The 195,532-nt window shown below is 63.6% G+C and carries 196 protein-coding genes, 3 tRNA genes and 2 pseudogenes; 104 read left to right on the forward strand and 97 right to left on the reverse strand.

Translation table 11 applies throughout. The features are described from left to right. Both OWC48_RS29850 and OWC48_RS29855 read right to left on the reverse strand, forming a co-directional pair. Window positions 1-576, reverse strand: a pseudogene (locus OWC48_RS29850) (DNA ligase); the annotation flags it as partial. A gap of 2 nt (window positions 577-578) precedes the next feature. After that, complete coding sequence (locus OWC48_RS29855; RefSeq protein WP_282523198.1) at window positions 579-905, reverse strand: hypothetical protein; 327 nt, start codon at window positions 903-905, stop codon at window positions 579-581. A gap of 136 nt (window positions 906-1,041) precedes the next feature. On the opposite strand from OWC48_RS29855, the gene OWC48_RS29860 reads away from it, so the two are divergent. From OWC48_RS29860 to OWC48_RS29875, 4 genes are all read left to right on the forward strand, one after another. Continuing rightward, window positions 1,042-1,239, forward strand: a complete 198-nt coding sequence (locus tag OWC48_RS29860) for a hypothetical protein (RefSeq protein WP_282523199.1) — start codon at window positions 1,042-1,044, stop codon at window positions 1,237-1,239. Window positions 1,240-2,364: 1,125 nt separating this feature from the next. Further along, the gene (locus OWC48_RS29865) at window positions 2,365-2,553 is read left to right on the forward strand and encodes a hypothetical protein (protein WP_282523200.1); all 189 of its coding nucleotides are present in this window, start codon (window positions 2,365-2,367) and stop codon (window positions 2,551-2,553) included. Between the two features lie 59 nt (window positions 2,554-2,612). Further along, window positions 2,613-2,885 (forward strand): hypothetical protein, encoded by a 273-nt coding sequence (locus tag OWC48_RS29870; protein WP_404979828.1) that lies wholly within the window; start codon window positions 2,613-2,615, stop codon window positions 2,883-2,885. Beyond that, window positions 2,842-3,018: a hypothetical protein gene (locus OWC48_RS29875; protein ID WP_282523202.1), complete on the forward strand. Its 177-nt coding sequence runs from the start codon at window positions 2,842-2,844 to the stop codon at window positions 3,016-3,018. The genes OWC48_RS29870 and OWC48_RS29875 overlap by 44 nt, the downstream gene beginning before the upstream one ends. Before the next feature lie 7 nt (window positions 3,019-3,025). Here OWC48_RS29875 and OWC48_RS29880 read toward each other — a convergent pair whose 3' ends face one another. Then, the gene (locus tag OWC48_RS29880; RefSeq protein WP_282523203.1) at window positions 3,026-3,196 is read right to left on the reverse strand and encodes a hypothetical protein; all 171 of its coding nucleotides are present in this window, start codon (window positions 3,194-3,196) and stop codon (window positions 3,026-3,028) included. A 240-nt stretch (window positions 3,197-3,436) separates the two neighbouring features. Between OWC48_RS29880 and OWC48_RS29885 the strand changes: the two genes are divergently transcribed. The 3 genes from OWC48_RS29885 to OWC48_RS29895 all read left to right on the forward strand — a co-directional run bounded on the left by OWC48_RS29885 (window position 3,437) and on the right by OWC48_RS29895 (window position 4,749). Then, entirely contained in the window at window positions 3,437-3,826 is a 390-nt protein-coding gene (locus tag OWC48_RS29885) for an NUDIX hydrolase (RefSeq protein WP_282523204.1), read from the forward strand. 262 nt (window positions 3,827-4,088) lie between these two features. Then, entirely contained in the window at window positions 4,089-4,307 is a 219-nt protein-coding gene (locus tag OWC48_RS29890; protein ID WP_282523205.1) for a DUF6894 family protein, read from the forward strand. 118 nt (window positions 4,308-4,425) lie between these two features. Beyond that, complete coding sequence (locus OWC48_RS29895) at window positions 4,426-4,749, forward strand: hypothetical protein (RefSeq protein ID WP_282523206.1); 324 nt, start codon at window positions 4,426-4,428, stop codon at window positions 4,747-4,749. Window positions 4,750-4,897: 148 nt separating this feature from the next. On the opposite strand, the gene OWC48_RS29900 is transcribed toward OWC48_RS29895, so the two are convergent. Both OWC48_RS29900 and OWC48_RS29905 read right to left on the reverse strand, forming a co-directional pair. Next, window positions 4,898-5,110, reverse strand: coding sequence for a hypothetical protein (locus tag OWC48_RS29900; protein WP_282523207.1), 213 nt, complete (start codon window positions 5,108-5,110; stop codon window positions 4,898-4,900). Window positions 5,111-5,165: 55 nt separating this feature from the next. Continuing rightward, window positions 5,166-5,396 carry a DUF6894 family protein gene (locus OWC48_RS29905; protein ID WP_282523208.1) on the reverse strand — a complete coding sequence of 77 codons (231 nt, stop codon included), beginning with the start codon at window positions 5,394-5,396 and terminating at the stop codon, window positions 5,166-5,168. Between the two features lie 228 nt (window positions 5,397-5,624). Here OWC48_RS29905 and OWC48_RS29910 point away from each other — a divergent pair, with 228 nt between their 5' ends. Then, window positions 5,625-5,846 (forward strand): hypothetical protein, encoded by a 222-nt coding sequence (locus OWC48_RS29910; protein WP_282523209.1) that lies wholly within the window; start codon window positions 5,625-5,627, stop codon window positions 5,844-5,846. Window positions 5,847-6,029: 183 nt separating this feature from the next. Here OWC48_RS29910 and OWC48_RS29915 read toward each other — a convergent pair whose 3' ends face one another. From OWC48_RS29915 to OWC48_RS29925, 3 genes and pseudogenes are all read right to left on the reverse strand, one after another. After that, a complete protein-coding gene (locus OWC48_RS29915) occupies window positions 6,030-6,731 on the reverse strand; it encodes a response regulator transcription factor (RefSeq protein ID WP_282523210.1) in 702 nt (233 codons plus the stop codon). A gap of 749 nt (window positions 6,732-7,480) precedes the next feature. Next, window positions 7,481-8,055, reverse strand: a pseudogene (locus OWC48_RS29920) (IS3 family transposase); the annotation flags it as partial. A 1,011-nt stretch (window positions 8,056-9,066) separates the two neighbouring features. Continuing rightward, window positions 9,067-9,753 (reverse strand): helix-turn-helix domain-containing protein, encoded by a 687-nt coding sequence (locus tag OWC48_RS29925; protein WP_282523211.1) that lies wholly within the window; start codon window positions 9,751-9,753, stop codon window positions 9,067-9,069. A gap of 1,503 nt (window positions 9,754-11,256) precedes the next feature. Here OWC48_RS29925 and OWC48_RS29930 point away from each other — a divergent pair. Together OWC48_RS29930 and OWC48_RS29935 are read left to right on the forward strand one after the other, a co-directional pair. After that, window positions 11,257-11,667, forward strand: a complete 411-nt coding sequence (locus tag OWC48_RS29930) for a hypothetical protein (RefSeq protein ID WP_282523212.1) — start codon at window positions 11,257-11,259, stop codon at window positions 11,665-11,667. Next, window positions 11,664-12,053 (forward strand): hypothetical protein, encoded by a 390-nt coding sequence (locus OWC48_RS29935; RefSeq protein WP_282523213.1) that lies wholly within the window; start codon window positions 11,664-11,666, stop codon window positions 12,051-12,053. Before OWC48_RS29930 ends, OWC48_RS29935 begins: the two co-directional genes overlap by 4 nt. 51 nt (window positions 12,054-12,104) lie before the next feature. Here the strand turns inward: OWC48_RS29935 and OWC48_RS29940 are convergent, their stop codons facing one another. From OWC48_RS29940 to OWC48_RS29955, 5 genes are all read right to left on the reverse strand, one after another. Further along, window positions 12,105-12,446 carry a hypothetical protein gene (locus OWC48_RS29940; protein ID WP_282523214.1) on the reverse strand — a complete coding sequence of 114 codons (342 nt, stop codon included), beginning with the start codon at window positions 12,444-12,446 and terminating at the stop codon, window positions 12,105-12,107. A gap of 829 nt (window positions 12,447-13,275) precedes the next feature. Continuing rightward, on the reverse strand, window positions 13,276-13,548 hold the full coding sequence (locus OWC48_RS47220) for an isoprenylcysteine carboxylmethyltransferase family protein (protein WP_368860678.1): 273 nt from the start codon (window positions 13,546-13,548) through the stop codon (window positions 13,276-13,278). Then, the gene (locus OWC48_RS29945) at window positions 13,458-13,934 is read right to left on the reverse strand and encodes a hypothetical protein (protein ID WP_282523215.1); all 477 of its coding nucleotides are present in this window, start codon (window positions 13,932-13,934) and stop codon (window positions 13,458-13,460) included. The genes OWC48_RS47220 and OWC48_RS29945 overlap by 91 nt, the downstream gene beginning before the upstream one ends. Before the next feature lie 788 nt (window positions 13,935-14,722). Beyond that, window positions 14,723-14,953, reverse strand: a complete 231-nt coding sequence (locus tag OWC48_RS29950; RefSeq protein WP_282523216.1) for a DUF6894 family protein — start codon at window positions 14,951-14,953, stop codon at window positions 14,723-14,725. A 252-nt stretch (window positions 14,954-15,205) separates the two neighbouring features. Then, entirely contained in the window at window positions 15,206-15,553 is a 348-nt protein-coding gene (locus OWC48_RS29955; RefSeq protein ID WP_282523217.1) for a DUF6894 family protein, read from the reverse strand. Window positions 15,554-15,860: 307 nt separating this feature from the next. Here OWC48_RS29955 and OWC48_RS29960 point away from each other — a divergent pair, with 307 nt between their 5' ends. Both OWC48_RS29960 and OWC48_RS29965 read left to right on the forward strand, forming a co-directional pair. Further along, window positions 15,861-16,070: a PRC-barrel domain containing protein gene (locus tag OWC48_RS29960; protein ID WP_282523363.1), complete on the forward strand. Its 210-nt coding sequence runs from the start codon at window positions 15,861-15,863 to the stop codon at window positions 16,068-16,070. A 499-nt stretch (window positions 16,071-16,569) separates the two neighbouring features. Next, on the forward strand, window positions 16,570-17,061 hold the full coding sequence (locus OWC48_RS29965) for a Phasin protein (RefSeq protein WP_282523218.1): 492 nt from the start codon (window positions 16,570-16,572) through the stop codon (window positions 17,059-17,061). A gap of 96 nt (window positions 17,062-17,157) precedes the next feature. On the opposite strand, the gene OWC48_RS29970 is transcribed toward OWC48_RS29965, so the two are convergent. Beyond that, window positions 17,158-17,406 carry a hypothetical protein gene (locus OWC48_RS29970; protein WP_282523219.1) on the reverse strand — a complete coding sequence of 83 codons (249 nt, stop codon included), beginning with the start codon at window positions 17,404-17,406 and terminating at the stop codon, window positions 17,158-17,160. A gap of 414 nt (window positions 17,407-17,820) precedes the next feature. On the opposite strand from OWC48_RS29970, the gene OWC48_RS29975 reads away from it, so the two are divergent. Then, window positions 17,821-18,228 (forward strand): amidase family protein, encoded by a 408-nt coding sequence (locus OWC48_RS29975; protein WP_282523220.1) that lies wholly within the window; start codon window positions 17,821-17,823, stop codon window positions 18,226-18,228. Continuing rightward, window positions 18,225-18,806 (forward strand): heme-binding protein, encoded by a 582-nt coding sequence (locus OWC48_RS29980; RefSeq protein ID WP_282523221.1) that lies wholly within the window; start codon window positions 18,225-18,227, stop codon window positions 18,804-18,806. The genes OWC48_RS29975 and OWC48_RS29980 overlap by 4 nt, the downstream gene beginning before the upstream one ends. Window positions 18,807-19,604: 798 nt before the next feature. Here OWC48_RS29980 and OWC48_RS29985 read toward each other — a convergent pair. Continuing rightward, window positions 19,605-20,852, reverse strand: a complete 1,248-nt coding sequence (locus tag OWC48_RS29985) for an integrase arm-type DNA-binding domain-containing protein (RefSeq protein WP_282523222.1) — start codon at window positions 20,850-20,852, stop codon at window positions 19,605-19,607. Window positions 20,853-21,532: 680 nt separating this feature from the next. On the opposite strand from OWC48_RS29985, the gene OWC48_RS29990 reads away from it, so the two are divergent. The 3 genes from OWC48_RS29990 to tenA all read left to right on the forward strand — a co-directional run bounded on the left by OWC48_RS29990 (window position 21,533) and on the right by tenA (window position 24,301). After that, the gene (locus OWC48_RS29990) at window positions 21,533-22,522 is read left to right on the forward strand and encodes a TIR domain-containing protein (protein ID WP_282523223.1); all 990 of its coding nucleotides are present in this window, start codon (window positions 21,533-21,535) and stop codon (window positions 22,520-22,522) included. Window positions 22,523-22,541: 19 nt separating this feature from the next. Further along, window positions 22,542-23,465 (forward strand): DUF5677 domain-containing protein, encoded by a 924-nt coding sequence (locus tag OWC48_RS29995; RefSeq protein WP_282523224.1) that lies wholly within the window; start codon window positions 22,542-22,544, stop codon window positions 23,463-23,465. A 161-nt stretch (window positions 23,466-23,626) separates the two neighbouring features. Then, window positions 23,627-24,301 carry a thiaminase II gene (tenA, locus tag OWC48_RS30000; protein WP_282523225.1) on the forward strand — a complete coding sequence of 225 codons (675 nt, stop codon included), beginning with the start codon at window positions 23,627-23,629 and terminating at the stop codon, window positions 24,299-24,301. Window positions 24,302-24,429: 128 nt separating this feature from the next. Here tenA and OWC48_RS30005 read toward each other — a convergent pair whose 3' ends face one another. Next, complete coding sequence (locus tag OWC48_RS30005; RefSeq protein WP_282523226.1) at window positions 24,430-24,615, reverse strand: hypothetical protein; 186 nt, start codon at window positions 24,613-24,615, stop codon at window positions 24,430-24,432. Between the two features lie 71 nt (window positions 24,616-24,686). Here OWC48_RS30005 and OWC48_RS30010 point away from each other — a divergent pair, with 71 nt between their 5' ends. Next, window positions 24,687-25,274: a DUF4126 domain-containing protein gene (locus OWC48_RS30010; protein ID WP_282523227.1), complete on the forward strand. Its 588-nt coding sequence runs from the start codon at window positions 24,687-24,689 to the stop codon at window positions 25,272-25,274. A 20-nt stretch (window positions 25,275-25,294) separates the two neighbouring features. On the opposite strand, the gene OWC48_RS30015 is transcribed toward OWC48_RS30010, so the two are convergent. Beyond that, window positions 25,295-26,239 carry an AEC family transporter gene (locus tag OWC48_RS30015; protein WP_282523228.1) on the reverse strand — a complete coding sequence of 315 codons (945 nt, stop codon included), beginning with the start codon at window positions 26,237-26,239 and terminating at the stop codon, window positions 25,295-25,297. Between the two features lie 508 nt (window positions 26,240-26,747). On the opposite strand from OWC48_RS30015, the gene OWC48_RS30020 reads away from it, so the two are divergent. Then, a complete protein-coding gene (locus tag OWC48_RS30020) occupies window positions 26,748-27,083 on the forward strand; it encodes a hypothetical protein (RefSeq protein WP_282523229.1) in 336 nt (111 codons plus the stop codon). Between the two features lie 432 nt (window positions 27,084-27,515). Beyond that, complete coding sequence (locus tag OWC48_RS30025) at window positions 27,516-28,193, forward strand: ParA family protein (protein ID WP_028150667.1); 678 nt, start codon at window positions 27,516-27,518, stop codon at window positions 28,191-28,193. Window positions 28,194-28,268: 75 nt separating this feature from the next. Here the strand turns inward: OWC48_RS30025 and OWC48_RS30030 are convergent, their stop codons facing one another. The 5 genes from OWC48_RS30030 to trxB all read right to left on the reverse strand — a co-directional run bounded on the left by OWC48_RS30030 (window position 28,269) and on the right by trxB (window position 32,312). After that, window positions 28,269-28,415, reverse strand: a complete 147-nt coding sequence (locus OWC48_RS30030; protein ID WP_212484329.1) for a hypothetical protein — start codon at window positions 28,413-28,415, stop codon at window positions 28,269-28,271. 343 nt (window positions 28,416-28,758) lie between these two features. Next, window positions 28,759-28,929 (reverse strand): hypothetical protein, encoded by a 171-nt coding sequence (locus OWC48_RS30035; protein ID WP_282523230.1) that lies wholly within the window; start codon window positions 28,927-28,929, stop codon window positions 28,759-28,761. Window positions 28,930-29,043: 114 nt separating this feature from the next. Then, a complete protein-coding gene (locus OWC48_RS30040) occupies window positions 29,044-29,952 on the reverse strand; it encodes a 4-hydroxy-tetrahydrodipicolinate synthase (protein WP_282523231.1) in 909 nt (302 codons plus the stop codon). Between the two features lie 465 nt (window positions 29,953-30,417). Beyond that, window positions 30,418-31,341 (reverse strand): LysR family transcriptional regulator, encoded by a 924-nt coding sequence (locus OWC48_RS30045; RefSeq protein ID WP_027534296.1) that lies wholly within the window; start codon window positions 31,339-31,341, stop codon window positions 30,418-30,420. Window positions 31,342-31,346: 5 nt separating this feature from the next. Beyond that, window positions 31,347-32,312 (reverse strand): thioredoxin-disulfide reductase, encoded by a 966-nt coding sequence (trxB, locus tag OWC48_RS30050; RefSeq protein WP_282523232.1) that lies wholly within the window; start codon window positions 32,310-32,312, stop codon window positions 31,347-31,349. Window positions 32,313-32,577: 265 nt separating this feature from the next. On the opposite strand from trxB, the gene OWC48_RS30055 reads away from it, so the two are divergent. Further along, window positions 32,578-33,057 (forward strand): Lrp/AsnC family transcriptional regulator, encoded by a 480-nt coding sequence (locus OWC48_RS30055; RefSeq protein ID WP_028150670.1) that lies wholly within the window; start codon window positions 32,578-32,580, stop codon window positions 33,055-33,057. A gap of 118 nt (window positions 33,058-33,175) precedes the next feature. Here the strand turns inward: OWC48_RS30055 and greA (OWC48_RS30060) are convergent, their stop codons facing one another. The 3 genes from greA (OWC48_RS30060) to OWC48_RS30070 form a co-directional block, all read right to left on the reverse strand. Continuing rightward, window positions 33,176-33,649 (reverse strand): transcription elongation factor GreA, encoded by a 474-nt coding sequence (gene greA, locus OWC48_RS30060; RefSeq protein ID WP_007596674.1) that lies wholly within the window; start codon window positions 33,647-33,649, stop codon window positions 33,176-33,178. 211 nt (window positions 33,650-33,860) lie between these two features. Then, complete coding sequence (gene carB, locus OWC48_RS30065; protein WP_282523233.1) at window positions 33,861-37,325, reverse strand: carbamoyl-phosphate synthase large subunit; 3,465 nt, start codon at window positions 37,323-37,325, stop codon at window positions 33,861-33,863. A gap of 143 nt (window positions 37,326-37,468) precedes the next feature. Then, entirely contained in the window at window positions 37,469-38,638 is a 1,170-nt protein-coding gene (locus tag OWC48_RS30070) for an MFS transporter (protein WP_282523234.1), read from the reverse strand. Between the two features lie 111 nt (window positions 38,639-38,749). Between OWC48_RS30070 and OWC48_RS30075 the strand changes: the two genes are divergently transcribed. Then, window positions 38,750-39,121, forward strand: coding sequence for a helix-turn-helix transcriptional regulator (locus OWC48_RS30075; protein ID WP_282523235.1), 372 nt, complete (start codon window positions 38,750-38,752; stop codon window positions 39,119-39,121). Window positions 39,122-39,256: 135 nt separating this feature from the next. On the opposite strand, the gene OWC48_RS30080 is transcribed toward OWC48_RS30075, so the two are convergent. Together OWC48_RS30080 and OWC48_RS30085 are read right to left on the reverse strand one after the other, a co-directional pair. Continuing rightward, a tRNA-OTHER gene (locus tag OWC48_RS30080) sits at window positions 39,257-39,332 on the reverse strand. A gap of 54 nt (window positions 39,333-39,386) precedes the next feature. Next, window positions 39,387-40,088, reverse strand: a complete 702-nt coding sequence (locus OWC48_RS30085) for a class I SAM-dependent methyltransferase (protein ID WP_282523236.1) — start codon at window positions 40,086-40,088, stop codon at window positions 39,387-39,389. A 115-nt stretch (window positions 40,089-40,203) separates the two neighbouring features. On the opposite strand from OWC48_RS30085, the gene OWC48_RS30090 reads away from it, so the two are divergent. Further along, window positions 40,204-40,728: a Dps family protein gene (locus OWC48_RS30090; RefSeq protein ID WP_166349351.1), complete on the forward strand. Its 525-nt coding sequence runs from the start codon at window positions 40,204-40,206 to the stop codon at window positions 40,726-40,728. A gap of 271 nt (window positions 40,729-40,999) precedes the next feature. Here the strand turns inward: OWC48_RS30090 and OWC48_RS30095 are convergent, their stop codons facing one another. From OWC48_RS30095 to carA, 4 genes are all read right to left on the reverse strand, one after another. Further along, window positions 41,000-41,305, reverse strand: coding sequence for a protealysin inhibitor emfourin (locus tag OWC48_RS30095; protein WP_282523237.1), 306 nt, complete (start codon window positions 41,303-41,305; stop codon window positions 41,000-41,002). A 56-nt stretch (window positions 41,306-41,361) separates the two neighbouring features. Next, complete coding sequence (locus OWC48_RS30100; protein WP_282523238.1) at window positions 41,362-42,576, reverse strand: M4 family metallopeptidase; 1,215 nt, start codon at window positions 42,574-42,576, stop codon at window positions 41,362-41,364. 145 nt (window positions 42,577-42,721) lie between these two features. After that, window positions 42,722-43,249, reverse strand: coding sequence for a cupin domain-containing protein (locus OWC48_RS30105; protein WP_282523239.1), 528 nt, complete (start codon window positions 43,247-43,249; stop codon window positions 42,722-42,724). 155 nt (window positions 43,250-43,404) lie between these two features. Then, a complete protein-coding gene (gene carA / locus OWC48_RS30110) occupies window positions 43,405-44,595 on the reverse strand; it encodes a glutamine-hydrolyzing carbamoyl-phosphate synthase small subunit (protein WP_282523240.1) in 1,191 nt (396 codons plus the stop codon). Between the two features lie 146 nt (window positions 44,596-44,741). Here carA and OWC48_RS30115 point away from each other — a divergent pair, with 146 nt between their 5' ends. From OWC48_RS30115 to OWC48_RS30145, 7 genes are all read left to right on the forward strand, one after another. Then, window positions 44,742-45,470: an alpha/beta fold hydrolase gene (locus tag OWC48_RS30115; RefSeq protein WP_282523241.1), complete on the forward strand. Its 729-nt coding sequence runs from the start codon at window positions 44,742-44,744 to the stop codon at window positions 45,468-45,470. Window positions 45,471-45,503: 33 nt separating this feature from the next. Further along, a complete protein-coding gene (locus OWC48_RS30120) occupies window positions 45,504-45,959 on the forward strand; it encodes a GatB/YqeY domain-containing protein (RefSeq protein ID WP_028150679.1) in 456 nt (151 codons plus the stop codon). Window positions 45,960-46,187: 228 nt separating this feature from the next. Next, complete coding sequence (locus tag OWC48_RS30125) at window positions 46,188-47,330, forward strand: epoxide hydrolase family protein (RefSeq protein ID WP_282523242.1); 1,143 nt, start codon at window positions 46,188-46,190, stop codon at window positions 47,328-47,330. Between the two features lie 136 nt (window positions 47,331-47,466). Continuing rightward, window positions 47,467-49,077 carry an acyl-CoA synthetase gene (locus OWC48_RS30130; RefSeq protein WP_282523243.1) on the forward strand — a complete coding sequence of 537 codons (1,611 nt, stop codon included), beginning with the start codon at window positions 47,467-47,469 and terminating at the stop codon, window positions 49,075-49,077. 13 nt (window positions 49,078-49,090) lie between these two features. After that, window positions 49,091-49,558, forward strand: coding sequence for a MarR family transcriptional regulator (locus OWC48_RS30135; RefSeq protein ID WP_282523244.1), 468 nt, complete (start codon window positions 49,091-49,093; stop codon window positions 49,556-49,558). Further along, window positions 49,519-50,007 carry a nuclear transport factor 2 family protein gene (locus OWC48_RS30140; RefSeq protein WP_282523245.1) on the forward strand — a complete coding sequence of 163 codons (489 nt, stop codon included), beginning with the start codon at window positions 49,519-49,521 and terminating at the stop codon, window positions 50,005-50,007. The genes OWC48_RS30135 and OWC48_RS30140 overlap by 40 nt, the downstream gene beginning before the upstream one ends. Before the next feature lie 2 nt (window positions 50,008-50,009). Next, on the forward strand, window positions 50,010-50,453 hold the full coding sequence (locus OWC48_RS30145) for a hypothetical protein (RefSeq protein ID WP_282523246.1): 444 nt from the start codon (window positions 50,010-50,012) through the stop codon (window positions 50,451-50,453). Between the two features lie 2 nt (window positions 50,454-50,455). Here OWC48_RS30145 and OWC48_RS30150 read toward each other — a convergent pair whose 3' ends face one another. Next, complete coding sequence (locus OWC48_RS30150; protein ID WP_282523247.1) at window positions 50,456-52,687, reverse strand: ATP-binding protein; 2,232 nt, start codon at window positions 52,685-52,687, stop codon at window positions 50,456-50,458. Between the two features lie 301 nt (window positions 52,688-52,988). On the opposite strand from OWC48_RS30150, the gene OWC48_RS30155 reads away from it, so the two are divergent. After that, window positions 52,989-53,759 (forward strand): DUF2189 domain-containing protein, encoded by a 771-nt coding sequence (locus OWC48_RS30155; RefSeq protein WP_282523248.1) that lies wholly within the window; start codon window positions 52,989-52,991, stop codon window positions 53,757-53,759. A 148-nt stretch (window positions 53,760-53,907) separates the two neighbouring features. On the opposite strand, the gene OWC48_RS30160 is transcribed toward OWC48_RS30155, so the two are convergent. The 3 genes from OWC48_RS30160 to OWC48_RS30170 are packed head-to-tail and all read right to left on the reverse strand — an operon-like array spanning window position 53,908 to window position 55,194. Continuing rightward, window positions 53,908-54,420: an SRPBCC family protein gene (locus OWC48_RS30160; protein ID WP_282523249.1), complete on the reverse strand. Its 513-nt coding sequence runs from the start codon at window positions 54,418-54,420 to the stop codon at window positions 53,908-53,910. Then, window positions 54,417-54,887: an SRPBCC family protein gene (locus OWC48_RS30165; protein ID WP_282523250.1), complete on the reverse strand. Its 471-nt coding sequence runs from the start codon at window positions 54,885-54,887 to the stop codon at window positions 54,417-54,419. Before OWC48_RS30165 ends, OWC48_RS30160 begins: the two co-directional genes overlap by 4 nt. Beyond that, the gene (locus OWC48_RS30170; RefSeq protein ID WP_282523251.1) at window positions 54,880-55,194 is read right to left on the reverse strand and encodes a helix-turn-helix transcriptional regulator; all 315 of its coding nucleotides are present in this window, start codon (window positions 55,192-55,194) and stop codon (window positions 54,880-54,882) included. The genes OWC48_RS30165 and OWC48_RS30170 overlap by 8 nt, the downstream gene beginning before the upstream one ends. 116 nt (window positions 55,195-55,310) lie before the next feature. Here OWC48_RS30170 and OWC48_RS30175 point away from each other — a divergent pair, with 116 nt between their 5' ends. The 4 genes from OWC48_RS30175 to OWC48_RS30190 all read left to right on the forward strand — a co-directional run bounded on the left by OWC48_RS30175 (window position 55,311) and on the right by OWC48_RS30190 (window position 59,027). After that, on the forward strand, window positions 55,311-56,759 hold the full coding sequence (locus OWC48_RS30175) for an LVIVD repeat-containing protein (RefSeq protein WP_282523252.1): 1,449 nt from the start codon (window positions 55,311-55,313) through the stop codon (window positions 56,757-56,759). 28 nt (window positions 56,760-56,787) lie between these two features. Continuing rightward, complete coding sequence (locus OWC48_RS30180) at window positions 56,788-57,303, forward strand: hypothetical protein (protein ID WP_282523253.1); 516 nt, start codon at window positions 56,788-56,790, stop codon at window positions 57,301-57,303. Window positions 57,304-57,351: 48 nt separating this feature from the next. Further along, window positions 57,352-57,969, forward strand: a complete 618-nt coding sequence (locus OWC48_RS30185; RefSeq protein WP_028159437.1) for a LysE family translocator — start codon at window positions 57,352-57,354, stop codon at window positions 57,967-57,969. Window positions 57,970-58,043: 74 nt separating this feature from the next. Next, a complete protein-coding gene (locus OWC48_RS30190; protein ID WP_282523254.1) occupies window positions 58,044-59,027 on the forward strand; it encodes a DUF3592 domain-containing protein in 984 nt (327 codons plus the stop codon). On the opposite strand, the gene OWC48_RS30195 is transcribed toward OWC48_RS30190, so the two are convergent. Next, complete coding sequence (locus OWC48_RS30195) at window positions 59,024-59,830, reverse strand: N-formylglutamate amidohydrolase (protein ID WP_282523255.1); 807 nt, start codon at window positions 59,828-59,830, stop codon at window positions 59,024-59,026. The genes OWC48_RS30190 and OWC48_RS30195 overlap by 4 nt on opposite strands. 205 nt (window positions 59,831-60,035) lie before the next feature. Between OWC48_RS30195 and OWC48_RS30200 the strand changes: the two genes are divergently transcribed. Further along, window positions 60,036-60,434: a gamma-glutamylcyclotransferase gene (locus OWC48_RS30200; RefSeq protein WP_282523256.1), complete on the forward strand. Its 399-nt coding sequence runs from the start codon at window positions 60,036-60,038 to the stop codon at window positions 60,432-60,434. Here OWC48_RS30200 and OWC48_RS30205 read toward each other — a convergent pair. Continuing rightward, on the reverse strand, window positions 60,431-60,994 hold the full coding sequence (locus OWC48_RS30205; RefSeq protein ID WP_282523257.1) for a chlorite dismutase family protein: 564 nt from the start codon (window positions 60,992-60,994) through the stop codon (window positions 60,431-60,433). The genes OWC48_RS30200 and OWC48_RS30205 overlap by 4 nt on opposite strands. 191 nt (window positions 60,995-61,185) lie before the next feature. On the opposite strand from OWC48_RS30205, the gene dnaG reads away from it, so the two are divergent. Both dnaG and rpoD read left to right on the forward strand, forming a co-directional pair. Then, the gene (gene dnaG / locus OWC48_RS30210; protein ID WP_282523258.1) at window positions 61,186-63,204 is read left to right on the forward strand and encodes a DNA primase; all 2,019 of its coding nucleotides are present in this window, start codon (window positions 61,186-61,188) and stop codon (window positions 63,202-63,204) included. A 378-nt stretch (window positions 63,205-63,582) separates the two neighbouring features. Then, window positions 63,583-65,742, forward strand: coding sequence for an RNA polymerase sigma factor RpoD (gene rpoD / locus OWC48_RS30215; protein ID WP_282523259.1), 2,160 nt, complete (start codon window positions 63,583-63,585; stop codon window positions 65,740-65,742). A 109-nt stretch (window positions 65,743-65,851) separates the two neighbouring features. Here the strand turns inward: rpoD and OWC48_RS30220 are convergent, their stop codons facing one another. Continuing rightward, the gene (locus tag OWC48_RS30220; RefSeq protein WP_028159444.1) at window positions 65,852-66,088 is read right to left on the reverse strand and encodes a hypothetical protein; all 237 of its coding nucleotides are present in this window, start codon (window positions 66,086-66,088) and stop codon (window positions 65,852-65,854) included. A gap of 617 nt (window positions 66,089-66,705) precedes the next feature. Further along, a complete protein-coding gene (locus OWC48_RS30225; protein ID WP_404979832.1) occupies window positions 66,706-67,638 on the reverse strand; it encodes an OmpA family protein in 933 nt (310 codons plus the stop codon). A 154-nt stretch (window positions 67,639-67,792) separates the two neighbouring features. Between OWC48_RS30225 and OWC48_RS30230 the strand changes: the two genes are divergently transcribed. Continuing rightward, window positions 67,793-68,599, forward strand: coding sequence for a lytic murein transglycosylase (locus OWC48_RS30230; protein ID WP_282523261.1), 807 nt, complete (start codon window positions 67,793-67,795; stop codon window positions 68,597-68,599). 178 nt (window positions 68,600-68,777) lie between these two features. Here the strand turns inward: OWC48_RS30230 and OWC48_RS30235 are convergent, their stop codons facing one another. Then, entirely contained in the window at window positions 68,778-69,608 is an 831-nt protein-coding gene (locus tag OWC48_RS30235) for an SDR family oxidoreductase (protein WP_282523262.1), read from the reverse strand. Window positions 69,609-69,727: 119 nt separating this feature from the next. Between OWC48_RS30235 and OWC48_RS30240 the strand changes: the two genes are divergently transcribed. The 4 genes from OWC48_RS30240 to OWC48_RS30255 all read left to right on the forward strand — a co-directional run bounded on the left by OWC48_RS30240 (window position 69,728) and on the right by OWC48_RS30255 (window position 73,259). Continuing rightward, window positions 69,728-70,102, forward strand: a complete 375-nt coding sequence (locus tag OWC48_RS30240; protein ID WP_282523263.1) for a response regulator — start codon at window positions 69,728-69,730, stop codon at window positions 70,100-70,102. A 55-nt stretch (window positions 70,103-70,157) separates the two neighbouring features. Next, on the forward strand, window positions 70,158-70,769 hold the full coding sequence (locus tag OWC48_RS30245) for a LysE family translocator (RefSeq protein ID WP_282523264.1): 612 nt from the start codon (window positions 70,158-70,160) through the stop codon (window positions 70,767-70,769). 617 nt (window positions 70,770-71,386) lie between these two features. Then, entirely contained in the window at window positions 71,387-72,598 is a 1,212-nt protein-coding gene (locus tag OWC48_RS30250; protein WP_282523265.1) for a GGDEF domain-containing protein, read from the forward strand. A gap of 34 nt (window positions 72,599-72,632) precedes the next feature. Continuing rightward, the gene (locus tag OWC48_RS30255; protein ID WP_282523266.1) at window positions 72,633-73,259 is read left to right on the forward strand and encodes a peptidoglycan recognition family protein; all 627 of its coding nucleotides are present in this window, start codon (window positions 72,633-72,635) and stop codon (window positions 73,257-73,259) included. A gap of 7 nt (window positions 73,260-73,266) precedes the next feature. On the opposite strand, the gene OWC48_RS30260 is transcribed toward OWC48_RS30255, so the two are convergent. From OWC48_RS30260 to OWC48_RS30270, 3 genes are all read right to left on the reverse strand, one after another. After that, complete coding sequence (locus OWC48_RS30260; protein WP_063985480.1) at window positions 73,267-73,608, reverse strand: hypothetical protein; 342 nt, start codon at window positions 73,606-73,608, stop codon at window positions 73,267-73,269. Between the two features lie 423 nt (window positions 73,609-74,031). Then, window positions 74,032-74,931 carry an RNA polymerase sigma factor RpoH gene (rpoH, locus tag OWC48_RS30265; protein ID WP_282523267.1) on the reverse strand — a complete coding sequence of 300 codons (900 nt, stop codon included), beginning with the start codon at window positions 74,929-74,931 and terminating at the stop codon, window positions 74,032-74,034. A 216-nt stretch (window positions 74,932-75,147) separates the two neighbouring features. After that, on the reverse strand, window positions 75,148-76,155 hold the full coding sequence (locus OWC48_RS30270) for an RluA family pseudouridine synthase (protein WP_282523268.1): 1,008 nt from the start codon (window positions 76,153-76,155) through the stop codon (window positions 75,148-75,150). On the opposite strand from OWC48_RS30270, the gene OWC48_RS30275 reads away from it, so the two are divergent. Beyond that, entirely contained in the window at window positions 76,154-76,498 is a 345-nt protein-coding gene (locus OWC48_RS30275; RefSeq protein WP_282523269.1) for a hypothetical protein, read from the forward strand. The two genes, OWC48_RS30270 and OWC48_RS30275, sit on opposite strands and share 2 nt — an antisense overlap. Before the next feature lie 57 nt (window positions 76,499-76,555). Further along, window positions 76,556-76,630, forward strand: a tRNA-Glu gene (locus OWC48_RS30280). 26 nt (window positions 76,631-76,656) lie between these two features. Here OWC48_RS30280 and OWC48_RS30285 read toward each other — a convergent pair. From OWC48_RS30285 to OWC48_RS30295, 3 genes are all read right to left on the reverse strand, one after another. Continuing rightward, entirely contained in the window at window positions 76,657-77,112 is a 456-nt protein-coding gene (locus OWC48_RS30285; RefSeq protein WP_282523369.1) for a hypothetical protein, read from the reverse strand. After that, a complete protein-coding gene (locus OWC48_RS30290; protein ID WP_368860677.1) occupies window positions 77,048-77,206 on the reverse strand; it encodes an SEC-C metal-binding domain-containing protein in 159 nt (52 codons plus the stop codon). The genes OWC48_RS30285 and OWC48_RS30290 overlap by 65 nt, the downstream gene beginning before the upstream one ends. Window positions 77,207-77,351: 145 nt before the next feature. Beyond that, window positions 77,352-77,648, reverse strand: a complete 297-nt coding sequence (locus tag OWC48_RS30295) for a HigA family addiction module antitoxin (protein ID WP_282523270.1) — start codon at window positions 77,646-77,648, stop codon at window positions 77,352-77,354. A gap of 611 nt (window positions 77,649-78,259) precedes the next feature. Here OWC48_RS30295 and OWC48_RS30300 point away from each other — a divergent pair. From OWC48_RS30300 to OWC48_RS30310, 3 genes are all read left to right on the forward strand, one after another. Continuing rightward, the gene (locus OWC48_RS30300) at window positions 78,260-79,096 is read left to right on the forward strand and encodes a hypothetical protein (RefSeq protein ID WP_282523271.1); all 837 of its coding nucleotides are present in this window, start codon (window positions 78,260-78,262) and stop codon (window positions 79,094-79,096) included. A gap of 501 nt (window positions 79,097-79,597) precedes the next feature. After that, window positions 79,598-81,088 carry an amidohydrolase family protein gene (locus OWC48_RS30305; RefSeq protein WP_282523272.1) on the forward strand — a complete coding sequence of 497 codons (1,491 nt, stop codon included), beginning with the start codon at window positions 79,598-79,600 and terminating at the stop codon, window positions 81,086-81,088. 4 nt (window positions 81,089-81,092) lie between these two features. Next, window positions 81,093-82,022 (forward strand): GTP-binding protein, encoded by a 930-nt coding sequence (locus OWC48_RS30310; protein ID WP_282523273.1) that lies wholly within the window; start codon window positions 81,093-81,095, stop codon window positions 82,020-82,022. A gap of 48 nt (window positions 82,023-82,070) precedes the next feature. On the opposite strand, the gene OWC48_RS30315 is transcribed toward OWC48_RS30310, so the two are convergent. The 3 genes from OWC48_RS30315 to OWC48_RS30325 form a co-directional block, all read right to left on the reverse strand. Then, complete coding sequence (locus OWC48_RS30315) at window positions 82,071-82,466, reverse strand: GFA family protein (RefSeq protein WP_282523274.1); 396 nt, start codon at window positions 82,464-82,466, stop codon at window positions 82,071-82,073. 243 nt (window positions 82,467-82,709) lie between these two features. Then, a complete protein-coding gene (locus OWC48_RS30320) occupies window positions 82,710-83,183 on the reverse strand; it encodes a hypothetical protein (RefSeq protein WP_282523275.1) in 474 nt (157 codons plus the stop codon). Window positions 83,184-83,194: 11 nt separating this feature from the next. Next, entirely contained in the window at window positions 83,195-83,695 is a 501-nt protein-coding gene (locus OWC48_RS30325; RefSeq protein ID WP_282523276.1) for a hypothetical protein, read from the reverse strand. Window positions 83,696-83,993: 298 nt separating this feature from the next. Here OWC48_RS30325 and OWC48_RS30330 point away from each other — a divergent pair, with 298 nt between their 5' ends. The 3 genes from OWC48_RS30330 to OWC48_RS30340 all read left to right on the forward strand — a co-directional run bounded on the left by OWC48_RS30330 (window position 83,994) and on the right by OWC48_RS30340 (window position 91,125). Further along, entirely contained in the window at window positions 83,994-85,676 is a 1,683-nt protein-coding gene (locus OWC48_RS30330) for a methyl-accepting chemotaxis protein (protein ID WP_282523277.1), read from the forward strand. A 194-nt stretch (window positions 85,677-85,870) separates the two neighbouring features. Then, window positions 85,871-89,173 carry a carboxyl transferase domain-containing protein gene (locus OWC48_RS30335; RefSeq protein WP_282523278.1) on the forward strand — a complete coding sequence of 1,101 codons (3,303 nt, stop codon included), beginning with the start codon at window positions 85,871-85,873 and terminating at the stop codon, window positions 89,171-89,173. 95 nt (window positions 89,174-89,268) lie between these two features. Next, window positions 89,269-91,125: a sigma-54-dependent Fis family transcriptional regulator gene (locus OWC48_RS30340; RefSeq protein ID WP_282523279.1), complete on the forward strand. Its 1,857-nt coding sequence runs from the start codon at window positions 89,269-89,271 to the stop codon at window positions 91,123-91,125. A 303-nt stretch (window positions 91,126-91,428) separates the two neighbouring features. On the opposite strand, the gene OWC48_RS30345 is transcribed toward OWC48_RS30340, so the two are convergent. Next, entirely contained in the window at window positions 91,429-91,983 is a 555-nt protein-coding gene (locus OWC48_RS30345; protein WP_282523280.1) for a flavin reductase family protein, read from the reverse strand. A gap of 57 nt (window positions 91,984-92,040) precedes the next feature. Then, window positions 92,041-93,138: an LLM class flavin-dependent oxidoreductase gene (locus OWC48_RS30350; RefSeq protein WP_028151542.1), complete on the reverse strand. Its 1,098-nt coding sequence runs from the start codon at window positions 93,136-93,138 to the stop codon at window positions 92,041-92,043. Window positions 93,139-93,393: 255 nt separating this feature from the next. Between OWC48_RS30350 and OWC48_RS30355 the strand changes: the two genes are divergently transcribed. The 3 genes from OWC48_RS30355 (at window position 93,394) to poxB (ending at window position 96,771) form a co-directional block, all read left to right on the forward strand. Next, window positions 93,394-94,320: a 2-dehydro-3-deoxygalactonokinase gene (locus tag OWC48_RS30355; protein ID WP_282523281.1), complete on the forward strand. Its 927-nt coding sequence runs from the start codon at window positions 93,394-93,396 to the stop codon at window positions 94,318-94,320. A 1-nt stretch (window position 94,321) separates the two neighbouring features. After that, the gene (locus tag OWC48_RS30360) at window positions 94,322-94,954 is read left to right on the forward strand and encodes a 2-dehydro-3-deoxy-6-phosphogalactonate aldolase (protein ID WP_282523282.1); all 633 of its coding nucleotides are present in this window, start codon (window positions 94,322-94,324) and stop codon (window positions 94,952-94,954) included. 80 nt (window positions 94,955-95,034) lie between these two features. After that, the gene (poxB, locus tag OWC48_RS30365; RefSeq protein WP_282523283.1) at window positions 95,035-96,771 is read left to right on the forward strand and encodes a ubiquinone-dependent pyruvate dehydrogenase; all 1,737 of its coding nucleotides are present in this window, start codon (window positions 95,035-95,037) and stop codon (window positions 96,769-96,771) included. On the opposite strand, the gene OWC48_RS30370 is transcribed toward poxB, so the two are convergent. Both OWC48_RS30370 and OWC48_RS30375 read right to left on the reverse strand, forming a co-directional pair. Beyond that, the gene (locus tag OWC48_RS30370; RefSeq protein WP_282523284.1) at window positions 96,768-97,133 is read right to left on the reverse strand and encodes a hypothetical protein; all 366 of its coding nucleotides are present in this window, start codon (window positions 97,131-97,133) and stop codon (window positions 96,768-96,770) included. The two genes, poxB and OWC48_RS30370, sit on opposite strands and share 4 nt — an antisense overlap. 68 nt (window positions 97,134-97,201) lie before the next feature. Continuing rightward, entirely contained in the window at window positions 97,202-98,110 is a 909-nt protein-coding gene (locus OWC48_RS30375; protein ID WP_282523285.1) for a PaaI family thioesterase, read from the reverse strand. Window positions 98,111-98,283: 173 nt separating this feature from the next. Here OWC48_RS30375 and OWC48_RS30380 point away from each other — a divergent pair, with 173 nt between their 5' ends. Continuing rightward, on the forward strand, window positions 98,284-98,601 hold the full coding sequence (locus OWC48_RS30380; protein WP_212484393.1) for a hypothetical protein: 318 nt from the start codon (window positions 98,284-98,286) through the stop codon (window positions 98,599-98,601). A 188-nt stretch (window positions 98,602-98,789) separates the two neighbouring features. Here OWC48_RS30380 and OWC48_RS30385 read toward each other — a convergent pair whose 3' ends face one another. Both OWC48_RS30385 and OWC48_RS30390 read right to left on the reverse strand, forming a co-directional pair. Next, complete coding sequence (locus OWC48_RS30385) at window positions 98,790-100,259, reverse strand: amidase (protein ID WP_282523286.1); 1,470 nt, start codon at window positions 100,257-100,259, stop codon at window positions 98,790-98,792. 111 nt (window positions 100,260-100,370) lie between these two features. After that, a complete protein-coding gene (locus tag OWC48_RS30390; RefSeq protein WP_282523287.1) occupies window positions 100,371-101,489 on the reverse strand; it encodes a ring-opening amidohydrolase in 1,119 nt (372 codons plus the stop codon). 247 nt (window positions 101,490-101,736) lie between these two features. Between OWC48_RS30390 and OWC48_RS30395 the strand changes: the two genes are divergently transcribed. The 4 genes from OWC48_RS30395 to OWC48_RS30410 all read left to right on the forward strand — a co-directional run bounded on the left by OWC48_RS30395 (window position 101,737) and on the right by OWC48_RS30410 (window position 106,852). Continuing rightward, window positions 101,737-104,073, forward strand: coding sequence for a Tex family protein (locus tag OWC48_RS30395; RefSeq protein ID WP_282523288.1), 2,337 nt, complete (start codon window positions 101,737-101,739; stop codon window positions 104,071-104,073). A gap of 338 nt (window positions 104,074-104,411) precedes the next feature. After that, window positions 104,412-104,996, forward strand: a complete 585-nt coding sequence (locus OWC48_RS30400; RefSeq protein WP_282523289.1) for a hypothetical protein — start codon at window positions 104,412-104,414, stop codon at window positions 104,994-104,996. 100 nt (window positions 104,997-105,096) lie between these two features. After that, window positions 105,097-105,789 carry a response regulator transcription factor gene (locus tag OWC48_RS30405; protein WP_208084800.1) on the forward strand — a complete coding sequence of 231 codons (693 nt, stop codon included), beginning with the start codon at window positions 105,097-105,099 and terminating at the stop codon, window positions 105,787-105,789. Continuing rightward, the gene (locus OWC48_RS30410; protein ID WP_282523290.1) at window positions 105,776-106,852 is read left to right on the forward strand and encodes a HAMP domain-containing sensor histidine kinase; all 1,077 of its coding nucleotides are present in this window, start codon (window positions 105,776-105,778) and stop codon (window positions 106,850-106,852) included. Before OWC48_RS30405 ends, OWC48_RS30410 begins: the two co-directional genes overlap by 14 nt. A gap of 12 nt (window positions 106,853-106,864) precedes the next feature. Here OWC48_RS30410 and OWC48_RS30415 read toward each other — a convergent pair whose 3' ends face one another. Both OWC48_RS30415 and OWC48_RS30420 read right to left on the reverse strand, forming a co-directional pair. Next, window positions 106,865-107,236, reverse strand: a complete 372-nt coding sequence (locus OWC48_RS30415; protein ID WP_282523291.1) for a helix-turn-helix transcriptional regulator — start codon at window positions 107,234-107,236, stop codon at window positions 106,865-106,867. Continuing rightward, a complete protein-coding gene (locus OWC48_RS30420; RefSeq protein ID WP_282523292.1) occupies window positions 107,233-108,099 on the reverse strand; it encodes a S1C family serine protease in 867 nt (288 codons plus the stop codon). The genes OWC48_RS30415 and OWC48_RS30420 overlap by 4 nt, the downstream gene beginning before the upstream one ends. A 200-nt stretch (window positions 108,100-108,299) precedes the next feature. Between OWC48_RS30420 and OWC48_RS30425 the strand changes: the two genes are divergently transcribed. The 3 genes from OWC48_RS30425 to OWC48_RS30435 all read left to right on the forward strand — a co-directional run bounded on the left by OWC48_RS30425 (window position 108,300) and on the right by OWC48_RS30435 (window position 112,779). Further along, the gene (locus tag OWC48_RS30425) at window positions 108,300-109,265 is read left to right on the forward strand and encodes a VOC family protein (RefSeq protein WP_282523293.1); all 966 of its coding nucleotides are present in this window, start codon (window positions 108,300-108,302) and stop codon (window positions 109,263-109,265) included. A gap of 64 nt (window positions 109,266-109,329) precedes the next feature. Next, the gene (locus OWC48_RS30430; protein WP_282523294.1) at window positions 109,330-110,205 is read left to right on the forward strand and encodes a dihydrodipicolinate synthase family protein; all 876 of its coding nucleotides are present in this window, start codon (window positions 109,330-109,332) and stop codon (window positions 110,203-110,205) included. Between the two features lie 249 nt (window positions 110,206-110,454). Continuing rightward, window positions 110,455-112,779: a xanthine dehydrogenase family protein molybdopterin-binding subunit gene (locus tag OWC48_RS30435; RefSeq protein ID WP_282523295.1), complete on the forward strand. Its 2,325-nt coding sequence runs from the start codon at window positions 110,455-110,457 to the stop codon at window positions 112,777-112,779. Between the two features lie 165 nt (window positions 112,780-112,944). Here the strand turns inward: OWC48_RS30435 and OWC48_RS30440 are convergent, their stop codons facing one another. The 3 genes from OWC48_RS30440 to OWC48_RS30450 are packed head-to-tail and all read right to left on the reverse strand — an operon-like array spanning window position 112,945 to window position 116,155. After that, a complete protein-coding gene (locus tag OWC48_RS30440; protein ID WP_282523296.1) occupies window positions 112,945-114,141 on the reverse strand; it encodes an acyl-CoA dehydrogenase family protein in 1,197 nt (398 codons plus the stop codon). Window positions 114,142-114,156: 15 nt separating this feature from the next. Next, window positions 114,157-115,296: an acyl-CoA dehydrogenase family protein gene (locus OWC48_RS30445; RefSeq protein ID WP_282523297.1), complete on the reverse strand. Its 1,140-nt coding sequence runs from the start codon at window positions 115,294-115,296 to the stop codon at window positions 114,157-114,159. Between the two features lie 4 nt (window positions 115,297-115,300). Then, a complete protein-coding gene (locus OWC48_RS30450; RefSeq protein ID WP_282523298.1) occupies window positions 115,301-116,155 on the reverse strand; it encodes an enoyl-CoA hydratase in 855 nt (284 codons plus the stop codon). A gap of 140 nt (window positions 116,156-116,295) precedes the next feature. On the opposite strand from OWC48_RS30450, the gene OWC48_RS30455 reads away from it, so the two are divergent. From OWC48_RS30455 to OWC48_RS30480, 6 genes are all read left to right on the forward strand, one after another. Beyond that, complete coding sequence (locus tag OWC48_RS30455) at window positions 116,296-116,910, forward strand: LemA family protein (protein WP_282523299.1); 615 nt, start codon at window positions 116,296-116,298, stop codon at window positions 116,908-116,910. A 138-nt stretch (window positions 116,911-117,048) separates the two neighbouring features. Continuing rightward, window positions 117,049-117,966: a YgcG family protein gene (locus OWC48_RS30460; RefSeq protein WP_282523300.1), complete on the forward strand. Its 918-nt coding sequence runs from the start codon at window positions 117,049-117,051 to the stop codon at window positions 117,964-117,966. Between the two features lie 5 nt (window positions 117,967-117,971). Continuing rightward, window positions 117,972-118,469, forward strand: coding sequence for a TPM domain-containing protein (locus OWC48_RS30465; RefSeq protein ID WP_282523301.1), 498 nt, complete (start codon window positions 117,972-117,974; stop codon window positions 118,467-118,469). A 327-nt stretch (window positions 118,470-118,796) separates the two neighbouring features. After that, a complete protein-coding gene (locus OWC48_RS30470) occupies window positions 118,797-119,819 on the forward strand; it encodes a hypothetical protein (RefSeq protein WP_282523302.1) in 1,023 nt (340 codons plus the stop codon). Window positions 119,820-119,912: 93 nt separating this feature from the next. Continuing rightward, window positions 119,913-121,460, forward strand: coding sequence for a hypothetical protein (locus OWC48_RS30475; RefSeq protein WP_282523303.1), 1,548 nt, complete (start codon window positions 119,913-119,915; stop codon window positions 121,458-121,460). Window positions 121,461-121,540: 80 nt separating this feature from the next. After that, complete coding sequence (locus OWC48_RS30480; protein WP_014492272.1) at window positions 121,541-121,708, forward strand: hypothetical protein; 168 nt, start codon at window positions 121,541-121,543, stop codon at window positions 121,706-121,708. Window positions 121,709-121,719: 11 nt separating this feature from the next. On the opposite strand, the gene OWC48_RS30485 is transcribed toward OWC48_RS30480, so the two are convergent. From OWC48_RS30485 to putA, 3 genes are all read right to left on the reverse strand, one after another. Then, on the reverse strand, window positions 121,720-122,367 hold the full coding sequence (locus OWC48_RS30485) for a glutathione S-transferase family protein (protein WP_282523304.1): 648 nt from the start codon (window positions 122,365-122,367) through the stop codon (window positions 121,720-121,722). Window positions 122,368-122,525: 158 nt separating this feature from the next. Further along, entirely contained in the window at window positions 122,526-123,731 is a 1,206-nt protein-coding gene (locus OWC48_RS30490) for a CaiB/BaiF CoA-transferase family protein (RefSeq protein ID WP_282523305.1), read from the reverse strand. A 116-nt stretch (window positions 123,732-123,847) separates the two neighbouring features. Next, window positions 123,848-126,859 (reverse strand): bifunctional proline dehydrogenase/L-glutamate gamma-semialdehyde dehydrogenase PutA, encoded by a 3,012-nt coding sequence (gene putA / locus OWC48_RS30495; protein WP_282523306.1) that lies wholly within the window; start codon window positions 126,857-126,859, stop codon window positions 123,848-123,850. 114 nt (window positions 126,860-126,973) lie between these two features. Here putA and OWC48_RS30500 point away from each other — a divergent pair, with 114 nt between their 5' ends. Continuing rightward, window positions 126,974-127,435, forward strand: coding sequence for an Lrp/AsnC ligand binding domain-containing protein (locus OWC48_RS30500; RefSeq protein ID WP_166081550.1), 462 nt, complete (start codon window positions 126,974-126,976; stop codon window positions 127,433-127,435). Window positions 127,436-127,605: 170 nt separating this feature from the next. On the opposite strand, the gene OWC48_RS30505 is transcribed toward OWC48_RS30500, so the two are convergent. From OWC48_RS30505 to OWC48_RS30520, 4 genes are all read right to left on the reverse strand, one after another. Continuing rightward, window positions 127,606-127,806, reverse strand: coding sequence for a cold-shock protein (locus OWC48_RS30505; protein ID WP_008134691.1), 201 nt, complete (start codon window positions 127,804-127,806; stop codon window positions 127,606-127,608). A gap of 207 nt (window positions 127,807-128,013) precedes the next feature. Next, complete coding sequence (locus OWC48_RS30510; protein WP_282523307.1) at window positions 128,014-128,322, reverse strand: cytochrome c; 309 nt, start codon at window positions 128,320-128,322, stop codon at window positions 128,014-128,016. A 12-nt stretch (window positions 128,323-128,334) separates the two neighbouring features. Next, complete coding sequence (locus OWC48_RS30515; RefSeq protein ID WP_282523308.1) at window positions 128,335-129,534, reverse strand: molybdopterin-dependent oxidoreductase; 1,200 nt, start codon at window positions 129,532-129,534, stop codon at window positions 128,335-128,337. Window positions 129,535-129,753: 219 nt separating this feature from the next. Beyond that, window positions 129,754-131,484: an adenylate/guanylate cyclase domain-containing protein gene (locus OWC48_RS30520; RefSeq protein WP_282523309.1), complete on the reverse strand. Its 1,731-nt coding sequence runs from the start codon at window positions 131,482-131,484 to the stop codon at window positions 129,754-129,756. A gap of 299 nt (window positions 131,485-131,783) precedes the next feature. On the opposite strand from OWC48_RS30520, the gene OWC48_RS30525 reads away from it, so the two are divergent. Beyond that, window positions 131,784-133,313, forward strand: a complete 1,530-nt coding sequence (locus tag OWC48_RS30525) for a glycosyltransferase family 39 protein (protein ID WP_282523364.1) — start codon at window positions 131,784-131,786, stop codon at window positions 133,311-133,313. Window positions 133,314-133,566: 253 nt separating this feature from the next. Continuing rightward, on the forward strand, window positions 133,567-133,809 hold the full coding sequence (locus tag OWC48_RS30530) for a hypothetical protein (protein ID WP_282523310.1): 243 nt from the start codon (window positions 133,567-133,569) through the stop codon (window positions 133,807-133,809). A gap of 12 nt (window positions 133,810-133,821) precedes the next feature. Here OWC48_RS30530 and OWC48_RS30535 read toward each other — a convergent pair whose 3' ends face one another. Next, window positions 133,822-134,037 (reverse strand): hypothetical protein, encoded by a 216-nt coding sequence (locus tag OWC48_RS30535; RefSeq protein ID WP_404979834.1) that lies wholly within the window; start codon window positions 134,035-134,037, stop codon window positions 133,822-133,824. A gap of 848 nt (window positions 134,038-134,885) precedes the next feature. On the opposite strand from OWC48_RS30535, the gene OWC48_RS30540 reads away from it, so the two are divergent. Further along, window positions 134,886-135,197 (forward strand): hypothetical protein, encoded by a 312-nt coding sequence (locus OWC48_RS30540; RefSeq protein WP_282523311.1) that lies wholly within the window; start codon window positions 134,886-134,888, stop codon window positions 135,195-135,197. Window positions 135,198-135,486: 289 nt separating this feature from the next. Then, a complete protein-coding gene (locus OWC48_RS30545) occupies window positions 135,487-135,729 on the forward strand; it encodes a PilZ domain-containing protein (RefSeq protein ID WP_282523312.1) in 243 nt (80 codons plus the stop codon). Window positions 135,730-136,071: 342 nt separating this feature from the next. Here OWC48_RS30545 and OWC48_RS30550 read toward each other — a convergent pair whose 3' ends face one another. After that, on the reverse strand, window positions 136,072-137,097 hold the full coding sequence (locus tag OWC48_RS30550) for a YcjF family protein (protein ID WP_282523313.1): 1,026 nt from the start codon (window positions 137,095-137,097) through the stop codon (window positions 136,072-136,074). Then, the gene (locus tag OWC48_RS30555) at window positions 137,094-138,563 is read right to left on the reverse strand and encodes a YcjX family protein (protein WP_282523314.1); all 1,470 of its coding nucleotides are present in this window, start codon (window positions 138,561-138,563) and stop codon (window positions 137,094-137,096) included. Before OWC48_RS30555 ends, OWC48_RS30550 begins: the two co-directional genes overlap by 4 nt. Window positions 138,564-138,742: 179 nt before the next feature. On the opposite strand from OWC48_RS30555, the gene OWC48_RS30560 reads away from it, so the two are divergent. Both OWC48_RS30560 and OWC48_RS30565 read left to right on the forward strand, forming a co-directional pair. Then, window positions 138,743-139,438 (forward strand): hemolysin III family protein, encoded by a 696-nt coding sequence (locus OWC48_RS30560; RefSeq protein WP_282523315.1) that lies wholly within the window; start codon window positions 138,743-138,745, stop codon window positions 139,436-139,438. A gap of 93 nt (window positions 139,439-139,531) precedes the next feature. Beyond that, window positions 139,532-140,326 carry an SDR family oxidoreductase gene (locus tag OWC48_RS30565; RefSeq protein WP_282523316.1) on the forward strand — a complete coding sequence of 265 codons (795 nt, stop codon included), beginning with the start codon at window positions 139,532-139,534 and terminating at the stop codon, window positions 140,324-140,326. 130 nt (window positions 140,327-140,456) lie between these two features. Here OWC48_RS30565 and OWC48_RS30570 read toward each other — a convergent pair whose 3' ends face one another. Beyond that, a complete protein-coding gene (locus OWC48_RS30570) occupies window positions 140,457-140,918 on the reverse strand; it encodes a MarR family winged helix-turn-helix transcriptional regulator (protein ID WP_282523317.1) in 462 nt (153 codons plus the stop codon). A 76-nt stretch (window positions 140,919-140,994) separates the two neighbouring features. Here OWC48_RS30570 and OWC48_RS30575 point away from each other — a divergent pair, with 76 nt between their 5' ends. Then, window positions 140,995-141,771 (forward strand): SDR family NAD(P)-dependent oxidoreductase, encoded by a 777-nt coding sequence (locus OWC48_RS30575; RefSeq protein WP_282523318.1) that lies wholly within the window; start codon window positions 140,995-140,997, stop codon window positions 141,769-141,771. An 89-nt stretch (window positions 141,772-141,860) separates the two neighbouring features. Here the strand turns inward: OWC48_RS30575 and mdlC are convergent, their stop codons facing one another. The 4 genes from mdlC to OWC48_RS30595 all read right to left on the reverse strand — a co-directional run bounded on the left by mdlC (window position 141,861) and on the right by OWC48_RS30595 (window position 146,789). Beyond that, on the reverse strand, window positions 141,861-143,483 hold the full coding sequence (mdlC, locus tag OWC48_RS30580) for a benzoylformate decarboxylase (protein WP_282523319.1): 1,623 nt from the start codon (window positions 143,481-143,483) through the stop codon (window positions 141,861-141,863). Between the two features lie 165 nt (window positions 143,484-143,648). After that, window positions 143,649-144,494, reverse strand: coding sequence for a MaoC family dehydratase N-terminal domain-containing protein (locus OWC48_RS30585; protein ID WP_282523320.1), 846 nt, complete (start codon window positions 144,492-144,494; stop codon window positions 143,649-143,651). Window positions 144,495-144,509: 15 nt separating this feature from the next. After that, on the reverse strand, window positions 144,510-145,610 hold the full coding sequence (locus OWC48_RS30590; protein WP_282523321.1) for a CaiB/BaiF CoA-transferase family protein: 1,101 nt from the start codon (window positions 145,608-145,610) through the stop codon (window positions 144,510-144,512). 9 nt (window positions 145,611-145,619) lie between these two features. Further along, entirely contained in the window at window positions 145,620-146,789 is a 1,170-nt protein-coding gene (locus OWC48_RS30595; RefSeq protein ID WP_063985425.1) for an acyl-CoA dehydrogenase family protein, read from the reverse strand. A 125-nt stretch (window positions 146,790-146,914) separates the two neighbouring features. Between OWC48_RS30595 and OWC48_RS30600 the strand changes: the two genes are divergently transcribed. Continuing rightward, window positions 146,915-147,835, forward strand: coding sequence for a LysR substrate-binding domain-containing protein (locus OWC48_RS30600; RefSeq protein WP_063985424.1), 921 nt, complete (start codon window positions 146,915-146,917; stop codon window positions 147,833-147,835). 291 nt (window positions 147,836-148,126) lie between these two features. On the opposite strand, the gene OWC48_RS30605 is transcribed toward OWC48_RS30600, so the two are convergent. Together OWC48_RS30605 and OWC48_RS30610 are read right to left on the reverse strand one after the other, a co-directional pair. After that, window positions 148,127-149,401, reverse strand: coding sequence for a cytochrome P450 (locus tag OWC48_RS30605; RefSeq protein ID WP_282523322.1), 1,275 nt, complete (start codon window positions 149,399-149,401; stop codon window positions 148,127-148,129). Between the two features lie 85 nt (window positions 149,402-149,486). After that, complete coding sequence (locus OWC48_RS30610) at window positions 149,487-150,752, reverse strand: cytochrome P450 (protein WP_282523323.1); 1,266 nt, start codon at window positions 150,750-150,752, stop codon at window positions 149,487-149,489. A 388-nt stretch (window positions 150,753-151,140) separates the two neighbouring features. Here OWC48_RS30610 and OWC48_RS30615 point away from each other — a divergent pair, with 388 nt between their 5' ends. Together OWC48_RS30615 and OWC48_RS30620 are read left to right on the forward strand one after the other, a co-directional pair. Further along, a complete protein-coding gene (locus OWC48_RS30615; protein WP_404979835.1) occupies window positions 151,141-152,295 on the forward strand; it encodes a YjgN family protein in 1,155 nt (384 codons plus the stop codon). A gap of 3 nt (window positions 152,296-152,298) precedes the next feature. Continuing rightward, on the forward strand, window positions 152,299-153,411 hold the full coding sequence (locus OWC48_RS30620) for a M48 family metallopeptidase (RefSeq protein ID WP_282523324.1): 1,113 nt from the start codon (window positions 152,299-152,301) through the stop codon (window positions 153,409-153,411). Between the two features lie 9 nt (window positions 153,412-153,420). On the opposite strand, the gene upp is transcribed toward OWC48_RS30620, so the two are convergent. The 3 genes from upp to OWC48_RS30635 all read right to left on the reverse strand — a co-directional run bounded on the left by upp (window position 153,421) and on the right by OWC48_RS30635 (window position 156,735). Further along, window positions 153,421-154,050, reverse strand: coding sequence for a uracil phosphoribosyltransferase (upp, locus tag OWC48_RS30625; protein WP_282523325.1), 630 nt, complete (start codon window positions 154,048-154,050; stop codon window positions 153,421-153,423). Window positions 154,051-154,232: 182 nt separating this feature from the next. After that, entirely contained in the window at window positions 154,233-155,471 is a 1,239-nt protein-coding gene (locus OWC48_RS30630) for a URC4/urg3 family protein (protein WP_282523326.1), read from the reverse strand. Between the two features lie 7 nt (window positions 155,472-155,478). Continuing rightward, on the reverse strand, window positions 155,479-156,735 hold the full coding sequence (locus OWC48_RS30635; protein WP_282523327.1) for a GTP cyclohydrolase II: 1,257 nt from the start codon (window positions 156,733-156,735) through the stop codon (window positions 155,479-155,481). A gap of 377 nt (window positions 156,736-157,112) precedes the next feature. Between OWC48_RS30635 and OWC48_RS30640 the strand changes: the two genes are divergently transcribed. Genes OWC48_RS30640 through OWC48_RS30650 form a run of 3 tightly spaced genes read left to right on the forward strand, consistent with a single transcriptional unit; the run spans window position 157,113 to window position 160,032 of the window. After that, entirely contained in the window at window positions 157,113-158,240 is a 1,128-nt protein-coding gene (locus tag OWC48_RS30640; protein ID WP_282523328.1) for a threonine synthase, read from the forward strand. Window positions 158,241-158,249: 9 nt separating this feature from the next. Continuing rightward, complete coding sequence (locus OWC48_RS30645; protein ID WP_282523329.1) at window positions 158,250-158,903, forward strand: transcriptional regulator; 654 nt, start codon at window positions 158,250-158,252, stop codon at window positions 158,901-158,903. Then, complete coding sequence (locus OWC48_RS30650) at window positions 158,893-160,032, forward strand: alanine racemase (protein ID WP_282523330.1); 1,140 nt, start codon at window positions 158,893-158,895, stop codon at window positions 160,030-160,032. Before OWC48_RS30645 ends, OWC48_RS30650 begins: the two co-directional genes overlap by 11 nt. 191 nt (window positions 160,033-160,223) lie before the next feature. Here the strand turns inward: OWC48_RS30650 and OWC48_RS30655 are convergent, their stop codons facing one another. Next, on the reverse strand, window positions 160,224-161,039 hold the full coding sequence (locus OWC48_RS30655; RefSeq protein WP_282523331.1) for a DUF2927 domain-containing protein: 816 nt from the start codon (window positions 161,037-161,039) through the stop codon (window positions 160,224-160,226). 84 nt (window positions 161,040-161,123) lie between these two features. After that, the gene (locus tag OWC48_RS30660; RefSeq protein WP_282523332.1) at window positions 161,124-161,702 is read right to left on the reverse strand and encodes a L,D-transpeptidase; all 579 of its coding nucleotides are present in this window, start codon (window positions 161,700-161,702) and stop codon (window positions 161,124-161,126) included. Window positions 161,703-162,080: 378 nt separating this feature from the next. Between OWC48_RS30660 and OWC48_RS30665 the strand changes: the two genes are divergently transcribed. The 4 genes from OWC48_RS30665 (at window position 162,081) to OWC48_RS30680 (ending at window position 166,140) form a co-directional block, all read left to right on the forward strand. Then, window positions 162,081-163,628 (forward strand): acetolactate synthase large subunit, encoded by a 1,548-nt coding sequence (locus OWC48_RS30665; RefSeq protein WP_282523333.1) that lies wholly within the window; start codon window positions 162,081-162,083, stop codon window positions 163,626-163,628. A gap of 38 nt (window positions 163,629-163,666) precedes the next feature. Beyond that, entirely contained in the window at window positions 163,667-164,185 is a 519-nt protein-coding gene (locus tag OWC48_RS30670; protein ID WP_282523334.1) for a hypothetical protein, read from the forward strand. Window positions 164,186-164,441: 256 nt separating this feature from the next. Further along, entirely contained in the window at window positions 164,442-165,089 is a 648-nt protein-coding gene (locus tag OWC48_RS30675; protein ID WP_282523335.1) for a hypothetical protein, read from the forward strand. Between the two features lie 685 nt (window positions 165,090-165,774). Beyond that, a complete protein-coding gene (locus OWC48_RS30680) occupies window positions 165,775-166,140 on the forward strand; it encodes a hypothetical protein (RefSeq protein ID WP_282523336.1) in 366 nt (121 codons plus the stop codon). Between the two features lie 168 nt (window positions 166,141-166,308). Here the strand turns inward: OWC48_RS30680 and OWC48_RS30685 are convergent, their stop codons facing one another. Both OWC48_RS30685 and OWC48_RS30690 read right to left on the reverse strand, forming a co-directional pair. Continuing rightward, window positions 166,309-167,847, reverse strand: a complete 1,539-nt coding sequence (locus OWC48_RS30685; protein WP_282523337.1) for a heme peroxidase family protein — start codon at window positions 167,845-167,847, stop codon at window positions 166,309-166,311. A gap of 337 nt (window positions 167,848-168,184) precedes the next feature. Beyond that, window positions 168,185-168,418 carry a DUF3551 domain-containing protein gene (locus OWC48_RS30690; RefSeq protein WP_282523338.1) on the reverse strand — a complete coding sequence of 78 codons (234 nt, stop codon included), beginning with the start codon at window positions 168,416-168,418 and terminating at the stop codon, window positions 168,185-168,187. 270 nt (window positions 168,419-168,688) lie between these two features. Between OWC48_RS30690 and OWC48_RS30695 the strand changes: the two genes are divergently transcribed. From OWC48_RS30695 to OWC48_RS30720, 6 genes are all read left to right on the forward strand, one after another. Further along, window positions 168,689-169,027 carry a hypothetical protein gene (locus OWC48_RS30695; RefSeq protein WP_282523367.1) on the forward strand — a complete coding sequence of 113 codons (339 nt, stop codon included), beginning with the start codon at window positions 168,689-168,691 and terminating at the stop codon, window positions 169,025-169,027. 160 nt (window positions 169,028-169,187) lie between these two features. Further along, complete coding sequence (locus OWC48_RS30700) at window positions 169,188-169,673, forward strand: hypothetical protein (RefSeq protein WP_282523339.1); 486 nt, start codon at window positions 169,188-169,190, stop codon at window positions 169,671-169,673. 91 nt (window positions 169,674-169,764) lie between these two features. After that, window positions 169,765-170,247 carry a transcription elongation factor GreA gene (gene greA, locus OWC48_RS30705; RefSeq protein ID WP_282523340.1) on the forward strand — a complete coding sequence of 161 codons (483 nt, stop codon included), beginning with the start codon at window positions 169,765-169,767 and terminating at the stop codon, window positions 170,245-170,247. A 212-nt stretch (window positions 170,248-170,459) separates the two neighbouring features. Beyond that, on the forward strand, window positions 170,460-172,046 hold the full coding sequence (locus OWC48_RS30710) for a M48 family metallopeptidase (RefSeq protein WP_282523341.1): 1,587 nt from the start codon (window positions 170,460-170,462) through the stop codon (window positions 172,044-172,046). Window positions 172,047-172,069: 23 nt separating this feature from the next. Then, complete coding sequence (locus OWC48_RS30715) at window positions 172,070-172,630, forward strand: hypothetical protein (protein WP_282523342.1); 561 nt, start codon at window positions 172,070-172,072, stop codon at window positions 172,628-172,630. A gap of 181 nt (window positions 172,631-172,811) precedes the next feature. Further along, complete coding sequence (locus tag OWC48_RS30720) at window positions 172,812-173,489, forward strand: hypothetical protein (RefSeq protein ID WP_282523343.1); 678 nt, start codon at window positions 172,812-172,814, stop codon at window positions 173,487-173,489. Window positions 173,490-173,580: 91 nt separating this feature from the next. Here OWC48_RS30720 and OWC48_RS30725 read toward each other — a convergent pair whose 3' ends face one another. The 3 genes from OWC48_RS30725 to OWC48_RS30735 all read right to left on the reverse strand — a co-directional run bounded on the left by OWC48_RS30725 (window position 173,581) and on the right by OWC48_RS30735 (window position 175,704). Further along, window positions 173,581-173,946 (reverse strand): hypothetical protein, encoded by a 366-nt coding sequence (locus OWC48_RS30725; RefSeq protein ID WP_282523344.1) that lies wholly within the window; start codon window positions 173,944-173,946, stop codon window positions 173,581-173,583. Further along, complete coding sequence (locus tag OWC48_RS30730) at window positions 173,943-174,377, reverse strand: hypothetical protein (RefSeq protein WP_085398740.1); 435 nt, start codon at window positions 174,375-174,377, stop codon at window positions 173,943-173,945. The genes OWC48_RS30725 and OWC48_RS30730 overlap by 4 nt, the downstream gene beginning before the upstream one ends. Window positions 174,378-174,438: 61 nt before the next feature. Then, window positions 174,439-175,704, reverse strand: a complete 1,266-nt coding sequence (locus OWC48_RS30735) for a metallophosphoesterase (protein WP_282523345.1) — start codon at window positions 175,702-175,704, stop codon at window positions 174,439-174,441. A 324-nt stretch (window positions 175,705-176,028) separates the two neighbouring features. Here OWC48_RS30735 and OWC48_RS30740 point away from each other — a divergent pair, with 324 nt between their 5' ends. Both OWC48_RS30740 and OWC48_RS30745 read left to right on the forward strand, forming a co-directional pair. After that, window positions 176,029-177,366, forward strand: a complete 1,338-nt coding sequence (locus tag OWC48_RS30740; RefSeq protein ID WP_282523368.1) for a TAXI family TRAP transporter solute-binding subunit — start codon at window positions 176,029-176,031, stop codon at window positions 177,364-177,366. 33 nt (window positions 177,367-177,399) lie between these two features. Further along, on the forward strand, window positions 177,400-178,149 hold the full coding sequence (locus OWC48_RS30745) for a DUF4239 domain-containing protein (RefSeq protein WP_282523346.1): 750 nt from the start codon (window positions 177,400-177,402) through the stop codon (window positions 178,147-178,149). Between the two features lie 317 nt (window positions 178,150-178,466). Here OWC48_RS30745 and OWC48_RS30750 read toward each other — a convergent pair whose 3' ends face one another. After that, window positions 178,467-178,904 carry a potassium channel family protein gene (locus OWC48_RS30750; protein WP_282523347.1) on the reverse strand — a complete coding sequence of 146 codons (438 nt, stop codon included), beginning with the start codon at window positions 178,902-178,904 and terminating at the stop codon, window positions 178,467-178,469. A gap of 124 nt (window positions 178,905-179,028) precedes the next feature. On the opposite strand from OWC48_RS30750, the gene OWC48_RS30755 reads away from it, so the two are divergent. The 7 genes from OWC48_RS30755 (at window position 179,029) to OWC48_RS30785 (ending at window position 188,060) form a co-directional block, all read left to right on the forward strand. Continuing rightward, the gene (locus OWC48_RS30755; RefSeq protein ID WP_282523348.1) at window positions 179,029-180,906 is read left to right on the forward strand and encodes a SulP family inorganic anion transporter; all 1,878 of its coding nucleotides are present in this window, start codon (window positions 179,029-179,031) and stop codon (window positions 180,904-180,906) included. 43 nt (window positions 180,907-180,949) lie between these two features. Beyond that, on the forward strand, window positions 180,950-182,368 hold the full coding sequence (locus tag OWC48_RS30760; protein WP_282523349.1) for a DUF2252 domain-containing protein: 1,419 nt from the start codon (window positions 180,950-180,952) through the stop codon (window positions 182,366-182,368). Between the two features lie 175 nt (window positions 182,369-182,543). Beyond that, complete coding sequence (locus OWC48_RS30765; RefSeq protein WP_404979836.1) at window positions 182,544-183,020, forward strand: DUF3302 domain-containing protein; 477 nt, start codon at window positions 182,544-182,546, stop codon at window positions 183,018-183,020. Between the two features lie 37 nt (window positions 183,021-183,057). Next, on the forward strand, window positions 183,058-184,206 hold the full coding sequence (locus OWC48_RS30770) for an HlyD family secretion protein (protein ID WP_282523350.1): 1,149 nt from the start codon (window positions 183,058-183,060) through the stop codon (window positions 184,204-184,206). Window positions 184,207-184,837: 631 nt separating this feature from the next. Continuing rightward, complete coding sequence (locus tag OWC48_RS30775; RefSeq protein WP_282523351.1) at window positions 184,838-185,089, forward strand: hypothetical protein; 252 nt, start codon at window positions 184,838-184,840, stop codon at window positions 185,087-185,089. 154 nt (window positions 185,090-185,243) lie between these two features. Continuing rightward, complete coding sequence (locus tag OWC48_RS30780; protein WP_282523352.1) at window positions 185,244-187,433, forward strand: hypothetical protein; 2,190 nt, start codon at window positions 185,244-185,246, stop codon at window positions 187,431-187,433. A 414-nt stretch (window positions 187,434-187,847) separates the two neighbouring features. Next, the gene (locus tag OWC48_RS30785) at window positions 187,848-188,060 is read left to right on the forward strand and encodes a hypothetical protein (protein ID WP_282523353.1); all 213 of its coding nucleotides are present in this window, start codon (window positions 187,848-187,850) and stop codon (window positions 188,058-188,060) included. Between the two features lie 66 nt (window positions 188,061-188,126). Here OWC48_RS30785 and OWC48_RS30790 read toward each other — a convergent pair whose 3' ends face one another. The 8 genes from OWC48_RS30790 to OWC48_RS30825 all read right to left on the reverse strand — a co-directional run bounded on the left by OWC48_RS30790 (window position 188,127) and on the right by OWC48_RS30825 (window position 192,774). Beyond that, entirely contained in the window at window positions 188,127-188,327 is a 201-nt protein-coding gene (locus OWC48_RS30790; protein WP_282523354.1) for a hypothetical protein, read from the reverse strand. Between the two features lie 222 nt (window positions 188,328-188,549). Then, window positions 188,550-189,047 carry a hypothetical protein gene (locus OWC48_RS30795; protein ID WP_282523355.1) on the reverse strand — a complete coding sequence of 166 codons (498 nt, stop codon included), beginning with the start codon at window positions 189,045-189,047 and terminating at the stop codon, window positions 188,550-188,552. 215 nt (window positions 189,048-189,262) lie between these two features. Further along, window positions 189,263-189,559 (reverse strand): hypothetical protein, encoded by a 297-nt coding sequence (locus OWC48_RS30800; protein ID WP_282523356.1) that lies wholly within the window; start codon window positions 189,557-189,559, stop codon window positions 189,263-189,265. Next, window positions 189,556-189,747, reverse strand: a complete 192-nt coding sequence (locus OWC48_RS30805) for a hypothetical protein (protein WP_282523357.1) — start codon at window positions 189,745-189,747, stop codon at window positions 189,556-189,558. Before OWC48_RS30805 ends, OWC48_RS30800 begins: the two co-directional genes overlap by 4 nt. A 224-nt stretch (window positions 189,748-189,971) precedes the next feature. Next, a complete protein-coding gene (locus OWC48_RS30810; protein ID WP_404979837.1) occupies window positions 189,972-190,331 on the reverse strand; it encodes a hypothetical protein in 360 nt (119 codons plus the stop codon). 186 nt (window positions 190,332-190,517) lie between these two features. Next, a tRNA-Val gene (locus OWC48_RS30815) sits at window positions 190,518-190,592 on the reverse strand. A 158-nt stretch (window positions 190,593-190,750) separates the two neighbouring features. Then, window positions 190,751-192,049: a hypothetical protein gene (locus OWC48_RS30820; RefSeq protein ID WP_282523358.1), complete on the reverse strand. Its 1,299-nt coding sequence runs from the start codon at window positions 192,047-192,049 to the stop codon at window positions 190,751-190,753. Window positions 192,050-192,168: 119 nt separating this feature from the next. Further along, window positions 192,169-192,774 carry a DUF1134 domain-containing protein gene (locus OWC48_RS30825; protein ID WP_282523359.1) on the reverse strand — a complete coding sequence of 202 codons (606 nt, stop codon included), beginning with the start codon at window positions 192,772-192,774 and terminating at the stop codon, window positions 192,169-192,171. Between the two features lie 139 nt (window positions 192,775-192,913). Here OWC48_RS30825 and OWC48_RS30830 point away from each other — a divergent pair, with 139 nt between their 5' ends. Beyond that, window positions 192,914-193,399 carry a YHS domain-containing (seleno)protein gene (locus tag OWC48_RS30830; protein ID WP_282523360.1) on the forward strand — a complete coding sequence of 162 codons (486 nt, stop codon included), beginning with the start codon at window positions 192,914-192,916 and terminating at the stop codon, window positions 193,397-193,399. Here OWC48_RS30830 and OWC48_RS30835 read toward each other — a convergent pair. Further along, window positions 193,393-194,223: a 3'(2'),5'-bisphosphate nucleotidase CysQ gene (locus OWC48_RS30835; protein ID WP_282523361.1), complete on the reverse strand. Its 831-nt coding sequence runs from the start codon at window positions 194,221-194,223 to the stop codon at window positions 193,393-193,395. The two genes, OWC48_RS30830 and OWC48_RS30835, sit on opposite strands and share 7 nt — an antisense overlap. A 171-nt stretch (window positions 194,224-194,394) precedes the next feature. Between OWC48_RS30835 and chpT the strand changes: the two genes are divergently transcribed. Next, window positions 194,395-195,048, forward strand: coding sequence for a histidine phosphotransferase ChpT (gene chpT / locus OWC48_RS30840; protein ID WP_166349669.1), 654 nt, complete (start codon window positions 194,395-194,397; stop codon window positions 195,046-195,048). A 195-nt stretch (window positions 195,049-195,243) separates the two neighbouring features. Then, on the forward strand, window positions 195,244-195,532 hold a 289-nt coding region (locus tag OWC48_RS30845), incomplete at its 3' end, for an Hpt domain-containing protein (RefSeq protein ID WP_282523362.1).

Genomic DNA, 195,532 nt, shown 5'->3' on the forward strand with positions numbered 1-195,532 from the left:
CCCCTGCCGCTGCTATAGACTCTGTCGCGCGCCTTCGACACGACGCCTCGAGCCCAACCTTGCAAGCGTGCGTGAACATTTCGCGGCCGTCGATCTCGAAGCTTTCGCTAAATTGGACGTCGCTGCCGGCGATGATCTTCTTCAGCGCGGCCTTGCGCTGGAGCAGGGGGACTTTCCGTAGATCGCGGCCGTTGAGGTAGAGCAGGTCGAATGCGACGAGCACGATCTTGTTCGAGTTGCCCTTTAGCTCGTTCTGCAAGACGGAGAAATCGGTGCTGCCATCGGCGGCCGGCACCACGACCTCGCCGTCGATGATGGCCGAGCTCGCCTTGATGTGCCAGGCGTCGTCGGCGACCTTCTTGAAACGTTTGGTCCAGTCGTGCCCACGGCGGGTGAATACGGTGACGGCTTTGTGGCGAGATGCACCTGGACGCGATAGCCGTCAAACTTGATCTCGTGAATTCAGCGTTCGCCGGACGGCACGCGGTCGATCGAGGTTGCCAGGGCCGGCTCGATGAAGCCGGGGAAGGGCGCCTTGATGCCCAGCGTTTCGGGCTTTTTTCGCTGTAAGGCCATCGCTACACCAGGCGCAAGCTGTACTGCCGGCTGTCCTGGGCAGCGTAGCGATCGACGAACTCCTGCAGGTGCGAAGGGACGTCGCTCAGCTGCAGGTTACAGCGATGCTGGATCTCACGCGCAATGTCTTCGGAAACGTCTTCGGACCAACGCTCTGCCGTGTTGAAGGCGACTACCCGGATCGGCTGGCGATATTTTCTGGCAAGCAGATCCTGGATGACGGTTTCTACCGCCCTCTCCAAGTCTGCTTTGCACCACGTGCTGCCATTGCGGCCGGAGTTGTCTGCGACCAGGTAGATAGTCTCGTCGCTGTTCGGGGCGATCGACAAAAGCCATCGGAATCGAGGCATAAGCAACTCACGCAACGGAACCGGGATTAAATTTGATATGCGCCGATTCGTTCCTGGGTCGGAACCGCTCGTTTAGCCGCGCCTTTTATAACGAGAGGCAACCGGCGGAGGAAACATGGCAGTCAATAAACCGACTGGCGACAACGCGCGCAAGGGCGCGGTGAAGAAACGCTCGCAGATCGACAATCGGCGGCGCTACCGGCGATACCAAACGCGACAGGACGTCCGGCGAGTTCATGGCTGTGAAGAAGCCGAAAACAGCGAAGAAAGCCGCGACAAAATTCAAAGGCGTGCGGGTCGAAAAGAAAGCTAAGAAAACCGCCAAGCGAGCCCGCTATGGTTGGCGATCGGCGTTATCGCTCGGCTCGGTCTTCGGCTAAGGTCGCCAGGTGAGGCGGCCTTACTTTCTCGGCAGACGCCTGTCTTCCTTTTCGAGTTCAGAAAGAAAATCGGCCAGCGCCTTCTTTCCTGCAAATTGAGCGGCAGTGTCGGACTGGAAACCGTCTGAGGTCATTTTAATGCCCAACGGTTGGCTGTTCCGGCATATCTCCCAACCCCACCGTTCGGGACTGCTACTCGTGCGAGAAGTGGCGATGTAATAGTCGTTAGGATCGATCGGCATACCCCATATTAGACCAATCTACCGAGCCGCAGAAAGCCGAGGTTTAAGGCAAACTAGGCCACTGAGGTCGGAAACAGGCCAGTACCAAAAGCGCTGTGAGAACGTTTCGGGCAACCGAGAACAGGCCGCCAGCTTGGACGGGCGGGGCGAAGAGGTCGTCAACCGAGGTACTCGCGCAATCGCCGCCGAAGCTCCACCTCAGCCACGCCCTCGAAGATTGCGACGATAGCCGCGATCAAGACGAGGCCTGTACTCAGCGTGATCAGGATCATCTCAAGCATCAATCTAGATAACACCGTATCCGCCAAAACCATCCGGACCTTTGGCCGTTAGATGCTGTCCCCGGCCTGGGGTCGATTCATTGGTGCAGGTGGCCCGCCAGTGTGAAACGGCGGGCGTTGTCCCCACCACGACCGAAGTAGCTCGCGCGCGTTGTTACAGGTCGCGAAAACGGCCCCAGCACAACTAGATGCCAGAGCCGTTGGAAGCCTTGGCGGTAATGGGGTCGCCGAGGTTTACTGAGGTCTAGGAAGAATCGGCAATCGGGGATGTATGCCTTCCGACATAGGCGTCGCCAGGCGCTCTCTGAGTGATCGACGCGCCTTAGCTTTTCCACACCCACGACGTGCAGTGGCCTGCGTTCCGCGGTAAGACGGCCCCGGGCATGGGGGCTTTTGAGGTGGGGACCGGGGCCGTTGGAGATGCTTTAACCTTGGGGAAGGCCAAGCGTCGGAAGCCTAGGAAAAATCGGCAATCAGCACTGTTCGCTTCCGTACATTGGTTATAGGTTCCATCGGCGGGAACGGAGTAGCTGCAATGAAAGACATGCAGGCTCAGTTGGAAAAGCTCCGCACGGATGCTGCCGAGTGCGCCCTGATCCGCGATCTGGCAACTGAACCCAAGAAGCGAGCCCTGTTCACAAAGCTGGCCGAGCATCTGACCATTCTGGCCGACGAGGTTGAACACGCCATTACCGCGGGACCTGAGCTGAAGCGGAAGGAATGATCGAACGAGGCTGGGGTCGACGTTTTGAGGGTCTGATCTGGATCGGCGATCGCGTACTGGTGACGCTGCTCGATGCCGGCGAGTATATCGCGTCGCTGCCGAAGAAGGAGCACGCCGCGCCCGAATGGCAGGCCGCGATGCAGGCACTAATCCTGATGGCGGAAGGTGGCGGCCCGACGATGTTCGCCCGGATCGGCATCATGCGCGCGTTGAACCGGCACTATGTCCTGGAGTTCAATCCGAAGGGCAAAGAACCGCATTGGGGCCGGCGCAAGCTGAAGAGGATCAATGAGCGTCTTTGTCTACGTGAACACGGCGAAACAGATCGGTGACGTCGAGCATCTCAAGGTCTTTGCGACCGAAGTCGCCGCCAAGGATTGGCTTGATGAGAACGACCCCGAAGGGGTGGCCTTCGAGTACGAGGTGTTAGGGTCCGCCACCGGGAAACGAGAGGCCGCCGACTGAGGCGGCCTTACTCGTCGATCTCGCGAAGCTTGTTTTCCAGTTCCCGAACTAGGTCTTTGATGCGCTCGGCCGTCTCTGGATCGTGAGCAAAGCGCCGGGCTATTTGCCGATAGCGGAGGATCCGCATTTCCAGCTCAACGCGCTCGTTCTTGGACTGCACGGCACCCACCAATTCCATCACCTTTCCTTAGGTATGCTGGAACAGCCGTTTAGTTTCGATTTAGGGCGACCGACCGCGCGGTACTGGGCAGTCCGATCGTGGCGCCGTGGGCTCCGCCTGCGGCGGGCGTGATGCAGACGTCCCTGGACTTCAACTGGAACGCCGCGGGGGCGACCGGCGGCATGGGGTATCGTAGGCACCGTTTGGAACAAATGACTATAATCGCTGACGATTCTTCATCGAGGCTCATCAGCTGAAATGGCAAAGGCAGCTAAGCTCGTTGCAGCCAAACGTGGCAAAGTACTTTTGGTGAGGCGCCGGTCGGACGGCCTGTGGATGTTCCCGGGCGGCCGTAAGCGTTCGCGCGAGTCCGAGAAGGACTGCCTGCGGCGGGAGATTAAGGAGGAACTGCCCAAGCTGAAGCTCGGCGGGATCAGCCTGTGGAAGGAAGTGAAGACCAGGAATAAGCGCTCCGGTCGCAAGATGAGCGACGCGATCTTCATCGCGAGAAATGCCAAAGGGAAACTAGTAATCGGCGACAAGAAGGAAATCGACCGCGCCGTGTGGCAAAAGCCCCGTGGAGTGCGGCTGACGCCAACATCACGCTTTATTCGAGACCGGCTATTTCCTAAAAAATCGAAACGGTGAATTACTGGCCGAGGCTAGGAGCAGATAGAGGCAGACGGCCGCATCCAATAACGTTCTGGAGTAGGCCGTACCGGCGGGCTTCTTTTTGCGCACTCTGCACAACATTTGTGCTCAACGATCGGCGCGCAAGGGCGTTCATAGTTCGTGCGGGTCCTTGGTGCGACACCTCGTTCGCGCGAGCCTCGCGCCATCCATCCGCGAGCCCCCGCTCCCTAACGGTGGGCGGGGGCTTTGCTTTGGCATCCGTTGGACATCATGTTCCATGCCGCTGTTTTCGTTCAAGCTCATCAATTCCCACTTTGTCTCGGATTTTGGAGTGCATGACCTGCCAAGCGAAACGGACGCACAGATAGAGGCAATCAGGCTTGCTCGGTCACTGCGCGAAACTCGCCCGGAGCTGGTCGGCCTTCGTTATTCGATCTTCGTCAGTGATGATGATGGCAGAGCCGTGTGCACCATTCCGCTGGATGTTATCTTGTGACAGGGCTGATCGGGCCCGCCAGCGTGAATCGGCGGGCCCGGGTCTTTAGCGCCTCGAGCGGCGGCTTCCACCTGAATTTGTAGGGCAGATTTTTTTCTAACCGGAGTTAGTTTTTTCTATGCCCAGCGTCGACTACCCCAATTTTTCTGCGCGTAGAGGGGTCGGCCGGGTGGCTCAACAACTAAGACTGGAGGATTGGGCCTGGCAAATCGCCGCCGACGTGTATCGCTTGAATCTGTATAGCCGACTCACCGGACGAGCGGCCCCGGGGGGCGCCGTATCAGACGAACAGCTTGCCAGAGCAATCCGCGAAAGCTTCACTCAAACGAACGACGCTGCTTATCGAGAAATGGTTGAGTTGGCGACCGATGCCGCTTTATCGACCTACGATCGCGTCGTCTCACGCAATGTCAAACAGGCGCGCGCTCAACTAGCGAGCTAGCGGCGCGTCGGCGGACGATGGCTAGCTTGCAACGCAAGAGAAACCCGCCGACCTTGTGAGGCGGCGGCTTATCTCTACCGCCTCAGCCACCGGCGGTGCGGCATCATCCGCTGCCGGTCGCGCGTCCTGTGCTATCAGCCATCGACGATTAGGACAGTTTATGCTGCCGGACTTCTCCCGGTTTCATGTTCAATGATGCTGCCTGCTCGGCCGATAGCTCACGTTCTATCAAACTAACGGTCCAGCCCTCGGGAATGGCGTCGAGCACTTCTTCGACAGCCCTGTCGCGATCGGTCGCCGCAAGCCCAATCTGACGTTCGCCGCTATCGATAATGACACGAAGCAAATGAACCTCTTGCATCCTCTAACTCGCCCGCTGCCCGCGATTGAATGAAATAGGCGCCACCGAGGCGGCTCTACTTCGGCTTTTCAGCTTGGATGTGTAGAACATATAGCGGGTTCTGGAACTCGTCCGTCACGTCCATGCGCCATTGCCGGCCGGGCGCAAGCTTCCCGTCGAGGTCCTGGAGTATCTGCCCCGCCGTTCCCGTGGCTTCCTTCCAAGCAGCATGCTTGTCGGGGAGTTCTTGCCCCTCCTGATCGATCTCATGGCGTTCGTGCGTTACGTGGAAGAAGTACCTCGGCATTCGCTAGTAATGCTGATCGGCGGGGGTGCGTTCCACCAAGCAAGCCAGGGTAACGAAGCTATGCCGTCGCAGTCGGACGAGGCGCTCCGGTTATTAAGGAGTACTTCCGCGAAATAGTCAGGAAGTTGCGACGAAAGATGAATTAAGGCCGCCTTGGTGGCGCCGCCGCCTGTTAGTCATCGACCTTCGCCCGTGTATGTTTACAACCATGAAGGAGAGGCGATCCTCATGGCAAGCCGCTTTGTCGTTCAGTACGCGCGTCCCAAGAGCGGCGGATTCACTGTGCTTGACACTTCGACAGATCAGCCCGCAGTCACGCCGGACGGGAAACCTTTAACCGGACTCTCTCATTCAACGGCAGAGGTTGTGGCTGAAAAGCTGAACAAGGGCGAAGCTCCGCCCACCCTCAATGGTAAAACAGGCAGCAGGCTACGCCTGTACATGGCTTGAAAGAATCTGCTGGTCACCCTGCTTGGGGCCCCGGCATCCGATCGGCCGGCACGATCGAGGGCGAGGAACGCATACGCTACTGCGGAGAGACGGCCCCGACTGCAGGGGATCAAGGGGGTAGGCCGGGGCCGCTCCGCCAGCTCCACGGCGATGCTCTCAGTCTTTCGTGAAGGCGCGTGAGCCTCAGGCTTCCTTGAAGCGGTAGCCGACGCCATAGAGCGTCTCGATCATCTCGAACTCTTTGTCGACCACCTTGAACTTCTTGCGCAGCCGCTTGATGTGGCTGTCGATGGTGCGGTCGTCGACATAGACCTGGTCGTCATAGGCGGCGTCCATCAGCGCGTTGCGGCTCTTCACCACGCCGGGCCGGGTCGCCAGCGCCTGGAGGATCAGGAATTCGGTGACCGTCAGCGTCACCGGCTCGTTCTTCCAGGTGCAGGTGTGCCGTTCGGGGTCCAAGCGCAGCAGGCCGCGGTCGAGCGCCTTGGCACCGTCCTCCTTCGGCGCGACGGTCGGGTCCTTCGGCGCCGAGCGGCGCAGCACGGCTCTGACGCGCTCGACCAGCAGGCGCTGCGAGAACGGTTTGCGGATGAAGTCGTCGGCGCCCATCTTGAGACCGAACAGTTCGTCGATCTCTTCGTCCTTGGAGGTCAGGAAGATCACCGGCAGGTCGGATTTCTGCCTGAGACGGCGTAGCGTTTCCATGCCGTCCATGCGCGGCATCTTGATGTCGAGAATGGCAAGATCGGGCTGGGTGGTGCGGAAGCCGTCGAGCGCGGACGCGCCGTCGGTGTAAGTCATGATGCGGTAGCCTTCCGTCTCCAGCGCGATCGAGACGGATGTGAGAATGTTGTTGTCATCGTCGACCAAAGCGATTGTGGGCATGAGCCTCTGCTTTCTGCTTTCCGTTTGGTTGGGTCGTGGCTTGAAACGGCGAGCAATCCACTGATGTGCCGCATACATGGGTGCCGAAGTCGGCGGTCGAACCTTGTCGCCGAGCAATGCAAGCTGGGCTGAAGTGTGACCAAGTTCCACAAAGCGCGGCAAATTCGCCCCGTTTCGCCCCTTAACCTGACCCCCGTTTACCCGAAAAAAGACCTCTCTTGCAACCACCTGACCCGAGAAAGCCGATGCACCCGACCCCTGATTTCGACCCCGGAAAGCTCGCCAAATCCCTGGTCAGGCGCTCGCGCCAGGGGTCGAGGCGGCGATCGTCAAGGCGACGGATGAGAACGTCAGTGATGACGAAGCCAGGGCCGCCTTTGCCGGATGCTTACCCATGTCCCGCACAACGTCGAGCGCATCGCGATCGCGCTCGAGCGCCTAGTGACGCCGATCGACGTCGAACTCAAGGGGTAGGGTGGGTCAAAAGTCGCCAGACTGCGCCTGAGACCGGCCCCTCTCTCATTCGCAGGTTTTTTTCGTTATGACTGAAGTTTTCGACCTGTTCGGTGATCCCGTGCCGCCCAATTGGGGCGAGCGCGGTCGGCCGCAACATGTGCCGACGCAGCAAAACCGGAATCGTGTCAGCCTCTTAGTCGCGCTCGGCTGGTCGCCGCCTCGGATCGCGGCCGCGCTTTTCGTCACGCCACTAACGTTGCGGAAGCATTATTTTTCCCAGCTCAAGTTTGCGCCGGCCGCGCCCGCAAGCCTTGCAGGCGCATCAGCCGCTCAATCCGGTGCAGGCCGCAATCCGCCCCGTCGGCGAGCAGGTCACGCCACACCCGGCGTGCGCCATAGGTGCGGTCGCTGGCGGCGAAGCTGGCCTTGACCTTGCCGCCGAGCTCCTCGTCGCTGCGGGATCTGGCGCTGGGAGAGCGGTTCAGCCAGGCATGGAAGCCCGACCGCGACACTCCCAGCGCATCGCATAGCCATGCCACCGGCCAGATCGTCCGGTGCTTCGCGACGAAGGCGAACTTCATGTCGCTTCCTTCGCGAAGTAGGCTGCGGCCTTTTTTAGGATATCCCGCTCGGCCTTCAGCTTGGCGACCTCACGGCGCAGCCGCTCAATCTCCTGCTGCTCCGGCTTCATCTGCCCGTGGCCGGGAAAGGCTTGCGCCGGGTCGGAGCCCAACTCCTTCACCCATTTGCGGAGAACATTCTCATGAATATCCAGGTCACGGCCGGCTTGCGCCACCGATACCCCACGTTCCCGCACCAGCTTGACCGCCTCGACCTTGAACTCGCGGCTGAACTTCCGTCTTTTCATCGCCACCTCCGGCTTCATGAAACACCTAATCTCGGTGTCCATCAAACCGGCAGCAGCTCAGTCCGCCCTGCGGCGTTGTTAGCGCGCGACGGCCCCAACGCCGTGAGCGGGTTGAGGGAGGCGGGACGCCGGGGCCGCGAGCGCGCGGGCCTGAGCACGCCGAATCCACTTTCTGCTTTCGGTGCGTCCGCGCGCTCTCAAATGATAGGTCGCCACATTAAATTCGGGGGTACCCCGCCCCAAAATGCGCGGCAAAAGCCAAGCGGCCCGTCGCAATATGCGGAGTAGTCGCCGGGACCGGCATCCGCTTTTTGCCACGCACAAGCGCGCTTCGCCTTGCGCGTCCTGGTTGTCTGGTAAAAGAAACACAGCGCGATGATGATGAGCGATCCCAGAAACATCACGCTTGATTTGTATCGTTAGGCTTACGAGCAAAACCAGTTGATCAGGCGCCAACTCATCCATCCGATGGCGCCGATCCAGACAACCGAGGCCGTTCCGGCGACGCATAAGAATATGACTGGCAACAGATCACCATCGGTGAAGAAAAAGGTTGATTTGATTTAGATCAATGGCCCAATCGGCACCGGTCGAAGTGTCGTGCCATGACTCCAACCGACGAACAAGGTCCAAACAGGGAGACACCTCCCGACCCTACGCGCCGTGAGGAGGCACGACGGGTCGTCGAGGAATACATGGAAAGTCTGCGGGAGATCATCAAGAAGCTTCGGCGCAAAATGAATTGAAGGTGCTGTCCGTCCTAAGCCCAATGGCCAGTTGATCGGCGTCGTGCCCACCACAACGAACGCAAGAACTTGAGATGAAACTTCTGGAATGCCGTACGAAGTTGCGGCGGACGGGAACAGGCCGAATGCTTACGCGCGGAGATCGAACGACCGGAACGCAAGCTCCGCGAAATCGACGGGACCGCCTCACTTGGAGGCACCACTCCGTACATTGAATGTCAGCATGTGGCCCATCGCGTCATTTGGTGCGGCGCAAGCGAGTCGCTCAATGACTTTGAAGATCAAATGCGTGCAGTTGTTTGCGGTCTAGAATGTTGATTTCGCGCTGGTTGACGTCGGTGAACTCGAGTACGCCCGCCCGGCGCAGTCGCGACAATGCGCGGGAAACCGTTTCAATGGTCAGCCCAAGGTAGTCCGCAATATCACGGCGCGTCATTGGCAACGCCATCACGGCGGTAGCGGTGCTTCGCTGATCCATTTCTACTAAGAATGCCGCAACCCGTTCGACGGCATCCTTGCGACCCAGAAGAAGCATGTGATCTTCAGCGTGTTGCAGATTTTTCGTGGTTAGGCTGAGTAGCTCTCGCGCGAGGACGCTGTCGCTCTGAGCAGCCTCGTCAAGCCTTCGACGCATCAAGAGCCGAACGGTGGTCTGAACTACGGCTTCTGCTGTGAACCGGTGGAAATCACCGTTCACCAATCCAAAGATGTCCCCAGAGAGATGAAATGCGCCTATCTGTCGCCGCCCATCATTGAGCATTTTGTAGCTCCGAGCGGCTCCAAGCTTGATCTGGTATATGTACTCGGCAGGCTCTCCCTCGCCGAAGATTTCAGTGCCTTTTTTGTAGGTGAACTCGCTCAGGCAAACGAGCTGGTTCGAACTGCTCGATATACCGAGATCACCGAGCGTGGTTGGCTGATAAGTCCCATCGGTTGAAGTGCGCACAAACATTGGGCCCTCCACACATGCACTGCTCTATTGATTTTAGAGCCTAGTTCACGCCTATCCCTATCGTCATTGTACCAAAGGGCATATCCGAATTGCTGCGCCGTTTGAGAAGCCCGGGATCGCGGTCGAGCTGAATCCGCTGGGCTTCGGCTGACGGCAGCGGGCCGAGCGCCTCGTTTGAGAAGTGCCCCTCGTTTAGGACGACCGGCCGATTGCCGAGTTTTCCCGAGCCCCCCACGAGGGCGACCCGTCGTGACTGGCCTCACAGCGCACTGTCCGGCAACAGCGCGCTGTGAGGCCGTTTTGCCAGTCACCCGAGCGTGCACTCGCATTCGCCCGAGGCCAATGTGAACAATCCGAACAAAAATCCCGATTGCGACAGTGACAAGTGCCGCTACTCCGCAAGTGAGGTCAGGACCTACCCCGGCACCCATCCTCCGCTGACCCTGTGCGCAACGTGCTGGAGGGCTCATGAGAGCGCGCGACGGCGATTTAAGACCGGCCTGCCGGTGCTGAAGTGGGCACAGGGGAGACCTGTCAGCGCTCTGTCCTCATATACGGACTGAACTCAGGCGCGGGCTGCGGAGCGGCATTCAAGGCAAGGCGCCCGCGCACAACGAAACGGCCTCGCACATCGCCGGGGCTGGCACCGGATGCTGAGGCCGTTCCGCGCGGCCGAATCAGCGCGCATTGCCGGTTATTCCCGGTCTTCAAAGAGGGAGCAACACGGGAGATTGCGGGTGTCCTAAGTGGTGAGGAGCGCCCCAGCGCCGTGTCACTGGACGCGCTAGGGCAAGTTGACGGTCGAATGCCTCTTGTGTGGGCTTGGGAAGGGCTTGCACCCAGCGGACGTTCCTAGCGAGCGACCACAGAACGAAAAAAGGCCCCGCTAAGCGGGGCCTTTGGATAGTCGCGACGTTGCGGAGTGCTGGAGTACATCGCCAGCAGCACCATCGTGATCAAGGGTGAGGGTTCCGTCAACTAGGAACCCGTTTCTGGAGCGGCCGTCCTCGCAGCGGGCAAAGCGGACGGCGCGCAAAGAGCCTTACTGGGACCAAGTAGGTGCTGCGCGATCTCGTGCAGGCCTAGGCGGCGAGGTGCGGTCCTTGCGCCAATTGTTTGGCTCAATGCTCGCGACCTGCTCAGTCGGCGTGAGAAGCGATTATTGCGGCGCTTTGGCTGCCGGGAAGACTGACGCGGAGATCGCGAGGCGGCTCGGCGGTACCGCAAAAGCAATGTCAGAGCAGAGAGCCCGGCTCCTTGCGCGATTGCAGATCAATTCGCCGAAGAGATCGCCGATGCAGCAGAGCGGTGGGCGAGCTGGCCGGGCTATCGAGGCGTCACATAGAAATTTTGCCCCGCGAAACCACCCGCATGTCTCTTGTCGGAACAGTCGGCGCATCAGGATCAAAGATCATCTGCGCTGCTGCCACTGGTCCAGAGCTAACGAATGGTTAAGCCGGATCTGGGAGGTTGCAATGGGGGCGACCTAAAACGAGGTCCACCATGTCGAGGCTGAAGGAAGCTGCCCCGGTATCCCGCGATTTGAACATCGGCCAGATCGACACCGCCGAGTTGCTGCTGCACCGCGTGTACGCCTTTGGAGCGGCCGAGGAACATGCCCCCGGCGAGTCAGTAGGGCAAGACGCTGCGGGCTGGGAACGGGCAGAAATGGCTCTGCTACAGGCGGAGATCGACACCCAGCGCCAAATTATCAAGCTGCTCCGCAACGAATTGTCAGGCATGAAGAAGGAACGGGACGCTTGGCGCAGCCGGGCTCACAGGCTTTGTCGATCAGTTTCGACTGACCTCACAGCCGCCCCGCGCCCCGGATCGTTTGCGGCATCTCTCCAGCAACGTCGAATACATTTCCGGCAGCACGGCTCGTTTACGCCTCGCGGAGAATTGACGCAATGACCACACGAGTGAGGACAATCCTGCTGGGCGGCCTGCTGCTGCTCGCCGCGAACGCCGCCGACGCCGCCGACATGCCTTCGATGTTCCACGGCCGATGGTGCGGCGAGCCGCACATGATGAAGCACTGCGGGAAGGATGAGGAAGGCATCCAGATCACCGCGCGCGGGTTTCACCACGAGGCTGGAGAGGCTGGGTGCAGACTTGTCGGGCTGAGGCCGCAATGGCCGACGACGCGGGCCGATGTCGAGTATCGCGCGACGTTCGTCTGCGTCGGCGAGAGACCGCCTGACCGCCGGGAATACTACTGGATCGGGTTCTACGATGATGACCGCAACGAGGGTCTGTTCATGCTGAAGACCGACAAGACGTTCGGGAGGTCCAATTGAGGGCGCTGATCGCGCTGCTGGTTCTGATCGCTTCCGGTGAGGCGATGGCTCTCATTTGTCCGTAAAGAATGTGAGGAGCACTTTGCCTTTTTCGCCGATCAGGCAAAGAAAAGTCCGACGGGTGTCGTTCTTACCTTTTTCAAGATAGGCATCCCCGATCACGATGGTGCGAATGATCGTGTCCTCGACTTTTGTATTGGCCTTTGCAATCGTCATTCCATCAACGTCAAACGAGATATCTTTTATCGCGGGACTGCGTTCTTTCAGCGCGATGAGTCCAGTTGTGCGGCAGGCCTCAAGTTCCGGAGGGAGGTTTTGGGCAACGACAACACCGAGAGGACACGCGGCCACAATACTGAAGAACGCGAAGCAGTACAGTGATCGGATGCTCATGTGACGCCTCCCCTTCAACCACGAACTGTAGACCCGTAGGCGCAGGTTAGTGCGTTCACTTTGGTACACAATTGAACATTTGGTGGTCCGCCCCCGGAGAACATCGCCGTGGATGTGTCTATGACGACTTGAACTGATCGGCCACCCGTGTGTAGGTCGGATGGTTCTTTGTTCTTGATCTTCTTCCAGTGTGAGCAGCGGCCCAAGGTGTGGCTGGGCTCATGAAAGCGCGCGACGGCGATTTGAGACCGGCCTGCCGGTGCCGATGTGGGTAGAGGGGAAACCTATCAGCGCTCTGTCCTCATATACGGACAGGAGTGCCTAGCTTCGGTCCGATTTCTCAATCTCCGTAAGGTGCTCCAGTTGGTGCGCCAGCGCTGTCCAGCTGCGTGAAGATACTTGTCAACACAGCAGATTGACGACCTGAATTTTTAGGATTAGTTGCGCGGGTCTTGTATTCCGCAGCGTAGGCTCTGCACTGTTCGACAGAAATCACTCGTGCCCCCTTCCGCTGGCCTAGTGGAGTATGGAGAAGAAATGCGACACTTCTTGTGCAGTTCCCGCTCGGGCGCACTTACTGGCTTGAATTTGCCGAGCGGCTTCGGCGCGGCGCCAGGGTCGGTAGCTCCGACCTCGAACGAGCGCATGGTCGGGTCGGGGGCTGCGAGAAGATGCGGAGTGGTCGGCCGGGACGGGCATGTTTGCCATGCGTATGCGCCGCTTCGAGCGTCTTGGTGTCTAGTAAAAGAACCACAGCGCGTTGTCGCGCGTACCCACCCGCTTTTTCCGCACGCGCCAAAGGACCCGCTCAGTAAGCCGGGTTTGTCTCTCACCAAACGCCCGGGACGAGCCGCCAACGGACCCGCGCGGCGTAATCCGAATAGCCCGCGAGCTCCACGCGAAGAATTCGGTCCTCCGTGATGGTGCGATGGAGCAGAAACGGCAGGCTGAAGATCACAACGAGCGCGGCCGCCAGCCACGATCCGAGTGCGGGTCCGCTTGCCACTATAATCAGAGTTCCGGCCGTGTATCCGGGATGGCGGACAAAGGCGTAAGGTCCCGTTGTGACGACGTGCTGGCCGCGGTCGGTCTGGATGCGAATGACCGAGGAGAAAAACGGTTAACGCGCATAGCCCATAGTGCCAAGGCGTAGCCGGCTCCGACCGTGAACAGGCAAACGCCTTGCAGCCAGTCGGGCACGTTGTCGCTCCAATGGAAACGGCCACGGTCGAGCCCGGCAACGATCCAATGCATGAACAGAACCAGCGAGAAGACCCTCAACGCGAGCGGCGGCTTCCTGCCGCCAGGCCGCATGCGTTCGCGCAGAAGGTCCGGATCGAGCGCCGCGAACGAAACGATCATGACGACGGAGAAGATTGCGAGATACGCCCAAAAGCTCGGGATGGCCACCGTGCCAGCTGCTGCGAACAATGCGGCGGCTGCAGCGACCACGAACAAGCCTGCCTTGAGGTAAGCCGAGACGGGCATTCCGCTACTATACCATTTCAAAGAAGCGAAGTGCCACGCCCTAGACCCGCCGTACGCTCGGCGCAATCCACAGAGGTCATGAACCGCGCCTGCTAATCTCGCCAGTCGCGCACGACGCGAATTGCCCTTTGAGATCTGCGCGTGCGTCGGACCAAAGTGCGGCAGATGTCGGCGTGCCGTCCGAAGCGGCTTTATCGGAGCGCGCTTCCTCTTCTTACCGGGGCAATGGCGTCGCTCTTGCTGCCTCTTCCGCTTCGGCTAACTCGTCATAGGACCGAGCCAATTCGAAGAAAGCATTCCGCGTATGTTCCTCAGAAATACCTTCGGCCGCTCGCCGCAATTCAGTGGCGTATTCTCGCAAGCGCTGGGTTTGCGCTAATTTATCCATCACCACGCCCCGTGGTTTTTTGAGGAAATGGATAGCGAGTTAGTAAGAGTAGGGTCGTCAGTCATCTCAGGATGAATACGTAAGGGTGCCGGGGACCGAGAGGGCCCCTGCGCGGCGTGGGAGCGTGGAAACGGAGTAGGCCGGAATGCGGACATCCCGAATTCGGGCCAATGTCTGCTGCGGGTACAAGCAATAATGCTCTGGTCGATCCGGTAGGCTACTTGGGATACCCGGCGAGTCGCTCATGATTTAAATCAACGGCGGCACTGGCGACCCGCGCGACTGAGTCATGGGGTCGGAAGATCGCCCTTTCATCGCGCTCGTTCACTTCGCATCTTGCGGCGCACGCGCATGTCCCCCAGCATCGACAGCCCGATGAAGCCGCCAACTGAGCCAAGGCTTACTTTCGCTTCTCGGCCTTAATACGCAGGACATAGAGCGTGATTCGGGACTCGTCCACGACTTCCATCCGCCATTCGCGGTCAGGCGTTAATTTCCCATCGAGGCCTTTGAGTATCTGCCCAGCCCTTACCGTGGCCTCATTCCAAGCGGTGTGCTCGTCAGGCAGCTCCGCGCCTTCGAGGTCGAGTTCGCGGCGTTCGTGGGTGACGTGGAAGAAATAGCGCGGCATGCGTCAGAATCCTGCAGAGCCAGCCCCGTTCCACAACAGCCAGTGCGAAGGGCCAATCGCCAGCAACACCACCGCCGCTCCGAGGCAACCACTTTGGTCCAATACCGTCCTGCCTTTACGAACAGAACCAGTTGATCAGGCGCCAACTGAACCATCCGATGGCACCGATCCAGACAACCGAGGCCGCTCCGCCGACGCAGAAGAAGGCAACTAACAAATAGCCGGTCCACCGACTGTCGCTGACCGGTGAGGTTAGCTCAGTCTTACTAAGCAAATCGTCCCGTCCCGGAAACAGCAGAGGAATATCTGCTGCAAAGTCACGCAAAAAATGGCCCATTGATCCATGTCCCCGTTCAGGTGGTGATCATCGAAACTTGCGCTGCAGGTCCTCGATGAAAATAGCGGCTGACACACGCAGAAAAGGGCCATTCTGATCTCGCAATTCCACCTGGTCACGCCCCCAGTGCCACGGCGCGCCATTGCCTGACCCAGCAATTCCAAGACCATCTCTGGTGCCATTGAGATGTTCGGCAATTCGATGCCCTCGTCGTCGATGATGGTGTCGGCGTCACCCGGAATGTCGAAATAGATGGTGGGCATGAGGTGGGAAGAACCGGATAAGCAAGCGGGGGGTCCTATTTTTCCCGATGTCCGATTGTTTGCACGGTAGGGTGCAGAGGCCGGTTGTTACGCCGTTTGTTCTGCTCCGCCGACGAGGTTTGGCGTTTTGAGATTTGGCATTTGGGCTGGGGTTGCCAGACTTTCCCGATACGCTGCTTGGGAGTTGCTACTTCTAGCAGGCCCTCAGTCGCCGAAACGCAGCACATCGCTACGTCGCCTTTATAGAGGAACGTAGCTCAATTCCCCCCGTTTGCAGTTTGCACCGAAGAACGAGATGCCTGAGGCGATGCCCGGAGCTAAATCGCAAGCCGCCGATATCCTGCGGAAGTATCATAAGGCCGAGGCGGAATTAATCGGGAAGGCAGTCGTGATCACGGACGGCAAGGCCGGGACTGTCGAGGGTGTACACTTAGACGAAGCCCACGGTTTGCGACTTTCTATCGCTGGCCATCCCGGAAGATGGCCCATCTCAACCATCAAGCTCGTGCAGAAGTGACGAAATCCCTTTACGGGAAGGCAATTGGCCAAGGCGACCTCGGACGAGGGGCTAAGATCACGAGGGCACCGTCGCAGGGATGCCGAACCCATTCGCTCGGCGCTCCTGTGGGGGACGATTTCGCGCCCCGCATCGAACCCAAGCTGGGGGCGCAGCGAGCGCGTCCTCAATGCTGAATATCGTGATGTCGACTATCGACGGCGAACCTGACTTGGTGCCACCCTTGCCTCGACCGCCGCTTTTGACCCTGAGCCGCCATTCACAGACAGCACGCCACTGCTTAAACCGACGCGATTCCGGTCTCGGCAACGTTCGGCGATCAGCCATCCGTCGATGCCTCCGGGCAGCTTGACGTCCGTGATGATAACGTCGGCGATAAAACGGTCTTCGGAGAGCTCAACGCGCGGAGCACGCACGGGTTTGGAACGCCACTTCACAAAGCCTGTTGTTCTTTCAGAAATGACCGTTGTGGTCGCACCCCATTTTCTTGGAGCGTCAGATGAGCAAACGCAAACCGGCGACAGCGCTGAAGCGCGCCCGCAATCCGAAATTGGCCGCGCGGGCCCAAGGGAACAAGCAGGCCATTGTTCGAAGCCAGAAAGAGGATTTACTTCGCTCTGTTGCGGCAGTCCCGATTGAACCGCCTCTTGGGCTTCATGGTGATCCTAAAGAGCCTCGGGTGGATGCCTTACCCGATAACCTCAGTCAGAGAATGACGGGCAACGATCCAATGCAAGGCTTTGCTTTAGCGACGGCAAATATGCCGGCGTATCAAGCGAAGCTTCTTGAGATTGCCGGGGCCAACGCGCAATTCGCTTTTGAATTCGGCCTCAGACTTGCGACGATCAGGTCACCAACTGAGTTTTTCGGCGTCATTACGGAGTTTACAACCAGACGGTTCGATATGTTCGGGCAGCATTCGAAAGAACTGGCGGCATATCCGTTCTGGCGCATCAACCCGCCCCGAGAGCTCACGGCTCTGCCGGGATGATAACCGCGTACCCGCTGCGGCAAAGGATGGACACAAACGCGGTGGGCGGACTTGTTCAACGGAGAGAGCGGCTAGGGCAAGCCGCTCTTGCCGAATTCAGCGCGATTTTCGCTTGCGACTGAGCCGTTTGGCGTTTGCCGCCACCTTTCTTCGATATTGCTCAACAATCTTGTCGCCGGAAGCGCCCGCCATTAGGCTGGTGCTGGCCTTCGCCGCCGCCAGCACTTTTTCACTCACCATGCGCTGGGCTTCACGTTGGGCCGCTTTGCCGCCGCGCATCAGCTTCGCAATCCGCAGCCCCATCACGCGATTGCTTTCTAGGCCCAGCATCATCCAATTCCACATGCGGCGATATCCTCGAACGCGAACCAGCTTCGCATCTCATCGACCACCGCGGTGTGCGAGGTGTCCAATCAAAGTCACGTGGCTTCTCACGACGGCAACAATCGTGCGGACCAGCGTGAGCCTGACTTGGTCCCGTGACCGAGGGTTCCTTCACACCTTGTTCTAGGGAACACCCGAATTGGTCATAGCGGGGGATCGCTTACGTTGAAAATCAGACCGCTGCTGCTGGGGGCCAAACGGAGATGTCCGATGGGTGTGCAGGCTGGCGCTTCGCGCATGTGAAGAAAACCTCGCGTCCGAGCGGTCTTTCTCGGCCTGCTGGGGGAGTTGCCGTTTGTCTGCCCGTCGTGGTCGCAATCGCGCATCCTGCAGAGATGCGAATTCCACGCCACGTTTCGGGATTGGATTGATCGCGTGAACCCGCGCTTCTCGTCGGAGGTCGCCGGCGCGTTTGCCGACGAAGGCCGCATTCCATCAAGCGACATCGCGGCCGCCAGAACTTTCCGCGAATTCGCTTCGAAGCGACTTGACGATTTGCTGGACGGGCACCGCATGCTGTGCCTGCCGACCTCGCCCATCCTGCCGATCGGCCGCGACGTGCGACTATCGGACATCCGCGCGGCGGTGCACCGCATTGTCGACCTGACCGGTATCGCGGGCCTGACGGGCCTTCCGCAGGTCAACCTGCCCGTCGCGACATCCGGCTCTGTTCCGATTGGGCTGTCCCTGATCGGCTGGCGCGGCGGCGATGCGGCGCTGGTCGGAGCAGCGCGCAGCCTGGCGCGGGAATTCTCGATTGGACAGTCCGAGGAGCTGGCATGACCGACATCAAGGAAGCACGGACGCTGACGCTCGAAGGCGCGCTCAAGGTGCTCAACGCGGCCATCGGCGAGGCGACCCGCATCAGCCAGCCGATGTGCATCGCCGTGGTCGATACCGGCGGCAATCTGCTGGCGTTCGGGCGGATGGACGGCTCAAAGGGAGTAAGCGTGACCTCGTCCATCAACAAGGCGCGGACGTCGGCGCTGTCGGGTTCGCCGACCGGCGGCGCTCACGCCGACGTGGAAATCCAGGTCACCCTCGCGCATGAAAACCGCTGGACCAATCTGATCGGTGGTCTCCCAATCCGCGCCGACGGCTTCATCTCGGGGCCGTGGCGGCGGGCTCCGGGTCTGGCACGCAGGATCTCGCTGTCGCCCGGGCCGGTGCGGCCGCGATCGCGGGAGCCGACATGTACGTCGATTTTAAGCCGATGGGCGCGGAAGATACCGGGACGATCAGCGGTACGACGCCTCGGCCGGGGGTCTGAAGCCAGCGGACGGTTTGCGCACGGCGGACAGCCGGGCGCCAAACGAAGGCGGAGCGCTTCGGCTTGCGCTTGTTCCAACTTGAGCTTTTGACCTCGGGGAACTCAGTCGCGGTCGATAAATTCAGACAGCCACGTCCGGGCACAATGGTCCTGCGACGAATGCCCATTTTTTGCCGGACAAGCCCCAACGAGCGACCGGTAAGTCATCGATTTCTTTTAGCCGGCGGCGGACTCTTAATCAGCTGCATGGTCAGGATTTTAGGGTGCTTACGTCAAGGCGTTTGCATGCGTGCTACCGCGAGCCATGGCCAAGCGAGTTTTAACGAGACTGCGTTCCTCAGTCGATCACTGCTTCAGAGCGCTCTCATTTGGAAACGGCGGCCAAGCTGTTTTCCATATGCGCTTCGTGAATAATCGAACTGACTCTGAATCCGCCATTCGGAGACCGCTCAGTCTAGTTCGTGGGCTGAAGTCAAGACCTCGAGGGCAGGTGGGAAATGCGCCGCCCGGCCGGCGAACGAGATTCAGTCCCAGTTCGCTCATTAAAGGCGATCTCCATTCCGTCGTGAGGCGTCGTTCTCGTCGAGGGATGCCGCAATGAAATCGCAACGAATTGGGCGAAATGATCGTGAACAGAACGCGACCGATGGGGCTGCCGTATCAAGAAAGTCAATGACTTAGAAGATACTCACTGCGTTCGGGACGCAGGGAACGCCCTCGGTCAGATTGCCACCCGAACGGAATGTCGGTCTCGGTGGTTGCGCCTCCCCCCATTTAAACCTGCCACGTGCTGGTGTGGAGAAGGGATGTGCTCTTTTGGACTTGAAGCCCGCTCGCGGGCCAGCACCCTTTAACTAAAAGCGGGCATCGCCAACCCCATGTGGGACACTCAGTTGAGAGATGGCGGCGCCGCTATCACGGTGTCAACATGCGCCGGCTTTGAGGCTGGCAAGGCCGTAACGTGCTCTGCCCAGCGCTCTAGAGCCTCGCGCATTTCGGCTGCGTACCGTGCTCGGTTATATACGCAAGCAACGCCGGCGCGGTGGCCGCTGACGTGGTTTAGGATGGCTTCCACGATGTGCGGCAAAACGCCAAGCCGGTCGGCCATCACCGTGGATGCCGATCTCCGAAGATCGTGAATCGTCCAATGGGCCAGGGGCTCGCCTAGGGCCTCCGCGATGCGTACATCAAGCGCGACCTTCGACTTTGACCAGCCGGAGAACCCACGATGCAGGTCACCGCCGCGTCGGGGTCCCTCACCAAAGAGAAAGTCTCGGCCTTCTCGGCGTGAAGGGAGCAGGGCCAAGGCAGCGGGAGCCAACGGGACCAAGTGTTCGCGATGATTCTTGGTCCGGGCACCCGGCAGCGTCCACTGCCCCGAACTCCTATCAAGTTCGGTCCATTGCATACTGCCTACCTCATCACGGCGTTGGGCTGTGAGCAGCAACAAACGTACGATGCGTCCGTAATCATCATCACCGCAGGCCCGCCAGATGGCTGATAACTCTGTCTCGGTGAGGACCCGTTCGCGGCTTCCCGGCTGCGCGGGTCGATTAGTGCCGAGAACCGGGTTCGCGGGAATGTCGAGGCCTTCCCGTATTGCCCAGTTGAACATTGAGGACAGGGCTGTACGGGCGCGGGCTGCCGAGACGGTCCCATGACCTGAAGCGATGTCAGCAATACGAGCCGAGATATGGCGTCGGTTGATCTGGAAGACCGAGACCGGATGCAAGGGCTTCCAACTGACCAACAAGTAGCGTTCAATTTCAGAAAAGGTCCGGGGCTTCAGCCTTTGTTCGGCGTTCTGGAGATACTGATCCGCGATCACCCGGAGGGTGTCGGCCGCCTGCAGGCGCGCCTTGGCTTTCTCGTCTGCCGGGTCCTTGCCATCGGCAACCAGGCCCAACAGCCGCTTGGCCTCTCTGCGCGCGAGCTCGGGTGTCCAGGGGGCGCCATGAGGACCGATGGTGACGAAGCGCTGCCGGCCGAACACGCGGTACTTGAGGACGTAGGTCGCTTGGTCACGTTGACGCCGAACGCCAAAGCCCCGCACCGCTTCGCGGTGGTCTGCGTCCCAGATAGTCTCGCCCGGCTTGAGCGCTTGTACCGCGCGAATCGTTATACTCGAGACCGCCATTGATCGCCTCTGTAGCTACCACGTAGCTACCACCATAGCGCAAATTGCAGCGCAGGTAAGGCGACGCCCGGCGACCTTATTGGTTGAAAATGCTAGATTTTTCGTAGGAAAGGCGGGGGTGGCGTATTATCGGCGGAGGCTTTGCTGTGTCTGTGGAACAGGAGGTCGGTGGTTCGAGCCCACCCAACTGTACCAGCGGTGATAATGACTTAGCCCGTAAAGCCGCAAAGCCCCTGATCATCAAATTTTGGCTGGTCTCATTTCCCAGGAATGGGAGAGGTGAGTATTGCTCACCTCTGCCAATGGCCGCGAAAGCCCGTCCACCGCTCAATCGACCATTTAGGATTTTTACAAGCCGCGACTACCAAGACACTTGTGTGTAGTCGGCCACTCCGCTTGCGTTCTTTTCTGATGGCATGCGACCATGGGTAGATAGGGGGACCCGCATGCCTCGCGCGAAGACAACGAAAAAGAATGCCGCGAAGACAACGAAGACCGCACCCAAGCGATCCTACCTTAAGCAAACGGACGTTCCGAATGCGTCTCTTGCTGACGCGCTCCGCATTCCGAAAGCAATTGACGAGAACTTCGGTGGAAGGGCCACGGCCCCACTACAGGTCGCACTAGCCCTCAAGGTCGATCCAGGCGGTTCGCAATTGCGAGTGCTATCGGGAGCTAGCATGGCTTTCGGGCTTATTGAGGGTGGTGCTCAGGCCCAAACCATTTCCTTGACGCCTCTCGCGAGAAGCATCCTGCGTCCGACATCCGAAGAGCAAGACGCCGCAGCTCGGCGCGAGGCGGTCCTTCGCCCACGCGTCTTCAAGGAATTCCTTGAGAGGTATGATAAGCACGCGTTCCCGCGCGCAGACATTGCCGTTAACGTGCTGGAAGAGCTTGGTGTCCCTCGAGAGAAGTGCACCGAAGTGCTCGACCGCCTGCAGGAAAGTGCAAACGCAGCTGGTTTCCTACAGGTTGGCAAGGACAAGACCTATGTTTTTCTTGGCGACGTAGCAATAGCTACACCAGCGAACCAGGAACAGCCGGGCGCGCTTGATGATGCTGGGCCCCAACAACAAGATGAGCCAGCAGAGCCAGCTGCACCGGCGCCACCAACGGCGGTGTTGCCACCTTCGCTTTCCACCCTTGCCCCTCTCACGACGCCCAACAGCGACGTTTCGCACAACGCAACTATGGTTGCGGCGGTGGCCGACGATGCACGAAGGCGGAAGGTGTTCGTCACCCACGGCAAGGACAAGACTTTTGTCGATCCCATCAAGCGCATGTTGGAGTATGGCGAGCTTGAGCCTATCGTGTCGGTAGAACGCACCTCCGTCTCCAAACCAGTGCCGGATAAGGTGATGGACGATATGCGCATGTCCGGTGCCGCGATCATCCACGTCGATGCAGAGCGGATACTTAAAGACGATGACAGCAACGAGCACGTCATCATCAACCCGAACGTCCTCATCGAGATCGGCGCTGCCATGGCCTTCTATGGTCGCCGCTTCGTCCTGTTGGTGCGCGACGGCGTGAAGCTACCTTCGAACCTGCAGGGTCTCTTCGAGGTCCGATATAAGGGTGACACCCTCGACGCGGATGCCACGATGCAGCTCCTTGAAGCCATGCGCGAGATGAAGACGCTACCACTGCCTACTAAAGTGGGGCTTTAGATGATCGGGGCGCACAAGCGTGCCTAGCGATGACCCTAACGACAACGCCGGAGCATTCATTGCTGCGTTCGATAGCATCCGGACCACAGACGTCTCCGCTAGCCGCACCAACACATTCACATCTGAGGACGACTTTAATGGTCTTTCAGTTGAACTCCTCATTGAAGTCGGTTCGTTCATCTGCGTGGCAGCTAACCTATTGCCACATGGAGGACGTTGGAGCCGAAATGAAGCTGTTCTCGGTGGCCACGTCGTGCGCCTCTACAAGCTTATTTCGGCGCTCTTGGATCAGATCTGCCAACGTCGGCGAGAGATAACATTCATTATTGGTCGTCTCACGTTTGAATGCATCGTCAATTTGCGGTTCCTGCTAAAACATGCGGGTGACCCAACCGTCTTCCATTCCTACGTTGCTTATTCGATGCGGAACGAGCGAAGGCTTCAGGATAAGATCGAAGAGCGCATTGCAGCTCGCGAAGGCAAAATTCTTCCTGTCGAAACCAGAATGCTCAATTCGATTGCAAAGGTAGCGAACGCTTCTGGTGTGCGTATTGAGGACGCTTCGGCATCTCGTCCCAAGGAGTGGGCTGATAAGAATATATTTGAACGAGCCGAAGCTGTTGGGCTGGGAGAGAGCTATCTTGGCGCGTTCCGCGGCCCATCCGCGTCGGTTCATGGCAATTGGATGGACCTCCTCGAATTTCAGTTAGACACGGATCACGACGAAGGAACCTTCGCTCCAAGCTTTGAATGGCGCAATCCAAGGCCTCAAATCGCGCAGACTATCGCTCATCTCGCTACAGAAGCCGTGCGGGACTACTTCAGACATTTGGGGGAGGGGCCACTTGAGTTTATCGACGAGAGATTCGGTGAACTATCAAGTCGTATCTTGGAGGCGATGAAGGCGCATGAGGCTTATCTTGTGAGGTCAGGTGCTCTCTAGAGTTGCGGTGACAGTGCACCAAACTTTCGGCGCGGGGAGGGCCCTATCCGCAACGCTCAAAGCCGGTTTTGTGCGTTGTCACCGTAGTACCGCGAGTCGCAATGCGATATCGGTAGCGAGCCAAAGATGTTCGTGGAAAAACAAGCCAGGCGGAAAAGATCGTGAGTTTCTTCGAGCGTCTCAAGACAGAAGCATCCGTTGAGTGGCGGGCCTACACCGAACATCCCTTCACGAACGGATTGGCAGACGGCTCGCTCCCCGAAGCGGCGTTTCGTCACTACCTCGTTCAGGACTACCTGTTCCTCATCGAGTTTGCTCGCGCCTACGCGCTCGCGGTCTACAAGTCGCCCAGGCTTGCCGACATGCGTGAAGCCGCGGCCGGCCTTTCGGCCATCCTCGATGTCGAGATGAACCTGCATGTAAAGCTCTGTGCCGATTGGGGTCTATCCCCGACCGATCTTGAACAAACCCCTCCGGCAGTCGAGATGCTGGCCTATACACGTTACGTGCTCGACGCGGGAATGCGCGGCGATCTGCTGGCACTCAAGGTGGCGCTTGCTCCCTGCGTGATCGGGTACGCTGAGATCGCAACGCGGCTCGCCTCGCGACCCGATGCCGACGCTGCGGCGAACGCCTATCGCGTCTGGATCGCCGAGTACGCCAGCGTGCCGTACCAGGAGGTCGCTGCCAAAGCGCGGGCGCACTTGGAGCATCTCGCCGATCTCTACGCCACGCCGGCCCGCGAGGCCGAGCTGATTGCGATCTTCAAGGAAGCCACCCGGCTCGAGGCAGACTTCTGGGAGATGGCCTGGCGCGCGGGTCAGCGTGTTGAATAATCCTTTGGGCAATCGTCAGGCTCATAGCCTGACGGGCATGTAAATCAGGGTGATCATGCACCTCGATCTGTCGGGCCGAGCTTCCGTTACGATCGGTCTCACTGGGCGGCCCCAATCCGCAGCGCTAATCAAAGCCCACCGGGCGTCGCCAGAAGCTTGAGCGCGCCCATCACTGCGGTGCTGCTCGTCTTTGATCTCGAAGCGGAAGAAATGCGCGGAGTGATCGGCTGCGTCAACATTTCTGGCTTGGTTTGCTCATCCTCCGCGATGTAGCCTGATTGCGCATTGCAATCTGCGTCGATGGCCGTTCTCATCCCAATGACCTCGGCCGCATCGCGCCTAGCCTTCCCGAGGAAATTCGAGCGCAACAATCGTTGGGGATCTCATGTCGAACTCCGATCTCGCGTTGTCGATTGCGCTCGGTGTCGGTCTTGCGGCCGCAACGGGCGTCCGGGTGTTCCTGCCGATGCTGGTTGCCAGCGTGGCCGCTTATTCGGGTTCGCTTCCTTTGGGCGACGGTTTCGCGTGGCTTGGAACACCTGCTGCAATGCTGATGCTAGGCGTGGCCGCCCTCCTGGAGGTGGGTGCGTATTTCATTCCCGGCGTGGACAATTTGCTCGATGTCATCGCCGCGCCGGTCGCCGTGATCGCCGGAGCCATCCTGTCGGCGGCGACCATGGCAGATCTTCCACCGATGATGAAATGGACGGCTGCCATCGTCGCGGGTGGCGGCGCGGCCGGCATCGTGCATGGCGTCACCGCGGCCGTGCGGGCCAAATCGACGGTCCTGACGGCTGGCCTCGGCAACTCGACCGTCGCGACCGCCGAATTGGGAGGTGCACTCCTCGTATCGCTTCTTGCCCTGGCTGCGCCGGTTGCCGCCTTCGTGCTCGTCGTTCTGATGCTCTGGCTGGCGATACGTTTGATCCTGCGCTTGCGGAGGTCAGCTCCTCGCACGGATCAACCGGGATGACCGCGTGACCGCTCGTGCGGCTACCTCGCCCCCGCCACCACCATCACCACGACCGGCAACGTCACCGCCGCCAGCAGCGTCCCCAGCGCCACCGCGCCTGACACCGGGTTCACCAGCCGCTGATACTGCGCCGCGAAGATGTAGGCGTTGGCGCCTGTCGGCATCGCCGCGAACAGCACGATGACGCCGGCTGCGACCGGAGGCAAACCGAGCAACTTGGCCAGCACGAACGCCGCCGCCGGCATCGCCAGCAGCTTCAGCGCGCTCATCACCACGACGCTCAACATCTCGCCCTTCACCTCGAACCGAAACAGGTTGATGCCGAGCGCGATCAGCGCCGCCGGCGATCCCGCCTGCGCGAGCAGCTCGATGGTGCGGTCGACGACGGGGTTGAGGCCGAGTCCCGTAAAACGCCAGATCACGCCAAAACCGATCGCCAGCATCAGCGGATTGCGCGCGAGATCCGCGAGCACGGGGCGGATGACCGACAGGACCGAGCCTGTCCGCTTGCGGCTGACGAGCTCCATCTGCAGGATGCCGCAGAGCCAGAGCAGCGGCGTGTTCACCGACAGGATCAGCGACATCGGGCCCGCGGCCTCGTTGCCGAGCGCCGAGAGCACGAGCGGAATGCCGAGCATCACGATGTTGCCGTAGACCGAGCCGATCGCGAACACGACGCCGTCCTCGCGGTCCTCGCGCCGTTCGCGCAAGCATGCCGAGATCGCCAGCGCCGCGATCCAGGTGATGGCGAGCGCGCCGTAATAGGCGCCCCACATCCGCCAGGGGCTGACATCGGGGAATTCCGACACGACGATGGTTCGGAACAGCAGCGCCGGGATCGCGATGCTGAAGGCGAATTCGGAGATGCCCTTGTGCGCGGTCTCGGAGACGAAGCGAAACAGCACCGACGCATAGCCGGCCGCGATCAGGGCGAACACCGGCGCGACAATCAACACTGTGGCCATGCGCCCCTCATCTCACGGGGACATCACACGACCACCCCACATCCTCGATCGTGCCATTATGCCCCTGTTTTGCCCGACGAGTCAAAACGATTTCGAAAAATCCGTAGAGGTGGATTTTGCGAGGGATATCAAGACCCGGCCTACTGTGCATGGGGTTGTTTTCGCATTTTTTGTTGGAAGGGGGCGGTGGGGGCTCGGGTTGAGGGCCGATCTGGCCAGTATCGACAAAGGGGAAAGCGGTGTAGCGCGGAGCCCTTCCCCACCCGCAACTGTCATCCCCCGCGAAAGCGGGGGATCCAGTACGCCGCGGCCTCTCGTGGAACGTTTGGCGTCTCTGGAATACTGGGGCGCCCGGTCAAGCCGGGCGACGACACCTGAGAGTGTAGCCGGCAGCCCGGCCCCCGCCTGTTGCCGAGACCGCACACGTCTGAGCTTTCGCTTCACGCCTCGTTGCCAACGAACGCCCGTTCACCCACTATTCCCTCTCACTCGACATTTGGGGGCATCGATGCCGGCGTTCCGTTTTAAAAGATCCTTGGCTGCAGCGATCTCGGGCCTTGCCCTCGCCGTCCTGGTCCATCCCGGCGCCGGCTTCGCCTACACGCAGGAGGAGCAGCAGGCCTGCTCGCCGGATGCGATGCGGCTGTGCGGCGAGTTCGTTCCGAACGTCGATGCCATCACCGCCTGCATGATCCGGAAGAAGGCGCAGCTCTCGCCGCAGTGCAAAGTGTTCTTCCGCCAGGGACCCGAGCCGGGCGAGGCCCGCGCCGGCAAGCCGACGGCCAAGAAGAGCACCAAGCCTTCGCAGAAGGCGGCCAAGAAGAAGAAATCCAGCGAAAGCTGAGCGCGGGACCCTGCGTTCTTTCCTTGAAGCTCGTCATGTCAGGTCAACAGCGCGAAGCGCCGTCGCGTCGACGTGTCCTGCATGGGCGTTGCCGGCATCAGCTGCGCGCCAGCCCCCGGACTCCTTTTGTTCGCCTCCGCGTGCGGACGCCTGCGACAATTACCAGCGCGTTCGACGGAAAAGAGTCGCGAGAGGGTTTGCGCGGCGAGGTTGCATTCCGTATTTCCCGCGTTGGCGCCGAAAAGCGTGGGATTGCCGGCGTGAAGGGCGTTTCGTTGCGATTGGTATCCTGGTCGCGCGAAGCAGTGTGACTCAAAAGCCAACACGTCTTGTTATTTCGTGGCTCTGAGGCAACTGCCGATAAATTTTTCTTTCCCGAATCAGCGCGGTGATTCATTTTCGTGACCTGGGGTCAATCTGGAGGCCAAGGGTATGAACGTTATTGTTTTTGCATCGCGTAAAGGCGGCTCGGGCAAGAGTACCCTCGCCGCACATCTTGCCGCGCAGATCAAGGCGAGCAAGCAGGTCATGCTGGTGGACGCGGATCCGCAGGGCTCGCTCACGCTGTGGCACAAGCTGCGCGGCACCAACGAGCCGCCGATCAAGGCTGCGGTGAACTCGGTCAGCGGCATCGTCTCCGCTGCTAAGCGCGACGGTTATGAATGGGTGTTGATCGACACGCCGCCGAATCTGTCGGCCGTCGTCGACGACGCGATCAAGAACGCGACCATGGTGGTCATTCCGGCGCGCCCCGGCGTGTTCGACGTCAACGCGGTGCAGGAAACGATCCAGATGTGCCGCGCGGCGCGCAAGCCCTACGCGGTCGTGCTCAACGGTGCGCCGGCGCGCCGCGACGAGTCCGAAAGCCCGATCGTCACCATCGCCCGCGAGGCTCTGGCGAAATTCCGCGCGCCGGTGTGGGGCGGCCAGATCACCAACCGTTCGGATTTGCTGATGGCGCTCAGCCACGGCGAGGGCGCGCGCGAGTATCAGGCCGAGAGCCGTGCGGCCCAGGAAATCGCAAGGCTGTGGGCGGCGATCGAGCGTTCAGTGAAGGCTATTCGCGGCACGGCGTCGGCATCCGGCGCAATGCACAAGCAGGCGGCATAATTTTCATTAATCATTCCCCGGACGGAAAGCGCGCGGAAGTCCGCGCGTTTTGCGTTTTGGTCCGGTGGAGACGAGCTACGCCACCATCAGCATGTAGAACACGATGACCGGCGACAGCGTCAGGATCACCGACCAGATGCCGGCGGCCCAGAGAATGTCCTCGGTGGTAAAGCTCTGCTGTCCGGCGTCGTAATGCGACGCCACTTCATTCTGGGTATTCACGAAACGCCCCCGCGATTTCTTCGCTTATGGGCGCCAGTGATAGCCGCGATGTTTTAACATTCCGGGTCGCAATTTCGGGCGCATTCGAACACAGGTGCTACCACGGATTAACCATGCCGGCGCGGTGCGCGCGTTCGCGCGCGGTTTAACCACGGGGCCCGTTCTTACCCTCCCCTGGAGGGGGAGGGTCGCTAGGCATTGCGCGAAGCGAAATGCGTAGCGGGGTGGGGTGACAGTCTCGCCGCATCGAACGGTGCCCGAGCGGAGAGATCACCCCACCCCGCTCGCGCTGCGCGCGATCGACCCTCCCCCTCCAGGGGAGGGTGAAGGACTCGCGCCACCGCTAGACCCAGTCGCTGTATTTCCTTCTGATCTCGTCGATGTAGTCCGCGCGCGATTTCACCTCATCCGCGGTCAATCCGATATCGCGCCGCAGCCAGTCGGATAACTCGCTCGCATATGAAACGCGTTGCCATGCCGCCTTCAGCGCTTCGCGCCATTGACGAATGTCCATAGGTCGATCTCTTTTTCCGGATTGAGATGGTGTCGAGTGGACACGACGCTGCCTTCCCTCTCCCGCGCCGGGAGAAGGGGGGCGGCGTGCGTGTGAAGAGAGGAAGCGGTGGCGCTACGCGGCGACTTTGATCCGTCGCTCGATCTCGCGGTCGATCTGGGCGGCGAGCTCGCTGCTCACTTCGACCATCGGCAGGCGCACTTCGGGGCTGTCGATGAGGCCGCACCGCCACAGCCAGTACTTCGCCGGCGCCGGGCTCGGCTCGGTGAACAACAGGCGCGTCAGCTCGGCGACCTCGTGCCAGCGCGCCTGCGCCGCGTCGTGGTTGCCTCGCTTCACCTCGGCATACACGGAAGCAAACGTCGCGGTCTCGACATGGGCGGACAGCACGATGCCGCCGTCGGCGCCGTCGGTGAGCGCCTCAAAATAGTTCGCGTCCTCGCCGGTGAGCACGCGAAAGTCCTTCGGCCTGTCGCGCAGCAGCGCGATGGATTGTTCGCGGCTCGCGCCGCAATCCTTCAGCCCGACGATGTTCCGATGTTCGGCGAGCCGCAGCAGCGTCTGGTTGGTGATGTTGACCGAGGTGCGATAGGGGATGTTGTAGAGCGCGATCGGCCACGCGGCGTGATCGGCAAGGGCTTCGAAATGAGCCAGCAGCCCGCGCTGCGAGGGCCGCACATAATAGGGGCTCGCGATCAGATAACCGTCGATCGGCCAGTCGGCGGTCTCGTCGAGGTGCTCCTTCAGCCGCGAGGTGTCCGCGCCTGACAATCCGAGGCAGATCGGAATGCTGCGGCGCCCCGCCGCCATCTCGTCGCGAACGATGGCGACGAGGCGTTCGAGCTCGGCCTCGCGCAGCGTCATGCCTTCGCCCGAGGTCGCCCCCAGGATGAAGCCGTCGACGGCCTGTCCGCTGTAATGTCGCGTCAGCCGCCGCAGCGACCTCTCGTCGAGAGCGCCGTCGCGAAACGGCGTCACCAGCGGCAGCCAGAGTCCGTGCAGATGATCTTGTAGACCGGTCATTTTCCATCTCCTTCTCGGGAAAAAAACCTGAGACGGAGGGCACATGAAAAAACCCCGTCCAGGCGGCGGGGTTTTCGGGATTTGCTTGCGATGACGAAGCCGTGTTAGCGCGCGCAAAAATCCGAGGTCCCCGCATGGGGCCCTTTTTTCGAGGCGACTGCCTTGAACGAGATTGCGCACGACTTCGTGATCATTCGCAAATGATGCGGGGTGTGCGTGGAACTGTCAATACACGCGGAGCGCGATACCCGAATGGGACAGAAAAAAAGCCGGGCTCAAGCGAGCCCGGCTTAAGGTATTGGCCACGTGAGGCCGACACAATCACCTTCCAAGAGGGATTACTGAACTCCCGCGCCACTGGAGGAGGGGGACAAATGCGCAACGCGAAGGCTCAGCGTGCAAGCAGTATGAGCTTGGCGAGCGCCATGCAGCAACAGCCGAGGCCGCATGTCAGACATGCGGAAATCAGGAAGGCCAGCGCTGCGCCTTGCTCACCACGAAGTCGCGGAACACCTGCACGCGTGCGACCGTCTTCAACTCCTCGGGATAGACGAAATACGTGTCGAGCTGGATCGAATCCGATTCGCCGAACAGCTGCACCAGGCGGCTCTGTTCCTCGATCAGATAGTCCGGCAGCGCCGCGATGCCGAGGCCCTGCTGACAGGCGCGGACAAGACCGAGGATGTTGTTCACTCTGAAATAGGCCTCGCGCGGACCAGAGCCGTTGCGGCCGGCTTCGACCAGCCAGTTGCGGTTCTGAAGATGCGGCGCGAAGTTGCCGTCGGAGAGCGTGATGATGCGGTGGGAGTCGAGCTCCTCGAGCGTGCGCGGCGTGCCGAAGCGCTTGATGTAGTCAGGCGAGCAATAGGCGTGGAAGCCCATCGCGAACAGCTTGCGCTGAATGAGATCCGGCTGCGTCGGCTTGCGGGTGCGGATCGCGACGTCCGCTTCGCGCATCGACAGGTCGAGCTCCTCGTCGGTGACGATCAGCGAGATCCGGATCTCCGGATAGAGCGCCGTGAACTCGCCGAGCCGCGGGATCAGCCAGTTGATGCCGACGCCGGGCGTGGTGGTGATCTTGAGGTCGCCGCTCGGCCGCTCGCGGCTGTCGGTCAGCTTGGCGCGCGCCGCCTGCAGCTGCATGAACACGTCATGCGCGGTGCGGAACAGCAGGTCGCCCTGCTCGGTGAGGATCAGGCCGCGGGCGTGGCGGTGGAACAGCGAGACCGAGAGCTCCTGCTCCAGCGCCGAGACCTGGCGGGACACCGCCGATTGCGACAGGCCGAGCTGCTCGCCCGCATGCGTGAAGCTGCCCGCTTCCGCCGCCGCGTGAAACACCTTCAGCTTGTCCCAATCCATATCCGTAAATCCGTCGCGTGTTCGAGGCATGATCTTTATTCCGCTGCAGCGCGCTCGCTGGCGCGCAGGGCCAGGAAACGTTCGGCTTCGAGAGCTGCCATGCAACCGAGGCCGGCGGCCGTCACGGCCTGGCGATAGGTCTCGTCGGCGACGTCGCCGGCGGCGAACAGGCCGGGCACCGAGGTGGCGGTCGAGTTAGGGGCGACCTCGACATAGCCCGACCGTTTCAGCTTGACTTGGTCCTTCACGAGCTCGGTCGCCGGCGCGTGGCCGATGGCGATGAAGACACCGTCGGTCCGCACATCGGTCAAGGCACCGGTCTTGACGTTCTTCAGTCGCACATGGGTGACCTTGTTCGGGTTCTCGGTGCCGCAGATCTCGTCGACCGCGGAGTCCCAGACCACCTTGATCTTCGGGTGCTTGAACAGGCGCTCCTGCAGGATGCGCTCGGCGCGGAAGTGATCGCGACGATGCACGATGGTGACCTGCGAGGCATGGTTGGTGAGGTACAGGGCTTCCTCGACCGCGGTATTGCCGCCGCCGACCACCACGACTTCCTTGTTGCGGTAGAAGAAGCCGTCGCAGGTGGCGCAGGCCGACACGCCGCCGCCCTGGAATTTCGTTTCCGACGGCAGCCCGAGCCAGCGCGCTTGCGCGCCGGTGGCGAGGATGACGGCCTCGGCGAGATAGACGTCGCCGCTGTCGCAGGTGAGGCGGAACGGCCGCTGCGTCGTCTCCAGCTTGGTGACCAGGTCGGAGACGATCTTGGTGCCGACATGGACCGCCTGCTTCTCCATCTGCTCCATCAGCCAGGGGCCCTGGATCACGTCGGCGAAGCCCGGATAGTTCTCGACGTCGGTGGTGATGGTGAGCTGGCCGCCCGCCTGGATCCCCTGGATCAGGATCGGCTCGAGCATTGCGCGCGCGGCGTAGATCGCCGCCGTGTAGCCAGCGGGGCCGGAGCCAATAATGACGACCTTTGCATGAACAGTGGCAGACATTTTGACGGACGCCTTTCACGGGGGATCTGCAGCGCGGGTGCGGAACGTGCCGGGAGGCCTCGCGGAAGCGCTGAAATATCAGAGCTAATCTAAGCCTTCTGGTGAGCTATGCAAGAATTGCATTCCCTGTCGGCGGATTTTTCCAACAGGGAACAAAAGTCGATTGCGCTGCACGCGCAATAAAATTGCGCAATTGCTGCGGACTGGCTATGAGGATTGCGTCAAATCCACCAATACAACCGCAAAGGCCAGGAGTTCCAATCACGTGTCGCGGAACCTAGACGAGATCGACCTGAAAATTCTCACCGAGGTCCAGGCCGACGGTCGAATCACGAATGTCGAGCTGGCCAAGCGCGTCGGCATCTCGCCGCCACCTTGCCTCCGCCGCGTTCGCGCGCTGGAGGAGGAGGGCTATATCCACGGCTATCGTGGCCTGCTCGACGCCCGCAAGCTCGGCTTCGACGTCACTGTGTTCGCCGCCGTGCACCTGTCCAGCCAGGCCGAGGCGGATTTGCGCGCCTTCGAGGAGTTCGTCCGCGCCGAGCCCCTGGTGCGGGAATGCTGGATGCTGTCGGGCGAGGTCGATTTCATCCTGAAATGCGTCGCGCCGGACATGGCCACCTTCCAGGATTTCGTCACGCACCTCACCGCCGCGCCCCATGTGCGTAACGTGCGGACGTCGCTGGTGCTGCATAATTCGAAATACGAGGCGGCGGTGCCGCTTGATGTGAAGGGAAGAAGGTAAGCCTTCTCCCTCTCCCGGTTCTTGCGGGGAGGCACACGGCACTCGGCAATACCCCGAAACAAAAAGGCCGCGCAGTGCGCGGCCTTTTCGAAACATCATCACGCCCGGCGGCAAATCCTTACCGCCACTCCACCTTGGTGATCTCATACGCCTTGGCGCCGCCGGGGGCGTTGACCTCGACGGTCGAACCCTTCTTCTTGCCGATCAGCGCGCGCGCGAGCGGCGAGGTGATGGAGATGCGGCCCTTCTTGGCGTCGGCCTCGACCTCGCCGACGATCTGCCACACCGTCTTCTTCTCGGTGTCCTCGTCGACCAGCGTCACGGTGGCGCCGAACTTGATGGTGTCGCCGGACAGCTTGGAAATATCGATGATGTCGGCGCGCGCGAGCTTGTCCTCGAGCTCGGCGATGCGGCCTTCATTGTGGGACTGCTCTTCCTTCGCGGCATGATATTCCGCGTTTTCCGACAGGTCGCCGTGCGAGCGCGCTTCCGCAATATGCTCGATGATGCGCGGACGGTCCTCGGACTGGCGCTTCTTCAATTCTTCCCCGAGCGCGGCAAAGCCGCCCGCTGTCATCGGAACCTTTTCCATCTCTTCTCTCGTCCTTCGATCGCGCGCCCCACGAAAACAGAGGGCGCGGCAACCTTGATTCGTCAGTATGTCCGGGGGGCTGAACACGCCGCCGCCGGAGCGTTATGTGGTTCTGGCGCCGGAACAGAACAACCACAATGCCCGGACAGTTCCTCCGGCCATTGTGGCTTCATTGCCAATTACTTACCGGCAGCCTAGCCGCCACTAGCGATCAGGTTTCCGAAAAGTAGCTCTGCAGGGTCCGAACCTCAAGGTCCCCGCCCAGATAGGCGCGGATGCCCTGCGCGGCCGCCACGGCCCCGGAAAGAGTGGTGTAATACGGCACTTTATGCAAGAGGGCCGCGCGCCGCAGCGAACGGCTGTCGGCGAGGGCCTGCGGGCCTTCGGTGGTGTTGAGGACGAGCTGGACGTCGCCATTGGTGATGGCATCGACGATGTGCGGCCGTCCCTCAAGCACCTTGTTGACCTTCTCGGTCGGGATGCCCTGATCGGTCAGGAAGCGCGCCGTGCCCGATGTCGCCAGCACCTTGAAGCCGAGCGAATGCAATTCGCGAACGGCCTCGGCGATGCGCGTCTTGTCGCTCTCGCGAACTGAGACGAACACCGTGCCCTTGCGCGGCACCCGCGTGCCGCCGCCGAGCTGACTCTTGGCAAATGCCACCGCGAAGGAGCTGTCGATGCCCATGACCTCGCCGGTCGAGCGCATCTCGGGGCCGAGCACCGTGTCGACGCCGGGGAAGCGGGCGAACGGAAACACCGATTCCTTCACGCCGACATGCTTGAAGTCCGCCTTCTTCAGCTTGAAGTCGGCGAGCTTCTCGCCGGCCATGATGCGCGCCGCGATCTTGGCGACCGGCGTGCCGACCACCTTGGCGACGAAGGGCACCGTGCGCGAGGCGCGCGGGTTGACTTCGAGCACGTAGATCTCGCCGTCCTTGATCGCGTATTGCACATTCATCAGGCCGACGACGTCGAGGCCGAGCGCCAGCTCGCGCGTCTGCCGCTCCAGCTCCTCAATCATCCTGGCATCGAGCGAGTGCGGCGGCAGCGAGCAGGCGCTGTCGCCGGAATGGATGCCGGCTTCCTCGATGTGCTCCATGATGCCGACGATGAAGGTGTCCTTGCCGTCGCAGAGGCAGTCGACGTCGATCTCCGTCGCATCGGACAGATAGCGGTCGAACAGCAGCGGGTTCTTGCCGAGCACGGTGTTGATCTGCCCGGTCTTGTCGTTCGGGTAGCGCGCCTTGACGTCGGCCGGCACCAGCTCCGGCAGCGTGCCGAGCAGATAGTCGCCGAGCTGGTTCTCCTCGCGGATGATCTGCATCGCGCGGCCGCCGAGCACGTAGGACGGGCGCACCACCAGCGGCAGGCCGAGATCGGTTGCGACCAGGCGCGCCTGCTCGACCGAATAGGCGATGCCGTTCTTCGGCTGCTTCAGCCGGAGCTTGTCGAGCACGCGCTTGAAGCGGTCGCGGTCTTCGGCAAGGTCGATGGCGTCGGGCGAGGTGCCGAGGATCGGCACTTCGGCGGCTTCCAGCGCACGCGCCAGCTTCAGCGGGGTCTGGCCGCCGAACTGCACGATCACGCCGTGCAGCGTGCCGTTCGTGCGCTCCTTCGCGATGATCTCCAGCACGTCCTCGGCGGTGAGCGGCTCGAAATAGAGCCGGTCGGCGGTGTCGTAGTCGGTCGACACCGTCTCGGGGTTGCAGTTGACCATGATGGATTCATAGCCGGCGTCATGCAGCGCGAAGCAGGCGTGACAGCAGCAATAGTCGAACTCGATGCCCTGGCCGATGCGGTTCGGTCCGCCACCGAGGATGATGACCTTCTTCTTGTCAGACGGCGCGCTCTCGTCCGCCGGTGCGCCCGCGAACGGCGCCTCATAGGTCGAATACATATAGGCGGTGGGCGAGGCGAACTCGGCCGCGCAAGTGTCGATGCGCTTGTACACCGGGCGGACGTCGAGCGCGTGGCGCTTGGCTGTCACCTCGGCCTCCGTCGACGCCACCAGCACGGCAAGCCGCGCGTCCGAGAAGCCCATGGTCTTGAGCGAGCGCATGCCGAAGGCGTTGCCGGGCAGGCCGTTCTTGCGGACCTTCTCTTCCATGTCGACGATGCCGCGCATCTCGCTGAGGAACCACGGATCGATCTTGCAGGAGTTGAATATCTCCTCGTTGGTCCAGCCGAGCCGCATCGCCTGGGCGACCTGAAGGATACGGTTCGGCGTCGGCGTGCCGAGCGCGGCGCGGATCGCGTTCTTGTCGTCGTGTTGGCCCAGCCCCTCGATCTCGATCTCGTCGAGCCCGGTCAGGCCGGTCTCGAGTCCGCGCAGTGCCTTCTGCAGGCTCTCCTGGAAGGTACGGCCGATCGCCATCACTTCGCCGACCGACTTCATCGACGTGGTCAGCGTGGTCGATGCGCCGGGGAATTTCTCGAAGGCGAAGCGCGGAATCTTGGTGACGACGTAGTCGATGGTCGGCTCGAACGAGGCCGGCGTCGCGCCGCCGGTGATGTCGTTGGCGATCTCGTCCAGCGTGTAGCCGACCGCGAGCTTGGCGGCGACCTTGGCGATCGGGAAGCCGGTGGCCTTCGAGGCCAGTGCGGACGACCGCGACACGCGCGGGTTCATCTCGATCACGACCATGCGGCCGTCTTCGGGATTGACGCCGAACTGCACGTTGGAGCCGCCGGTCTCGACGCCGATCTCGCGCAACACCGCCAGCGAGGCGTCGCGCATGATCTGATATTCCTTGTCGGTCAGCGTCAGCGCCGGCGCGACCGTGATGGAGTCGCCCGTGTGCACGCCCATCGGATCGAGGTTCTCGATCGAGCAGACGATGATGCAATTGTCTTTCTTGTCGCGCACGACCTCCATCTCGTACTCTTTCCAGCCGAGCACGGATTCTTCGATCAGCACTTCGTTGGTGGGAGACGCATCCAGGCCGCGCTCGATGATGTCGAGGAACTCTTCCTTGTTGTAGGCGATGCCGCCGCCGGTGCCGCCCATCGTGAAGGAGGGACGGATGATCGCGGGCAGGCCGATCTCGGACAACGCCATCAGCGCCTGGCCGAGCGCATATTCCTGGTAGCGCTTGCGGCGGTCGCTTTCGCCGAGCACCCATTGCCGTTCGTGTTCCTCGAGGGCGGCACCCGACAGCTTCTCGCGTTCGGCCCGGTGCTTGTCGCGGAAGGACTTCTTCAACTCGGACGCGTTGGCGAGCCGCGACTTTGGCGTCTCAAGCCCGATCTTGGTCATGGCCTCGCGGAACAGCTGACGGTCTTCCGCCTTGTCGATCGCATCCGCGGTCGCGCCGATCATCTCGACGTCGAACTTCTCCAGCGTGCCCTGCCGGCGCAGCGACAGCGCGCAGTTCAGCGCGGTCTGTCCGCCCATGGTCGGCAGCAGCGCGAAGCCGCCGGGAATGACGTGACGTTCCTTCTCGATGATCTTGGCGACGATCTCGGGCGTGATCGGCTCGATATAGGTGGCGTCGGCCAATTCCGGGTCGGTCATGATGGTGGCCGGGTTGGAATTGACGAGGACGATGCGATAGCCCTCTTCCTTCAACGTCTTCACCGCTTGCGTGCCCGAATAGTCGAACTCGCAGGCCTGGCCGATCACGATGGGACCGGCGCCGATGATCAGGATGGTGGTGATGTCTGTACGTTTGGGCATCAACTCTCGCCGAAGTGGAATTTGGGCACAAAAAAAGGGCGCGCTTGCCGCGCGTCCCCTTGAGCCGAGAGCGCGGGGTCTCCCCTCGCGCGCGGGTGGGTCTTAGACCAGTTTTCGGGGCGGCGAAACCCCGAAAACGCCCATCAACCGGCAATTTTGACGGGTTTTGGACGTGCCTGCCAGCCACGGGCGAGATGCACCAGCAGCGAGGCCGCAACGCTCGATCCGCCGATCCAGCCAAGGTCGGTCGGCGAGAGGGTGGCCAGCACCGCGCCACCCAGGGCCCCGCCGATGGCGAAGCCGAGATACATGGCGGAGGCGTTGAGCGAGAGTGCGATCATCGAGGCCTGCGGCTCGATCCGGATGATGCTGGCGATCTGAGCCGGATAGAACGCCCAGCCCGAGATGCCCCAGAGGAAGATCGCGCCCAGCACCGCATAATGCGCCTGTCCCGGCATCAACTTCAGGACCAGCGAATGCAGGATCAGGGCGCTCGCCATGCCGGCGAGCCCGAGACCTGCGGTGGCGAGCGTCCCAAGCCGGTCGGCCAGGACGCCGCCCAGCATGTTCCCGATGGCGGCGGCGCCGCCAAACACCAGCAGTGCGAGGCTGATCTGCGCGGCGTCGAAGCCGAGGCCGCGCAACGGGACTGCGAAATAGGTGAACACGGTGAAGCCGCCGAGCGCCCATAAGATGGTGATCAGAAGCGCGATCACGACATTGCTGTGACGCGCCACCGCCAGCCGTTCGCTGAGCGAGGCGGTGTTGCGCGGCAGGCCACGGGGCAGGCCAAGCAGCAGGCCGGCAAGCGCAACCGCGCCGATCAGCGCCACCATGGCAAAGGTCGCGCGCCAGCCGAGCAGGCTGCCGACGAGATTGCCGAGCGGGACGCCGATCACGGTCGCAACCGTGAGGCCCGAGGTGACCAGCGCCACCGCGCGGCCGCGCCGTTCGGGCGCGGCGACGGCCACCGATACGGCGAGCGCCGTCGGCATGCACAGTCCGGAGCCCAGCGCCATCAGCATGCGGGAGGCCAGCAGCAGGGCGTAGCTGGAAGCCAGCGTCGCGACGAGATTTCCGGCGATGAAGGTCGATAGCGCCAGGGCCAGCACGGTGCGCCGGTCGATATTGTTCAGTGTCACCGCCAGGATCGGCGAACCCACCGCATAGGTGAGGGCGTAGGCGGTGACCAATTGGCCGGCGGCCGGGACGGAAATCGAAAGATCGGCGGCGATCGACGGCAAAAGCCCTGCAATGACAAAGCCTTCGGTACCAATCGCGAAGGCCGCGAGAGCCAGCCAGAACACGCTCATTGGACAATATCCCATGTTCAACGTTTTTTGAACTATTGAACGCGATGGCTGAGAAGTCAATTGGTTCAAGAACTATTGAACATCGCGGCCAGTTTGCTATGATTCCGAACCATGAGCCGCACGCCTCTTCATCCCACCCGCGAGCAGATCGAGCTGCCGATGGTTCTGGATTGCCTGAGTGATCCGATCCGGTTGGCCATCGTCTATCAGCTCGCCCAGCAGGAACGTGTCAGCAGCGAGCTCTGCTGTGGCGACTTCAGCGGCCTCGCCGGCAAATCCAACCTCGCCTACCATTTCGCCAAGCTGCGCGAATGCGGCCTGATGCTGACGCGCGTGGCTGGCACCAACCGCTTCATGCGGCTCCGCCGCGAGGATCTGGACGTGCGCTTTCCGGGGCTGCTCGATGCTGTCCTCAGCTCCGCAGCCAAGGATGCCGACCGGCTACAGCTGCTGCCCGAGTGCGAGACGGTCGAAGTGGATTGAAGTTGAGCGGGTTGCGCGCAGACAGCTGAGATCCCGTCCGTCTTCGCTTTCGCTTCGCTACAGCTACGCCGGACACGCTACGCCCCTTCGGGCCTGGCGTGGCTGCGCCACGCGTAGCCCCGCAGGGGCGAAGCGTGGAGACCCGGCCTGGATTTGAACCAGGATGAAGAGCGTTGCACCGCCCTCGCGTAGACGCTTCCGCCACCGGGCCGCGACGATCTTTACCTATCGGCGTGTGACAAGCCACCTCGGGCAGTCATTATGCTTAACGAACCAGAGGCGGCCGCGCGATGAAGGTCATGCGCCAGCGATTATGGCCGATATTGGTGTGGGCGCGCTGGACAGCGAAGCCGGCCGCGGTCAGCTTGGCGACGATCTCGTCCTCGCCATAGCGCTGAAGCCCGATGCGCGTGCGCAGATGACGGTAATCTGACAGCGCGGTGCTGATCAGCCCGATCAGCGCGTCCTTCAGGAAGCCGTGACGCAGGCCGAAGCTGAGCAGCGCCATCACATCCCTGAACATGCCGACATTGGGCTGCAAGATATCTCCGAGCACGAGCTTGCCGGACGGGGTCAGCAATCGCCGCATGTTGACAAGCGCGGCATCGAGCTCCTCCGGCGTCATGTATTGCGCGACCGAGTTCATCACCGCGAGGTCGATCGACTGGTCCTGCATTTTGCGGACGTCGTCGAGTGAGCGGACGCGGATCTTGGTGTTCGGGGCAAATCGCGCGATCAGCCGGCCACGCACGCCGGGGGCGGGCTCGGCGAGAATCAGCTTGCCGCAGGCCGCGGCCACCTGGCTCGCCGACAACGCCTCGCCGCAGGCATAGTCGAGCACGGTCGCCTCGGGCGATGAGATGTAGCCGATGATGTCCCGCGCGATGATCTGGAAGTGCAAGTCGCGATGCAGCTTGCTGACATAGATCGTATGCGTGGAGTCGTAATAATCGATCCAATCGTCCATGGTATTTTGTAGGTCCCGGCCAAACGGTTCCTGTCAAGGAACCGGCGCTGCCCGCCTTGCGTTAGGGGTGCGACGGTGCGCCGTCAATGTCCGCGTCCTAACAGGAAGGTCTCCCGTGAGCAAAGCCCCCACCAAGGTCTCGCCCGATCTCGATACCCCCACCGATCTGTCGCCGGACGGGGTCAAGAAGGTCTCGGAGGCGCTCAACGTGCTTCTGGCCGATGCGTTCGCGCTCTATCTGAAGACCAAGAATTTCCACTGGCACATCAGCGGCCGGCATTTCCGCGACTATCATCTGCTGCTCGACGAGCAGTCCGACCAGATCTTCGCCACCACCGACCAGCTCGCCGAACGCGTCCGCAAGATCGGCGGCACCACGCTGAAGTCGATCGGCCAGGTCGCAAAGCTCCAGACCATCAAGGACAACAACGAGGACTACGTCCCGCCACGCGAGATGCTGCGCGAGCTGATGCAGGACAACAAGCACGTCGCCGCGGCGATGCGTAAGGCACACGAGGTCTGCGACGACGCCGGCGATGTCGCCAGCGCCAGCATCCTCGAAAACTTCATCGACGAGACCGAGCGCCGGACGTGGTTCCTGTTCGAGGCCACGCGCCAGGAAGGCGGCAACGAGGCGTAGGGAATTGCGTAGGGTGGGCAAAGGCGCGCTTCTTGCGCGCCGTGCCATTACATCAGTGGACGCATACTCCGCTGTCGTCCCGGACAAGCGCGCCTTAAGCGCGGGCCGATCCGGGACCATAACCACAGGAGTGGTTGTGGCGCGGGCTGGTCATCACGAGTCTTCGCCAAACTTGTTCTTGGGATTATGGACCCGGATCATCGCTCGCTCCGCTCGCCTGTCGGGGACGACGGCGGAATTGGGACCATAGGATAGGGCGGCCTGAGCGCCGTCATCGCGATCTGGCGTGGCGCTGCAGCCATGCCAGCAATTTGGCGAATTCAGGCGACATGGCGGTATCGGCCCCCGAGAGCACGGTGTGCTGACCGTCGTTCTCGATCGAGATCGCGTACGACATCAGGTCGCGTCCGCTATCGGTGCGCGGCGGCGCGGGGCGGGCGGCGACGGCGTCTGCCACGAGTTCGCCGAGCTCCTTCGCCTTGGCAGGATCGAGCACGGCCGAATCGACCACGAGCGGCGGGCGCTGGAGAAAAACTCCCGCGCCCTGTCCGCCGTGTTGAGCTAGGCTGATCTTCATGGCCGCATGTTATCTACGCTCGGCCTCCTGGTCACGGGATAACCGAGCTGCCGCTCCTAATGCGGCCGGCCCTGCTGCATGCCTTCCACCGTACGCGACAGCGCCGTGATCTGTGCGGTCAATTCGGCAATCTGCCGCGAGATGTCTGCCGCATCGTCGTGGCCATTCGTCGCCACGCGCCGCATCCGACCGATGGTCCCTCCCAGCGAACGGGCGCCGCTGATCGAGAGACCGACCTCCTTCCATGCGGCGGCCACCGCCTGCTGCTCAGTGCTGCCAAAAAGCTGCCCCGCCTTGAGATAGGTCGTGTCGGCGAACTCCTGGAATTCCGTCGTCGGGGTCGACGCCTGGAGCGCAGCATACCAGATATGCGCCGGCGCCTCCCAGGCAAATCCACCGATGCCGGTCGCGGTCAGGAAGAATGCCTTGTTGGGAATGCCGGAGTTGATGTGCACGCCGCCATTGTCGCCGTCATCCGTGTCGGGCAGGTTGACGTATTTCCGCATGTGGTCCGGCTGCGGGTCCTTGCCGAGCGTCGGATTGTTGAAGGCCTTGCCGGGGTCTTTCATCGATCGCAACGCGTCCGCGCCGATATCGGGCGTGAACACCTCGGCGCCGATCAGCCAGTCCGCCTGATTGGCTGTCTGCTTCAGCGTCCATTGCTTGACGAGCGAACCGAATACGTCGGAGACCGACTCGTTTAGGGCGCCCGATTGATTATGATAGACCAGTCCTGCAGTCATCTCGGTGACGCCATGCGTGAGTTCGTGAGCGATGACGTCGATCGACTTGGTGAAGTCGGTGAAGAGAACGCCATCTCCATCGCCAAACACCATCTGGGTGCCATCCCAGAATGCGTTGTTGAAGGCGTCACCGTAATGCACGAAGCCGTTGAGGCGCATCCCCCGTCCGTCGATCGAGTCGCGATCGAGGATCTGCTGGTAGAATTCTCGCGTATCGCCCAGGCCCTCGAACGCCCGATTCACGGTGTTGTCTTTCGACTTGGCGCCATCCTCGGTGCGGGCGACCGTCGCTGAACCGAGCTGGGTGGAGTTGCCGCAGTCCGATATCGTTCGCCGGCCGTGCGATGACGGGGCGGCTGCTGCCGCAAGGAGTCCGCGGACGGCGCGCTCGCCTCTCAGGCGCGACGTCGACAACAAGGTCCGCAAGGCGGCGTCGCGAATCCGGTTGTCACTGTTGTTGAGCAGCTTCTTGAGAATGTGGGGCGGGGTGATGCAGTTGATGCACTGGCAACGGCTGGAGAACATCATGATCGACTCCAACGGTGCGCGGGGAAAACAACATAGCAGAATGAAGAAATACAACCTTCGCGACTATGTGCCGGAGGTCGACGGAGTCAAGGCGCAGCGATGTCGCGATCGCGCGAAGATGATCACGCTTAACCGTGCAAGAAGGTCAGCGCCGTTTCCACAATCTGACAAGAGGACCATCCTTGCCTCTCACCGGATCGGACTCCGGTACCTTCACGGTCGGAATTGTCCTCAGCGCCTTCGTGTGATTCTCCGGCGTCGGCCGCGTGATCTCCATCTTCGATCCCGGCGGATAGGCGCCGATGATGCAGAAATCGTCGCTCGCGCTGATGCACTGATGCCCCGTGCCGGCCGGCAGGATCGCGACGTCGCCCGCCTTGATCTCCAGCTCCTGGCCATGATCGCCGCCGAAGCGCACGCGGGCACTTCCGCGCGCGACGCCGAGCACCTCATGCACCGTCGCGTGATAGTGCAGATAGTCGTAGACGCCGTTGCGCCACGTGCCGCCCCAGCTATTCGCTTCGAACAGGTTTTCGATGGTCGCCTCGGGACGCCTGGAATCGAGCTTCACCGCACCCTGATAGACCAGGAAGGGCAGGATGTTGTTCGGCACGAGCCCGTCATCTTCGAACACGATGGCGAGTGGCTCGGCATTGTCGCTGACAACGGACATGGCAGGGCTCCTGCGTGAGCGTAGCAGGAATCAACGAGGGGCGTGAAACGACGTTCCTCGCGTCCGGGCGAACCGCGGCGGCGAGCCCGGGATGACAAGAGCCCGGGTCAAGGCCCGGGCTCGGTGTCGTCAAGGCAATTGCAGGAGAGCCAGCGTTACGCGCTCTTCTTCTGCCGCATCAGATCCGCGAAGCGCTGGAACAGATAGTGCGAGTCGCGCGGGCCCGGCGAGGCCTCGGGGTGGTACTGCACCGAGAACACCGGCTTGCCGTCGAGCTGGATGCCGCAATTGGATCCGTCGAACAGCGAGATGTGGGTCTGCGTCGCGCCCTTCGGCAGTGTCGCCTCGTCCACCGCAAAACCGTGGTTCATCGAGGTGATCTCGACCTTGCCGGTGGTCTCGTCTTTCACGGGATGATTGGCGCCGTGATGGCCCTGATGCATCTTCTTGGTCTTGGCGCCGACGGCGAGGCCGAGCATCTGGTGACCGAGGCAGATGCCGAACGTCGGTGTGCCCGACTTGATCACGTCCCGGATCACCGGCACCGCGTATTTACCCGTCGCGGCCGGATCGCCGGGGCCGTTGGACAGGAACACGCCGTCCGGCTTCATCGCCAGAATGTCTTCCGAAGAGGTCGTCGCCGGCACCACCGTCACCTTGCAGCCGACGCCGGCGAGCAGGCGCAGGATGTTGCGCTTGATGCCGTAGTCGATGGCGACGACGTTGAACTGCGGGTTTTCCTGGCGGCCAAAACCCTTGTCCCACAGCCAGGGCGTCTCGTCCCAGGTGAAGCGCTGGCCCGAGGTGACCATCGGCACGAGGTCCATGCCCTCGAGGCCAGGCCATTCGCGCGCTTCTTCCTTCAGGCCATGCAGATCGAACTCGCCGTTCCTGGCGTGCGCGATCACGGCATTGGGCATGCCCTTGCTGCGGATCAGCGCGGTCAGTGCGCGGGTGTCGATGCCGGACAGGCCGATGATGCCGCGGGCCTTCAGCCAGGCGTCGAGATGCTTGGTGGCGCGGTAGTTCGAGGGATCGGTGATCGCGGTGCGCAGGATCACGCCGCGCGCGCCGGGCGTCGCGGCCATGTTCACCGTCTCGATGTCTTCCTCGTTGGTACCGACATTGCCGATATGCGGGAAGGTGAAGGTGATGAGCTGGCCGGCATAGGAGGGATCGGTGAGGATCTCCTCATAGCCGGTCATCGCGGTGTTGAAGCAGACCTCACCGACGGCATGGCCTTCGGCGCCGAGACCGAAGCCTTCGAGCACCGTGCCATCGGCGAGCACGAGGAGCGCGGTCGGTTTGTGGTCCGGCCAGGCGGTATCGCTGTCATGTTGTGTCATGAGCCCGGTTCATAGTCCGGGCCGTCGCCGCCGTCAAAGCGGACCAGCGCCGATTCACATGCGTTTTTGCATATTTGACAGGCCTCCTCAGGCACTTAAGCTTGGCAGAATAATTTCCGCCAATTTCCCGGGCTCGCGAGGCAATAATGGATCAGACCACCCCGCTTCTGCTGGTTCCGGGGTTGGCCTCCTCGGCCCGGATCTACGCCCCGGTGGTCCCCGCACTCTGGCGGTTCGGCCCGGTGATGATTGCCAACCATATCCGCGACGACAGCATGGCGGCGATCGCCCGGCGCGTGCTGAGCGAGGCCCCGCCGCGCTTCGCGCTCGCCGGCCACTCCATGGGCGGCTACATCGCGCTCGAGATCATGCGCCAGGCGCCCCAGCGGGTTTTGAAGCTCGCGCTGATCAACACCCAGGCCGGGCCCGATACACCGGAAGCGACCGCGCGCCGCCGCGGCCTGATGGAACGGGCCAGGCGCGGCGAGCTGAGCGCGACGCGCGAGGAGATTTTTCCCGAGCTGGTGCATCCCTCTCGCCGCGACGACCTCGGCATTCGGAAGCTCGTGCACGAGCAGGGTGAGGACGTCGGCGTCGAAGGCTATCTGCGACAGCAGACCGCGATCATCACGCGGGTGGATTCACGGCCGACGCTGGCGACGATCAAATGCCCGACGCTGGTGCTGACGGGCGATCAGGACAACACGATTCCGAACGCGTTCTCCAAGGAGATGGCGGAGGGCATAGCGGGCGCTAGACTGGTGATCCTCGAGCGTTGCGGGCATCTGCCGCAGCCGGAGCAGCCCGAGGCGGCGACGCGGGCGCTGGTCGAATGGCTGGAGGCCCCGGTTGTCTCAGGGCCGCGAACGGCCTAGATCAGGCGTCGGATATTCGAAGGGATCACGATCATGCTGCGCGACGACATCAACAACGCGGTCAAGGAGGCCATGAAGGCCAAGGACGAGCGCAAGCTGTCCACTCTGCGCATGGTCAACTCGACCATCAAGAACGCCGACATCGAGGCGCGCGGCAACGGCAAGCCGCCGCTGTCGGACGCCGATCTGCTCGGCGTGTTTCAGAAGATGATCAAGCAGCGCCAGGAGTCGGTCGAGCTCTACGACAAGGGCGGCCGTGCCGAGCTCGCCGCCCAGGAGCGCGAAGAGATCGCGGTGATCTCGGCCTATCTGCCGAAGCAGATGTCGGACGACGAGGTCAAGAAGGCGATCGCGGATGCCATCGCCGAGACCGGCGCTGCCGGCATGAAGGACATGGGCAAGGTGATCGCGGTGTTGCGCGCGAAGTACGCCGGTCAGATGGATTTCGGCAAGGCCAGCGGCCTGGTGAAGGCCGCGCTGACGGGCTGAGCTCTTACCCTCCCCTGGAGGGGGAGGATCGATCGCGCGAAGCGCGAGCGGGGTGGGGTGATCTCTCCACTCGGGCAGCGCGTCGGTGGACAGACTGTCACCCCACCTCGGTTCGCATGCCGCTTCGCTCTATGCGAACCGATCCTCCCCCTCCAGGGGAGGAGGGGCACCTTTGTCGCCGCGGCAATCCGGCCTAGTCTCTCCGCCAGAAAAGATCGGAGGCAACCGATGACCGGCGCCATCAAACCGTTTCGCATCGCCATCAGCGACGACATTCTCACCGACCTCAAATCGCGCCTCGCCCGCACGCGCTGGCCGGATGCGGAGCTGGTCGACGACTGGAGCCAGGGCGCGCCGCTGAAATGGATCCAGGAGATCTGCGCCTACTGGGCGAACAATTATGACTGGCGGGCGCGCGAGGCAAAACTGAACCGCTTCGAGCAATTCACCACCGAGATCGACGGGCTCGACATCCACTTCTTGCATGCGCGCTCGAAGGAGCCGTCGGCGCTGCCGCTGATCATCACCCATGGTTGGCCCGGCTCCATCGTGGAATTCCAGAAGGCGATCGCGCCGCTGGTCGATCCTGCCGCGCATGGCGGTAATCCTGCGGATGCGTTTCATGTGGTGTGTCCGTCGCTGCCGGGCTTTGGCTTCTCCGCCAAGCCAAAGACCACCGGCTGGAGCGTCGACCGCATCGCCGCAACCTGGGCGAAGTTGATGGATCGGCTCGGTTACGCGCGTTACGGCGCGCAGGGTGGCGACTGGGGCTCGGCGGTGACGACATCGCTGGGCGCGCAGGACGCCGAGCACTGCGCCGGCATCCACATCACGCTCGCCTTCAACGCGGCGCCGAAGGTCGAGGGCGAGCCGACGGCGGAAGAGAAGCGCGCGCTCGCCGGCCTCAAGCATTATGTCGATCTCGATTCCGGCTATTCCAGGCAGCAATCGACCCGGCCGCAGACGCTCGGCTATGGTCTGACGGATTCACCGAGCGGGCAGGCGGCCTGGATACTGGAAAAATTCTGGGCCTGGACCGATTGCGACGGCCATCCCGAAAACATTTTCGACAAGGACGAGCTGCTCGACAACGTCATGCTCTATTGGGCAACGGAGACGGCGACCTCCTCCGCACGGCTCTATTGGGAGAGTTTTGGCAGGCGCCGAACGACCCCGATCGTGAAGGTGCCGACCGGCGTCGCCGTGTTCCCCAAGGAGATCATCACGCCGGTCAGGCGCTGGATGGAGCCGAACTTTCCTAACATCACGCACTGGAGCGAGATGGAGAAGGGCGGGCATTTCGCCGCATTCGAGCAGCCGGAGCTGTATGTTGGCGACGTCAGGAAATTCTTTCGGACGCTGCGCCGTTAGGGGATGCCTCCGCATCGTCATGCCCGGGCTTGTCCCGGGCATCCACGCGCTTAAAGTGGTTGCCAAGCAAGAAGAACGTGGATGGCCGGGACGAGCCCGGCCATGACGCCGAGAGTACGGGAAACGATCCAAGCCCATGCTGACCGAAGCCGCAACCTACGAAGAGCTCTATCGCAACTTCCGCTGGGACGTCCCGGCGCGCTTCAACATGGCGGAGGCGTGCTGCGACCGCCATGCCGACGGCACGGGCCGCCTCGCGCTGCTCTATGTCGACGAGAACGGCGCAACCACGCGCACCTCGTTCGACGAGGTCGCGGAGATGTCGCGCCGCTTCGCCAATGTGCTGAAGGCCGACGGGCTTGTGCGCGGCGACCGCGTCGCGGTGTTCCTGTCGCAGTCGCTGGAGCTGCCGATCGCGCATATGGCCGCGTTCCGCTCCGGGCTGATCTCGATCCCGCTGTTCGCGCTGTTCGGCGAGGACGCGCTGGAATTCCGCCTGTCGAATTCGCAAGCAAGAGCCATCATCACTGATGAGGCGGGCTGGGAGAAGCTCACGAGGGTCCGCGATCGGCTGCCCTATCTGCAGGACATCTATGTCGCGAGCGGCGCCGTCCACGCCGGCGCAAAACCGTTCTGGTCGGCGATCGAAACCGCGTCCGAGGACTTTGCGACCGTCGATACCTCCGCCGATGACCCCGCCCTGATCATCTACACGTCAGGCACGACGGGCAATCCGAAGGGCGCGCTGCATGCGCATCGCGTCGTGCTCGGCCATTTGCCGAATGTCGAGATGTGCCACAACTTCCTGCCGCGCCCCGGCGATCTGATGTGGACGCCGGCGGACTGGGCGTGGATCGGCGGCCTCGTCAACGGCCTGTTCGCGTTCTGGTATCACGGCATCCCGCTGGTGGGACACCGCGCGCGAAAGTTCGAGCCGCAGGCGGCAATGCAGATGATGGCCGACCTCGGTGTCCGCAACGTCTTCCTGCCGCCGACCGCGCTGAAGCTGATGCGGCAGGCCGGCGTGAAGCATCCGGGCGTCAAGCTGCGCAGCATTTTCACCGGCGGTGAATCGCTCGGCGGCGAGCTGCTCGGCTGGGTGCGCGAGACGTTCGGCATCGATGCGCACGAGGTGTTCGGCCAGACCGAGTGCAACCTCGTGATCGGTAGCAACTCGAACCTGTTTCCGATCCGCCCGGGTTCGATGGGCAAGGCGACGCCAGGCTTCGACGTCCGCATCGTCAACGACAAGGGCGAGGAACTGCCGACGGGGCAGCGCGGCATCATCGGCGTGCGCCAGCCGTGTCCGTGCACGATGCTCGAATACTGGCGCGATCCGGACGCGACGGCGAAGAAATATGCCGGCGAATTCCTGCTGACCGGCGATCTCGGTACCCGGGATGAGGACGGCTATTTCTGGTATGTCAGCCGCGAGGACGACGTCATCACCACCGCTGGCTATCGCGTCGGCCCGTCCGAGATCGAGCACACGCTGATGAAGCATCCGTCGGTGGCGATGGCGGCGGTGGTCGGCATCCCCGATCCGATCCGCACCGAATCGATCAAGGCCTGGATCGTGCTGCGTCCCGGCTTCGCGGCAAGCGACACGCTCGCGCGCGAGATCCAGGAATTCGTGAAGGTGCAACTCGCCGCCCACGAATATCCGCGCTTCGTCGCGTTCGCGGAGACACTGCCGATGACGGCCACGGGCAAGGTGCTGCGGCGCGAGCTGCGGGCACGAGGTTAGGCTCTTTCAGACAATGGCAAAGACGTCTCAAGCTGCGGGGCTTCACCGCGCCTCACTTCCGAAGCTGCACGATCTCGATGCGGCGCTGGAGCTCATGTATTACGGCTGGCGCGGGATGACGCTGGAGGCCGACGAATATCTTGCGAAGCAGGGCCTGTCGCGTCCACACCACCGCATCCTCTACGTGGTGGCGCGCCGTCCCGATATCGCGATCGGCGCGCTGATCGAGATCCTCGGCATCTCCAAGCAGGCCCTGAACCGGCCGCTCAATTTGCTGCTGGAGCGCAAGCTGCTGACGTCGAAGCGAGCGCCCGAGCAGCACCGCTCCAAACTGTTGCGCCTGACGGAGGCCGGGCGACGCATCGAGCAAAAAGCATCGGACCACGAACGCAAGGTCCTACGCGAAGCGTTCGATCGTGCCGGGGTGCCGGGTGCGACGGCATGGATGGCCGTCATGGGGGCGATCGCCGACAACAACTGACGATTCTTCAAGTCAATATAGTTGACATGAAGCGCGAGCTTTGCCACTTTCCCGGCAACGAGCCAGGGGAGGGCTCCGCCATGAGCGGACGGAGAATGGATCGCGCGGCCGCCGAGCGCTTTATCGCGGCATGGTGTGCGAGCTGGTGCCGGGTCGATATCGACGCGGTCGTCGCGCATTTTGCGGAAGATGCGCAGATGCGCAGCCCTCTGGCTCTGTCACTGACCGGTTCTCCGGTCGTCACCGGCGCCGAGAACATCCGCGCTTATTGGCGCGAGGCTTATGGCCATATCGAAAGCGCCGACTTGAAGATCCTGAACTGGAGCTGGGACGAGGCGATCGCGCGCCTGACGGTGTGGTGGCAGCTCGGCGAGACGCGCGCCAGCGAGTTCATGGATTTCGACGATGCGGGCCGTGTGGTGCGCAGCGAAGCCTTCTACGGAAAATGATCATGCGCCTTTCGGATTTCGTCCTGCTCCTCAACACGCTCTGGTTCGGCGGCGCCTTCATCCAGTTCAGCATCGCCCAGGGCAACACGCTGAAGATACTCTTGCCGCGCGAAGAGCGCGGCAATCCGATCGCGCCGACGCTTGCCGCCAGCGTGGCGTTCCTGGGCGGGATGAATCTGCCGATCGGGCTTTTGTCGTTGTATCTTCTGGCCGCTCGTCCGGCTTTCTTCCAGCCGATCGAGGCGCAGCTCGCGCTATTCCTGTTCTTTGCCGCCTGCCACTTCAGCCAATTCGCCTATAACCTTCCGGTCCTGATGCGCGGAGGGCGCGTCGGAGTGGCCTACTGGCCCGTGCTGAAAGGTCCGATGCTCAGGATCTTCGTCATCGACGCGGCTCTCTTCGCGGCCAATCTCGGCGTGGCGCTTCGGCTGGCGTTCTCTTCCTGATTTCAGCGCGGCGGCGCCGACAGGGCGGATCGCAGCATCGCGGCAAGATCCTTCCGCCGGAACGGTTTTGTCAGGATGCGGGCGTCGCCGACCCCGTCGGGCGTCTTGACGGGATTTTGGGTGTAGCCCGAGGTGAAGAGCACCTTGAGCCCGGGCCGCAAGCCGGTCGCTTGCCTGGCAAGCTCCGGCCCGAACATGCCGCCGGGCATCACGACGTCGGTGAGCAGCAGGTCGATGTCGCCGGGGCGGCGCAACAATTCGAGAGCCGCGGGACCGTTCGACGCCGCGATGACGCGATAGCCGAGCGTCTTCAGCTCGCTCTCGACATAGGCCCGAACTATGTCGTCGTCCTCGACGACAAGAATGGTCTCGCTTCCGTCGGGGGTGACGATCCGTTCCGCGGGTGACGGATGCTCGTTCGGTTGCGTCGCAAGGCGGGGAAAGAACAGCCTGACGACGCTGCCTCGTCCCGGTTCGGACTGCATCTGCACGACGCCGCCCGATTGCCGCACAAAGCCGTAGACCATGCTCAGGCCGAGCCCGGTGCCCTTGCCGACCTCCTTGGTGGTGAAGAACGGCTCGAACGCCCGGCTCGCCACCTCGGCAGTCATGCCGCTGCCGGTGTCGGTCACGGCCACCATGACGTAGTCGCCCGGCCGCGGCTCGCCGTTGACGTCGAGGTCGGATTCACCGAGCGAGGTGTTGCGCACCTCGATCGTCAGCTTGCCGCCGAGCGGCATGACGTCGCGTGCGTTGAGCACGAGATTGAGCAGCGCCGTTGTCAGCTGGCCGGGATCGACGCTGGTCAGCCACACATCCGGCTCGAGCGCGAAGGTGCATTCGATGTGCTCGCCCAGGGGCCGGCGCAACAACTGCTCCATCTCGCCAATCTTCGCGGCGATGTCGATGTCTCGCGGCCTCAGGGGCTGCTTGCGCGCGAAGGCGAGCAGGCTCCGCGTCAGGTCGGAGCCGCGCTCGGCGGCGGTCGCGATGTCGTTGGCGATCCGGTGCAGTTCCTGGTTGCCGGCCAGCCTGTCGGCAAGATGCTCGGAGTTGCCGAGAATGACGGTCAAGAGGTTGTTGAAATCGTGCGCTACGCCACCGGTGAGCTGGCCCATGGCTTCCATCTTCTGGGATTGGCTGAGCTTGTGGCTGAGGTCGGCGATGGCGGCGCGTTGCTGCTCGAGCGACTCGGCGGTGCCGTTGAGCAGGGTCATCAATCCGCCCAGCTCCCCGCCCGGGTGGGGAGGCGGAATTCGCGCGCTGAGATCTCCGAGCCCAAGTTTCTTCGCCATGGTGGCGAGGCGTCCGACCTGGCGCCCGACGCTCACGGTCGCAAGGATCCAGACGGCCGCGAGCAGCAGCAGCGAGGCCACCGCGAGTATCGCCACATCCTCGTAGAGCCGGCGATTCGCCGCCGCGACCAGTCCATCCTTGGACCGTCCGACCATGATGTAGAGGCCGGCATCGCGGGTCGAAGGCGAGCGGGCGGCGACAGCCCAGACATGCGTCCGGCCGTCGCGATCGGTCACCTCCTGATACGCCTTCCGGTCGGGCGTTGCGGCGAAGCGGAGCAGGTCGGATCCCGCGATCGACGTGCCGACCGGCTCGGTCCAGCCTCCGCGGGAGGGGGCGACCAGAACCGTTCCCTTGCTGTCGAGGAGCAGGATCTCCTTCTGGCCGAGCAGCCGCTTGTCGTGAAACTCCGCGAATTTGCGCAGGTTGAAGGAGGCGAGCAGGACCAGCTTCAGGGCGCCCGTCTCCGATCGCACCGGATAGGCGATCTGGAGCACCGATAGTCCGGTCAGCCGGCCGAATACCGGCTCGAGCGCGATGTCGCGCGACGCCAGGGCCTGCTTGAAATAGGCGCGATCCCGGAGGTCGAGGGTGCGGTTGGTCCGCAGCGAATCGCAGAACAGGCTACCGTCGGGATCGATGGTCAATATCCCGGTGAACTGTGGGTATTCCTCGCGCACTTCCGACAGGAACGCCGAGCACGCCGCCTTGTCGCGCGTGTCGAGGTCACGTGCACGGGCGAGACCATAGTGAAGCTGGGTGGTGCCCTGGATCTTCTCGTCCAGGTCGCTTGCAATGTCGTCGGCTGTCGCGGTCAGATTGGCCAGGGCTGCGTCGATTTCGCTGCTGCGATTTTGCACGAAACGTAAGCCGACGAGGATGGCCGGCACCAGCATGGCCGCAATGACGAGTATCAGTAGCCGGGTACGCAAGCTCATCGGTCGGGCGGTCCAATTTTGGTCGTCGCGCGTGCTGGTTCGAAGATGCAATCTGCGGCACCACCCTCCGCTCAGTCCATAGGCATCGCGCCGAAAAGGCCCCCGCGGGGAAAATTTCCGCCGCGCACATCACGGATGAGCCCCCGGAAACTTCGCCCGCGAGGCTTTGTTGGGCTGGTGTCGGGCCTCCCGGGATACCGTCATCCCGCAATCAACGCGCGCGTGCGCGCAGGTCGCGAGGGCGCTAATATCGGGATTGCGCGCGACGGAGATCGTGCCGGTGACGAGGAGAGGGAGCCGCATGTCGATCTCGGGCAAAGTCGATCCAGTGGTGCGTCGCGTGGCGGCGACCGACATCGCCGAGGCGCTGGTCGAGGGTTTGCGGGATTTCCAGGCGCTGCCGCTCTACGGGCTCTGCTTCGGCGCGCTCTACGCAGGCGGCGGCATCGCGATCATGCTCTGTCTCACCGCCTTCGGCATGGTCTATCTCGTCTATCCCCTTGCGGCCGGCTTCGCATTGATCGGGCCGTTCGTGGCGATCGGTCTGTACGAGGTCAGCCGCCGCCGCGAGCGCGGCGAGCCGGTCTCCTTCGGCGCGATCTGGTCGGCGATACGCGCGCGCAGCGAGATCGGCTGGATGGCCTTCGTCACGCTGTTCGTGTTCGTGATCTGGATGTACCAGGTGCGGCTGCTCATCGCGCTGCTGCTCGGCCTGCACGCCTCGTTCTCGAGCTTGCAGGAATTCATGACGGTGGTGCTGACGACGAATGAGGGCTTGCTGTTCCTCGCCATCGGCAACGCGGTCGGTGCCGCGCTGTCGCTGATCTTGTTTTCGCTGACGGTGGTGTCGTTTCCGCTGCTGCTCGACCGCGAGGTCGATTTCGTCACCGCCATGGTGACGAGCGTGCGCGCCGTGGTGACCAGCCCGTTGCCGATGATCTCGTGGGCGGCGGTGATCGTGATGTTGCTGATCGTCTCGGCGCTGCCGTATTTTCTCGGACTGGTCGTGACGCTGCCCGTGCTCGGACATGCGACATGGCACCTCTATCGGCGGCTGGTGGTGCCGGTGTAGCTCGTCTCCGCTTTCCTTCGCCCCTTGGGCAGTGTCGTAGGGTGGGCAAAGCGAAGCGTGTCCACCATTCAGAAAGATGGTGGGCACGGCGCAAATGCGCCTTTGCCCACCCTACGATTCCCAGTTCGCGGAGACAGACCCGTCCCGCTCACGGCACCTTGATCCCCATCGCCTTCAACGCCGCCAGCATCCGCGCTGGCGGTGTCATTTTGATCTGCGGCGCCTTGCCCGTTTCCAGCAGGCTCTTCAGCCCAGACAGGATCGCAGGCCAGCCGGTGCGGCCGCCGGAGAGGATGTCGTCGCTGAGCTCGCGGTCGTGGCGTTCGCTCATGGTGAGACGGACGGCTTCGCCTGCTTGCTCGATCTCGTAGGTGACGAGCGTGCTGCCGAGCTTTGCGATGAGGTCGGGCCAGTTGACGTTCCATGTCACCGTCAGCCTGTTCGGCGGATCGTATTCGAAGACTTCACCCGAGATGTGCTCGGAACCGTCAGGCGCGCGCACGATGAAACTGCCGCCGAGCCTCCGTTCCATCTCCACCGCAAAGCCGGAAAAGTACTTCCTGCTGAACTCGGCCGAGGTCAGCGCTTCCCACACCTTCTCCGGCGTGGAGGCGATGTAGATGGTGTAGACCGTCGGCGGTTTGAACTGATCGAGGTTCATTTTGCGTCGAATCCCTTGTTGAGGGCTGCGCGTGGAATGCCGAGTAGCTTGCCGGTCTCGAGCAGGCTCTTGAGCTGGGACAGGATCGCCGGCCAGCCGTTGGAGACGGCGCCGAGATATTTGCCACCCTCGACGAAGCCGTCATGCAACACGGTCAAACGCACGAGCGGGCCGAACGGTTCGATCGTGAAGACGACACGCGATATCGGCTCGCCGCGCAGCTCTTCGAACTTCTGGTGCTTGAAGCTGTAGGACAGGCGGTGCGGCGGATCGGCCTCCAGAATCTCGCCGGAATCGGTGACCTCGCCGTCGAGCGTGAGCGCGAAGGGTGAGCCGACCTTCCAGTCCGACCGGACCTCGGCGCCGAACCAGTATTGCCTCGTGAACTCGCTCGACGTCAGCGCCTCCCACAGCCTCTCCGGCGTGGTCTCGATATAGCTCACATAGACGAATTGGGGCTTACTCATCGCGCTTCTCCAACTGACGTTTCAACTCGCTGAGCGCGGCGAGCTTGCCGCGTTCGAATTTCCTGATCCAGCGTTCGCCGATCTGATGGATCGGCACCGGATTGAGGTAATGCAGCTTCTCGCGGCCATGCCTGACAGTCGTGACCAGGTTGGCCTCTTCGAGGATGACAAGGTGCTTGGTCACGGCCTGACGCGTCATCGCAAGGCCCTCGCAGAGTTCGTTCAGCGTCTGGCCGTTCCTGGCGTGAAGCCTGTCCAGCAGCGACCGTCGTGACGCATCGGCGAGCGCTTTGAAGACTTCATCCATGGCGGCAATAATAGGCAACCAAATGGTTGCATGTCAAGATGGTGTCTTTGGCGCCCGGAAATGGCTGTGCTAGCCTTGAAGCCCAGCCAACGCAGATTGGTTCCGGGAGAGCCTTGATGTTCCGTTGCGTCCCACTCGCTGCAGGTCTTGTCCTTTTCGCCTGCAGCATCACGGCCCAGGCACAACAGAAGCAGACCATCGGCGCGCCGCCGGAAGCGTCCAACATGAAGCTGGTCGGCACCAACGACCTGCAGGCGCGCAGCGCGTACCAGCCGACCATCCATCGCCAGGGCGATCGCTGGATCGCCTATATCGGCCATCACGGCGGCACCGACGACGTGCCCGCGCCCGTCAATCCGATGACGGGGCAGGCCGAACCGAACGGAACGTCCATCGTCGACGTCACCGATCCCGCGCGTCCAAAATATCTGCGGCATCTGCCGGGACAGGAAGGCAAGTACGAATCCGGCGGCGCGCAGATGGTACGGGTTTGCGACGGCAAGTCGTTGCCGAAGGGCGATCCCAATGCGGTCTACATGCTCCGCACCTTCGGTAGCGAGGCGCATGAGATCTGGAACGTCGCCGACCCCGCTAATCCCGTGCTCGTCACCCGCATCGGCGGGTTGAAGGACACCCACAAAAGCTGGTGGGAGTGCGACACCGGCATCGCCTTTCTCGTCTCCGGCGCGCCAGACTGGCGCACGCGGCGCATGACGCAAATCTACGACCTCGGCGATCCCGCGCATCCGCAGAAAATCCGCGACTTTGGCCTGCCCGGCCAGGAGCCCGGCTCGACCGGCGCCGTGCCGACCGAATTGCACGGGCCGATCTCGACCGGGCCCGACGGCAATCGCGTGTTCTTCGGCTACGGCACCAACAAGGGCGGCATTTTGCAGATCGTCGATCGCGACAAGTTGCTGAACGGGCCGAAGGAGCCGACGCCGGACAATCTGCGCTATCCCGAGATTTCGCGCATGCCGATGTCCGCCTTCAACGGCGCGCACACGACGTTCCCGATGCTCGACATGCCCGTCGCCGAATTCGCCGAGGACAAGGACGGCAAGACCCGCGACATCGTCATGATCGTCGACGAGGCGATTCTGAACGAATGCGGCGAGGCGCGGCAGATGGTGTGGTTCGCCGACGTCACCACCGAGACGCGGCCGATGATGATCTCGAGCTACACCGTGCCGGAGGCGGGCGGACAGTTCTGCCAGCGCGGCGGCCGCTTCGGCTCGCACTCCTCGAACGAGAGCATGGCGCCGGTCTATTACAAGAAGATGGCCTTCATCGCCTTCTTCAATGCGGGCGTGCGCGCGCTCGACATCCGCGATCCCTATCATCCGAAGGAGGTCGGCTATTTCATCCCGGCGATCACGCAGGCCACCGACAAGCGCTGCATTCCCGTCGAGGGCGGCGAGCGCTGCAAGGTCGCGATCCAGACCAACAATGTCGAGACGGATGATCGCGGCTACATCTACATCGTCGACCGCGCCAACACCGGTCTGCATATCCTCGAGCTGACCGGACCGGCGCGCGCGGCCGCCGGCCTGCCGAGGAACTGACGTGCGGCGCGGGGCGGCGATTGCGACTATGGCCATCGCGCTCGGCGTGTCCGGCGTCGGGGCCTATCGGCTTGCGCCGGCGCCGGCGGTGGAATCAGCGGGCTGGCGCGAAGTCGCATGGCCGTTCCCGCGCGACGGCTGGCCCGCCGGCCGCGCGTTCCGCTGCGACGGTGCCTGCGCGGGAACCGAGCTCTACGTGCGCGCCAAGCGCGGCTTCTGCAATTGCGACCGCGGCGTCGCCGACGATGATGAGGTCGATCGCGTGGCCGACATCGATCTGATCAGCCCACGCTTTGCCGCCGTCGCACCGGGTGAGGAAGTGGGACTTGGCGAGATGCGCGGCCGTGCCAGGCGCTATGATCTCGATACGGCCGACGGCGTCCGCCATGCCGCGATCGGCATCGCCGTCTCGCGCCGCTGCGATCTCTTCGTCGCTGCGGCCCAGGGGCGTGGCGAAGCAGGCGCCGTGCAGCGTGCGGCGCTGGCGTTCCTGGAGACGCCGGAGATGAAGGTATGGGCGACCGCGGCGCTGGACGGCAAGTGAGTGTCATGCATTAATGCGCCAAACCGCTCTCAGCGAGTCCTCCCCATGATGTCCATGCAAGCCTATTTCGCCTTCGTCGCCGCCTGCATTGCGCTGGCCCTGCTGCCGGGGCCGATCGTCACCCTCGTCATCGCCAACGGCCTGCGTCACGGCACGCGCGCGGCGCTGACCAACATTCTCGGCGTGCAGATGGGGCTGTTAATCGTGATTGGCATCCTTGCGGTCGGCCTCACCTCGCTCATGGCGACGATGGGCTATTGGTTCGACTGGGTGCGCTTCGCAGGCGCGGCCTATCTGGTCTGGCTCGGCATCAAGCTGATCCGCGCTCCGGTTGAAGGCGTCGACACCGACGCGCCTCCGCCTCCCCCTCGCGGCGGCTTTCTCTTGCAGGGCTTTGTCGTGGCGTTGTCGAACCCGAAGCTGCTGGTGTTCTTCGGCGCGTTCATTCCGCAATTCATGGACATGAGCAAGGATCACCTCTCGCAGGTCCTGGTGCTCGGAATCACCTTCATGGTGCTTGCCGGCCTGACGGACGGAATCTACGCGCTGCTTGCCGGTCAGGTCCGCGGCTTTTTCTCGGCGCGCCGCACCCGCTTGGTGTCGCGCGTGTCCGGCGGCTTCATGATCGGTGGCGGCATCTGGCTGGCGCTCATCCGGGCCAAATGAGCCGATAGCCTGTTGAACCTTCGTCCGCGGCGATGCGTCCAATCGGGCATTGCCGCTGACGAAGGAATTTGGCCGTGCCCGAGCTGCCCTGGTTCGTCTACGCGATGCTGTTCGCACCACTCGGGCTGTTATTGGTCGCTGCCGTCGTGAAGACCTGGCAGGTGCGCGAGGCGCGAAGCTGGCCGCAGGCATCGGGCAAGGTCGTCCGTTCGGTCGCCGAGGTGCGCGAGGTCAGGGTGTCTGACAGCGACCGCGAGGAAGGCTATCGGCTCGAAAGCCGCAATTTTGCGAACGTGACTTACGAATATCCGGTCGGCAGCCGCAAGCTGAGCTGTAACCGCATCTCGATCGGCGAGGATCTCGGCAATTTCGAGGTCGCCGAGAAGCTCGCAAAATATCCCGCCGGCAGTGTCGTCACCGTCTATTACAATCCGCGCCATCCCGATCAGGCCGTGCTCGAGCGCGACCTGCCCAAGGGGCTATGGGGCTGCCTCGGCATCGGCACGGCGATCGCGTTTGGCGTCGTGTTCGGCTCGGCGTTCGGTCTCAACCAGACTTATGCCTACCTTGCGCACCACATCGGGCGGCCCGATCTCGCGGGCCTCGTCGTCGGCTTCGGCGCGTTCGGCCTCGTCATCGCGCTGATGGGGTATGGGGTGCGGCGGCAGGCGTTGAAGGCGGCGCGCTGGCCGGTGGTGCCGGGCACGATCAAGCTGTCGGGGGTCGAGCAATATCACGAGGCCAGCGAGCCGGGCGAGCGCCGCGGCACCGAGATGTTCGGCAAGCGCGTGACCTACACCTATCGCTATCAGAACGTCAGCTACACCAATGAATGCGCGCGCGTCGCGGCCGGGACGCGGTCGGGGTCCGACGAGATGTTGAAGAAGCTGATGTCGCGCTACAAGCACGGCGCGACCGTCGAGGTGCGCGTCAATCCCGACAACCCGGCCGAGGCAACACTCGATACAAGCGGCCCCGTCCGCATCGCCTGGCTGCTGTGGGGCATCGCTGCGATTTTCGCTGCGCTCGCGGTGTTCGTCGCGACGCGGGGCGGCTAGTCGACTAGCCTCTCGCTGCGCAATTCCAGCTCGATCTCCGCAAAAATCCTCGCCAGCCGCTCCGCCCATTGCTGCTGGCCGGACTGATCCGCGATCAGATCCTGGCGGATCTCGATGCCGGTGTTGACGAGGCCGCGGGCTTCGCCGTGGACGGGGATGGTGTAGTCGCTGAGGTCGCTCACCGCATAGGGCTCGTTGTCGCCGACGACGAGATCGCCTTCAGCGCGCAAATGTTTCAGCAGCAGCTGCGGCAGCACGGTGTCGCGGTTATAAAGCGCGGCGATGTGCCAGGGCCGGGCGACGCCGGCATAAACCGGTGTGAAGCTGTGCAGCGACACCAGCACCGTCGGCCGCGCGTGGTGCAGGCGGCGGTCGATCGCGGCATCGATGCGGCGGTGATAGGGCTCGAAGATCTCGCGCCGCCGCGCCGTACGCTCGGCCTCGGAGATGCTCTCGTTGCGCGGGATCGCGGTCGCTTCGGAGAACACGGGGATCGAGCTTGCGACGCCGGGGGAGCGGTTGCAGTCGATCACGAGCCGCGAATAGCGCTGCGCGATCAGATGCGCATCGAGCATTCTTGCCAGCCGCTCAGCGACGCCGGCAATGCCGATGTCCCAGGCGATGTGCCGCGTGAGCTCGCTTGCCGCGACGCCGAGGTCGCCGAGCGCGCGCGGCAAGATCCGTCCGTAATGATCCGAGGTGAGCAGGAAAGGCGATGCCCCATCCGCATTGACCTCATGCACCGGCGGAATGTCCCCCGCGCCGAGCAGTTGATCGGTCGCGTCGGCCGTGTTCAAGTCCATCCTGATTGCCTATGGAAAAAGCAGTTACAGTCTAAATTGGGCAGCAATGGCTTGCAGGTCGGTCCACCCAAAATCGTCATGATCGCCAGACGATGCCGTTGCCGGCGATTCATCACAAGACCAAATCTCGCTTGCCCCCGGGACTTCGCTGGACGAAGGAAATGTGCGGCTGTCGTTTCGCTCGATTGACGGCTATAGACACCCCATGACCTCCGATCGACTTTTCGTCTACGGCACCCTGATGCGCGGCTTCGACCATCCGATGGCGCGGCTGCTTGCAGGACATGCGGACTTTTTGGGCGACGCGACGTGTCGCGGCCGGCTCGTTCTCGTGAAGCATTATCCCGGATTGCTGCTGTCGAACGCAGCCTCCGATGTCGTCCATGGTGAGCTTTTTCAATTGCGCGTGCCCGACGAGCTCCTGCGCGAGCTCGACATGTACGAGGCCTGCGGCGAGGGCTTTCCGGAGCCGACCGAATATCTGCGCGCGCTGATTGACGTGACGTTGCCTGACGGCACAACGGAGAAGGCCTGGACCTATGTCTACAACTGGCCGGTCGGCGATCTGCCCGTCATCGAGACCGGACGCTTCCTGGATCATTAAGCCGAGAGCACTTCCTTCACCACGCGCACGTCCACCTCGCGCTCGACGTAGGTCCACTCCTCGGTCTCCCTGAGCATCGCCACCAGCTCTTCGAACAGCGAGGCATCTGCGGGTGCGAACTCGAACCAGGTCAGGAAGTCGAAGGGGCCGCCGAGGTCGCGGCTGTGGTAGAGCTGCCGGGCGATCGCTGGCAGGAAGCGCAGGCTGCTCGCGATGTGGTGCGACTTGTCCTCGAAAATCTTGCGGCGCTCTTCCTGCGTCAGCTCCCACCAGGCTTGCGACTTGCGGATCGGGATCAGCGCCGCGGAGGTGGCCTCGAGCCGGCCGAGCCCGGCCTGCACCGCGGTGAGCTGCTGCTTCTCGGCGCGCTCGGTGTAGCGCAAGCTGCTCGCTACGCCCACCAGTCGCCACGCATTGCGCGAGGGCACCAGCGGCAATGCGACGGCATCGCTGTCGACGACCGACAGCGCCGGCATGAAGGGCAGGGGCTCGCCCGTCACTGGCGAAATCGAGGTGACGCGCCAACCCCCGCTATGGCCGCCTCGAAACGTCCTGAACATGGCCTATCGAAGCGTGGAACCGGGTTGGATTCAAGCTTTCTGTCGGTCGGGGCTCGCGCTCCGCGCGCCCCGGAATGACGGAGGGGCTGTGAACAGCGCGTATAATCCTGACAAACCTGACTTTTGGCCGGGCCGCACCTATATCCCTGATCCTTCGCCCGACTCACCCGGATTCGCGTTACATACACGCCATGCGCTTCACGCCCCAGTTCCTCGACGAGCTTCGTGCCCGGCTTTCGGTCTCCGAAGTCGTGGGCAAGCGCGTGAAGCTGAAGAAGGCCGGGCGGGAATGGAAGGGGCTGTCGCCGTTCCAGCAGGAGAAGACGCCGTCCTTCTACGTCAACGACCAGAAGGGATTTTACCACGACTTCTCCTCCGGCAAGCACGGCGACATCATCACCTTCGTGATGGAGACCGACGGCCTGCCGTTCGCGGAGGCCGTGGAGCGGCTCGCCGGCATGGCGGGCCTGCCGCTGCCGGCGGTGACGCCGGATGCGGCGCGGCACGAGCAGCGGCGCCGCACGCTGCATGATGTCATGGAGCTCGCGGCGAAATTCTTCGCCGAGACGCTGGCCTCGCGCGTCGGCGCCAAGGCGCGCGGCTATCTCGCCGATCGCGCGATCTCGCCGGCGACGCAAGTGCAGTTCCGCCTCGGCTATGCGCCGCCGCCACCCGAGCGCTTCGCGCTGAAGGAGCATCTCGGCAAGCTCGGCGTTTCCGTCGAGGACATGATCGAGACGGGGCTGCTCGTTGCCGGCAACGACATTCCCGTGCCCTACGATCGCTTCCGCGATCGCGTGATGTTTCCGATCACGGATCTGCGTGGCCGCGTCATCGCCTTCGGCGGGCGTGCGCTGGAAAAGGACGTTCCGGCAAAATACCTGAACTCGCCGGAGACGCCGCTCTTCCACAAGGGCGACAATCTCTACAATCACCAGACTGCGCGCAAAGCCACCCACGCTGGCAGCGCGCTGATCGTGGTCGAAGGCTATGTCGACGTCATCGCCATGGTGACGGCAGGCTTTGCAGGTGCCGTGGCGCCGCTCGGCACCGCGCTGACCGAAAACCAGCTCGCGCTGCTCTGGAAGATGGCGGACGAGCCGATCCTTTGCTTCGACGGCGATCGCGCCGGACAGAAGGCCGCCTATCGCGCGGCCGACCTCGCCTTGCCATTTCTTGCGCCGGGCAAGAGCCTGCGCTTTGCGCTGCTGCCGGAAGGGCAGGACCCCGACGATCTCGTCCGCTCGGGCGGCCGCGGCGCGATCGACGATGTCATCGCGGCGGCGAAGCCGCTCGCCGAGATGATCTGGTCGCGCGAACTCGAAGGCGGCAACTTTGCCACGCCCGAACGCCGTGCCGCGCTGGAAGCGCGCGTCAAGGAGCTGTCCAACGGCATCCGCGACGAGGTGGTGCGGCGCTATTATCGCGACGATTTTGCCGAACGGCTTCGACGCACCTTCGCGCCCGAGGGCGGACGCGGCGGCTTTGCCGGCCGGGGCAATTTCCAAGGCAATTCCGGCCGCTCCTTCCAGCCCCGCAACGGGGGGCAGGCGAATCGATTCGGGGGCCAGGGATTCGGTAGCCAAGGGCGGCGTGGAGCCCCGGGGCCTGCCTTTATCCCCTCCGGCCCCTATCAGGCGGCGAGCCCCCAGCTGGCAGCCAGCCCGATCATGAAGGGCCAGCGCAGCGCCATATCCCGGCGCGAAGCCCTGATCCTGCAAATCCTGATCAACCACCCTTGGCTGCTGCATGACCACCTTGAGGAGGTCGCCGCCCTGGAGCTGGCCCATCCCGAGGCCCATAAGCTCCGGGCCGGTATCATCGCCGCCTTCGCCAACGACCACCACCACTCGCCGGACCCCGGCGAGCTGGCCGAGAAGATGCGAGCCGATATCGAGAAGGGTGGATTCTCACAGCTTCTTCAAAGGGTTGAGAACGGTATCACGACTGCAGCGGTGTGGGGTGCCCGCGAGGGCGCGGCCCGGGACGACGTTCTCTCCACCTGGCATCAGCTCGTTGCCTTGCATCGGCAATACCATTCACTACTTAGAGAGCTGAAGGACGCCGAGCTGGCCTTGGGGGAGGACCCCAGCGAGGCCAATTTGGCGTGGCTGCGTGACGTCAAGGCTCGGATAGGAGAAGTCGACGGTACCGAGGCCCTGATCGAGGGTTTTGGCGAGCTGTCGGGCCGGTTCCAGAAGAGCGTGTGATGAAAGAATCATGCGGACGGCCGGGACCGGAACCGCTAAAAGACTCGCCAAATCCAAGGTTTGGCGGCAAAAACAGGGTTAATCGAGGCTTAACGGTCTTGTAGCACTTTGGCCACCAGGCGGCCGCAGGCAGAACAGACGCGTCAGGAATGAATCCGCGCAATCGCTGTTGGCACTACACCTGCATCCGCTGCGACAAAGGGGCTCACGAAGCGTTAGGCAAATCCGGCGAGAGAAAGGTCGGGGTGGCGAGAGATAGGCGCGCCGCCCTTTCCGTGTCGCGATCTGACGAAGCGAGAGCGTCGAACAACAGGTTCAAGTGAATTCAGGCGGGCGGGCCGTTCGGCCTTCTGCATGAAGCGCGTTTAGGAGCAATGGATGGCCACCAAGGCAAAGACGCTGCAGGCGAAGGACAAAGAGAAAGACGACAAGGCAGCGGACGCGCCGGAGAAGGACTCCCAGGACGCGCCGTCGCCGTTGCTCGATCTGTCCGACGCGGCCGTGAAGAAGATGATCAAGCAGGCCAAGAAGCGCGGCTTCGTGACCTTCGATCAGCTCAACGAAGTTTTGCCGTCCGACCAGACCTCTCCGGAGCAGATCGAGGACATCATGTCCATGCTCTCGGACATGGGCATCAACGTCACCGAAGCCGACGATAGCGACGGCGAGGAGGACAAGGACGAGGGCGGCGAGGACGAGACCGACAACGAGCTCGTCGAGGTCACGCAGAAGGCCGTCACCGAGGTCAAGAAGAGCGAGCCGGGCGAGCGCACCGACGATCCCGTGCGCATGTATCTGCGCGAGATGGGCACGGTCGAGCTTCTGTCCCGCGAAGGCGAAATCGCGATTGCGAAGCGCATCGAGGCCGGCCGCGAGGCGATGATCGCGGGCCTCTGCGAAAGCCCGCTGACCTTCCAGGCCATCATCATCTGGCGCGACGAGCTCAACGAAGGCAAGATCTTCCTTCGCGACATCATCGATCTCGAAGCGACCTATGCCGGGCCCGACGCCAAGGGCGGCATGAACAATGCGATGATCGGCGGTCCGACCGGCGAGAACGGCGAAGCGTCCGCCGAAGGCGGCGAGGCCGCAGCCGTGAACGGAGCTGCGCCGGCGCATGTTGCGCCGCCCGCCGCGCCGCCGTCGCCGACCCCGTTCCGCGCCACGCCTGCGCCCGGCAGTGCCGGCGAAGGCGAGAAGGATCCGGGCGAAGCCGCCGCCGAAGCCGACATGGACGAGGACGACGAGTTCGAGAACCAGATGTCGCTCGCGGCCATCGAGGCCGAGCTCAAGCCGAAGGTCGTCGAGATCTTCGACAAGATCGCGGACAGCTACAAGAAGCTGCGCAAGCTTCAGGAGCAGGACATCCAGAACCAGCTCGAGAGCACCTCGCACGGGCCCTCGCTCTCGCCGCACCAGGAACGCAAATATCGCAAGCTGAAGGACGAGATCATCGTCGAGGTGAAGTCGCTGCGCCTGAATCAGGCGCGTATCGACTCACTGGTCGAGCAGCTCTACGACATCAACAAGCGCCTCGTGTCGCACGAGGGCCGCCTGATGCGCCTTGCCGACAGCCATGGCGTCGCGCGTGAGGACTTCCTGCGCAACTACACCGGCTCGGAGCTCGATCCGCGCTGGCTCAACCGCGTCTCGAAGCTCTCGGCCAAGGGCTGGAAGAACTTCGTCCATATCGAGAAGGACCGCATCAAGGACCTCCGTCACGAGGTGCACCAGCTCGCCGCGCTCACCGGCCTCGAGATCGTCGAGTTCCGCAAGATCGTGCACTCGGTGCAGAAGGGCGAGCGCGAGGCACGCCAGGCCAAGAAGGAGATGGTGGAAGCCAACCTCCGTCTCGTGATCTCGATCGCCAAGAAGTACACCAACCGCGGTCTGCAGTTCCTCGACCTGATCCAGGAAGGCAACATCGGCCTGATGAAGGCCGTTGATAAGTTCGAATACCGCCGCGGCTACAAGTTCTCGACCTACGCCACGTGGTGGATCCGGCAGGCGATCACCCGCTCGATCGCCGACCAGGCGCGCACCATCCGCATCCCCGTGCACATGATCGAGACGATCAACAAGATCGTGCGCACCTCGCGCCAGATGCTCAACGAGATCGGCCGCGAGCCGACCCCGGAAGAGCTCGCCGAGAAGCTCGGCATGCCCCTGGAGAAGGTCCGCAAGGTCCTCAAGATCGCCAAGGAGCCGCTGTCGCTGGAGACGCCGGTCGGTGACGAAGAGGATTCACATCTCGGCGATTTCATCGAGGACAAGAACGCGATCCTCCCCATCGACGCCGCGATCCAGTCGAACCTGCGCGAGACCACCACGCGCGTGCTCGCCTCGCTCACCCCGCGCGAAGAGCGCGTGCTGCGCATGCGCTTCGGCATCGGCATGAACACCGACCACACGCTGGAAGAAGTCGGCCAGCAGTTCTCGGTGACCCGCGAACGTATTCGTCAGATCGAAGCGAAGGCGCTGCGGAAATTGAAGCATCCGTCGCGGAGCCGGAAGCTGCGGAGCTTCCTGGACAACTAATTCGGATCGTCATGCCAGGGCCTGACCCGGGCATTCATCCAAACGAAAACGGCGGGCCCAAGGCCCGCCGTTTTTGTTTGTGCTGACGTCCGCGCTTCGCGGCCAGCGCCTACTTCTTCTTCGCCCCGACCCGCTCGATCCGCTTGATCTCGAGCGCCGGGCGGCCGGACTTTTCGGCGATCTCGCGGTCCTGCTCCATGATGAAGCCGCGCGCGGGTTCGTCGCCGTCGAGGCCGCCGAGCAATTCGCTAGGAACGCGGCGGTTGGAGCGTTGGGAATCGTCTTCATAGAAGACGTTGAAGAAGGCGAATTCGCCTTTGGGATTGGTTCCAGGTTTTTTGGCCATGGCGGCTTGTCGTCGATCAGGGGCCCGCAGTCAAATGACTTCGGCGGTTTGTCGACACCAGCATCGAGCCGGGGCGCTAACCAGCTGGGGGGGCTGTCTTGATTGCTAGAGCACATCGAGGAGCGGCGCCAGGCGCCTGCTGCGACCCTTCGCTCAATAAACGGCGGGCCGTAAAGCCCGCCGTTTATTTTTGGTCTTCAGCATCGCCCGGGGCTGGCGGGGCGACAACTTAGAATAGAAGATTATAACTTGCGCTATGGCGTGGCAAGGCAAATCGTTGACGCTGTGATGTCGCAGCGAACGCATCAGATATGCGTTGGTCGCGACATCTGGTTTCGATGCGTATCAAAGCAATTGTTTGGAAGGCCAAATCACTTTGTTCATATTTCCCGCTCTCGCAACGCAACTAGAGGTCCACGCCTTGTAAGAAAACGCGTTCGTCTGCACGTCTTCCGTCCGCGTGCACAGGTTGTGTTCCATTGTGCGAACGAGTTCCATGTCCGCGGGTGTACACCTCACCGCGTGCGCGTGCCGAGTTCCCGTATGGCGAGCCACTTCTCCACAACAACGCCATTCAAGAGATACTCAGAGCGCAGGTGGGAAGATGAGTGAGGCCGTCACGGTGCCACCAGCTCCACGCGCCGGTTGAGCGCGCGGCCGGCGTCCGTGGCATTCGAACCGACTGGAGCCAGCAATCCGACGCCGGCGGTGCGTAGCCTCGGTTGCGCAATCCGAAAGCTCTTCACGAGCTCGGCTGCGACCGCTTCGGCGCGGCGCTTCGAGAGATCGAGATTGTATTCGTACGCGCCCTGGCTATCGGTGTGGCCGACGATGAAGACATTCAGCTGCGGCTGGCTCGTCAGCAGCTTTGCGATCTGCTCCAGCGTCGGGCGGCTCTCCGGCTTCAGCACCGCCTTGTCGGTATCGAAATAGATTCCGTAAAGCGCGATGTGGCCGGTCTCGCCCAAGCCCTTCGCCATCGCGGCGGCATCGACCATCTTGTTCGCGATGGCGCCGAGCTCGGCAACCGTGACCTGCGCGGTGATGTCCTGGTTGTTCTGGCTGACGATGACGCTGGCCCAAGTCTCGCGCCCGCCTTCGGTCTTGCGGCCGGAAAAATAGCGGTAGTTGAAGCCGTCGACCCACATCTGCGGCACCGGCAGCGTGTCGATCGCCTCGGTGAAGGGAATGGCACCGCAGGCGTCGGTGTCGCAGGAAAGCAAGGTCTCGAAGCCGGCTTTCGCAAGCTGCGTCTCGAAATTGCGCGACACTTCCAGGATCGAGGAGCCGGGATTGGTGCGATAGGCGATGCGGAAGATGCGGCCTTCGAGCCGCCGCGCATCGGCAGGCTGGCCGTCCCTGAAGGCGGCCGCCTGCATCCGGGCGGCGTCAAAATCCTTCATCACGTAGCCGGTGATGACGCTGCCGGTGAAACGGCCGATGCCGGGATAGTCGCGGCTGCCTGCGACATCGCGGGTCTGCGCGGCGGCGACGGTGGCGGTGAAGGAGAGCAGGGCGAGGACAGCGAGCATCCGGTGCGGAATGGGCATGGTCATCTCGATCGGTTGGGGACGGGGCGAGCGCAATTCATTTGTCGCGCCCAAGATACGATCGGTTCTGGCGAGGATCTGCCGCTTTGACGCGAATCCGGTTCCCGGGCATGATCGCGCGCTTCCGCGTTCATTCTTCAAAGGATTTTCCTGCATGTCGAGACTCGCTTTGGCCACCACCTTCATCCTCTGTCTGGCCGGCGGATCGGCGCAGGCCGCGCGCTGCGGCGGCGACTTCAACAGCTTCGTCGCCAGCATGAGCTCGGAGGCGCAAGGAGCCGGCGTCTCGGCGAGTGTGACCAGCGCGGCATTCAGTGGCATCGCCCAGGACGGCGCGGTGCTCGCCTTCGACCGGCGCCAGCGCTACACCTTCAACAAGAGCTTTGAGCAGTATGTCTCGACCCGCGTCGGCCCCGGCCGCATCAATGGCGGCAGGGCACTGCTTCAGCGCCACGCGGCGCTGCTCTCACGGATCGAGCAGCAGTTCGGCGTGCCCCGCTATATCCTGGTCGCGATCTGGGGGCTCGAGAGCGATTTCGGCAAAGGCGACATCGGCAAGCTGCCGGTGATCCGGACGCTCGCCACGCTCGCGCATGATTGCCGCCGCACCGAGCTGTTCCAGGGCGAGCTGCTCGCCGCGCTCAAGATCGTGCAGCGCGGCGACCTGCCGCTGGGCGACCTGATCGGCGCCTATGCCGGTGAGATCGGCCAGACCCAGTTCCTGCCGTCGTCCTACATCAAATACGGCGTCGATTTCGACGGCGACGGCCACGTCGACCTGCGCCACAGCGTGCCCGACGTGCTCGCCTCGACCGCGAACCTGCTTCACACCAGCGGCTTCAAGATGGGCCAGCCCTACGGCGAGGGCACCGCCAATTTCGAGGCGATGCGGGAGTGGAACAGGGCGGTGATCTACCGCAAGACGATCGGCTATTTTGCGGACCGGCTGGCGGGGCAGTGACTTCACCCTCCCCTGGAGGGGGAGGGTCGGCTCGCATTGAGCGCAGCGAAATGTGAGACGGGGTGGGGTGACAGTCTCTCCGCCTCGAACAGTGTCTGTGTGGAGAGATCACCCCACCCCGCTCGCGCTTCGCGCGATCGACCCTCCCCCTCCAGGGGAGGGTGGGAGCAAACAACTCTCATGTCCCCTTCGCCATCTTCTCCAGCTTCCTTTGCAATGGCGCCCAATACGTTCCGGGGCGGAAGCGCTGCAACAGGTCCATGAAGCGGGCGTCGTTGCCGATCAGGATGCGGGGCTGGTTGTTCTCGATGCCCCTGATGATGCGCAGCGCGGCGTCTTTCGGCGTGGTCTTTGCCGCGTTCTCGAACCGCTCGATCGATTGCGCGCGGCGCGCATTGTCGGTGACGCCGACCCCGGTGCGCGAATTGCGCGCGATGGAGGTGGCGACGCCGCCGGGATGCACCACCGACAGTCTGACGGGGCTGCCCGCGACCGCAAGCTCGTGCCGCACGCTCTCGGAAAAGCCGCGCACCGCGAACTTGGCGGCGGCATAGGCCGACTGTCCCGGCGGCGCGATGATGCCGAAAATCGAGGAGACGTTGACGATGTGCGCCTCTGCCAGCGTCTTCAGGTGCGGCAGGAAGGCGCGCGTGCCGTGCACCACGCCCCAGAAATTGATGTCGAACAGCCACTCCATCTGCGTCTGGTCGATCTCCTCGAACGATCCCATCAGGGCCACGCCGGCATTGTTGATGACGATGCCGAGCGCGTGATGCGCAGCGATCGCATCACGCGCGAACTCTGCGATGTCGCCGGGCTCGCTGACGTCGACGCGATGCACGCTGACCTTGCGTGCGGCACCGATCTCGGCGGCGAGCGTCTTCAACCCGGCCTCGTCGCGATCGGCGAGCGCGAGATCGCAACCGCGGTTGCCGAGCTCGATCGCCAGCGCGCGGCCGATGCCGCTCGCCGCTCCCGTGATGGCGGCGGCGCCGCGAATGGCAGTCATGATGTCCCCCCGTCAGGCCGGTCGTGTGGAACTATGATGTACATTTTTCATGATGGAACTGAACCACCGGCGAACTGGCTCCTTAACATAGGTTACGCAAGCAAGCATTGGAGCGGCCCATGGGACAGGCAGAACCATTTCGTGCAACGGCGCTGATCGTTGAAGACGACCCCATGCAGCGGGAGATGCTGAGCCTGCTGCTGGAAGAAAGCGGCTACCTGGTCATCCAGTGCGACAGCGCCGAGGCGGCCCAGCGGGTGCTCGACAATAGCGCCGGCGCGCTCTGTCTGATGCTGACGGACGTTCAGCTTGCGGGGCGCATGAACGGGGTCGAGCTCGCGCACGTCGCCAAGGACCGCAATCCAAAGCTCGACATCGTCGTCACCTCCGGCCGCCCCTTGGCGCAGCCCTTGCCCGACGGCGCGAAATTCTGGGCCAAGCCGTGGGCTCCGCTCGACGTGCTCCGCGAGGCCGAGCTCGCGCAGCTGTCCTGACGGTTGATCCGGGGGCTCGCTTTCTTGCCGTGAGGCGCGGTGATAGAGTCTGCCGATGACCTTGTCCTTCCTGCTCACCTCGCTCATCGTCGTCGCCTCGCCCGGCACCGGTGTGCTTTACACCCTGGCTGCGGCGCTGACCCGCGGCTCGCGCGCGAGCATCGCTGCCGCCTTCGGCTGCACGCTGGGGATCGTGCCGCACATGATAGCTGCGATGCTCGGGCTTGCCGCGGTGCTGCACACCAGCGCGCTCGCCTTTGCCGCGCTGAAATGGGGCGGCGTCGCCTATCTGCTCTACATGTCCTGGCAGGCGCTGCGTGAGACCGGAGCGCTGGCGGTCGAGGCTGATATCAAGGAGCGGTCGAGCCGCCGCGTCATCGTCACCGGCTTCCTGATCAACATCCTCAATCCGAAACTGTCGATCTTCTTCCTGGCCTTTCTGCCGCAGTTCATCGCGGTGGATGAAGCCCATGTGCTGGCGCGGATGCTGGAATTGAGCGGCGCCTTCATGGCGATGACCTTTGCGGTGTTCGTCCTCTACGGCCTCTGCGCGGCGTCGGTGCGCGAGCGTGTCATCTCCCGCCCGCATGTCATGGCCTGGCTGCGCCGCAGCTTTGCCGCCGGCTTTGCCGCGCTTGGTGCCAAGCTGGCGTTTGCGGAGCGGTAGGCTTCTCCGTCGCGGCAGCTGAGCGTGGATTAATAAAAAAGCGGGCCTTGTGCCCGCCATCTTCAATCTCTCAACCTTACTCGACACCCGGGCGGAGCGAGGCTCCACCCGGGCAAAGAACATGCTGGCTACTTCTTCTTCGCGGCCTTCTTGGCCTTTTTCTTCGTCGCCTTCTTCGCCTTCTTCGCTTTCTTAGCCATAGTATCCTCTCAAGGGTTCATGGTTAAACGCGACACGAGGGATGCTCGGCGGAGGGCCAGCCTCGCAACATCCTCGACCACAAACTCAGCAGATTCGCAGGTCTCTGCCCCGTGCTGTCACATCTGTGTCATTACGTTATCCACAGCTCAGATGCATTTTCGGGTGATTTCTGCCCGCGAATCCGCATCGCGATGCGCTTCGGCGCGACCGCGCGGCGAGGTCGCGACATGCCTAACGATCCGATAATCGCGGCGCGCTGTTCATGAATCCAAAACCAAGGGCGAGCTTTCGCAGATCGCAGTGAGGTTCCGTTAAGTGCAATCCGCGCATTCTTCTCCGCAAGAACGCGGGGAAAGGGTCATGGACGAACGGCAGCCAGAGACAGGGGGTGCGACGCTGCGCGTGCCGCACGCGCCATGCTGAACGTACCGACACTCTGGACGGTCTTCGTCGTCAACTTCCTGGCGCTTGGCCTGATCTGGGCCTACGTGACGCGCTCCTATCCGAAATTTGCGGCCGCGCGGTTCTGGATGGCATCGTCGTTCATCGGCGCCACCGGCGCGATGACGGCCCTGGTCCGCCTGTTCGTCGCCTCTCCCCTGCCGCTGCTTGTCGGCGCTGCCGGTATCATCGCGGCGAGCTGCCTCGCCGCCATGGGCATTCAGCGTTTCTATGACCGGCCGGTCTCATGGCGCGTCATGACCGCAACGGGGGTGCTAAGCCTCGCTGGCGTCGTGTTCTTCATGGTCGGCTTCGAGCACATGCAGCTCCGCATGCTCAGCTACACGCTCGGCCAGGCCTTGCCGCTGGTGCTGGCGCTGCGTCTGCTCCTGGCGCCGCCGGAAGGCCGCGTCAGCCCGGGTGCGCGGCTGTCCGGCATCGTCATCCTCACCATCGTCGGGATCTTTGCGGTTCGCACGCTGGGCAATCTGCTCGGCCACGATTTCTCGGCGCGCGCCGGCGGTCAGGCTCATGGCGTCATGGTGCTGGGCCTCCTGTTCCTGTCGATGACGCTCAATTTCGGCTTCCTGCTGATGGCGATGGATCGCCTGCGCAACGAGGTCGCCGACCTCGCACTGCTCGACGATCTCACCGGCGTCGCCAACCGGCGGCATTTGTTGCAGCGCCTGTCCGAGGAATGCGCCCGTTCGGAGCGCAGCGGCGAGCCGTTCTCGCTGCTGGTGATCGATCTCGACGGCTTCAAGGCCATCAACGACACCCATGGTCATGCCGCGGGCGATGCCTGCCTGCGGCACTTCACCCTGATGGCGCAAACGCGGCTGCGGCCGGGCGACATGCTGGCCCGCACCGGCGGCGACGAGTTCTGCGTCGTGCTGCCGTCCTCGACCCTTCGCGAGGCTGCCGCGATCGCCCGCCGCGTGCTCGAGGTCTGCCGCCAGGACGCCGCGGCCTGTACAACCAGGGACATCCCGATCGCGATCTCGATCGGCGTTGCCGAATGGGACCGCGGCATCGGCCAGTTTCCGGACCGACTCATCGCCCATGCCGACCACGCCCTCTATGACGCCAAGAAAAACGGCAAGAACGACTTTGCCGTCTACGATCCGGCTCCGCCGCTCTCGCCTGAGCGGCCCGGGCTCGACGAGGCCACGCGCAAATTCGCATAAAGCCTGCTAGGATCTGGGCCCGCCTCGGACCCGCATGATGATCCTCCGCCTGCTCGCGGCTTTTCTCGCCGCTATTCTTCTGCTCACCCCAGCCGCCGCAACGGACGCCGAGCTCGCGAAGATCGCGCGCGGCTCCGGCACGCCTGACATTCCCGGCCTGAAAATGGTCTGGCTCGCGCCATGGGGCGATGTCCGCGACGCACATCCCTGGCGCAACATCATCGTGCACCAGACCGAGGGGCCGACAGGCTCGGCGCGCGGCGGCGCGGCGGAGCAGTCGAAGAACCCGACGCGCCGCGGCGTCACCGTGTGGGTCGAGACCGACGGCACGGTCTATTGGGCGGTCGCCGAGAACATGGTGCCGACCCATGGCGACGGCGCCAACCGCAACGACAACAAGTATATCGACAACCGATCGACCTATCGCCAGGTGGTGCGCGACAACTCGATCGGCGTCGAGTTCGCCGGCAACTATCCGGATGTCACCGCGGGCCCGACCGAGGCGCAGGTCGCGGCCTGGAAGATCCTCGTGAAGGTGCTGCGCGCGCGCTACGGCATCCCGTTGGACCACGTCTATGCGCACAATTGGATCGACTACAAGGACGCCCGCTATTGCGAAGGCTGCTGGCTCGCGACGCTGGCGCGAACGTGGGGGGAGTGACGAGCAGCTAAACCGGCTGCGCCATCCATCCGAACAGCCGTCGCATCAATCCCGGCCGCCGTGGCAATTCCGGCGGGCCGTCCGACGCCAGCACGCGTTTGAAGAAGTAATCCAGGAACACCATGTCGTTCGGCTCGGTGACGGTGAATTGTTCGTCGCCGAAGAACACGCTGTAATTATAGAAGAACGGGCCCATGAGCGGGATCGTCGCGGTCGAGGCATAGTCCTTGGAGATGACGAACTCCGCGGGATCGAGCCCGTGCTCGCGCATCGCCTGCTCGACCAGCGGCAGCTTGCGCATGAACTGGGCGGAGAAGCCGCCGACGGTGGATTGCAGGATGATCGACACGGTTGGTGTCCGTTCGGTTGAGGCCGCCGGCCCGATCATTCTGGGTCGGTCGACCGGACGCGCGGGTTCAAGGCAAGCCCGGTTCTCCTTCGGCCGAAGAGAGGGAATGTGATGGCCGTCTCGCACACGGCAGGCTTCTCCGCCGACTCCAGCCACAGCTGTCATCGCCCGGTTTAATCGGGCGATCCAGTATTCCAGAAGCCTTCGTTGGAGATCTCGCTCTCGCGATTGACGCTGCGGCGTACTGGATGCTCCGGTCGAGCCGGAGCATGACACCGAGCGTGGGGGCCGCACGTCGCATCACTTGGACGAAGCATGGCGTCCCTCTCAAACAGAGCATCGCCACAAACAAAAAAGCCGGCGTTGCCGCCGGCTTTCTGTCTCTTGTCGATCCGCCAATATCTTACCGCGAGAAAAGCCCGCTTAATGCGCGGCTTCCAGCGCGGCCTGTTCCGCCCGTGCGATCGTGCCCTTGACCGCGGCCTGCACCTTTTCAAAGGCGCGGACTTCGATCTGGCGGACGCGCTCGCGCGACACGCCGAACTCGGCAGCAAGGTCTTCCAGCGTCATCGGCTCATCGGCGAGGCGGCGAGCCTCGAAGATGCGGCGTTCGCGCGGGTTGAGCACGCCCATGGCGCCGTTCAGCGCGTCACGGCGTTCGTCATACTCCTCGTGCTCCGCCAGCAGGGCTTCCTGGTTGGGCGTGTTGTCGACCAGCCAGTCCTGCCACTCGCCGGCTTCGCCGTCATCGCGGATCGGAGCGTTGAGCGACGCGTCGCCACCGAGGCGGCGGTTCATGTCGATCACGTCCTGATCGGTGACGCCGAGGCGCTTGGCAATGATCTTCACCTGGTCGGGGCGGAGATCGCCCTCGTCCAGCGCGTTGATCTTGCTCTTCGCCTTGCGCAGGTTGAAGAACAGCTTCTTCTGGTTCGCGGTGGTGCCCATCTTCACGAGCGACCAGGAACGCAGGATGTACTCTTGAATCGACGCCTTGATCCACCACATCGCGTAGGTGGCGAGACGGAACCCCTTTTCGGGTTCGAAACGCTTCACCGCCTGCATGAGGCCGACATTGCCTTCCGAGACGACCTCGGAGATCGGCAGGCCGTAGCCGCGATAGCCCATGGCGATCTTGGCCACGAGGCGGAGATGGCTGGTGACGAGTTGGTGCGCCGCGTCGCGATCGTCATGCTCACGCCAACGCTTGGCGAGCATGTATTCCTGCTGGGGTTCCAGCATCGGGAACTTGCGGATCTCGGCGAGGTAGCGAGAAAGGCCGGATTCTCCATTGAGGACCGGCAAAGCAGCGGTACGGGCCATGATGAAGCCCTCCAAGGTTCAGGCCCCCGATAGCGGCGGGCCAGGCAGACGACCGCTGTGTTAAAGCCGGCCGTAGCTGCGATGTTCCGTTGGTCATTTCCAACGCAAGCGCAATATACCCCATGGGGGGTCAAAAAGGGAAGGATTGCTGACGTCACGTCCCCGTGTGGCAGCTATAACTTTTTGTAATGTAACGCTTTTCCAAAGCGGCCTGCGTCATAGCGCCGCTTTCAGGACGCCCTGAAGGAGAAGCAAATCCTTCGGCAGCGGCGCTTCCCAGTGGAGTAATTCTCCGGTTCGCGGGTGCTCCAATACCAGCAAATAGGCATGCAGGGCCTGCCGCCCAAGCGTGGCGAGAGTCGCCTGCGACTCGGGGCCGAGGTGGCTCGCCTTGGTCTTGAAGTGCGGGCCATAGACGGCGTCGCCCATCAGGGGGTGGCCGATATGGGCGAGGTGGACGCGAATCTGGTGGGTGCGTCCGGTCTCGAGCTCGCAGGCGAGCAGGGAGGCGATCGGCTTGCCGTCACGCCCCGCAAAACTCTCCAGAAGCTCCCAATGCGTCACCGCCTCGCGGCCGCCCTGGCGCACCGCCATCTTCTCGCGCGCATATGGGTGGCGGTCGATCGGCGCATCGACGGTGCCGCGATGGCGTCCCGGCAGCCCCCAGGCGAAGGCCATGTAGCCGCGGCGCATCGCACCCGTTCGGCCGTGGTCGGCGAATTGCGCGGTGAGCGAGGCATGGGCGAGGTCGTTCTTGGCGACCACCATCAGTCCGGTCGTGTCCTTGTCGAGCCGGTGCACGATGCCGGGCCGGCGCACCCCGCCGATGCCGGAGAGCGAGCCGCCGCAATGGGCGATCAGCGCATTGACCAGCGTGCCGGTCTCGTGGCCGGCCGCAGGGTGCACGACGAGGCCCTTCGGCTTGTTCAGGACGACGATGTCGTCGTCCTCGAACACGATATCGAGGGCGATATCTTCGCCCTTGGGCTCGGGTGGGGCCGCCTCCGGCACGTCGATTGTGATCGTATCGCCGGATGTGACGTGATAAGCGGGGTCGCGGATCGCGGCGTCCTTGAGGCTCACCGCGCCCGCCAAAATCAGGGCTTTCAGCCTCGATCGCGACAGGTCGGTGAGGTGCGCCGCCAGCACGCGGTCGAGCCGGGCCGAGCCCTCGTCGCCGGCGACGACAACTTCCAACCTTTGCGCAGAGCCCGAGCTATCCATGACGACGTCTGATACCGCTGTTCCCGAACCGAGCCCCGAGCAGGCCGCGCTGTTCGCGCGGGTGCGGCGGATGATGCTGATCGCGGGGTTGACCACGGCGCTGGCAATCTGCGCCGTCCTGATCGCGGTGGGCTACCGCCTTTTCAAGTCGGAGGGAAGGGCGTCCGACGTGGCCGGCGACGTCATCGCCGCCCTGCCCAAGGGCGCCAAGATCGTCTCGACCGGGGTCGCGGGCGACCGCCTCGTGGTCACGCTGGACGTGGGCGGCGTCATCGAGATCCGCACCTTCGACGCCCACACACTGAAGCCGGCCGGAAAGCTGAAATTTGCCAATGAGCCGTAAAAGGCTCGTTCGGGTCCTTGCGGCGGACAAATTTCGAGGTTATTGGCTAGCCCTCACGCTCCCTTCGTCTAGCGGTTAGGACGCGGCCCTCTCAAGGCTGAAACAGGGGTTCGATTCCCCTAGGGAGCGCCATTTCGATCCAGAGCATCTTGACGCGCTCATTGGGCGGACCGAAGCCACCCTTCCGCAGTCAAAGCTTCCAGCTCGGCAAAATACTTCTCATTCGGGTCTCGATCTGGCGTCAGATCGGCAAGGTCTCCACCCGATCTGATTTCGCGCATCCTCTCATTGAGATGTTCGGCAAGCACCGAGCCGATAGCATGAACGGCATCGTGACGATCCAGCCCCTCGGACATCAGCCGCAGCGCCGTGCGTCGCACGGGTAGTTCGGCATCGGCAATCTGGTTCTCGACGATGGCGTGAACGACAGCGTGCAATTCCTCCCGGGGGAGGCCCATGCCGGCCCGTCGATGATACTCCAGCACAAGATCGATCCGGTCTTGTTCGTCCAGCGCAAGCCACTGATCGGGGTGAGGCTCTACCAATGGATCATACTGCCAGGTCATCTTCCAGCGCTTGCGGACTAGCTTGGCGCAATCCGGATAATGGCTCATTCAGGCTTTGTGAGCCGAGACAGCACTTCTTGAACTTCTTGCCGCTGCCGCAGGGGCAGGGATCGTTTCGTCCCACTTTGTAGGATTTCACCATTGCGAGCTCCAGCGACAGAACCGCGTTGACAGCTTCTCTTCCGAGTGAGGAGACTATGCGGACAGCGTGATGAGCGGCGTAATCTCCGGACAGCGATGCGACGCAGCAGTCATTCGCCCGTTGCTGCGACAGTGCATCAAACTCTTTATGCCGTTTTATAAGACGCGATCTTCTTGATCTGCGGTGCCAGCACGTCTTCAGCCGTTTCCAGGTCGAAGCGCGTCTGAATGTTCATCCAGAACGCAGCGCCTGTCTTGAAGAATTTTCCAAGCCGCAGCGCGGTATCAGCCGTGACGGGCTTTTCCCCGCGCGCAATGCGCTCGATCTGGGTGCGCGGCACGTTCAGGGCGGCCGCGACCGCGTAGGGCGTCAGTTTGAGCGGAACGAGAAATTCCTCACGCAGGATTTCGCCGGGATGAATTGGCGGTAGCTTCTTTGCCATCTGCGAACTCCTTTTAGTTGGCCCCCAACCAACCCCCGCCGCCCGAGGTCGAACCGCCTAAGGCGACCCGTCAAGAAGCGACCCCACCAGGCCAAGGGGGCGACCCCGCAACCCGCGACACCATACAACGCTGAACAGTAGACCCAGGCCGCGCGAAGTGGCACCGCAATCTGGATTTATGAGAACCGTGTTGCCTTCCCTGTAACTGCCACCACTGATTTTCTCGCACCAACTATCCTCAATAGGTCCGGTCGCGCGGTCCCGGCGGTTCCTCACGCTCTCCAAAGGACCCTAACGACCGATTGCGCGGGGAGCATTCCCGATCTTGCGCCAGCATCTCGCGCACACGCACCCTCGGCGTGCACCTTGCCAGCATCGAGCGCACACCATCACCATCGTGCAACGAGACCCTTCGGCCCACGTCTGTTTAGCCCCAACAACGGCGCGAGAGCGGACATGCCGGGGCCGCCCGCTTTGGGCCCAATAGCAGCTATTCAGCCCTATCAGATGCTCCGTGGGAAAACCGGCAAGAGCTGTACGCTATCGCGCGACATAGGCTTTTGATAAAATCAGTGTGATCCGCGCTGCCCGGAGCCGCAAGGACCACGACCATGCAGATCGATCGCCGGTTCGCAGATTACGGTTTGACTGGTGGCTTCTTCCTTATTTGTCAGTTGGGTATGCTTTGGGCTTTAGGATATTGGCCAAATATCCGCACTGGTCTTGAAGGTTTGTGGACATCCACCAGTCCGCTTGCCCCTATCATCACGGGCTTCGCCGGCGCTCTCGCGGTGATCGCCGTGTTCGTCGTCGGTTTGATACTTGACTTGTCCGCGTCCATTTTTCGCGGCGAGGAGATGAAGATATTCGCACGTCACCTCGACCGTAACAGCGAGTGGATGGCCGCATTTATTGAAGCCCACAAAGCTTATTGCGGAGCCGACTACGAAACCTTCCGGCGCGTAATCCGTGAACTGCCCAGCCCAAGCGCACGGCAGATCTTCACATTTATGTTTTGGAAGCCCGAGGAATTTAAGTTTTGGAATCCCGACAAATTGCGCCGCGACTTCGAGGCAGCGAAGGTCGCTTGGGGATTTGGCATAGACTCCGAATATGAGCGCCTATTGAGCTTCTTCACATCCTACATCGGCCAGTCCGGATCCGCGCAGCTGACCTTGATGGCTGATCAATATTCGCTCTGGCGGACGGCACGCGCAATCGCGATCGGTCTGTGGTTACTCACCATAGAAGCCATACTCGTCTCGAACATTTTCGGCCTTGCCGCGGCGGCCGCAATCATCTTGCCTATCCCTTGGATAATCATTGGCCTCACCCTTTTTATTGTTCGCGGACCCTATTCCCGAATGTGTTTCACCTTGTTCTCGCTGCTGTACATGGCATGCGAAAAGCAGATCGTGCCACAAAAGAATGCGGATCCAGCGCCTTAGTCAGCTGTGCCGAAAGCAGAAGTGAACTCGACGGGAAAAAGAGGCTAGACATCAAGTCTTGTGGTCCTGGCCGTCGTTGCTACGGTCAAGCCTTGGCGAAGCGTCACGCGCGTAAAACCGGCTCGGTCCGTGCGTTTCGTAGAGATGAGGGAGGCCAGAAGGAACTCGGCTCCCGGGAGAGCGCGGCATAGGCCGTCAAACCATCGCGCAGGGAAGGCCTTGTCGGCTGCTCTTATGTCTCCCCTGTGCATGGCGTGTGCATCTGTTCAGCATGGGGGTTTTGTGGGTGCCAGCCGGCGCCCGGTCTTCCCTGCGCCCTTTCTTTCCGAGGGTGAAGCGAGAAGCATAGCTCGGGCAAATCATGCCGCGAGACGCGTGCGCATGTGCGTGGCTGGCCTGCCAAATGACCTTCCGTGCGAGCATGCTGCGTCGGCATCGACGGAGGTGGTCGTTCCTCCCGGAATCTGCCTCTATGCGAATTCAGCGCGGAGGAGTTTTGACATGAGCGGCTTGGTGATCTCTGGCGGCCGGGTGGTGGATCCCGCGAGCGGAATGGACGCCGTTGGCGATGTGGCGATGATGGACGGCAAGATCGCCGCGGTCGGCACGGGCCTCGGCGGCGCCGAGCGGGTGATCGACGCGACCGGGCTCGTGGTCGCGCCGGGCTTCATCGATCTGCACGCGCATGGCCAGTCGATCCCGGCCGACCGCATGCAGGCGTTCGACGGGGTAACGACGACGCTCGATCTCGAGGCCGGCGTGCTGCCGGTCGCCTCCTGGTATGAGCGCCAGGCGCGGAAGGGGCGCGTGCTGAACTACGGCGCCGCCACCAACTGGGCGTTTGCACGCATCGGCGCGATGACCGGCTCGAATGCCGAGAGCTCGCTGGAGGCGTTCGGCAATGCCATGCGTGATCGCCGCTGGATGGACAACGTGGCGAGCGATGCGGAGGTCGCCGGCATCCTCGAGCGTCTTTCGCGCGGCCTGAACGAGGGCGGCATCGGCATCGGCATCCTGAACGCCTATGCGCCGGGCGCCGGCGTGCAGGAGCTGACGGCGGTCTGCCAGCTTGCGGCCCGGCAGGACGTGCCGACCTTCACCCACGTCGCCTACATGTCGCGCGTCGACCCCGAAAGTGCGGCGGAAGCCTATATCCGCCTGATCGGCTATGCCGGCGCCACCGGCGCGCACATGCACATCTGCCATTTCAACTCGTCGAGCAAGACCGACATCGAGCGCTGCCGCGTGCTGGTCGAAAAGGCACAGGCGCAGGGCCTCCCGATCACGGTCGAAGCCTATCCCTACGGCACCGGCTCGACCGTGCTGGCCGCGGCCTTCTTCAGCGATCCCCAGTTCGTCGAGCGCAACGGTACCGGTTACGATTCCGTGCAGCGTGTGACCGACGGTCACCGCTTCCGCGACCGCGAAGAGTTGCTGAAGGCGCAGGCCGAAGAGCCGTCCTCGCTGGTGCTCTGGCATATCCTCGATACCGACAACAATGCGCATCATCGCGATCTGCTCGACATGTCAGTGCTGTATCCCGACGGCGCGATCGCGTCCGATGCGATGCCGTGGACGACGTCGGACGGCAAGACCTACACCGGCGATGCCTGGCCGCTGCCGGACGATGCCACCTCGCATCCGCGCTCGGCCGGCTGCTTCACGAAATTCATCCGCGAATGGGTGCGCGAGCGCAAGGCCGTGTCGCTGCTGGAAGGCGTGCGCAAATGCGCGCTGATCCCCGCAGAGATCCTGTCGCAGAGCACGCCGGCGATGCGCGCCAAGGGCCGGCTCGCAAAGGACGCCGATGCCGACATCGTCGTGTTCGACTACGAGAAGCTCTCGGACCGCGCGACCTTCACGGCGATGAACCGTCCCTCCGAGGGCGTGCGGCATCTCGTGGTCAGTGGTCAGCCGTTGATCACCGGCGGCATTCTCGATGTAGCGGCGCGGCCCGGCCGCCCCGTGCGCCGTCCCGTCGTCGAGGGCTGATCCCATGCCGGTCCCCATTCTTCTGGTGACGGGCTTTCTGGGGGCTGGCAAGACCACGGTCGTGAACCATCTGCTGGCGAATGCGGAGGGACGGCGGATCGCCGCAATCGTCAACGATTTCGGCGCGATCAACATCGACGCGGAGCTGATCGCGGGTGCGAGCGACGGCGTGGTCAGCCTCGCCAATGGCTGCATCTGCTGCTCGCTCGAAGGCGATCTCTTGCGCACGCTCTCGACGCTGCTGCGGCGCGATCCGAAGCCGGAATACATCGTCATCGAGACCAGCGGCGTCGCCGATCCCGCCGACATCGTCCGCAACCTGATGGACCCCGTGATCCTGCGCGAGGCGCCGCTGGAAACCGTGCTCTGCGTGATGGATGCGACGGCATCGACGGCTGCCCCGGATGATGCGCTCCACCGCTCGCAATTGCGCGTCGCCGACATCGTGGCGCTGAGCAAGCTCGATCTGGCGGACGAGGGCGCAGGCGCTCGCATGCGCGAAGCCATCCGCGCGCAGCGCGTCCCCGCCGTGGTGGTCGATGCCAGGCACGGCGAGATTCCGTCCGCGCTGCTGTTTCCCGCGGCTGTCGATCGCGCGCCCGCGCCGCGCGAGCCGGGGCCGAAACGCCCGGCAGAAGAGCGCTTCGAGACGCTGAGCTGGACCTCGGATCAGCCGCTGTCGCTGCCGCGCCTTCAGCAGGCGATCGGCCGCCTTGCGCCAAAGCTTGCGCGCGCAAAAGGCCTGTTCGAGACCGTCGAGCAACCCGGGCGACAGATGGTGCTTCAGTTCGCCGCCGGCCGCGCGACGCTCGCCCCTGGCGATGCACCGGCGGAAGGCGTGCCGCGATCGCGGATCGTCTTCATCGCCGAGCTCGGCGTGCTCTCGAAGGCCGAGCTCGACGGAATCATGGCGGCGTGCGTTGCCGATGGGTAGCGTTGGTTCGTAGCGCGTGCAGGCGTGGCCATCAAATCGGGTCACGCCTCAATCCTCCATCTGCAGCCCATCCCCGTGCACATACCACTCCGCGCGCGACGTCCAATGCGCATGCCGGTCCGGTGTCATCCCCAGCCGCTCGTCGAATGCGCCGGCATGGATGATCGCCTCGCGCCCGCTGCGTGTGAGGTGTGGCATCGGGCTGCCGCAAATCTCGCAGAACGCGGTCGCAAAGCTTCGCGCGTTGGGCAGGTCGAAGCGCACGACGGATGCTTCACCGCGCAACCATCGCAGCGCTCCTGCCTTCACGATCACCTCGCAGGCATGCGCGGTCCCGGTCGCCTTGCGGCAGCGCGAGCAATGGCAGTTGAGGAAGCGATCGAACGGACCCTCGACCTCGAACGCGACCTCGCCGCACAGGCAGCTTCCCTGGAATGCGGCCATCTCACTCCCCCTCCGGCTCGGCCGGCTTCTCGGCCGCATCTCCCGCCCCCCATCAGACCCTTCCGGCGGTCATTTCTCAAGGGGGGACCGCCCCGATCGTTCAGCGCCATCAAGAACGACGACCCCAGCGGTGGTCGCGCCGGGGTCGTCTGGAGGTTTCATGGAGGGCATCGAGCTCAGCGTCTCCATGGCGATGTTGATAGCGCAAGGTCGCTGGAGATGCGACTAGAACCCATCAAAGCATCAGCACAAGGCAAGCGCGTTGACGGCCCGCGTTGTCGCCATCTCGTTCTCGTTGCCGACGAACTGGCAAACGACGGATTCGAGTTCGCCCGGCTGCTTGCTTCGCGCGACCGCCAGCAGTCGCATCAATTCCGCCTCGTCCTTCGACAGGCGCCGGCACGACGGCGGCATGAAGCACAGTTCGCACGGCCGGCCGCTGCGCAGGATCCTGACGAGCGCAGCAGCGCGCGCCACCAGCAGCGGACTATCGGCGATGCCCGGCGCCTCGTCGGCGAAGCGATAGGCCGCTTCCCAGCAATCGGAGGCGCCGGTCGCATAGGCCGCTCCGATGAATCGGAACAGCGACAGCGCGACGCGGGAAAATTCATCGTAGCTCTCGACGCAGGGACGCGCCGCAAGCGCGGCCTGGAGCGGACAGAGCCGTGGCTGGCCGGCTTTCTCGACTGGCGCAGAACCGCACGTATCGTGGAGCATGAACGATCCCGTCAGTGCAGCGTGGGACTTCCGACCAGGCAGCTCTTCATCGCCATCGTCCGGTCATGGCCGAAAGACCGAACGTGTCGGTCGGGCAGGATCAGCCCAGCCATGCGGAAGATCGTTGCAAGCCCCCGCACGGGCGCGAGAGCCCAATCGGCACCGACCGGCGGCAACCAGCTCTCGAACTGCTCGCGCGCGACGTCGATGCGTTCCTGCTGTGCCGCGGCGATCGCCCGCAAGATTCCTTGCTCGCTGTCCGACATCTTCGGACAGGTCGGGCAATGAACTTCGATGGCCGTATGCGCCGTGCACGCAAAGATCTCGATGATGGATTCCAGGGACGGCACGGCGTCGCTCACGCGAAAGTGGTCATACACTTGCTGGATATCGGCCGCGGTCGGAACGGCACTTCCACTGCGTGCCTTGGCCCGAAATCCCCAGACGAAGAGCCGCTCCGCCGCGCACAGCGCGGGAAGGTCGAGGGACTTGCCATATGTCGATTGATGCATTGAGCCTCTGGCCTTCTGTGCAGCTCACGCCACAGCTGGCGCTGATGATCTGCGCCGATCGTTCCGCCAGAGCCGACCGCAAGTCAACGCTCGGAGCGGCGATATCGAGGTTTTCTAGATCTAAAGAGCCGGTATCCCGGATGCAGCCAAACCTCGCCAGCCTGCCAAGCCGCACGCCGCGTGCCGGCGGCCACCGACGCAACTTCGTGGGGGTTTGGGGAACCCGAATGCTTAAAGCTTTGCTAAGGGGGCGCGGGATAAACTGGCATATCAGCCCTTCCATTTCTTGCGAGCACCGATGTTTTTCTCCCGCATCAGTTTCAAGCTGGTCCTGATTGTCGGCATCAGCCTCCTTGGCATGATCGCTCTGGCGCCGATCGCGCTCTCGACCCTGCGCGCGCAGATGATCGCCGACCGCCAGGCCAAGACGCAGCACATGGTCGACGTCGGCTACGGCATCCTGGCGCACTATCAGAAGCTCGAGAGCGAGGGGAAGCTGCCGCGCGAGCAGGCGCAGGCCGCCGCGATCGCAACGATCAAGAGCCTGCGTTATGACAAGGTCGAGTATTTCTGGATCAACGACATGGCCCCCAAGATGGTCATGCACCCGATCAAGCCCGAGCTCGACGGCAAGGATCTCTCCGGCATGAAGGACCCCGCCGGCAACGCGCTGTTCGTGGGCTTCGTTGACGTCGTCAACAAGCAGGGCGCCGGCTTCTACGGCTATCTCTGGCCGAAGCCGGGCTTCGAGCAGCCGGTCGGGAAAATCTCCTATGTGAAGGGCTTTGCGCCCTGGGGATGGATCATCGGCACCGGCATTTATCTCGACGACGTCGATGCCGTTTTTCGCCAGAATGCGACGACGTTCGCCTACATTTGTCTGGCCGTGCTGGTCCTGGTGCTGGCCTGCTCCTTCTTGATCGGCCGCAGCGTGACCCGGCCGCTCGCGAAAATCACCGCGCTGACCGAGCGCCTCGCCGCCGGCGACAGCGCGTTCGAGGTGCCCTACACCGGCCGCAGCGACGAGGTCGGCGGGCTCGCCAAGGCGCTTGCCGTGTTCAAGGACAATGCGTCGGCGGTGGGCCGCATGCATGCCGAGCAGCACGAGACGAAGCAGAGGGCCGACGACGAGAAACGCAAGACGATGGCCGATCTCGCCGGCAAGTTCGAGGCGAGCGTTCAGGCCGTCGTCCGCGACGTCTTCACCGAGGCGCGCGCGATGCAGCAGGCCGCGCAAGGCATGTCGGAGACCGCGAACAAGGCGACCGACCGCGCAAGCTTCGTCGCGACGGCCTGCCAGCAGGCGTCGAGCAATGTGCAGACGGTGGCGTCCGCCGCCGGCCAGCTGTCGTCCTCGATCACCGAGATCAGCCAGCGTGTGGCACAGGCTGCAAGCGTGGCCGACAAGGCGGCCGCGGACGGTCAGCGCACCAACGACACCGTGCAGGGGCTGGCCGCCGCCGCGCACAAGATCGGCGAGGTCATCGACCTCATCAACCAGATCGCCTCGCAGACCAACCTGCTCGCGCTCAACGCCACCATCGAGGCGGCGCGCGCCGGCGAGGCCGGCAGGGGATTTGCCGTGGTCGCGAGCGAAGTGAAATCGCTGGCGAGCCAGACCGCGAAGGCGACCGACGAGATCGGCGCGCAGATCGCCGCGATCCAGGCCGAGACCAACCAGGTCGTCGGCAACATCGAGAGCATCCGCAAGACCATCATGGAGGTCAACGAGATCTCCTCGTCGATCGCGGCCGCGGTCGAGGAGCAGGGCGCCGCGACGCAGGCGATCGCCCACAGCGTGCAGGAGGCGGCGTCCGGCACCGACCAGGTCTCGCAGAACATCTCGGGTGTCACCGACGCCACGGCGGAAACGGGCCGGGCCGCGGGCCTCGTGCTGCAATCGAGCGGCCGGCTGGCGCAGAAGCTGCAATCGCTGGAGAACGAGGTCAGCACCTTCGTTGCTGGCGTGCGGGCGGCCTGACAGCGTGCTCGTACGATCTGCCGTGGCGCGGATTATCCGCCTCGTCACGGCGCGCGCGGGCAATTGATATTCCGGCCCGCGGGACCGGTCACCGCGAGCGGCTTTCCCGCCCTTGACGGCTGCGGCTAAAGTGAAGAAGCAGGATCATCGAACCTGCCGACCCGCGCCTCGGCCCGCGGGCATGGAGACGCCGCATGTCGTTCAAGAAACTCCTGATCGCCAACCGTGGCGAGATCGCCATCCGCATCGCGCGCGCGGCGGCCGACGCCGGCATCGCGACGGTCGCGATCCATCCGGCCGATGACGCGCTGTCGCTGCACGTGCGCGTTGCCGACGAGGCGATCGAAATCCCCGGCCGCGGCGCACGGGCCTATCTCGATATCGAAGCGGTGGTGAAGGCGGCGAAGCGCGCCGGCTGCGACGCGGTGCATCCCGGTTACGGCTTCCTCAGCGAGAACGCCGCGTTCGCCAAGGCTTGCGCGGATGCGGGCATCGCCTTCGTCGGGCCGAAGCCGGCCGCGCTCGAACTGTTCGGCGACAAGGTCGCGGCACGGCAACTGGCAAAGCGCTGCGGCGTGCCGATCATCGCCGGGACCAGCGGGCCCTCGTCGCTGGAGGAGATCACGGCATTCTTCGAATCCCTCGGCAAGGGCGCGGCGATCGTGATCAAGGCGATGGCCGGTGGCGGCGGCCGCGGCATGCGCGTCGTGGAGAATGTCGCCGATCTCGCGGAAGCCCATGCGCGCTGCCAATCCGAGGCCAGGGCGGCGTTCGGCTTCGACGGCGTCTATGCCGAGCGCCTGATCCGGCAGGCCCGTCACATCGAGGTGCAGATCATCGGCGACCGCCATGGCGCGATCTCCCATCTCTGGGAGCGCGAATGCACCATCCAGCGCAGGCACCAGAAGCTGATCGAGGTGGCGCCGAGCCCGTCGCTCAGCGACGCCTTGCGCGGCCGCATCATCGAAGCTGCGAGGCAGCTTGCGACCGCGGCGTCCTACGACAATCTCGGCACCTTCGAGTTCCTGGTCGACGGCACGGCCGAGGACAGCTTTGCCTTCATCGAGGCCAATCCGCGGCTTCAGGTCGAGCACACAGTGACGGAGGAAGTGCTCGGCCTCGACCTCGTCCGGGCCCAGCTTGCGGTCGCCGCCGGCGCAACATTGGCCTCCCTTGGTCTGGCAGAGGGCTCCATCCCAAGGCCGCGCGGCTACGCCATGCAGCTCCGCGTCAACATGGAGACGCTGGACGAGCTGGGGGCGACGCATCCGACCGGCGGCGTGCTCGCCGTGTTCGAGCCGCCGTCGGGGCCCGGCGTCCGCGTCGATAGTTTTGGTTATGCCGGCTACAAGACCAGCGCGGCGTTCGATTCCCTGCTGGCCAAGGTCATCGTGCACACGCCGGGCGAAGCCTGGCACGACGTCGTGGCAAAAGCCTCGCGCGCCTTGCGCGAGTTCAGGATCGACGGCGTCGTCACCAACATCGCCTTCCTCCAGGCAGTGCTCGCACATCCCGATTTCAGGACCAACCGCATTGCGACCGATTTCATCGATCGCAACATCGCAAAGCTGGTCGAGGCGGCCGATGGCGCGGCAAAGCCGCTCTATTTTGCCGCGACCGAGCGAAGCGGCCATGGCGCGGAGACGCACGTCGCGCAGATCGTGCCCGAAGGCGCGGTGATGGTCGCAGCGCCCCTGCAGGGAACCATCGTCACCGTCCAGGTGAAGGAAGGCGAGATCGTGCGCCCGGGCCAGCAGCTCGCCGTGATCGAATCCATGAAGATGGAGCATCTGGTCATGGCCGAGCAGGGCGGCCGCGTCATGAAGCTCGTCGCCGGCGATGGCGTTACCCTGATGCATGGCGAACCGATCATGTATCTGGAGCCGCTCGACGTCGCGGCCGATGCGTCGGCGGCGGAGGCCGATGTCGATCTCGACCATATTCGTCCCGATCTTGCCGAGGTGATCGCGCGCCAGGCCAATACGCTCGATGCGAACCGCCCGGCCTCGGTCGAGCGCCGCCGCAACACCAACCAGCGCACCGCGCGCGAGAACGTCGCGCAGCTCGTCGACGACGGCTCGTTCATGGAGTACGGCAGCCTCGCGATCGCGGCGCAGCGCCGCCGGCGCAAGCTCGACGACCTCATCAAGAGCACACCGGCCGACGGCCTCGTGATGGGTGTTGCGACGGTGAATGCCGAGAAGTTCGGCGCCGAGGGGGCGCGCTGCATCGTCGTGGCCTATGACTACACCGTGCTCGCGGGCACGCAGGGCCACATGAACCACAAGAAGATCGACCGCATGCTGACGCTTGCGGAAGACTGGCGCGTCCCGCTGGTGTTCTATGCCGAAGGTGGCGGCGGCCGGCCCGGCGACACCGACCGGCTCGGCATGACCGGCCTCGACGGCCCGTCCTTCGTGCAGTTCGCGAAGCTCTCCGGCCTCGTGCCTGTCATCGGCGTGGTCTCCGGCTATTGCTTTGCCGGCAACGCCGCGATGCTCGGCTGCTGCGACGTCATTATCGCCACCAGGAACGCCTCGATCGGCATGGGTGGGCCCGCGATGATCGAAGGCGGCGGTCTCGGGGTCTATCACCCCGCGGAGGTCGGCCCTGTTACGTTCCAGTCACCGAACGGCGTGATCGACATCCTCGTCGAGGACGAGGAGGAGGCGACGCGGGTGGCGCAAAAATACCTGTCCTATTTCCAGGGCGCGGTTACGGAGTGGCAAGCGGCCGACCAGCGTCTGCTCCGTCGTGCGATCCCCGAGAACCGCCTGCGGGTCTACGACATCCGCAGCGTGATCGATCTCGTCGCCGACAAGGATTCCGTGCTGGAGCTGCGCCGCGACTACGGCGTCGGTATGATCACCGCGCTGATCCGCATCGAGGGCAAGCCGTTCGGTCTGATCGCCAACAATCCGCGTCATCTCGGCGGCGCGATCGATGCCGACGCCGGCGACAAGGCCGCGCGCTTCCTTCAGCTCTGCGACGCCTTCGATCTGCCGATCGTCTCGCTCTGCGATACGCCCGGCTTCATGGTCGGCCCGGAGGCCGAGAAGACCGCGATCGTGCGCCACGTCTCGCGCATGTTCGTGACAGGCGCGAGCCTTACCGTGCCGCTGTTCGGCATCGTGCTGCGCAAGGGTTATGGTCTCGGCGCGCAGTCGATGATCGGCGGCGGCTTCCACGCCTCCTTCTTCACCGCGGCCTGGCCGACCGGCGAATTCGGCGGCATGGGCCTGGAGGGCTATGTTCGCCTCGGCTTCCGCAAGGAGATGGAGGCGATCGCCGATCCCGAGGAGCGCGAGACCTATTATCGCAACAAGGTCGCCGAGCTCTATGCCAACGGCAAGGCGGTCTCGATCGCCTCGGTGTTCGAGATCGACAACGTCATCGACCCCGCCGAGACGCGGCGCTGGATCATGGCGGGCGTGCGCTCGGTGCCGAAGCCGCCCGCGAGGACGGAGAAGAAGCGGCCGTGCATCGATACGTGGTGAGCGCAGTGCAGCAATAGCTGCGTCCCGGTTCCCGATTGACATCCCCGCCTGTGCTGCCAGACTTTGCACAATAATACAGGGTGGAGACGTCCGCGATGGCCAGCCTTTCGGCCTCGAACCATGTCGCCCGTGTCTTGTCCGTCGCCAATCACGTGGCCGACGTCGATGCCTCGTCGCGCATTGCCGATTCCTGGCGGCGCTGCCTGATCAGCCACAAGCTCGACCCCGCCCGCCAGGGTCCGCCGCAGACGCTGACCGAAGCCGAGATTCGCCACGTCGCCGAGCCCATGGAGGAGACGATCCGGTTGGCAACGCCAGAGCTCGACGATCTCGCCCGCGTGCTCCGCGATGCCGGCTACTGCGTCAATCTCGCTGACGTGAACGCGACCATGCTGTTCAGCCGCCTGCCGGGCGAAGCCGACGCAAAGATGTTTCTGGACTGGAAGATCTACACCGGCTCGAATTTCGCCGAGACCTTCGAGGGCACCAACGGGCTCGGCACCGCGCTTGCCGAAGAGAAGCCCATCCTGGTGCATCGCGACGAGCATTTTCGCGCGCAGTGGCACATGTTCTCCTGCGCCGTGGCGCCGTTGTTCGATCAGGCCGGCCGGCTCGCCGGTGCCGTGAACATCACCTCGTGCCGCGAGGATCTCGAACGCGCCGCGCATCAGCTCGCGCTCGCGGTGACGATGGAGGCGACGCGGCGGATGGAGGGCGCGATCTTCCGCGGCCATTTCCGCAACGCCTGGATCGCCACCGTGCCTGATGACGGCGGCAGCGGCCTGCTCGCCTATGACGACGATCGCCGCATCGTCGGCGCCTGCCGTTCGGCGCGCGCGCTGCTGGGCCTCACCGACGGTTTGATCGCATCCGGCATCGATCTGTCGCGCTATATCAAGTTCGATCACCATACCGCGCGTGGTGCGGATGAGGTCGTCGAACTGCGTCGCGCCGACGGCAGCGCGCTGGGGCAAGGACATGTCGCGCCGCCGCTGCGGGCGAGGCCGTCCACTCAGCGTCGTGACGTTCCGGTCGATCGTTTCGATTCGCTGCATCGGCTCGCAGGCCGCGATCCCGGCCTGATCAAAAGCGTCAAACGCCTGCGGAGCATCGGCGACCACAATCTGCCGGTGCTGCTGCATGGCGAGACCGGCGTCGGCAAGGACGTGTTCGCGCGCGCGATTCACGCGGCGAGCAACCGCGCCCGCAACCATTATGTCGCGCTGAACTGTGCGGCGATGCCGGAGAGCCTGATCGACGCCGAGCTGTTCGGCTATGAGGCCGGCGCCTTCACCGGCGCGCGCCGGGACGGCTCGAAGGGTCTGATCGTGCAGGCCGACGGCGGCACGCTGTTCCTCGACGAGATCGGCGACATGCCGATCGCGCTGCAGACCCGCCTCTTACGCGTGCTCGAAAACCGCGAGGTCTGGCCGCTCGGCGCGCTCAAACCGGTGCCGGTCGACATCCGCCTGATCAGCGCGACCCATCGCGACCTCGGCCGCATGGCGGAGGAGGGCGCCTTCCGCGCCGATCTCTACTTCCGCCTGCGCGGCATGGAGGTGCGACTGCCGGCGTTGCGCGAGCGCGCCGACCGGGACGATATCATCCGCCAGATCGCGCGCGAGGAGGCGCCGGATTGCCGCCTGTCGGACGAGGCCTGGGGGTTGCTCTCGGCCTATCCCTATCCCGGCAACATGCGCCAGCTCCGCCACGTGCTGCGGCTTGCCGGCTGCACCGCGGAGGACGGCGTCATCATGGATGCCGATCTCGATCTGCCTCCGTTCGGGGGAAGGTCGGCAGAGCCAGATCTCGCAGCGGCCGAGCGTGCGACGATCGTCGAAGCGTTGCGCAAACATGGCGGCCGCGTCACCGAGGCCGCGCGTGCGCTGGAACTCAGCCGCGCCACGCTGTACCGGAAGATCAAGCAGTTGAAGATCGAGACGACGCGGTAGCGCTCAGTCGCATGCAGTGTTCGTTCTTCCCCTCTCCCCTTGTGGGAGAGGGTGGATCGCCGCGTAGCGGCGAGACGGGTGAGGGGTCTCTCTCCGCGATCACAGATATCGTAGGGTGGGCAAAGGCGCACTTGCGCCGTGCCCACCATCTATCCGACACTGCAACGGGAGTGGCGGGCACGCTTCGCTTTGCCCACCCTACGACTATAATTCCAGACTCGCGGAGAGATACCCCTCATCCGGCGCTTCGCGCCACCTTCTCCCGCAAGGGGAGAAGGGAAGGGCAGCGCGCTTGGAGCGCTCTTACGAAAAATCGCTCCAGCTCAGATGCCGCGAATCGAGGTCGCCGACTGTAACGGTGCCGCGGATCTCGTGAGGGACGTGGAAGCTGCTGCGCAGATACACCAGCGGCGCGGCCCCGTCGGAATGCGAGACGCCGCGCACCTCGCCGACGAAGATCGAATGCGTCTTGGTCTCGAATTCCTGCGCCAGCGCGCAGTCGAACGCGGCAACCGCATCCGTCAGCACCGGTGCGCCGGTCACCCCGCGCGTCCACTGCCCGAACGAAAATCGGTCGTCGCCATTGACGCCCTTCTGGCCGCTGAAGGTGAGCGCGAGCAGGGCGTGGTCCTCGTGCAAAAAGTTGATCGCGAAGGCGCCTTCCTCGCGGATGCGGGCATGTGCGCTGGCGTTGCGGTTGACGCAGACGATCAGTGACGGCGGATTGTCCGACAGCGAACAGGCTGATGTCACCGTCAACCCGGTGCGCTTGCCGTGTTCGGCGCCAACCGTGACCAGCGCAACCGCGCCGGCGCATTGGCGCATTGCCAGTTTGAAATCCTTTGCGTCGACGCTCACGCCGAAATCTCCGAAACGGGGGCGGGTGCGACACGATTGCGCCGCACCCGCCGCGCGTCAAGCGGCCTTCTTCGCGGAGCCGAGATGCTTCAGGCGCGGCATCACCTCTTTGCTGAGCAGCGAGAGCGAGTGGCGCCAGGCCTCCGGCTTGTGCTTGTAGTCGAAGCCGAATACCAGCAGCACGCCGAAGCCGCCGACCTCGTCGTAGATCTTCTCGATCTTCTCGGCGACGGTTGCGGGCGAGCCGACGATCCAGTTCCGTTTGGCGCAATATTCGACGGTGACGTCACTGTCGGGCACATCGGGCGCGTGCTTCAGATAGTCCTTGAAGCCGAAATGGCCGAGCAGGGGCAGGAAGTACTCGTGCATCATCCGGCCCATCATGTCACCGGTCGACAGCTTCCAGGCCTCCTCGTCGGTGTCGGCGACGAACACCTCGCGTACGAGGCGCCAATCCGCGCGGTTCGGCTTGCGTCCGGTCTTGGCGGCGCCGATCTCGACCGAGTCCCAATGGCTGCCGACATAGGCCGGGTTGAGGTTGAGGCTCATCGGAATGAAGCCGCGCTCGCCGGCGAGCTTCAGCGTGTCCGAGTTCTTCGACAATCCGGCAACGCCGATCGGCGGATGCGGGGCCTGGAGAGGCTTGATGTGCGGCTTGAGGAAGTCGAACATCGTGTCCGGCTTGGTCACCGTCCAGAACTTGCCCTTGTAGGTGAAGGGCGCGGGATCGGACCACAGCTTCAGGATGATCTCCAGCGCCTCGCGGGTCATGTCGCGGTTCTGTCCGCTCATGCCGTCGACGTTGAACATCGCCCAATCGCTCGGCAGGCCCGAAGCTGCGACGCCGAAATTGAGCCGGCCCTCGGAGAGATGGTCGAGCATCGCGACGCGGTTGGCGAGCTCGGCCGGGTGGTGATAGGGCAGCAGGAAGCCGCCCGGCCCGATGCGGATATTCTTGGTCTGCATCAGCGCCTGCGCGATCAGGAGGTCCGGCGTGGGATTGGGTTCCCAGGGCGCGGTGTGGTGCTCGCCGACCCAGGCTTCCTGGTAGCCGAGCTCGTCGAGCCAGCGCATGACTTGCAGGTCCCAGTCGTTTCCTTCCTTCAGGCCGCACTCCGGCGGATGCGAAGGCATCGTGAAATAGCCGATCTCCATGGGTTTCCTCATCTGATGTTGACGCGTCTTGTTGCGCGTTCCTGGACTTGAACAGGACAGCTTTAGCAAGCGGTGTGCCACGGCATCGCAAGCGGCGTGCCAGCGCGGCGAGCGCCTCGGACCTGCGAAAAATCGCTGGTTTGAGGCGGCAATAGCCGATATCCCGGGGCAGGTTTGCGAGCGTCCGTCTCATTGTCGCGAGACGGCGTCTTGCCGGTGAGACCAAGGATACGTGTTGAAAGGATACGTGTTGAGATGACCGAACCCGCCTGTGTCGCGGTGGACTGGGGCACCAGCAGTTTTCGGCTCTGGCTGATCGACCGCACCGGCCAGGTGCTGGCGGAGCGCCGCAGCGATGAGGGCATGCTGGCCGCGGCCAAGGCCGGCTTTGCCGGCGTGCTGCAGTCGCATCTCAGGGCAGTCGCGGCCCCTGCCCAGCTGCCGGTGCTTGTCTGCGGCATGGCGGGCGCCAAGACCGGCTGGGTCGAGGCCGGCTATGTTGACACGCCTGCGCCGCTCTCCGCTGTGCTGAAGCAGGCCGCGCCAGTGCCCGGCGAGACGCGCGATATTCGCATCCTGCCCGGCATCGCGCAGCGCGACGCCAAGGCGCCGGACGTGATGCGCGGCGAGGAGACGCAGCTGCTCGGCGCACTCGGCCTCGAGGCCGCAGGCGACGCGCTGGTCTGCATGCCTGGCACGCATTCGAAATGGGTGCGCGTGAAGGACGGCACGGTCGCGCACTTTTCCACCTTCATGACCGGCGAGCTCTTCAGCGTGGTTTCGCGCGAGACGATCTTGTCGCTGGCGGTCGCCGGCGCCGATGACGCCGAGGATGTCGCGAGCTTCAAGGCCGCCGTGAAAGCCGCATATGAGGCGCCGGCCTTCGCGGCCAACCTCCTGTTCGGCGCGCGGTCGCGGCAGCTTCTGTTCGGCGGCACGCCGGCCGCCGCGCGCGAGACGCTGTCGGGCACGTTGATCGGTGTCGAGCTGGCAGCAGGGCTCTCCGGCACCGTGCCGAAAGCGGGCATCACGCTGATTGCCTCCGGGCGGCTCGCGATGCTGTACCGGCTTGCCTTCGATGCGCTGTCGGTCACCGTTCAGCCGATCGATGCCGATGAAGCCGTTCGCCGCGGCCTGTCGATGGCCGCTGCCGCGATCTGGACGAAACGAGAGGAATCTTGAGATGAGCGTTCCCTTTCCGCCGATGCAGCGTCCGCTGGTCGCGATCCTGCGTGGTGTGAAGCCCGAGGAGACCGAGGCGATCGTCGGCGTGCTGATCGAGGCCGGCATGACCGCGATCGAGATCCCCCTGAATTCGCCGGAGCCGTTCCGCTCGATCGCGACTGCCGTGAAGCTCGCGCCGGCCGGCGTCCTGATCGGCGCCGGCACGGTGCTCACCGCCGCAGATGTCGATCGTCTCAATGACGTCGGCGGCAAGTTGATGGTCTCGCCGAATGTGGATACGCAGGTGCTCATGCGTGCACATCAGTACGCCATGGTGACGTTGCCGGGTGTGTTCTCACCGACCGAGGCCCTGCTCGCCGCGCGCTCCGGCGCATCGGGCCTGAAATTCTTTCCGGCCGGCGTGCTCGGCGCGTCCGGCATCGCCGCGATTAAAGCCGTGCTGCCGGCCGGCGTGATGATCGCCGCCGTCGGCGGCGTCTCCGACCAGAATTTTGCCGAATACATCAATGGCGGCGTGACGGCGTTCGGGCTCGGCTCCAGCCTCTACAAGCCCGGCATGACGGCGGCCGATGTCGCCGCTCGCGCAAAGGTGACAATCGAGGCCTACGATCGGGCGATTGCGAAAGACTGACGCGGCAATAAACAAGCCGTGATGGCGTCACGGTCGCGCTTTATCCTATCTTGCCGCATCAGTGAGATCAGGAGACCGACATGGCGATCAACAACGTGGCCGATCTGTTCGTGGCAACGCTCGAACAGGCCGGCGTCAAGCGCATCTACGGCATCGTCGGCGACAGTCTGAACGGTCTTACCGAGGCGCTGCGCCGCCGCGGCACTATCGAATGGATCCATGTCCGGCACGAGGAGGTCGCGGCCTTCGCCGCCGCCGGCGAAGCCGAGATGACGGGCAGCCTGGCCGTCTGCGCCGGCTCCTGCGGCCCCGGCAATCTGCACCTGATCAACGGGCTGTTCGACGCGCATCGCAGCCGCGTTCCCGTGCTCGCGATCGCGGCGCAGATCCCTTCGGCGGAAATCGGCGGCGGCTATTTCCAGGAAACCCATCCGCAGAACCTGTTCCGCGAATGCAGCCATTATTGCGAGCTGGTGTCGGATGCGAGCCAGCTGCCTTACGTGATCGAGAACGCCATCCGCGCAGCCGTAGGCCTGCGCGGCGTCGCGGTGATCGCGATGCCCGGCGACGTCGCGTTCCGCAGCCCGCCCAAGCGCGCGCTGTCGACGACGCGCGGCCTTGCGCTGTCGGCGCCGAAGGTCGTGCCGCAGGCCGATGAGCTGAAGGCGCTTGCTGATCTCCTTAACGGCGCGGAGCGCATCACCCTGTTCTGTGGTCGCGGCTGCGCCGGCGCGCATGCGCCGCTGATGCAGCTGGCCGAAGCGCTGAAGAGCCCGATCGTACACGCGCTCGGCGGCAAGGAGCATGTCGAGTACGACAATCCGTACGACGTCGGCATGACCGGCTTCATCGGCTTCTCCTCGGGCTACGCCGCCATGCACGCCTGCGACGCGCTGGTGATGCTCGGTACTGATTTTCCCTACAAGCAGTTCTTCCCCACCGATGCGCAGATCGCGCAGATCGACATCCGCCCGGAAAATCTGGGACGGCGGTGCAAGATCGATCTCGGCATTGTCGGCGACGTCAAGCTGACCATCGAGGCGCTGCTGCCGCTGCTCAAGACCAAGACGCAGCGGAAACATCTCGACGACGCCATCGCGCACTACAAGAAGGCGCGCGAAGGGCTCGACTCGCTTGCGAAGGGGACACCGGGCAGCAAGCCGATCCATCCGCAATATCTGGCAAAAGTCATCAGCGACCATGCTTCTGATGACGCCGTCTTCACCGCCGATGTCGGCACGCCGACGGTGTGGGCCGCGCGCTATCTCGACATGAACGGCCGCCGCCGGCTGATCGGCTCGTTCGTGCACGGCTCGATGGCCAACGCGATGCCGCAGGCGATCGGCGCGCAGGCTTCGCAGCCGGGCCGCCAGATCATCTCGCTCTCCGGCGACGGCGGCTTCACCATGCTGATGGGTGACCTGATCACGCTGACCCAGATGAAGCTGCCGGTGAAAATCGTGGTCTTCAACAACGGCGTGCTCGGCTTCGTTGCGCTGGAGATGAAGGCGGCCGGGTTCGTCGACACCAATGTCGATCTTGAGAATCCCGATTTCGCGACGATGGCGCGCGCGATGGGCATTTTCGCCAAACGCGTCGAGGACCCCGGCGAGCTCCCGGGCGCCGTGAAGGAGATGCTGGCCCATGACGGACCCGCGCTGCTCGATGTCGTCACGGCGAAGCAGGAGCTGTCGATGCCGCCGACCATCACGCCCGAGCAGATCAAGGGTTTCAGCCTCTGGGTGCTGCGCGCGGTGATGAACGGCCGCGGTGACGAGGTGCTGGATCTCGCGAAAACAAATCTGCTACCGCGCTAGCCCCGCTTCACCGAGGGCGCGGGCAGCCGCTCGTGGCGGTGCTGGAAGCGCTGCCAGTGCAGCACGATGCCGATCAGCAGGGCCGGCACGAAGCCGAGTGCGATCAGGAAATACGGCAGCTGCGTCGGCGAGATGAATGCAATGGCGATATCGGAGATCAGCCAGAGTGCTGCGAACATCACCGCGAAATCGGTGCGCGGGCAGCGCACATAATAGAACACGGCGGTGATGACGATGGCGGGCCCGATCGCGATGCCGATCATCACCGCGGTCAGCTCCTTCGGCGTCAGCGCGTCGAGCACCATCGACGCCAGCAGCCAGAGCGCGGCGAACATGGCGATGATGTCGAGCGGATGCCGCAATCCAATACCTCTCGCAGGAACCAGGCTATCGTTGTGGCCCGGTCCCTCGCCGTCAAGGGAAAATACGCCTATTCCTCGTCACTTCCGGGCGTTGGCCGCAGCATGAAATGGCCGAAAGCGGTGGCGATCGGCTTGCTCGCATCGTCCTGCCAGGCCCGCGCTTCGAAGGCGACGATACGCCGGCCCTGCTTCACGATCGAGACATTGGCGACGGTATCGAGGGCACGTCCGGAACGCAGATAGTTGACGGTGAGTCCGATCGGCTTGGGCAGCGCGGCGATGCCGAGCTCGCGCCTCACGCCGAGGATCGCGGTGGTCTCGAGGAAGGCACCGGTCATGCCGCCATGGATCGCGGGCAGGATCGGGTTGCCGATGATCTGCGGCGAGAACGGCATCGTCAGCGTGCCGTCGTTATTGACGCGAATGCCGAGGCAGCGCGCGAACGGGCTGTTGGCGAACGGGCCGTCCGGATCGTCGGGCGCCTCCAGCGTCGGGATGCTGCGCGAATCCATCCTGCGGTCCGCGAGCATGTTGGTGCGGTTGGCGCCGATCATGAAGCAGGCCGTCGCGGTTGCGACCGGATCGTCCTCGGACTCCTGATAGGCGGTGGAGCGCACGAAGGCGATCGAACGCGTGGTGCGGTAACACACCGAATGCGCCTTGATGTCGAGGCCCGGTGTCGCCGGCTTCTGATAATCGATGCGCAGATCCAGGGTTGCGATCGCGCGCGTGCCGTCGAGTGCAAGTTGCACCGCCATGCCGCAGCTTTCGTCCAGCATCGCCGTGACGACGCCGCCATGCAGCACGCCGGTCTCGGTGTCGCCGACGAAGACCGGACGGTAGGGCAGGCTGGACCAGGCCTCGGCGGGGGCGAAGCGGTCGAGCTGGAGCCCGCTGATATGGCCGTAGTCGGAACGGCGGCTCTTAACCGCCTCGGCGAGTTCCTCGAACGGAAGCGTGGTGGGTGAAGTGGACATGACGACGTTCTAGACCAGTGTCGGGTGCCGCGCAAAACCCCGAAAGGGGCTCATCAGGCAGGTCGGCAGTTAGGTCTGCAGTCAGGTCTGCCTGGGCCGGTTTGGCCTCGACACGGCGTGCCGAAGCAACGATGGTGGGCGTTTCGTCCGCCGACCAGCCCCGAGGAGTGCCCATGGCCGACCCCGAAACACCCGCCACCAATCAGGGGCCCGTGACCATTTCGAGCTCCAGCTCGGAACGGGCACCGATCATCTATTTCGACGGCGCATCCTGCTTCGGACACCACAACGGCGCGATCCAGATCGAGCTCGCCGCGAACCTGCTGATGCCGGTCGGTGCCGCCGTCAGGGTCGACGTGGTCCAGACCGCGCACTTGCGCTGCAGCGTGGCCGCAGCGCTGGCGCTGCGCGAAGCGCTCGACAAGGCTCTGGCGATGTACAAGCAGGGGCAGCAGCAGCCGGCGGAGGTGATCCCGACGGTGAAGAATTGAGATCCGCTTTGGAGGTTGGCTCGCGCGCTCGGCCTTATCGTTCGAGACGACCGCTTCGCGGTCTCCTCACCATGAGGGTCTGACGTCTCGCCGCGAAACCAGACCTCATCCTGAGGAGCCCGCAAAGCGGGCGTCTCGAAGGATGGCCTCAGGGACGTGGACGCTTGTCCAAGGCGAATAGCCTCGCCTCAGCCCACATGCACCTTCGGCTTCTTGCCGCCATTCCACTTACCGTCGAGCGCGCGCTCGATCTGGGCGGCGAGCTGCAGGAGCAGGCCGTCATTGGCCTGCTTGGCGATGGCCTGGATGCCGAGCGGCAGGCCGTGGTCTTGCTCTGCCATCGGCATCGAGATCGCCGGCATGCCGCAGAGATTGGCGAGCGGCGTGAAGGCGAAGAAGCGCCAGAGATTGCCGAACCAGTCGAGCACGTCAGGATTGTCGGAGATGGTGAGATATTCCCTGGTGCCCACCTTCGGCGTCGGCAACGCGGTGATCGGCGTCAGGATCACGTCCCACTGCTCGAAGAACGCGCCGAAGCCGCGCGAGGTCGTGTTGAACACGCCTTGCATCTTCGCCCGCTCGGCGAAGCTGGTGTGCCGGCCGGCTTCCCAGATCCTGATGTTCATGGGCTCGATCAGATCCTCCGGCGGCTTTTCCAGTCCGCGCGCGGCAAGCATGTTGGAGATCACCACGGCAAAATTGCTGATATAGCAGGTGGTCTGCGCCGCGAAGGCGGCGCGGAAGTCGAGTTCGGGCAGCGCGTATTCGACGTGATGGCCGAGGCCTTCGAGGAAGCGGCCGGTCTTCTCAAGCTCGGCGGCGATCTCCGGCGTTGCGGTATAGTCGCCCCAGCTGTGCGACAGCGCGATGCGAAGCTTTGACGGATCGCGCTTGATCATCTCGGAATAGGGCTGCGCCGTGGTCCAGAACGGCATGAACTCGCCGGGCGCAGGTCCACGGGCATGATCGACGAAGGCCGCGGTGTCGCGCACCGAGCGCGACTGGCAGCCCTGGATCGAAACGAGGCCGGTGAGGTCGGACATGTGCGGGGCCAGCGAGAACACGCCGCGCGACACCTTCAAACCGATATTGCCGTTGACGCCGGCGGGAATGCGGATCGAGCCGCCGCCGTCGGTCGCATGCGCGATCGGGACGACGCCGGCCGCGACCATCGCCGCGCTGCCCGCCGATGAACCGCAGGTGGTGTAGTCGGTATTCCAGGGATTGCGCGTCACGTAGACGGCGGGATTGTCGGCCGAGCTGCACACGCCGAATTCCGGCGTCGTGGTGCGTCCGATCAGGTTGAGGCCTGCCTGACGGAATTTACCGGTGAGGAACGTGTCGGCCGCGGCGCGATTGCCGCGCATCAGCAGCGAGCCCATCTCCTGCAGCCGGCCCTTCATGGTCGGTCCGAGGTCCTTCATCAGGAAGGGCAGGCCGGCGAACGGGCCGGCGAGATTGGCGCCGTCCTTGGCCGGATCGGCGATCACGTCCTCGAACAGCTCGACCACACCCGACAGTGCCGGGTTGACCTTGGCGACGCCCGCGGCGGCCTGGCGCGCCAACTCCTTCGCCGACAGTTCGCCCTTGCGGACGCGCGCCGCCAGCCCGACGCCATCGTGCTGCGCCCATTCGTTCCAGCTCATCGGCAAAGTCATGAAGTCAAAATCCCCTAGGATGCGGCGCCACCTTTTTCGCAAGGGGCCGCCTGAATCAACTGAGCCGGGGCGAAGGGCAGGGTTGCGCCGGGCGGAGAGGTCGCCGCGTCATTAGGGCAGGCGTGCAATCACCGCAACCGGGCCGCCGCCGGCCGGCCCCTGATGCTCGGCACCGCCGGAGACATAGACCGCGCCGGTGCCGGCAAGGCCTGCAATCAGGCCGCCGACGGCCGCGCGGGCGTGGCGCGTCGAGCTGATGTCGGTATCCTCCAGCATGGTATGGCGGAAGCCGCGCACGCTGCCATCAGGCGAGGCCTCGGCCTTGGCGAAGATGTTGACGAGCTCGCGGCCCTCGGTGGCTAGCGGCGCGACGCCAAGGCCAACACCAAGCCCGACGCTGTTCAACGCCGACACCACGGCCGGGGCATCGATCGCATCGTTCATCACGGCGTGTCCGATCTCGAACTCGCTCGCTGAAGACGCCGAGTTGCCGAGCACGATGATGACGTTGTGCATCAGCTCGATCCCTGACGAGGTCGAGGCGACCTTCGAGAACAGATCGTAGCGCCGCAGCACGTCGTCGTCTCTGACATTGGAATCGATCTCGCCGAGCGCGACAGCGACCCCAAGCGCGGAGGCGCCGCGCGAATAGGCCATCGAGCTGTAGGCGCTGGTCGTGGCCGTCTTGTTGCCGCGCGCGTTTGCGGCTTCGACGCGGTCGCTGGTGAGCAGCGGGCATTTGATCTGCACGAAATGGACGTCGGCGGGATCGGTGATGCCGGCATCCGCCATCGCGGCCCTCACCGCCTTGGCCGTTTCCATGATCTGTTCCGAGCGGCCGATCTCTTCGGGGAGGAAGTCCCGCGTGTGCGCCATGCCGATGCTCAAGCGCTTGCCGGACATGCCTGCCGGACGCTCGGCTTCGCGGCGGGTGAACACCGTGATATGCGGGCTGAGCACGCCTTCGGTGCCGCCCGACATCACGAAGGCGATGCGCTGCTCGACCGCCTCTGGCGAAAGGCCGAGTCCTGGCGCCAGCGCCGTGCACAACGCAGCAGCGGCATATTCCCGCGTAAAATCGTTGACGCCGCCATTGCCTTCGGTCTTGCCGAGGATGGCCAAAATCGTTGTCGGGTCGATCGCGCCGGAGCCGATCATGGCCATGAGGCCGGAGACGTCGCCGGGGCCAGTGGTGGCGACCTTGAAGACGCCGACCGATGCTGTCCGCATTGCAGTCCTCGTGTCGAGTTCGGTGGTCCGGCGGGTCAACCAGCCGTGGAACGGAGGCGCATGTCAAGGCACAAGCGGGGCGCAGGCACCCACGAATGTGGCGAGATCGCATCCGGTTCGACAAAAAAATCCTCTGTCGACGGTTGCGCGCCGCATCTTGATGAATCAACCTCGGTTGGTCCATAAGCGGCGTCCCGCTGCCGGTGGTTCGCCCCCGCGTCGCGTGCTTGGATAGAGGGATTCTCGCGTGGCAAATATCAACCAGAAAATTGCGCAGGAGCTTGGGGTACGGGCGGAGCAGGTCGAGGCGACGGTGACGTTGCTCGACGGCGGCGCCACGGTTCCCTTCATCGCCCGCTACCGCAAGGAAGCGACCGGTGCGCTCGACGACGCGCAATTGCGCACCCTGGAGGAGCGCCTGGGCTATTTGCGCGAGCTCGAAGACCGCCGCAAGGCGATCCTCGAATCGGTCCGCGAGCAGGGCAAGCTCGATGCCGCGCTCGAAGCCTCTATTCTCGCCGCCGACAGCAAGGCGCGCCTCGAAGACATCTACCTGCCGTTCAAGCCGAAGCGCCGCACCAAGGCCGAGATCGCCAAGGAAGCCGGGCTCGAACCGCTCGCCAATCAGCTGATGGCAGAGCCGGTCAACGATCCGAAGGTCGTGGCCGAAACCTTCATCAACGCCGAGAAGGGCGTGGCCGATGCCGCCGCCGCGCTCGACGGTGCCCGGGCCATCCTGGTCGAGCGCTTCGACGAGGACGCCGATTTGATCGGTGCGCTTCGCGAGGACGTGTGGACCAATGCGCGCATGGCCTCCAAGGTGCGCGACGGCAAGAAGACCGAGGGCGAGAAGTTCGCCGACTATTTCGAGTTCTCCGAGCCGCTGACGAAGCTCCCGTCCCACCGCATCCTCGCGATGTTCCGTGGCGAGAAGGAAGAGATCCTCGATCTCCAGATCCAGGCCGAAGCCGAAGCGTCGCCGCCGGGCGTGCCGAGCGCCTATGAATTGAAGATCATGAAGCGGTTCGGCATCGCCGACCTCAAGCGCGCCGGCGACCGCTGGCTGATCGACACCGTGCGCTGGGCCTGGCGTACCAAGATCCAGGTGCATCTCAACATCGACCTGCGCATGCGGCTGTGGAACGCCGCCGAGACCGAGGCCGTGCGCGTGTTCGCTTCCAATTTGCGCGACCTGCTGCTCGCGGCACCCGCTGGCACCCGCGTCACCATGGGCCTCGATCCCGGCTACCGCACCGGCGTCAAGGTCGCCGTCACCGACGCGACCGGCAAGGTGGTCGATACCGCCGTGATCTATCCGCACGAGCCGCAGCGGCAGTGGAACGAGGCGCTCGCGATCCTCGGCAAGCTTGCGCTGAAGCATCGTGTCGAGCTGATCGCGATCGGCAACGGCACTGCCTCGCGCGAAACCGACAAGCTTGCAGGCGATCTCGTCAAGGGTCTGGCCGAGCTGAAGATGACCAAGATCGTGGTATCGGAAGCCGGCGCGTCGGTCTATTCGGCCTCGGCCTTCGCCTCGGAGGAGTTGCCGGGTCTCGACGTCACCCTGCGCGGCGCGGTTTCGATCGCCCGCCGTCTTCAGGATCCGCTCGCCGAGCTCGTCAAGATCGAGCCCAAGGCGATCGGCGTCGGCCAATACCAGCACGACCTCGGCCAGGCCAAGCTCGCCAAGTCGCTCGATGCCGTGGTCGAGGACTGCGTGAACGCGGTCGGCGTCGACGTCAACACCGCCTCGGCGCCGCTTCTGGCCCGCGTGTCGGGCGTCGGCTCCGGCCTGGCCTCGAGCATCGTGGCACACCGCGACGCCAACGGCCCGTTCAAGTCGCGCAAGGCGCTGAAGGACGTGCCGCGCCTCGGGCCGAAGGCGTTCGAGCAATGCGCGGGCTTCCTGCGCATCCTCGGCGGCGAGGACCCGCTCGACGCCTCCGGCGTGCATCCGGAAGCCTATCCCGTGGTGCGGCGGATTCTCAGTGCCACCAAGAGCGACATCAAGGCGCTGATCGGCAGCAGCGAGATCGTGCGTACGCTGAAGCCGAAGGATTTCGTCGACGAGACCTTTGGTCTGCCGACCGTCACGGACATCCTGCGCGAGCTCGAGAAGCCCGGCCGCGACCCGCGTCCGGCGTTCAAGGCCGCGGTGTTCAAGGAAGGCGTCGAGGAGATCAAGCATCTCCAGAAGGGCATGATCCTCGAAGGGACCGTGACCAACGTTGCCGCCTTCGGCGCCTTCGTCGATATCGGCGTGCATCAGGACGGCCTGGTTCACATCTCGGCGATGTCCAGGACCTACATCAAGGATCCGCGCGAGGTGGTGAAGCCCGGCGACATCGTCAAGGTGAAGGTGCTGGACTTCGAGGTCGCCCGCAAGCGCATCTCGCTGACCTTGCGCCTCGACGACGAGGTCGGTGCCAAGAAAGACGCGCCCGGCATGCAGCGGGACAACAGCTCGCGAAACCCCGCGCGCATGACGTCGTCGGCGCCGCGCAACCAGGAATCCTCCGGCGGCGGTGCCCTGGCCGAGGCCATGCGCCGCGCGGCCGAGAAGAACGGTGGCAAGCGGGCGTGATACTTTGACCTCTCCCCCGCTCTTTGCGGGGAGAATTCGGATCGCGCCAGCGATCCGGGTGAAGGCATGCGGTTGACCGGAGTCAAAGGTCCCTCCGACTCGTAAGTTGATTGTGCACGGGACAGGCGTTGCCATCACTTTTTAGATCGCATTCGCGGACGCAGCCTCTCATCCCGCCCTCTCCCCGTCAGAACGGGGCGAGGGAGCGAAAGAGCGTTCGTCCCTAACACCCGCGTCAGAATCTGGCGCGTTTGTAAGTTGAAGGTGCCTGTCCCTTCCTCTCATCTGATCCTCCTCGCGCGGCAGAAAGATCGCTGCGCAGCACGGAGGATGCTTCGATGGACAACAGGCTTCTCAAAGGCGTCACTGCGGTGACGCTCGCCGCAATGATGGCGCTCGCTTCACCTGTGCTTGCCCGTGGCGGCGGCGGCGGCGGCGGTGGCGGAGGCCATGGCGGTGGCGGCTTCGGCGGTGGTGGCTTCGGCGGCGGCGGCCATGGCGGCTTTGGCGGTGGCGGGCATTTCGGTGGCGGCGGAATGCATGCGGGTGGCTTCGGCGGCATGCGCGCGGGTGGTTTCGGTGGCATGGGTGGCGCGCGCTTTGCTGGCGGCCCGGGCTTCGGTGGCGCCCGCTTCGCCGGTTCGCCAATGGCCGCCCGTGCTGCCATGGGGCCGCGCTTTGTCCGTGCACCATTGGCGACCCGCGCCGCTTTCGGCCCGCGGTTTGCTGGCCCGGGCTGGCACGGCAGGCCGTTCATTGGTCGCCATGCCTTCTTCCATCGTCACCGCTTCAACCGGTTCGCTTTCGTCGGCGCGCCGTTCTTCTATGCCAAATATGGCAACTATTACGACGATGGCTGCTGGCAAAGGAGCTGGACAGCCTATGGGTGGCAATTGGTCAATGTGTGCGGAGACTATTGGTAGTCGCATCGCGGTACCGCACCATTGTCGCGATCGCCGCCGGGCAGTTCCGCTCAGCCCCGGAACGGGATAGTCTGGTGGCGATCGTCGCGCGGAGTTTTGCATGACCGGAGGTCACCGCCGCATTCTGGTCGTCGAGGACGATCCGGAAACCGCAGGCCAGCTCGTCGAGGAACTCACCACCTCGGGCTACGACGTCGATCTTGCCGCGACCGGTCGTGAAGCCCTGAGCCACGGCGTCGCCCGCGACTATGCCGTGATCACCATCGACCGCATGCTGCCCGACATCGACGGCATCACCGTAATGCGCCAGTTGCGCGACGACGGCATCGCCGCACCCTTCCTGATCATCTCCGCGCTCGGCGAGGTCGACGACCGCGTGCGCGGTCTGCGCGCCGGGGGTGATGACTATCTCGTCAAGCCGTTCTCCTTCGTCGAGCTGCTGGCGCGCCTCGAGGCGCTCGGCCGCCGCAGCGAGACCGTCGCCAAGGAAACCATCCTGCGGGTCGGCGATCTCGCCATCGACCTGATCGCGCGCAACGCCAGTCGGCGCGGCCGGAAAATTCCGCTGCTGCCGCGCGAGTTTCAGCTGCTCGAATATCTCGTCCGCAACGAAGGCCGCGTCGTCTCCCGGGCGATGCTGCTCCAGCATGTCTGGGACCTGCATTTCGATCCCTCCACCAACATCATCGACGTCTATGTCGGGCGGGTCCGCCGCAAGGTCGACGATGCCCAGGCCTATCCGCTGATCCATACGATCCGCGGCATCGGATATTGCATCCGTGCTCCTGGCTAAGACGCTCCGCTCCTCGACCTTCCGTCTGGCACTGATCGCGATCGCGACGTTCGGGCTGATCGTCGCGGCGATCATGGCCTATGTCTATTTCGGCACGATTGCCTATGTGCAGGGCCGGGTCGGCGACGCCGGCGATCACAGCGGCTTCACCGCGATGATCGAGCTTGCGATGATAGCGGTCGCCGTGCTGCTGGCCGTGCTGGCCGGTCTTGCCGCCGTGCTGGTGACGCGGCGCACGGTCGGACGGATCGAGGAGATCAATGCGGCCAGCCGCGCCATCATGCTGTCGGGGCTCGACCGGCGCATTCCCTTGCGCGGCAGTCACGACGAGTGGGACCGCGTCGCCGAAAACCTCAACCAGATGCTTGACCGCATCGAGACGCTGATGGGCGAGGTCAAGCAGGTCAGCGACAACGTCGCCCACGATCTGCGCACGCCGCTGACACGCATGCGCGGCCGGCTGGAAAAGGCTTATCACACCCCGCGCAACGGTGAGGCCGATGCGACGCTGATTGGCGATACCATCGCCGATCTCGACGCCGTGCTCGGCATGTTCGCTTCCATCACCCGGATCTCGGAGATCGAGACCCGCGCCCGCCGGAGTGCGTTTCGCAGGCTCGACCTCGCTGAAATTGCCGGCGAGGTCGTCGAGCTCTACGACGCCGCGGCCGAACAGGTCGCGACCCGCCTCAGCCTTGACGGCGACCGCGAGGTGGCGATTACGGGGGACCGCGACCTGCTGTTCGACGCCATCGCCAATCTCGTCGACAACGCGATCAAGCACGGCCGCGCGGGCGGGCAGGTCACCGTGACCTGTCGCAGCGCCGGTGGCGTGGCGGTGATCGCGATCGCCGACGATGGTCCAGGCATTCCCACCGGGGAGCGCGATCACGTGTTCAAGCGCTTCTACCGGCTGGAACAGAGCCGCTACACGCCGGGCAACGGTCTGGGCCTGAGCCTGGTCGCGGCGGTTGCCGGCCTCCATGGCGCCGAGATCGCGCTGCACGACAATGCGCCGGGCCTCACGGTCCGGCTCAGCTTCCCGGCGACATCAGCGCGATAGGAGCTGACAGCGTCATAGCTCGATCACGCCGCGGCGTGCCGCATGCGCGACCGCGTCGGTGCGGCCGGTTGCATCCAGCTTGTCGAGCAGCGAACCGACGTGGAATTTGACCGTGTGCACGGAAATGCCGAGCTGGCGCGCGATCAGCTTGTTGGACGCGCCTTCCGCCATCAGCGCCAGGACATCGAGCTCTCGCTGCGTCAGCGCGATGTCTTCCGGCATGATGCGCGGATCGCGGGCCATGACCGTCGCCGTGGCGGCCTCGCCGGGCGCGGCCAGCCGAAGTCCGGCGATGTTGCCGAGCAGGATCGCCAGGCGATCGGCGAGGGCGGGATCGTCGATCTCCAGGGCGAGCACGATCTCGGGCGCGTTGTCCTCGCTCACGCCTCCGGCCTCTCGCCGATCGTGACCTTGAAGCTGACCGGCTCGCCGCCGCGGCGCACCGCGACATCGACCACCGTGCCGACGCTTGCAGGTCCCAGCGTCCGCGACAGCGCACGCACGCCGGAGAGCTTATGGTCGTTGACCGCCACGATGACGTCGCCCTGGCGGATGCCGGCCGCAGCCGAAGGGCCGGCCTTGTCGACATTCATCACCATCGCGCCGATGCCATCGTCGAGCCGCACCGGCTGGAGCCCGAGGCCGAGATATCCGCGGGCGATGCGGCCGCGCGCCTCGAGCTGTGCCGCGACCCGCTCGATTGTCGCCGTCGGGATCACCAGGACCCGCCGCGGCCCGAGCACGGCCATGCCGAAGGCGTCGCCCGATGCATCGAGCGCGAGCCCGCCTTGCTGGGCGAAGCGCAGGCGCACGTCGAGCTCGATCCGCGCATCGATGTCGCCGCCGCGCAAGGAGCGCCAGCTCTTGCCGGACAGTGACACCATGCCGAGCGCCGCGCTCGGCGCATCGCGATCGCTGGCGACGACGACCGACAGCGTGCCGAGGGGCGGAACGGTCGCGGCCAGCTTGACCGGTGCAAGACTGGCATCGGTGCGCAACAGCGCGATGTCGGTCGTATGGTCGCGGCCGGCGATCGTGGCGGCCGCGGTGCTGCCGTCGGGGAGGCCGATCTGGATATCGCCCTCGTCGGCCAGCGCTTCGTCGGCGGTGACGATCAAGCCGGGCTTCCAGACGAAGCCGGTGGCGCGGGAGCGATGCGAATGCACGGCGACGACGGACGGCGCGGTACGCGTCACGACATCCGCGAGCGCGGACGAAAGGGACGACAGAGGAGTGGGGTCGGTCATGGAAGGCTCCTGTAGATTGTCCTCAATCTGGGATGTCGCGGGCGATTGCGAAACTGGCCGGGTGGCCAGGACAGACGGGGCGGGCCGGCCTCCGCAGGCCGGCGGCCGACGAACATGTGATTGGGACGCCCTCACGGGAACGTGTAGCAATCCAGGAATTGCACCGCACGTCCCTAAGCGTTTCCAGCGAGCCCCGACCGATGACCGCCGACCTCACCCGCCGCACCCTGCTCCAACTCGCCGGCGCGACCTCGCTCGCGATGGCGGCGGCCGCCGCCGCTCGGGCCGAGGGCATGCCGCAAGGCGGTGGGCCGACCTATGCCAGCCGCACGCCGATGCGGGTGGGCATGGTGACGCTCCGGGTCAAGAACCTCGACAAGGTCGCGGACTACTACCGCGACGTGATCGGACTGACCGTGATCGAGCGCTCCGCGACCGCCGCGACGCTCGGCACGGCCGGCATCACGCTGCTCGTGCTGGAAGCCCGTCCCGAGGCCGCGATCGAGCCGCGCAACGCCGCGGGCCTCTACCACACCGCCTTCCTGATGCCGTCGCGCAAAGATCTCGCGCGCTGGCTGGTGCACGCCGCCTCGCATCGCGTGCCGCTGTCGGGCTTCGCCGATCATCTCGTCAGCGAATCCGTCTATCTCGACGACCCCGAAGGCAACGGCATCGAGGTCTATGCCGACCGCGATCCCTCGCAATGGCAGTGGAGCGAGGGCAGCGTGAAGATGGCGAGCGACGAGCTCAACATCCCCGACCTCTTGTCGCTGACCAACACGCGCGTCGCAGACTACGCCAAGGCACCGGACGGTCTGCGCGTCGGCCACATGCATTTGCGTGTCGGCGATCTCGCCGAGGCCGAACGATTCTATCACGGCACGGTCGGCCTCGATCCGACCCGCCGCCGTGGCGGCGCCGCGTTCCTGTCGTCGGGCCGCTATCACCATCACCTCGGCATGAACGTCTGGCAGAGCCAGGGGGCCGGCCAACGCGACGATCAGACCACGGGGCTTGCCTGGTTCTCGCTGGTGATGGCGAAGCAGGACATTCTCGCTGCGCAGGAGGAACGCCTGCGCAAGGGCGGCGCGCAGGTCACTGCGCTCGCCAACGGTCTGGAGGCCGTCGATCCCTGGGGCACGCGGGTGCGCCTGATCAGGGTTTGATCGCCGGCACGGGCATTGCTATGACCGGTCAGGCGCTAGCCAGTTTTCCGGGGTTCAGCCTGACATGTCCGATTTTCACGGCGTCTTTCCTTATCTTGTTTCGCCCGTCGATGCCGATGGCACGGTGCGCACCGAGGTCCTCGGCAAGCTCTGCGACGATCTGATCGGCGCCGGCGTGCACGGGCTGACGCCGCTGGGTTCGACCGGCGAGTTCGCCTATCTCAATGCCGCGCAACGCAGCGCGATCGTGCAGACCACCATCCAGGCCGCGAAGGGACGCGTGCCGGTTGTGGCCGGCGTCGCCTCCACCTCGACGGCGGATGCGGTGGCGCAGGCGAAGGCCTATCAAAAACTCGGCGCCAACGGCATTCTGGCGATCCTGGAAGCGTACTTTCCGCTCGCCGATGCCCAGGTGGAATCCTATTTCCGCAGCATCGCGGATGCCGTGGACATCCCCGTCGTCATCTATACCAATCCGCAATTCCAGCGCTCCGATCTCACGCTCGACATCATCGCGCGCCTCGCTGAACATCCGCGCATCGGCTACATCAAGGACGCCTCGACCAACACCGGCCGGCTGCTCTCGATCATGAACCGCTGCGGCGATGCCTTGCGCGTGTTCTCGGCCTCCGCCCATATCCCGGCCGCGGTGATGCTGATCGGCGGGCTCGGCTGGATGGCGGGACCGGCCTGCATCATCCCGCGCCAGAGCGTCGCACTCTACGACCTCTGCAAGGCCGGCCGCTGGGACGAGGCCATGGCGCTCCAGCGCAGACTGTGGCGGATCAACGAGGCCTTTGCCCGATTCAACCTCGCCGCCTGCATCAAGGCGGGGCTGGCGATCCAGGGCTACGACGTCGGCGATCCCGTCCCGCCGCAGGCCGCGCTGTCGGCCGACGCCCGCAAGGTCGTGGGAGCGGCGTTGAGGGAGCTTGATTAACGAGCGGTCGTCCCCGCGATCGGTGCCGTAGGGTGGGCAAAGCGTAGCGTGCCCACCATTTGCCCGTCATTGAGGGTGGTGGGCACGGCGCGCGAAGAGCGCGCCTTTGCCCACCCGACGGAATCGCGGATTTGCGAGACGGCATGCCAAATCCATGCATATCCCGCCTAAAACCGCGGCTGGTATGCCTCCGATCGATCCGCTAAAAGGCTGCCCGCAGTTTCGAAAAGACCCTGAGGACCCCACGGAATGAACATTCTTCCCGGCAATTTGCGTTTCGGAGCGGGCCAGCCCGTCAAGCGTTTGGAAGACCAGCGGCTGCTCACCGGGAAGGGTCAGTTCATCGACGACAAGCCGGAGGAGGGCGCGCTGTGGTTGCATGTGCTGCGCTCGCCGCATGCCCACGCGAAGATCGTCTCGATCGACACCAGCGCCGCGGCCGCCATGCCCGGCGTCACCGCGATCTACACCGGCGCTGACCTCATCAAGGACGACATCGGCACCATCCCGACCTTGAGCATCTTCAAGCGCCCCGACGGCAAGCCCATGACGGTGCCGCCGCGCCGCCTGCTCGCCCATGAGATCGTGCGTTACACCGGCGAAGCCGTGGCCGCAGTGGTGGCCGCCTCGCGCGCCGAGGCGCAGAGCGCGGCCGAGGCCATCGTCGTCGAATACGATGTGCAGCCCGCCGTGGTCGACCCCGTCGAGGCCGTAAAACCCGGCGCGCCCGTGGTGTGGCCGGAGGCGCCCGACAACATCGTCGGCGCGATGAGCTATGGCGATGCCGCCAAGGCGGACGAGGCGTTTGCCAAGGCTGCGCATACGGTCGAGCTCGACATCGTCAGCCAGCGTCTGGTGCCCTCCGCGATGGAGCCGCGCTCGACCATTGCCGAGATCGACAAGAAGACCGGCCGTCTCCTCCTGCATGTGCAGTCGCAGACGCCGGCCTCGACCCGCGACGTGCTGGCGGAAGCCGTGCTCAAGCGCCCCAAGGACAGCGTCCGCGTGCTGGTCAGCGACATCGGCGGCGGCTTTGGTCAGAAGACCAACCTCTATCCGGAAGACGGCATCGTCGCCTATGCCGCGACCAAGCTGAACAGGAAGATCCGCTGGCGCGGCGACCGCACCGACGAATTCGTCGGCGGCACCCACGGCCGCGATCTCACCTCGACCGCGTCGTTCGCGCTCGACGAGAAGGGCAAGGTGCTGGCCTATCGCGTCAAGTCGATCGGTTGCACCGGCGCTTACTCCTCGGGTGCGGCGAACATCATTCCGCTGGTGCTAGGGCCGTTCGTGCAGACCGGCGTCTACGATTTGCCGCTGGTGCATTTCGAGGTGCAGTCGGTGATGACCCACACCGCGCCGGTCGGTGCCTATCGCGGTGCCGGTCGTCCCGAAGCGGTGTTCATCGTCGAGCGCCTGTTCGACGCAGCCGCCCGAAAGATCGGCATGGATCCGCGCGCGATCCGGAAGGTGAATTACATCAAGCCGGCACAGCTGCCCTACACCAACGCCGCCGGGCAGGTTTACGATTCCGGCGCCTTTGCGCACATGCTCGATCGCGCCGTGAAGTTGGCCGATTGGGACGGCTTTGCCGCGCGCAAGAAGGCGGCGAAGAAGAAGGGCCTGCTCTACGGCCGCGGGCTCACCTCCTACATCGAATGGACCGGCGGCCGCGCCCACACCGAGAAGGTCAGCCTGCACGCGACCTCGCAGGGTCGGGTGGTTCTACACTCCGGCACCATGGCGATGGGGCAGGGGCTGCAGACCACCTACACCCAGATGATCTCCGACACGCTCGGCATTGCCATGGACAAGATCGACGTCGTCCAGGGTGACACTGATCTCGCCATGGGCTTTGGCAGCGTCGGCTCGCGTTCGCTGTTCGTTGGCGGCACGGCGGTCGCGGTCTCGTCGAATGATTTGATCCAGAAGGCGCGCGAGAAGGCGGCGAACGTGCTCGAGACCTCGGTCGAGGACATCGAATATCAGGGCGGCATGCTCACCGTGGTCGGCACCGACCGCCGCATCAGCCTGTTCGATCTCGCCGAGAAGGAGGGCGGCGCCAAGCTCAGCGTCGATTCCGAAGGCGAGGTCGATGGCCCGAGCTGGCCGAACGGCACGCATATCTGCGAGGTCGAGATCGATCCGGAGACCGGCGTCTCCCGCGTCGTGCGCTACACCACCGTCGACGACGTCGGTGTCGCCGTGAACCCGATGCTGGTCACCGGCCAGATCCATGGCGGCGTCGCGCAGGGCATCGGTCAGGCGCTCTATGAGGGCGTCTCGTATGATTCCGACGGTCAGCTCCTCACCGCGAGCTACCAGGATTACTGCATCCCGCGCGCCGACGACGTGCCGCCGATCGTGGTGACGCTGGACGATTCCGCGCCCTGCCGCACCAATCCGCTCGGCGCCAAGGGCTGCGGCGAATCCGGCGCCATCGGCGGCCCGCCCTGCGTCACCAACGGCGTGATGGATGCGCTCGCCGAGCTCGGCATCACCCAGCTCAACACGCCGCTGACGCCGCAGAAGATATGGAAGGCGATCAAGGACGCGAAGGTGGCAGGCTAAGAGGGCGGTGCTTAGCCGGATGGAGCGTAGCGAAATCCGGGCCCGCGCTATTGCCACAACGTCATTGCGAGCGCAGCGAAGCAATCCAGAATCTTTCCGCGGAGGAAGTCTGGATTGCTTCGTCGCAAGGGCTCCTCGCAATGACGGCGGAGAGAGTTGTGGCCCTCAAATCCCCAGCATCATCTTCGCAATAATATCGCGCTGGATCTCCGAGGTGCCGCCGAAGATCGTGTAGGCCCGGCCGTTGAGATATTCCGGCACCACCGTCAGCATCTCCTCAGGCGTCGCCGGCGCGTGGTTGAGCTTGTAGAGCGGGCGCATCGGTTCGACCGCGAGGGCGTCGTGACCGATCACGTCGGCCCCCAGCCGTGTCACGGCCTGGCGGATCTCGCTATTGCGCAGCTTCAGGATCGACGACACCGCGCCGGGATTTTGGCCGGTCTGAAGTGCGGAGAGCACGCGCAGCTCGGTCATCTCCAGTGCGTCGATGTCGATTTCGACCTCGGAGATGCGCGCGGCGACATCCGGACTGTCGATCGCGCGTCCCGTCAGGTCCGACTCGGCCAGCTCCGCGATCGCCTTCAACCCCTCGCGCAGCTTCGCTGACGCAATGCCGGAGCCGCGCTCGAACTCGAGCAGATATTTGCCGTAGGTCCAGCCCTTGCCTTCGTCGCCGACGCGATTGGCCACGGGCACCCGCACATCGTCGAAGAACACCTGGTTGACCTCGTGGTCGCCGCCGATGGTGATGATCGGGCGTGTCGTGATACCCGGCGTCGTCATGTCGATCAGAATAAAACTGATGCCGTCCTGCTGCCGCGGCCCCTCGCTGGTGCGCACCAGCGCGAACATGCGGTTGGCGTGGTGCGCATGGGTGGTCCAGATTTTCGTGCCGTTGATGATGTAGTCGTCGCCGTCGCGCACCGCGCGCGTCTTCAGTGAGGACAGGTCGGAGCCGGAGCCCGGCTCGGAATAGCCCTGGCACCAATAGTCTTCGCCGGAGAGAATGCGCGGCAGATAAAAATTCTTCTGCTCCGCCGAGCCGAAGCCGATGATGACGGGCCCGACCATCTTCACGCCCATCACGTTGACGTTGGGCACGCCAGCGCGCGCGGATTCAGTCTCGAAAATCCAGCGCTGCGCCGGCGTCCAGTCCGGGCCGCCATGTTCGGCCGGCCAGCCCGGCGCGCCCCAGCCCTGCCGGTGCAGCGCGCGCTGCCAAGCCATGCCGATATCCGGATCGGAGAACACCGACGGCGTCAGCGCGGTTGCGCGCTTCATCTCTTCGGTGAGATTCTTGGCGATGAAGCCGCGCACCTCGTCCTGGAAGGCGCGCTCCTCGGCGTTGAACGAGAGGTCCATGATGCGCTCCTTGTGTCAGGCCGTGCGGCTAAGCTGGGCGTGGCGGCTAAAATGATGCGCGCTGCCGCCGAACAGCGTGTCGAAGGCGACCAGCCGTTTGAAATAGGCGCCGACCTCGAGCTCCTCGGTGACGCCCATGCCGCCGTGGAGCTGGATCGACTGCTCGCCGACGAAGCGCGCGCATTTGCCGATCTTCGCTTTCGCGCCCGACGCAGCCCGCGCGCGCTCGACCGGCGGGCTATCTGCTTTCAGCGCGGCGCGCAGCGCCATCGAGCGCGCCTCGTCGACCTGCATTGCCATGTCGGCGAGGCGGTGGCGGATCACCTGGTTCGCGGAGAGCGGCCGGCCGAACTGCTTTCGGATCTTGGTGTATTCCAGCGTAGTGTCGAGCAGCGTCTGCATGATGCCGACGGCTTCCGCGCCAAGCGCGGCCATGGCGCGATCGACGGCCAATTCGATCGCGGGCAGGGCATCGCTGCCGTCACCCAGGAGAGCGTCCTCCGGTAGCTCGACGCCTGATAGTTCGATGTTGCAGGCCCGGCCGCCGCCGAGGCGCTCATAGTCGTTGATGGCGACGCTCGGCGTCTTTGCCGGGACCAGGAGCAGGCCGATCCACCCCGATGGTCCCTTATGGTCGTGGATATGCGCGGAGACGATGATCTCGTCGGCGGCGTGGCCGTCGAGCACCGCGATTTTGCTGCCGGCAAGACGCCAGCCTTGCGCCGTCTTGTGGGCGACGGTCGCGACCTTGGCGAGATCGAACCGCGCCGCGCGCTCGGAATGGGCGAAGGCGAGTTTCAGTGATCCGTCCGCGACCTTCGGCAGCCTCGCCTGCTTCTGCGTCGTGCTGCCGCACTTCTCGATCAGCGCCGCTCCCAGCACGACCGTCGCGACATACGGCTCGGACACCAGCCCGCGGCCGAAAGCTTCCATCAGAATGCCGATCTCGACCGCGCCGCCACCGAGCCCGTCAAACTCTTCGGGAATCGGCAGCGCCAGCCAGCCAAGCTCGGCGAACTGCTTCCACACCGTAGGGCTGAAGCCGGACGAGTCCTTCGCCATCTTGCGGCGATGATCGGCGTCGTAGCTTTCGGCCACGAAGCGATCCGCGCTCTCGCGCAGCAGCCGTTGCTCGTCACTGAGATTGAGGTCCATGTCGTTACTCCGCGGCCGCCGGCGGCTTGCGCACGGAGGGATGCAGTCCGGATGGATCGACCACCGTGCCGAACTCGTGAAGGTTATGGGCGTGACAGAGCTGATGCAGCGCAAAGGCCTGGTCGATCGCGGCGGGCTGGCCCATCACATCGACCGAGCGATTCACCGCTTCCTTGGTCAGCTTCAGCGCGAAGGACGGCTTTGATGCGATCCGGCGCGCCAGCTCCAGCACCGACGCTGAAAGTTCCGTGCGCGGCACGACCCGGTTGACCATGCCGAGCTGATGCGCCTCCTGCGCGCTCCAGCTGTCGGCAGTGAACAGGAATTCCTTGGCCTTGCGCGGGCCGAGCTCCCAGGGATGCACGAACCATTCGACGCCGCAGACGCCCATGGTCACCACGGGATCGCAGAACTGCGCATCGTCGCTGGCGACGATGAGGTCGCAGGCCCAGGCCAGCATCAGCCCACCGGCGATGCATTTGCCGTGCACCTCGGCAATGGTCGGCTTGGCGAGGTTGCGCCAGCGCCGCGTGATCTGGAGATAGATTTCCTGTTCGCGCGCGAAGCGGCCATGCGCGTTCGCCTCCGCAAAGCCACCCCAATTTCCGATCGGCGGAAAATCGGCACCTGCGGCATTCTTGCCGCCGGGACGCAAATCGTGCCCTGAGGAGAAGTGCGGCCCGTTGCCGGCGAGGATGATGACCTTGACCGCATCGTCCTGCACCGCCTCGTCGAACGCGGCGTTGAGGTCGTAGGTCATCTGCAGGTTCTGCGCATTGCGCGCCTCGGGCCGGTTCATCACGATCCGGACAATCGCCGGCTCCGGCCGCTCCACGAGGATGGTCTCGAACGAGGACATGGCGCTTCCCCCTAGCGTTTCCGTTCTTGTTTTGCTCAAGTTGACTATGTCGGCCAGGGATAGGCAAGAGGCTTGCGTAAATCGGCTGCTTTTCGTGTCCAATCTGGTAGTTTGCGTCAGATTCCACCGGGAGAAATCTGATGCGCAAGATCCTGACCGTGCTGGCGGCTCTGGCCTCGCTGAGCCTGACCAACTGCGGCTACAACGCCATCCAGAGCGAGGACGAGCAGATCAAGGGCAACTGGTCCGAGGTCGTGAACCAGTATCAGCGCCGCGCCGATCTCGTGCCCAGTCTCGTCAACTCGGTGAAGGGCTTTGCGCAGCAGGAGAAGGACGTGCTGCTCGGCGTCACCAATGCGCGCGCCAAGGTCGGCAGCATCCAGGCGACGCCCGAGGTGCTGAACGACCCCGCCGCCTTCCAGAAGTTCCAGGCCGCCCAGGGCGAGCTCTCCAGCGCGCTGTCGCGTCTCTTGGTCGTCACCGAGAACTATCCGCAGCTCAAGTCGGACGCGCTGTTCAAGGATCTGATGTCGCAGCTCGAAGGCACCGAGAACCGCATCACGGTCGCGCGCAACCGCTACATCAAGGCGGTGCAGGACTATAACGTCACCATCCGCTCGTTTCCGAGCAACCTCACCGCGATGATGTTCGGCTACAAGGAGAAGCCGAATTTCTCGGTCGACAACGAGAAGGAAATCTCGACCGCGCCGAAGGTCGATTTCAATCCGGCGCCTGCGCCGGCGCCGTCGAAGTAGCTGCGCGCCGTTTTGCGAATGCGCCCAGCCCCACCCACCGCCGTCATTCCCCGCGAAGGCGGGGAATCCAGTACGCCGCGGCTTCTCCGTAATCCGCTGGCGTCTCTGGAATACTGGATCGCCCGGTCAAGCCGGGCGATGACAGCGGGGTTGTGGCGAGCCTGTTCGGTCTTCTCGTCGTGTGTCTTCGCGATCGCACTCCTCTTCGTCTTCGCATTCCCCGCCTTCGCCGATGTCGCCGTGCCGCAACTCACCGGCCGCGTGGTCGATCAGACCGGCACGCTGTCGAGCGGCGACGTCGCCGCGCTCACGCAAAAGCTGCGTGACTTCGAGACTCGAAAAGGCAGCCAGGTCGCTGTCCTGATCGTGCCGACCACGCAGCCAGAGACGATCGAGCAGTTCGCGATCCGCGTGGCGGACGCCTGGAAGATCGGCCGCAAGAAGGTGGACGACGGCGCGATCCTCGTCGTCGCCAAGAATGACCGCCATTTGCGCATCGAGGTCGGCTACGGCCTCGAGGGCGCACTCACCGACGTCACCTCGCGGCGGATCATCGACGAGATCATCACACCGAAGTTCAGGACGGGCGATTTCGCCGGCGGTATCTCCGATGGCGTAGATCGCATGATCCGCGTGATCGACGGCGAGCCGCTGCCAGTACCTTCGCCGACTGTGAATTTCGGCAATCTGGACGATCTCGCGCCGCTGTTCATTGTGACGCTGTTCGCCTCCATCGGGGTCGGCGGGTTCTTCCGGGCCATGCTGGGACGGCTGGTCGGATCGTTGGCGACCGGTGGCATCATCGCAGCGCTGACCTGGCTCATTCTCGGCTCTCTCACGCTGGCGATGGCGCTCGGCGTCGTCGGTTTCATTATCGGCTTCATCGCCGATCTGTTTTCGGCGATGGCGCCAAGCTCGGGGTCGTCGCGCGGCGGCTCGTGGTCGAGCGGTTCTTCGGGCGGCGGCTGGAGCAGCGGATCGTCGTCCAGCGACAGCGGCGGATTCAGCGGCGGTGGTGGCAGTTTTGGCGGCGGCGGCGCCTCGGGGAGCTGGTAGCGGTCATGAGGATCAAGCGCATTGCCAGACATCTCGTGCAGCATCATTGGCGCGCGAAGCAGATCTTTCCACCAGCCGTGCTCGCCCGCATCGAGCAGGCGATCAAGCAGGGTGAGACCGCGCATTCCGGCCAGGTCCGTTTCGTCGTCGAAGGCGCGCTCGACGGGCGGCCACTGTTCCGCAACCAGCCGGCCCGCGCGCGCGCGCTCGATGTGTTCTCTCACTTGCGCATCTGGGATACCGCGCACAACAACGGCGTCCTGATCTATCTCCTGCTTGCCGATCGCGACGTCGAGATCGTGGCCGACCGCGGCATTCATGCGAAGGTCGGTGACGAGGGCTGGGAGAACATCTGCCGCGCGATGGAGGCCGAGTTCGCCTCCGGCCAGTTCGAGCGCGGCGTGATCGGCGGCATCGCTGCGGTATCGCGCGAGCTGTCGCGGCATTTTCCGCCGCAGGGCCCGCACGCGAACGAACTGCCGGATGCGCCGGTCGTGATGTGACGGATAGTGATTGGGAGCCGGCGGGTGCGGCGCGCTCCGTCATTGCGAGCGCAGCGAAGCAATCCAGACTGCGGCTTTGGAAAGATTCTGGATTGCTTCGCTGCGCTCGCAATGACGGTGTGGAGGCAGCCATTCCGCGGCCGTTCATCTTCCCCCGCTTACAATTTGTTTCACGCCTGCCACACCGGTTCCACGTTCCCGGCCAAATTCGGCCCCGGATGACTTCCTAAAATTTCGGTAAGCGGGTCCCTAAGTAAGGATTTCGCAAGCAATGAAAGTTACCAAAAGGTCAATCCAGAGTGGAGTATTCGAACTGTGAGCGAACCAATGGCTGAGCAGGCTGCCCGAGAGATCGGCGAAGAGATCGGCGAACAGGCGAGCGTCGTCGAACCCGCCGCGACTGCACCTGCCGTCGAGGCTGCCGGCATCGAGGCCCCCTCGATCGCCCCGGACCATGAGTCGCCGCCCAAGCCGGATCCCGTCAAGGTGGAAGCCCCCAAGGTCGAGCCGCCAAGAATCGAGGCATCGAGAATCGAGGCATCGAGAATCGAGGCGCCGAAGTTCGAAGCCAAAGCCGAGACCAAGCCCGAGCCGAAGCCCGGCAAGCTCATCGTCATGGCACCGTCGGAGCGCTCCTGGGAGCGCGAGGAGTTTGCCCCGCATGTGAAGGCGGACGAGCCGCGCGAGACCGGCGGCAAGCGTCGCCTGTCGGCGATGGCCGCGGTGGTGGCGATCGCCGCCAGCGTCGGCGCCATCAGCGGCGCGCTTGCGACCGCCGGCATGATGCACTTCGCAGCCCCGGCCCCCGCGCCGGCGCAGGTCGCCGACACCAGCGCGCTGGAATCCTCGGTTGCCAGGATCGATGCCGATGTCGTCGCACTGAAGGCGAATGTCGAGCACACCTCCAAGACCGGCCTCGGCCAGTTCAACCGGGCCAATGACCGCCTCGACAAGCTTGAGAAGGCCCAGGCCGAGCCGATGGCCAAAATCGCAAAGCTGTCCGAGACCGTCGACAAGCTCCGCGCCACGCCGCCGGCGGCCCCCGCGCAGGCTGCCGCCGCCGCGAAGGAAACCACCGGCTCGATCGCGCCGACCCAAATTGCGACCGCCGCCGCCGCACCGGTTCCGACCCCTGCCGCGCCCAAGACCGAGGTCGGCCGGTTGCCGACGATCGACGGCTGGGTTCTGCGCGACGTCGCCAATGGCGGCGCGCTGATCGAGGGCCGCGGCGGCCTCTACGAGGTCTATGCCGGTGACCCCATCCCCGGAATTGGCCGCGTCGACGCGATCCGCCGCCAGGACGGCCGCTGGGTCGTCGTCACCAGCAAGGGCCTGATCGTCGCGCGTTGAGCGCTGGACATTCGACTTTCGAAGAGGCGCTTCACCACTACGTGAAGCGCCTTTTGACTTGAATAGGCCGGCTCAGGCGGTGTTACTGAAGGCATGAGCCGCGCGTTGCGAATTCTCGTTGCTGCCGCCGTCTTGCTTGGCGGGACTGTTTCGCTTTTCGCAGCGGAGAACGTGCCCTTGACGCGCGGCACGGCGATCATCGATCCCGATCTGCTCCGCAATCTCGACCACAGCGACTCGCTCACGATCTCGCGCCTGCTATGGCCGGAGCGGAACGCGGACTTTCCGTTGACGACCGATTTACTGTTCTCGTCGCTGTCGCAGCTCAAGGACATTCCATCTGCGATCGACGCGGAGTTCGACCGCTACATCATCGGGCAGAAGGCGGCGTACCCGACCGAGACCATCGGCGTCGGGGAAGGCTTTGACGTGCAGCTGTTCGATCGGGCCAATCTGAAATCGCGCGACACCCGCTTCGTGCTGGCGGGCATCGTCAATCGCATGGACCGCGCCTATGTCTCGGAGGAGTCGTGCGGTGAGATCAGGCTGATCTATCGGCTGGTGCGTTTCGAGAGTAAGCCGGAAGGTGGCAAGACCGCGACGCGTCTGCCGATGACGTTCAATCTGGTGATGAAGGCACGCGATGCGCGCCAGACCGATGCGAGCGGCAAGCCTGTCACCTGTGCTGAGGTCGCGCGGCGGTGGCTCGACAATGGCGACTGGCAGGGGCTGATCGGCGGCGGCATCTCCCCTTCCGACGCCATGCTCGATCGCATCGAGACCAATATCCAGATCTCGATCGCGCCGAAATCAGCACTGCACGATTTCCGCTCCGACTATCTGCTCAAGGTGTTCAAGTACAACGCGGCCGCGAAGACGTTCGAGGAATCGACGCTGGAGAACCAGATCGACCGCGACCGGATCGCCGCGGACGATGCGCTCCGACGTGACTTCAAGGCGTGGCTGCTTGCGCCGGAAAATCTCCGCGAGTTCGATCGCGGCACGGTGCTGATCCCCGAGAAATTCCTGGCCAAGGCCGCGGTGGTGCCGACGCCTGCCGGCCTCGATGCCTCCGGATTGCAGCCGGAGTTCGGCATGATGCAAGGGGAAGGAAAAGGGGAGGGCAAGGACAATCCCGTCTTCACCGACAACGACGTTGTCGGCGCGCTGAAGCAGGCCGCCGCGCGCGGGGACATGCAGAACATCCGCTCGGTCGCAGGCTTCCAGCGCCGCCTCAACGACGTTACCTGCGCCGGCTGCCACCAGACCCGCGGCATCGGCGGCTTCCACTTCCCGGGCGTCGATTGGCTGGCGGACAACCCGTCGAATTCCACCATCGTGCCGGCCTCGCCGCATTTCTTCGGCGACCAGGTCCGCCGCCGCGACATCCTGACCGCATTCGCCGCGGGCAAACGCCCTGATTTCTCACGCGGATTTGCCAGCCGGCCGCAGACCCGCGGCAGCCAGGAGCTGGCCGGCACCGAATATCAGGACGGCTGGGGCGCCCATTGTTCCCTGCAAAATGCGGGATCGGGAACGTCGGACAGGAGTTTTACGTCATGGAGCTGTGCTAAAGGTCTCACCTGTCAGGCTGCCGCGGCATCGAGCCGCATCGGCATGTGCTTCATCAAGACGCGTTAGCGCGTGATCCGGAAAAGTGTGCAGCGGTTTTTCGAAAAGATCACGCGCCAGATAAAACCAGCAACCGGTTTGGATGACCCATGACTGAGACCAGCGACGCCGACAAGGAGCGCAATCGCGAGATCGCGCGCAATGAGGAAGCCAAGCAGGTCACCGGCAGCATTCGCGTCAGCACCTGGGCGGTCGCGGTGGTTGTGATCGTCGGCGGGATTCTGTTCACGCTGGGGTGGCTGGCGCTGAGGGGTTAGTACCAGCGCCCTCACTTCGCGTAGTTCGTCATCCGCTTTCCCGGCAGCAGCTCATAGGCCGGCTTCCAGCCGGGCAGCGCGGCCATGCGGCCAAGCCAGGCGTGGACGGCGGGATGGCTCGCCGCGAAATCAAAACCGTGCTCATCGCTCGGATAGTGCAGGTAGGCCATCATCGAGATATCGGCGACCGTCGGCCTCGTGCCGATCGCGAAGGCATTGTGCTGGAGATGTCCGTCGAGAATGCCGAGGAAGTCCTCGAGCCGCCGGCGAAAATGCTTCAGCACCTGCGGATCGTTTTTCTCGGTGAACGCCCGCATGAAGCGGTAGGTCGCCATGTAGCCGGTGAGCTTGTGGTTGTCCCAGAACAGCCAGCGCAGCAGCTCGAACGTCTCGTCCTCGGTCTCGGCGCCGAAACGGCCGTACTGCTCGGCAAGCTTCAGCAGCAAGGGCGCGGTCTGCGTCATCTTTACGCCGTCAACCTCGAGCACGGGAATCTCGCCCATCTCGTTCACGGCCTTGCGCCATTCCGCCGTGCGCGTGACGCCGCCGCCGAAATCGGTCCATACCGGCTCGAACCTCTCGCCGCAAAGCGTCAGCATCAACGCCAGCTTGTAGCTGTTGCCGGATTCCGGGAAGTAGTGCAGGCGGTAGTTGGGCATGAGGACCTCACGAGACGCGATGTTGTCGTGAGTTTATAGCGAGATCGTCCCACGCCGTCATTGCGAGTGCAGCGAAGCAATCCAGCAATGCATCTGCGATGGGATCCTAGATTGCTTCGCTGCGCTCGCAATGACGAGGTTGCGAGGGCGTGCCGACCCTAACCAACAGCCCCCAAACCCCGCAGCTGCTTGATCGCCTTCTCGTCGTATCCCGCCCCGCGCAAAATCTCGTCACTGTGCTCGCCGACGCCGGGCGGCTTGCGCGGCTGGACCTTCTTGGCGCCGTCGATCCAGATCGGGCTGGAGATGGTGAGCATGGTGTCGTTCTCGAACGGCACCAGCACCTCGTTGTCGAGCATCTGCTTGTCGTTGGGGATGTCGTCGAGAATGCCGACGATGCCGAACACCAGGCCGTTGCCGTCGAGGATCTTGCGCCATTCGGCAAGATCCCTGGTCGCGAAGGTCTCGTCGAAGATCTTGATCAGCTCGACCGAGCGGGCGTGGCGGTCGGGTTTGGTGGCAAAGCGCGGATCGGTGATCAGGTCTTCGCGTCCCAGGCACTTGGCCAGCGTCGGGAACTGCTTCTCCTCGCTCAGCAGCGACAGGATCAGCCAGCGGCCGTCCTTGCACTGGTAATGGTTGGCGACGGCGTTGAGCGCGCGCTCGCGCGGGCGTCTCTCAGCGAACTTGGCGCCGCAGAGCTTCGCCTGCGCCAGCACGCTCGCCGCCCACACGCCGTTGGCCATCAGGTTGGAGGCGACATGCGAGCCCTTTCCGGTCTTCTCGCGCTGATACAGCGCGGTGACGATGGCGCCGTAGAACGCCATGGCGCAGGGATGGTCGCCCATGCCGGCGACCGAGCGAGCCGGCGTCGTGTGGGTGTCGGCGCGGACGAGGTCCATCAGGCCGGAGCGCGCCCAATAGGCGTTGCTGTCGAAGCCGGGCTTGTTGGCCTCTTCGCCCTTTTCGCCATAGCCGGTGAAGGAGGCGTAGATCAGCCGGTCGTTGAGATGGGCGAGATGATCATAGGTGATGCCGAGCTTGGCGCGGACGGGCGGCGGCATGTTGGTGATGAAGACGTCGGCCTCTTCCACAAGCTTGTAGAGCACGGCCTGCGCCTCCGGCTTTGCGAGGTCGAGCGCGATGCTCTTCTTGTTGCGGGCCTCCAGCAGCCAGGCGAAATTGTGCTCGCTGGTCGGATAGCCCGGAATGTTGGGCAGATTGCGGTAAGGGTCGCCGGCGCCGGGCGGCTCGATCTTGATGACGTCGGCGCCGAAATCCGACAGCACGGTCGCGGCCGCGGGCGCTGCGATGAAGCTCGCGCAGTCCAGAACCTTCAGGCCTGCAAAAATGCCCTTTTCCATCGCGGCGGTGCTCCCTCGCTCTTGTTGTTTCCCGCGCGCTGGAATTGGCGCAGGCCAAGTCATGGCAGCATTAGACCGATGTTTCGCCGGGATGCAACGGCGCCGGGCGCAGGGCTTCACTCCTCCCCTGCAAGCAGCGCGGCATTACCGCCGGCTGCCGCGGTGTTGATCGTCACGGTCTGCTCGGTTGCAAAGCGCGCGAGGTAATGCGGGCCGCCCGCCTTCGGGCCGGTTCCGGACAGCCCGTTGCCGCCGAAGGGCTGCACGCCGACTACGGCGCCGATCATGTTGCGGTTGACATAGATGTTGCCGACCTGGACGCGATCGATGATCGCCTCGATGGTGTCGTCGATGCGGGAGTGAACGCCGAGCGTGAGTCCATAGCCGCTGCGCTCGATCGCCTGCAGGACGCGGTCGAGGTTTTCCGCGCGATAGCGCACGACGTGCAGGATCGGACCGAACACCTCATCGGTGAGCTGGCCGGCGTCCTTGAGCTCGAAAATGTGCGGGGCGACGAAGCAGCCATCGGGCACAGTGCCGGCAAAGTGCAGCCGCGCCTCGCTCTTCATCCTCGCGATATGCGCATCGAGGCGCTGCTTGGCCTCGGCGTCGATCACCGGACCGACATGGGTTGCGACATCGCTGGGATCACCGATCCTGAGTTCCCGCGCCGCGCCCGCGATCATCTCGATCATGCGGTCGGCGACGTCCTCCTGCACGAACAGCAGCCGCAGCGCCGAGCAGCGCTGGCCGGCGGAGCGGAAGGCCGAAGTGACGACGTCGTCGGCGACCTGCTCGGGCAGCGCGGTCGCATCCGCGATCATGGCGTTGATGCCGCCGGTCTCCGCGATCAGCGGCACGATCGACCCGTCCTTGGCGGCGAGCGTCCGGTTGATCGCCCGCGCGACCTCGGTCGAGCCGGTGAAGACGACGCCGGCGATGTCGGCATGCGCGGTCAGCACGGCGCCGATGCGGCCGTCGCCGGTGACGAGATACAACGCGCTCCTGGGAATGCCGGCCTCGTGCAGCAGGGCTACGGCCTCGCGGGCGATGCGCGGCGTCTGCTCGGCGGGTTTTGCAACGACGCTGTTGCCGGCCATCAATGCCGCCGTGACCTGGCCCAGGAAGATCGCCAGCGGAAAATTCCACGGCGAGATCGCGACGAAGGCGCCGCGCCCGCGCATGGCGAGCGCATTGCTCTCGCCGGTCGGGCCCGGCATGGCGGCATCAACGCCGAACAGCTTCCGGCCCTGCGCGGCATAATAGCGGCAGAAGTCGGCGGCCTCGCGCAGCTCCGACAGCGCATCGTCCAGCGTCTTGCCGCCCTCGGCTTGCAGCAACGCGATGAAATGGGCGCTCCGGCTCTCCAGAAGATGCGCGGCCTGCTCCAGTGCGGCCGCGCGCGTGGCCGCCGGCGTTCGGCTCCAGGCGGCAAAACCGGCGCGCGCAGCCGTCACCGCCGCATTGGCTCGGTCCGGCGTTGCATCCGCGATCGGCTTGAGGCCGGCTGCCTCGGCCTTCACCTCTGCCAGCAACCGGTCGAGCGCCGCGCGCGTGCCGAATTCAACGCCGCGCGAATTGCGCCGCTCCGGCGCGAACAGATCGCCCGGCAGCGGAATTTTGGGATGAGCCGCCGCTTGCGGCCGGACGATGGCATCGGCCGGACGCTGCAACAGCGCCACAACCGGCACGCGATAGTCGGCCGCCTGCGCCACGAACGACGAGTTGGCGCCGTTCTCCAGCAGTCGCCGCACCAGATAGGCGAGCAGGTCGCGATGGCTGCCGACCGGCGCATAGGTGCGGTAGGCGATGTCGGGATGATCCTTGACGTGATCCTTGGCGAGCTGCTCGTAGAGCGCTTCGCCCATGCCATGCAGGCGCTGGAATTCGAAGCCGCCGCCATCTTGCGCAAGCTCCAGCACGGTCGCGACCGTCAGCGCGTTGTGGGTGGCGAATTGCGGGAAGATGCGCGGCCGCAGGGCCAACAGCTTCTGCGCGCAGGCGACGTAGTTCAGATCCGTCATCGCCTTGCGCGTGAACACGAGATAGCCGTCCAGCCCGCGCTCCTGTGCGCGCTTGATCTCGGTGTCCCAATAGGCGCCCTTGACCAGCCGCACCATCAGCTTGCGGTCATGGGCGCGGGCGAGCGCGTCGACATAGTCGATCACGGCGCTGGCGCGCTTCTGATAGGCCTGGATCGCCAGGCCAAATCCGTCCCAGCCGCTGAGCGAGGGATCGGCGAGCGTTGCCGCGATGACGTCTAGCGACAGCTCCAGCCGGTCGGCTTCCTCGGCGTCGACGGTGAAGTTCAGATCATGGGCCTTGGCGCGCTGCGCCAGGTCCAGCAGTTGCGGCACCAGCTCGGCCATCACGCGGGCGCGGCTGATCGCCTCGAAGCGCGGATGCAGCGCCGACAGCTTGACCGAGATGCCGGGCCGGTCGGGCAGGGGATGGCTGCCCGCCGCCTTGCCGATGGTCTCGATCGCACTGGCATAGGCGTCGAAATAGCGCTTGGCATCCGCCGCGGTGCGCGCACCTTCACCGAGCATGTCGAAGGAGTAGCGCGGCCTCTCACCGGAGCGCGGCTTACCCCGCTCCAGTGCCTGCTCGATGGTCTCCCCCAGCACGAAATGGTTGCCCATCAGCCGCATCGCCTGACGTGTGGCGGTGCGCACCGCCGGCGCGCCGAGCCGCTTCACCAGCCGACCGATGGTGCCGTCGGGCGTCTCGCCGGGCTGGATCACCCGCGCCGAGAGGCCGAGCGCCCAGGCCGAGGCGTTGACCAGGAAGGCCGTGGACTTGGTCTCGTGGTGGATGAAGTCGCCCTCGCCGAGCTTGTCCTCGATGAACTGGTCGGCGGTGCGCGCGTCGGGCACGCGGAGCAGCGCCTCGGCCAGCACCATCAGGGCGAGCCCCTCCTTGGTCGAAAGCGCGAACTCCCGCAGCATGTCCTCGACCCCGCCAAGCCGGTCGTCGCGCTTGCGGATCGCCTCGATCAGCCGCGTCGCGGTGCGGTCGATCCGCGCCTCCTGCGGCGGACTGAGATGCGAAGCCGGCAAGAGCTGCGCGGCAATCTCGGCATCATCGGGCGCGTAGGGGGCGGTGAAGGGCGGCGGGATGTTCGGCATGGCGTGTCCTGTGGCTGAAATCCAGGATAAGGCCCGCTAGGCCGTAGTTCGATAGACAATTTAGCCAATTTGCCTTAGGAAATGAAGGTCATTGACGCATTGGCCGCATAAAATATGGAACTCGACCGAATCGACCGGAAGATCCTCTCCATTCTGCAGCAGGACGGGCGCATCGCCAATGTTGAGCTCGCCGAGCGCATCGGGCTGTCGCCGACCTCAGTTGGCGAGCGGCTGAAGCGGTTGCAACGTGAGGGCTTTGTCGAGGGCTATGGGGCGCGGCTCAATCCGCACCGGCTCGGCCTGGGTCTTCTGGTGTTCGTCGAGGTGCTGCTCGACAAGACCACGCCCGACATTTTCGAGCGCTTCGCACGCGCGGTGAAACTCGCGCCCGAGGTGCTGGAGTGTCACATGGTTGCAGGCGGCTTCGACTATCTTGTGAAGGCGCGGCTTGCGGACATGACCGCCTATCGACGCTTCCTCGGCGAGACCCTGCTGTCGATGCCGGGCGTGCGCGAGACGCGAACCTATGCGGTGATGGAAGAGATCAAGCGCGACGCACCATTGCCGGTGGACTAACGAAGTGCCGTCGCGATTGTCATTGCTGTGGCCTTGAACGAGCGGTCTTCGCGGGAAAATAGTTCTCCGTGTGCAATCGCAACGCCCGTCGTCGAATGCACTGGCCGTCTTCTAAAATTTTTTTTGCCCGGCTCCCGAACAGATCCGGGAGGCAGCAAAGGCTGCCGGGCTTATACTTTGAGGTTCTCTGCGGAGGTCTTGCCCCGGTTTGCGATCTCTTCGTATTCCACCGTCTGTCCTTCGTTCAGGGACGACAGACCGGCTTTCTGCACTGCCGAGATATGCACGAACACATCCTTGCCGCCCGACGCAGGCTGGATAAATCCATAACCCTTCGTCGGGTTGAACCACTTGACCGTACCTTTAGCCATCACGTCTTCTCCGCGGGTCTTCCTCCGAGATCTCGAACGCCAGTCCCCGCCAACCGGCCGGTTCGGTCCTAACAGGATACGCGGAATGTGGCCGGCTTGGTAGCTCAAACCATATCGGCATTTCGCCGAATTCCGCTCAACTTCGCAGCGTTTTTGCCGATTTTGCCCGTTTCGCGGTCAATTGATCGGCACGCGGCGCGCCATCCGTCAATAAGTCGCGGCCAGATAATCGACGATCTTGCCGACATCGGCATCGTCGATCGGGGCGCCATAGACCTTGATCATCTTGGTCACCTCGGCCTGCCAAAAACCCTTCTTGTCCTTCATCGGCGGCTGCGTGTTGACGTAATCGGCCGAGTGGCAGGCGCTGCAATTGCCCTGCACGACCTCGAGATTGGGGCCCGGCTTGAAGACGGCGACCTCGTCGGGCGTCTTGTAGTTGAGCGGCGCTGCAAGCGCCGAACCCACCATTGCGGCGACGGCGAGTGAGATGGCGAGGAGAACGGTGCGCTGCATGATCATTCTCCCTCAGGCCACGGTCACGCGGACGGTTTCGACGACGTTGCGTAGATAACCCGCCGGGTTCCAGCGTGGCGCATCCGGCTGGGTCTCGCCGCCATTGCCGGTGGCGCGCACCTTGAGTTCGTGGGCGCCCGCCGCGAGCTTCACCGGCAGCTTCCATTCACGGAATGAGTATTTGCCGAGATCCTTGCCGAGCTTGGCGCTGACCCAGGTCTTGCCGCCGTCGGTGGAAACCTGGACGTCCTTGATGCCCTTGCCGCCGTCGAAGGCGATGCCGCGCAGCGTCGTGCCGCCGGCCTTCAGCTTGGCGCCGTCGGGCACACTGGTGATGAAGGATCGGATGGTGAAGCGGTTGATCGGGATCGTCGCCTTCGGCGCGGTGCCCGGCTCGACCGCATTGTTCGGGGTATCAGGAATGCGATAGGCCGACTTCATCCAGAAGCCGTCATAGACATTGTCGATGACGGTGATCTCGTTGAGGTGCTTGACCCAGTAGGTGCCGTAATAGCCGGGCACGATCAGGCGCAGCGGAAAACCGTTGAGGAACGGCAGGTCCTCTCCGTTCATGCCATAGGCCAGCATCACCTCGCCGTCGGTGGCGTGCTCGAGATCGAGCGCCTTGACGAAATCCGGCGTCTTGTCGCTGACGGGGCCGTCCATGCCGTTGAAGGTGACCTGCTTGGCCCCGCTCTGCACGCCCGCCATCTCGAGCACGGCCTTCAGCGGCACGCCGCGCCAGCGCGCATTGCCCATCGCGCCGTTGGCGAGCTGGCCACCGGCGACACGCGGCTCTACGAGGCCGCGGCTGTTGCCGGAGCACTGGTTGACGGCGACGATCTCGGTCGCCTTCATTTTCCTGATGTCCTTGAGCGACAGCTTGAGCGGCTTGTCGACCTTGCCCTTGACCTCGAGCGTGAACTTGTCGGGATCGAGATTGTAGGGCAGGTCCGAGAGGTGGTAGCGCACGAAGAACGCGTTATTCGGCGTGATCGGACCGTCGTTGAAGATCGCAAACGGCGTCTCGAGCTGCGGCGGTCGGCTGGTCAGGCCGATCATCGGCCGCTTCTGCGGATATTTCACCAGCGGCCGCTCGCCATTGGCGAAGGGAAGCGTGACGGTGTCGAGGGCCAGCGCCTTGGTGGAATTCAGTGTGGCCGCCATAGCGGCAAGGCCCGCTCCTTTGAGCAGGTCGCGTCGATCGAACATTCTCGTCTCCTCCCGGAGCTTTTCGTTGGACAGCGGTCATCACCGCGATCCCGCGCTCATCTGTCGCAACGATTGAGATGAAGTCAATTCGTGCTTTCGCAGCAGGCCCATGCCGCTGCGTTGCAGCAAGCCGGTGTTACCCCGCGACGAGATCGAGTCGAGCTGCAGCCGCGAACGAAGGAGCGCTCCCTCGCCCCGCCTGCGGGGAGAGGTGAAGCCTCAGGCCGCGACGCGCTCGCTTTGGTCAACCAGCGCCGACAGCTGCCTCGTATCCGCAACCACGCGCACGGCCAGCGGCTCGTCGCGGCCGCGGATCGCGACCTCCTGCTGCGGCAGCGCATCGTCGGCAAGGCCGGCGGTACGGCGGACCTCCTCCGAGACGATCGCCTCGCAGGCCAGCGTCTTGGTCATGTCCTGGAGCCGGGCCGCGACGTTGACGGCATCACCGAGCGCGGTGAAGACAATATGATCGCGATAGCCGATATCGCCGATGATGACCTCGCCGCCGTGAATGCCGATGCCGAAGCGGATCGGCTGGCGGAGATCGTGGCTCAGGAGCTCGTTGAGCTCGTCGATATGCGTGGCGATGGCGGCGGCAGCCTTCAGCGCTTGCCGGCAGGCGGTCTCCGGATCGGCCGACAGCCCGAACAGCGCCAGCATGCCGTCGCCGACGAACTGGTTCGGCTGGCCGCCGTTCTCGATCACGGCCCGCGAGACGGCACCGAGGAAACGGTTGACGATGAAAACGGTGTCGAACGGCAGCCGCTTCTCGGCAAGCTGCGTCGAACCGCGCATGTCCACGAACAGGCTGACGAGGTAGCGCTCCTGGCCGATTCTGGCCGATGTCGAGGCCTGTCCGTCCGCCGAATGGGTGTGGGGCGTGAACAGCTGGAAGAAGGAGAGGTCGGAGTCCGGCCGCAGCTGGCAGGCAAGCCGGATCGAGGGATCGGCGGTGCCGACGCGCGCGAGCACGAAGGCCTCGCGCTGCGACGGCTCGGGCAGGGCGGCATGGTCGCCGATGATGCGGATGCGGCATGTCGAGCAGCGGGCGCGGCCGCCGCAGACGCTGGCATGCGGCACATTGTGGCGCAGGCTCGCCTCCAGCACGGAGAGACCCTTCGGCACGCGCACCGTCTTGCCGTTGCCGTAGGACAGCGCGATCATGCCGCGGCGCCGTTCGCGCAAGGCGCGCACGCCGCGCGCCGCCAGCGCCAGCCCGAGCAGGCCGACATAGCCGATGGTGAGGCCGCCGGTGATGCGATCGAGCGTCGCCGCTTCCGCGGTCGAGCCGAGCTGGCGGCGGGTGAGATTGTGCGTGCGCCACTCGCCGTCGTCGACGTCGATCTGGACACTGCGTCCGCCCTGGTAGACGCCGAGCAGCGACAGCGTCGGGATCAGCACGGCGGCGGCGAGCAGATAGGGCGCGGCGCGCGCGAAGAACGGTTTCAGGCGCAGCCAGAAATAGATGCCGATGCAGCCATGGACCCAGGCGATGATCAGCAGGATCGTCATGGTCCAGATGCGGTTCGAGGTGACGAAGAACAGATAGAGTTCCTGCGGATAGAGTTTCTGGTGTCCGTACAGCGTGTAGCCGAGCCGGACGCCGATCACGTGGGCCATGACGAGGGCGGGGATGCTCAAGCCCAGCACGAGCTGGAGCGGCTCGATCGTCCGCCAGCGGAACTGACGGCGCTGATAGAGCGCGTAGATGCCGAGCCCCATATGCGTGAGCGCGGCCGTATAGAACACGATCGCGATGGGGAGGAACCGCCAGAACGCGGTGTGATAGTAGACTCCGATCTCCATGGCATCGACCGAGATGTTGCCGAGCGCATGGTTGAGGAAATGGCTCACCACGTAGGAGAACAGGATGACGCCGCAGACCAGCCGAACCTGCCGCACGCTGGTCGCGCGGGAAAGTTCGGACAATCGTGAGGATGCGGTGGCCATGATTCGGTTGTATCAGTTCATGAAGGAGAACAGCCAGCGTAGCGTTTAATTCCAGGGGCGGACAGCTGGCCTGATCACATGCGCGGCAAGGTTACGATATCGTAGGGTGGGCAAAGGCGCCTTGGCGCCGTGCCCACCATCCCGCATCGCATCCCTCGATGGTGGGCACGCTCCGCTTTGCCCACCCTACGATCTCCCCCGCATTGACTCCCCCTCCCAGGTTGGCGAAAAGCGCGGCCGTGACGACAGCCCCCGATATCACCACGCCCCCAGCCGGCGCCGCGCGCCGTCCCCTCGTCATGGCCGTGCTCGTCATCGCCGCGATGACGCTGCTGCGCATCATCTACGCCTCCGCGATCGAGCTGCGCACCGACGAGGCCTATTACTGGACCTGGTCGAAGGAGGGGGCGCTCAGCTTCCTCGATCATCCCCCCATGATCGCCTGGTTCATCCGTTTTGGCACCGCGATCTTCGGCGACACTCTGCTCGGCGTTCGCCTCAGTGGCATCGTCGCGATGCTGGTGACGCAGCTGCTGCTCGCCGACATCGTCCGCCGCCTCACCCATGATGCGCGCGCCATCATGTTCGCGGTGCTGATGCCGGAGGCTGCGCTCTATTACGGCCTGCTGATGGCCAAGGTCGCGCCGGACGTCGCCATGATCCCGTTCGCGGTGGCGATGATGTGGGCCCTGGTGCGGCTCGCGCAGGGCGGCGACGGACGCTGGTGGCTGGCGGCGGGCCTGTTCGCCGGGCTGTCGATGCTGTCGAAATTCACCGCGATCATGTTCGCGCCGGCGGTCGCCGCGTTTCTGCTGGTGCCGGATTGGCGCTGGCGCTGGCTGCGCAGCCCTTACCCCTATCTCGCGGTGCTGATCGCGATTGCCGTGTTCTCGCCGGTGCTGATCTGGAACGCGCAGCACGACTGGGCCTCGTTCCGTTTCCAGGGCGTGCGGGCCACCGCCAATTACGGCATCTCGCTGCGCACGATCGGCGATTACATCGGCCTGCAATTCGGCCTGGTCGGCTTCGTCATGCTGCCGGTGGTGCTGTCAGGTCTCGTGATGACGGCGTGGCGCGGCTATCGCACGCGCGAGCCGGTTGCGATCCTGCTGTCGACCGCGGTGCTGGTGCCGTTCCTCTATTTCTTGTTCAAGTCGACGACGCTCAGGGTCGGCGACACCTGGCCGATGTTCATGTGGCCGGTCGGCTTTGCCGCCGCTGCGGTCAACCTCGTCATGCTGTCGCACGAGCACTGGTCGGCGCGGATGATCCGGTCGAGCATCTTCTGGCTCAACACGGCGGTCGTCTCGGGGATCACCTTCGTCGTCATCGTATTCCTGTACTATGTCGCCGCGCCCTGGAATCTCCTCGGCAAGATCGATCCGATCGGCGCCGAAGCCGGCTACGAGCAGGTAGCTGTGCGTACGCAGGCCGCGCTCGACGAGACCGGCGCGACCTGGATCGCAACCACGGACTATCGCACCTACGCGATGATGCGCTGGCTGTTCAGGGGACGCGTGCCCGTCATCGAGATCAACGAACGTGGCCGCTTCCAGGGGTTCCGCGATCCCGGCATGGATCGGATCAGCGGGCATGCGGGCATCTATGTCGGGCGAGAGCCGGACAATCGCGCACCGGTGTGGGGATCGATCCCGGCGAAGCGCGAGCAGCTCGGCCAGGTCGGACGTCGCTGGCGCGGCGTTCTGACGGACACGTATGTGATTGAGAAGCTCACAGGCTGGACGCCGGAACTCTCGCCGCCAACGGATTCGCCGCTGTTTCAATGGCGCGTGCTGGCGGGGGAATTCGAGAAGCGTACGTTCGCCTAGCGAGGCACCGTTCTTCCTTTCTCCCCTTTGTCCCAGATGCCAACGAGGCCACGCGTTGAAGCGGCTTGGCGTGGCATGATAACAACATGCAAACAGAAATCTGAGCTGATCGCTTAGCTGCAACCAGCATTTTTTCCGACATTCACAGGTCGCCATCCCAGATTACCACCCGCTCAAGCATCTAAGCCACTAAGCTGGAGCAGTCGTGACGAAACATATTTGCTCTAATTGATATTATCTGCGGGGATGAGACATGTTTGATGTCTATCGCAATGGCAAGCGGGACTTCCTTGTCGTCAGCAATGGCTCTCCGATGCCCGTGCTCTACTCTTCCAATAAATGGCGCAAGAGCAGAGGGAGAGTTCTCAAGGTCAGCGACGAGATCAGGGCAGCCGTTCAGGAGCGAGGTTATTATCTTCGCAGCGCGCGAGTGACGAAGAAGGACCTGATCCACGCCGGGCGCAGCGTTGTCGATACGACACCGGGCAATCTCTAAACATCCCGCCGACTAGGCCGCCAACCGCGCCAGCCCGGCCTCAATCACGACGATGTCGTCCTCGATCTGTCGGATCGTACTCGTGCAGTCGATCCCGGTACATGCATCGAGATCTGCGATAAGTTTGCGGCGCTGTGTCCGAAGCTCATCAAGAGCTGTTTGGTCCCTGAGGGAAACGTAGCCCTCCACGATCAGCTCAATTGCACCTGCCCGCATCAAAATCCCCAAGCCTTGTTAGTCCTGTCAGGGCATTCCCGACCAGGCGAGGATCGAGCGTGCCAATTGGTTACGCGGCTCAATCCCGCGCACTGAGTTCTTCCAGAACAACGCGCCTCCGCAACGCGTGCGCAGCAGCCGTCAGATGAGACCCCGCGATCAGCCCGAGCCGCTTCAATCTTGCGAGAGCGACGGGGTCACACAGCTCGATGGAGAGCCCGGCTCCCAATATCGCAATGGCGCGTTGCTCCTCCGCATCGAGATCAGTCCATGGGATGCCCTTCATCACCGGCCTCAAATCGTCCAGTGCACCTCAAAATCCAAACGCGCGCCTGATTTGCCGCAGCATATCCGCGGCCGCGTCGGTGTACCGACCGTTGGTTAGGTATCGATCCAGTTGCAATGTGCTGATCAGCGCCACAAGCGCTGCCGTTAAGCCCTTAAACATTGGGCCTCTCCTGAAAGAGACCGCCAACCGGGCGTGTCGAAATATTGAGCCGTTCTCAGAATGCGCGCCGCAAATGGCGGCCTAATATCCAAATGGTGACATTGACTGGTAACCAGTTTCTTAATGAGTTGATGCGCCGTGGTATGAGGCGAAGGCGCTGGCACGAGCGTTGCCGGATTCCGTGCTGCGACGCGTGAACCGATCAGCGGATATGCGCGGTCACGTCTGATGTCGGCTAGAGAACAGGCATGGCAGTGACCCGTACCGCCGTTCTGCTAAGGGCCAGGATCTGCCATTGCTTCCGGTACAATCGTATGCGCCAAAAACCGATAGCAGCTCTTGTAAGCATTTTAAGAAACTATTGAATGTTGGCCATAATACTCGATGCATATTGAATATTTTAAGGACAATGATGTCCGGCATCATTAATTTCCCTCGTCCCGCGCCGCATGCTGCCATCGTCCGGCTAGATGGACTCACAAATGTGCTGTCCGAGTTGGATGGAGAGAACCTTCGCACCCAAGATGACATGCGTCACGCACTATGGGTGCTCGACCTTGCCAACAAGTGCGTTCGGATCATTCTCCGCGATTTCGCAGATGATCCGAACATCCGTCAGCTTGCTCGGCACGCGGAAGAGCTGACCGCTTCGGTGGAGGAAGCCCGTTACATGGTTCAGGACCGGGGCAACAAATACCTAACGCTGCGCCGTTCCCGGCGGTGACGCCGACCTGGTTGGAAGATGATCTAACACGAGGTTGAAAGGGCCCGGGACATGAGGCTTGTCGCAACCCATCGGTATTCTTTTCTCGATGTCCAGACTCTGACTGAGCGTCAGGCGCGTGACACGCTATTTCGATACGGCGACAATTCCTTTCTGTTGCACATGACTTCCGGCGAAGGGGAGGACGACCAGCTTTTCTGGTTGGATAGCCGTGCGGCACTGCTCTGGATAAATCAAAGCGCCGAGGAGTTCGCATCATTTTAAGGGGATGAATAGGAGCCTGCAGCCCATGGTAGAGACCCGGCGTGCACCACGGTTCCGAGTGGCAATGCCAGCCCAGATCGAGTGTAGGCGCGACAAAATCCCTTGCGTGATCCGCAATATCTCGACGTCAGGTGCAGCGCTGCAACTTCAGGAATCGACTGACCGAATACCTGTCGCCTTCGCATTGATCATATCAGACTCTGCTCTGAAGTTGCCCTGTCGCGTGGTCTGGCGGGCCCCCTTCAGAATCGGCGTGACGTTCGTTTGAAGGTTGTTCGGGCTTTGACGGCAGGTAATTTGGCGCTCAATTACCACTAGGGGATCGTGTCAACCGGCGTCCAAGTTCGCGCGCCGAAGCCGCCGTACCGCTGAGCCTCGTGGTTGCAGGCACCCTCGTAAATTTCCGAAGTGTTGGCAATTAGGCGCGCCGGTCAAGTGATCGGCAGGTCTGGAGCGCCGCGCTATGAAAGCACCGAAGCCAAAGCAATGGGCCGAGCAGGAAGTCCGACGTTTGGTCAGGCTCGCCCGGCGGGGCGTTGGCGTATCGAAGATAGCCGCCGAACTGGGCCGCCATGCCGGCTCGGTGCGGCGAATGGCGCGAATAGCGCCGCTACTCGTCGTCCTTTTTCCGCAACAGATCCGTTGCGAGATCAGAGAGCTTTGGCGGCGGCAGCGCCGCGAACGGCAGCGGGCGCGTCACGTCGATCGCGGCCAGGCCCAGCCGTGCGGTCAGCAATCCGTTCAGCACGCCTTCGCCGAGCCGCTGCGACAGCTTTGCCGCGATCCCATGGCCGAGCATCTGCTGCACCAGGCTGTCGCTCGCGGCCATGCCGCCGGTGATGGCGAGATGGGCGATCACGTGGCGGAGCAGGCGGATCATGCCGAGCGCGCCGGGGCGGCCGCCATAGAGAAAAGCGAGCTGACGGATCAGGCGCAACGCGGCCACGAACACGAACAACACGTCGATCGCCGCGCGCGGCGAAACGGCGGTCACGATCGAGACCTTTTGCGCGGCCGACGACACCAGCCGCCGCGCTTCCGCGTCCAGTGGCGACATCAATTCGCGCTCGGCAAGCCGGATCATGTCGGCGCCGTCGATGATCTCGCCGGCGTGGCTCTCCAGCGTGGCGCGGGCGCGCGCAAGCTGCGGGTTCTGGTGCGCGATCTTGAGCAGGTCCTGCACGATGACGCGGCTCTCCTTGCGGTCGTCACTGGCAAGGACCGCGGCAGCGCGCGCATGCAGCTTCTCGATGGTGGCGAGGCGCGCCAGCCCGAATGCCTCGCGCCCGATCACCACCGCGAGCGCGAGCGCGGTGACGAAGGCGAAGGCAAGGCCGACGAAGCCGAGGCTTTCGCTGCGCGCAAACAAATCCTCGATCAGACGGACCACGCCGAGCCCGGTGCCGAGCAGCGTCAGCCCGCCGAGTCCGGACCAGAACAGCGTGCCCCAGGGAAAGCCGCGACGCGCCGGGAGCGCGGCCTCGATCGGCACCGGCAATGCCTGCGGATCGTGCTCGGGCGTGATCTGGATCGTGGTGCGGCCAAGCCGCGCCGCTTCGTCGGCTTCGGTGACGACGACGCCGGGATCGTCGAGCCGGAACGTCGCCGGCCGCCGCGGCTTGGATCGATCGTTCATGACAGCTTGTCTCCGATCAGGAACTGCAGGGCACGGTCGAGGCGGATGTGTGGCAGCGCCGGCTCGTCATTGCCCTCGCGTTCGAGTTTTGGCGGACGGAAGCGCAGGAAGCGAAAATCGCTTTTCTCGGCGGCCTCGGTCGCGAGGCCGCGGAATGCGTCGGTGCCGTTGAACAGCGGCTCGGGGTCCAGCGGCAGGTCACCCGGAAAGGTCGCAACCTCCGTGTTGCCGTCGAAGAACTCGCCGCCTGCGCTTTCGCCGGCCGCCGGCGTTCCCAGGATCGACGGCAATTTGTCGCGGCCATGCGCGACCTGCGCCTCGCGCGTGGCGCGAACGGCGGCGAGCGCCACCACGTCGATCTCCGCGCCGGTATCTTCCGCGCGCACCACCGCGCGGGTGACGGCGCGGCGCAGCACCGCCTCGAGCCGGTCGTGACTGGAATGATGCAGATGGTCGGCCTTGGTCGCCGCGAACAGGATGCGGTCGATACGCGGCCGGAACAGGCTGGAGAGGAAGGTGCTGCGGCCGATGCGGAAGCAGTCGAGAATTCCGGCAAGCGCGGCTTCGAGATCGTGCAACGCTTCGGGGCCGGAGTTGAACGCGGCGAGCGCATCGGCCAGCACGATTTGGCGATCGAGCCGGGCAAAATGATCATGGAAGAACGGCCGCACCACGACGTCCTTGTAGGCCTCGAAGCGGCGGACCATCATCGCCCACAGCGATCCCTCGGGCGCCTGGCCGCCAACGGGCACGTCGAGCGGTGCAAAGGTCAGCGCCGGCGTGTCGGCGAGATTGCCGGGCATCAGGAAGCGGCCGGGCGGCAGCAGACTCATCGCGAAGCGCTCGTCGCGGCAGGCGCGCAAATAGCCGGTGAAGAGCTTTGCCGCCGTCAGCGTCGCCTGCTCGTCCTCGCGCGCCTCTCCCTTGAGCGTTGCGAGATGCGCGTGCCAATCCGCCGCAAGATGCGCGCGCGGCGCCTCGCGCGACAGCGCGAGGCTTTCGGTCGACCATTGCTCATAGGTCTTCTGGAGCAGCGGCAGGTCGAGCAACCATTCGCCGGGATAATCGACGATGTCGAGCGTCAATGTGCGGTCGGCGCCGTTCTGGCGCTGATAGTCGATGACGAGCCTGAGTTCGCTGATGTCGACGGTCGAGTTCGGCCAGCGCCGCTCCTCGAGCAGCGCGCGCAAATGGTTCTCATAGGCAAAGCGCGGCACGGCGTCGTCCGGCTGCGGCGCCAGATGCGCCCGCGCGATCCGGCCCGAGGCATAGGCCTCGAACACCGGAAAGCGGCCGCCGCGGGTGAGGCCGTGGATCAGCGCCGTGATGAATACGGTCTTACCGGCCCGTGACAGGCCGGTGACCCCGAGCCGCACCGTCGGGTTGAAGAAGTGCTCGCCATAGTCGATCAGCGCCCTGGCCGACAGGCGCGCTTCTTCGACCATATCCTGGAAACTGAATGCCATATGAACGTGATTGATCTCGGGCGGGCGGAACAGTGAAGCCGTTCACAAAAGTGGCAATTGCGTAGGGAAAATCAAGCTTCATACTTCCACCGCCTTTGTCGGCAAATCAGCCGTTTGAACGATGCGCCGATCGCGAAAGACCCTACAAGAGGGCATTGTCTTAGCCTTTGCGGATTGCCATGACCGTCTTCCAGCTGAAACAGCTCGCATCCAGCTCCGTCCACGCCGCGGCCGACGCGGTCGGCTGGAACTACGACCGTGCCGAATTGATCGCGGACGGCGTGATCCACGCGATCGGCGTGTTCTGCGGCATCGTCGCCGCCACGGTCCTGGTGGTGCTGACGGCGGTTTATGCCGACGCCACCAACATCGTCGGGGTCTCGATCTATGTCGCCGGCCTGGTCTCGATGCTGGTGCTGTCGGCGACCTATAATCTCTGGCCGGTCTCGCCGGCCAAATGGCTGCTGCGGCGGTTCGACCATTGCGCGATCTATCTGCTGATCGCGGCGACCTATACGCCGTTCATCCTCGAGGTGAGGGACAGCGTGTTCGCGCTGGTGCTGCTCGGCGGCGTCTGGTGCGTCGCGATCCTCGGTATCGTGCTGAAACTTCTCTACCCCGGCCGGTTCGACCGCGTCGCGGTCGGAATCTATCTCGCGATGGGCTGGAGCGGCGTGATGGTCTACGACGCCGTGGTCAAGGCGCTGCCTGCGCTGGTGCTGGGCTTCATCCTTGCGGGCGGCCTGCTCTACAGCTTTGGCGTGATCTTCCATGCCTGGCGGCGGCTGCGCTTCCAGAATGCGATCTGGCACGGCTTTGTCTTGGCCGGCGCGGCGTGCCATTATACCGCGGTGCTCGACCTCGTGTTGAGCTGAGCAAGATCCGCGAAGCGGAATAAGCAAAGCGGTATAAGATAGCGAAGCGCTATCCGAAAAGAGAAGCGCTATAAGACAAAGAGGAGACGTCGCATGCAGGTGACCGGCAAGGTCGTGGTCGTCACGGGCGGCGCAAACGGCATCGGCAAGGCGCTGTGCGAGACCTTCCACAAGGCGGGTGCCGCCAAGGTCGTCGTCGCGGACATGGACGCCGCCAATGCAAGAGCCGTCGCCGCCACGGTGGAAGGCGCGGCCTTCAGATGCGACGTCGCGCAGGAAAAAGAGATCGCCCACGTCATCGAGGAGACTGAACGGCAGTTCGGGCCGATCGAACTGTTCTGCTCCAATGCCGGCATCGGCGGCGGCTTCGATCCGATGTCGGTCAATGCCGGCGGCGCCTCCGACGAGCCGTGGCAGCGGAGCTGGGCGATCCATGTCATGGCCCATGTCTATGCGGCGCGGTATCTCATTCCCCGCATGAAGGCGCGCGGCGGCGGATATTTTCTCAATACGATCTCGGCCGCGGGCCTGCTGTCGCAGGTCGGAAGCCCCGCTTACTCCACGACCAAGCACGCCGCGGTGGGTTTTGCCGAGAATCTCGCCATCTCGCACAAGGCGGACAATATCAAGGTCTCGATCCTCTGCCCGCAGGGCGTCGACACCAACATGCTTCGCTCGATCCCGAAGGGCCCGCAATCCGGCGACGGCGATCTCACGCCGGAGCAGGTCGCGAAAGACGTGCTCGCCGGCCTCGCGCAGGAGACATTCCTGATCCTGCCGCACCCCCAGGTGCTCGGCTACATGCGCAAGAAGACCGAGAATTACGACCGCTGGATCGGCGGCATGGCCAAGATCCAGGCCAAGATGCGCGAGGAGTTCGGGAAGTAGCCGCCACACTTGGCGCTGTCATGCCCCGCGAAGGCGGGGCATCCAGTACGCCGCGGCCTGTCGGTTCAACCACAACCGTCTCGGAGTACTGGATCGCCCGCCTTCGCGGGCGATGACACCGAGAGCGGGGCTACGCCGCCGACTCCGCCTCGTCGTCCATCCGGCTCTGCCGCAGCGCCCGCGCATAGAGCATCATGCCCTCGCGCACCGTGCGCTGCTCGGCCTCTGTCAGCGCGGCCAGCGCGCCGCGCACCTGCTGGCGTCCGAAGGCGTGCAATGCCTCCAGTGTGCGCCGGCCCTTCGCGGTCAGCGACAGCAGCTTGCTGCGCGCATCCGCCTCGTCGGGCGTCTCGCGCAACTCGCCGCAATCGATCAGCTTGCGCACCAGGCGGCTGACGCTGGATTTCTCCAGCCGCAGGAAATCACCGAGCTCGCCCGAATTCATCGGGCCGCGGATCCCGATCTCCAGGATCGTGTGCACCGCCGAGGGCGGGTAGTCCGAGGCCGCGACCGTTGCATCCATGAAGCCGAGCTCCCGCACCATCAACCGCGAGGCGGCGCGGATGTCGTCGATCAGCGAAGGCCCGGTCATGCTTGACTCCGCGCATATAGTTGTACCATACAACTATATGCGCGCAACGTTGCGCGCAAGCGTTTTGGAGTGAGCCATGAGCGGAACTTTGCCGGCCGGGATGCGGATGAGAGGCAAGGTCTGCCTCGTCACGGGCGGCGGCAGCGGCATCGGCCGCGCCACGGCGCTGCGGATGGCGTCGGAAGGCGCCGAGGCGATTGTCGTTGCGGGACGGCGCGAAGCCGAAATCGAAGCCACCGCTGTCACGTGCCGGGAGCTCGGCGCGAAGGCCATCCCGATCAAGACGGACATCACGCGAGAAGACGACGTCGAACGTCTGGTTCGCACGGCGGTCGAGCGCTGCGGCCGGCTCGATGTCGCCTTCAACAATGCCGGATTCCAGGAGCGCCGCGCGCCGCTGGAAGAGCAGGGCACGGAGATCTACGACACGGTGTTCGACACCAATGTCCGGGCGCTGTTTCTGTGCCTGCGCCATCAATTGCCGGCGATGCTGGCGCAGGGCCGCGGCAGCATCGTCGTCAATGCCTCCGTCAGCGGCGTGCGCAATCCCAATCCCGGCTTCTCGCTCTACTCGGCCTCGAAGGCCGCCGCGATCTCGCTGACGCGCTCGGCCGCGATGGAGAATGCCCCGCGCGGCATCCGCATCAACGCCATCGCGCCCGGCCGCGTCGTCACCGACATGATGCTGCGCGCCGGCGTCGGCGATGTCGCAACCGTCAGTGCAGGCCTGCCGCTGCGGCGGATGGGGAGCCCTGAGGAAGTGGCGGAGGCCGTGGTGTGGCTGTCGTCCGACGCGTCATCCTATGTCGTCGGGCACGTGCTGGCGGCGGACGGGGGATTCCTGGCTTCGTAGCCCGGATGGAGCGCAGCGTAATCCGGGGCCGACTTGCTTGTGGCACGATTCCCGGATTTTGTTTCGCTCCATCCGGGCTACGCGCCCCCCTAATGCTTCTGCCCGTACAGCACCGGCACCGCCGAATCCACGACGACCTCGACGAGGCTCGTCCCCTCGAACGCCATTCCGCGCTTGAGCGCCTCGCCCAGCTCCGCGGCCTTGCTCACCCGCACCGCATGGCACCCCATGCCCTCGGCGAGCCTGACGAAATCGATCCCCGGCAATTCCAGCCCCGGCACATTCCTCACCTGCATCACCTGGCTGAACGAGCGCATCGCGCCGTAGCCGGAATTGTTGATGACGACGATGGTCAGCGGCAGCTTTCGTTGCGCGGCGGTCCACAGCGCCTGGATCGAATACATCGCCGAGCCATCGCCGATCAGGCACACCGTGCGTTGCTTCGGCTTGCCGAGCGCCATGCCGACGGCGGCGGGTAGCGAGTAACCGAGGCCGCCGCTCGACATGGTGTAGAAACTGTCCTGGCCGCGCATCGGCATGAACTTCTGCATCGCCGGCCGGTGCGAGGGCACCTCCTCGACGAGTGACGCGTCGTCCGGCATCGCATGCGACAGCGAATGCAGCAAAAATTCGACCGGCAACGGATCGGCGGCCTGCGGTGCCGGCGGCAGCGTGCGGCCCTTTGGCGTCGCGCGTTTGCTCTCCGGCAGGAGGTCGAGCAGCAGGCTCAGCGCCGGCTTCATGGTCGCGACGATGCTGGTGCCGACCGGCGTCACCGCCGCCGCGTCCGGATCGTCGGTGATCTGGAAGATCGTCGCGCCGCCATCGAAGATCGCGGCATGGCCCTCGACATGGAAGGTGAACACCGGCGCGCCGATGATCACAACAACATCGTGCTCGCGCAGCGCGTCGGACAGCTGCGCCGGCGAGGCGTGCAGGAAGCCCGCGAACTGCGGATGCCGCTCGGGGAACGAGCAGCGCGCCGAGAACGGGCTGACCCAGACGCTGGCCTTCGCCTTCTCGGCCACGCGCACCATGAGGTCCACCGCGCCGGCGCGGTCGACGCCGGGGCCGACCACGAGCGCAGGGTGCTTTGCAGAGCCGAGCGCGGCGACCAGCGCCTTCATCGCGTCAGGCTCGGGCCCGATCTCGCGGCTGACCTTGCGCGCCTCGACCGGTGCGGTCGCGTGCGCCCAGTCGTCGATCGGGATCGACACGAAGGTCGGCCCGCAGGGCGGCTGCATTGCGGTGTAATAGGCCCGCGCGATCGCCGCCGGAACGTCCTCGGGCCGGGCCGGCTCGACGCTGTACTTCACGTAAGGCCGTGGGAATTCCGAGGCACGCTCGGCATAGAGGAACGCCTGTAGGGGCAGGATCGAGCGTGCCTGCTGGCCCGCGGTGATCACGAGCGGGGTCTGGTTGCGGTGCGCGGTGTAGATATTGCCGAGCGCGTTGCCGACGCCGGCCGCCGAATGCAGATTGACGAAGCCGGCATTGCGCGTCGCCTGCGCGTAACCATCGGCCATGCCGACGGCGGAGGCTTCCTGCAACGCCAGCACGTAGTCGATGTCGTCGGGCCAGTCGCTCAGGAACGGCAGCTCGGTCGAGCCAGGATTGCCGAACATCCTGTCGATGCCCAGCGAGCGCAGCAGGTCCAGCGTCGCCTGCTTCACGGTGACGGACTTGCTGCCGCTCTTGCCGTTCTTGGCCATGGTTTCCGTCCCTGTTAATTCCTCATCCTGAGGAGCGCGGCATGCGCGTCTCGAAGGATGAAGGCCCGGCTGGTGGCCTCGCCCTTCGAGACGCGCGCAAAGAGCGCGCTCCTCAGGGTGAGGGTCTAGATCGTCGCGTCGCCGCTCGCAATGACGGTGTCGCCGCTACCACACCGCCGTGCCCTTCATCGTCGGCTGTCCCTCCGCATTCGCGGTCCACAGCTCCATGCCCGCCTCGGTCGCGTTGGCGTTGATGGAGAACTCCGTGCCCTCGAACAGCGGCTGCAAGCCGCGATAGGTGAATGTCTTCGGCGCCTTGCCGTCGTGCAGCTTCGCCGCCATCTCGACGATGAGCGCTGCCTGCAGTGGGCCGTGGAAGATCAGGCCCGGATAACCCTCGACTTTGGTGACGTAGTCGCGATCGTAATGGATGCGGTGGCCGTTGAAGGTCAGTGCGGAATAACGAAACAGCAGCACGGGATCGGACACGTGCGTCTCGCGGTGCTGCGCTTTCGGCGGCGGGGCCTTTGCCGTGGCGGGCGCGGTGGTCGTCATCTCCCGATAGACGATGTCCTGCCGCTCGCGGATGGCAACGCCCCGCGGCGAGGAGATGCTGTGCTCCACCGAGACGAAGCACAGCGTGCCGGTCGAGCCCGATTTCACCTGGACGTCGGCGATGCGCGAGGTCCGCGTCGATTCATCGCCGACGCGCAAGGGCTGCAGGAATTCGATCTCGCCGCCGGCCCACATCCGGCGCGGCAGCGGCACCGGCGGCAGAAAACCACCGCGGGTCGGATGGCCGTCGGGGCCGAGCATCGACATCGGAAACACCGGTTGTGCCAGGCACCAGTGCACCGTGAACGGCGCGGCATCGCCCGCTTGGGGCTCGCCGACCTCCTGGAACAGCGTCGCGCGCAGACCCTTGACGAGCTGCGCGGTGACGATGTCGGTGGCCTCGGTGCTGCGGCCGATCCATTGCCGCAAGTGATCGATGTCGAGCTTCTCGGTCATGACGCCTCGCTCTTGTTATTTCTTGGATGGCCGCTCGCCGATCGCGGGCACAGCGCCGTAAGCGCGGGTCTCGCCGACGATGATCGGCGCCGGCGCGGGATAGCTGACACGTCCCTGCGGCGTGTCGACCTCGATGCGGCGCAGATGCGGATGATTGGTGAGGTCGGCCATGGTGTTGACCTCGGCAAACGCGATGTCGGCGTCCGACAACCGCTTCAACAGTTCGTCGCGCGTCATCTTGCCGAAGATATCTGCGACCGTCGTGTCGGTGAAGTCCCGGTTGCGCACGCGCTCGACCATGTTGGCGACGCGGGGATCGGCCGGCAGGTCGGGCTGGTCGAGCACCTTGACGCAGAGCGTCTTCCACTCGCGCTCGCTCTGGATCGAGATCAGGATGTCCTTGCCATCCTTCGAGGTGAACACGCCGTAGGGCGCGATCGATGGATGGCGCAGACCCATCCGCTTCGGCGGATTGCCGGCTTCGGAATTGAGCAGCGGCACGGTGCACCAGTCCGCCATCACGTCGAACATGGAGATGCGGATGTCGGCTCCCTTGCCGGTGCGCCCGCGCCCGATCAGCGCTTCCAGGATCGCCGCATGCGCGGTGGCGCCGGTCGCGACGTCGACGATCGACATGCCGACGCGCGAGGCGCCGTCGGGGTTGCCGGTGATGGAAGCAAGTCCGCTCTCGGCCTGGATCAGCAGATCATAGGCCTTGCGGTGGGCGTAGGGGCCCTCGTCGCCATAGCCGGTGATCGTGCACGAGATCAGCTTCGGATAGTCCTTCAGCAGCCGTTCGCGCGAGAAGCCGAGCTTGTCCATCGAGCCCGGCTTGAGGTTCTGGATCAGCACGTCGGCGCTCGCGATCAGCTTCTCCAACTCGGCGCAGCCTTCTTTCGTTGCGAGATCGACCACCGCCGATTGCTTGCCGCGGTTGAGCCAGACGAAATAGCTGCTCTGGCCCTTGGCCGCCGCGTCATAACCGCGAGCGAAATCGCCTTCGGGCCGCTCGATCTTGATCACTTCCGCGCCGGCGTCCGCCAGTCGCGACGAGCAGAACGGCGCCGCGACCGCCTGCTCGACCGCAATCACCCTGATCCCGTCCAATGCTCCCATGGCGCGACCTCAGTACGAGCGGGGCATGCCGAGCACGTGCTCGGCGACGTAGGACAGCACGAGGTTGGTCGAGATCGGCGCCACCTGGTAGAGCCGCGTCTCGCGGAATTTGCGCTCGACGTCGTACTCCTCGGCGAAGCCGAAGCCGCCATGGGTCTGGATGCAGGCGTTTGCCGCTTCCCAGGACGCATCGGCCGCCAGCATCTTGGCCATGTTGGCCTCCGCGCCGCAGTCGAGCCCGGCTTCGTATTTGCGCGTGGCTTCCTTCACCATCAGCTCGGCCGCGCGCATCGAGGCGTAAGCTTTTGCTATCGGGAACTGGATGCCTTGATTTTGGCCGATCGGCCGGCCGAACACCGCGCGCTCCTTGGCGTAGTTCGTGGCCTTCGCGATGAACCACTTTGCATCACCCACGCATTCGGCGGCGATCAGGATGCGCTCGGCGTTCATGCCGGAGAGGATGTAGCGGAAACCCTTGCCTTCCTCGCCAATCAGATTCTCCGCCGGCACCTTCATGTCGGTAAAGAACACTTCGGTGGTGGCGTGGTTCATCATGGTGCGGATCGGGCGGATCTCGAGCCCGTTGTTCTTGGCCTCGCGCATGTCGACGATGAAGACCGAGAGACCATCCGTGCGCTTCTTGCTCTGCTCCTTCGGCGTGGTGCGCGCCAGCAGCACCATCAGGTCGGAATGCTCGGCGCGGCTGGTCCAGATCTTCTGGCCGTTGACGATGTAGCTGTCGTTGCCTTCCTTGCGCGCAAACGTCTTCAGCGAGGAGGTGTCGGTGCCGCTGGTCGGCTCGGTGACGCCGAACGCCTGCAGCCGCAATTCTCCGCTCGCGATCTTCGGCAGATACTTCGCCTTCTGCTCGTCATTGCCGTGCCGCAGCACGGTGCCCATCGTGTACATCTGGGCATGGCAGCCGCCGCCGTTGCAGCCCGCGCGCTGGATCTCTTCGAGGATCGCGGCCGCAGCGGAAAGCTTCAGGCCCGCGCCGCCATATTCCTCGGGGATCAGCACCGAGAGATAGCCGGCCTGCGTCAGCGCATCGACGAAGGCCTTGGGATAGGCCATCTCGCGATCGAGCTTGCGCCAGTATTCGCCGGGAAACTGCGCGCAGAGCTTTGCGACGGCCTCGCGGATGTCGGCGTGATCTTCGGTGTGGTGTTCTTCACTCATGGCGTTTTCCATCGATAGCGGCAATCAAGATAACGCCGGCCGATCCTCTGGCGTTGTGAAAACATCGCCAGCCCCCTATGCTCATTTGCTATAGCGTATGAAGTAGCCTTCCAGGATTGGCAAGCATGGATTTCCGGCAGCTCAGGACCTTCAGTTGCGTGGCGGAGCTCGGCAGTCTCTCGAAGGCCTCCGACACGTTGCGCGTGGCGCAGCCGGCGCTGAGCCGGCAGATCAAGCTCCTGGAACACGAGCTGCGCACGGAGCTGTTCACACGCAATGGCCGCGGCATGGTGTTGACGGAAGCCGGCCGTCTCCTGCTGGCACGCACCTCCGGCATCGTGCGGCAGATCGACCAGATCCGCGACGATATCCAGTCGACCAAGGGGCCGCCGTCCGGCCAGGTCGTGCTCGGCCTGGTTCCGACCGTGAGCTGCGTGCTGTCGGCGCGCTTCGCGCGGCGCTGCGTCGAAAAATTTCCCGGCATTTCGTTGCGCATCGTCGAGAGCTATAGCGGCCATCTCGTCGAATGGCTGCATCGCGGCGAGATGGATCTGGCCATTCTCTACGGTCGCTCCGCCGATCTGCATCTCAACGTGGAGAGCCTCGGCCGCGACAACATCGTCGCGGTTGGCCCGCGCGGCTGCGGCCTCGCGCGCAAGAAGAGCGTGGATGTCGGCTGGCTGCTGCGCCAGCGGCTGGTGCTGCCCAGTCATTCCCACGGTCTCCGCGCGCTGATCGAACATGCGGCCGCCCAGCGCAAGATCAAGCTCAACGTCCAGCTCGAGGCGGATTCGTTCCGCGTGCTGACGAGCCTCGTCGAGGAAGGCCTCGGGTTCGCGCTGCTGCCGCCCTCGTCGGTCCACGGCGAGGTCGCGGACGGGCGGCTGGAGACCGCGCCCGTATCCAAGCCGATGACGCGCGAGCTCATTTTCGCCTCTCCGATCGACCGTCCGGCCTCAACGGCGTCGCTCGCCATCACGACGCTATTGCGCGAGGAAGTCGCGGCCTGCCGCAAGGAAGGCCTGTGGGACATCAAGTTGAGTTGAGCGCCGGCGCTGAATTCTCAGGAGGATTTAGGACACAAGCCCGCAGCTGGCCCTTCGCATATTGAGCGAGCTGTCATGCCGGAATTTTATAGCCGGGCAGTGCCCTCCTCGAGCGTTAGGAGCACACTCTTCGTCCCACACTCGGTGTCATTGCCCGCGAAGGCGGGCAATCCAGTATTCCAGAGACGGCGCGGCTAGAATCGAGGAGCCGCGGCGTACTGGATGCCCCGCCTGCGCGGGGCATGACAGCAGAGATTGGCGAGGCTTGTTAAGGTAGTCCCTAGAGCACGCCTACCCCGGAATCCTCACCGGCAACGACTCATAGCCCTTGATGAAGCTCGAATAGATCCGCTTGGGCTCGCCGACGACCTCGATCCGGTCGAAGCGCTTCAGCATCTCCTCCCAGATGATCCGCAGCTGCAGTTCGGCCAGGCGCATGCCGACGCAGCGGTGGATGCCGAAGCCAAAGGAGAGGTGGGTGCGCGGCCGCGGGCGGTCGATGATGAAATCGTTCGGCTTCTCGAACATCTCCTCGTCGCGGTTGCCCGAGACGTACCACATCACGACGCGGTCGCCTTTCTTGATATGCTTGCCGCCGATTTCGGTGTCGGCAAGCGCGGTGCGCCGCATATGCGCCAGCGGTGTCTGCCAGCGGATCACCTCGGGCACCATGGAATCGATCAGCTCCGGGTTGGTGCGCAGTCTGTCGAACTGGTCCGGGTTCTCGCTCAGCGCCAGCACCGAGCCGCTCATAGTGTTGCGCGTCGTGTCGTTGCCGCCGACGATGAGCAGGATGATGTTGCCCATGAGATTGTCGGGGTCCATGAAGCGCGTCGCGTCGTTATGTGCCATCAGCGACAGCAAATCGTTGCGCGGCGCGGAGTTGACACGCTCGTTCCAGAGCTTGGACATGTAGGCGTAGCACTCGTCCATCTCGCGGCGGCGCTCTTCGGCCGAGGCGACGATGCCGCTCTTGGGCAGCGCGGTCGCGACATCCGACCAGCGCGTCAGCTTGCGCCGCTCGTCCCAGGGGAAGTCGAACAAGGTCGCCAGCATCTGCGTCGTCAGCTCGATCGAGACGCGCTCGACGAAATTGAAGGTCTCGTTGCGCGGCAGATTGTCGAGCACGGTCTGCGAGCGCTGGCGGATCAGTTTTGCCAGCTCGTCCAGATGCGTCGGCGTGAACATCGGCGACACCGTCTTGCGCTGCGCCGAATGCTGCGGCTGGTCCATGGCGATGAAGCTCGGCCAGTCGTAGCCCTGCGGCACGTCGCGGATCCCGATGCCGCCGAGCGTCGAGTCCGAGGAGAAGATGCCGTGACTGGTGTCGACATGCATGATGTCGTTGTACTTCACCACCGACCAGTACGGCTCGATCGGCGCATTGGTGCAGTAATGCACCGGCTCTTCCTTGCGCAACCGCTCGAACCACGGCCACAAGGTGTCGTCCTGGAACAGCCGGGGCGCGCCGGGGTGAAACTGCGCCAGCGGGGTCGCATAGGCTTCCTCGCGGGCCCTGCGCATGCGTTCGGCGTTGTCGGTTTTGACCGGAGTTTGGATGTTCATGGTCGTGGCTCCAGTTGGTTCTTGCTTTGCCTCTCCCCGCGCCTGTCGGCCGAAGCCTTGGCGAAGGCGGGGCGAGGGAGCTCTCTCACGCCGTAATCTTGACCGGCAAGGTTTCAAGACCCTTTACGAAACTCGAATAGACCCGTTTGGGTTCGCCGACCACGTCGATATGGTCGAAGCGCTTGAGGATCTCTTCCCAGATAATCTTGAGCTGAAGTTCGGCAAGCCGCAAGCCGACGCAACGGTGAATGCCGAAGCCGAAGGAGAGGTGCGTGCGTGGGCGGGCGCGGTCGATGATGAAATCGTAGGGCTTTTCGATCGCTTCCTCGTCGCGGTTGCCCGAGACGTACCACATCACGACCTTGTCACCTTGCTTGATCTGCTTGCCGCGGAACTCGAAGTCGGTAAGCGCGGTGCGCCGCATATGCGCCAGCGGCGTCTGCCAGCGGATCACCTCTGGCACGAAACTGTCGAGCAGGCCGGGGTTCGCGCGCAGCTTGCGATACTGCTCCGGATGCTGGCTCAGCGCGTAGATCGATCCCGACATCGTGTTGCGGGTGGTGTCGTTGCCGCCGACGATCAAAAGGATGAGATTGCCGAGGAAGTTTTTGGCATCCATGTCGCGCGTCGCGGCGCCATGCGCCATCATCGAGAGCAGGTCGCTCTTCGGCGGCTGCTCGATACGCTCCTTCCACAGCCGCGCGAAATAGCCCGCGCATTCCGTCAGCTCGGCCTGCCGTTCGTCTTCGGTGGCGACGAGGCCGTCCGGCCCGGGAATGGTGGTGGCGATATCGGACCAGCGCGTCAGCTTGCGGCGGTCCTCCCAGGGAAAGTCGAACAGCACCGCGAGCATCTGCGTGGTGAGCTCGATCGAGACCTTGTCGACCCAGTCGAACACCTCGCCGCGCGGCAGATTGTCGAGGCACTCGGCGGAGCGCTCGCGGATGCTGAGCGCGAGATTGTCCAGATGCGTCGGTGTGAACATCGGCGCCACGGTCTTGCGCTGCGCCGCGTGGCGCGGCGGATCCATCGAGATGAAACTCTCGCGGCGCAGGTCCGGGTCGATGTCGCGGATAGTGATGCCGCCGAGCGCGGAGGCCGAGGAGAACACCGAGTGGTTGGTCTCGATCTCCATGATGTCGTTGTAGCGCGTCACCGACCAGTACGGCCCGAACATCGAATCCTTGCAATAGTGCACGGGATCTTCGCGGCGCAGACGATCGAAATACGGCCAGAACGTATCGGTCCTGAACAATTCGGGATCGCCCGGATCGAACTGCTCCAGCGGCAGTGACGTGGCGCGCGCGCGCAGCTCGTCGAGCTTCGCCGCGCTCTCGATGGTCCCATGCATGACCGCTCTCCCTGACATGAACCGCGCGTTCTCGTTGAATTCTGCGCTGCGGTATTTGATTTGCAATTACAGCCGGTTGTCTGCGTCGGAGCAAGGGAGAGTTTTGCCACAGCCAACCTTTGCGAGAGGTGGCTAGATGCGTAGCCCGGATGGAGCGGAGCGAAATCCGGGATTCGGGCCGCCATTGGCGCTGTCCCGGATTACGCTCCGCTCCATCCGGGCTACGGATCAGCAACCGTCACGCAGATGTGTCAACGTGATCTCCCGCACCCCGCGCCTGCGGAATCATCCGAGAAATCGAGGTAAATCGAACCCAGCCATCTTGGGGATCGACCAATCTCTGATCTATAGTTTGACCGTACCAGGTCCGCACCCCGAGGTTGCCGCCGTGAACGACATGCAATGGGCCCCCATCGGCTCCGAACCCTTACCGCCGCCGCTGCCGCCCACGCGGGTCGATTTCACCGGCAACCGCTCCGAGTTCCGCAAAATGGTCACCAAGGGTGCCATGCTTGAGCTCGTCACCTTCGGCTTCTACCGGTTCTGGCTGGTCACCGACATCCGCCGTCATTTGTGGACGAACACCGCGGTCGACGGCGATGCGGCCGAATACACCGGCCGGGCCAAGGAGCTGCTGATCGGCTTCCTGTTCGCGCTCGCGATCCTGGTGCCGATCTACCTCGCTTATTTTCTCATCGGCATCGAGTTCGAGCGCTGGCAGGGCTTTGCCTCGACGCCGCTGTTCATCAGCTTCTATGCCTTCGGCCAGTTCGCGATTTTTCGCGCGCGGCGCTATCGCCTGACGCGCACAGTCTGGCGCGGCGTCCGGTTCTGGATGGACGGCTCGGGCTGGGCTTATTCGTTCCGCGCCATGGCGTGGGGGCTGCTGGTGTTCCTCACCCTCGGCCTGGCGCTGCCCTGGCGCGAGGCGTCGCTCGAACGCTACAAGATGCGGCACACTCATTACGGCGATCTCCCCGGCGATTTCGAAGGCGACGGCTGGACCTTCTTCAAGCGCGGCTGGTGGCTGTGGCTCTTGAGCCCGATCGCGCTCGTGATCTTCCCGCTCGCCCCGTTCTTCTATGCCGAGTTCAAGGCGCGTGAATGGCGCTGGTGGCTCGACGGCATCCGCATCGGCGGCGTCAGCCTGTCCTCGGAGTTGCCGCATAACGCGTTCTACGGCCTGTACTGGAAAGTGATCGGCTGGTGGATGCTGCTTTCGACCATTTTCGCCGCCTATATGGGCGGTGGCGCCTTCCTCGTCGTCCAGCTGAGTGGCGTTCCGGCTGATCAGGTCTTCGGCCCCGGAAATGCGGGCAAGAGCATCCCGATGCTGGTCATGATGGTCATCGGCTATTTCGCCGTGGCGCTTGCGATCAACATCGTCATGCGTGTCTATCTGCAACGCGATCTCTGGGCCAAGGTGCTGGAAACCGTCGAGGTGCACAACATCGGAGCCGCGGCGGATGTGCGCGGCAGCGGTGAGCTTGCTAGCGCGCTCGGCGAAGGCTTTGCCGATGGGCTCGATGTCGCGGGATTCTGATCTGTGAGTGAGTTGTCCACCGAGGTTCCGGCGCAGTCCGCCAAGCCGACGATCTTCTTCGACGGCGTGTCGAGCCGCAGGCGGGAGGTGTCGCTGGCGCTCGGTGATGCGCTCGATATCGTCGAAGAGGGCGGCGCGCCGGTTCGCTGGGCCTATGCCGACATTCGCCGCGCCGACAGTCCGGCCGGGATATTACGCCTGGCCTCGACATCCGCGCCGCCGCTGGCGCGGCTTGAAATTCGCGACGCCGCGCTCGCCGCGGACGTGACCGCCCGCTGCATGCGTCTCGACGAGCACCAGACCTCGCGTCGCGGTGTCGCAAAGATCGTCGGCTGGTCGGTGGCCGCCGCCGTCTCCATCGTTTGCGTCGTGCTGTTCGGTGTGCCGCTCGCTGCCGACCGGCTCGCGCCGCTGGTGCCCAAGCCGATCGAACGGCGCATCGGCGACGCCTCCGAAGTCCAGGTGAAAACCATCTTCGGCCGCAAGGCGTGCGAAGACCCCGCGGGCAAGGCCGCGTTCACAAAACTGGTCAACCGTCTGCGCGATGCCGCCGGCCTCGACGACGATTCCATGACGGCCGGCGTGCTGCCGACCTCGGTGCCGAATGCATTCGCGCTGCCCGGCGGCAAGGTGTACGTGCTGAGGGGCTTGGTCGACAAGGCCGAAAACCCCGACGAGCTCGCCGGCATCCTTGCCCATGAGCTCGGCCATCTCAAGCATTACGACAACATGCGCGGGCTGATCTACAACGGCGGCACCTCGTTCCTGATCGGCCTGTTGTTCGGCGACGTCACCGGCTCGAGCGCCGTGATCTTCGCCTCGCGCAGCGTGGTCGAAGCCTCCTATTCGCGCGAGGCCGAGACCGCCGCGGATACGTTCGCGATCGAGATCATGCACAAGCTCGGCCGCTCGCCGAAGCCCGCGGCCGAATTGATGTTCCGCATCACCGGCAAGGAAGGCGGCTCCGGCCTCACCACGATCCTGGCGAGCCACCCGCTCACCGAAGACCGCCTCGCGCGCATGACGAAGGAAGATCGTCCCGCCAGCGGCCCGCCGCTGCTGACGGACAAGGAATGGCAGTCGCTCAAGCTGATTTGCGGCAGCGGGAAGATCTAACCTTTTCGCCTACCGCGTCCCGTAAGCGCGGTCGCCGGCATCGCCGAGGCCCGGCAGGATAAAGCCGTTCTCGTCGAGACCTTCGTCCATCGCAGCCGTCCAGATCGGAACGTCGGGGTGCAGTCCGCGCAGCCGTTCGAGCCCTTCAGGGGCCGCGATCAGGCAGGCGAGGCGGATGTCCCTGGCGCCGCGCTCCTTCAGCCGGTCGATTGCGGCGACGGCGGTGTTGGCGGTGGCGACCACCGGGGTCACCACGATCGCCAGGCGCTCGCTGAGGTCGGACGGCGATTTGAAGAAATATTCGACAGCGGCAAAACTGTGCGGCTCGCGGTAGATGCCGATATGGGCGACGCGCGCGGTCGGCACCAGATCCATCATGCCCTCGACGAAGGTCGTGCCGGCGCGCAGCATCGGCACGAACACCAGCTTCTTGCCGGCGATCTTGGCCGAATGCATCGTCGCCAGCGGCGTCTCGATGACGGTATCGGCGAGCGGCAGATCCCGCGTGATCTCGTAGCACAGGAGCATGCCGATCTCCTTGATCAGCTCGCGGAAGGACTTGGTCGAGATGGACTTGTCCCGCACCAGCGTCAGCTTGTGCTGCACCAGCGGATGATCGACGATCGTGACGCCTTCCATATGTTGCTCCTGACCGACGAGGCGGCGCTTCTTCCTTCTCCCCTTGTGGGAGAAGGTGGCGCGCAACGCGCGCCGGATGAGGGGTTCTCTCCGCGAACTCAAGTGAGAGATGTCTTCGCGGAGACAACCCCTCACCCGGCTTCGCTTTCGCGAAGCCACCCTCTCCCACAGGGGGAGAGGGTTTAAAAAACCGTACCGTCGCTGATCACCTTGAGCGGCGGCGAACCGTCGGGCCGGCGCGCGAAGGCGATGGCGCGGCCGGCAGCCCAGCTGCCACCTTCGAGAATGCTTGCGAGGGGCAAGGTCTCGGGCGTGCGGCCGAGCCTGGCGCGGATGCTGCCCGCAAGCCGGTCGAGCAGCGCGACGGTGAGCGCGCGCCACTCCACGACGAGCAGGGAATCCACCGCATGCGCGCGCTCGGCATCGGCGGGATCGCGCAGGCGCAGCACCTCGTGATCGACGAACAGGCCGCCATTGCGGTACTCGGCAAGCCCGGTGAGGCCGTCGATGTCGGTGACGTCAAAGCCGGCGCGCTGCAGCGGTTCGATCAACGAATAGCTCAGCCATTGCGACAGCTTGTGCAGGGGCACGAGGCCTGCCGTTGCGTCGTCAGCTTTGATGGTCGGATGACGCCAGCAATCACCGAGCGGAATCCCGGCGAGCTCGAGCCGTGACGGCCAGATCGGTCCAAGCTGGTTCAGCACTGCGGACAGGATGGCGGGCGCGGCGACCGCGCCGCCCACAGCCTGCGCCGCGATGTGATCGAACAGGCCGCCTGGCCGCGGCGTATCGTGCAGGCCGAAAATCTCCGCACGCTCAGCAACCAGCTTGCCCAGACGCCGCAGCAGGTCAGTGCGTCCGTCGAGACCGAGCAGCGGATTGGCATCGCTCACCTGAAAGGCGGAGGTGAGGGAGGCGAGCGGTAGTTTCGCCAGCACGTCTGCATCGGCCCTGAACGGTGTACGCGCATCGCCGGAGAACAGGCCGCCTGCAAACATGTCGAGGCTTGCGATGGCGAGCCCCTCCGATCGGCCGATACTTTCGCCGGTCCCGGCGTCGCGATAGCGCCACGTGGCTCCCGCACCTGCGTCGAGCAGCACGCTGACGATGGCGAGGTCGAACTCCGCGCGCGCACGCGCCGCGCGATCCGGCCACGATACTTTGTCGGCAAGGCCCGCCCAGCGATCGACGCCGCCGAGCACGAAATGCCGCCAGCGGGCATGGAAGGGGATGTCCAGCGTCGGATAGGCCTTGCGCGTGACCGCGATCACGGCCTCCGCCACGCCATCCATGCGGTCGAGGTCTATCGTGAAGTGCCGGAGCCCGCCGGCGAGGCCGATCTCGAGCATTTTTGCGGCACGCGCGCGAACCGCTCCTGCGCTGAGCAGGGAGCGGGCCTGTTGTTCCAAAGCCTCCGCCATCGCGCGATCAGTACTTTTCCAGCGAGCGCCCGACCACGCCGTCCACGTCCTTCTCCGGCGCGATGTCGGTGGTGTAGTAGCCGGCGGCCTTCTTCGCGGCGATCTCGACATGGGCGTCGGCCGGGATCAGCTCCAGCGGGATCGGCACGCGCTCGACGATGTCGATGCCTTGCGAGGTCAGCGCGTCGTATTTCATGTCGCTCATCGACAGGAAGCGATCGATGCGCTTCAGGCCGAGCCAGTGGATCGTATCCGGCATCAATTGCTGGAAGCGCGCGTCCTGGACGCCGGCGACGCATTCGGTGCGCTCGAAATAGGCGGCCGCCGCGTCGCCGTCCTCCTGGCGCTTGCGCGCATTGTAGACCAGGAATTTGGTGACCTCGCCGAGCGCGCGGCCTTCCTTGCGGTTGTAGATGACGAGCCCGAGCCCGCCCTCCTGCGCGCCGCGCGCGGATTCCTCGATGCCGTGGATGAGATAGGGCCGACAGGTGCAGATGTCGGAGCCGAACACGTCGGAGCCGTTGCACTCGTCATGCACGCGGCAGGTGATCTTGGTGCGGTGGTCCGGCAGTTTTGTCACATCGCCGAACATGTAGACGGTGGTGCCGCCGATCGGCGGCAGAAACACCTTCATGTCCGGACGCGTGACCAGCTCGGGGAACATGCCGGCGGTCTGCTCGAACAGCGTGCGCCGCAGCTCGGTCTCGCCGGTGCCGAAGCGCGTCGCAAGGCCCGGCAGGTACCAGACCGGATCGATCGCGATCTTCACCACGGAGACGCTGCCATTGGCGTGCACGACCTCGCCGTCGGCGCGCAGCCGTTTTGCGGCCAGCGCCTCGCGGATCTCAGGCAGGTCGAGCCGCGCACGCGTCACCGCGATGCTTGGACGGATATCGACGCCCTCGGCGATGTCCTTGCCGAAATTCTCAGCGACGAGATGCCCCCAGGGATCGAGCGCGACGATCTTGTCGGGATCGCGCCATTGCTCAAATGGCCCGATGGTCGCGGCCGGAAAGGTGTTGGTGAGGTCGGGCCGGCGGATCGGATCGAGCGCGCCGGCGGACACCGCGAGCGCCCGGTACATCGCGTAGGAGCCGCCATGGCTGCCGATCACGTTGCGATCCCCAGCGCGCGATACCGTGCCGATGATCGGCCCCCGGGTGCGCGCGTCGGCTGCGCCCCAGTGAATCGGAAACGCGGCCTTTTTGCCCGGCTCCGGATGGGAGGTAAGGCGGATGTGATCGGTACGGTTCGCGCGGCTCATGTCCAGGCTCCCAAAAAGCCGACGGCCCGCCGCTCGGACGGGCCTGGCTCACTTGCGTTGCCGGTGCCGAACACCGGCGACGCGAGCTCAATCCAACATATTGTAGCGGCTGACGACGACAGACAAGTTAATGGTGCTACGCCGGGCAGGCGACCCTGGCCAAATTGCCGTCACCGACGGGCAGGTCCGGCTCGCCCGAAGGCCGCACTTTCGCTCTGGACGAATCTTGCTATTCGATCCGCGCGATAGGTCTAAGGATTTGAAGTAGTTATATTTTTTATGTTTTCAAGAGGACGGCGTGGTGGCCGTGCGCCGAGACTGGACAAAACGTACATAATCAGACAAAACGTTTAGGTCGCCTCGCCCTGGAGTCCGCCATGCCCGCCGCCAGCTACATCGACCCCCGCAATGGAAAGCTTTACGCGCTGGAGCAGCCGCGCTGGTGCTCGGACGAGCGCACGCCGCTGCTGGTGACGCCGGGGGCAGGGATCTCGCGCGAAGACATCGACAGCCGCACGCGGTCCCTGTGGCGCTACCGGGCGGCGCTGCCGGTGGAGATCAACAGTCCGATCACGCTCGGCGAAGGTTGCACGCCGCTGGTTCAGCAGGACTGGGGCGACCTGCGCCCGTTCTTCAAGCTCGAATGGTTCAACCCGACCGGCAGCTTCAAGGACCGCGGCTCGGCGGTGATGCTGTCGTTCCTGCGCCAGATCGGCGTCGACGCGATCCTCGAAGACTCTTCCGGCAATGGTGGCTCGTCGATGGCCGGGTTGGGTGCTGCCGGCGGCATGCGCGTGAAGATCCTGGCGCCCGCGTCGACGTCGCCGGCCAAGATCGCGCAGGTGCGCGCCTATGGCGCGACGGTGCAGCTCGTCGAGGGCCCGCGCGAGGAGTCGGAAGCCGAGGCCATTCGCCAGTCGAGCCAGACCTTTTACGCCAGCCACAACTGGCAGCCGTTTTTTCTCGAAGGCACAAAATCGCTCGCCTATGAAATCTGGGAGGAGTTTGGTTTCCGCGCGCCCGACAACGTCATCGTTCCGGTCGGTGCCGGCAGCAGCCTCTTGGGGTGCGCCTTCGGTTTCCGTGAGCTGCTCAAGGCCGGCCAGATCGCCAAGCTGCCGCGGCTGTTCGCGGCGCAGCCGCAAAACTGCTCGCCGATCGACGCAAGCTTCAAGGCCGGCGTCGATACGCCCGTCGCGCGCGAGGTGAGCAAGACCATCGCCGAGGGCACCGCGATCAAGAATCCGCTGCGCCTGCGCGAGATCGTCGCTGCCTTGCGCGAGAGCGGCGGTGGCACCGTTGCACTGACCGAGGACGAGATCGTCGCAGCCTTGCGGCGTCTTGCGCGGCAGGGCCTGTTCGCGGAGCCGACCAGCGCCAGCGCGGCCGCCGCATTGGAAAAACTCTCCGCTGCCGGATCGATCAAGGCGAAGGAGACCACGGTCGCGGTGCTCACCGGCACCGGCCTGAAAGCCGCGACCACCGTCGCCGATCTCGTGCAATAAGGTCAGGCGATGAGCCGCAGCAAGACCGCCATATCGAGCAAAACCAACGCCGAGCGCAAACTGCTGTTCGATCAGCTGCAGCAGATCGCGCAAGGGCTGGGCGAGACCTTCGCGCCGTTCTGCGAGGTCGTGCTGCACGATCTCACTGATCCCCGGCAGGCGATCGTCGCGATTCACAACAACCTCTCGGGCCGCAAGGTCGGCCAGGGCGCGACCGAGCTTGGCCTCGCACGCATTGCCGACCCCGACTATGCGCAGGTGATTTCGAACTACGCCAACAGCTTCGCCGACGGAAGGCAGGCCAAGAGCACCTCCATCGGTATCAAGGGGGCGGACGGTTCTTACGTTGCTGCGCTCTGCCTCAACGTCGACCTGACGCTGTTCCAGGGCTTGCAGAGCGCCATCGGCCAGTTCGTCAGCGTCGATGCGAACAACAGCCCGCGCGAGCAGCTCATCCCCGTGGGCGCGGACGCCATCCGCGCTCATATCGACCAGTTCGCCGCGCGCCGCGCCACCACGCCCCGCGCGCTCACCACCGAAGATCGCCGCGCACTGCTGCACGAATTGCGGGACGCCGGCTGCATGCAGGTACGTCGATCCTCGGACATCATCGCGGCCCATCTCGGGGTGTCGCGTGCCACGGTGTATGCCGATGCCCGCTAATCTGTTGGACCTCGAAACGCCCTGTCTGCTGCTCGACGAGCAGCGGCTCCGCGCCAATGTCGCGCGGATGAAGGCGCATCTCGCGCCTCTCGGCGTGGCCTTCCGCCCGCATCTGAAGACCGCAAAATCGCTCGACGTCGCCCGCATCGCGATGACCTCGGCCGCTGGGCCGGCAACGGTCTCGACGCTGCGCGAGGCCGAATATTTCGCGGCCGGCGGCGTGCGCGACATGATCTACGCCGTCGGCATCGCACCCGCGAAGCTCGATCGCGTCTCCGCCATCCGCGCCACCGGCGCCGATCTCGCCGTGATCCTCGATAGCATCGAACAAGCTGACGCCGTCGCCGCACATGCCGCGAGCACCGGCGACGCGGTTCCGGCGCTGGTCGAGGTTGACGCGGACGGCCATCGCTCCGGCGTCGCTCCGACCGACGCGGCAACGCTGGTCGCCATCGGCAGGCGTCTGGTCGCAGGTGGCGCGACCTTGCGCGGCGTGTTGCTGCACGCTGGCGACAGCTACGCACTGAACGATCCCGCAGCCATCGCGGATGCGGCAGAAGCGGAACGCATCGCCGCCGTGACTGCGGCGAACGCCTTGCGCAGCGCAGGTCTGCCTTGTCCCGTCGTCAGCGTCGGCGCGACACCGACCGCGCGTTATGTGCGCGACCTGACAGGCATTACCGAGGTGCGCGCCGGCGTCTTCATGTTCGGCGACCTCTATCAGGCCGGCGTCAGCTCGGTGGCAATGGACGATCTCGTGCTCTCCGTGCTTGCCACCGTCATCGGCCACCAGACGGCAAAAGGCTGGATCATCGCTGATGCCGGCTGGATGGCGCTGTCGCGCGACCGCAGCACGGCGAAACAGGCGCTCGACCAGGGTTATGGCGTGGTCTGCGATCTCGCCGGAAAACCGTACCCGGACCTCATCGTCACCGATGCCAACCAGGAGCACGGCATCATAGCGCTTCGAAAAGGCTCGAATGCCGCGCTGCCCGACCTGCCCATTGGCTCCCGCATCCGCATCCTCACCAACCACGCCTGCGCGACCGGCGCACAATATGATCGCTATCAGGTGCTGGATGGTGAAGGCGGAGTCAGCGCGGTCTGGCCGCGGATCAATGGGTGGTAGGAAGTGCGTCGCGGGGCCTTGCTTACCCTCCCTGGAGGGGGAGGGTCGATCGCGCGCAGCGCGAGCGGGGTGGGGTGATCTCTCCACACGGGCAGCGCTTCGGTGGAGAGACTGTCACCCCACCCCGTCTCACATTTTCGCTTCGCTCAAATGCGAGCCGACCCTCCCCCTCGAGGGGAGGGTAACAGCACCTACTCCTTCAGGTCATTCACGCGCTTCACCCAGGCGCGCACATCGGCGAGCACCTGGGGCAGCACCGCCCTGACCTCCTGCACGGTCATGCCGGCCTTGATGCGGGGATCGTAGAGCAGGTTGAGGATGTACTGGTCGTAGACGTCGAAATAGCCCATCGACACATTGTCGTTGAACATGGTCCACGGCACGCTCGCGGTGTCGTTGATCGGGCCGAGCGATTGCAACAATTCCTCATAGGCGCAGTCGAGGAAGGTGAAATCGCCGTTGTCGACGGTGAGGATCACGTCGGAATGCTCGATCTCGAAATTGTCGTTCTTGCGGAAGCCCGACAGGCATTGCGGATCGAGCGAGGTGCGGATCTCGCGCGCCTTCTCCGCGCCGTAGAAGCTGGAAATCGTCCGAAACAGGTCGCGGTCGCGAACCAGCTTCACCCGCACATTCGCGGCCTCGCTGGTGTCGATCATGGCGATGTCGAGATGCTGCACGCGCCTGCCGATGTCGGCCACGACCTTGGCGAGCTGCGTCTTGCGGTCGGCGCGCTCGCTCTCGGCGTAGACGCGCACCGGCCCGTCGAACTTCCGGATGCGGTCGACGCGGCCGGCGAGGTGGTATTCGGCGCCGAACGCCGTCTTCAGGAAGCCTTCGACGATCTCGCCGTCGGTGAAGCTCTTCTTCTCGGCGCGCTGGCGCGAGGCGATCGCGGGCAATTCGCCCGCGACGGCGATGGTAGCGGTGTCAGGGACGAACGCGAAAGTGGCGAGCGCCAGCAGGGCGATGCGAAAGCCTGACGAAGGCGGGGCCAATGCGCTCATTGCGTCCCGACGCTGCCGTATTCGGAAGCGACGCACAAGACCGCATATTCACGCGCCCTGCGGGTTCCCGCAGTTCGCCGGCGGCTAGTTGTTGAGCACGACCACCTTGGTGCCGACCGAGACGCGGCTGTAGAGATCGCTGACGTCCTCGTTGGTCATGCGGAAGCAGCCCGAGGACACGGCCTGGCCGATCGTCTCCGGCTCGTTGGAGCCGTGGATGCGGTACAGCGTCGAGCCCAGATACATCGCGCGCGCGCCGAGCGGATTCTCGATGCCGCCCTTCATGTGGCGCGGCAGGTCGGGCCGGCGGGCCAGCATCTGCGACGGCGGCGTCCAGTCCGGCCATTCCTTCTTGGCGGTGATTTTGTGCACCCCGCCCCAGCGGAAGCCGTCGCGGCCGACGCCGATGCCATAGCGCAGCGCCTGGCCGTTCTGGAGTACCAGATAGAGGCGGCGCTCGCTGGTGTTCACCACGACCGTGCCGGGTGCGTAATTGCCGTTATAGTAGACCGTGGTGCGGGGGATCGGGCTCGAGCCGCCGCGGAAGAAGCTCGGGCCGAAGCCCATGATGTCACGCGAGTCGAACCCCTCGGCGAATGCGCCGCCGGCGGCGGTCGACAGCAATGCGATGGCGGCAATCGGTGCGGCAAAAAACCGGATCATTGTTTCCCCCCAGCAAAAAATCGATCAACTGAACTTACAGGCCATATTTGCGGGCTTTTCGCAAGCCACGGCCCCGTGAGGCAGGTCCTTTACAAATACACCATACTTAATGATTGGCGTTACCAAATCGGCAACCGCGCCAATTTGCCGGAAAGCGTTAGAGCGTTTTCAAGCGAAGTGGATACCGGTTCGCATCAAGAAAACGCGTCAAAACAAGAATCTAATGCCCGTTCCAATTCCATCGGAACGGGGCATTAGCCAAACCGGCGCATCGTCGCGCGGGGCAGGGCCGCGATGCCGGCTATTGCTTTGACGAGACGAGCGAACAATGATTGATCGGACGGATTATTGGACATTGCCGGTCGCGGGAGCTGAAGAATGAACGGTGCGGAAAGCCTGGTGCGGACGATGGTCAAGGGTGGGGTGGACGTCTGCTTCACCAATCCGGGCACCTCCGAGATGCATTTTGTCGCGGCGCTCGACCGCGTGCCGGGCATGCGCTGCGTGCTCGGCCTGTTCGAAGGCGTGGTGACCGGCGCCGCCGACGGCTATTTCCGCATGAAGGGCACGCCGGCCTCGACGCTGCTGCATCTCGGCCCCGGCCTCGCCAACGGCCTTGCCAATCTGCACAACGCCAAGAAGGCGAATTCCGGCATCGTCAACATCGTCGGCCAGCACGCGGTGTACCACATCGGCTACAACGCGCCGCTGACCTCCGACATCGAGGGCCTGGCCCGGCCGATGTCGTCCTGGGTCCGCACCTCGCCGGATTCCAAATCGGTCGCCGCCGACGGCGCCGCCGCGATCGCCGCCGCCAAAAGCGCGCCGCCGCAGATCGCGACCCTGATCCTGCCCGCCGACACCGCCTGGAACGAGGCCGACGGCATCGCCGAGGTGCCGGCCGAGCAGCAGCGCGCGAGCTATTCGCCGCAGGCGGTCGAGCAGGCCGCAAAAATCCTGCACGGCGACGGCGAGCGCACGCTGCTGCTGATGACCGGCAGCGCGCTGAGCGAAAAGGGCCTGGCGCTGGCCGAGCGCATCGCCGGCAAGACCGGCTGCACCGTGATGGGGCCGACCTTCCGCCCGAAGATGGCGCGCGGCCGCGGCCGCTTCTCGATCGACCGCATCCATTACGTGATCGAGAACGCGCTGCCGATGCTGGAGAAGTTCCGCCACATCGTGCTGATCGAGTCCGATGATCCCGTGGCGTTCTTCGCCTATCCGAACAAGCCGAGCATGCTCAAGCCCGAGGGCTGCGAGGTGCACCGCATGACCACCTGGGGCGAGAATTCGGTCGCGGCACTCGAAGCGCTGGCCGGCGCGGTGAGGGCGAGCGCGAAGGACGTCAAGCCGCAGGCCTTGGCTGAGCTGGTGCAGCCGACCGGCGCGCTGACCTTCGCCTCGATCGCGCAGGCGATCGCATGCGCCATCCCCGAGAACGCGATCATGGTCGACGAATCGCTGACCACCGGCCGCGGCTTCTTCCCGCCGACGGCGGCGGCCGCTCCGCACGACTGGCTCCAGAACATGGGCGGCTCGATCGGCTTCTCCACGCCGCTGTCGATCGGCGCCGCGATCGCCTGTCCGGATCGCAAGGTGATCACCATGGTCGGCGACGGCAGCGCGATGTACACGATCCAGTCGCTGTGGACGCAGGCCCGCGAGAACCTCAACATCGTCACCATCGTGTTCGCCAACCGCATCTACCAGATCCTGCGCGGCGAGTTCGACAATGTCGGCGCCGGCGAGCCCGGCCAGCGCGCCAACGACATGCTGCGGCTCGACCGTCCGACGCTGGATTTCGTCGGGCTGGCGAAGGGCATGGGCGTCCCCGGCCGCGCGGTCACCAATGCCGAAGAGTTCAACAAGGCTCTCGCCGAAGCCGTCGCCGAGCCCGGGCCGCGGCTGATCGAAGTCCAGATGTAGGGCGCAGCATCAGGCAGCGCCGAGGGCCGGGGGGCACGATGCAGACCGAGCTGAACAAGGTGATCGCGGCGCTCCGGGACCTCTACGCCCACGAAGGCTTCTTGTTCGAGAAGGACGTCGGCGAGCGGGCGGTGACGCACCGCTTCGCCGTCTATCTGGAGCGGCAATTCGCCGGCTGGTCAGTCGATTGCAACTACGATCGCCTCGGCGAGCGCACGCTGCACCTGCCGCACGGCACCATCGTCTCCACCGACGATCATCTGGGAAAGTCGATCTACCCCGACGTCGTCGTCCATCAGCGCGAGATCCCGAACAATCTGCTCGCCGTCGAGATCCGCAAGGCGAGCAATCACACCTCGCTCGAGCACGACCAGCACAAGCTGATGGCGCTGACCGACGCCCATGTCTGGTTCGCCTACTGGATCGGCGTGCTGCTGGTGCTGGACAGACACCATGTGACGATTTCGGAGGTCTATGTCAGCGGCGTCGTGGAAGACTCGCTGTCGCGCTGGTTCGCAACGCGCCTCGCCGAGACCGACCTCGGGGCTGCGCATTAGGGCGTGTGCTCATCAACGTTAGATTTCGGAGACAAAGCGGAAGTCATCTCGCTCCGCCAATATCGACTGCTTATCACCCATAGCTGACGCTGACGTGCCCGAAGCGCCCAGCAAGAGGTGTCTTCAATGCGTCAGCACTTCTAACTGAACTAAAGCGAGCAGCTCCGTCGAAGTCCCTTGATCTGGCGCAATGCCCTCCAACAGCGACCATGCATTCATTCTATGGGGCAGGCTTAGTGGATAGTGGAGAACGTCCATGAAGCAGATGAGTCTGAGCAAAGTTGCAATTGCAACCTCGGCCTTCGTGTGCGCGACGTTGTTCTCGTTCAGCTGGTCTGAACAGCGCGGTGTCTCGCTGTCAGTTGAGAGCGCGCAGGCGCGGATTGGTCGCCCATTGACACCCCTTAGCGGTGCCGGCGTTGCGCGTCGCCATTACCGGCGGGCTGCGTACGGCTACGGTGCTGGTGTGGTCGGTGCTGGCTTGGCGGCCGGCGCGATTGGGACGGGCGCGATAGCGGCCACCTCACCTTTTGGGTACTATCGTGGCGGCCCTCATGTAGACACCGGGTGGGGCGCCCCTAGCAATTATTATGGCAGTTATTACGCCAGTCCTGGCTACTACGACGGCTACGCCAATCGCAGCTACGTCACTGGGCGGCCAACGCTGTTTCCGCGCTACTACGGCAGCAGCTATGCAGCTGGCGGCTCCCCTGCCGGCTATTACGACGGGTACGCCAACCGCAGTTACGTCACCGGACGGCCAACGCTAATTCCGCGCTACTACGGCGACGCCTATGCCGCTGGCGGCTACCCTGCCGACTATTACGGCGGCTACGCCAACCGCAGTTACGTCACCGGACGACCGACGCTGATTCCACGCTACTACGGCGGCTGGAACTGGTGAAACGAAGGCTTTTGCGTTCGGAAGTGGTCAACTACCAAGCGGATGGCCTTGACGTCTCACCTGCGTCGGGGCGGTCGCGCCTTGACAGGTCAAGCAATTTGAATCGCTTGATTTGGATCAAGTACGAAGACCTGGAAATCTCGCATGCAGAACCCGCAGCTATCACTATTGGCGAGGACAATCTCATGAAAAAGATGAGCATGTTTGGCGCAATTTTGGTGGGAGCGACGATATTGTGCGCCGCCCCGATTTCGGTTCAGTGGTCGCAAGAGAAGGGGTTGTCCGTATCGTCGGACAATGCTTACGCCCGAGTAGGAAGACCGGCAACTGCAACGAGCGTCGCTGGCGTTGCGCGGAGAACCGATCGACGGGCGGTGCGCCGCTGCGCAACGGGAGTTACCTGCTAAAGGTGATGTCAGCTTGTGACTCCAACCGGCCGACCCGGTATGTCCGCTAGAGTCCACTCTTTGGAGTGAAGTGGGCTCGATATACTCAACCAGGGTCAACCAGGGTTCCTCTGATGTTGACCCTAAGCGGGCATTACCTGACGCCGCCAAGGTCGTAACCCCTCCTTCGCTTCACCGCTCCAGGCATGGAAGCTGCGAAGCCTTGCGCCGGATCAAAGGTGATTTTCTGGACCTGCGGAGCTCGCGAAGCGGGAACGTCTATTTGCAGGGGACTGAAAATGAAGATTGCATTCTTATCGCTGGCCCTAGTGGGCCAACCGGTCCCGATACCGGTCGCTGATAAGGTTCCGGTGCTGAATGTGGAGGCGCTGTGCAAGGCAACAGTAGAGAATGCCAAAGCACTGGGACTGACCGCCGTTCAGATTTTCTCGGACTGCATGAAAGACGAAAAGCAGGCGCAACAACAAATAAGCACTTTGTGGGCCACCAGTCCCAGTGATGTTCGCAATCGTTGCGAGGGCCCTGCGTCGATAGAGATGCAAAGTTACGTCGAACTGCTCACGTGCTTACAGGCCGCATTTGTCTCAGCCCACCCCGAGCTCGTCCCTCCAAGGCGATCAAGCAAGGACCGTAATAAACAGTAGGTGGATGAAGGTCTGTTATCTTGGAAAGGCCGAGTCCGGTTGTGGCCCAAGGCCGACATGATGCATGTCGTTTCCAATGTCGCCTTCCAAGAGAAGACCGGACGCGACTGGTGAGTACAAAGCCGCCCGCGTGACGCGAGCGGCCCTGCATCATCTTCCGTCGCAGGCTCAGTGCAGCGGATCGCCCTGGCCGAGCGCGTAGGCGACGAGGTCCTTCAGCGCGAAGCCAGAGCCGGTCACCGGCGTCCATTGCGGGTCGAGCGACAGCACGGAGGAATTGTCGCCGAACATCATGCCGAGGAAGACCTCGGCAACGATGCGACCGCCGACGGGGCCGAGCTGCGGCGTGTTGATTCCGGTCGTTGGCGCGCCGGTGGCCGGGATCGTCACCGCGGTCTGGAATTGCCGCGCCTCGGCCAGGATGTAGGTCCAGAGCGGGCAATTGCCGGCAAACACGCCACTCGCAATGGTCGCGATCCCGGTTTGCGGATCGCCCGCGCCGGGCTCGTCGACGGCCTTGCCGATGATGATCTGATCGTCCGTCAGCGGCGTCAGGTTCATCGCCCTGGCGACGGCCTGGCCTGAGGGCAGGCCGAGCCGCCAGCTGCGCTCGAGATTGCGCAGCGCCAGCGACGACGGATTGGACGCGACCTCCGGCGGCAGCTTGCGCAGCGGGTCGACCAGCGAGGCGTCGATGCGATAGGCGAACTGCAGCCGCCGCTTATTGTCGGGATTGGTGTCGTCGTCCTCGACACCGTAAGGGCGCGTGTCCAGATCGATGAAGCGGCCCCAGTCCATGGCGCGTCCCGGGCCCATGGCGCGGAAGCCGGTCAGCGCGTTCTTGTCGGGATTGTGGGGATCGGGGAAAATCTGCAACAGCATGTTGTCCGCATCGTTCAGCCGATAGCCGGGGCGGATCATGGAATGGCCGAGACGGTAGGCCGCAACCGAGAATTCGACCGGCATGAACGGATAGGTCTTCCAGTGATAGTGGGCGAGCTTGCTGCGGTCGTACTGGCCCGCGGTCCTCAGCTCGTCCAGCACGCTGGCGTGGACGATGCGCGGCAGGAAGTCGTTCAGCACCACGTATTGATAATGGAAGCGGACGCGCTGCTGCACGTCCTCGAACGACAGGTTGTCATTGTCGTCGACCATGCGGTTGTGAAAGCGCAGCATCAAGGCCTGGAACTGCGAGACGATGCTGTTCTCGTCGTTGCGGGGATCACCGATCAGGGCGCGGCCCTTGAAGCGCGGCAGGTCGCTGGCATCGGGCACGCCCGCGCCGGTCAGCTTCTCGCCGAGGCGGAACTTGATCCCGTCATACATGTAGGGCTGATCGTTCGGACCGCGGCCGTAGAGATTGTCCAGATCGAGCGACGGCGTGCGGAAGTCGACGAGCCCGTCGGGGTCCTGCTGCTTGGTCAGCGAGCTGACCGGATCGAAGGTGATGTCGTGGTCGATGAACTGGCCGAAATAAGTGTAGAGCGCGGGAATGCCGCTCTCCTCTGCGTCCGGCCCGTCCTTCGGAGCATCAAAGTCGGCGACCATCTTGTCGGCCAGCGCCGAAAGGTTCGCGACATTGTCGGCGTCGTTCGGACCGAATTTCGCCGGCCTGAGCTTGCGGAACATGCGTCCGAAGCGGCCCTGGGAAAGCGGCGAACGCGTTGCGTTCAGACCGCGCGGAACAATGCTGTGGCGGCTGCTCATTGAAAACACCTCCCTGAAAAGTCACGACGTGCAACGAATAAAGCTAAAGTTGTTCGCAACAGAATATGCAGGTCACGCTAGATCAGGCGATTGGGTGCCACAAGCGATCTGCTTCACACAGCGCGCGACATCGATGTTGTTCCGGGAGGGAGCGTTGCGAACAAGCTGCGGCCGCGCTTTGCAAATTTTTCCCGGAGCGATGACGGATAACATTCTCGTCATCGGCATGCGCAAAGCGGCTTCGCGCAAATGAGTTCGCCGGACTGTCGTCGAAGTGGATCGTCTTCACGCAATAAGTGTGGCGGCGTGCGCGTCATGCGCGCACGCCGCGATGTCGTCAGTAGGCATACTGCTGCGAGAACGCGTAGCGCGGATTGATGCCGCAATAGGCCGACGTGCCGGAGGCGGTGGCGAGGCACTGCTGATAGCTCGCGAACTGGCAGTTGCCGGGATAACCCCACATGCGTCCCTGCAGGCAATATCGATCGTTTGCAGGATGTGCCTGGGCGGCCGGGGATGCTACGGCGACCAGGGCGGCGAACGATGCGAGAGTGAGGATGATGCGACGCATTTCAATCTCCTTCGAGAGCGAGTGGACGGGAACGTCAGCGAGCCGGGCTCGTCTGAGGCATGTCATGCCTATCTTGGTGTCGGCGGAATGCCGTGCGTTCGCGACATGGCACATCATGACGCAGCCGGCGGCCAGCAATGTGATCTACGCCACAGTTCGCGGTGGGGGTCCGGGCCTATCGTGAGAAGACTTGCGCGCGTCGATCCTGGAAAACTAGGCTTGTCTGATCCGGATCAGGTATTTTGCGGATCAGGTATTTTGGAGGTTCTAATGCAAAGGTCATACTTGCTGGCTGCGACAGCAGCGCTGGCGCTTCTCATGCAAACTCCGCTCGCGCTGGCCCAGAGTGCGCCGGCCGCCAGTGGAACCGCAGCGCCTGCCGCGACAACCACTGCGCCGGCAACGACGACGACAACGCCGGCCGCGACCGGCGACACCTCCAGCCAGCCGGCCGACTCCAAGAAGAGCGCATCGAAGAAGCCGGCGAAGAAGAAGATGACGCGGCAGCAGGAAATCGATCATTCGGTCGACAGCGGCACCGTGCCCGCGCGCTACCGCAGCTCTGTGCCCAAGCAGTACCAACGGTACATTCCGTTCGATAAGCAGTGACGGATCTCACGGCGGCGCGACGTGATCCGACGTCGGGCCGCCGGTGCCATCGTGTGACGGCCTTGTCGTAACGGCCTTAACCAAGCGGAATCCGGCCATACATCCCCAGTGGCGGTCTGCGAGAGCGGTGCTAGAGTAGGCCGAAGCCCCGGGGGGAGAAATGAGCGACGACGTGAAGGATGCTGGCCTTGTGGCCATGATCAGCAGCATCCTGGGAGGCAACAAGCGCGCAGACAGCAGTGCTCCGCCGCCGCTCACCGAGATTCCGCCGACAGCGCCGACGAACGGGTTCGACCTGGTCGAGCCGTCCATCCCCGGTCCTGCACCGGCCGAACCCGACGCTGCGCCCGATGCCGTTCCGGCTGCCGCGAAGCCGGTCGAGCGGCCAGCGAAAATCACGACGACGCCTGATGGCAAGAAGCTGCTTCCTGCCGAGGCGATTGCCGATCTCGTGCTTGGCGAGCTGCGCAAGCTGGAGAATTTTCCGGCGACCGGCGCCTCCGTCACGGTCTACGGTTACAAGCACTGGAACGCGATGATCACCTTCGCGCCGTTCTCGACCACGTTCCAGAACGCGACGCGGTTCCGCCAGGCCGTGCCGGACCTGGTCTTCAAGCTGCGCCGTTTCGTCGAACTTGAGATATAGTCCGGGACAATCACCGGCGGCTGTTCGGCGCGATTCCCGCTGCGGGGCGCGGCGCGAGCGGGTGTCCGAAACAGTTCGACAGGATTTTGAATTGAGCGTCGCCTTTACCAAGGAAGAAAGCGCCGAAACCGCGTCCGAGACGCTGCTGCCGGATCGCCCGATCTCGCCGCATCCAAATCTCGTGACGGAAGCAGGCTTGCAGGCGCTCCAGGCGCAGCTTCGCGAGGCGCGCGAGGCCTATGAAGCCGCGCAAGCCATCGAGGACGTCAACGAAAAGCGCCGGCAGTCGGCGGTGCCCTTGCGCGACGCTCGCTATCTGACTGAACGGCTGCGCACGGCGCAGGTCATTCCCGATCCGGCGTCGACCGATGTCGTCGCCTTCGGCAGCACCGTGACCTTCAGCCGCAGCGACGGCCGCGTGCAGACCTATCGCATCGTCGGCGAGGACGAAGCGGATCCAAAGGCCGGATCGATCTCGTTCGTGGCACCGGTTGCGAAGTCGCTGATCGGGAAGGCGGTGGGCGATGTCGTGGGTTCAGGCGCGCAAGAGATCGAGATTCTGTCGATCGCATAGGGATGTGATCCGAGGCCTGAATGGCGGGCGCGTAAGGATCGAATTCCGACAGCACTGGCTCCGGATTGGTTTCGCCAACTTCGAGGCGGCGCTGGGTCAGTTGCGCTGCCGCGACTTAGCTGTTCAGCAAAAACCGCGAACGTCATATAGTGAGGGCTATCAAGACCAATACCAAGACCAATTCATTGCGTGTCAGGCAAAGGGAGGGATCCATGCGGAAGTCCCTGTTCCTCGTCATCGCAGCCGCTCTCGGCCTATCAGGACCGCAGGCTCTGGTCGCGCAAGACGATGTGGATCAGCAGCTCGGCAGCGTTCATTTCCAGACCTCTTGCAACGATGTGGCCCAGCGTCGTTTCGATCGCGGGATGCGCTATCAGCATTCCTACTGGTACGCCAACGCCAAGGAGATCTTCGACGAAGCCATCAAGGCTGACCCGACATGCAGCATGGCCTATTGGGGCATTGCGCTCACCTACATGGACAATCCGCACAATGCGATTCCAAAGCCGAACCTGGCGCCGGGCCTCGCCGCGATCATGAAGGCCAAGGAGATCGGCGCCGCGACGGAGCGCGAACGCGACTACATCGATGCGTTGATGGTGATGTATGCCGATTACGACAAGATCCCTCACGTCCAGCGGATGCGCATGCTGCGTGACGCGCAGGCGCGGGTCGCGGCAAAATATCCGGACGACGACGAAGCCCAGATCGCCTACGCCATCACGCTCAATACGTCGGCGGATCTGAACGACAAGACCTACGCGCAGCAAATCAAGGGTGCGGCGATCCTCGAACCGATCTCCAGGCGGCTGCCGCTGCATCCGGGCGTGACGCATTATCTGATCCATCTCTACGACTATCCGGCGCTGGCGCAGAAAGGGCTCGATGCCGCCAATCGTTACGCCAAGATCGCACCGGCCGCGCCGCACGCCCAGCACATGCCCTCCCACATCTACACACGCGTCGGCTATTGGAAGGAATCGATCGACTCCAACACAGCTTCCGTGAAAGCCGCGATGGCCGAAAAGTCGGTCGGCAACTATCTGCACGCGCAAGACTACATGGTCTATGCTTACCTGCAGCTCGGCCAGGACAAGCAGGCGCGCGCCGTCATCGACGACATGATCAAGGAGACCGACTTCAAGGCGACAGTCGCGGCGGCAGATTACGCGCTGGCGGCTTCGCCGGCGCGTTATGCGATCGACCGTGGCGATTGGGAGGGTGCCTCGCAGCTGCCGGTCAGGCCGAGCAACCTCAATTTTGCGATGGCAGTATCGCACTTCGCCCGGGCGCTCGGCGCGGCACGCTCCGGCAAACCGGAGGCCGCCAAGGCCGACGTCCAGAAGCTGGCGGAATTGCGCGACAAGCTGCAGGACGCCAAAGACAATTATTGGGCCGGAATCGTCGACATCCAGCGTCAGGTCGCCGTCGCCTGGGTGCTTTACGCCGAGGGCAAGTATGACGAGGCGCTCAATGCGATGAGTGCCGCGGCGGATGCGGAGGACAAGACGGAAAAGCACGTGATCACGCCCGGGCCGCTGGCGCCGGCGCGCGAACTTTACGGCTTCATGCTGCTCGATCGCGGCATGGCCAAGGAGGCGCTTGCTGCATTCGAGGCAACCAAGGCGAAAGAGCCGAACCGCCTGCACGCTTTCGCGGGGGCGGCCAAGGCGGCCGAAGCCCTTGGTGACAGGGAAGCGGCACGACAGAACTGTCAGCAGCTCGTGACGCTGACCGCCAGTGCCGATTCGGAACGCCCCGAGGTCGCGGCGGCGAAGCAATACCTCGCCAGCAACTGAGCCGGAACGAGAACGGTGGAATCATGAGAAGGGCAGCCGCCACCGCCGTCGCAGCAATCTCGCTGGGAAGCGCGCTGGCGGCATCGCTTTTGTGGCTCCATGTGCCACGGCATGCCGCCGCGAATTCCGCCACGCCGGTGTGGCAGGAGGTGACCTGGCCGTTCTCGATGGACCAATGGGGCAAGGGAAAGGCGTTCCGCTGCAGGGCTTCCGACTGCGGTGTCGAGGTGATGCTGTACCTGCGCGCCAAGATAGGTTTCTGCAATTGCGCGACGGGCGTCGCCGATGATGATGACCTCGATCGTATGGGCGATACCGTTCTCGTCGGCGAAGTCTCTCCACGCGGTTCCGGCCATCCCATCACGATTGCGTCGATGAAAGGTCGCAGCCGCGCCTACACGCTCAACTCACGTGGTGCTCCCGGCAAAACGCTGGTGTCGGTCGTCTACAACGAGCGTTGCGACATGATCGCGGCGACCGCCGTCATTGGCCACGATCGGCCGGAGACCATCGAACCCCGCGTGATCGAGTTTCTGGGCGGCAGCACGGCGATGCACTGGGCTGAAGTCACACTGGGTCTGTGATTAACTGCGCCTTCCTGATCGGCGGGCGTTTCAATGCGGCGAATGGCCCGCGCAGCTGGGGCGAGGATTGCTATCGACAGGGGCAATGTCATTCGCCTAAAACATCAACCATGCGTTTCCGTCGTCTTGTCCCGATATCGAAGGTCTCCGCCGTGTCCGCGAAACAAAGCGCGGCGGCTGGATGAGACGGTTTCTGTCGGGCGCGTTGCCGTTCTATGCGCTGGCCGGATTGGCCATGTGCATGTACCTCGTGCTGTACAAGACGAACCTGTTCGACTTGAACGCGATCGTCCAGGATGCGACCGGTTCGGCATGGTTTCCGGTCTTCATGTTCGCTTGCGTGCTCCTGGAGTCGGTCTTTCCGTATTTCGGCTATTTTCCCGGAACCGCCCTCATCCTGATGTCCGTGGCGCTCAATCCGAAGCCCGCGGATGTTTCCGTTTTTGTCGTGGCGTGGCTGGCCATCATGGTGGGCGCCGTTCTGAGTTACGGGCAGGCTCGCTTTTTCAGACCGATGTTGCAGCGGGTTGCCTCGAAGGCGGCACTGAACCGATGTGAGTCCCTTCTCGACTCCTACGGTCCTTATGCGCGCGTTGCCTTGTTCATTCATCCCAATGCTTGCGCGATGTATTTTACGGCACTCGGACTTCTCGGCCGGAACCTGACGCGAGAGCTTGCCCATCTTTGCGTGGGGGCGGCGGCTTCCGTGGGCATTCTGTTCGTCGTCGTGACCAGGCTGGTGTCGTCCGCAGGCGCCACCGATGATGGGGAATTGCAGGTTCTGCTGGCGGCAGGCCTGGTCGCCATCGGAACCCTCGTCGGTCTCTACGCGGCCTTGCGGCCGGATCGGGCTGCTTGAAGCTTGATCCGGAACAGCGCGAAGCGGTTTTCCGACCAGAGAGCTCGCTTTGAGCTTGGTCGGTCATGATCCATGTGCGGAAGCACCCAAGTCAGAGCCTGAACCAAGGCAGGGTGAGATAGACGCAAGCGATCATTGAGAGGATGGGAATTACCCACACCCATCCCGACCAGAAGTTTCGCACTGAACGTCCGGGTAACGACGCAGCAACGAGGGCGACGATCAGTGCCCCGAGCGCGGCCGTCGCGGCCCACCCGTACCAGTACATCGCTGGAGCTAGAAATCCCATCGCAGGGTCAGCAACGTCTCGCGAATGATGCGTGCCCGGCAGCACGATGCCGAGCGACGGGAAAACGGTGAAAAGAGCAAGGTCCTTCGCGAGTGCAACCACGTAGAGGAAGCCAAATGTCGTCCCGAACGCGAAGGCAAAGCGGCGGAACGCAGCTGATAACGTCATGCGCCGAAACCCCTGATGTTGTTTACGACGTGGCCAGTTAGGAAGCCCCACCAGATGACAAAGGCGAGGATCGAGGTGAGCATCGTGCGCGTCTGAGCAGGCTCGTCGGCACGCGGCCGTCGCCAGCAAACCCAGTAGGCTGGTAGCAACGCAAAACCGATAGCGGCGAAGTGCTCCTTGAGGTCGAAGAAGCCCAGGGCTGGCCAATGACCGGCGCGCTCTAACTCTGGCCTGATGTCGACGCGAAAATACAGATAGATGATCCCACCAAGCAGGATGGAGATGGCATACAAGACGACGACGGCGTCGGCGAATCGGGCCGATGGCACGGAGCGAAAGCGGCCGAAAAACGAACTGGGGCGCGTTCCCACAGTCGCCCACGTCGCCAAGGTCTGGTGCGTAATCGCGCCAAGCAGTGCAACGGCGACCAAGCCGTGAATAATCAGGAGTACTGTCGCCAGAACCTCACTCCCGGCCTATTGCCCGCTGCTGTCACGTGAAGAGTTCCTCAGTCCCGAATGGCTCCGCCGACCACGGCCGGAAGCGATTGAGGGTGAACTTTGTCTTCTGGCCGGGTTCAACGTCCACCAGCACGTAGTTGTACTCCTCTTGCGGAGGCTGGCCCTTCCAGTAAAGGTCCCGCGGGTAGTCGGCGGGCACCTTGATGCTGGTTCGCCCCGGTAGGATTGGGTCTTGTTCTGCGCCACCGCCGCCCAAAATCAGATACTTGACCCCATCTACATCGTAGATTTCCGTGGTGTGGACGTGCCCGTTCAACACGATCACCTCCATGTCCTTGGCATACGATGCAATCACCTTGTGCGGGTTATCGGGAGCGGGGATCGGGCCTAAGCCTGACCGCGCAAACACGGGATAGTGGAAGACGATGAACGTCTTCCGAATGCCATTGGCCTTCGCCTCGTCCATCCACTTTTGAAGCTGGGTCATCTGCTCGGCATATTTTGGCCGATCAGCGTCCCACAGCGACGGCGAACGGTAATCGTACTTGCCACTCCAGAGATAGATGAAGCGGGTGCCCTTGAAGTCGAATTTGTAGATGAGGTTTTCCGGGGTGACGCCGAATTTTTTCAGATACGGCACAGCCGAAAGTACGCCCTCAATCCTTGGGTCGGCCCACACCTCATGATTACCTACACTCATGAAAAAGCGCCCATCCAGACCGGCCGCGCGCATCTCGTCGTCCGGCGCCGGTAGCTTCTTCAACATTGTTTCGTTCACGCGCTTCCAGTATGGGCTGTCACTCACGGTCAAGCCCTGATTGCCCCACCACACGGCGTCACCACTATTGACCACGAATTTGGCGCGACCGGACTGAACGTCCTTGACGATTTCGCGCGTCACCCATTCGCCGCCCTGAAGCCGGAACATGGTTCGATGCACTCCGGGAAGCAGTTTCACGTCTTCAACGGAAGCCTCGGTGACCCAACCTTTATCGACCGTCAGGGTCATCACTTCCGTCTTGGATGCGAACGGCATGACGACCTTGACCAGGTCCTTTGTGACCGGATCGAAGATCATCCTCACATCCTTCGCCACGACGGCCTCGGCGACCTTCTCCGGCATGACCAATCCGAACATCTCGACGAAGAACTTGCTGAGGTCCGGTTGTCCCTCTTTCAACGGGAGGTACATCATCGGTCGGGTATCGCCGACCGCAGCGAATGAAAAGCCGCCCCCAATGGAAACGGGTGCTTGCGCGGTTGTTGTTTGGGCCTGCGCGTTGGCAACGACCGGCATGGAGAATGCTGGGAGCGCCGCAAGTGCGCCTAGAACCAGGCGACGACTGGGCTCGTTAGGCCAAGAGGATTGCATGACGATCACCCCTGATCGAGGAGAGGGAATGAGCCGCCGCATAGGGCGCGCCAAACAGCCCGATTTGCCGGCCGTTTCCCGTAGACCTTCAGCGGTGGGTAAGCTTGATATAGATCAACGCCTTCATCTGCCGTAGCAGCGAGCACGTAGAGCGGCGGCTGGCAGCTATTCTGGCCGCGGACGTTTGCGGGCATCGCAGGTGTGCAGAAATACAGCGGCAAGGACGTGGCGAACCCACAGGTGGCGAGCATGATGTCGATGAAATTGCCGCTGTGGCTTCGCTTTTTCCTGCTCGTCGGCGTCGCCGCCTTTGCAGCAGGCGCAGGTCTTATTGCCTATCGGTACTACAGCCGCCCGGTAACGCTGACTGTGGCGGTCGGGTCGCTCGACGGCGAGGCAGCCAAGGCAATGTCAGCGATGGCAGGCGAGTTCGTTTCAGCGAACGCGCCGGTCCGGCTCAAGGTCATCGACACCGGCACAGCGCTCGAGGCCGCTGCGGCTTTCTCCGCGGGCAAGGTCGATCTCGCTGTGGTTCGCGGCGATGTCGGCGACTTGTCGCAGGCGCAAGCCGTCGTCGTCGTCAGCCATATGGTCGTACTGATCATCGCGCCGCCGGGATCGTCCATCGACAGCATAGCTAACCTGAAGGGACGCACGGTCGGCGTGGTCGGCGGAGCAGTGAACGCCAAAATTGTCGATGTGTTGACCAAGGGATACGATCTGGCGGGCGCAAAAGTTGTCTTCAAGAACCTTGCTTTGACGGATGTCCGGCAAGCCATCCAGTCGAAACAAGTCGGTGCCCTACTTGTCGTGATCCCGCTCGCCGAAAAATACCTCTCGCTCGTTCGCGGATTTTTTCAGCTCGACCGTAAAAAGACCCCGGTACTGATCTCGATCGAGTCCGCAGGGGCAATTGCAGAGAATGAGCGCGCTTTTGAAAGCTTCGACGTCCCGAAGGGCACACTGCGGGGATCGCCGCCGGTCCCGGAAGATGACCTGACGACCCTGAGGACCTCGCTATACCTGGTTGCGCAAAAGAAGCTTGGCACTGATCTGGTAACCGACCTCACGGAGGCGATCATGAGCGCGCGCAGGAATCTGCTGCGCGAGCAGCCGATTTTCGCGCAGATCACCGCGCCCAGCACCGACCAGGATGCCTACCTTCCGCTGCACCCTGGCGCGGCAGCCGTCTACAACAGCACCACGCAAAGCTTCATGGATGAGTACGGCAACTGGATCTATTTGACGCCGATGATACTGGGTGGCGCTGCCACCATGCTTGCGGCGGCGTGGAAATTCCTGGGCGTCGGCAGCCGCGCAGCCGAAGGTCCGCTCGATTCTCTCTACGCCCTGGCGCGCCGGATTCGGAAGGTCGATACAGAGGCTGAACTTTCGGATATCGAAGACGAAATCGACGGCATTCTAAAAGCGGAGCGCGCCAAATCCGCTGCTGGAGACGAGAGCGCGGTGGATGATGCCACATTGAACGTGGCAGCCCACCGGCTGGAGAACTTGATTCACGACCGACGCACATTGATCGCCAGGGGACCCGCGGTTGCCTCCGCGGCGAAGGCGACACAGCGCTAAGTCACGTCACGCCTCGCAACACACTGGTGAACCATGAATGCAATCGCGCTATCGTGCGTCACGTTTCTATGCATCTCAGGCGGTGCCCTGCTCGGTATGTTCCTTCCTGGGCATCACCTGAGCACGGATGACAAGGATGTGGTCAGGCTGGGCACGGGCCTCATCGGGACGATAGCCGCGCTTGTCCTCGGCCTGCTGATCGCCTCGGCGAAGGGCTCCTACGATACGCAGAGCACTCAAGTCACGCAGATGACGAGTAGTGTTGTCCTGCTCGACAATCTGCTGGCGCAGTACGGACCGGAGACGAACGACGAACGCAATCTGTTACGGCGCACCATCGTTGTTTTAGCCGATCGAATGTGGCGCGAGAAAAGTTCCGAGGTTGCCAAGGCGAACCCCTTCGAGGCGAGCGCCGCAAGCGACGCATTCTATGCGAAGCTTCAGCAGCTTTCGCCGCAAAACGATTCCCAGCGCTCCGTGCAAGCCAGGGCCATACAGGTCGCCACCGACATTGCGCAGATCCGCCTGCTGCTGTTCGCACAGACGAACAACTCGATCCCTATGCCGTTCCTGGTGGTGCTGATTTTCTGGCTCACCATCATCTTTGGAAGCTTCGGCCTGTTTGCCAAACCCAGCGCAACCGTTTTCGGCTCGCTGTTCGTTTTTGCACTGTCGGCCGCCGGGGCGATCTACCTGGTCCTGGAACTGGGTCAGCCATTTGCGGGTTTGATGCAGATTTCCAGCGCGCCACTGCGCAGCGCCCTCACGCCGCTCGGTCCCTAAGCCATTCGCATGATCGAGGTTGCCGGCCAGAGCGACTGGCTTCGCCTTGTCGGTCGCGACATTCGCGCAGGCTATGACGCCCGCGCCGATTCCTCGGCCGGACGGCATGATTTCGCAAATTGCCGTCGGCTGCGGTCCGGGCAGGACAATGGTGAACGGTGTGTGCGTGGCAAGAACCACCATCCGCCAGACCCGCCGCGCCGTCCGCAGGTGTGTGCGATGGCAGGGAGGCGCCTGCGTCTTGTACCAGTGAACGCCCCCAAGCTCACTTGGTCCATAGCAGATGGGCTCGGTTCGATCCAAGGCAGGCGAAGCCGTCACTCGACCGCTACATCTTCAAAGTCGCGATGCATCGTTCGACGCATAACCTCGAAAATGACGGCTGTTGACCAGCCAAACAGCAGTACGCCGTTCATTGCGGTAAGCGGTCCGAGCAGCCGCCAATGCTCAACTGGTACCACGTCGCCATATCCGAGCGTCGTGTAGTTCACAAATGCGAAGTACGTAAGATCGGTACCAGTCGGCGCGGCATCGAGTCTTTCATAGGCCAGCGACCAGACGATGACTTCCGAAGCGTGAGAAGCCATCAAGATCGAAACGGTCGCGATCATGACTGCGATCAAGCGCAACGACGGTCGCGAGGGGGACATCGTGCGCGTCCTTTGCGCGATCTGAACCAGCATAACCATTATCAATGCATGGATCGTAATGTTACAGGCACTCACGACAGTGCCTATCAGCAGTTGACGGAACATCACAGTTTCTCCCGCTGTATTTCACCCCGTGCAAGACTGTCAGTCTGAACCTGGCTATCGCCCGCTACGGCTGACATCGGCCTTAGCCGTTTGCGGCTGTTCGCGGTTATGTCGGTGACTTGTCGTGGCCACGCCGCCCGCCTGCTTTCACGATCGAGATTGGTCAGCGATCTTAACCAATTATCCAATTGCAGCGGTCGGGGCTGGTCTAGAAATCGAGCCAGCAGTCTTGATCTCAATCAACGTTCCGGTTCGGGGAGCAAATGCAATAGAGCACCTCATGCGCGGCAGGTCGGACACTATGGCCAACTCCAGCGCTGCATCTGTAGCTCACAGGTTACTGCCGATCCTGGATTGGGCACCCGGCTATCGACGCGATTGGCTGTTGCCCGATGTTCTCGCCGGCCTCGCGCTTTGGGCCGTCATGGTGCCCGAGGGCATGGCTTATGCCGGCATTGTCGGCGTGCCGCCGATCATGGGCCTCTATACGATCGTGCCGGCGCTACTCGCCTATGCGCTGCTCGGTACGTCGCGGCAGCTCGTGGTGGGACCGGACACCGCAACAGGCCTGATCTCCGCAGTGACTATCGGCGCGATCGCCACGCAGGGAACGGCGGAATTCAACTCGCTGACCTCCACGCTCGCCGTCCTGATCGGATTCTTCTTCCTCTCTTTTGGAATCATGCGCATGGGGTGGGTCGCGAGCTTCATTCCCACACCGGTGATGCGTGGCTTTATCGAAGGGCTCGTGTACGTCACCATCATCGGGCAGGTGCCGCATTTGCTCGGCATCAGCGGCGCATCGGGCAACTTTTTCACGAAGCTTTGGCATGTCTTGCAGCACTTGCCGGACGCTTCAGTTGCGGCTGTGGTAACCGGCATCCTGTCGCTCGTCGCTATGCTGGTGCTCCGCCACATGGCGCCTGCGGTGCCGGCGGCTCTAGTCGTCATGGTCACGGCGACAATCGTGATCGGACTGCTCGGCGGAGAGGCCACAGGTGTGCACGTGGCCGGCCATCTCCCATCCGGCTTGCCTCATTTGACGGCGCCGAATCTGGAGATCTCGACATTGACCGAACTTGTGCCAGGCGCACTCGCCATCGTGCTGGTCGGCTACGCCGAGGCACTCGGCGCTGCCAAGGCTGCCGCCCTGCAGAGCGGCGGCAAGATCGATCCAAACCAGGAGCTGGTTGCGCACGGACCTGCCAACATTCTGAGCGGGCTTTTCGGCGGATTTCTCGTTGTAGGCAGCCTGTCGAAGACTTCTGTAGCCACGTCCGCGGGCGCACGCAGCCAGCTCGCGAACCTGGTCGCGGCGGTCTTTAGCTTCCTTACGCTCATCTTTTTGACCCCTCTGTTCCGAAACATGCCGCAGCCGGCGCTCGCGGCCATCGTCATTGCAGCGATGTTGCATCTGACCAAGCCCAGCTACCTGCGCGAGCTGTTCGTTCGAAGCCGCTGGTCGTTTGCAAATTGTGTGATTGTCATCCTCGGCGAGCTGACTCTGGGGGTGCTCCAGGGCATTGCCCTGGGAGTCGTGCTGTCGCTGCTGACGTTGATCTATCTTGCGAGCCATCCAAGGGGAGCGGAGCTCGGACAACTTCCGGGCACCGAGGCCTATCGCAGCGTGCAACGCCATCCCGAGGCAGTAACATTTCCCGGGCTAATGATCTGGGGAGCGGGCGGCGACCTCTTTTTTGCGAGCATCGGCCACATCAGCACGGCTTTGAAAGCCGCACTGGCCGCGCGGCCAGACGTCAAACGCGTGCTTCTGGATTGCGCCGCGGTCAACTTCATCGACGTCAGTGGAGGAGATGAACTGCTCGGTCTCATCAACGAGCTGCAGAAGATGGGCATTAGCGTCGGCTTTGTCCGGATGCGCGATGCTGTTCGAGATGGCATGAAGCGTGCTGGGGTCGAGGCAATTGTGGGACCGGGGAATTTTTATGATCGCGCCACAGATGGCGTGCGCGCCTGGCAGCAGCAAGCTGACGTTGGTTAGTGCGCCATGAGAGGACATAACCGTTGAACTGAAGCCACCTGACATGGAACGTACAAGACACATCGTCGAACCTACGCCCTCTCCTGGCGCCGCGCATGCTTTGCATATCGTCTCGCCCGACGAGCGGATAGCAGCCGGCAAGGCGTTGCGCGACAAGGTCCCGCGCGAGCAGCACGGGCACTGGAATGGCATTAAGGGACGAGCGGACCCGATCGAGCTTCTGCGCAAGTCAGACGATGATCGGTTGAAAAAGCTCATACCGATCCGGTATGGCCGAATGCTGCAATCGCCGTTTGCCTTCTATCGGGGCTCGGCCGGCATCATGGCGGCTGACCTGGCGCGAACGCCAATCACTGGATTAGAGGTACAAGCGTGCGGCGATTGTCACCTTCTCAATTTTGGCGGATTCGCCACACCTGAACGAAGCATCATCTTCGACATCAACGACTTCGATGAGACTTCCCGGGGGCCGTGGGAGTGGGACGTCAAGAGGCTTGTCGCATCGATCGTGCTTGCTGCCAGATCGAACGGATTGTCCGATGCTCGTGGCTGCGACTGTGCCGTCAATTGCGCGCGCAGATATCGCGAACATATGCGTGAATTCGCCGACATGGACCCGCTTGCAGTCTGGTATGCCGAAACCAAAGCGTCCGACTTCATCGACTCCTTGCCAAAGGCATTGCAACGGAGCGTCAGGAAGCGGATCGAGAAGGCGGCGGGCCGAAGCGGTTCGGAATTTGACCTTCCCAAGCTCGCGGGCTCCGTTGCCGGGCAGATCCGCATTACGGATCAACCGCCATTGATTTTTCATCCGGGATCGATCAGTGCCCCCGAAGCTGAAGCGACACTTGAACAGCTCCTTCACGCTTACCGACAATCGCTGGCTGATGATCGGCGGATGCTGCTCGATCGCTATCGGCTCGTTGATGTGGCCATCAAGGTGGTTGGCGTGGGCAGCGTGGGCCGCAGATGCTGGATCGCCCTGCTGATGTCCGAGGGAAACCACCCTCTGTTCTTGCAATTCAAGGAAGCGGTGAGCTCTGTGCTCGAGCCTTACGCCGGAAAAAGCACATTCGGCCATCATGGGCAGCGCGTTGTGATAGGACAACGTCTGATGCAGCCGGCCTCGGACATTTTTCTCGGCTGGGTCACCGCGCCCAACGGACGACAGTTCTATGTCCGCCAATTGCACGATGCCAAGATCAAGCCCTTGGTAGAGACGTTCAATGCCGGGATGTTGGACGCCTATGCGCAGGCGTGCGGCTGGGTACTCGCTCGCGCGCATGCGAAGGCCAGCGAGATATCGGCGACGATCAGCGGCTATCTCGGATCTTCAAACGATGCATTCGAAATAGCCATGGGACAATTCGCGCTGGCTTATGCGGACCAGGCGGAGCGCGATCATGCCGCGCTCAAGGCTGCGGTGCGAAAGGGAGAGATTGTCGCCGTCAAAGGCGCCTGAGCATGAAGCCGATAACGCGCAATGGCTGCTGATGGCGTCCACCCACGCCGCTTCCTTCGGCATCGGCAAGGGCGATTCTTGATCTAGATCAAGGGATGCCGGGAATTTCGGGAGAAGTCTTGCTAGAGGGGCACATTGCGCCGGAGTTGCTGATCGGTCCAAATGTGAGAATAGCATGGAAGATCCATTCCTGAACTATTTCGCACTTGGCTTGCTGTTTTTCGTGGTGATCGTGCTGGTCTACGGCATCATCGCGATCCACGACATTCCGGCTCGGATCGCTCACGCGCGTCATCATCCGCATCAGGACGCGATCCACGCCGCAGGCTGGATCAGCCTGTTCATGCTGCACCTGCTGTGGCCGTTCCTCTGGATTTGGGCAATGATGTATCGGCCGGATCGAGGCTGGGGCTTCGGTCAAAAGCCGGGTGAGCCGGCCTCACCGCAGGAGGCGGTGGCCGAGCTCGAGGCGCTCAGGCGCCGAATGACGGAGATCGAAGCAAGGCTAGAGAACAGGGATCCAGCAGCTCAATCGAACAAAGAACAGCCTCGGCCTACGGTGGGGCAATCGGGACCAGCGATCTCGGCTGCCGAGGGGAGCGCTCCTGCGACAGATGCGGTAGCTTTGGAGAGCCGAGGCGGCCGACGATAACTGACGTGCTCTCGAAGCTTGGAGCGGGAGGCCACCAATGGAAATCTTGCTCACCTTGACCTACGTGGCGATCTGCGTTGCCATCTTCAAGATTTTCAGAATCCCGGTCAATCAATGGACGCTTGTGACGGCTGCGCTCGGTGGCATCTTCGGGCTTTCGCTGCTGTTCATCACGATGGCCTACAACCACCCGTTTTCAACCAACGGGCGAATTTATTTCACCACTGTGCCGATATTACCGTCCGTTAAAGGCCGGGTGGTCGAAGTGTCGGTCGCGAACCGTACCAACGAGCACCTCGAAGCCGGAGAAGTTCTCTTCAAGATCGATCCCAAGCCTTACGAATATATCGTCGAGCAAAAGCGGGCGGGGCTGGCGGACGCGGAGGCCAGTGTTGCCCAGCTCAAGGCGTCAGTTGATCAAGCCTCAGCGGCGACCGCGAAGGCAAAGGCCCAACTGCAGCTTGCCCAGGAAAACTACGACCGGCAGTCTTACTTGTTTAAGCAGAACGTTGTCGCGCAGGCCACGCTCGACACCGCGACACGCAATCTGGATGCGTCAAAACAAGCCACGGCCGAGGTTGTTGCTGCGGAAGATCGTGCCCGGCAAGCGTATGGCGCGACAGTTGACGGTGAACACTCAGCCATCGTGCGTTTGCGCAATGAGCTTGCCGATGCGCAATACGATCTGGACCAGACCGTTGTTCGCGCACCCACCAGCGGCTTTGTCACCGAGCTGGCACTGCGGCCCGGCGTGTATGTGGTTCCGGCGCCATTCCGTCCAGCGGCGATTTTCGTTAACGACAGCCAGAAGGATCAGTCTTTGGCGGCCGCGTTTCAGCAAAACGCTTTGCAGCGCGTTCGTGCTGGCGATGAGGCCGAGGTTCTGTTCAAGGCCATACCCGGTCGCGTCTTCAAGGCCAAGGTCCGCCTTGTGATTGATGCGATTGCCGGTGGCCAGCTTCAAACCACGGGCACGCTACTGAATCCTGGGGGGGCGGAGGTGCCCGCAGATCGGGCTTTGGTCGTTTTTGACCTCGTCGATGACACCTCAGGTTATCAGCTGCCACTCGGTTCGGCAGCCGAAGCCGCCATCTATACTGAACATTTTCATGAGCTTTCGTTGCTGCGAAAAATCCTTCTGCGTATGCGCAGCTGGAAAAACTACGTCTTCCCGGAAAGCCTCTAGAAGATCGATGACGCACACAGCACTTCTCGGCTCGGCGGCGGCAAACGCGTTGCATCAAATTTTTGAAGTCGCCACGGCCAATCGCTCAGCACTGCCTCTACGCGGCCTGGCGGCCGGACCGGGTCGCTTAAGGCTTGCTCCGGAAGAGTGCGAAGCGGTTTTCCGACCAGAGCACAGCTCATTTGCCTCTCGTGCCTCGGACGTCGTGGCTACGGTCCAGCCTTGGTGGATGTGGCGCGCGCGTCAGCCGGTGCGGTCTCGCCCCTCGCTCCGTCATTGCGAGCGCAGCGAAGCAATCCAGACTGCCTCCGCGGAAAGACTCTGGATTGCTTCGCTGCGCTCGCAATGACGACGAGAGATCATGCGCAAAACAAGAAGCTGACGCGCCAAGGCGATTGAGCGATGCCATCATGCCCCTGTTTTGCCCGACGGAGCAAGTTAGCCCGTTCGTCAAAGGCCGCTGTGTGGACCTCGGACGGGCAGGGGTGAACGCGATCGGCATGGGTGGCACCGCGCGGGTTTCGGTCGAATGAATGAGGACAACCGGCCGCAAAATGGCTGATCTACCTGATCGGCCACCGGGCCGTTCGTTGCTTCCTGCCTGGCGGCATGACCTGAAGGAGAACTGACAATGGCTGATCGCTTTGCTGGATACGGCAATGGCTTGGATTCGCCGGCCGTAAAAGTCGCTCAGGTATCGAGCGACGTCGACCTTCCGGCCGGCCCTTGCCGCTGCCTCTTAGTCGGCACCGCAGGCACGGCTACCGTGATCGATTCCGAGGGGAATACGGCCACTAATATCCCGTTGCAGGCAGGCTACAACCCGTTGCGCGTTACGAAAGTCACCTTCGGCAGCGCGGCCGACGTTTGGGCTCTGTACTGAGATGCCGGGGCTCGGTCTTTCACTCACCAGCCGCGCTGTCCTTGAGACAGGGCCAGGGAGTGGCAACGGAAACTTCATCGACGACAACAGCGTCACGTCGTTTGTTGACGACAATGGTGTGACATCTTTCACCGACGACTCGGGGCATTAAACAATGGCAACTAATCTCGCACTAGCCTCGATCAAGGCCACTGGAAGCCCGACCACCCGCACCCTTGGCGACCGCTTTGCCGACGTTTTCAACGTCAAGGACTACGGCGCCAAAGTCGACGGTAAGACTGTCACCGATCTCGGCGCCACGAACGGCAGCGCGAACGTGACCAGCTCAAGCTTTACGGCCGCTGACGTCGGCAAAGTCATCAACGCCTACATCGGCACCAGCGTGACCACGACGGGCAATACGGCCAGCGGAAGCCGAGTGATCACCGGCCTTGCCAGTACCACGGGCATTGCGCCCTTGCAGAGCGTGGTGGGTACCAACGTTCCGGCTGGTGCCTACGTTGTTGCGGTCGATACGACCAACGCTCGCGTGTTCTTCAACCAAGAGGTGGAAGCAAGCGGCACGGGTAACGTCTCGCTGACCTTCATCAATCAGGTCCCCACATCGATCTTGAGCGCAGGGGCGGGCACGGCCACGCTAAACGTAGCTGCTTCAACCACGGTAACGGCAACGCGGGCGTATTATGGCACGGATGACTCCGCGGCTATCGGCGCTGCTGTCGTCGCGGCCGGCACGAACGGCGGCGGCCTGGTTGTTCTCGGTAACGGCACCAGCATGATCACGACCCAGATCAACCCGGTCGCTTACAACAGCGGCAACTGGCCGTCCAATGTCAGCCTGACCGGACAGAGCCGTTCCGCCAGCGTTCTTCGCTGGGCCTCGCCGAATTCGATGGCAGATACCGCCGGTAACCGGGCCGTGATCTACTCCATCCATGGCGCTCATTCCGCGGCGCTGCACGACTGCAATTTCGAGAAATTCGCCATCGACATGGGCGCGGCGATCGACAGTCCGTACAACTACAATGGCACTGCGATGCGATTGGTGATGAATCGCAACGTCACCATCAGGGACGTCAAGTTCGTAGGCACGCCGGCAACCTGCCTTGGCGTAGACAATCCGCAGCGGCTGCTGATCACTGGCTGTCTTTTCGAGAATTGCGCACGGCTCGGTGTGACTGGGGGCGGCTCAATCGCGCTCTTGCTCAATGAGAATGTGCGCGACCCGGAAAGCTTCATCGTTTCGAACAATCAGATTTTCAATTCCGGCTGCTTCGGCGTTATGTGGGAAAATTTCTTCACCACGTCAGCCAACCCGACGATCAGCGATGACAACGCGATCGTTATCGGCAACTACATCTACTATGACGCCTTCCAGCCCAACAATACCATGGTTTACGGCATCCAAGACGCGGGCGGCTGGGGCTCGCAGATCATCGGCAACGTGATCAAGGGGCCATCGGCCAACACGACGCAGTTCGTCGGCATCGGCATGGCGGCGGGCGACAAGACCACCTTCAACACTGGCGGCGGCCAGACGCTGCGCATCGCCGACAATACCGTCATCGGCATGGGTACCCCCATCTACCTGCTGACGGCCGGCTCCAAAGACATCATAGTTGACGGTAACTTCGTGACGCAGGGGGGCAGGTCGACAACGGGCGGTATCGCGATCAACAACAACGCGGACGGCACCAGCCGCGCGATGAACAACGTCAACATCCGAAACAACGTCTGTTTCGGCAATGCTGGCGCTGGCATCTGCTCCACCCTCGGACCTGCCACGGCCAATACAAACTGGACCATCCAGAACAACACCTGTTTCAACAATGGAACGGTCGGCGGCAATCGCGCTGGTATTCTCTTTGCAACGCCTCAGACCGGCGCCATCATCAGCGGCAATCGCTGCTATGATAACGGCACCGGGATGCAGCAGTTTGGGTTGCAGATCGCCAGTGGCGTCGCCGTCACCGGCGCGCTCGTTGCTGACAACGACTTCACCGGTAATGCCAGCGCTGGCGTGAGTGCGCTCGGCACCATCACTGGCATCTTCCAGGGCAATAAAGGCATGCCGGCGCCGTCGATCTCCGGCAACGGCACCACTCCCACCGGGAACGGCGATATCGGCACCTATACCTCGAATGTCACTGGCACATGCACTGTGGTCGTGACGCCGTTCGGCACGTCCAATATCATCGCTGAGAACGGCTACGTCGGGTCGGCGTTCGACAAGACTACGCCTGCCAACGCTCATTTGCAGACCGCTTATACGACCACGAGCGCTACGTTCAGCGGGTCGACCACGACCGGGGATGTGATCGCGTTCAATCTGCGAATGTTCTAGCGCGTTTGCTCTCGGTTCCAGGGAGTCGGATCTCTCTTCGACGGGTGCGACTCCGGCTGCCGAGCAAGCCACTCTGTATAAGCAGATTTGGCGGCTTGGTCCCAAACCGATGGGCAATAGAAATTATCGCTCATGAGGGCAGAAGAGATGTGGGATGCGTCCATGCTTGCTTTTCCTGCGATCGATCAGGCGAAGATTCTAGCGGCCTAATACTGTCTGTTCCACCAGTTATCGACGTGCTCTTTCCATCGTTGAAACCGGCTGAGCTTTGCGATCCGCTCGTCTTCCTCTGCGTTTAGCGGCCGGACGATGTACCAGAGCGCCGCCGCAATCGCCACAACGCATGCTGCGTAGATGACTTTTTCCAAAGGCATAAGCTGAAATATCCCGAGCAAAGCTTATGGCTACTCCAAGTTGCGCCGCGCAAGCAACTCGGTACTTCTACGGTTCGATCGCGATGTTCTAATCAGCTTCGGCGGCACCTTCACCATAGTCGACCCCGGCTCGACACCATTCAAAGCCCGCATCATCCCGATCCGTGCCTATTTCCTCCCTGACGGCATTCATCTGACGGCCGCGGGATATGCGCTGGTCGAGGCGGTTCGTAAGCCGCTTGAGATCGCCTAGCTGGCGCTTCCCATAGGTGCTGTCCGTATTTAGGCGTCAGCATTCCAAGCTGAATCGTGGAGTGTCCTACTTCGCGCCCACAATGCACTCAGTCGACACGATGATCGCCGCAGACCGCTGAGTCAGATACGGCTTCGGGATGTTCAATTGTTTAGCCGCAACATCGCATTGTTCTTGCGTGTCGAACTTGAAGGTTGTGACCGTAGAGTGAACTCCGTTGGTCGGGGGGATTCCCACCAAAGCCGTGATGAAAACCAGGGTCCACATGCGGGGCTCCTCCTATAAAATAAATTAGCGGCCTATTTCACGTCATTCAATCAATTAGGACATCTGGTGGTTAAATACGGACAGCACGCGAAAACCTGGTGACTGCCCAAGGAGCCGGCATCATTCCCCAGGAACCGGGGCAAATCAATCTAGGGGGCGTTATCGTGGTGTCGGAAATTTCCGAAAGTTCAAAGCGCGCCTTCCGCGGCGCAATTCTGGGCTTCAGACATCATCCCAACCGGCCGCGGAATCGTCTTCGTCCTTACGATCGGAAAAATAGAAGTTGTAGATCTCCGCATCCCGCGAACCCTTGGCAGCCTCGAAGATCACGTAGCGGTATCTGCCGGCCGACAGCATCGTGAGGATCGGGTGGAGCATGTCGCTCGGGAAGTCCAGATGAGCGGAGTAGTTCTTGCCGCGGTACGAGACGCGCCCAGCGGGTCGAATCTTTTCCTGCGGCTTCGGCGAGCCGAGCCTGTCCCCAAACTTTCGGATAGGCTGCTCTGACGCTCCAATCAGACGGTTGTCAGGGAAGCAGATGACCTCGCCGTGAGTGGCCTTCAACACGCCCTTCGGTTCGAGAATAGGCCCTGCAAACTGAATGTGTCGGATATCGTAATAAGGACCGGTTCGGTGGCTCGTTTCATCGATACCGAACATGTAGTCGAAACGCCAACGTTCGATCTGAACGACGTGCTTGACCTTCTCAACGTGCGGCATGGAGCCCTCCGCCTCAGTTTGACTCCGGGGTGGCCGCACTGGGTTGGCGGCCAGTGGCACAGACTGCACATGCCAAAGAAAATAGCCCCAGTTACGCTAGGTGATGCGTGAGGAATGGGTATTCCGGTTTTTCATTTGCTTGGTCGGGCTTTTACCCGTCGTCCTAGTGGCAATCTTATTGTTCAAGCTTTGAGGCCGCGAACTGACGCGGCCTCTTATTGATCTCTCTTCAGCCTGCGCCGGCCCCAATGCGGTTCTTTTCCCTTGGGGTTAAGCTTCGGGACGTAATGGCGGTTCAATGCTCGCATGACTCCGATGCGGGCAAACATCGTCGGGCCGCCACCTTCCGCCACCAGGATCAAGGCCTCCATCGCGGCTTGCCATTCGGGCGCGTTGTGCTCCTTCTTCGGCAAAGCAGTGATGTATTCGCCAGGGTCGAGCAGCGTCACCAGTACGCTATCTCCGATCCTGATCGGATCCTCGAAACGCCGACCCCAGCCTCGTTCGGTCATTCCTTCCGCTTCAGCTCAGGTCCCGCCGCCGCAATGGCTCGTTCAACCTCGTCGGCCAGGATTTTTAGATGCTCGGCCAGCTTGGTGAACAGTTCTCGCTTCTTGGGTTCAGTTGCCAGATCGCGGATCAAGGGGCACTCGGCAGGATCCGTGCGGAGCTTTTCCAACTGAGCCTGCATGTCTTTCATTGCGATCGGTTCCGTTCCCGATCTGGAACTATACCGCTTTGGGCACAAGTGGACAGAACTGATTGCCGGTTTTTCCTATGCTCGTGACCACCTGGGCGACCCCATTACCGCCAAGGTAACCTCCAAACGGCCCCGGCATCTCAGTCTGCGGAAGTGATCCCTTTTACTTGACCGTCGCAATGTCGAGTTCAAAGCCAAGTGCCAGGCAACCTCGGCGGAGCGACTTACTGCGCCTTGTTTATCGTTTCCTGGACCTTTTGCTGGTGGAGCTTTTCCTCCGCAGCCTTCATCGGGACCAGCTTGACCGTTAGCTTGTCGATCTTGCCGGTGAACCGGAATGGCGGCTGGTAGTCGTTGTCGTCCACGCCCGTGCGCGTGTCGACACCGACATCGAAGGTCTCGTAGATCGTCTCGACGAATGGAATGGTGTGCGGGATCGTCCTCTTGGCGACTTCCATGCCGTCCACCGACAGGACGCCTGTGCCGCCTTTGCCGAAACCGGGACCGTCATACTTGAAATCAAACGCGACGGCATGCTTGCCCGGCGCGAGCGCCGCAGGGCTCTCCCATCGGAAGCGTTCCACGTCATGATGCCATCATGCCCGTGTGTTGCCCGACGCGTCAATCTAATTTCGGAAAAGTCGTAACTCATTGATCCGACTGACGCCGGCTACTGTGCATGGGGTTGTTTTCGTTTTTTTGATCAGACGGCCCCGACAGCCGTCAGGCCGGGGTGATCGTCCGCAACCAGTATGGCTTGGGAAGATGGATGGTGGGCGCACAAGGGATCGAACCTTGGACCTCTCCCGTGTGAAGGGAACGCTCTCCCGCTGAGCTATGCGCCCGGGACCATCATGCCGACGGCCGGACTTTCGGCCGGCCGGCACATCGGAGCCCGCGATTTAGAAGTGCCGGCCAAAGGTGTCAAGTTTCCAGGCGCGTTGAGGCCGGAAAACCTTCCGTCAATCACGCAATTCGCACGCGAAACCGTGGTTTGGGCCGCTTATGCGCCCTGCTGGCGGGCGCGGGAGGCGTGGGCCTGCAGCGCCCGGATGCGCTCGGCGAGCGTTCCGCCGCCTTCGGGCAGGATGGCTGCGGCCGCGCCATTGCCGGCGGCGTCGTTGGCCGGGCGCGGCGCCGGTTTCGCCGTCTGGCCGGCCTCGGCCGCCAGCAGGGCCTCGATCGGCGAGTTCGGGCCTTCGAGCTGCATCGCGAGCTTCGCGACCTCGGCCGCGATGTCGTTGATGCGTTCGCGCAGCAACGCATTCTCCATGCGCTCGGTCGCCCAGGAACTCTCCGCCTGCTGCTGGATCGCGTTGATGTCGCGCTGGAGCTTGGCGCGCTCGTCGCGCGCGGTGCGCAGCTGCTCCTCCAGCGCGGTCTTTTCCGCGCGGAGCGATTCGAACGCCGCCGACGACTTGCCGCCGCTCAGTGCCGCGACCTCGACGCGCAGCTCCTTGACGGTACGATCGTTGCCCTCGTTGGCCTGACGGAGCTGGTTGTTCTCGTAGTCGCGCTCGGCGAGCAGCTTGCCCTGCGTGGCGAGGCGGCCTTCGAGGTCGGCGACGCGGCCGGACAGCATCTCGGCCTCCTTGACCTGCACGATCAGCTGGCGATCGAGCTCGGTGACGCGCTGGCTCAGATTCTCGACACGGCCGCGTGCGTCGCCGAGCTCGCGCGAGGCGGTCTCCGAGTCAGAGCGCTCCTGCGTCAGCCGCACCTGCGTGGCGGCAAATTCCTTCTCGGCATCGCCGACACGATTTTTCAGTTCCTCGATCTGCGCGCGCACCACGACCAGCTCGACCTGGCGACTCTCCGCCATCATCGAGCGGTCGGACAGCTCGGAATTGATTTTTGCGAGCTCGCCCTGCTTGTCGGTCAGCGCGTTCTCGGCGGCGCGCAGGGCCTCGGTCTTGGCGTTGAATTCCTCTTCGGTGGCGCGGAGCTGCTCCTTCACCGCCTTCTCGCGCGCCTCCAGCGCGAAGATCGTGGCGTTCTTCTCGCCGAGCTCGATCTTCATGCGGTTGATGGCGTCGCTCTTCTTGCCGAGCTCGGCGAGCTGGCTCGTGGTCTTGTTCTTGAGCTGGTCGACGCTCATCTCGAGCCGCCGCGCCGACATGGCGAATTCGGCCCGTAGCTGGTCCTTGTCGGCCTGGATCTCGGCCATCGAGAGCGGCGTGGCGGCCTCGAGCCGGCGCGTGGTCAGGCGGACCGCGCGGTTATGCACCAGCGGCACGATGGCAAGCCCGCACAGCATCGAGAGCAGGAAGCCGATCGCCAGGTACATGATCGGTTCGACCATGGGGCCAGAACTCCGAAAGCAAGGAAAAATTTACCAAAGACAATGCATGGCGGGCCGGCAAAAAGCCAGCCCCGCCCTGTTGTTAACGTGAATCCGGAATCGGACCGGAGGAGGGAGCCCTAGAATGGGTTCCACGTCGCGCGCGGCGTGAACTTGAGGTAGCCGATATTGGCGCCCAGCCGCAGCCCGAGGCCCGAGCGGATCGGCACCAGCACGATGTTGTTGGCGGTGAGCGCCGTCATGCCGAAGCCGCCGATGATATAGGCCGAGCCGTCGATGCCGGCGAAGCGCTGGTAGATCGCGTTGGTGGCGGGCAGGTTGTAGACCAGCGTCATGGTGCGCGCGCCGTCGCCGCCCCAGTCGAAGCCGAGCGAGGGGCCCTGCCAATAGACGCGCAGGTCGCCGGCGTTCTTGGTGTAGAGCGTGCCTTCGCCGTAGCGCAGGCCGGCAACGAAGGCGCCGGACCCTTCCTCACCCAGGATATAGCCGTTGGGCAGGCCCCACTGGCTGACGGCCTTCTCGATGATCGAGGCGAGCCCGCGCGAGACGTTGCCGAAGAAGCGGTGGCCGGCGGTCACGAGCTCGTCCGGCCCATAGGTGGAGGGCGACGGGCTCCGCTGCGGCGGCGGCAAATTGGGCGGCGGCGCCTGCTGGGCGGTGGCCGGGACGATCCAGCCGACCAGCGCGGCAAGCGCGACCGCAGCAAGGCGTGATGCGAAAGACATAAAAGAACCCCTGGTATCGAATCCCGCCGCTTCCTTAACCTGGCGCCAACAGGCACGGCTCTAGGTTGCGCCGGATGTCCCCTCGACTCGGATGTTATCCGCAGCAACTATGACGGCACAACGGCAGGAAGATAGCCCTTTGCGCCCCGGAATCGCCTTGATCCGCTTTCTGGTCCGCCTGCTGGCGGGCATTTGGATCGCCTGCGCAGGTTTGCCGGTCGAGGCGGCCACCACCGAGCGGATCGTCGTCAACCGCTTCAGCGGCGTGGCGATCGAGGGTTTCGACCCCGTCGCCTATTTCGTCGATGGCGCGGCCGCGCAGGGGACGGCCGAGTTCGAGGCGAACCTCTGGGGCGCGGTCTGGCGTTTCCGCAACGAGGGCAACCGGGCGTCCTTCCTGGCCCATCCCGAGATCTATGGACCGCAGTTCGGCGGGTACGATCCGGCCGACATCGCCCGTGGCGTGGCCGTCGCCGCCAATCCCCGCTTCTACGTGATTTCGGCGCAGCGGCTCTATCTGTTCAGCCGGGAGGCCAACCGCGATGCCTTCGCCGCCGACCCGGAACGCTTCCTCTATGAGGTGCGCAAGCGCTGGCCGGCGCTCCAGGAACAGCTTAGTCAATAGCGGCCCATAGCCTGCGGATCGCCCCACGCGATGAACTCCGGGATGATGAAGCCGGTGTCGCCGCGCTGGCCGAATCGGAGCTCGCCCCCCTTGCCGTCGGTGACCTTGCCGCCGGCCGCCGTCACGACCGCGCAGCCCGCCCCGACATCCCATTCGCAAGTAGGTCCGAAGCGGGGGTAGATGTCGGCGCTGCCCTCCGCGATCCGGCCGAATTTCACCGCCGAGCCGACTGTCTTCCTGACCGCATTGGGCCGGCCGTCGATGAACGCTTCGCTCCTGAGGTCGCCATGGGAACGGCTCACCGCCGCGATCCAGGGCTCGCCCTGCGTCGGCAGTGCGCGGGTGCGGACCGGTTCGGCAGCACCGATGCTCGCGCCGTCGAACCTGACGCGCTCGGCGCCGCGGCCGACGATGCCGCGCCAGAGCAGGCCGAGCGCGGGCGCGGCTACGATGCCCAGCAACGGTACGCCTTCGGTCACGAGGGCGAGGTTGACGGTGAACTCGTCGCGGCCGGCGACGAACTCCTTGGTGCCGTCGAGCGGGTCGATCAGGAAGAAGCTGTCGCGGAATGGCGGCGAGGCGAGCTGGGTCCGCTCTTCCGACAACGTCGGCACGTCGTCCGCAAGTCGCGCCAAGCCGTCAGCGATGATGCGGTCGGCAGCGAGATCGGCCTCGGTGACCGGCGAGCCGTCCTGCTTGCCGTCGACCCGCATCGCTGCCCGATTGACCGCGAGAATCGCTTCGCCCGCCTTTACCACCAGCGCGGTAAGCGGCTCCATCAGGTGGGAGGCGGCCGGGCCGTCGATGATCCGCTTCACCTGCATGCCTCATTCATCGGCAATTCCATCCCCACTCGACTGATTCGCCGCGGCTTTAGGGCCGCTTCGAACCGATCGCAAGCTAGCTGCCACGGGCTTGCGAATGTTAGAACCTGCGGCATTCGTCAAGCATGCGTGATTCGCCGCGTCCGCGCCGTGCAATTCCAGGAACCCTTTATGTCTGACGCTTCGTCACCCGGTACCGCTACCGCTCCAGATGCGCTCGAACTCGCCGCGCTCCTGTGCTCGCGGGTCTGCCACGATCTCATCAGCCCTGTCGGCGCCATCGTCAATGGGCTCGAAGTGCTCGACGACGATCCCAAGCCCGAGGATCGCGAGTTCGCGCTCGATTTGATCCGCAAGAGCGCGAAAACCGCCTCCGCCCGCCTCCAGTTCTGTCGCCTGGCCTTCGGCGCGGCCGGCTCGTCCGGCGCGCAGATCGACCTCGGCGATGCCCAGACCATGGCGCGCGGTCACATCGAGGACGGCAAGTGCTCGATCACGTGGAATCTGCCGCGGCTCTTGCTGCCGAAGAATCGCGTCAAGCTGCTGCTCAATATGCTGGTTGTTTCCCAGCACACGATCCCGCGCGGCGGCATGCTGACGATCGATCCGATCGGCGAGGGCGAGACCATGAGCTTTCGCGTCACCGCGACCGGGCATAATGCGCGCCTGCCGCAGAACATCTCCGAGCTCCTGAGCGGGGAGCGCGGCCCGGCCGCGGATGCGCACGCGATCCAGCCTTATTATACACGGCTGTTGGCAGAGGCTTGCGGGCTCACCGTCAGGCTCGCGCACGAAGGCGAAGCGATCACCATTACCGCGTCGTAGGCGCGCCGCCGCCTTCAAACGTTAATCTAATCTTTACGAGGCGCTTCGGCTTGTCCGGAGCGCCTTATCTCTTTGTTGGTTCCGTTCTTTTGCACATACTCAACCATTATTAAACGCTTTGCGGTGAAGCTGGCCCCATTCCGAAATGGCGCATCACAAGTCGTGCGCGCCCTCCCTGTATGAAGGCCTGTTTTCATGGATGATCTGTTGCGGGAGTTTTTGACGGAGACCAGCGAGAGCCTGGACACCGTCGACAATCAGCTGGTGAAGTTCGAGCAGGAGCCGAACAACGCCAAGATCCTGGATAACATCTTCCGCCTGGTCCACACCATCAAGGGCACGTGCGGCTTCCTCGGGCTGCCGCGTCTGGAAGCGCTGGCGCATGCCGGCGAGACGCTGATGAGCAAATTCCGCGACGGCATGCCGGTGACGGCTGGCGCGGTGACGTTGATCCTAGCATCGATCGACCGCATCAAGGAGATCC

The organism is Bradyrhizobium sp. Arg816, from assembly GCF_029989365.1.
Lineage (GTDB): Bacteria > Pseudomonadota > Alphaproteobacteria > Rhizobiales > Xanthobacteraceae > Bradyrhizobium.

What these genes read in the sequence shown, in the direction of transcription:
- OWC48_RS30285 (WP_282523369.1), bottom strand. Translation starts at nt 77,112, where the DNA reads ATGAGCCATTATCCGGATTGCGCCAAGCTAGTCCGCAAGCGCTGGAAG.
- OWC48_RS30450 (WP_282523298.1), bottom strand. Translation starts at nt 116,155, where the DNA reads ATGTCCTCGTTCGAGACCATCCTCGTGGAGCGGCCGGAGCCGGCGATT.
- OWC48_RS30305 (WP_282523272.1), top strand. Translation starts at nt 79,598, where the DNA reads ATGAGCGGCTTGGTGATCTCTGGCGGCCGGGTGGTGGATCCCGCGAGC.
- OWC48_RS30660 (WP_282523332.1), bottom strand. Translation starts at nt 161,702, where the DNA reads ATGATCCGGTTTTTTGCCGCACCGATTGCCGCCATCGCATTGCTGTCG.
- OWC48_RS30155 (WP_282523248.1), top strand. Translation starts at nt 52,989, where the DNA reads ATGTCGATCTCGGGCAAAGTCGATCCAGTGGTGCGTCGCGTGGCGGCG.
- OWC48_RS30515 (WP_282523308.1), bottom strand. Translation starts at nt 129,534, where the DNA reads ATGTTCGATCGACGCGACCTGCTCAAAGGAGCGGGCCTTGCCGCTATG.
- OWC48_RS30325 (WP_282523276.1), bottom strand. Translation starts at nt 83,695, where the DNA reads ATGCATCAATCGACATATGGCAAGTCCCTCGACCTTCCCGCGCTGTGC.
- OWC48_RS30350 (WP_028151542.1), bottom strand. Translation starts at nt 93,138, where the DNA reads ATGGAGATCGGCTATTTCACGATGCCTTCGCATCCGCCGGAGTGCGGC.
- OWC48_RS30245 (WP_282523264.1), top strand. Translation starts at nt 70,158, where the DNA reads ATGACCTTGTCCTTCCTGCTCACCTCGCTCATCGTCGTCGCCTCGCCC.
- OWC48_RS30075 (WP_282523235.1), top strand. Translation starts at nt 38,750, where the DNA reads ATGAGCCGCACGCCTCTTCATCCCACCCGCGAGCAGATCGAGCTGCCG.
- OWC48_RS30250 (WP_282523265.1), top strand. Translation starts at nt 71,387, where the DNA reads ATGCTGAACGTACCGACACTCTGGACGGTCTTCGTCGTCAACTTCCTG.
- OWC48_RS29860 (WP_282523199.1), top strand. Translation starts at nt 1,042, where the DNA reads ATGGCAGTCAATAAACCGACTGGCGACAACGCGCGCAAGGGCGCGGTG.
- carB (WP_282523233.1), bottom strand. Translation starts at nt 37,325, where the DNA reads ATGCCCAAACGTACAGACATCACCACCATCCTGATCATCGGCGCCGGT.
- OWC48_RS30540 (WP_282523311.1), top strand. Translation starts at nt 134,886, where the DNA reads ATGTCCGGCATCATTAATTTCCCTCGTCCCGCGCCGCATGCTGCCATC.
- OWC48_RS30145 (WP_282523246.1), top strand. Translation starts at nt 50,010, where the DNA reads ATGCGCCTTTCGGATTTCGTCCTGCTCCTCAACACGCTCTGGTTCGGC.
- OWC48_RS30320 (WP_282523275.1), bottom strand. Translation starts at nt 83,183, where the DNA reads ATGCTCCACGATACGTGCGGTTCTGCGCCAGTCGAGAAAGCCGGCCAG.
- OWC48_RS30230 (WP_282523261.1), top strand. Translation starts at nt 67,793, where the DNA reads ATGTCGAGACTCGCTTTGGCCACCACCTTCATCCTCTGTCTGGCCGGC.
- OWC48_RS29930 (WP_282523212.1), top strand. Translation starts at nt 11,257, where the DNA reads ATGTCGAGGCTGAAGGAAGCTGCCCCGGTATCCCGCGATTTGAACATC.
- OWC48_RS30555 (WP_282523314.1), bottom strand. Translation starts at nt 138,563, where the DNA reads ATGGCATTCAGTTTCCAGGATATGGTCGAAGAAGCGCGCCTGTCGGCC.
- OWC48_RS29910 (WP_282523209.1), top strand. Translation starts at nt 5,625, where the DNA reads ATGGCAAGCCGCTTTGTCGTTCAGTACGCGCGTCCCAAGAGCGGCGGA.
- OWC48_RS30500 (WP_166081550.1), top strand. Translation starts at nt 126,974, where the DNA reads ATGGAACTCGACCGAATCGACCGGAAGATCCTCTCCATTCTGCAGCAG.
- putA (WP_282523306.1), bottom strand. Translation starts at nt 126,859, where the DNA reads ATGCCGAACATCCCGCCGCCCTTCACCGCCCCCTACGCGCCCGATGAT.
- OWC48_RS30440 (WP_282523296.1), bottom strand. Translation starts at nt 114,141, where the DNA reads ATGGACCTCTCGTTCAACGCCGAGGAGCGCGCCTTCCAGGACGAGGTG.
- OWC48_RS30745 (WP_282523346.1), top strand. Translation starts at nt 177,400, where the DNA reads ATGAATGCAATCGCGCTATCGTGCGTCACGTTTCTATGCATCTCAGGC.
- OWC48_RS30765 (WP_404979836.1), top strand. Translation starts at nt 182,544, where the DNA reads ATGGAAGATCCATTCCTGAACTATTTCGCACTTGGCTTGCTGTTTTTC.
- upp (WP_282523325.1), bottom strand. Translation starts at nt 154,050, where the DNA reads ATGGAAGGCGTCACGATCGTCGATCATCCGCTGGTGCAGCACAAGCTG.
- OWC48_RS30205 (WP_282523257.1), bottom strand. Translation starts at nt 60,994, where the DNA reads ATGTTCAGGACGTTTCGAGGCGGCCATAGCGGGGGTTGGCGCGTCACC.
- OWC48_RS30790 (WP_282523354.1), bottom strand. Translation starts at nt 188,327, where the DNA reads ATGTGGACCCTGGTTTTCATCACGGCTTTGGTGGGAATCCCCCCGACC.
- OWC48_RS30460 (WP_282523300.1), top strand. Translation starts at nt 117,049, where the DNA reads ATGACAGCGGGGTTGTGGCGAGCCTGTTCGGTCTTCTCGTCGTGTGTC.
- OWC48_RS30665 (WP_282523333.1), top strand. Translation starts at nt 162,081, where the DNA reads ATGAACGGTGCGGAAAGCCTGGTGCGGACGATGGTCAAGGGTGGGGTG.
- OWC48_RS30390 (WP_282523287.1), bottom strand. Translation starts at nt 101,489, where the DNA reads ATGCGGACAGCATCGGTCGGCGTCTTCAAGGTCGCCACCACTGGCCCC.
- OWC48_RS30750 (WP_282523347.1), bottom strand. Translation starts at nt 178,904, where the DNA reads ATGTTCCGTCAACTGCTGATAGGCACTGTCGTGAGTGCCTGTAACATT.
- OWC48_RS30545 (WP_282523312.1), top strand. Translation starts at nt 135,487, where the DNA reads ATGGTAGAGACCCGGCGTGCACCACGGTTCCGAGTGGCAATGCCAGCC.
- OWC48_RS30565 (WP_282523316.1), top strand. Translation starts at nt 139,532, where the DNA reads ATGCAGGTGACCGGCAAGGTCGTGGTCGTCACGGGCGGCGCAAACGGC.
- OWC48_RS30445 (WP_282523297.1), bottom strand. Translation starts at nt 115,296, where the DNA reads ATGGACCTCAATCTCAGTGACGAGCAACGGCTGCTGCGCGAGAGCGCG.
- OWC48_RS30470 (WP_282523302.1), top strand. Translation starts at nt 118,797, where the DNA reads ATGGCTGAGCAGGCTGCCCGAGAGATCGGCGAAGAGATCGGCGAACAG.
- OWC48_RS30685 (WP_282523337.1), bottom strand. Translation starts at nt 167,847, where the DNA reads ATGAGCAGCCGCCACAGCATTGTTCCGCGCGGTCTGAACGCAACGCGT.
- OWC48_RS30525 (WP_282523364.1), top strand. Translation starts at nt 131,784, where the DNA reads ATGGCCGTGCTCGTCATCGCCGCGATGACGCTGCTGCGCATCATCTAC.
- OWC48_RS29880 (WP_282523203.1), bottom strand. Translation starts at nt 3,196, where the DNA reads ATGGAATTGGTGGGTGCCGTGCAGTCCAAGAACGAGCGCGTTGAGCTG.
- OWC48_RS30380 (WP_212484393.1), top strand. Translation starts at nt 98,284, where the DNA reads ATGGCCGACCCCGAAACACCCGCCACCAATCAGGGGCCCGTGACCATT.
- OWC48_RS30290 (WP_368860677.1), bottom strand. Translation starts at nt 77,206, where the DNA reads ATGGTGAAATCCTACAAAGTGGGACGAAACGATCCCTGCCCCTGCGGC.
- rpoD (WP_282523259.1), top strand. Translation starts at nt 63,583, where the DNA reads ATGGCCACCAAGGCAAAGACGCTGCAGGCGAAGGACAAAGAGAAAGAC.
- OWC48_RS30195 (WP_282523255.1), bottom strand. Translation starts at nt 59,830, where the DNA reads ATGGACTTGAACACGGCCGACGCGACCGATCAACTGCTCGGCGCGGGG.
- OWC48_RS30675 (WP_282523335.1), top strand. Translation starts at nt 164,442, where the DNA reads ATGAAGCAGATGAGTCTGAGCAAAGTTGCAATTGCAACCTCGGCCTTC.
- OWC48_RS30635 (WP_282523327.1), bottom strand. Translation starts at nt 156,735, where the DNA reads ATGAGCCGCGCGAACCGTACCGATCACATCCGCCTTACCTCCCATCCG.
- OWC48_RS30775 (WP_282523351.1), top strand. Translation starts at nt 184,838, where the DNA reads ATGGCTGATCGCTTTGCTGGATACGGCAATGGCTTGGATTCGCCGGCC.
- OWC48_RS30105 (WP_282523239.1), bottom strand. Translation starts at nt 43,249, where the DNA reads ATGTCCGTTGTCAGCGACAATGCCGAGCCACTCGCCATCGTGTTCGAA.
- OWC48_RS29985 (WP_282523222.1), bottom strand. Translation starts at nt 20,852, where the DNA reads ATGGCGGTCTCGAGTATAACGATTCGCGCGGTACAAGCGCTCAAGCCG.
- OWC48_RS30120 (WP_028150679.1), top strand. Translation starts at nt 45,504, where the DNA reads ATGCTGCGCGACGACATCAACAACGCGGTCAAGGAGGCCATGAAGGCC.
- OWC48_RS30820 (WP_282523358.1), bottom strand. Translation starts at nt 192,049, where the DNA reads ATGGTCGAACCGATCATGTACCTGGCGATCGGCTTCCTGCTCTCGATG.
- OWC48_RS29955 (WP_282523217.1), bottom strand. Translation starts at nt 15,553, where the DNA reads ATGCCCACCATCTATTTCGACATTCCGGGTGACGCCGACACCATCATC.
- greA (WP_007596674.1), bottom strand. Translation starts at nt 33,649, where the DNA reads ATGGAAAAGGTTCCGATGACAGCGGGCGGCTTTGCCGCGCTCGGGGAA.
- dnaG (WP_282523258.1), top strand. Translation starts at nt 61,186, where the DNA reads ATGCGCTTCACGCCCCAGTTCCTCGACGAGCTTCGTGCCCGGCTTTCG.
- OWC48_RS30640 (WP_282523328.1), top strand. Translation starts at nt 157,113, where the DNA reads ATGCCCGCCGCCAGCTACATCGACCCCCGCAATGGAAAGCTTTACGCG.
- OWC48_RS30165 (WP_282523250.1), bottom strand. Translation starts at nt 54,887, where the DNA reads ATGAGTAAGCCCCAATTCGTCTATGTGAGCTATATCGAGACCACGCCG.
- OWC48_RS30480 (WP_014492272.1), top strand. Translation starts at nt 121,541, where the DNA reads ATGACTGAGACCAGCGACGCCGACAAGGAGCGCAATCGCGAGATCGCG.
- OWC48_RS30185 (WP_028159437.1), top strand. Translation starts at nt 57,352, where the DNA reads ATGTCCATGCAAGCCTATTTCGCCTTCGTCGCCGCCTGCATTGCGCTG.
- OWC48_RS30510 (WP_282523307.1), bottom strand. Translation starts at nt 128,322, where the DNA reads ATGCAGCGCACCGTTCTCCTCGCCATCTCACTCGCCGTCGCCGCAATG.
- OWC48_RS30425 (WP_282523293.1), top strand. Translation starts at nt 108,300, where the DNA reads ATGACCGCCGACCTCACCCGCCGCACCCTGCTCCAACTCGCCGGCGCG.
- OWC48_RS30130 (WP_282523243.1), top strand. Translation starts at nt 47,467, where the DNA reads ATGCTGACCGAAGCCGCAACCTACGAAGAGCTCTATCGCAACTTCCGC.
- OWC48_RS30475 (WP_282523303.1), top strand. Translation starts at nt 119,913, where the DNA reads ATGAGCCGCGCGTTGCGAATTCTCGTTGCTGCCGCCGTCTTGCTTGGC.
- OWC48_RS30200 (WP_282523256.1), top strand. Translation starts at nt 60,036, where the DNA reads ATGACCTCCGATCGACTTTTCGTCTACGGCACCCTGATGCGCGGCTTC.
- OWC48_RS30015 (WP_282523228.1), bottom strand. Translation starts at nt 26,239, where the DNA reads ATGGCCACAGTGTTGATTGTCGCGCCGGTGTTCGCCCTGATCGCGGCC.
- OWC48_RS30400 (WP_282523289.1), top strand. Translation starts at nt 104,412, where the DNA reads ATGGACAACAGGCTTCTCAAAGGCGTCACTGCGGTGACGCTCGCCGCA.
- OWC48_RS30005 (WP_282523226.1), bottom strand. Translation starts at nt 24,615, where the DNA reads ATGAGAACGGCCATCGACGCAGATTGCAATGCGCAATCAGGCTACATC.
- carA (WP_282523240.1), bottom strand. Translation starts at nt 44,595, where the DNA reads ATGACACAACATGACAGCGATACCGCCTGGCCGGACCACAAACCGACC.
- chpT (WP_166349669.1), top strand. Translation starts at nt 194,395, where the DNA reads ATGTCTGACGCTTCGTCACCCGGTACCGCTACCGCTCCAGATGCGCTC.
- OWC48_RS30180 (WP_282523253.1), top strand. Translation starts at nt 56,788, where the DNA reads ATGGCCATCGCGCTCGGCGTGTCCGGCGTCGGGGCCTATCGGCTTGCG.
- OWC48_RS30575 (WP_282523318.1), top strand. Translation starts at nt 140,995, where the DNA reads ATGAGCGGAACTTTGCCGGCCGGGATGCGGATGAGAGGCAAGGTCTGC.
- OWC48_RS30375 (WP_282523285.1), bottom strand. Translation starts at nt 98,110, where the DNA reads ATGTCCACTTCACCCACCACGCTTCCGTTCGAGGAACTCGCCGAGGCG.
- OWC48_RS29905 (WP_282523208.1), bottom strand. Translation starts at nt 5,396, where the DNA reads ATGCCGAGGTACTTCTTCCACGTAACGCACGAACGCCATGAGATCGAT.
- OWC48_RS30670 (WP_282523334.1), top strand. Translation starts at nt 163,667, where the DNA reads ATGCAGACCGAGCTGAACAAGGTGATCGCGGCGCTCCGGGACCTCTAC.
- OWC48_RS30725 (WP_282523344.1), bottom strand. Translation starts at nt 173,946, where the DNA reads ATGACGTTATCAGCTGCGTTCCGCCGCTTTGCCTTCGCGTTCGGGACG.
- OWC48_RS30295 (WP_282523270.1), bottom strand. Translation starts at nt 77,648, where the DNA reads ATGGCAAAGAAGCTACCGCCAATTCATCCCGGCGAAATCCTGCGTGAG.
- OWC48_RS30405 (WP_208084800.1), top strand. Translation starts at nt 105,097, where the DNA reads ATGACCGGAGGTCACCGCCGCATTCTGGTCGTCGAGGACGATCCGGAA.
- OWC48_RS30650 (WP_282523330.1), top strand. Translation starts at nt 158,893, where the DNA reads ATGCCCGCTAATCTGTTGGACCTCGAAACGCCCTGTCTGCTGCTCGAC.
- OWC48_RS30125 (WP_282523242.1), top strand. Translation starts at nt 46,188, where the DNA reads ATGACCGGCGCCATCAAACCGTTTCGCATCGCCATCAGCGACGACATT.
- OWC48_RS30735 (WP_282523345.1), bottom strand. Translation starts at nt 175,704, where the DNA reads ATGCCGGTCGTTGCCAACGCGCAGGCCCAAACAACAACCGCGCAAGCA.
- OWC48_RS30160 (WP_282523249.1), bottom strand. Translation starts at nt 54,420, where the DNA reads ATGAACCTCGATCAGTTCAAACCGCCGACGGTCTACACCATCTACATC.
- OWC48_RS29940 (WP_282523214.1), bottom strand. Translation starts at nt 12,446, where the DNA reads ATGAGCATCCGATCACTGTACTGCTTCGCGTTCTTCAGTATTGTGGCC.
- OWC48_RS29900 (WP_282523207.1), bottom strand. Translation starts at nt 5,110, where the DNA reads ATGCAAGAGGTTCATTTGCTTCGTGTCATTATCGATAGCGGCGAACGT.
- OWC48_RS30590 (WP_282523321.1), bottom strand. Translation starts at nt 145,610, where the DNA reads ATGGGAGCATTGGACGGGATCAGGGTGATTGCGGTCGAGCAGGCGGTC.
- OWC48_RS30780 (WP_282523352.1), top strand. Translation starts at nt 185,244, where the DNA reads ATGGCAACTAATCTCGCACTAGCCTCGATCAAGGCCACTGGAAGCCCG.
- OWC48_RS30100 (WP_282523238.1), bottom strand. Translation starts at nt 42,576, where the DNA reads ATGATGTTCTCCAGCCGTTGCCAGTGCATCAACTGCATCACCCCGCCC.
- OWC48_RS30435 (WP_282523295.1), top strand. Translation starts at nt 110,455, where the DNA reads ATGAACATTCTTCCCGGCAATTTGCGTTTCGGAGCGGGCCAGCCCGTC.
- OWC48_RS29890 (WP_282523205.1), top strand. Translation starts at nt 4,089, where the DNA reads ATGCCGCTGTTTTCGTTCAAGCTCATCAATTCCCACTTTGTCTCGGAT.
- OWC48_RS30690 (WP_282523338.1), bottom strand. Translation starts at nt 168,418, where the DNA reads ATGCGTCGCATCATCCTCACTCTCGCATCGTTCGCCGCCCTGGTCGCC.
- OWC48_RS30585 (WP_282523320.1), bottom strand. Translation starts at nt 144,494, where the DNA reads ATGACCGAGAAGCTCGACATCGATCACTTGCGGCAATGGATCGGCCGC.
- OWC48_RS30255 (WP_282523266.1), top strand. Translation starts at nt 72,633, where the DNA reads ATGATGATCCTCCGCCTGCTCGCGGCTTTTCTCGCCGCTATTCTTCTG.
- OWC48_RS30175 (WP_282523252.1), top strand. Translation starts at nt 55,311, where the DNA reads ATGTTCCGTTGCGTCCCACTCGCTGCAGGTCTTGTCCTTTTCGCCTGC.
- OWC48_RS30115 (WP_282523241.1), top strand. Translation starts at nt 44,742, where the DNA reads ATGGATCAGACCACCCCGCTTCTGCTGGTTCCGGGGTTGGCCTCCTCG.
- OWC48_RS30600 (WP_063985424.1), top strand. Translation starts at nt 146,915, where the DNA reads ATGGATTTCCGGCAGCTCAGGACCTTCAGTTGCGTGGCGGAGCTCGGC.
- OWC48_RS30800 (WP_282523356.1), bottom strand. Translation starts at nt 189,559, where the DNA reads ATGACCGAACGAGGCTGGGGTCGGCGTTTCGAGGATCCGATCAGGATC.
- poxB (WP_282523283.1), top strand. Translation starts at nt 95,035, where the DNA reads ATGGCGATCAACAACGTGGCCGATCTGTTCGTGGCAACGCTCGAACAG.
- OWC48_RS30095 (WP_282523237.1), bottom strand. Translation starts at nt 41,305, where the DNA reads ATGAAGATCAGCCTAGCTCAACACGGCGGACAGGGCGCGGGAGTTTTT.
- OWC48_RS30225 (WP_404979832.1), bottom strand. Translation starts at nt 67,638, where the DNA reads ATGCCCATTCCGCACCGGATGCTCGCTGTCCTCGCCCTGCTCTCCTTC.
- OWC48_RS30695 (WP_282523367.1), top strand. Translation starts at nt 168,689, where the DNA reads ATGCAAAGGTCATACTTGCTGGCTGCGACAGCAGCGCTGGCGCTTCTC.
- OWC48_RS30835 (WP_282523361.1), bottom strand. Translation starts at nt 194,223, where the DNA reads ATGCAGGTGAAGCGGATCATCGACGGCCCGGCCGCCTCCCACCTGATG.
- OWC48_RS29950 (WP_282523216.1), bottom strand. Translation starts at nt 14,953, where the DNA reads ATGCCGCGCTATTTCTTCCACGTCACCCACGAACGCCGCGAACTCGAC.
- OWC48_RS29960 (WP_282523363.1), top strand. Translation starts at nt 15,861, where the DNA reads ATGCCCGGAGCTAAATCGCAAGCCGCCGATATCCTGCGGAAGTATCAT.
- OWC48_RS30020 (WP_282523229.1), top strand. Translation starts at nt 26,748, where the DNA reads ATGCCGGCGTTCCGTTTTAAAAGATCCTTGGCTGCAGCGATCTCGGGC.
- OWC48_RS30040 (WP_282523231.1), bottom strand. Translation starts at nt 29,952, where the DNA reads ATGACCGGTCTACAAGATCATCTGCACGGACTCTGGCTGCCGCTGGTG.
- OWC48_RS30340 (WP_282523279.1), top strand. Translation starts at nt 89,269, where the DNA reads ATGGCCAGCCTTTCGGCCTCGAACCATGTCGCCCGTGTCTTGTCCGTC.
- OWC48_RS30720 (WP_282523343.1), top strand. Translation starts at nt 172,812, where the DNA reads ATGAGACGGTTTCTGTCGGGCGCGTTGCCGTTCTATGCGCTGGCCGGA.
- OWC48_RS30430 (WP_282523294.1), top strand. Translation starts at nt 109,330, where the DNA reads ATGTCCGATTTTCACGGCGTCTTTCCTTATCTTGTTTCGCCCGTCGAT.
- OWC48_RS30385 (WP_282523286.1), bottom strand. Translation starts at nt 100,259, where the DNA reads ATGACTTTGCCGATGAGCTGGAACGAATGGGCGCAGCACGATGGCGTC.
- OWC48_RS30330 (WP_282523277.1), top strand. Translation starts at nt 83,994, where the DNA reads ATGTTTTTCTCCCGCATCAGTTTCAAGCTGGTCCTGATTGTCGGCATC.
- OWC48_RS29980 (WP_282523221.1), top strand. Translation starts at nt 18,225, where the DNA reads ATGACCGACATCAAGGAAGCACGGACGCTGACGCTCGAAGGCGCGCTC.
- OWC48_RS30335 (WP_282523278.1), top strand. Translation starts at nt 85,871, where the DNA reads ATGTCGTTCAAGAAACTCCTGATCGCCAACCGTGGCGAGATCGCCATC.
- OWC48_RS29965 (WP_282523218.1), top strand. Translation starts at nt 16,570, where the DNA reads ATGAGCAAACGCAAACCGGCGACAGCGCTGAAGCGCGCCCGCAATCCG.
- OWC48_RS30455 (WP_282523299.1), top strand. Translation starts at nt 116,296, where the DNA reads ATGCGCAAGATCCTGACCGTGCTGGCGGCTCTGGCCTCGCTGAGCCTG.
- OWC48_RS30045 (WP_027534296.1), bottom strand. Translation starts at nt 31,341, where the DNA reads ATGCCTCGAACACGCGACGGATTTACGGATATGGATTGGGACAAGCTG.
- OWC48_RS29915 (WP_282523210.1), bottom strand. Translation starts at nt 6,731, where the DNA reads ATGCCCACAATCGCTTTGGTCGACGATGACAACAACATTCTCACATCC.
- OWC48_RS30010 (WP_282523227.1), top strand. Translation starts at nt 24,687, where the DNA reads ATGTCGAACTCCGATCTCGCGTTGTCGATTGCGCTCGGTGTCGGTCTT.
- OWC48_RS30310 (WP_282523273.1), top strand. Translation starts at nt 81,093, where the DNA reads ATGCCGGTCCCCATTCTTCTGGTGACGGGCTTTCTGGGGGCTGGCAAG.
- OWC48_RS30240 (WP_282523263.1), top strand. Translation starts at nt 69,728, where the DNA reads ATGGGACAGGCAGAACCATTTCGTGCAACGGCGCTGATCGTTGAAGAC.
- OWC48_RS30710 (WP_282523341.1), top strand. Translation starts at nt 170,460, where the DNA reads ATGCGGAAGTCCCTGTTCCTCGTCATCGCAGCCGCTCTCGGCCTATCA.
- OWC48_RS30715 (WP_282523342.1), top strand. Translation starts at nt 172,070, where the DNA reads ATGAGAAGGGCAGCCGCCACCGCCGTCGCAGCAATCTCGCTGGGAAGC.
- OWC48_RS30135 (WP_282523244.1), top strand. Translation starts at nt 49,091, where the DNA reads ATGGCAAAGACGTCTCAAGCTGCGGGGCTTCACCGCGCCTCACTTCCG.
- OWC48_RS30270 (WP_282523268.1), bottom strand. Translation starts at nt 76,155, where the DNA reads ATGGATAGCTCGGGCTCTGCGCAAAGGTTGGAAGTTGTCGTCGCCGGC.
- OWC48_RS30355 (WP_282523281.1), top strand. Translation starts at nt 93,394, where the DNA reads ATGACCGAACCCGCCTGTGTCGCGGTGGACTGGGGCACCAGCAGTTTT.
- OWC48_RS30220 (WP_028159444.1), bottom strand. Translation starts at nt 66,088, where the DNA reads ATGGCCAAAAAACCTGGAACCAATCCCAAAGGCGAATTCGCCTTCTTC.
- OWC48_RS29885 (WP_282523204.1), top strand. Translation starts at nt 3,437, where the DNA reads ATGGCAAAGGCAGCTAAGCTCGTTGCAGCCAAACGTGGCAAAGTACTT.
- OWC48_RS30630 (WP_282523326.1), bottom strand. Translation starts at nt 155,471, where the DNA reads ATGGCGGAGGCTTTGGAACAACAGGCCCGCTCCCTGCTCAGCGCAGGA.
- OWC48_RS30760 (WP_282523349.1), top strand. Translation starts at nt 180,950, where the DNA reads ATGGAACGTACAAGACACATCGTCGAACCTACGCCCTCTCCTGGCGCC.
- OWC48_RS30795 (WP_282523355.1), bottom strand. Translation starts at nt 189,047, where the DNA reads ATGCCGCACGTTGAGAAGGTCAAGCACGTCGTTCAGATCGAACGTTGG.
- OWC48_RS29865 (WP_282523200.1), top strand. Translation starts at nt 2,365, where the DNA reads ATGAAAGACATGCAGGCTCAGTTGGAAAAGCTCCGCACGGATGCTGCC.
- OWC48_RS30595 (WP_063985425.1), bottom strand. Translation starts at nt 146,789, where the DNA reads ATGAGTGAAGAACACCACACCGAAGATCACGCCGACATCCGCGAGGCC.
- OWC48_RS29935 (WP_282523213.1), top strand. Translation starts at nt 11,664, where the DNA reads ATGACCACACGAGTGAGGACAATCCTGCTGGGCGGCCTGCTGCTGCTC.
- OWC48_RS30150 (WP_282523247.1), bottom strand. Translation starts at nt 52,687, where the DNA reads ATGAGCTTGCGTACCCGGCTACTGATACTCGTCATTGCGGCCATGCTG.
- OWC48_RS30275 (WP_282523269.1), top strand. Translation starts at nt 76,154, where the DNA reads ATGACGACGTCTGATACCGCTGTTCCCGAACCGAGCCCCGAGCAGGCC.
- OWC48_RS30490 (WP_282523305.1), bottom strand. Translation starts at nt 123,731, where the DNA reads ATGGAAAAGGGCATTTTTGCAGGCCTGAAGGTTCTGGACTGCGCGAGC.
- OWC48_RS30025 (WP_028150667.1), top strand. Translation starts at nt 27,516, where the DNA reads ATGAACGTTATTGTTTTTGCATCGCGTAAAGGCGGCTCGGGCAAGAGT.
- OWC48_RS30465 (WP_282523301.1), top strand. Translation starts at nt 117,972, where the DNA reads ATGAGGATCAAGCGCATTGCCAGACATCTCGTGCAGCATCATTGGCGC.
- OWC48_RS29875 (WP_282523202.1), top strand. Translation starts at nt 2,842, where the DNA reads ATGAGCGTCTTTGTCTACGTGAACACGGCGAAACAGATCGGTGACGTC.
- OWC48_RS30315 (WP_282523274.1), bottom strand. Translation starts at nt 82,466, where the DNA reads ATGGCCGCATTCCAGGGAAGCTGCCTGTGCGGCGAGGTCGCGTTCGAG.
- OWC48_RS30610 (WP_282523323.1), bottom strand. Translation starts at nt 150,752, where the DNA reads ATGCATGGGACCATCGAGAGCGCGGCGAAGCTCGACGAGCTGCGCGCG.
- OWC48_RS30680 (WP_282523336.1), top strand. Translation starts at nt 165,775, where the DNA reads ATGAAGATTGCATTCTTATCGCTGGCCCTAGTGGGCCAACCGGTCCCG.
- OWC48_RS30235 (WP_282523262.1), bottom strand. Translation starts at nt 69,608, where the DNA reads ATGACTGCCATTCGCGGCGCCGCCGCCATCACGGGAGCGGCGAGCGGC.
- OWC48_RS30085 (WP_282523236.1), bottom strand. Translation starts at nt 40,088, where the DNA reads ATGGACGATTGGATCGATTATTACGACTCCACGCATACGATCTATGTC.
- OWC48_RS30070 (WP_282523234.1), bottom strand. Translation starts at nt 38,638, where the DNA reads ATGAGCGTGTTCTGGCTGGCTCTCGCGGCCTTCGCGATTGGTACCGAA.
- OWC48_RS30605 (WP_282523322.1), bottom strand. Translation starts at nt 149,401, where the DNA reads ATGAACATCCAAACTCCGGTCAAAACCGACAACGCCGAACGCATGCGC.
- OWC48_RS30420 (WP_282523292.1), bottom strand. Translation starts at nt 108,099, where the DNA reads ATGACCGACCCCACTCCTCTGTCGTCCCTTTCGTCCGCGCTCGCGGAT.
- OWC48_RS30530 (WP_282523310.1), top strand. Translation starts at nt 133,567, where the DNA reads ATGTTTGATGTCTATCGCAATGGCAAGCGGGACTTCCTTGTCGTCAGC.
- OWC48_RS29970 (WP_282523219.1), bottom strand. Translation starts at nt 17,406, where the DNA reads ATGTGGAATTGGATGATGCTGGGCCTAGAAAGCAATCGCGTGATGGGG.
- OWC48_RS30300 (WP_282523271.1), top strand. Translation starts at nt 78,260, where the DNA reads ATGCAGATCGATCGCCGGTTCGCAGATTACGGTTTGACTGGTGGCTTC.
- mdlC (WP_282523319.1), bottom strand. Translation starts at nt 143,483, where the DNA reads ATGGCCAAGAACGGCAAGAGCGGCAGCAAGTCCGTCACCGTGAAGCAG.
- OWC48_RS30655 (WP_282523331.1), bottom strand. Translation starts at nt 161,039, where the DNA reads ATGAGCGCATTGGCCCCGCCTTCGTCAGGCTTTCGCATCGCCCTGCTG.
- OWC48_RS30550 (WP_282523313.1), bottom strand. Translation starts at nt 137,097, where the DNA reads ATGAACGATCGATCCAAGCCGCGGCGGCCGGCGACGTTCCGGCTCGAC.
- OWC48_RS29990 (WP_282523223.1), top strand. Translation starts at nt 21,533, where the DNA reads ATGGCTTTCGGGCTTATTGAGGGTGGTGCTCAGGCCCAAACCATTTCC.
- OWC48_RS30570 (WP_282523317.1), bottom strand. Translation starts at nt 140,918, where the DNA reads ATGACCGGGCCTTCGCTGATCGACGACATCCGCGCCGCCTCGCGGTTG.
- OWC48_RS30700 (WP_282523339.1), top strand. Translation starts at nt 169,188, where the DNA reads ATGAGCGACGACGTGAAGGATGCTGGCCTTGTGGCCATGATCAGCAGC.
- OWC48_RS30505 (WP_008134691.1), bottom strand. Translation starts at nt 127,806, where the DNA reads ATGGCTAAAGGTACGGTCAAGTGGTTCAACCCGACGAAGGGTTATGGA.
- OWC48_RS30360 (WP_282523282.1), top strand. Translation starts at nt 94,322, where the DNA reads ATGAGCGTTCCCTTTCCGCCGATGCAGCGTCCGCTGGTCGCGATCCTG.
- OWC48_RS30170 (WP_282523251.1), bottom strand. Translation starts at nt 55,194, where the DNA reads ATGGATGAAGTCTTCAAAGCGCTCGCCGATGCGTCACGACGGTCGCTG.
- OWC48_RS29925 (WP_282523211.1), bottom strand. Translation starts at nt 9,753, where the DNA reads ATGTTTGTGCGCACTTCAACCGATGGGACTTATCAGCCAACCACGCTC.
- OWC48_RS30740 (WP_282523368.1), top strand. Translation starts at nt 176,029, where the DNA reads ATGATGTCGATGAAATTGCCGCTGTGGCTTCGCTTTTTCCTGCTCGTC.
- rpoH (WP_282523267.1), bottom strand. Translation starts at nt 74,931, where the DNA reads ATGGCCCGTACCGCTGCTTTGCCGGTCCTCAATGGAGAATCCGGCCTT.
- OWC48_RS30805 (WP_282523357.1), bottom strand. Translation starts at nt 189,747, where the DNA reads ATGAAAGACATGCAGGCTCAGTTGGAAAAGCTCCGCACGGATCCTGCC.
- OWC48_RS29945 (WP_282523215.1), bottom strand. Translation starts at nt 13,934, where the DNA reads ATGCCCGTCTCGGCTTACCTCAAGGCAGGCTTGTTCGTGGTCGCTGCA.
- trxB (WP_282523232.1), bottom strand. Translation starts at nt 32,312, where the DNA reads ATGTCTGCCACTGTTCATGCAAAGGTCGTCATTATTGGCTCCGGCCCC.
- OWC48_RS29895 (WP_282523206.1), top strand. Translation starts at nt 4,426, where the DNA reads ATGCCCAGCGTCGACTACCCCAATTTTTCTGCGCGTAGAGGGGTCGGC.
- OWC48_RS30485 (WP_282523304.1), bottom strand. Translation starts at nt 122,367, where the DNA reads ATGCCCAACTACCGCCTGCACTACTTCCCGGAATCCGGCAACAGCTAC.
- OWC48_RS30645 (WP_282523329.1), top strand. Translation starts at nt 158,250, where the DNA reads ATGAGCCGCAGCAAGACCGCCATATCGAGCAAAACCAACGCCGAGCGC.
- OWC48_RS30560 (WP_282523315.1), top strand. Translation starts at nt 138,743, where the DNA reads ATGACCGTCTTCCAGCTGAAACAGCTCGCATCCAGCTCCGTCCACGCC.
- OWC48_RS30035 (WP_282523230.1), bottom strand. Translation starts at nt 28,929, where the DNA reads ATGGACATTCGTCAATGGCGCGAAGCGCTGAAGGCGGCATGGCAACGC.
- OWC48_RS30520 (WP_282523309.1), bottom strand. Translation starts at nt 131,484, where the DNA reads ATGGCCACCGCATCCTCACGATTGTCCGAACTTTCCCGCGCGACCAGC.
- OWC48_RS30770 (WP_282523350.1), top strand. Translation starts at nt 183,058, where the DNA reads ATGGAAATCTTGCTCACCTTGACCTACGTGGCGATCTGCGTTGCCATC.
- OWC48_RS30140 (WP_282523245.1), top strand. Translation starts at nt 49,519, where the DNA reads ATGGATGGCCGTCATGGGGGCGATCGCCGACAACAACTGACGATTCTT.
- OWC48_RS30825 (WP_282523359.1), bottom strand. Translation starts at nt 192,774, where the DNA reads ATGTCTTTCGCATCACGCCTTGCTGCGGTCGCGCTTGCCGCGCTGGTC.